The sequence below is a fragment of the Cupriavidus sp. PET2-C1 genome (assembly GCF_054515855.1).
On the sequence record NZ_CM137259.1, the window covers coordinates 169,882 to 396,124 of the forward strand.

Annotated in this window: 210 protein-coding genes, 1 tRNA gene, 1 pseudogene and 2 riboswitches; of the genes and pseudogenes, 147 read left to right on the forward strand and 65 right to left on the reverse strand. The window is 66.9% G+C overall.

Features of this window, described 5'->3' with window-relative positions; translation table 11 throughout:
• Positions 1-9: 9 nt before the first annotated feature.
• The 5 genes from rodA to ACX12D_RS00750 all read right to left on the reverse strand — a co-directional run bounded on the left by rodA (position 10) and on the right by ACX12D_RS00750 (position 6,362).
• Positions 10-1,152: a rod shape-determining protein RodA gene (rodA, locus tag ACX12D_RS00730; protein ID WP_459372544.1), complete on the reverse strand. Its 1,143-nt coding sequence runs from the start codon at positions 1,150-1,152 to the stop codon at positions 10-12.
• Positions 1,153-1,164: 12 nt separating this feature from the next.
• Positions 1,165-3,483, reverse strand: coding sequence for a penicillin-binding protein 2 (gene mrdA, locus ACX12D_RS00735; protein WP_459372545.1), 2,319 nt, complete (start codon positions 3,481-3,483; stop codon positions 1,165-1,167).
• Positions 3,484-3,554: 71 nt separating this feature from the next.
• A complete protein-coding gene (mreD, locus tag ACX12D_RS00740; RefSeq protein ID WP_150992634.1) occupies positions 3,555-4,067 on the reverse strand; it encodes a rod shape-determining protein MreD in 513 nt (170 codons plus the stop codon).
• On the reverse strand, positions 4,064-5,116 hold the full coding sequence (gene mreC, locus ACX12D_RS00745) for a rod shape-determining protein MreC (RefSeq protein WP_459372546.1): 1,053 nt from the start codon (positions 5,114-5,116) through the stop codon (positions 4,064-4,066). The genes mreD and mreC overlap by 4 nt, the downstream gene beginning before the upstream one ends.
• Before the next feature lie 202 nt (positions 5,117-5,318).
• Complete coding sequence (locus ACX12D_RS00750; RefSeq protein ID WP_035859663.1) at positions 5,319-6,362, reverse strand: rod shape-determining protein; 1,044 nt, start codon at positions 6,360-6,362, stop codon at positions 5,319-5,321.
• Positions 6,363-7,018: 656 nt separating this feature from the next.
• Between ACX12D_RS00750 and gatC the strand changes: the two genes are divergently transcribed.
• From gatC to ACX12D_RS00785, 7 genes are all read left to right on the forward strand, one after another.
• Positions 7,019-7,318 (forward strand): Asp-tRNA(Asn)/Glu-tRNA(Gln) amidotransferase subunit GatC, encoded by a 300-nt coding sequence (gatC, locus tag ACX12D_RS00755; RefSeq protein WP_441640157.1) that lies wholly within the window; start codon positions 7,019-7,021, stop codon positions 7,316-7,318.
• A 100-nt stretch (positions 7,319-7,418) separates the two neighbouring features.
• Complete coding sequence (gene gatA / locus ACX12D_RS00760; protein ID WP_459372547.1) at positions 7,419-8,924, forward strand: Asp-tRNA(Asn)/Glu-tRNA(Gln) amidotransferase subunit GatA; 1,506 nt, start codon at positions 7,419-7,421, stop codon at positions 8,922-8,924.
• Entirely contained in the window at positions 8,921-9,388 is a 468-nt protein-coding gene (locus ACX12D_RS00765; RefSeq protein WP_459372548.1) for a hypothetical protein, read from the forward strand. Before gatA ends, ACX12D_RS00765 begins: the two co-directional genes overlap by 4 nt.
• On the forward strand, positions 9,385-10,356 hold the full coding sequence (locus ACX12D_RS00770) for a dienelactone hydrolase family protein (RefSeq protein ID WP_459372549.1): 972 nt from the start codon (positions 9,385-9,387) through the stop codon (positions 10,354-10,356). The genes ACX12D_RS00765 and ACX12D_RS00770 overlap by 4 nt, the downstream gene beginning before the upstream one ends.
• 96 nt (positions 10,357-10,452) lie before the next feature.
• On the forward strand, positions 10,453-11,913 hold the full coding sequence (gene gatB, locus ACX12D_RS00775; RefSeq protein ID WP_459372550.1) for an Asp-tRNA(Asn)/Glu-tRNA(Gln) amidotransferase subunit GatB: 1,461 nt from the start codon (positions 10,453-10,455) through the stop codon (positions 11,911-11,913).
• Between the two features lie 1,065 nt (positions 11,914-12,978).
• The gene (locus tag ACX12D_RS00780) at positions 12,979-13,647 is read left to right on the forward strand and encodes a DUF484 family protein (protein ID WP_441641339.1); all 669 of its coding nucleotides are present in this window, start codon (positions 12,979-12,981) and stop codon (positions 13,645-13,647) included.
• On the forward strand, positions 13,647-14,798 hold the full coding sequence (locus ACX12D_RS00785; RefSeq protein ID WP_459372551.1) for a tyrosine recombinase XerC: 1,152 nt from the start codon (positions 13,647-13,649) through the stop codon (positions 14,796-14,798). The genes ACX12D_RS00780 and ACX12D_RS00785 overlap by 1 nt, the downstream gene beginning before the upstream one ends.
• Here the strand turns inward: ACX12D_RS00785 and ACX12D_RS00790 are convergent.
• Positions 14,795-15,754, reverse strand: coding sequence for a transcriptional regulator GcvA (locus ACX12D_RS00790; protein ID WP_043351136.1), 960 nt, complete (start codon positions 15,752-15,754; stop codon positions 14,795-14,797). The two genes, ACX12D_RS00785 and ACX12D_RS00790, sit on opposite strands and share 4 nt — an antisense overlap.
• Before the next feature lie 230 nt (positions 15,755-15,984).
• Between ACX12D_RS00790 and ACX12D_RS00795 the strand changes: the two genes are divergently transcribed.
• The 9 genes from ACX12D_RS00795 to pcp all read left to right on the forward strand — a co-directional run bounded on the left by ACX12D_RS00795 (position 15,985) and on the right by pcp (position 23,844).
• Positions 15,985-16,344, forward strand: coding sequence for a DUF2917 domain-containing protein (locus tag ACX12D_RS00795; RefSeq protein ID WP_441641337.1), 360 nt, complete (start codon positions 15,985-15,987; stop codon positions 16,342-16,344).
• Positions 16,345-16,520: 176 nt separating this feature from the next.
• Positions 16,521-17,252, forward strand: a complete 732-nt coding sequence (gene lipB / locus ACX12D_RS00800; RefSeq protein ID WP_459372552.1) for a lipoyl(octanoyl) transferase LipB — start codon at positions 16,521-16,523, stop codon at positions 17,250-17,252.
• 43 nt (positions 17,253-17,295) lie between these two features.
• Positions 17,296-18,291, forward strand: coding sequence for a lipoyl synthase (gene lipA, locus ACX12D_RS00805; RefSeq protein WP_150992653.1), 996 nt, complete (start codon positions 17,296-17,298; stop codon positions 18,289-18,291).
• A 472-nt stretch (positions 18,292-18,763) separates the two neighbouring features.
• A complete protein-coding gene (pxpB, locus tag ACX12D_RS00810) occupies positions 18,764-19,414 on the forward strand; it encodes a 5-oxoprolinase subunit PxpB (protein WP_459372553.1) in 651 nt (216 codons plus the stop codon).
• On the forward strand, positions 19,411-20,433 hold the full coding sequence (locus ACX12D_RS00815) for a 5-oxoprolinase subunit C family protein (protein ID WP_459372555.1): 1,023 nt from the start codon (positions 19,411-19,413) through the stop codon (positions 20,431-20,433). The genes pxpB and ACX12D_RS00815 overlap by 4 nt, the downstream gene beginning before the upstream one ends.
• 111 nt (positions 20,434-20,544) lie before the next feature.
• Positions 20,545-21,285, forward strand: a complete 741-nt coding sequence (gene pxpA / locus ACX12D_RS00820) for a 5-oxoprolinase subunit PxpA (protein WP_043342811.1) — start codon at positions 20,545-20,547, stop codon at positions 21,283-21,285.
• Between the two features lie 122 nt (positions 21,286-21,407).
• On the forward strand, positions 21,408-22,145 hold the full coding sequence (locus ACX12D_RS00825) for a DUF969 domain-containing protein (RefSeq protein WP_441641332.1): 738 nt from the start codon (positions 21,408-21,410) through the stop codon (positions 22,143-22,145).
• A 3-nt stretch (positions 22,146-22,148) separates the two neighbouring features.
• Complete coding sequence (locus ACX12D_RS00830; RefSeq protein WP_459372556.1) at positions 22,149-23,099, forward strand: DUF979 domain-containing protein; 951 nt, start codon at positions 22,149-22,151, stop codon at positions 23,097-23,099.
• 70 nt (positions 23,100-23,169) lie between these two features.
• The gene (pcp, locus tag ACX12D_RS00835; protein ID WP_459372557.1) at positions 23,170-23,844 is read left to right on the forward strand and encodes a pyroglutamyl-peptidase I; all 675 of its coding nucleotides are present in this window, start codon (positions 23,170-23,172) and stop codon (positions 23,842-23,844) included.
• 19 nt (positions 23,845-23,863) lie between these two features.
• Here pcp and ACX12D_RS00840 read toward each other — a convergent pair whose 3' ends face one another.
• The 5 genes from ACX12D_RS00840 to ACX12D_RS00860 all read right to left on the reverse strand — a co-directional run bounded on the left by ACX12D_RS00840 (position 23,864) and on the right by ACX12D_RS00860 (position 28,861).
• Positions 23,864-25,150 carry a VanZ family protein gene (locus ACX12D_RS00840; RefSeq protein ID WP_459372558.1) on the reverse strand — a complete coding sequence of 429 codons (1,287 nt, stop codon included), beginning with the start codon at positions 25,148-25,150 and terminating at the stop codon, positions 23,864-23,866.
• A gap of 11 nt (positions 25,151-25,161) precedes the next feature.
• On the reverse strand, positions 25,162-25,800 hold the full coding sequence (locus tag ACX12D_RS00845; RefSeq protein ID WP_459373893.1) for an ABC-type transport auxiliary lipoprotein family protein: 639 nt from the start codon (positions 25,798-25,800) through the stop codon (positions 25,162-25,164).
• A 111-nt stretch (positions 25,801-25,911) separates the two neighbouring features.
• Positions 25,912-26,853: an MlaD family protein gene (locus ACX12D_RS00850; protein ID WP_459372559.1), complete on the reverse strand. Its 942-nt coding sequence runs from the start codon at positions 26,851-26,853 to the stop codon at positions 25,912-25,914.
• On the reverse strand, positions 26,850-27,743 hold the full coding sequence (locus tag ACX12D_RS00855) for an ABC transporter ATP-binding protein (protein ID WP_459372560.1): 894 nt from the start codon (positions 27,741-27,743) through the stop codon (positions 26,850-26,852). Before ACX12D_RS00855 ends, ACX12D_RS00850 begins: the two co-directional genes overlap by 4 nt.
• Entirely contained in the window at positions 27,740-28,861 is a 1,122-nt protein-coding gene (locus ACX12D_RS00860) for an MlaE family ABC transporter permease (RefSeq protein WP_459372561.1), read from the reverse strand. The genes ACX12D_RS00855 and ACX12D_RS00860 overlap by 4 nt, the downstream gene beginning before the upstream one ends.
• 141 nt (positions 28,862-29,002) lie before the next feature.
• On the opposite strand from ACX12D_RS00860, the gene ACX12D_RS00865 reads away from it, so the two are divergent.
• Genes ACX12D_RS00865 through ACX12D_RS00875 form a run of 3 tightly spaced genes read left to right on the forward strand, consistent with a single transcriptional unit; the run spans position 29,003 to position 31,552 of the window.
• Positions 29,003-29,917: a biotin--[acetyl-CoA-carboxylase] ligase gene (locus tag ACX12D_RS00865; RefSeq protein ID WP_459372562.1), complete on the forward strand. Its 915-nt coding sequence runs from the start codon at positions 29,003-29,005 to the stop codon at positions 29,915-29,917.
• Positions 29,914-30,765, forward strand: a complete 852-nt coding sequence (locus ACX12D_RS00870; RefSeq protein ID WP_459372563.1) for a type III pantothenate kinase — start codon at positions 29,914-29,916, stop codon at positions 30,763-30,765. Before ACX12D_RS00865 ends, ACX12D_RS00870 begins: the two co-directional genes overlap by 4 nt.
• A gap of 58 nt (positions 30,766-30,823) precedes the next feature.
• Complete coding sequence (locus tag ACX12D_RS00875; RefSeq protein WP_459372564.1) at positions 30,824-31,552, forward strand: SPOR domain-containing protein; 729 nt, start codon at positions 30,824-30,826, stop codon at positions 31,550-31,552.
• Positions 31,553-31,579: 27 nt separating this feature from the next.
• Here ACX12D_RS00875 and rfaE2 read toward each other — a convergent pair whose 3' ends face one another.
• From rfaE2 to ACX12D_RS00910, 7 genes are all read right to left on the reverse strand, one after another.
• The gene (gene rfaE2, locus ACX12D_RS00880; RefSeq protein ID WP_459372565.1) at positions 31,580-32,074 is read right to left on the reverse strand and encodes a D-glycero-beta-D-manno-heptose 1-phosphate adenylyltransferase; all 495 of its coding nucleotides are present in this window, start codon (positions 32,072-32,074) and stop codon (positions 31,580-31,582) included.
• Positions 32,075-32,946: 872 nt separating this feature from the next.
• On the reverse strand, positions 32,947-33,810 hold the full coding sequence (locus tag ACX12D_RS00885; protein WP_043342844.1) for a ferritin family protein: 864 nt from the start codon (positions 33,808-33,810) through the stop codon (positions 32,947-32,949).
• A 219-nt stretch (positions 33,811-34,029) separates the two neighbouring features.
• The gene (locus ACX12D_RS00890) at positions 34,030-35,250 is read right to left on the reverse strand and encodes a patatin-like phospholipase family protein (protein WP_459373894.1); all 1,221 of its coding nucleotides are present in this window, start codon (positions 35,248-35,250) and stop codon (positions 34,030-34,032) included.
• A gap of 91 nt (positions 35,251-35,341) precedes the next feature.
• Entirely contained in the window at positions 35,342-36,235 is an 894-nt protein-coding gene (locus ACX12D_RS00895; RefSeq protein ID WP_459372566.1) for a PhaM family polyhydroxyalkanoate granule multifunctional regulatory protein, read from the reverse strand.
• A 69-nt stretch (positions 36,236-36,304) separates the two neighbouring features.
• Positions 36,305-37,189 (reverse strand): enoyl-CoA hydratase/isomerase family protein, encoded by an 885-nt coding sequence (locus tag ACX12D_RS00900; protein ID WP_459372567.1) that lies wholly within the window; start codon positions 37,187-37,189, stop codon positions 36,305-36,307.
• Positions 37,190-37,387: 198 nt separating this feature from the next.
• On the reverse strand, positions 37,388-38,371 hold the full coding sequence (locus ACX12D_RS00905; RefSeq protein ID WP_459372568.1) for a fumarylacetoacetate hydrolase family protein: 984 nt from the start codon (positions 38,369-38,371) through the stop codon (positions 37,388-37,390).
• Between the two features lie 70 nt (positions 38,372-38,441).
• Complete coding sequence (locus ACX12D_RS00910) at positions 38,442-39,464, reverse strand: Bug family tripartite tricarboxylate transporter substrate binding protein (protein ID WP_459372569.1); 1,023 nt, start codon at positions 39,462-39,464, stop codon at positions 38,442-38,444.
• 261 nt (positions 39,465-39,725) lie between these two features.
• Between ACX12D_RS00910 and ACX12D_RS00915 the strand changes: the two genes are divergently transcribed.
• From ACX12D_RS00915 to ACX12D_RS00930, 4 genes are all read left to right on the forward strand, one after another.
• The gene (locus ACX12D_RS00915; RefSeq protein ID WP_441641545.1) at positions 39,726-40,562 is read left to right on the forward strand and encodes an IclR family transcriptional regulator; all 837 of its coding nucleotides are present in this window, start codon (positions 39,726-39,728) and stop codon (positions 40,560-40,562) included.
• Positions 40,522-41,607, forward strand: a complete 1,086-nt coding sequence (locus ACX12D_RS00920) for a DUF3108 domain-containing protein (protein WP_459372570.1) — start codon at positions 40,522-40,524, stop codon at positions 41,605-41,607. Before ACX12D_RS00915 ends, ACX12D_RS00920 begins: the two co-directional genes overlap by 41 nt.
• A gap of 140 nt (positions 41,608-41,747) precedes the next feature.
• Entirely contained in the window at positions 41,748-42,590 is an 843-nt protein-coding gene (gene pcaD / locus ACX12D_RS00925; protein WP_459372571.1) for a 3-oxoadipate enol-lactonase, read from the forward strand.
• Positions 42,591-42,851: 261 nt separating this feature from the next.
• A complete protein-coding gene (locus tag ACX12D_RS00930; RefSeq protein WP_006161303.1) occupies positions 42,852-43,109 on the forward strand; it encodes a BTH_I0359 family protein in 258 nt (85 codons plus the stop codon).
• Between the two features lie 159 nt (positions 43,110-43,268).
• On the opposite strand, the gene ACX12D_RS00935 is transcribed toward ACX12D_RS00930, so the two are convergent.
• Positions 43,269-43,661: a rhodanese-like domain-containing protein gene (locus tag ACX12D_RS00935; protein ID WP_006161304.1), complete on the reverse strand. Its 393-nt coding sequence runs from the start codon at positions 43,659-43,661 to the stop codon at positions 43,269-43,271.
• A gap of 188 nt (positions 43,662-43,849) precedes the next feature.
• Between ACX12D_RS00935 and ACX12D_RS00940 the strand changes: the two genes are divergently transcribed.
• The 6 genes from ACX12D_RS00940 to ACX12D_RS00965 all read left to right on the forward strand — a co-directional run bounded on the left by ACX12D_RS00940 (position 43,850) and on the right by ACX12D_RS00965 (position 49,907).
• A complete protein-coding gene (locus ACX12D_RS00940) occupies positions 43,850-44,917 on the forward strand; it encodes a homocysteine S-methyltransferase family protein (protein WP_459372572.1) in 1,068 nt (355 codons plus the stop codon).
• 36 nt (positions 44,918-44,953) lie between these two features.
• Complete coding sequence (gene metH, locus ACX12D_RS00945) at positions 44,954-47,701, forward strand: methionine synthase (protein WP_459372573.1); 2,748 nt, start codon at positions 44,954-44,956, stop codon at positions 47,699-47,701.
• Between the two features lie 238 nt (positions 47,702-47,939).
• Entirely contained in the window at positions 47,940-48,299 is a 360-nt protein-coding gene (locus ACX12D_RS00950) for a hypothetical protein (protein ID WP_459372575.1), read from the forward strand.
• A 191-nt stretch (positions 48,300-48,490) separates the two neighbouring features.
• Positions 48,491-49,123, forward strand: coding sequence for a response regulator (locus ACX12D_RS00955; protein WP_459372576.1), 633 nt, complete (start codon positions 48,491-48,493; stop codon positions 49,121-49,123).
• A 109-nt stretch (positions 49,124-49,232) separates the two neighbouring features.
• Complete coding sequence (locus tag ACX12D_RS00960; protein ID WP_441641348.1) at positions 49,233-49,640, forward strand: response regulator; 408 nt, start codon at positions 49,233-49,235, stop codon at positions 49,638-49,640.
• Positions 49,641-49,763: 123 nt separating this feature from the next.
• Positions 49,764-49,907 carry an entericidin A/B family lipoprotein gene (locus ACX12D_RS00965; RefSeq protein ID WP_035859076.1) on the forward strand — a complete coding sequence of 48 codons (144 nt, stop codon included), beginning with the start codon at positions 49,764-49,766 and terminating at the stop codon, positions 49,905-49,907.
• A 100-nt stretch (positions 49,908-50,007) separates the two neighbouring features.
• On the opposite strand, the gene ACX12D_RS00970 is transcribed toward ACX12D_RS00965, so the two are convergent.
• The gene (locus ACX12D_RS00970; protein WP_459372577.1) at positions 50,008-51,474 is read right to left on the reverse strand and encodes a CHASE3 domain-containing protein; all 1,467 of its coding nucleotides are present in this window, start codon (positions 51,472-51,474) and stop codon (positions 50,008-50,010) included.
• Between the two features lie 278 nt (positions 51,475-51,752).
• Here ACX12D_RS00970 and ACX12D_RS00975 point away from each other — a divergent pair, with 278 nt between their 5' ends.
• The 3 genes from ACX12D_RS00975 to ACX12D_RS00985 all read left to right on the forward strand — a co-directional run bounded on the left by ACX12D_RS00975 (position 51,753) and on the right by ACX12D_RS00985 (position 52,726).
• Complete coding sequence (locus tag ACX12D_RS00975; RefSeq protein ID WP_459372578.1) at positions 51,753-51,926, forward strand: DUF1328 family protein; 174 nt, start codon at positions 51,753-51,755, stop codon at positions 51,924-51,926.
• 104 nt (positions 51,927-52,030) lie between these two features.
• Positions 52,031-52,192 (forward strand): DUF1328 domain-containing protein, encoded by a 162-nt coding sequence (locus ACX12D_RS00980; protein WP_441636170.1) that lies wholly within the window; start codon positions 52,031-52,033, stop codon positions 52,190-52,192.
• A 117-nt stretch (positions 52,193-52,309) separates the two neighbouring features.
• Positions 52,310-52,726 (forward strand): hypothetical protein, encoded by a 417-nt coding sequence (locus tag ACX12D_RS00985; RefSeq protein WP_459372579.1) that lies wholly within the window; start codon positions 52,310-52,312, stop codon positions 52,724-52,726.
• 349 nt (positions 52,727-53,075) lie between these two features.
• Here ACX12D_RS00985 and ACX12D_RS00990 read toward each other — a convergent pair whose 3' ends face one another.
• Complete coding sequence (locus ACX12D_RS00990; protein ID WP_441641352.1) at positions 53,076-53,399, reverse strand: DUF1840 domain-containing protein; 324 nt, start codon at positions 53,397-53,399, stop codon at positions 53,076-53,078.
• Between the two features lie 273 nt (positions 53,400-53,672).
• Here ACX12D_RS00990 and argS point away from each other — a divergent pair, with 273 nt between their 5' ends.
• The 6 genes from argS to ACX12D_RS01020 all read left to right on the forward strand — a co-directional run bounded on the left by argS (position 53,673) and on the right by ACX12D_RS01020 (position 59,744).
• Entirely contained in the window at positions 53,673-55,466 is a 1,794-nt protein-coding gene (gene argS, locus ACX12D_RS00995; RefSeq protein WP_459372580.1) for an arginine--tRNA ligase, read from the forward strand.
• A 130-nt stretch (positions 55,467-55,596) separates the two neighbouring features.
• Entirely contained in the window at positions 55,597-56,385 is a 789-nt protein-coding gene (locus ACX12D_RS01000) for an SPOR domain-containing protein (RefSeq protein WP_459372582.1), read from the forward strand.
• A 91-nt stretch (positions 56,386-56,476) separates the two neighbouring features.
• Positions 56,477-57,115, forward strand: coding sequence for a thiol:disulfide interchange protein DsbA/DsbL (locus tag ACX12D_RS01005; RefSeq protein ID WP_441641355.1), 639 nt, complete (start codon positions 56,477-56,479; stop codon positions 57,113-57,115).
• Positions 57,116-57,283: 168 nt separating this feature from the next.
• On the forward strand, positions 57,284-58,096 hold the full coding sequence (locus ACX12D_RS01010; RefSeq protein ID WP_459372583.1) for an SDR family oxidoreductase: 813 nt from the start codon (positions 57,284-57,286) through the stop codon (positions 58,094-58,096).
• Positions 58,093-58,926, forward strand: a complete 834-nt coding sequence (locus tag ACX12D_RS01015) for a helical backbone metal receptor (protein WP_459372584.1) — start codon at positions 58,093-58,095, stop codon at positions 58,924-58,926. Before ACX12D_RS01010 ends, ACX12D_RS01015 begins: the two co-directional genes overlap by 4 nt.
• Before the next feature lie 527 nt (positions 58,927-59,453).
• On the forward strand, positions 59,454-59,744 hold the full coding sequence (locus ACX12D_RS01020; protein WP_459372586.1) for a hypothetical protein: 291 nt from the start codon (positions 59,454-59,456) through the stop codon (positions 59,742-59,744).
• Here ACX12D_RS01020 and ACX12D_RS01025 read toward each other — a convergent pair.
• Positions 59,734-60,807, reverse strand: a complete 1,074-nt coding sequence (locus ACX12D_RS01025; RefSeq protein ID WP_441641637.1) for an MBL fold metallo-hydrolase — start codon at positions 60,805-60,807, stop codon at positions 59,734-59,736. The genes ACX12D_RS01020 and ACX12D_RS01025 overlap by 11 nt on opposite strands.
• A 198-nt stretch (positions 60,808-61,005) precedes the next feature.
• Between ACX12D_RS01025 and ACX12D_RS01030 the strand changes: the two genes are divergently transcribed.
• The 26 genes from ACX12D_RS01030 to ACX12D_RS01155 all read left to right on the forward strand — a co-directional run bounded on the left by ACX12D_RS01030 (position 61,006) and on the right by ACX12D_RS01155 (position 85,652).
• On the forward strand, positions 61,006-61,440 hold the full coding sequence (locus tag ACX12D_RS01030; protein WP_459372587.1) for a MerR family transcriptional regulator: 435 nt from the start codon (positions 61,006-61,008) through the stop codon (positions 61,438-61,440).
• Between the two features lie 85 nt (positions 61,441-61,525).
• Complete coding sequence (locus tag ACX12D_RS01035) at positions 61,526-61,984, forward strand: PaaI family thioesterase (protein ID WP_441641639.1); 459 nt, start codon at positions 61,526-61,528, stop codon at positions 61,982-61,984.
• 45 nt (positions 61,985-62,029) lie between these two features.
• Complete coding sequence (locus ACX12D_RS01040; RefSeq protein WP_459372589.1) at positions 62,030-63,220, forward strand: isovaleryl-CoA dehydrogenase; 1,191 nt, start codon at positions 62,030-62,032, stop codon at positions 63,218-63,220.
• Between the two features lie 161 nt (positions 63,221-63,381).
• Positions 63,382-65,226 (forward strand): bifunctional isocitrate dehydrogenase kinase/phosphatase, encoded by a 1,845-nt coding sequence (aceK, locus tag ACX12D_RS01045; RefSeq protein ID WP_441641488.1) that lies wholly within the window; start codon positions 63,382-63,384, stop codon positions 65,224-65,226.
• Positions 65,223-65,894, forward strand: coding sequence for a carbonate dehydratase (gene can, locus ACX12D_RS01050; RefSeq protein ID WP_416050198.1), 672 nt, complete (start codon positions 65,223-65,225; stop codon positions 65,892-65,894). Before aceK ends, can begins: the two co-directional genes overlap by 4 nt.
• 93 nt (positions 65,895-65,987) lie before the next feature.
• Positions 65,988-67,184 (forward strand): acetyl-CoA C-acetyltransferase, encoded by a 1,197-nt coding sequence (locus ACX12D_RS01055; protein WP_459372591.1) that lies wholly within the window; start codon positions 65,988-65,990, stop codon positions 67,182-67,184.
• An 84-nt stretch (positions 67,185-67,268) separates the two neighbouring features.
• Positions 67,269-67,949, forward strand: a complete 681-nt coding sequence (locus tag ACX12D_RS01060; RefSeq protein WP_416050200.1) for an SDR family oxidoreductase — start codon at positions 67,269-67,271, stop codon at positions 67,947-67,949.
• A 48-nt stretch (positions 67,950-67,997) separates the two neighbouring features.
• Entirely contained in the window at positions 67,998-69,128 is a 1,131-nt protein-coding gene (locus tag ACX12D_RS01065) for an acyl-CoA dehydrogenase family protein (protein ID WP_183032140.1), read from the forward strand.
• Between the two features lie 109 nt (positions 69,129-69,237).
• On the forward strand, positions 69,238-69,948 hold the full coding sequence (locus ACX12D_RS01070) for a DsbA family protein (RefSeq protein ID WP_459372592.1): 711 nt from the start codon (positions 69,238-69,240) through the stop codon (positions 69,946-69,948).
• Entirely contained in the window at positions 69,945-70,634 is a 690-nt protein-coding gene (locus ACX12D_RS01075) for an HAD family hydrolase (protein WP_441641492.1), read from the forward strand. Before ACX12D_RS01070 ends, ACX12D_RS01075 begins: the two co-directional genes overlap by 4 nt.
• Positions 70,631-71,050: a YchJ family metal-binding protein gene (locus tag ACX12D_RS01080; protein WP_267605188.1), complete on the forward strand. Its 420-nt coding sequence runs from the start codon at positions 70,631-70,633 to the stop codon at positions 71,048-71,050. Before ACX12D_RS01075 ends, ACX12D_RS01080 begins: the two co-directional genes overlap by 4 nt.
• Positions 71,051-71,058: 8 nt before the next feature.
• Positions 71,059-71,766 carry a glutathione S-transferase family protein gene (locus ACX12D_RS01085; RefSeq protein ID WP_459373895.1) on the forward strand — a complete coding sequence of 236 codons (708 nt, stop codon included), beginning with the start codon at positions 71,059-71,061 and terminating at the stop codon, positions 71,764-71,766.
• A 51-nt stretch (positions 71,767-71,817) separates the two neighbouring features.
• The gene (locus ACX12D_RS01090) at positions 71,818-72,726 is read left to right on the forward strand and encodes a dienelactone hydrolase family protein (protein WP_459372594.1); all 909 of its coding nucleotides are present in this window, start codon (positions 71,818-71,820) and stop codon (positions 72,724-72,726) included.
• A gap of 273 nt (positions 72,727-72,999) precedes the next feature.
• Positions 73,000-74,487 carry an adenosylmethionine--8-amino-7-oxononanoate transaminase gene (gene bioA / locus ACX12D_RS01095; RefSeq protein WP_459372595.1) on the forward strand — a complete coding sequence of 496 codons (1,488 nt, stop codon included), beginning with the start codon at positions 73,000-73,002 and terminating at the stop codon, positions 74,485-74,487.
• On the forward strand, positions 74,477-75,694 hold the full coding sequence (gene bioF, locus ACX12D_RS01100) for an 8-amino-7-oxononanoate synthase (protein ID WP_459372596.1): 1,218 nt from the start codon (positions 74,477-74,479) through the stop codon (positions 75,692-75,694). The genes bioA and bioF overlap by 11 nt, the downstream gene beginning before the upstream one ends.
• Entirely contained in the window at positions 75,691-76,413 is a 723-nt protein-coding gene (bioD, locus tag ACX12D_RS01105; protein WP_459372597.1) for a dethiobiotin synthase, read from the forward strand. The genes bioF and bioD overlap by 4 nt, the downstream gene beginning before the upstream one ends.
• 57 nt (positions 76,414-76,470) lie before the next feature.
• The gene (gene bioB, locus ACX12D_RS01110) at positions 76,471-77,517 is read left to right on the forward strand and encodes a biotin synthase BioB (protein WP_459372598.1); all 1,047 of its coding nucleotides are present in this window, start codon (positions 76,471-76,473) and stop codon (positions 77,515-77,517) included.
• A 95-nt stretch (positions 77,518-77,612) separates the two neighbouring features.
• Positions 77,613-79,649, forward strand: coding sequence for an acetyl/propionyl/methylcrotonyl-CoA carboxylase subunit alpha (locus ACX12D_RS01115; protein WP_459372599.1), 2,037 nt, complete (start codon positions 77,613-77,615; stop codon positions 79,647-79,649).
• A 95-nt stretch (positions 79,650-79,744) separates the two neighbouring features.
• Positions 79,745-80,686 carry a 2-hydroxyacid dehydrogenase gene (locus tag ACX12D_RS01120; protein WP_459372600.1) on the forward strand — a complete coding sequence of 314 codons (942 nt, stop codon included), beginning with the start codon at positions 79,745-79,747 and terminating at the stop codon, positions 80,684-80,686.
• A 117-nt stretch (positions 80,687-80,803) separates the two neighbouring features.
• Entirely contained in the window at positions 80,804-81,739 is a 936-nt protein-coding gene (locus ACX12D_RS01125; protein WP_183032151.1) for a hydroxymethylglutaryl-CoA lyase, read from the forward strand.
• Between the two features lie 14 nt (positions 81,740-81,753).
• Positions 81,754-82,275, forward strand: a complete 522-nt coding sequence (locus ACX12D_RS01130) for a YbaK/EbsC family protein (RefSeq protein WP_441640890.1) — start codon at positions 81,754-81,756, stop codon at positions 82,273-82,275.
• A 69-nt stretch (positions 82,276-82,344) separates the two neighbouring features.
• A complete protein-coding gene (locus tag ACX12D_RS01135) occupies positions 82,345-82,593 on the forward strand; it encodes a DUF1289 domain-containing protein (protein WP_459372602.1) in 249 nt (82 codons plus the stop codon).
• A 33-nt stretch (positions 82,594-82,626) separates the two neighbouring features.
• Positions 82,627-83,313, forward strand: a complete 687-nt coding sequence (locus tag ACX12D_RS01140) for a DsbA family protein (protein ID WP_459372604.1) — start codon at positions 82,627-82,629, stop codon at positions 83,311-83,313.
• Between the two features lie 19 nt (positions 83,314-83,332).
• The gene (locus ACX12D_RS01145; RefSeq protein ID WP_459372605.1) at positions 83,333-84,265 is read left to right on the forward strand and encodes an MBL fold metallo-hydrolase; all 933 of its coding nucleotides are present in this window, start codon (positions 83,333-83,335) and stop codon (positions 84,263-84,265) included.
• Positions 84,266-84,337: 72 nt separating this feature from the next.
• On the forward strand, positions 84,338-84,934 hold the full coding sequence (locus ACX12D_RS01150) for a GatB/YqeY domain-containing protein (RefSeq protein WP_459372607.1): 597 nt from the start codon (positions 84,338-84,340) through the stop codon (positions 84,932-84,934).
• Between the two features lie 109 nt (positions 84,935-85,043).
• Positions 85,044-85,652 carry a GNAT family N-acetyltransferase gene (locus ACX12D_RS01155; protein ID WP_459372609.1) on the forward strand — a complete coding sequence of 203 codons (609 nt, stop codon included), beginning with the start codon at positions 85,044-85,046 and terminating at the stop codon, positions 85,650-85,652.
• A gap of 21 nt (positions 85,653-85,673) precedes the next feature.
• Here ACX12D_RS01155 and ACX12D_RS01160 read toward each other — a convergent pair whose 3' ends face one another.
• Positions 85,674-86,411 (reverse strand): GntR family transcriptional regulator, encoded by a 738-nt coding sequence (locus ACX12D_RS01160; RefSeq protein ID WP_459372610.1) that lies wholly within the window; start codon positions 86,409-86,411, stop codon positions 85,674-85,676.
• 158 nt (positions 86,412-86,569) lie between these two features.
• Here ACX12D_RS01160 and ACX12D_RS01165 point away from each other — a divergent pair, with 158 nt between their 5' ends.
• Both ACX12D_RS01165 and ACX12D_RS01170 read left to right on the forward strand, forming a co-directional pair.
• The gene (locus ACX12D_RS01165; RefSeq protein WP_459372612.1) at positions 86,570-88,099 is read left to right on the forward strand and encodes an SLC13 family permease; all 1,530 of its coding nucleotides are present in this window, start codon (positions 86,570-86,572) and stop codon (positions 88,097-88,099) included.
• A gap of 19 nt (positions 88,100-88,118) precedes the next feature.
• Positions 88,119-90,527 (forward strand): hypothetical protein, encoded by a 2,409-nt coding sequence (locus ACX12D_RS01170; RefSeq protein WP_459372614.1) that lies wholly within the window; start codon positions 88,119-88,121, stop codon positions 90,525-90,527.
• Positions 90,528-90,595: 68 nt separating this feature from the next.
• Here ACX12D_RS01170 and ACX12D_RS01175 read toward each other — a convergent pair whose 3' ends face one another.
• Positions 90,596-92,182, reverse strand: coding sequence for an ABC transporter substrate-binding protein (locus ACX12D_RS01175; RefSeq protein ID WP_441640881.1), 1,587 nt, complete (start codon positions 92,180-92,182; stop codon positions 90,596-90,598).
• A gap of 304 nt (positions 92,183-92,486) precedes the next feature.
• On the opposite strand from ACX12D_RS01175, the gene ACX12D_RS01180 reads away from it, so the two are divergent.
• Positions 92,487-93,110 carry a glutathione S-transferase family protein gene (locus ACX12D_RS01180; protein WP_459372616.1) on the forward strand — a complete coding sequence of 208 codons (624 nt, stop codon included), beginning with the start codon at positions 92,487-92,489 and terminating at the stop codon, positions 93,108-93,110.
• A gap of 53 nt (positions 93,111-93,163) precedes the next feature.
• Here ACX12D_RS01180 and ACX12D_RS01185 read toward each other — a convergent pair whose 3' ends face one another.
• From ACX12D_RS01185 to ACX12D_RS01210, 6 genes are all read right to left on the reverse strand, one after another.
• On the reverse strand, positions 93,164-95,317 hold the full coding sequence (locus ACX12D_RS01185) for a TonB-dependent receptor (protein WP_459372617.1): 2,154 nt from the start codon (positions 95,315-95,317) through the stop codon (positions 93,164-93,166).
• Positions 95,318-95,484: 167 nt separating this feature from the next.
• Entirely contained in the window at positions 95,485-95,952 is a 468-nt protein-coding gene (locus tag ACX12D_RS01190) for a hypothetical protein (RefSeq protein ID WP_441640879.1), read from the reverse strand.
• Complete coding sequence (gene zigA, locus ACX12D_RS01195) at positions 95,942-97,249, reverse strand: zinc metallochaperone GTPase ZigA (protein WP_441640878.1); 1,308 nt, start codon at positions 97,247-97,249, stop codon at positions 95,942-95,944. Before zigA ends, ACX12D_RS01190 begins: the two co-directional genes overlap by 11 nt.
• Before the next feature lie 266 nt (positions 97,250-97,515).
• Complete coding sequence (gene dksA / locus ACX12D_RS01200; protein ID WP_441640895.1) at positions 97,516-98,202, reverse strand: RNA polymerase-binding protein DksA; 687 nt, start codon at positions 98,200-98,202, stop codon at positions 97,516-97,518.
• A gap of 316 nt (positions 98,203-98,518) precedes the next feature.
• On the reverse strand, positions 98,519-99,616 hold the full coding sequence (locus ACX12D_RS01205; protein ID WP_441640877.1) for a CobW family GTP-binding protein: 1,098 nt from the start codon (positions 99,614-99,616) through the stop codon (positions 98,519-98,521).
• A 101-nt stretch (positions 99,617-99,717) separates the two neighbouring features.
• Positions 99,718-100,239 (reverse strand): Fur family transcriptional regulator, encoded by a 522-nt coding sequence (locus tag ACX12D_RS01210; protein ID WP_441640876.1) that lies wholly within the window; start codon positions 100,237-100,239, stop codon positions 99,718-99,720.
• A 147-nt stretch (positions 100,240-100,386) separates the two neighbouring features.
• Between ACX12D_RS01210 and ACX12D_RS01215 the strand changes: the two genes are divergently transcribed.
• From ACX12D_RS01215 to hslU, 4 genes are all read left to right on the forward strand, one after another.
• Positions 100,387-101,286, forward strand: a complete 900-nt coding sequence (locus ACX12D_RS01215; protein WP_441640875.1) for an alpha/beta fold hydrolase — start codon at positions 100,387-100,389, stop codon at positions 101,284-101,286.
• 317 nt (positions 101,287-101,603) lie between these two features.
• Positions 101,604-102,590, forward strand: a complete 987-nt coding sequence (locus tag ACX12D_RS01220; RefSeq protein WP_459372619.1) for a tripartite tricarboxylate transporter substrate-binding protein — start codon at positions 101,604-101,606, stop codon at positions 102,588-102,590.
• 242 nt (positions 102,591-102,832) lie between these two features.
• The gene (hslV, locus tag ACX12D_RS01225) at positions 102,833-103,369 is read left to right on the forward strand and encodes an ATP-dependent protease subunit HslV (protein WP_006162714.1); all 537 of its coding nucleotides are present in this window, start codon (positions 102,833-102,835) and stop codon (positions 103,367-103,369) included.
• Positions 103,370-103,461: 92 nt separating this feature from the next.
• Entirely contained in the window at positions 103,462-104,793 is a 1,332-nt protein-coding gene (gene hslU / locus ACX12D_RS01230) for an ATP-dependent protease ATPase subunit HslU (RefSeq protein ID WP_441640873.1), read from the forward strand.
• Between the two features lie 96 nt (positions 104,794-104,889).
• On the opposite strand, the gene ACX12D_RS01235 is transcribed toward hslU, so the two are convergent.
• On the reverse strand, positions 104,890-105,441 hold the full coding sequence (locus tag ACX12D_RS01235; protein ID WP_441640872.1) for a YcnI family copper-binding membrane protein: 552 nt from the start codon (positions 105,439-105,441) through the stop codon (positions 104,890-104,892).
• Positions 105,442-105,665: 224 nt separating this feature from the next.
• Here ACX12D_RS01235 and ACX12D_RS01240 point away from each other — a divergent pair, with 224 nt between their 5' ends.
• From ACX12D_RS01240 to ACX12D_RS01250, 3 genes are all read left to right on the forward strand, one after another.
• On the forward strand, positions 105,666-106,247 hold the full coding sequence (locus ACX12D_RS01240; RefSeq protein ID WP_441640871.1) for a hypothetical protein: 582 nt from the start codon (positions 105,666-105,668) through the stop codon (positions 106,245-106,247).
• 53 nt (positions 106,248-106,300) lie between these two features.
• Positions 106,301-106,504 (forward strand): CsbD family protein, encoded by a 204-nt coding sequence (locus ACX12D_RS01245; protein ID WP_183032171.1) that lies wholly within the window; start codon positions 106,301-106,303, stop codon positions 106,502-106,504.
• Between the two features lie 198 nt (positions 106,505-106,702).
• Positions 106,703-106,999, forward strand: coding sequence for a hypothetical protein (locus ACX12D_RS01250; protein ID WP_441640870.1), 297 nt, complete (start codon positions 106,703-106,705; stop codon positions 106,997-106,999).
• A gap of 1 nt (position 107,000) precedes the next feature.
• Here the strand turns inward: ACX12D_RS01250 and ACX12D_RS01255 are convergent, their stop codons facing one another.
• The gene (locus tag ACX12D_RS01255; RefSeq protein WP_441640869.1) at positions 107,001-107,624 is read right to left on the reverse strand and encodes a response regulator transcription factor; all 624 of its coding nucleotides are present in this window, start codon (positions 107,622-107,624) and stop codon (positions 107,001-107,003) included.
• Positions 107,621-109,024 (reverse strand): ATP-binding protein, encoded by a 1,404-nt coding sequence (locus ACX12D_RS01260; RefSeq protein WP_459372620.1) that lies wholly within the window; start codon positions 109,022-109,024, stop codon positions 107,621-107,623. Before ACX12D_RS01260 ends, ACX12D_RS01255 begins: the two co-directional genes overlap by 4 nt.
• Positions 109,025-109,238: 214 nt before the next feature.
• Here ACX12D_RS01260 and ACX12D_RS01265 point away from each other — a divergent pair, with 214 nt between their 5' ends.
• Positions 109,239-109,718, forward strand: a complete 480-nt coding sequence (locus ACX12D_RS01265) for a copper chaperone PCu(A)C (RefSeq protein WP_441640867.1) — start codon at positions 109,239-109,241, stop codon at positions 109,716-109,718.
• A gap of 35 nt (positions 109,719-109,753) precedes the next feature.
• Here the strand turns inward: ACX12D_RS01265 and ACX12D_RS01270 are convergent, their stop codons facing one another.
• Positions 109,754-110,689 (reverse strand): LysR family transcriptional regulator, encoded by a 936-nt coding sequence (locus ACX12D_RS01270; protein WP_174426049.1) that lies wholly within the window; start codon positions 110,687-110,689, stop codon positions 109,754-109,756.
• 94 nt (positions 110,690-110,783) lie between these two features.
• Between ACX12D_RS01270 and ACX12D_RS01275 the strand changes: the two genes are divergently transcribed.
• Positions 110,784-111,296 carry a DMT family transporter gene (locus ACX12D_RS01275; RefSeq protein ID WP_441640866.1) on the forward strand — a complete coding sequence of 171 codons (513 nt, stop codon included), beginning with the start codon at positions 110,784-110,786 and terminating at the stop codon, positions 111,294-111,296.
• Here the strand turns inward: ACX12D_RS01275 and ACX12D_RS01280 are convergent, their stop codons facing one another.
• The 3 genes from ACX12D_RS01280 to ACX12D_RS01290 all read right to left on the reverse strand — a co-directional run bounded on the left by ACX12D_RS01280 (position 111,297) and on the right by ACX12D_RS01290 (position 112,417).
• Entirely contained in the window at positions 111,297-111,524 is a 228-nt protein-coding gene (locus ACX12D_RS01280; protein ID WP_441640865.1) for a cysteine-rich CWC family protein, read from the reverse strand. It lies immediately after the preceding gene.
• Positions 111,521-111,748, reverse strand: a complete 228-nt coding sequence (locus ACX12D_RS01285; RefSeq protein WP_441640864.1) for a zf-HC2 domain-containing protein — start codon at positions 111,746-111,748, stop codon at positions 111,521-111,523. Before ACX12D_RS01285 ends, ACX12D_RS01280 begins: the two co-directional genes overlap by 4 nt.
• A 90-nt stretch (positions 111,749-111,838) precedes the next feature.
• The gene (locus tag ACX12D_RS01290; RefSeq protein ID WP_441640863.1) at positions 111,839-112,417 is read right to left on the reverse strand and encodes a sigma-70 family RNA polymerase sigma factor; all 579 of its coding nucleotides are present in this window, start codon (positions 112,415-112,417) and stop codon (positions 111,839-111,841) included.
• A 260-nt stretch (positions 112,418-112,677) separates the two neighbouring features.
• Here ACX12D_RS01290 and argB point away from each other — a divergent pair, with 260 nt between their 5' ends.
• Genes argB through slmA form a run of 3 tightly spaced genes read left to right on the forward strand, consistent with a single transcriptional unit; the run spans position 112,678 to position 115,301 of the window.
• On the forward strand, positions 112,678-113,607 hold the full coding sequence (gene argB / locus ACX12D_RS01295) for an acetylglutamate kinase (protein WP_006162725.1): 930 nt from the start codon (positions 112,678-112,680) through the stop codon (positions 113,605-113,607).
• A gap of 57 nt (positions 113,608-113,664) precedes the next feature.
• A complete protein-coding gene (locus ACX12D_RS01300) occupies positions 113,665-114,645 on the forward strand; it encodes an HAD-IA family hydrolase (RefSeq protein WP_441640862.1) in 981 nt (326 codons plus the stop codon).
• Positions 114,642-115,301 (forward strand): nucleoid occlusion factor SlmA, encoded by a 660-nt coding sequence (slmA, locus tag ACX12D_RS01305; protein ID WP_043343042.1) that lies wholly within the window; start codon positions 114,642-114,644, stop codon positions 115,299-115,301. The genes ACX12D_RS01300 and slmA overlap by 4 nt, the downstream gene beginning before the upstream one ends.
• A gap of 53 nt (positions 115,302-115,354) precedes the next feature.
• On the opposite strand, the gene ACX12D_RS01310 is transcribed toward slmA, so the two are convergent.
• From ACX12D_RS01310 to creB, 5 genes are all read right to left on the reverse strand, one after another.
• Positions 115,355-116,176: a DUF817 domain-containing protein gene (locus ACX12D_RS01310; RefSeq protein WP_459373897.1), complete on the reverse strand. Its 822-nt coding sequence runs from the start codon at positions 116,174-116,176 to the stop codon at positions 115,355-115,357.
• Between the two features lie 103 nt (positions 116,177-116,279).
• Complete coding sequence (locus ACX12D_RS01315; protein WP_459372622.1) at positions 116,280-116,837, reverse strand: metal-dependent hydrolase; 558 nt, start codon at positions 116,835-116,837, stop codon at positions 116,280-116,282.
• A 16-nt stretch (positions 116,838-116,853) separates the two neighbouring features.
• A complete protein-coding gene (gene creD / locus ACX12D_RS01320) occupies positions 116,854-118,284 on the reverse strand; it encodes a cell envelope integrity protein CreD (RefSeq protein WP_459372623.1) in 1,431 nt (476 codons plus the stop codon).
• A gap of 110 nt (positions 118,285-118,394) precedes the next feature.
• The gene (creC, locus tag ACX12D_RS01325) at positions 118,395-119,837 is read right to left on the reverse strand and encodes a two-component system sensor histidine kinase CreC (RefSeq protein WP_459372624.1); all 1,443 of its coding nucleotides are present in this window, start codon (positions 119,835-119,837) and stop codon (positions 118,395-118,397) included.
• Between the two features lie 41 nt (positions 119,838-119,878).
• The gene (gene creB, locus ACX12D_RS01330) at positions 119,879-120,577 is read right to left on the reverse strand and encodes a two-component system response regulator CreB (protein WP_459372625.1); all 699 of its coding nucleotides are present in this window, start codon (positions 120,575-120,577) and stop codon (positions 119,879-119,881) included.
• Positions 120,578-120,934: 357 nt separating this feature from the next.
• Here creB and metX point away from each other — a divergent pair, with 357 nt between their 5' ends.
• Positions 120,935-122,107, forward strand: a complete 1,173-nt coding sequence (metX, locus tag ACX12D_RS01335; protein ID WP_459372626.1) for a homoserine O-succinyltransferase MetX — start codon at positions 120,935-120,937, stop codon at positions 122,105-122,107.
• On the forward strand, positions 122,104-122,715 hold the full coding sequence (gene metW / locus ACX12D_RS01340; RefSeq protein ID WP_416050247.1) for a methionine biosynthesis protein MetW: 612 nt from the start codon (positions 122,104-122,106) through the stop codon (positions 122,713-122,715). Before metX ends, metW begins: the two co-directional genes overlap by 4 nt.
• Before the next feature lie 41 nt (positions 122,716-122,756).
• On the opposite strand, the gene ACX12D_RS01345 is transcribed toward metW, so the two are convergent.
• Positions 122,757-123,674, reverse strand: coding sequence for a LysR family transcriptional regulator (locus tag ACX12D_RS01345; RefSeq protein WP_459372628.1), 918 nt, complete (start codon positions 123,672-123,674; stop codon positions 122,757-122,759).
• 121 nt (positions 123,675-123,795) lie between these two features.
• Here ACX12D_RS01345 and ACX12D_RS01350 point away from each other — a divergent pair, with 121 nt between their 5' ends.
• Both ACX12D_RS01350 and ACX12D_RS01355 read left to right on the forward strand, forming a co-directional pair.
• Complete coding sequence (locus tag ACX12D_RS01350; protein WP_459372629.1) at positions 123,796-124,740, forward strand: DMT family transporter; 945 nt, start codon at positions 123,796-123,798, stop codon at positions 124,738-124,740.
• A 97-nt stretch (positions 124,741-124,837) separates the two neighbouring features.
• Entirely contained in the window at positions 124,838-125,668 is an 831-nt protein-coding gene (locus tag ACX12D_RS01355) for an acyl-CoA thioesterase (RefSeq protein WP_459372631.1), read from the forward strand.
• A gap of 163 nt (positions 125,669-125,831) precedes the next feature.
• Here the strand turns inward: ACX12D_RS01355 and ACX12D_RS01360 are convergent, their stop codons facing one another.
• Positions 125,832-127,088 carry a muropeptide transporter gene (locus ACX12D_RS01360; RefSeq protein WP_441640853.1) on the reverse strand — a complete coding sequence of 419 codons (1,257 nt, stop codon included), beginning with the start codon at positions 127,086-127,088 and terminating at the stop codon, positions 125,832-125,834.
• Between the two features lie 203 nt (positions 127,089-127,291).
• Between ACX12D_RS01360 and ACX12D_RS01365 the strand changes: the two genes are divergently transcribed.
• Together ACX12D_RS01365 and ACX12D_RS01370 are read left to right on the forward strand one after the other, a co-directional pair.
• On the forward strand, positions 127,292-128,290 hold the full coding sequence (locus ACX12D_RS01365; protein ID WP_459372632.1) for a M48 family metallopeptidase: 999 nt from the start codon (positions 127,292-127,294) through the stop codon (positions 128,288-128,290).
• A 75-nt stretch (positions 128,291-128,365) separates the two neighbouring features.
• A complete protein-coding gene (locus ACX12D_RS01370; RefSeq protein WP_459372633.1) occupies positions 128,366-128,839 on the forward strand; it encodes an excinuclease ATPase in 474 nt (157 codons plus the stop codon).
• A 104-nt stretch (positions 128,840-128,943) separates the two neighbouring features.
• Here the strand turns inward: ACX12D_RS01370 and argC are convergent, their stop codons facing one another.
• A complete protein-coding gene (gene argC, locus ACX12D_RS01375) occupies positions 128,944-129,891 on the reverse strand; it encodes an N-acetyl-gamma-glutamyl-phosphate reductase (RefSeq protein WP_459372635.1) in 948 nt (315 codons plus the stop codon).
• A gap of 44 nt (positions 129,892-129,935) precedes the next feature.
• On the opposite strand from argC, the gene ACX12D_RS01380 reads away from it, so the two are divergent.
• Positions 129,936-130,097, forward strand: coding sequence for a hypothetical protein (locus tag ACX12D_RS01380; protein ID WP_459372636.1), 162 nt, complete (start codon positions 129,936-129,938; stop codon positions 130,095-130,097).
• A 24-nt stretch (positions 130,098-130,121) separates the two neighbouring features.
• Here the strand turns inward: ACX12D_RS01380 and ACX12D_RS01385 are convergent, their stop codons facing one another.
• Positions 130,122-130,898, reverse strand: coding sequence for an exodeoxyribonuclease III (locus ACX12D_RS01385; RefSeq protein WP_459372637.1), 777 nt, complete (start codon positions 130,896-130,898; stop codon positions 130,122-130,124).
• Between the two features lie 30 nt (positions 130,899-130,928).
• Between ACX12D_RS01385 and pyrE the strand changes: the two genes are divergently transcribed.
• The 4 genes from pyrE to ACX12D_RS01405 all read left to right on the forward strand — a co-directional run bounded on the left by pyrE (position 130,929) and on the right by ACX12D_RS01405 (position 134,924).
• Entirely contained in the window at positions 130,929-131,618 is a 690-nt protein-coding gene (gene pyrE / locus ACX12D_RS01390) for an orotate phosphoribosyltransferase (protein ID WP_006162743.1), read from the forward strand.
• Between the two features lie 184 nt (positions 131,619-131,802).
• A complete protein-coding gene (locus ACX12D_RS01395; RefSeq protein ID WP_441640849.1) occupies positions 131,803-132,543 on the forward strand; it encodes an acetoacetate decarboxylase in 741 nt (246 codons plus the stop codon).
• Positions 132,544-132,649: 106 nt separating this feature from the next.
• The gene (locus ACX12D_RS01400; protein ID WP_459372638.1) at positions 132,650-133,432 is read left to right on the forward strand and encodes a 3-hydroxybutyrate dehydrogenase; all 783 of its coding nucleotides are present in this window, start codon (positions 132,650-132,652) and stop codon (positions 133,430-133,432) included.
• Positions 133,433-133,571: 139 nt separating this feature from the next.
• Positions 133,572-134,924, forward strand: coding sequence for a DUF3734 domain-containing protein (locus tag ACX12D_RS01405; RefSeq protein ID WP_459372640.1), 1,353 nt, complete (start codon positions 133,572-133,574; stop codon positions 134,922-134,924).
• A 55-nt stretch (positions 134,925-134,979) separates the two neighbouring features.
• Here ACX12D_RS01405 and ACX12D_RS01410 read toward each other — a convergent pair whose 3' ends face one another.
• The 4 genes from ACX12D_RS01410 to ACX12D_RS01425 form a co-directional block, all read right to left on the reverse strand.
• Positions 134,980-135,789, reverse strand: coding sequence for a polyphosphate kinase 2 family protein (locus tag ACX12D_RS01410; protein WP_459372641.1), 810 nt, complete (start codon positions 135,787-135,789; stop codon positions 134,980-134,982).
• Positions 135,790-135,837: 48 nt separating this feature from the next.
• The gene (dapF, locus tag ACX12D_RS01415; protein WP_459372642.1) at positions 135,838-136,704 is read right to left on the reverse strand and encodes a diaminopimelate epimerase; all 867 of its coding nucleotides are present in this window, start codon (positions 136,702-136,704) and stop codon (positions 135,838-135,840) included.
• Between the two features lie 100 nt (positions 136,705-136,804).
• Positions 136,805-137,698, reverse strand: coding sequence for a lipid A biosynthesis lauroyl acyltransferase (locus tag ACX12D_RS01420; RefSeq protein WP_459372644.1), 894 nt, complete (start codon positions 137,696-137,698; stop codon positions 136,805-136,807).
• Positions 137,695-138,633 carry a lysophospholipid acyltransferase family protein gene (locus tag ACX12D_RS01425; RefSeq protein ID WP_459372646.1) on the reverse strand — a complete coding sequence of 313 codons (939 nt, stop codon included), beginning with the start codon at positions 138,631-138,633 and terminating at the stop codon, positions 137,695-137,697. The genes ACX12D_RS01420 and ACX12D_RS01425 overlap by 4 nt, the downstream gene beginning before the upstream one ends.
• A gap of 385 nt (positions 138,634-139,018) precedes the next feature.
• Here ACX12D_RS01425 and metK point away from each other — a divergent pair, with 385 nt between their 5' ends.
• Positions 139,019-140,182, forward strand: coding sequence for a methionine adenosyltransferase (gene metK, locus ACX12D_RS01430; protein WP_174426073.1), 1,164 nt, complete (start codon positions 139,019-139,021; stop codon positions 140,180-140,182).
• 261 nt (positions 140,183-140,443) lie between these two features.
• Positions 140,444-141,394 carry a Kdo hydroxylase family protein gene (locus tag ACX12D_RS01435; RefSeq protein WP_459372647.1) on the forward strand — a complete coding sequence of 317 codons (951 nt, stop codon included), beginning with the start codon at positions 140,444-140,446 and terminating at the stop codon, positions 141,392-141,394.
• A gap of 205 nt (positions 141,395-141,599) precedes the next feature.
• Here ACX12D_RS01435 and ACX12D_RS01440 read toward each other — a convergent pair whose 3' ends face one another.
• Positions 141,600-143,021 (reverse strand): coniferyl aldehyde dehydrogenase, encoded by a 1,422-nt coding sequence (locus ACX12D_RS01440; protein WP_459372649.1) that lies wholly within the window; start codon positions 143,019-143,021, stop codon positions 141,600-141,602.
• Positions 143,022-143,313: 292 nt separating this feature from the next.
• Between ACX12D_RS01440 and ACX12D_RS01445 the strand changes: the two genes are divergently transcribed.
• Entirely contained in the window at positions 143,314-144,993 is a 1,680-nt protein-coding gene (locus ACX12D_RS01445) for a GMC family oxidoreductase (protein WP_459372650.1), read from the forward strand.
• 44 nt (positions 144,994-145,037) lie between these two features.
• Here the strand turns inward: ACX12D_RS01445 and ACX12D_RS01450 are convergent, their stop codons facing one another.
• Positions 145,038-146,582, reverse strand: a complete 1,545-nt coding sequence (locus tag ACX12D_RS01450; protein ID WP_459372652.1) for a methyl-accepting chemotaxis protein — start codon at positions 146,580-146,582, stop codon at positions 145,038-145,040.
• 182 nt (positions 146,583-146,764) lie between these two features.
• Positions 146,765-148,426 carry an acyl-CoA dehydrogenase family protein gene (locus tag ACX12D_RS01455; RefSeq protein ID WP_459372653.1) on the reverse strand — a complete coding sequence of 554 codons (1,662 nt, stop codon included), beginning with the start codon at positions 148,424-148,426 and terminating at the stop codon, positions 146,765-146,767.
• A gap of 268 nt (positions 148,427-148,694) precedes the next feature.
• On the opposite strand from ACX12D_RS01455, the gene ACX12D_RS01460 reads away from it, so the two are divergent.
• From ACX12D_RS01460 to ACX12D_RS01500, 9 genes are all read left to right on the forward strand, one after another.
• Positions 148,695-150,086 carry an RtcB family protein gene (locus ACX12D_RS01460; protein WP_459372655.1) on the forward strand — a complete coding sequence of 464 codons (1,392 nt, stop codon included), beginning with the start codon at positions 148,695-148,697 and terminating at the stop codon, positions 150,084-150,086.
• A 204-nt stretch (positions 150,087-150,290) separates the two neighbouring features.
• Positions 150,291-150,392: riboswitch (TPP riboswitch) on the forward strand.
• Positions 150,393-150,493: 101 nt separating this feature from the next.
• Positions 150,494-152,380, forward strand: a complete 1,887-nt coding sequence (gene thiC / locus ACX12D_RS01465; RefSeq protein WP_441641114.1) for a phosphomethylpyrimidine synthase ThiC — start codon at positions 150,494-150,496, stop codon at positions 152,378-152,380.
• Between the two features lie 141 nt (positions 152,381-152,521).
• Entirely contained in the window at positions 152,522-153,700 is a 1,179-nt protein-coding gene (locus ACX12D_RS01470) for an FAD-dependent oxidoreductase (protein WP_441641115.1), read from the forward strand.
• A gap of 12 nt (positions 153,701-153,712) precedes the next feature.
• Positions 153,713-153,910 (forward strand): sulfur carrier protein ThiS, encoded by a 198-nt coding sequence (thiS, locus tag ACX12D_RS01475; protein WP_150989923.1) that lies wholly within the window; start codon positions 153,713-153,715, stop codon positions 153,908-153,910.
• 6 nt (positions 153,911-153,916) lie between these two features.
• Complete coding sequence (locus ACX12D_RS01480) at positions 153,917-154,765, forward strand: thiazole synthase (RefSeq protein ID WP_441641116.1); 849 nt, start codon at positions 153,917-153,919, stop codon at positions 154,763-154,765.
• On the forward strand, positions 154,762-155,895 hold the full coding sequence (locus ACX12D_RS01485) for a thiamine phosphate synthase (RefSeq protein WP_459372657.1): 1,134 nt from the start codon (positions 154,762-154,764) through the stop codon (positions 155,893-155,895). The genes ACX12D_RS01480 and ACX12D_RS01485 overlap by 4 nt, the downstream gene beginning before the upstream one ends.
• 92 nt (positions 155,896-155,987) lie before the next feature.
• Complete coding sequence (locus ACX12D_RS01490) at positions 155,988-156,491, forward strand: GNAT family N-acetyltransferase (RefSeq protein ID WP_459372659.1); 504 nt, start codon at positions 155,988-155,990, stop codon at positions 156,489-156,491.
• 59 nt (positions 156,492-156,550) lie between these two features.
• Complete coding sequence (locus ACX12D_RS01495) at positions 156,551-157,339, forward strand: AAA family ATPase (protein ID WP_459372660.1); 789 nt, start codon at positions 156,551-156,553, stop codon at positions 157,337-157,339.
• On the forward strand, positions 157,340-157,657 hold the full coding sequence (locus ACX12D_RS01500; RefSeq protein ID WP_459372662.1) for a hypothetical protein: 318 nt from the start codon (positions 157,340-157,342) through the stop codon (positions 157,655-157,657).
• Between the two features lie 19 nt (positions 157,658-157,676).
• Here ACX12D_RS01500 and ACX12D_RS01505 read toward each other — a convergent pair whose 3' ends face one another.
• Positions 157,677-159,467, reverse strand: a complete 1,791-nt coding sequence (locus ACX12D_RS01505) for a sigma-54 interaction domain-containing protein (protein WP_459372663.1) — start codon at positions 159,465-159,467, stop codon at positions 157,677-157,679.
• 154 nt (positions 159,468-159,621) lie between these two features.
• Here ACX12D_RS01505 and ACX12D_RS01510 point away from each other — a divergent pair, with 154 nt between their 5' ends.
• Genes ACX12D_RS01510 through ACX12D_RS01535 form a run of 6 tightly spaced genes read left to right on the forward strand, consistent with a single transcriptional unit; the run spans position 159,622 to position 166,477 of the window.
• On the forward strand, positions 159,622-161,169 hold the full coding sequence (locus ACX12D_RS01510) for an acyl-CoA carboxylase subunit beta (RefSeq protein WP_459372665.1): 1,548 nt from the start codon (positions 159,622-159,624) through the stop codon (positions 161,167-161,169).
• Positions 161,170-161,219: 50 nt separating this feature from the next.
• The gene (locus ACX12D_RS01515; RefSeq protein WP_459372666.1) at positions 161,220-162,230 is read left to right on the forward strand and encodes a tripartite tricarboxylate transporter substrate binding protein; all 1,011 of its coding nucleotides are present in this window, start codon (positions 161,220-161,222) and stop codon (positions 162,228-162,230) included.
• A 1-nt stretch (position 162,231) separates the two neighbouring features.
• Entirely contained in the window at positions 162,232-164,343 is a 2,112-nt protein-coding gene (locus ACX12D_RS01520; RefSeq protein WP_459372668.1) for an acetate--CoA ligase family protein, read from the forward strand.
• Positions 164,340-165,779 carry an acetyl-CoA carboxylase biotin carboxylase subunit gene (locus tag ACX12D_RS01525; protein ID WP_459372669.1) on the forward strand — a complete coding sequence of 480 codons (1,440 nt, stop codon included), beginning with the start codon at positions 164,340-164,342 and terminating at the stop codon, positions 165,777-165,779. The genes ACX12D_RS01520 and ACX12D_RS01525 overlap by 4 nt, the downstream gene beginning before the upstream one ends.
• Positions 165,779-165,991 carry an acyl-CoA carboxylase biotin carboxyl carrier protein subunit gene (locus ACX12D_RS01530; RefSeq protein WP_174426091.1) on the forward strand — a complete coding sequence of 71 codons (213 nt, stop codon included), beginning with the start codon at positions 165,779-165,781 and terminating at the stop codon, positions 165,989-165,991. Before ACX12D_RS01525 ends, ACX12D_RS01530 begins: the two co-directional genes overlap by 1 nt.
• 39 nt (positions 165,992-166,030) lie before the next feature.
• On the forward strand, positions 166,031-166,477 hold the full coding sequence (locus tag ACX12D_RS01535) for a PaaI family thioesterase (protein ID WP_006156489.1): 447 nt from the start codon (positions 166,031-166,033) through the stop codon (positions 166,475-166,477).
• A 4-nt stretch (positions 166,478-166,481) separates the two neighbouring features.
• Here ACX12D_RS01535 and ACX12D_RS01540 read toward each other — a convergent pair whose 3' ends face one another.
• Together ACX12D_RS01540 and thiD are read right to left on the reverse strand one after the other, a co-directional pair.
• Entirely contained in the window at positions 166,482-166,922 is a 441-nt protein-coding gene (locus ACX12D_RS01540; RefSeq protein WP_459372671.1) for a PGDYG domain-containing protein, read from the reverse strand.
• 92 nt (positions 166,923-167,014) lie between these two features.
• Positions 167,015-167,845: a bifunctional hydroxymethylpyrimidine kinase/phosphomethylpyrimidine kinase gene (gene thiD / locus ACX12D_RS01545; protein ID WP_459372672.1), complete on the reverse strand. Its 831-nt coding sequence runs from the start codon at positions 167,843-167,845 to the stop codon at positions 167,015-167,017.
• A gap of 74 nt (positions 167,846-167,919) precedes the next feature.
• Positions 167,920-168,000: riboswitch (S-adenosyl-L-homocysteine riboswitch) on the forward strand.
• 131 nt (positions 168,001-168,131) lie between these two features.
• Between thiD and ahcY the strand changes: the two genes are divergently transcribed.
• The 5 genes from ahcY to ACX12D_RS01570 all read left to right on the forward strand — a co-directional run bounded on the left by ahcY (position 168,132) and on the right by ACX12D_RS01570 (position 172,127).
• On the forward strand, positions 168,132-169,565 hold the full coding sequence (gene ahcY / locus ACX12D_RS01550; protein WP_043343154.1) for an adenosylhomocysteinase: 1,434 nt from the start codon (positions 168,132-168,134) through the stop codon (positions 169,563-169,565).
• A 129-nt stretch (positions 169,566-169,694) separates the two neighbouring features.
• Positions 169,695-170,048 (forward strand): phage holin family protein, encoded by a 354-nt coding sequence (locus ACX12D_RS01555; protein ID WP_150989950.1) that lies wholly within the window; start codon positions 169,695-169,697, stop codon positions 170,046-170,048.
• A gap of 62 nt (positions 170,049-170,110) precedes the next feature.
• Positions 170,111-170,941: a methylenetetrahydrofolate reductase [NAD(P)H] gene (gene metF / locus ACX12D_RS01560; protein WP_441641123.1), complete on the forward strand. Its 831-nt coding sequence runs from the start codon at positions 170,111-170,113 to the stop codon at positions 170,939-170,941.
• Between the two features lie 22 nt (positions 170,942-170,963).
• Entirely contained in the window at positions 170,964-171,326 is a 363-nt protein-coding gene (locus tag ACX12D_RS01565) for a TfoX/Sxy family protein (protein ID WP_459372674.1), read from the forward strand.
• Positions 171,327-171,356: 30 nt separating this feature from the next.
• Positions 171,357-172,127 (forward strand): Mut7-C RNAse domain-containing protein, encoded by a 771-nt coding sequence (locus ACX12D_RS01570; protein ID WP_459372676.1) that lies wholly within the window; start codon positions 171,357-171,359, stop codon positions 172,125-172,127.
• Positions 172,128-173,268: 1,141 nt separating this feature from the next.
• On the opposite strand, the gene ACX12D_RS01575 is transcribed toward ACX12D_RS01570, so the two are convergent.
• A complete protein-coding gene (locus ACX12D_RS01575) occupies positions 173,269-173,877 on the reverse strand; it encodes a 5-formyltetrahydrofolate cyclo-ligase (RefSeq protein ID WP_459372677.1) in 609 nt (202 codons plus the stop codon).
• Between the two features lie 96 nt (positions 173,878-173,973).
• Between ACX12D_RS01575 and ACX12D_RS01580 the strand changes: the two genes are divergently transcribed.
• From ACX12D_RS01580 to ACX12D_RS01595, 4 genes are all read left to right on the forward strand, one after another.
• Positions 173,974-175,926, forward strand: a complete 1,953-nt coding sequence (locus ACX12D_RS01580; protein ID WP_459372678.1) for a lytic transglycosylase domain-containing protein — start codon at positions 173,974-173,976, stop codon at positions 175,924-175,926.
• A 105-nt stretch (positions 175,927-176,031) separates the two neighbouring features.
• Positions 176,032-177,057: a complex I NDUFA9 subunit family protein gene (locus tag ACX12D_RS01585; RefSeq protein WP_459372680.1), complete on the forward strand. Its 1,026-nt coding sequence runs from the start codon at positions 176,032-176,034 to the stop codon at positions 177,055-177,057.
• 201 nt (positions 177,058-177,258) lie between these two features.
• Positions 177,259-177,948 (forward strand): glutathione S-transferase family protein, encoded by a 690-nt coding sequence (locus ACX12D_RS01590; RefSeq protein ID WP_459372682.1) that lies wholly within the window; start codon positions 177,259-177,261, stop codon positions 177,946-177,948.
• Between the two features lie 8 nt (positions 177,949-177,956).
• Entirely contained in the window at positions 177,957-179,192 is a 1,236-nt protein-coding gene (locus ACX12D_RS01595) for a multifunctional CCA addition/repair protein (RefSeq protein WP_459372683.1), read from the forward strand.
• Between the two features lie 755 nt (positions 179,193-179,947).
• Here ACX12D_RS01595 and ACX12D_RS01600 read toward each other — a convergent pair.
• The gene (locus tag ACX12D_RS01600) at positions 179,948-180,142 is read right to left on the reverse strand and encodes a DUF2905 domain-containing protein (RefSeq protein ID WP_459372684.1); all 195 of its coding nucleotides are present in this window, start codon (positions 180,140-180,142) and stop codon (positions 179,948-179,950) included.
• A gap of 35 nt (positions 180,143-180,177) precedes the next feature.
• Positions 180,178-181,404 carry a class I SAM-dependent methyltransferase gene (locus ACX12D_RS01605; protein WP_459372685.1) on the reverse strand — a complete coding sequence of 409 codons (1,227 nt, stop codon included), beginning with the start codon at positions 181,402-181,404 and terminating at the stop codon, positions 180,178-180,180.
• Positions 181,405-181,419: 15 nt separating this feature from the next.
• Between ACX12D_RS01605 and ACX12D_RS01610 the strand changes: the two genes are divergently transcribed.
• The 3 genes from ACX12D_RS01610 to ttcA all read left to right on the forward strand — a co-directional run bounded on the left by ACX12D_RS01610 (position 181,420) and on the right by ttcA (position 183,828).
• A complete protein-coding gene (locus ACX12D_RS01610) occupies positions 181,420-182,247 on the forward strand; it encodes an SDR family oxidoreductase (protein WP_459372686.1) in 828 nt (275 codons plus the stop codon).
• A gap of 70 nt (positions 182,248-182,317) precedes the next feature.
• Complete coding sequence (locus ACX12D_RS01615) at positions 182,318-182,731, forward strand: dihydroneopterin aldolase (RefSeq protein WP_459372687.1); 414 nt, start codon at positions 182,318-182,320, stop codon at positions 182,729-182,731.
• A 155-nt stretch (positions 182,732-182,886) separates the two neighbouring features.
• Positions 182,887-183,828 (forward strand): tRNA 2-thiocytidine(32) synthetase TtcA, encoded by a 942-nt coding sequence (gene ttcA, locus ACX12D_RS01620; RefSeq protein WP_150992013.1) that lies wholly within the window; start codon positions 182,887-182,889, stop codon positions 183,826-183,828.
• Positions 183,829-183,856: 28 nt separating this feature from the next.
• On the opposite strand, the gene ACX12D_RS01625 is transcribed toward ttcA, so the two are convergent.
• A complete protein-coding gene (locus tag ACX12D_RS01625) occupies positions 183,857-184,723 on the reverse strand; it encodes a DUF6279 family lipoprotein (RefSeq protein WP_459372689.1) in 867 nt (288 codons plus the stop codon).
• A gap of 257 nt (positions 184,724-184,980) precedes the next feature.
• Here ACX12D_RS01625 and glmU point away from each other — a divergent pair, with 257 nt between their 5' ends.
• The 5 genes from glmU (at position 184,981) to ACX12D_RS01650 (ending at position 192,251) form a co-directional block, all read left to right on the forward strand.
• Positions 184,981-186,342, forward strand: coding sequence for a bifunctional UDP-N-acetylglucosamine diphosphorylase/glucosamine-1-phosphate N-acetyltransferase GlmU (gene glmU / locus ACX12D_RS01630; protein ID WP_459372690.1), 1,362 nt, complete (start codon positions 184,981-184,983; stop codon positions 186,340-186,342).
• 120 nt (positions 186,343-186,462) lie between these two features.
• On the forward strand, positions 186,463-188,301 hold the full coding sequence (gene glmS, locus ACX12D_RS01635; protein WP_459372691.1) for a glutamine--fructose-6-phosphate transaminase (isomerizing): 1,839 nt from the start codon (positions 186,463-186,465) through the stop codon (positions 188,299-188,301).
• A gap of 663 nt (positions 188,302-188,964) precedes the next feature.
• Positions 188,965-190,932, forward strand: a complete 1,968-nt coding sequence (locus tag ACX12D_RS01640; RefSeq protein WP_459372692.1) for a sensor histidine kinase — start codon at positions 188,965-188,967, stop codon at positions 190,930-190,932.
• Positions 190,929-191,717, forward strand: coding sequence for a response regulator transcription factor (locus ACX12D_RS01645; protein ID WP_459372693.1), 789 nt, complete (start codon positions 190,929-190,931; stop codon positions 191,715-191,717). Before ACX12D_RS01640 ends, ACX12D_RS01645 begins: the two co-directional genes overlap by 4 nt.
• A 144-nt stretch (positions 191,718-191,861) precedes the next feature.
• The gene (locus ACX12D_RS01650) at positions 191,862-192,251 is read left to right on the forward strand and encodes a hypothetical protein (RefSeq protein WP_459372694.1); all 390 of its coding nucleotides are present in this window, start codon (positions 191,862-191,864) and stop codon (positions 192,249-192,251) included.
• A gap of 100 nt (positions 192,252-192,351) precedes the next feature.
• Here ACX12D_RS01650 and ACX12D_RS01655 read toward each other — a convergent pair whose 3' ends face one another.
• Complete coding sequence (locus ACX12D_RS01655; RefSeq protein ID WP_459372695.1) at positions 192,352-193,794, reverse strand: HDOD domain-containing protein; 1,443 nt, start codon at positions 193,792-193,794, stop codon at positions 192,352-192,354.
• An 8-nt stretch (positions 193,795-193,802) separates the two neighbouring features.
• Positions 193,803-195,584 carry a putative bifunctional diguanylate cyclase/phosphodiesterase gene (locus ACX12D_RS01660; protein WP_459372697.1) on the reverse strand — a complete coding sequence of 594 codons (1,782 nt, stop codon included), beginning with the start codon at positions 195,582-195,584 and terminating at the stop codon, positions 193,803-193,805.
• Between the two features lie 321 nt (positions 195,585-195,905).
• Here ACX12D_RS01660 and ACX12D_RS01665 point away from each other — a divergent pair, with 321 nt between their 5' ends.
• The 6 genes and pseudogenes from ACX12D_RS01665 to chrA all read left to right on the forward strand — a co-directional run bounded on the left by ACX12D_RS01665 (position 195,906) and on the right by chrA (position 200,429).
• A complete protein-coding gene (locus ACX12D_RS01665; RefSeq protein ID WP_459372698.1) occupies positions 195,906-196,325 on the forward strand; it encodes a hotdog fold thioesterase in 420 nt (139 codons plus the stop codon).
• 119 nt (positions 196,326-196,444) lie between these two features.
• Positions 196,445-196,519: transfer RNA gene (locus tag ACX12D_RS01670), tRNA-Cys, on the forward strand.
• A 257-nt stretch (positions 196,520-196,776) separates the two neighbouring features.
• Positions 196,777-197,220 (forward strand): GNAT family N-acetyltransferase, encoded by a 444-nt coding sequence (locus ACX12D_RS01675; protein WP_459372699.1) that lies wholly within the window; start codon positions 196,777-196,779, stop codon positions 197,218-197,220.
• Between the two features lie 22 nt (positions 197,221-197,242).
• The gene (locus tag ACX12D_RS01680) at positions 197,243-198,361 is read left to right on the forward strand and encodes a bifunctional nicotinamide-nucleotide adenylyltransferase/Nudix hydroxylase (protein ID WP_459372700.1); all 1,119 of its coding nucleotides are present in this window, start codon (positions 197,243-197,245) and stop codon (positions 198,359-198,361) included.
• A 32-nt stretch (positions 198,362-198,393) separates the two neighbouring features.
• Positions 198,394-198,588: pseudogene (locus tag ACX12D_RS01685) on the forward strand (flavin reductase family protein); the annotation flags it as partial.
• A 479-nt stretch (positions 198,589-199,067) separates the two neighbouring features.
• Positions 199,068-200,429: a chromate efflux transporter gene (gene chrA, locus ACX12D_RS01690; protein ID WP_459372701.1), complete on the forward strand. Its 1,362-nt coding sequence runs from the start codon at positions 199,068-199,070 to the stop codon at positions 200,427-200,429.
• Between the two features lie 4 nt (positions 200,430-200,433).
• Here chrA and ACX12D_RS01695 read toward each other — a convergent pair whose 3' ends face one another.
• Positions 200,434-201,354 (reverse strand): LysR family transcriptional regulator, encoded by a 921-nt coding sequence (locus ACX12D_RS01695; protein ID WP_043343209.1) that lies wholly within the window; start codon positions 201,352-201,354, stop codon positions 200,434-200,436.
• A 184-nt stretch (positions 201,355-201,538) separates the two neighbouring features.
• Between ACX12D_RS01695 and ACX12D_RS01700 the strand changes: the two genes are divergently transcribed.
• The 9 genes from ACX12D_RS01700 (at position 201,539) to ACX12D_RS01740 (ending at position 211,628) form a co-directional block, all read left to right on the forward strand.
• Positions 201,539-202,549 (forward strand): tripartite tricarboxylate transporter substrate binding protein, encoded by a 1,011-nt coding sequence (locus tag ACX12D_RS01700; protein ID WP_459372702.1) that lies wholly within the window; start codon positions 201,539-201,541, stop codon positions 202,547-202,549.
• A gap of 56 nt (positions 202,550-202,605) precedes the next feature.
• A complete protein-coding gene (gene leuC / locus ACX12D_RS01705) occupies positions 202,606-204,024 on the forward strand; it encodes a 3-isopropylmalate dehydratase large subunit (RefSeq protein ID WP_459372703.1) in 1,419 nt (472 codons plus the stop codon).
• Entirely contained in the window at positions 204,017-204,676 is a 660-nt protein-coding gene (leuD, locus tag ACX12D_RS01710) for a 3-isopropylmalate dehydratase small subunit (protein WP_459372704.1), read from the forward strand. Before leuC ends, leuD begins: the two co-directional genes overlap by 8 nt.
• A gap of 13 nt (positions 204,677-204,689) precedes the next feature.
• Positions 204,690-205,574 (forward strand): alpha/beta fold hydrolase, encoded by an 885-nt coding sequence (locus ACX12D_RS01715; RefSeq protein WP_459372705.1) that lies wholly within the window; start codon positions 204,690-204,692, stop codon positions 205,572-205,574.
• A gap of 88 nt (positions 205,575-205,662) precedes the next feature.
• Positions 205,663-206,316 carry a TetR family transcriptional regulator gene (locus tag ACX12D_RS01720; RefSeq protein ID WP_459372706.1) on the forward strand — a complete coding sequence of 218 codons (654 nt, stop codon included), beginning with the start codon at positions 205,663-205,665 and terminating at the stop codon, positions 206,314-206,316.
• A gap of 129 nt (positions 206,317-206,445) precedes the next feature.
• Positions 206,446-207,414, forward strand: a complete 969-nt coding sequence (locus ACX12D_RS01725) for a Bug family tripartite tricarboxylate transporter substrate binding protein (RefSeq protein WP_459372707.1) — start codon at positions 206,446-206,448, stop codon at positions 207,412-207,414.
• A gap of 89 nt (positions 207,415-207,503) precedes the next feature.
• A complete protein-coding gene (locus ACX12D_RS01730) occupies positions 207,504-208,694 on the forward strand; it encodes a M24 family metallopeptidase (RefSeq protein WP_459372708.1) in 1,191 nt (396 codons plus the stop codon).
• 193 nt (positions 208,695-208,887) lie between these two features.
• Positions 208,888-210,693, forward strand: coding sequence for a putative bifunctional diguanylate cyclase/phosphodiesterase (locus ACX12D_RS01735; RefSeq protein ID WP_459372709.1), 1,806 nt, complete (start codon positions 208,888-208,890; stop codon positions 210,691-210,693).
• Positions 210,694-211,049: 356 nt separating this feature from the next.
• Positions 211,050-211,628 (forward strand): acyloxyacyl hydrolase, encoded by a 579-nt coding sequence (locus ACX12D_RS01740; protein ID WP_459372710.1) that lies wholly within the window; start codon positions 211,050-211,052, stop codon positions 211,626-211,628.
• 39 nt (positions 211,629-211,667) lie between these two features.
• Here ACX12D_RS01740 and ACX12D_RS01745 read toward each other — a convergent pair whose 3' ends face one another.
• Positions 211,668-213,173 carry an aminotransferase-like domain-containing protein gene (locus tag ACX12D_RS01745; protein ID WP_459373899.1) on the reverse strand — a complete coding sequence of 502 codons (1,506 nt, stop codon included), beginning with the start codon at positions 213,171-213,173 and terminating at the stop codon, positions 211,668-211,670.
• Between the two features lie 361 nt (positions 213,174-213,534).
• Here ACX12D_RS01745 and aptA point away from each other — a divergent pair, with 361 nt between their 5' ends.
• The 3 genes from aptA to ACX12D_RS01760 all read left to right on the forward strand — a co-directional run bounded on the left by aptA (position 213,535) and on the right by ACX12D_RS01760 (position 218,872).
• Positions 213,535-214,866, forward strand: a complete 1,332-nt coding sequence (gene aptA, locus ACX12D_RS01750) for an omega-aminotransferase AptA (protein ID WP_459372711.1) — start codon at positions 213,535-213,537, stop codon at positions 214,864-214,866.
• 37 nt (positions 214,867-214,903) lie between these two features.
• Positions 214,904-216,421, forward strand: a complete 1,518-nt coding sequence (locus tag ACX12D_RS01755; protein WP_459372712.1) for a CoA-acylating methylmalonate-semialdehyde dehydrogenase — start codon at positions 214,904-214,906, stop codon at positions 216,419-216,421.
• Between the two features lie 1,056 nt (positions 216,422-217,477).
• On the forward strand, positions 217,478-218,872 hold the full coding sequence (locus ACX12D_RS01760; RefSeq protein ID WP_459372713.1) for an amino acid permease: 1,395 nt from the start codon (positions 217,478-217,480) through the stop codon (positions 218,870-218,872).
• A gap of 20 nt (positions 218,873-218,892) precedes the next feature.
• On the opposite strand, the gene ACX12D_RS01765 is transcribed toward ACX12D_RS01760, so the two are convergent.
• Complete coding sequence (locus ACX12D_RS01765) at positions 218,893-220,299, reverse strand: aminotransferase-like domain-containing protein (protein ID WP_459372714.1); 1,407 nt, start codon at positions 220,297-220,299, stop codon at positions 218,893-218,895.
• Positions 220,300-220,482: 183 nt separating this feature from the next.
• On the opposite strand from ACX12D_RS01765, the gene ACX12D_RS01770 reads away from it, so the two are divergent.
• From ACX12D_RS01770 to ACX12D_RS01785, 4 genes are all read left to right on the forward strand, one after another.
• A complete protein-coding gene (locus ACX12D_RS01770; protein WP_459372715.1) occupies positions 220,483-220,821 on the forward strand; it encodes a DUF2917 domain-containing protein in 339 nt (112 codons plus the stop codon).
• A gap of 400 nt (positions 220,822-221,221) precedes the next feature.
• A complete protein-coding gene (gene icmF, locus ACX12D_RS01775; RefSeq protein ID WP_459372716.1) occupies positions 221,222-224,530 on the forward strand; it encodes a fused isobutyryl-CoA mutase/GTPase IcmF in 3,309 nt (1,102 codons plus the stop codon).
• Positions 224,531-224,665: 135 nt separating this feature from the next.
• Positions 224,666-225,088, forward strand: coding sequence for an HIT family protein (locus ACX12D_RS01780; RefSeq protein WP_441632202.1), 423 nt, complete (start codon positions 224,666-224,668; stop codon positions 225,086-225,088).
• Between the two features lie 72 nt (positions 225,089-225,160).
• Positions 225,161-226,015, forward strand: coding sequence for a 3-hydroxybutyryl-CoA dehydrogenase (locus tag ACX12D_RS01785; protein ID WP_459372717.1), 855 nt, complete (start codon positions 225,161-225,163; stop codon positions 226,013-226,015).
• The last annotated feature ends 228 nt before the right edge of the window (positions 226,016-226,243 follow it).

The following is a 226,243-nucleotide window of genomic DNA, read 5'->3' on the forward strand; positions in this document are numbered from 1 at the left end:
CACGCCAGGCTATGTTTGTATCAGCCGCTTTTGCCGCGAGATGCTCATCAGGATCCCGATGCCCATGCCCAGCGTCACCAGCGCCGTTCCCCCGTAGCTCAGCAGCGGCAACGGCACGCCCACCACGGGCAGGATGCCGCTCACCATGCCCATGTTCACAAAGGCATAAGTGAAGAAGATCAGCGTGATCGACCCCGCCAGCAGCCGCGAGAACAGCGTCGGCGCGTTGGCCGCGATGTACAGCCCGCGGAAGATCAGCAGCAGGTAGAGCACCAGCAGCACGGCGTTGCCGATCAGTCCGAACTCTTCGGAGAACACCGCGAAGATGAAGTCGGTGTGCTTCTCGGGGATGAACTCGAGGTGCGTCTGCGTGCCCTTGAGCCAGCCTTTGCCGAACACGCCGCCGGAGCCGATGGCGATGATGGACTGGATGGTGTGGAAGCCCTTGCCGAGCGGGTCGGTGGTGGGGTCCAGCAGCGTGCAGATGCGGTGTTGCTGGTAGTCGTGCAGGATCGGCCAGTTCACGCCGGGAGCGCAGATATCGTGCTCGAAGCTGACGAGCGCGGTGATGGCGACCACCACGACGGCAAGCAGCGGCAGGATGATCTTCCACGACAGGCCGGCGAAATAGATCACGTAGAGGCCGGCTGCCATCACCAGCAGGCCGGTGCCGAGGTCGGGCTGCTTGGCGATCAGGCCCACGGGCACGCCGAGCAGCACCAGCGCCAGCACAAAGTCGAACCACCTGATCGAGCCCTCCCGCTTCTGGAAGTACCACGCCAGCATCAGCGGCATGGCGATCTTCATGATCTCGGAAGGCTGGATCACCATGCCGACGTAGAGCCAGCGCCGCGCGCCCTTGCGGATCAGGCCGAACATGGCCACCGCCACCAGCAGGGCCACGCCGACCGTATAGAGCGGCACCGCCACCCGCATCAGCGTCTGGGTTGGCAGGTAAGCGATGACCCACATCACCAGGTAGGACAGCAGGATGTTGCGCAACTGGTCCTCGACCCGGCCGGGCATGTCGATGGCGGCGGAGTAGAGCGCCACGATGCCGGTGGCGAACAGCAGGAAGACGATGAGCGCGAGTGGCTTGTCGAAGCCGGTCAGGGCCGTCTTGATGAACGATAGGACGCGGCGGCGATCCATGGCGCGTCTCCTTCAGCGTGAAGCGTTGCCGCCGGCCGCGGCGGGCGCGGTTGCCGGTTTGGCGCGGGGTTTCGAACTGGCGGGCGCCATGACGGGCGACGTGGCCGGGGCGGGGGGCGGCGCCGGGCGGCTGTGGCCGAGGGCCTGCGCCATGCGTTGGTCCAGCGTCTGCACCGCCGAGGCGGGCGGGATGGCGGCGGGGTCGATCACCGGCGCCACCACGGCAGAGGCGGCCGTGGCGGAAGCGCCGGCGCGGGCTGCCACCCGCGCTGCCGGCACGCTGGCGCCTTCGCTGGTGGCGGCGGCTTCGCTCGCGCCCATGACGGTGGCGCTGGCGATGCTGGCGGTGTGGCCGGTGGTAAACACGCTGGGCGTATCCACGGGCGGCTTGCCGCCGGCGCGTTCGGACGCGGGCGGGGCGATGTTCGCCAGTTCTTCCGGCCACTTGCCCGTCAGATAGTAATCCATCACCTTGCGTGCGATCGGCGCGGCCACGGCGCCGCCGAAGCCGGCGTTTTCCACGATCATCGCCAGCGCGATCTTCGGGTTGTCGGCGGGCGCGAATGCGGTATAGAGCGCGTGGTCGCGCTTGCGCTCGTCCAGCGCGTGGTGGTTGTACTTCTCGTTCTTGCCCATGGTGAAGGTCTGCGCCGTCCCGGTCTTGCCGGCGGACTCATAGGCGGCGCCGGCAAACGCGCGGGCGGCGGTGCCCGAGTGCGTCACGCCGACCATGGCGCGCTTGATCACGTCGATATCCGACTGCTTGAGCGGCAGGCGGTAGCTTTCCTTGGGCACGGTGAGCTCGCGCTCGCGGCTGACCGAATCCTCCACCGCTTTGACCAGGTGGGGCTTCATGGCGATGCCGTTGTTGACCAGGATGGAGGTGGCGTTGGCCAGCTGCAGGATGGTGAAGCTGTTGTAGCCCTGGCCGATCCCCAGCGAGATGGTCTCGCCGTCATACCATTTCTGCTGCTCGGGCTTGCGGTAGGCGCGGCGCTTCCAGTCGGTGGAGGGCAGGATGCCGCGGCTCTCGCCTTCGATGTCGATGCCGGTGATCTGGCCAAAGCCCAGCGGCTTCATGAAGTCGTGGATGCCGTTGACGCCCATGTCGCGCGCCAGCATGTAGTAATAGGTGTCGCACGACTGCACGATGGAGGCGTTCATGTCCACCCAGCCGTGGCCGCCTGGCTTGTCGTCGCGGAAGGTATGGTTGCCCAGCGTGAACGAGCCCGGATCGTGGAAGCCCCAGGCCGCCGTGCGCTTGCCGGTGGTGAGTGCCGCCAGCGCCATGAACGGCTTGTAGGTGGAGCCGGGCGGGTAGGTGCCGCGCAGCGGGCGGTTCAGCAGCGGCTTGTCGGGCGAGCCGTTGAGCTCGTTCCAGGTATTGGTGTCGATGCCTTCGACGAACAGGTTGGGGTCGTAGGTCGGCTTGGAGACAAAGGCCAGGATGTCGCCCGTGGCCGGCTCGATCGCCACCAGCGCGCCGCGCTTGTCGCCAAACAGCGCCTCGGCCAGTTGCTGCAGGCGGATGTCGAGCGACAGGATCAGGTTGTTGCCGGGCGTGGCGGGGGAGGTGGACAGCGTGCGGATGGGGCGTCCGCCCGCGCTTACTTCCACTTCCTCGAAACCGGTCAGGCCGTGCAGCTCGGTCTCGTAGCTTTGCTCGATGCCGATCTTGCCGATGTAGTTGGAGCCCTTGTAGTTGTCGGCGTCCTTGCGCGGATCGTATTTGGCGCCCTCGGCGCTGTTGGCCTCGTCCATGGCCTCGATGCGTTCCTGGTCGCGCTGCGAGATGCGGCCCAGGTAGCCGATCACGTGCGAGGCGGACTCGCCCATCGGGTACTGGCGGAACAGCCGGGCGCGCACGTCGACGCCGGGAAAGCGGAAGCGCTGGGCGGAGAAGCGCGCCACTTCCTCGTCGGTGAGCTGGCTGCGGATCGGCAGGCTTTCGAAGCTGCGTGACTCTTCCATCAGGCGCTTGAAGCGGCGGCGGTCGCGCGGCTGGATGTCGATCAGCTGCGCCAGTTCCTCGATGGTGTTGTCGAGCGTGTCGGACAGCTTGGACGGGGTGATTTCCAGCGTGTAGGCGGAATAGTTGCGCGCCAGCACCACGCCGTTGCGGTCCATGATGATGCCGCGGTTGGGCTCGATCGGCGCCACCGAGATGCGGTTGTCCTCGGCCTTGGCCGAGTACTGGTCATGCTTGTACCACTGCAGCCACAGGAAACGGCTGAACAGCAGGCCGAAGCAGATCACGGCAAACAGGCCCGCCGCCGCTACGCGGATGCGGAAGCGGCCGAGCTCCTGTTCGACATTGCGTATTTCGGTCATGGTACTGCGTCAGCCTTGCGGTTTGCCGCGCCCCCCAGGGGGCGCGGCGGGACTTCGGTTGGGGTAAAGCGTCAGATTGGGCGGGTTTCGTCCACGTCGGCACTGCGGCGCTGCGGCGCCAGCAGCATGCCGGTGGCCAGCGGCCACAGCAGCGCTTCGATGCCGGGCGCCAGCAGCAATTGCCAGCCGGGCAGCGGCGCGCCCATGGCCAGGCGGATCAGCACCGGCACCGCGTGGGCGATAAACAGGAGCGGCAGCACGTGCAGCGCCTGGGTATAGACCGTGAACCACAGCACGCGGCGATGGATGGTGATGGCGAAGTACGCCAGCAGCGAGTAGGCCATGGCGTGCTCGCCCAGCAGGCGCGCGTCATGCACGTCCATCAGCAGGCCGAGCGCGAAGGCCACACCCATGCCGACCTTGCGCGGCTGGTGGATGTTCCAGAACACCAGCACCAGCGCCACCATGTCGGGCACCCACAGCGTGGTGCCCCAGGGCATCAGGTTGAACAGGAAGGCCAGCACGAAACTCAGCGCGATAAACGCGGGGTTGACCGGGCGCAGCAGGTATTGGGGATTGGTCAACGCTTGGGCTCCTTGGCAGGGGCGGGCTTGTCGGCGGGCTTTTCCGCCGGCTTTTCGGCCGGCTTGTCAGCAGGCTTTGCGGCAGGTTTGTCGGCGGGCTTCTCGGCCGGCCGCTCTCCTGAGCGTTCGGCATCCCGGACACCCGGGCGGTTCGCCCTGACGCTTCGCGCTTCCTTGGCGTCGCGCGGGCCGTCGATGGACTCGCGCGGCGGCAACTGCGCTTCGTAGCGGATCACCAGCAACTGGCGGTGCGAACGCACGCCGGCCACCGGTTCGCAGTACACGCGCGAGAAGGCGGTATCGGCCTTGCGCTCGATCTGGACGATCTTGGCCACGGGCAGGCCTGGCGGGTAGGTGCCGTCCAGGCCAGAGGTCACCAGCAGGTCGCCCTGCTGCAGGTCGGCCGAGGCGGCCATGAAGCGCAGGTCGAGCAGGCCGGCGCGGGCGCCGCCAAAGGCCACGCTGCGCAAGCCGTTGCGCACTACCTGCACGGGAATGGCCTGCTCCTTGTCGGTCAGCAGCGTGACTTCCGACTGGAACGGCGAAACCCGCGTGATCTGGCCGATCACGCCGCGTTCGTCGATCACGGGGTAGCCCGCGCGCAGGCCATGCTGGCTGCCGCGGTCGATCACGATGCGCTGGCTGTAGGGGTCGCGGGCGTCGTACAGGATCTCGGCCGCCGTCACCGGCGTGGCCGACTGCTGCACCAGGCCAAGCAGCTTGCGCAGCTGGTTGTTCTCGGCTTCGAGCTGGGATTGGCGCACCGAACCCTCGGCCTCGGTCACCATGCGGCGCTTGAGGTCGCGGTTCTCGCTGGCGAGGGTGGCGGATGACTGGGCGTAGTCGAAGGTGGCGCGCAGCGCGTCGCGCGGCACCAGCACCGTGCGTTCCACTGGCATCAGCACGGTGGCGGCAACCTGGCGGACCACGCGCAGGGCGTCAAAGCGCGCATCAACGATGAGCAGCGCCAGCGCGATCGTCACATAGAAGACGAGGCGCGCAACGGCGGAAGTGCCCTGCTTGAAGAGCGGCGGCGGAGTGTAATCCATTTACCCGTGCGCTGGCAGAAAGGTCCCCCGGTGCCACAGGCACGACCGCGCCGCGGCACGCCAGCCGGAGTGGCTGGGGCGTCGCGGCGCGGTGTGGTGCACGGGGACTGGCGGGGTCGGGAGGGTAGCGCGGCGAGGCGCTGCCCCGACCAGGTAGTCCGGCAGGCCGCGTCGCGCCACGTGCGAATCCTCTGCTTACGCTTTATTCGTAAGAAAAGATGCTGCCGAGCTTGTCCATGCGCTCGAGCGCCATGCCGGAGCCGCGCACCACGCAGGTCAGCGGGTCTTCGGCGACCAGCACCGGCAGGCCGGTTTCCTCGGCCAGCAGGCGATCCAGGTCGCGCAGCAGCGCGCCGCCGCCGGTCAGCATCATGCCGCGCTCGGCGATGTCCGCGCCGAGTTCCGGCGGGGTCTGTTCCAGCGCGATCTTGACGGCCGACACGATCTGGTTGAGCGGATCGGTCAGGGCTTCCAGGATTTCGTTGGACGACACCGTGAAGGCACGCGGGATGCCTTCGGACAGGTTGCGGCCCTTGACTTCCATTTCGCGGACTTCGGAGCCGGGGAAAGCCGAACCGATGGCCTTCTTGATGGCTTCGGCGGTCTGCTCGCCGATCAGCATGCCGTAGTTGCGGCGGATGTAGTTGACGATGGCTTCGTCGAACTTGTCGCCGCCCACGCGCACCGAGCCCTTGTAGACCATGCCGCCCAGCGAGATGATGCCCACCTCGGTGGTGCCGCCGCCAATATCCACCACCATCGAGCCCGACGGTTCCGACACGGGCAGGCCGGCGCCGATCGCGGCCGACATCGGCTCCTCGATCAGGTACACCTGGCTGGCGCCGGCGCCCAGCGCCGATTCGCGGATGGCGCGGCGCTCGACCTGGGTCGAGCCGCAGGGCACGCAGATGATGATGCGCGGCGAGGGGCGCAGCAGCTTGGTGTCGTGCACCATCTTGATGAACTGCTTGAGCATCTGCTCGGTGACCGTGAAGTCGGCGATCACGCCGTCTTTCATCGGGCGGATCGCTTCGATGTTGCCCGGCACCTTGCCCAGCATCTGCTTGGCTTCCTTGCCCACCGCCTGGATCGTCTTCTTGGCGTTGGGTCCGCCTTCCTGGCGGATGGCGACCACGGACGGCTCGTCAAGGACGATGCCCTTGTCACGCATATAGATCAGGGTGTTGGCGGTGCCGAGGTCGATCGCGAGATCGTTGGAGAAGTAGCTGCGGAGAAATCCGAACATCAGGAATCCTGTTTTCTGGTGGTTCGCGAGTATGCGAAGTGGCCGGCGCCGCTGCGGGGCCAGCCACGATATTCATAGCGACGGGTAGTATTAAGGCCCCCGGTCGTCCGGTGGGGCCGGCGCCGTTGCCAGTCCGCGTTGTCATCCGCTGCGAACTGCCAGGGCCAGGGCCGCCAGCCAAGGCCGCTTTGCCAGGTGGCGAAAGCAGCCTCTACGGGAACCTTTGATTAGACCACGCGCGAAAGTTCGGTGGAACGGCGCTGCAATTACAAATTAATTGCTGGCGGGGGCGGCCTAATCGGAGGAACCTGTCTGTCATCCCTTGGGTGCCTTCAAGCCCGCGCCGGCGCGGGCCACGCGGCCAGTGCCGGCTGGCCCGGGTGCCGGAGTACGCCGCCGGGCGTCCCGCCGGTGTGTCCCGCTGGTGTGTCCCGCCGGGGTGTCCCAAAATGCTCCGGAGGAGGCGGTTTTGCACCAATGTGACGAAGGCGCGGCCAAAGGATGGCAACGCGCAATGATACCTTATAATTCCCCCTGTTTCGGGGGCTTCTTCCTCGAAAAAACCTGTAACTTTGACGATTCCCGGGCGCTCCCGGCAGCACTTGCCCGGCCCGCCCCGGCCGCGCCCGCATCGCCTTTCGCACCGACCCCAAGCCATGGCTCTCGACCTATCCGACGTCAAGCGCATCGCCCACCTTGCCCGCATCGAAATCAACGATGCCGAGGCCGGGCAGACGCTTGTGCAGCTCAATCAATTCTTCTCCCTGGTCGAACAGATGCAGGCGGTCGACACCACCGGCATCGTGCCGCTGGCCCACCCGCTGTCCGCGGTGCGCGAGATGTCGCAGCGGCTGCGCGACGACGTGGTCACCGAGCCCAGCCGCCGCGAGGACTACCAGCGTCCCGCCCCGGCCACCGAAGGCGGCCTCTACCTGGTGCCCAAGGTCATCGAATAAAGGTCAGACGCACCCCGGCCCTCGACCCAGCGGCTGCGCCGCGCCGCCTCCAGGCCGCGCCGGCAGCCATCACCTGCCAAGCCAAGCCAAACCGACCGACATGCCCTTTTCCGCAACTTCCGTGACCTCCCTGCGCGAGCTTTCCGACGCGCTGGCGGCACGCTCCGTCTCCGCCGAAGAACTGGCGCGCGATTACCTGGCCCGCATCGAGCAGGCCGGCGCGCTCAACGCCTTTGTCGACGTCAACCCCGAACTCACCCTGGCGCAGGCCCGCGCCGCCGACGCGCGCCGCGCGCGCGGCGAAGCCGGCCCGCTGACCGGCGTGCCGATCGCCCACAAGGACGTATTCGTCACCCGTGGCTGGCGCGCCACGGCGGGCTCGCGCATGCTGGCCAACTACGAAAGCCCGTTCGACGCGGCCGTGGTCGAGCGCCTCGCCGCCGCCGGCATGGTCACGCTGGGCAAGACCAATATGGATGAGTTTGCGATGGGCTCGTCCAACGAGAACTCGCACTTCGGCCCGGTCAGGAACCCCTGGGACGCCAGCCGCGTGCCGGGTGGCTCCTCGGGCGGCTCGGCTGCCGCCGTGGCCGCCGGCCTGGCGCCTGCCGCCACCGGCACCGACACCGGCGGCTCGATCCGCCAGCCGGCCTCGTTCTCCGGCATCACCGGCATCAAGCCTACCTATGGCCGCGTGTCGCGCTACGGCATGATCGCCTTCGCCTCCTCGCTCGACCAGGGCGGCCCGATGGCGCACACCGCCGAGGATTGCGCCATGCTGCTGGGCGGCATGGCCGGCTTCGACGAGCGCGACTCCACCAGCGTCGCGCCCGCCCTGGGCGGCGTCGACGAGGACTACACCCGCCTGCTGGGCCAGGCACGGGTCGGCGCCAGCGCCAGCAAGCCGCTGTCAGGGCTGCGCATCGGCCTGCCCAAGGAGTATTTCGGCAAGGGCCTGGCAGCGGATGTGGAGCAAGCCGTGCGCGCGGCGCTTGCCGAGTACGAAAAGCTGGGCGCCACGCTGGTCGAGGTGTCGCTGCCAAAGACCGAGCTGTCGATCCCCGTGTACTACGTGATCGCGCCGGCCGAGGCATCGTCCAACCTGTCGCGCTTTGACGGCGTGCGCTTTGGCCATCGCGCCGCCGAATACCGCGACCTGATGGACATGTACAAGAAGACCCGCGCCGAAGGCTTCGGCCCCGAGGTCAAGCGCCGCATCATGGTGGGCGCCTATGTGCTGTCGCACGGCTACTACGACGCCTATTACCTGCAGGCACAAAAGATCCGCCGCATCATCGCTGACGATTTCCAGCGCGCCTTCACCCAGTGCGACGTGATCATGGGCCCGGTGGCGCCCACGGTGGCGTGGAAGCTCGGCGAAAAGAGCGCGGACCCGGTGCAGATGTACCTGGCCGACATCTTCACGCTGTCGACCAGCCTGGCCGGCCTGCCCGGCATGAGCGTGCCCTGCGGGCTGGGCGAGGGCGGCATGCCGGTTGGCCTGCAGCTGATCGGCAACTACTTTGGCGAGGCCGAGCTGCTGCAAACGGCGCACGCCTTCCAGCAGGCAACGGACTGGCATCTGCGCCGGCCCGCGCAGGTATGAGCGCAGCGCGCTGGCTGTCCCGCATCGTGCTCGGCATCGGGCTGGCCGCCGCACTGGCGGCCTGCATCCCGCTGCCGCGCTTTGGCGGCAAGCCCCCGCCGATTGCCAGCCGCGACATCGACCTCGCTGGCGATTGCCGCCGCACCGAGGAAGACGGCTTTCGCGAGGATGCACAGGTGCGCGTGGCGGCTAACACCGTGCAGCAACTGTCATGGAAGCTGTGGGTGGGCAAGCGCGGCTCGTGCAGCTTCAACCTGGCCGAATTCCGCCAGACCCAGAAGAAGCCGCATATCGAGCTGCGCGCCAACGACGGCAGCGCCTGCAAGCTGATGATCTGGCAGGATCCGCGCCGGGTCACGCTCGCGCACGCCAATTGCGAAGCGCGTTGCTCGCCGGGCATCTATGAAGAAGCCTGGCCGGTGATGTTCGAGCCTGGCGGTGGCGGCTGCGCGCAGACTCGATGAACCCGCTCGACGCCATGTCCCAAGCCGCCCACGGTCGCATCGCCGCTCGCCTGAAGGCCTTCAGCCTGGGCGCGTGCGCCTTGCTGCTGGCAAGCCACGCCGTGCTGGCGCAGGCTTCCATGCCGGCGGCCGGAGAGCGCGCCATGCCGGCGGCGCAGACGGTGCGTTTCCCGGGCGCCGACGGCGGCCAGCCGCTCAGCGGCTACTGGTTCGTGCCGCAGCGCAGCGCCGCGGCCCCGGTCCCGGCCGTACGCGTGGTGATTGCGCTGCACGGCTGCGGCGGCCTGCACCGCAGTGGCGGCGCGGATGCGGCAGCGCTCCAGAGCCGTTACCGCGAGTACGTGCAGTGGCTGACCGCGCGCGGCTACGCGGTGCTGCTGCCCGACAGTTTCGGCCCGCGCGGCAAACCGGACGGCATCTGCACCGAACGCCTGGACAGCCGCGACATCGACGATGCCACGCGGCGCGGCGATGTGCTGGCGGCGCTGCAGTGGCTCGCGCGGCAGCCCGGCGTGGACACCGCGCATATCGTGCTGCTGGGCTGGTCCAACGGCGCGCAGGCGGTGCTCAGCGCCATCGACGCCAGCCGCGACTGGCCGGCGGGCGCACCGGCGATCGAGCGCGCCGTGGCTTTTTACCCGGGCTGCAAGAGCGCGGTGCAGCGGCATGAGTACCGCCTGCGCACGCCCCTGCTGCTGCTGACCGGCGGCGCCGACGACTGGACCCCCGCCACCCGCTGCGCCATGCTGCGCGAGGCGGTCACGGCGCGCCAGCCGGATGCGCGTTTTCGCCTGGAGATCTACCCCGGCGCGTATCACGGCTTTGACGGCACCGAGCCGCTGCGGGTGCGGCGCGATGTGCCTAACGGCTCGCGTTACGGCCAGGGCGTGACCGTGGGCGGCGACCCGATCTCGCGCGATGCGGCGCTGGCGCAACTGGATTCATGGCTGGCCAGCCCGAATCCATGAAAGAACACGTAGTCATACATAGCCAAACATAGCTATACATAGCCACACGTAGCAAACAAGTAGCAACACATACAGCACACGAACAGGAATACCGCCATGCAATGGGAAGTGGTGATCGGCCTCGAGACGCACACGCAGTTGTCGACGGCCTCCAAGATTTTTTCCGGTACCTCCACCGCCTTCGGCGCGGCGCCGAACACGCAAGCCTCGCCGGTTGATCTGGCGCTGCCCGGCGTGTTGCCGGTGCTTAACCGCGGCGCGGTCGAGTGCGCCATCCAGTTCGGCCTGGCGATCGGCGCCACCATCGCGCCGCGCAGCATCTTCGCGCGCAAGAATTATTTCTACCCCGACCTGCCCAAGGGTTACCAAATCAGCCAGTACGAGCTGCCGGTGGTGCAGGGCGGCAGCATCAGCATTCAGGTCGAAGGCAAGAAGGGCGAAACCTACGAAAAGACCGTGCAGCTCACGCGCGCCCACCTCGAGGAAGACGCCGGCAAGTCGCTGCACGAAGATTTCGCGGGCATGACCGGCATCGACCTGAACCGCGCCGGCACACCGCTGCTGGAGATCGTCACCGAGCCCGACATGCGCAGCTCGGCCGAGGCCGTGGCCTACGCCAAGGCCCTGCACGCGCTGGTGATGTGGCTGGGCATTTGCGATGGCAACATGCAGGAAGGCAGCTTCCGCTGCGACGCCAACGTGTCGGTGCGCCCCTACGGCAGCCCCAAGCTGGGCACGCGCCGCGAGATCAAGAACCTGAACTCGTTCCGCTTCCTGCAGCAGGCCATCGACTACGAAGTGCAATGGCAGATCGCCGAGATCGAGGACGGCCGCGAAATCCAGCAGGCCACCGTGCTGTTCGACCCGGACACCGGCGAGACGCGCGCCATGCGTACCAAGGAAGACGCGCACGATTACCGCTACTTCCCCGATCCCGACCTGCTGCCGCTGGAGATCGACGCCGCCTGGATCGCGCGCGTGAAGTCCCAGCTGCCGGAGCTGCCGGTGGCCATGCAAGCGCGCCTGGTGTCGCAATACGGCTTGTCCGCCTACGACGCCAGCGTGCTGACCGCCTCCAAGTCGCTCGCGAACTATTTCGAGGCGGTGGTCGCTGAAGCTGGCGCGGCCAATGCCAAGCCGGCTGCCAACTGGCTGATGGGCGACGTGTCGTCGCTGCTCAACCGCGAAGGCATTGCGCTGGAAGCCGCCCCGGTCAAGCCGGCCCAGCTGGCCAAGCTGCTGGTGCGCATTGCCGACGGCACGGTGTCCAACAACACCGCCAAGAAGGATGTCTTCCCAGCCATGTGGGCGGGCGAGGAAGGTGCCGACGCCGACGCCATCATCGCGGCCAAGGGCCTCAAGCAGATGTCCGACTCAGGCGAGCTGGAAAAGATCATCGACGACGTGCTGGCCGCCAATGCGAAGTCGGTGGAGGAATTCCGCGCCGGCAAGGAGAAGGCGTTCAATGCGCTGGTGGGGCAGGCGATGAAGGCCACCAAGGGGAAGGGGAATCCTGCTCAGGTGAATGAGTTGTTGAAGAGGAAGTTGGGGGCGTAAGGGGGCGTAGGGGGTAGGGCTTTTGGGGGGCTTTTGCTGTTTATTTCATCGGCGATGGTTTTTGGACCCAAGGGCCTTACGACATCGCTCTGCGGGGTTGGTCGCTGCTTCTTTGATCGGCGATGGCTTTTGCACCCAAGGGCCATACGACATCCCCCTGCGGGGGCTGCCGGTCACTTTTCTTTGACCGGCAAAGAAAACTAACGAAAAGAAAGCCGCCCTGCCGGGGGCAGAGCAATAAGGCTGTTTTTGCCTCGGTGGTTGCGTCGTACGGCCCGGAGTGTTGGCTGGCGGATCCTACCGGCCCAAAGGACATCTCACTTGCATGACCCAATGGTCACGTGGTGGTGCCCATGATCGCTTTGCGCGGTGAGCGTTCGGGCATCTGCCGTTCGCGGTGCGCAGCGCCACGATGCTGCCTGCCTTGGTGGTTTCGTGGTTTTGTCTCTGGCGGTGGCCGCCCGGCCATTTGATGCCCTGCCGTACCGGCGCGAGCGGCACCTTGCTACCAACTCCCCTGGTTTCGTGGTGGGCACCGTGGCCCGTCCGCGAGGGCCGCGCTCGCACCTCACGGCGCTCGTCCTCTGAGACAAAACCACGAAACCAGCCACACCCGAAACGGCGCAGCCCCTCGCGCCGCGAACGGCAGATGTGGGAACGGTCACCGCATACGAGGTCAGGGGCCGCACCACGTAACCCATAGGTCATGCAGTTGCGATGTCCTCTGGGCCGGTAGGATTCGCCAGCCAACACTCCGGGCCGTACGACGCAACCACCGATATTCGAGAGCCTTATTGCTCTGCGCCCGGCAGGGTCGGCTTTCTTCTCGTTAGTCTTCTTTGCCGACGCAAAGAAGAGTGACCGGCAGCCCCCGCAGGGGGATGTCGTATGGCACTTGGGTGCAAAAACCATCGCCGCTCAAAAAAACAGCGACCAACCCCAGCAGGGCAATGTCGTATGGCCCTTGCGCCCAAAATCCAACACCGCCCACTCCCCCAAAGCCTCCCCCCAAGACTCCCCCTAACCTTTTGCTACACTGCCCCCCAAACAATCCGGTTGAAGCCAATGAACGCCCAAGAAGTTGCCTCCTACCTGCAGACCAATCCCCAGTTCTTCGAAGACAACGCTGAACTGCTGGCCACGGTGCAACTCACCAGCCCGCATAGCCACCGCGCGGTGTCGCTGCAGGAGCGCCAGATGGAAATCCTGCGCGAGAAAAACAAAGGTCTGGAGCTGAAGCTGGCGGATCTGGTCCGCCACGGCCATGACAACGACCGCACCCAGCAGCGCATGCACGCCTGGCAGTTGCGCTTGCTGGCCGAGGTGGACTCGCACGCGCTGCCGTATGCGGTGCAGGACGGCTTGCAGCAAGTGTTCGACGTGCCCGGCGTGGCCCTCAAGCTGTGGAATGTGGCGCAGAGCTACGCGCACATGGAAGTGGCGCAGGGCGCGAGCGAAGACGTCCGGCTGTTTGCCGAGGGCCTGCGCGCGCCGTATTGCGGCGCCAACAGTGGCTTCGAGGCTGCGGCCTGGCTGGAGCGCGACGATATCGCCTCGCTGGCCATGGTGACGCTGCGCGTGCCCACGCGCGACGCCGGCACGCTCGGCGCGGCCTTTGGCCTGCTGGTGCTGGGCTCGCCCGAGCCGCGGCGCTTCCACGAGGGCATGGGCACGGCCTACCTGGCGCAGATCGGCGAAGTGGCGGGTGCCGCGCTGAACCGCCTGCGCGACTGATGGAGCCGAGCCGCGCGCGCAAGGCCGCTTCGCCTGCGGCGAAGAAGCCGGCCGCGCGCAAGGAAGCCGCCGAGGCGCCGCTCGACAAGCAGCCGCCCGACCCGGTCGTGCTGCGCTATCTGGAGTGGCTCGCCAGCAGCCGCAAGCTGGCTGTCCACACGCTGACCAGCTACGCCCGCGACCTGTCCGTGCTGCAAGCGCACGCCGCGCGCCATGCGCCGGGCAATGCGCTGTTGTCGCTGCAGACCCACCATATCCGCGCCTTTGCCGCGCGCATGCACGGCAGCGGCCTGGCCGGCACCAGCATTGCCCGCACGCTGTCGGCGTGGCGCGGCTTCTTCCTGTGGGCCGCGCGCCATGGCCTGGGCGTGGAGGCCAACCCGGTGGACGGCGTGCGCGCGCCAAAATCCGGGCACCGGCTGCCCAAGGCTTTGTCGGTGGAGCACGCGGTGGCGCTGGTCTCGCACAACGCGGGCGACGGTGCCGAGGGGCGGCGCGACCAGGCTGTCTACGAGCTGTTCTACTCCAGCGGGCTGCGCGTGTCGGAGCTGGTGCAGCTGGACGCGCGCTATGCCGAGGATGGGGAATATCGCTCCGCAGGCTGGATCGACATGGACGGCGCCGAGGTCACGGTGATCGGCAAGGGCTCGCGACGGCGCACCGTGCCCGTTGGCAGCAAGGCCATGGAAGCGCTGCGCGCGTGGCTGGCGGTGCGTCCGGAGCTGCTGCGCCCCGGTGTGCTGCCGGATGATGCGCATGCGCTGTTCCTGAGCGCGCGCGGGCGGCGCTTGCCGGCGCGCACGGTGCAGTTGCGCATCAAGCAGCAGGCGATCCGGGCCGGCGTGCCGACCGACGTGCATCCGCACATGCTGCGGCACTCCTTCGCCACCCATGTGCTGCAATCCTCGGGCGACCTGCGCGCGGTGCAGGAGATGCTCGGGCACGCCAGCGTGGCCACCACCCAGATCTATACCGCGCTGGATTTCCAGCACCTGGCCAAAGTCTATGACAAGGCGCACCCGCGCGCGGGCAGGGCGCACACAGGGCCGGCGCCGGTGGTTGCTCCGAAGGCCGTGGATGCGGGCAAAGACGGCGAAGTCGCCGAAGTCGAAAAAGACGCAAAAGACGCGGAAGCCGGCAAGGGCGGCTAACCCTCCCACTGCGCCAGGATGCCCCGGAAGGCTTCCATCTCCGGCAGCAGCCACGCGCGGAAGGCCTTTACCTTGGGCGCCTCCAGCATGCCTGCCGAGCAGACGAAGTAGAGCAGCCACGGGCAGGTAATGCTCACGTCGAAGAGCCGCACCACGCGCCCCGACAGCAGGTCGTTATAGGCCAGCGACGAGCGGATCAGCGCAATGCCCTGGCCCGCGGCGGCTGCCTGCAGCAGCAGCGAGGAGTCTTCCAGCAGCAGGCCCTTGCGCGGCTCCGGCCAGTCCAGGCCGGCGGCTTCGAACCACGGCTTCCACGGATCGCCCTCGCCGCGCAGCAGCGACATGCCTTTCATGTCCTGCGGCCGCGCCGGCAGCTTGCCGCCGTTGAAGGCCGGGCTGCAGACCGGGAAGAACACGTCGTCCAGCAGCTTCTCCACATACAGGCCGGGATAGTCGCCGCTGCCCATGCGCAACGCGATGTCGACTTCCTCGCGCCCGAAATCCACCAGCGTGTTGGACGACAGCAGTTCCACGTCCAGCTCGGGATGCTGCTCGATAAAGCTGCCGATGCGCGGCGTGAGCCAGCGCGCGGCAAATGACGGCATGGTGCTGATGGTGAGGCGCTTGTCGCGGTTGCCGGCCTGCAGCGCCCGGGTGGCATCGGCGATCTCCAGCAGGGCTTCGCGCACGCGCCCGGCGTAGGCCCGGCCACCGGGTGTCAGGGTCACACGCTTGCCGTTGCGCTCGAACAGGGCCTGGCCCAGCTCTTCCTCCAGCGCGCGGATCTGGTGGCTGACCGCGCCGTGGGTGACGAACAGCTCGGTGGCCGCGCGCGAAAAGCTCTCGTGGCGGGCGGCTGCCTCGAACGCGCGCAGCGCGGTCAGCCCCGGCAGGCGCGGCAGCTCGCGGTGCCAGCCACGTGGCAAATCTCTCTCCCATGCTCCCTTCAGCGCCATCGTCCACCTCGTCTTATGTGAGCTTACCTAACAAGAACAAGGAAAATATATCGTTTTGGAAGAGGACCGGCAATCACTAGAATGCAATGCATCGGGGCGCTACCCGCACCGGTGCCGATCCAGTACCAGGCAAGACCAAGCATAAGCCCGCCAGGGCTGAGCTGATCGGCGGCCGCCCATTCCGGGCAAGCGGGCGAGGCAGCCGACGATGTCAGCGAAGGATGCCCAACATGAAAACATTGCTCACAACGACCCTGTTCACCCTGAGCCCGGGCGAAGTTACCTCCCTTTCCATCCACGCCGGCCAGCGCCTGCGCGTCGAAGAGGCCACGGGGATCGATGTCTGGGTGACCCGTGAAGGCGACTCGGAAGACTACTGGCTGCGTTGCGGCGGTAGCCTGCTGCTCAACAGCGGCGATGAAATCACGCTCAGCGTGGACCCGCGCGCAGCCGAGCCGGTACGCCTGGCCCTGATCGCCGAAGCCCGCCGGCCGGCGACCAACGTGTCGCACCTGGTGGCGCGCATGGCGCGGCGCCTGGTTCGAGGCACCGAGTGGACGCCTAACCAGGACCAGGTCACGGCTTCCTGAGCCAGCGGATACTGATGCAGATGGCCGCGCGCGCGGCCATCTGCGGCTGATCCATTCCAGGCCGGCAAGCAAGGACGCAACGCCAACGTCATAAAGACACACCGAAAGACACGAAAGACACACCAGAAAAGGGGCGGCCTCCTGTGAGATCCGCCCCTTTTCGCTAAACTGCCGGGATGCAACCGATACAAGTCATCGAACGGGGCCGGCAAGAGTACGAGCCCTGTTTCGACGCGATGCGCGCCTTTACCGCCGCACGCACCCCCGACACCCCCGACCAGATCTGGCTGGTCGAGCACCCCCCGGTCTATACCCTCGGCCAGGCGGGAGATCCCGCGCATGTGCTGGCCCCTGACGATGCGATCCCCGTCGTGCGGATCGATCGTGGCGGACAGGTCACCTATCACGGTCCTGGCCAGGTCGTGGCCTATCTGCTGCTCGACCTGCGCCGCCGTCACCTGATGGTGCGCGAGCTCGTCCATGCGATCGAGCAGGCCGTGCTGGATACGCTCGCGGCGTATAATCTCGCAGCCGAACGCAAGCCCGGCGCGCCTGGTATCTACCTTTCCGAAGGCCGGCACCAGGGCGCCAAGATCGCCGCGCTCGGCCTCAAGATCCGCAATGGCTGCAGCTATCACGGCGTCAGCCTCAACGTGCAGATGGACCTCGCGCCCTTCCTGCGCATCAACCCCTGCGGCTATGCCGGCCTGGAAACGGTCGACATGGCAACGGCGGGCGCCACCTTCGCGGTGGCCGATGCGGCGGGTGCGTCCCGCTTGCCCGTGACCGCGGCACAACAAGCCGATATCGCGCGGCGCCTTGCGGCGGCGCTGTGTGAAGTGCTGGCAGAGGCGCAAGAGCGCGCCCTGGCGGCCCAACGGAATACCGCCGCGGCCCTGGCCACTTAGTCATCCAGCCGAATATGCACGCACCGCGCGTGCGGAGAACACTATGAGCGACGCCCTGATCGCCACTTCCAGCGAAGCCCCGCAACCCCAGGCGGAGCAGTACGACCCGACCCGCAAGCAGAAGTCGGCGGACAAGACCGCGCGCATCCCCATCAAGATCGTGCCGGCCGAGAAGCTCAAGAAGCCCGAGTGGATCCGCGTCAAGGCGGCCACCGGCAGCTCGCGCTTCTATGAGATCAAGGACATCCTGCGCGCCAACAACCTGGTGACGGTATGTGAGGAAGCCAGCTGCCCGAACATCGGCGAGTGCTTCGGCAAGGGCACCGCCACGTTCATGATCATGGGCGACAAGTGCACCCGCCGCTGCCCGTTCTGCGATGTGGGCCACGGCCGTCCCGATCCGCTGGATGTCAACGAGCCGGGCAACCTGGCCCGCACCATCGCCCAGCTCAAGCTGAACTACGTGGTGATCACCAGCGTCGACCGCGACGATCTGCGCGACGGCGGCGCCCAGCATTTTGTCGATTGCATCACGCTGACCCGCGAGCTGTCGCCGGCCACCCGCATCGAAGTGCTGGTGCCGGACTTCCGCGGCCGCCTGGACAAGGCGCTGGACATCCTGCAGGCCGGCCCGCCCGACGTGATGAACCACAACATGGAAACCGTGCCCCGCCTGTACAAGCAGGCCCGCCCGGGCGCCGACTACGCGCACTCGCTCAAGCTGCTGCAAGAGTTCAAGCGCCGCAACCCGGCCGTGGCCACCAAGTCCGGCCTGATGGTGGGCCTGGGCGAGACCGACGAGGAAATCCTCGAAGTCATGCGCGACATGCGCGCCCACGACATCGACATGCTGACCATCGGCCAGTACCTGGCGCCGTCGGGCCACCACCTGCCGGTGATGCGCTACGTGCATCCGGACACCTTCAAGATGTTCGAGGCCGAGGCCTACAAAATGGGCTTTACCCATGCCGCCGTGGGCGCCATGGTGCGCAGCTCCTACCACGCGGACGAGCAGGCGCATAAGGCCGGGTTCGCCTGAGGCCCAACCTTGCGCGCCACGGCGCGCATCAGCCCGTCGAGAAGACCGGCCGGTATTTACCGGCCGGTCTTTTTTTTGTCCTGCCGTTGCATGCGCGCCACGGATGAGCGCATTTCCCGGAAATTCTTTTGCCCTTGTCATGCCCAGCCCGGCAGGGGCGCACGCACCCGCATCGAGCAGGGCCGGTGCGACGCGAGAGCCGCACCGAGCGCTCCTGCACCGGATGCAATCGCCGCGCCCGGTACCCGCACCGAGGCGGTGCGCCAACGCTATCCCGCATGAAGACGTAGCACCGAGTGCCTAGGGTCAACACCTAGCCACAGCATCTTCTTGTTTGGTTATTATGAATTTATCGATAAATCGTCGATGAAATAGCGATCTCACTCTCGGACCCGTCGCAGCCGGCACCGCGCCTGACTAGTACAGCGCGCCCGCCTACACTGCAAGACAGGTCCCCCCGCTGGTGCCGCCCATGACCCGATGTTCCGTTCACCGCCTGGCCGAGCAGGCACTGCTGTGCAGCGTGCCCCCGCCGGCCTCGCTAGAAGTGCAGCGACGTATCTGGGCCATGGCCCAGCGCGCCGCCGAGTGGCGCGGCGTGGTCGATGCGGTGCCGGGCATGAACAATCTCACCGTGGTGTTCGACCGCGAAGCCGATCCCGAAGCGCTGGAGCGCAACCTGAAGCTCGCCTGGGCTTCCGGCGAAGCGCGTGCCGCCACCGGCAAGCTGGTCGAGATCCCGGTGTGCTACGGCGGCGAGCATGGCCCCGACCTGGCCGAAGTCGCGGCGCATACGGGCCTCACGGCGCAGGAAGTGGTACGCCGCCACAGCGCGGGCGAGTACGTCGTCTACTTCCTCGGCTTCCAACCCGGCTTTGCCTACATGGGCGGCATGGACCCGGCGCTGGCCACGCCGCGGCGGCGCGAGCCGCGTCTGTCCGTACCCGCAGGCACGGTCGGCATCGGCGGCGAGCAGACCGGCATCTACCCGGCAACCGCCCCCGGCGGCTGGCAATTGATCGGGCACACCACCAGCCAACTCTTCCTGGCAGACCGCGATCCGCCTTCCCTGTTTGCGCCCGGGGATACCGTGCGCTTTGTCGTCGAGGCGCTGCTGCCATGATCGAAATCACCCGACCCGGCGCGCTGGCCTCGGTCCAGGACCTTGGCCGTCCCGGCTTTCGCCGCTTTGGCGTGGGCACCGCGGGTGCACTCGATACCGTCGCGCTCACCATCGGCAACCGCCTGCTGGGCAATCCGGCGGGCGACGCCGCCATCGAATACACGCTGGGCCGCGCCGCCGTGCGTTTCCATGCCGACATGCGCGTGGCGCTGACCGGCGCCGAATGCCGGGCCAACCTGGACGGCGTGCCGGTCTGGTCGTGGCATGCCTTCGACGTGCGCCGCGGCGAAACGCTGACGCTGTCGGCGGCGCAGGGCGGCACCCGTACCTATCTGTGCGTGGCGGGCGGCATCGCCGTGGCGCCGGTGATGGGCTCGCGCAGCACTGACCTCAAAGCCGGTTTTGGCGGCCTGGGTGGCCGCGCGCTGCATGAAGGCGACCGCCTCGGCGCGGGCCGGCCCGGCGTGGCCGAGGACAGCGACTGGCTGGGCGTGCAGGCGCCATCCTGGGCGCTGCCGGTGAAAAAGCTCGGCGACGCGATGCCGATCCGCATGTTGCCCGGCATCGAGTACGAGGATTTCGACGCCGCCGCGCGCGAAGCGCTGTGGCAGTCCGACTGGGTCGTCACGCCCAACAGCAACCGCATGGGCTTGCGCCTGCAAGGCCCGGCCCTGGCGCGCCAGCCCGAGCGCGCGGCCGACCTGCTCTCGCATGGCGTGCTGCCGGGCGTGGTCCAGGTGCCGCCGGCCGGCCAGCCCATCGTGCTGATGGCCGACGCGCAGACCACCGGCGGCTATCCCAAGATCGGCGTGGTGATCGGCGCCGACCTGTGGCGGCTGGCGCAGGTGCCGCTGGGGGCGCCGGTGCGCTTCGTGCGCGTCACGCTGGATGAGGCCGCCGCTGCGCAAGCCGAGCTGGACCGGTACCTGCAGCAACTGGACCAGGCGCTGCAGTGGCAGGGCGACGGCATGGTGATCGCCTCGCGGCGGCGCACGCGTACCCGCGCTGCCGTGGCCTGAGCCGCCTAACCGGCAACGACAGAACAGCAGCACGACAGAAGCACAGCACGACAGCAACCCCAAAACCTCAACACCTCAACACAAGCCGCAAGACCGGTGAGGAGCAACGCAATGCATATCGACCTGAACGCCGACCTCGGCGAAGGCTGCGGCAACGACCGCGAATTGCTGGGGCTGATCAGCTCGGCCAACGTGGCCTGCGGCTGGCACGCCGGCGACGCCGCCACCATGCTGCAGACCGTGAAGTGGGCACTGGAGCAGGGCGTCGCCATCGGCGCGCATCCTAGCTATCCCGACCGCGAGAACTTTGGCCGCACCGAGATGCAGCTCGATCCCGAGGTGGTGTACGCGAACACGCTCTACCAGATCGGCGCCCTGGCCGCGCTGGTGCGCGCGCAGGGCGGCCAGCTGGCCCACGTGAAGGCGCACGGTGCGCTCTACAACCAGGCCGCCAAGGATCCCAAGCTGGCCGACGCCATCGTGCGTGCGGTGCGCGACTTCGACTCCGACCTGGTCTTCTTCGGCCTGGCCGGCAGCGTCATGGTGAAGGTGGCGCGCGAAGCCGGCCTGAAGGTCAAGGAAGAAGTCTTCGCCGACCGCGGCTACAACCCCGACGGCTCGCTGGTCAAGCGCGGCACGCCCGGCGCGCTGCACGAAGACGAGAACGTGGCACTGGGCCAGACGCTGGACATGGTGCGCGAGCAGCGCGTGCGCGCCATCGACGGCACCTATGTACCGATTCGCGCCGAAACCGTGTGTCTGCACGGCGACGGCGCACACGCGCTTGCCTTTGCGCGCCGCATCCGCGAGCGGCTCGGCGCCGAAGGCATCGCAATCCGCGCTGGAGTCTGAGGGGCACGCCACACCTAACGGACGCGCCCCCAAGCTTCCGGCTTTCACTGTGCCCCGTGGGTGTCGAGCAGCATGACGCGACGCGGGGCACTCGCCTCCATCACACTCTATTGGTGTCTCTCATGGAACAGGCAGTCAACCTCTGGCCCCTAGTTGGGGTCGGCATCATCATCCTTGGCTTCGTGCTGCGCTTCAACCCCATGATGGTGGTGGCGCTTGCCGCCATCGCCACCGGGCTGGCGGCAACCATGCCGGTCATGCAGATCTTCACGGCGATCGGCACCGCCTTCGTCAAGACGCGCAACCTGCCGCTCATCATCCTGCTGCCGCTGGCGGTGATCGGCCTGCTCGAGCGCCACGGGCTGCGCGAGCATGCCCAGGCGTGGATCTCGCGCATCGCGTCGGCGACCGTGGGACGCTTGCTGATCGTCTACCTCGGCGTGCGCGAGCTCACCGCCGCGGTGGGCCTGACCAGCCTCGGCGGCCATCCGCAGATGGTGCGCCCGCTGCTGGCCCCGATGGCCGAAGGCGCGGCCGAGACCCGTTTCGGCAAGCTGCCCGAGCCGATCCGCCAGCGCGTGCTGGCCTTCTGCGCAGCCACCGATAACGTTGGCCTGTTTTTCGGCGAAGACATTTTCGTGGCCTTCGGCGCCATCGCGCTGATGCACACCTTCTTGCTGTCGTCCAACATCGACGTGGAACCGCTGCATATCGCCGTGTGGGGCATCCCCACCGCGATCTGCGCCTTCCTGATCCACGCCGTGCGCCTCAAGCGCCTGGACATGTGGCTGGAGCGCGAAGCGGGCGGCAAGTCCGCCGCAACGGCTGGCGCTGCCGCCGCGGCCAAGAGCGGGGAGTAAGCCATGATCATTTCCATCGACTATCTCTACTGGCTCGCCGGCCTGGTGCTGGCCATCACGGCGTTGATGACCTTCGCCGACCGCGACCATCCGCGCCGGCTCAGCACGGGTTTGTTCTGGGCGCTGTATGCGCTGGTCTTCCTGATCGGCGACAAGCTGCCGCCGGCCATCGTCGGCATCGGCGCCGTGGTGATGGCGCTGATCGCGGGCTTTGGCGGCGTGGGCCACGGCAAGCACGGCACGCTGCCGGAGGCTGAGCGCCGCAACTCGGCCAAGCGCCTGGGCAACAAGCTGTTCATCCCGGCACTGCTGATTCCCGTGGTGACCGTGATCGGCACGCTGCTGTTCAAGGACGTGAAGGTCGCTGGCCTGGCGCTGCTCGATCCCAAGAACGTCACCTTCGTCTCGCTCGGCATCGGTTGCCTGCTGGCGCTGGGCGTGGCGTGCTGGCTCACCCGCGACACGGTGGTGCAGGGCGTGCGCGAATCGCGCCGGCTGACCGAGTCGCTGGGCTGGGCGCTGGTGCTGCCGCAGATGCTGGCCATGCTGGGCCTGGTGTTCGCCGATGCCGGCGTGGGCAAGGCGGTGGCGCACCTGACCACGGCCTATATCAACATGGACTACAAGCTCGTGGCCGTGGTGGTGTACTGCGTGGGCATGGCGCTCTTTACCGTGATCATGGGCAATGGCTTTGCCGCTTTCCCAGTCATGACCGGCGGCATCGGCGTGCCTATCCTGGTGAACATGTTCCACGGCAACCCGGCGGTGATGGCGGCGATCGGCATGTTCTCCGGCTACTGCGGCACGCTGATGACGCCGATGGCGGCCAACTTCAACATCGTGCCGGCCGCGCTGCTGGAGCTCGATGACAAGAACGCCGTGATCCGGGCGCAGGTGCCAACCGCGCTGATGGTCCTGGTGGCCAATATCGTGCTGCTGTATTTCCTGATGTAAGAACGCGGCCCCGCCGCGAATGATTGGCCAGGGGCCCGGGCAACCGGGCTTCTTGCCGGGAGTCCCTGCCATGCGTACCGTGCTGCTGACCGGCTTCGAGCCGTTCGAGAGCGAGCCCATCAATCCTTCCTGGGAAGCGGTGCGCGCGCTTGACGGCGTGCGCATCGGCAACGGGCCCGATGACCTGGATGCCGCGATCATCGTTGCGCGCCAGTTGCCCTGCGTGTTCGGCGCGGCCAACGATGCGCTGGCTGACCTGGTCGACGCGGTCAATCCCATGCTGGTGATCGCGGTGGGGCAGGCGGGCGGGCGCCCTGAGATGTCGGTGGAGCGCGTGGCGATCAATGTCGACGATGCGCGCATCGCCGACAATGCCGGCGCGCAGCCCGTCGACACCCGCATCGCCGAAGAAGGCCCGGCGGCGTATTTCTCCAGCCTGCCGATCAAGGCCATCGTGCGCGACATGCGCGCGGCGGGCGTGCCCGCATCGGTGTCGCAGACCGCAGGCACTTTCGTCTGCAACCACGTGTTCTACGGCTTGATGCACCTGCTTGCCACGCAAGGCGTGCCTGCCGGGATCCGGGGCGGCTTCATCCATATTCCCTACTTGCCTGAACAGGCGACGCGCCATCCGGGGCAGCCCAGCCTGTCGCTGGCGTTGATGATCGAAGGCATCCGCTGCGCGGTGGCCACGGCGCTTGCCACCACCAGCGATATCCGCGAGCAGGGCGGACAGACGCACTAAGGCGCCGCTCGGGCGCCGCTCAGGCGCCCGGCGGCGTGGCATCCTCCCGATTGTTGCCATCGCCTTCGGCATTCCCATCACTGGCGCGCGCCGCCAGCCGCTTTGCCTGGCGGCGCGCACGCCGCAGGCTGCGGCGATCGAGCTGGAATTGCTCGAAGCGCCAGATCAGGTAGCACAGCGCCACGAACGGCCACATCCACCCCAGCCATTGCGACAGGCTGTTGAAGTGGATGAAGCGCCCTAGCCGCCAGCCCTGCTCCGAGATCCAGGAATACGGATTGGCGGGCAGCAGGTTGGACAGCGTCACCAGCAGCATCAGCGTGGCGAGCGCCAGCGCGCCACGCAGCCAGCGCGGCAGCCGCAGCAGCAAAACCAGCACCAGCGAGCCCGTCAACAGGGCAAAGCGGCCGCCTTCGGACAGCCAGTTGAAGGCGTTGTCGTCCGGGAACTGCATCTCGGCCACCACGGCTTTCAGCAGCAGCGCGCTGGCCAGCAAGGCCGCCAGGATGCGCAGCATCGGCGCCTGCCTGCGCATGGCGATCGAGGCAAACAGCCCGGTGCCCACCCAGCCGCATCCGGTAACGAGTGACTCCAGCAACTGCTGGCCTTGCACGTCATCCGGGCGCAGCAGGCTGATGCTCTCGATCAGGTCGGGCAGCCCCGGGAAAACGCCTTGCAACCACTGCACGGGCCAGGAGTCGGGGTCGGTCAGCCACTCGCGCACGATCCCGCCCATGCCGAACAGGTGATCCTGCGGGAAGATCTGCGCGAACGGCCACAGCAGGATCAGGATGATGGCAAAGCTGGCGTGCGGCTCGAACCACGCCATGCGCAACTGGCGCAGCGAGCCGCGATCGATCAGCGCGGCCGAGAAGGGCGCCACCGCGGCGCCGCCCAGCAGAGCCCCCAGCGCGTTGGTCATCAGGTCGATATTGGACGAGACGCGGTTGGGCAGCCAGGTCTGCAGCGCTTCCATGGTGCCCGACAGCAGCGTGCCCGCCACCAGCGCCAGCAGCACGGCGCGCACACCGGAGATGCGCGGGTGCAGCGACAGCACCACCAGCGCGCCAAGCGGGCAGTAGCCCAGCACGTTGGTGATGAGATCGAACCCGGTCAGGTAGCGGGGCTTGGGCGCGGTGATGAAGGCCAGCGCGGAGATGCCGTTGTCGGTCCAGCCCGTGAACGGGTACAGGCTGCCATAGACCACCAGCAGGGTGAAGCACAACAGCCCCACCCGCGCCAGCGGCGAGTGGCGCGGCGGCGGTGGCGGTGGGGGGGGGACGAGCGGCGCGGGAGCCGATGCCATGCGCGGCCCTCTTACTGCAGCGGCAGCGTGGCCACCCAGTCCAGGATCGCCGCAATGGCGGCATCGCTGCCGGTGGCCAGCGCCTTGACGCCGCCGGCGCCATCGGCCGTGGCGGCGGGCTGCGCCACCACGAAGGTTTTCTGCCCGATCAGCCCGCTGCGAAATACCGTGGCGCGCACGCGGATCACGCCGCGGCTGGCGCTGGCGCTGTCGAACACCTGCTCGAACTCCAGCACGTCGATCTTGAGCGCCGGCGCGGTAGTGTCGCCGAGCCAGGTCAGCGCGCCGCGCGAGGCCACGGCCTCGCGCAGGCGGTCGTCGAACAGGCGCACCGGCGACATCACCCAGCGCTGCGTGGCATAGGGCTGCAGGCGCTCCGCCTGGGCGTAATGCAGCCGGTAGTACAGCGAGTTGCCGTCCAGCCAGGTAGGGCCATCGGTCTGCGCCACGCGCATCTTGGGCAGGTGCACGGCGTCAGGTGCGGCGCCTGCCGGCGGGCCCAGATCGTAGGTGATGGTGGGCGTGGAAGGCGTCAGGGCACAACCGCCCAGCAGCAGGCAGGCCAGCGCGACGCCGGCGGCCAGCCGGCGCGGCAGGGCGAAGGTGCCGGGTGTTTCGCATCCGTCCGGCCGGGTTTGGGCATTGCGCATCATGATGTGCCTTGGTTTGCTCGAAGGATTCGCGGCGCCAGCCTGGCGGGCCAGGCGTGGTGCGCGTGCGGCGAGTGCGTGGGTGCGCGGCATGAGGGCTTGCGGTCCGCGTCAGGGGGCCTGGAAGCCGGGCTCGCCCGGGCCCGGCACGGCGGCAGGGCCGCCAAACAGCACGCTGCGCGGGCTGTCGTTGAACTGGCTGGCGGCGCGGTCGATGCTGCGCATGGTCTGGCGCGTATCGCGCGCGAGCCCGTTGATCTGCGGCAGCGTGTCTTGCGAGACGCCGCCAGCGGCCGACTGCACGGAATCGGCGGCGCCCTGCAGGTCGCGCCCGACGCGGTCGACGGTACGCATCACGGTACCGTCGGGGCTGGCCAGCTCCTGGGTGAGGCGCCGCGTGGAGGCCAGCGTGGCATTGAGGTTTTCGGTCACCTGCGGCAGCTGGCGTACGGCCGGCGCGATCGAGCTGGCCAGTTGCGAGTAGTCGTCGGCGGTCTTGTGCACCGAGCGGATCGCCTCCATCAGATCGCGCCGGTTGTCGGCCTGGAACATGTCGTTCAGCGAGCCCATGATCGTCTCCAGTTGCGTGAGCAAACTGTCGCCGCGCTTTTCCAGCTCTTCGAAGAAGCCGGCCCGCATGATGATGCGCGCCACCGACTTGGAGGAGGTGGCCAGGTGCGGCGACGGCGCGCCGCCTTCCTGCGCGGTGGTGTCGTCGAGCTGCACGTAGCCGATCCCGGTCACGCCCTGGAAGCCGAGCGTGGCATAGGTGGTGTGGGTGATCGGGGTGTCCTGGTTGACGCTGATGCGCACGATGATCTGGCCCGGCACGGTTGGATCGAAGCGGATCGACACCACCTTGCCGACGTCCAGCCCGCGGTACTTGACGTCGGCCTGCGGCCCCAGCCCGTTGACGGTGGAGCGGGTGATCAGGTCATACGGCACGCGCACCGCGTGGTCGCTGCTGAACCAGAAGATCGCGAACAGCACCAGGATGGCGAGTCCGATCGTGAACACGCCGGCCAGGAAGGCGTGTGACTTGTTTTCCATCATGCTTCTCCAGATTGCGGGCCTGCGGCTGTTGCCGCATGCGTTGCCGCGCGTGCCGCGTCCGGCAAAGCCGGGAGCGCCTGCATGGCGCGCTGCCCGCGCTCGCCCAGGAAATATTCGTGGATGAACGGGTGGTCAACATGCACCAGTTCCCGGATCGGCAGCGCGGCGAGTACCTTGTGGTCCGCCAGCACCGCGACGCGGTCCGACAGCGCCACCAGGGTGTCGAGGTCGTGGGTCACCATCACCACGGTCAGCCCCAGCTCGCGGCGCAGTTCGCGGATCAGCGCCACGTAATCGTCCGAGGCCATCGGGTCCAGCCCGGCGGTGGGCTCGTCCAGGAACACCAGCTCCGGCTCCAGGGCCAGGGCACGCGCGAGCGCCACGCGCTTGATCATGCCGCCGGACAGGTCGGACGGCATCTTGTCCGCATCCCGGGCCGACAGCCCCACCAGCTGCAGCTTGAGCAGCGACGCCGCGCAGATGAGATCGTCGGGCAGGGTGCGAAGTTCACGCAGCGGCAGCGCGATGTTGTCGATCACCGACAGCGCGGAGAACAGCGCGCCGCGCTGGAACTGCAGGCCCCAGCGGTTGCGCAGGGCTTGCAGCTGGGCCGCGTCGAGCTTGGTGAGGTCCTCGCCGAACACACGGATGGTGCCGGAGGTGGGCCGCTCCAGTCCCACGATCTGGCGCAGCAGCACGGTTTTGCCGCTGCCCGAGCCGCCGACGATGGACAGCACTTCGCCCCGGTACACATCGAGGTTGAGGTGGTCGTGCACAACCGCCTCGCCAAAGCGCTTGACCAGGTCGCGTACCTCGATCACGGTGGTGCGCGGGGCGTGCTGCACGGTGCCCGAAGGCGGCGTTGCGGTGGCGGCCGTGGTGGTAGTCATAAACCGATGTCCTTGAACAGGATGGCGAAGATGGCATCGGCCACGATCACAACGGTGATCGAGGTCACCACCGAGGCGGTGGTGCCTTCGCCCAGGCTGCGTGTGTTGGGCTCGATGCGCAAGCCGAAATGGCAGGCGGTGAGCGCGATCAGGATGCCGAACACCACGCCCTTGCCCAGGCCCATCCACAGGTTGGCCACCGGCACCGCATCGGGCAGCGCGCGCAGGAAGAAGGCCACGCTGATATCCAGCTGGAAGTGCGCGGCCAGCATGCCGCCGGCCAGCGCCAGCACGTCGGTCCACGCCACCAGCAGCGGCATGGCGATGGCCAGCGCGATCACGCGCGGCATGATCAGCCGGAAGCCGTGCGAGATGCCCATCACGCGCATCGCATCGAGCTCCTCGGTGACCCGCATCACGCCGATCTGCGCGGTGATTGCCGAGCCCGAGCGCCCGGCAATCAGGATGGCCGCCAGCACCGGGCCCAGCTCGCGGATCACCGCCATGCCGAGGATGTTGACGATAAAGATGCTCGCGCCAAAAGTGCGCAGCTGGTTGGCCGACAAGTACGACAACACGATGCCGATCAAAAAGCCGACCAGCGCGGTGATGCCGAGGGCCTTGTAGCCGACGTTGTAGATATTGGCGGAGATCTCGCGCCAGGGGCCGCGCTGCGGCGCGCGCGCCAGGCGCAGCAGGTCGAAGGCCAGTTGGCCCAGCATGGTTACGCCATTGCCGAGCTGCGAGAACATCGACAGGATCGAGGCACCGAACAGGGTCACCGGATTGAACCGGTCCACGATATGTTTCTTCCAGTTCTCGCGGCGCAGCCCGGCGATGCGGGTAAAGACGCGGCGCTGGGCCTCGTTGGCGTCCAGCTTCTCGGGCAGCTTGCCGCCCCAGGCCTGCCACATCAGCTGTGCGCCGATGTGATCGAGCCGGGCGAGGCTTGCCAGCGACCAGTGCGCGTCCGCGGCGATCGTGTGCAACTCGTTGCGCAGCGCGCGGGCGCGGTGGCAATCGGAGAGCGCAAGCGCTGTCCAGTCGCCGCGCAGTTGCACGGTTTGCGCTCCGTCCGCGCGCGTCACTTCTATGGCTGGCGTGGTAGGGCTTTCCAAAGGAGGGGGAGAAGTGATGGGCAAGTCCCGATTCTATGCCACCCGCAGCGTCAGCGGGCGCGCGCAGCGCCTCGGCCGTGGATTCGCACGGCTACAATGCGTAGCTGCTTGTGCCCATTGTGTTGTCCATCGTCGAAACGCATGTCCGCTGACCAATCCTTGCCCACGCCAGACCCGACCCCTACGGCCGCCGCTCCCGCGCAAGCCTGGCGCATCGACCCCGACCGCCTGCGCGCCGCGCTCACCGGCCCCGCGCGCGGCTGGGCCCTCGGCGTGGTCGACGAGACCGGCTCCACCAACGCCGACCTGACGCTGGCCTGCCGCAGCGCGCCATGGGCCGAGTCCGCCACGTTGCGCCTGGCCTACCGGCAGACCGCCGGGCGGGGCCGCCAGGGGCGTCCCTGGCAAGGCCAGGCCGGGCTGACGTTCTCGGTGGCGCTGCCCTTGCCGCTAGCGCCCTCGCAGCTGAGCGGGCTGAGCCTGGCGGTAGGGCTGGCGCTGGCCGAGGCGCTGGGCGACTGCGACGCGCGTCTGGGCGCCGCCGTTGGCCTGAAATGGCCTAACGACCTGCAGATCGACGGCCGCAAGCTGGCTGGCATCCTGATCGAGTCGGTGCCGGCGGGGCCACAGCGGGTCTGGGCCGTGGTCGGCATTGGCCTGAACCTGGTGCGCGATGCGCAGATGGAAGCCGCGCTCGGGCGCAGCCTGGCCGGCGTGACCGAATTCCTGCCGGGCTGCGATCCCACCGTGCTGCTGGCTGCGGTGCTGAACCGGCTCGCGGTGATGCGCGAGGATTTCCTGGCGCAGGGCTTTGCGCCGATGGCGCCCCGCTGGTCCGCGCTCGACGCCTATCGCGACCAGCCAGTGCGCTTGCTGCACGACGGCCGCGTGCAGGCCGAAGGCCTGGCGCGCGGTGTTGACGGCGACGGCCACCTGCTGCTGGAAACGCCCTCGGGCCTGGAGCGTATTGCCAGCGGCGAAGTGTCGCTGCGTCCTGCGGACAACGCGGCGGATAAGGCGGCGGATAAGGCGGCGGATAAAGGGGCGCACGCATGAGCGGCGCCAGCGCCGGCATGCCGCGTGTTCCGCAACTGCTGATCGATATCGGCAACACCCGCTTGAAATGGGCCTGGTGCGACGAGGCCTGGTCTGGCGCCGTGCTGCACGAGGCTGCATTGCCCACGCCCTGGCCGCACGGCGGCGCGGTGGCCCATGGCGAACTGGCCACGCTGGTGGCGCAATGGGCATCGCTGCGCGCGGCCGGCGCCGGCGGCGCGCAGCCGCTGGTGTGGGTCAGCAACGTGGCCGGCCCGGCCATCGCGGCGAGCCTGCAAGCCACGCTCGACACCGTGTTCGGCCCTGGCATCGGTGTGAACTGGGTACGCTCGGGCCCGCGCTTCGGCGGCCTCGTCAACGGCTACCGCGAGCCCACGCAGCTCGGCGTCGACCGCTGGATCGGCAGCATCGGCGCGCGCTGCTACCGCCCCGAAGGCGCTTTGCTGATCGTCACCGCCGGCACCGCCACCACGCTCGACGTGGTGAGCGCGCAGCACCGTTTCGAAGGTGGCCTGATCCTGCCTGGCCTGGACCTGATGCTGGGCGCGCTGGCGCGCAACACGGCGCAATTGCCGTCCCTGGACGTGAGCGATGCCGGGCTGGCCACGCCCTGGGCCGACAACACCCGCGACGCCATCGCCGCCGGCTGCCTGGCGGCCCAAGCCGGTGCCGTGGAGCGCACCTGGCGCGCGCTGAGCGAGCGCGGGCCGGTGCGCTGCCTGCTCTCCGGCGGCGCCCGCCATGTGTTGGCCAACGCGCTCTCCATGCCGTTCGAGATGCACGATAATCTCGTGTTGCTCGGCCTGCATGTGATGGCCTCGCAAAGCCCGGTCGGCACAGCGGGCTGAACCCGCATCAGGCCACATCGCCTTATTCACCCGTCGCTCCACCCCAGCATCGCCCCCAATGCTCCAACGAAGCCTCCTAATCCTGCTGGTCCTGGTCAATGCGTTGCTGCTGGCCGCCGTGCTGGGCGCGTTCGGCCCACAGCCGCTGGCCGGCTGGCTGGAAAGCGCGCGCGAGCCCGAACGCGCTGCCCAGCAGGCGCGCGCCGAACGCTTCCGCCAGATGCCGCAGCCGAGCGGCAAGCGGGCGGCATCCGGGCCCGCCACCGCGGCAGCCACAACCGCAACCACAACCACAACCGCAGCCACTTCCCAAGCCGCCGCACCAGCCATGGCTTGCGTAGAGATTGGTGGCTTCAACGGGGAACTGGTGCGCAAGGTGGCCGATGAGCTGGCCAGCGCCCCGCCCGGCGCCTGGCGCGTGGAACAGTTCGAGCGGCAGGAGCAGGCGCGCTGGTGGGTCCACCTGCCGCCGCAGGCCTCGCGCGAGAACCTGCAGCGCAAGCTCGGCGAGTTGCGCCGGCGCAATATCACCGATGTATCGGTGGTCAACGCCGGCTCGCCGGAAACCTATACGGTGTCGCTGGGCTTGTTCCAGGAGCGCGAGCATGCCGAGCATTTCCTCGACAACCTGCGCGAGCACGGCGTGCGCACCGCGGTGCTGACCGATACGCCGCATCCGCTGACGCGCCAGTGGCTGCGCGTGCGCAACGCCGACGCGGCACTGCGCACGCGGCTGGACGAGATGCGCCAGCGCTATGGCGCGCAGGACTTGCTGACCTGCACCTGAGCCGCGCGTCAGCGCTTGCTGCTTCGCTCAGCTGCCCTGGCGTACCTTGGACAGCAGCTTGGTGGTGGAGCGGTCGTGCAGGAACGCGATCGCATGCGCCTGGCCGCCCCAGCTGCGCACCAGGCGGGTTTCTTCCAGCGTATCGATGTCGTAGTCGCCGCCCTTGACATAGATGTCCGGGCGCACCAGCCGGATCAGCTCGACCGGCGTTTTCTCGCGGAACATCACTACCAGATCCACCGACGCCAGCGCCGCGATCAGCGCCATGCGATCCGATTCGTGGTTCAGGGGACGGTCGTCGCCCTTGCCGAGCATGCGCACTGATGCGTCGCTGTTGACGCCGACTACCAGGCTGGCTCCCAGGGCCTTGGCTTGCGCCAGGTAGGTGGCGTGGCCGCGGTGGAGGATGTCGAAGACGCCGTTAGTGAAGACCAGGGGGCGGGGGAGGGTGGCTAGTTTTTCTGCTAGCGCGGCTGGGTTGTCGGGGGGGACTAGTTTGGATTCGAAGGATGGGGGGGGCATGATGGAGGTGTTGGGGTAGCCGGTGGGTTCTGCGATTGTCTTCGGGTGAGGGCGCAACTTCAATGTCAACTGCTTAACTTCAACGGCTTAACGTCAAAGACAAAAGCTGAAAGTCAAAGGCAGTTTCACCACCCCTGCGGGGCGGCGACCTACTTTCTTGTCTCGCCAAGAAAGTAGGCAAAGAAGCGACCCGGATGGGGCGAAAGCCTCCTCGTCGGCAGGCAAAAAGAGCGGCCGGAGGCCAAACTCGCATCGCCTTAAGGCGATGCTCAAACATGGCCTCCTCGTTTCCGCTCCTTTTGCCTTCCGACGAGGCGCCCCATAACGGGAGATGAAAACCCAGACGGCTCGCTGCGCATCGCGGGTGGGTGATTGCCGCCTGGGGGCGGCAATCACGGCTACACCGAATCGAAATTTGATCCCACTGTGGTAAGCCGTGTTTCCCGCCCCCAGGCGGGCAACACCCGTGCGCGATGCGAAGCGAGCCGTGAAGGTGTGCCAAGGCCGTATGGGGCGCCTCGGGATTTCACGAAAAGAGCGGAAAAGAGGGACCCATGTCTGAGTATCGCCTTAAGGCGATGCGAGTTTGGGTCCCGGCCGCTCTTTTCGTCGAATCCCGAGGGGTAGTCGCCCCATCCGGCGCGCCTTTTTTGCCTACTTTTTTGGCAAGACAAAAAAGTAGGTCGCCGCCCCGCAGGGGAGGTGAAACTGCAGTTGCTTTTGACTTTGACGTTAAGCCGTTGCTGTTGCAGTTTGCAGTTGCAACCACAACCAACCACAACCCAACACCCCCAAAAAAACAAAACCCCATCATCCGATGGGGCCCGTCCCGCCGAAGGCGCCAAAACTACACCCCCAGCCAAAAACCAACTTTATGCCTGCGCCGGCTGCGCACCACCCGCCGCCTGCAACCGCACATTCAATTCCTTCCGATACCGGTTCAAATCCTGCACGGTCTCGAAAGTGCGCTCGAACAGCAGCGACATATTGTGCAGGATCCGCTCGATCACCTTCTTCTCCCAACCTTCGTCGAAGCGGATCTGCTCGTCGAGCCAGTGCTCGAGCCAGTCCGGGTCCGGCAGGCGCGACTGGATAGTGTCGTTGGGGAACAACGCCTTGTTGACGTGCAGGTTGGTCGGGTGAAGCGGCTTTTCCGTGCGGCGGGCGGAGGCCATCAGCACGCCGATCTTGGCGAAGGCCGAGCGGGCGCTGTCGCCGAACTGGTTCAGGTATTTCTTCATGTAGCGCAGGTAGGCGCCGCCGTGGCGGGCTTCATCCTGCGACAGGGTGCGGTAGATCTGCTTGATCACCGGCTCGGTGTGCCATTCGGCGGCACGGCGGTACCAGTGGTTGAGGCGGATCTCGCCGCAGAAATGCAGCATCAGGGTTTCCAGCGGCGGGGCCGGGTCGAACTCGAAGCGCACGGCGTGCAGCTCTTCTTCGGTCGGCACCAGGTCCGGGCGGAAGCGGCGCAGGTATTCCATCAACACCAGCGAATGCTTCTGCTCTTCAAAGAACCAGATGCTCATGAAGGCCGAAAAGTCGGAATCGTGGCGGTTGTCGCGCAGGAACATCTCGGTGGCGGGCAGGGCCGACCATTCCGTGATGGCATTCATGCGGATCGTCTTGGCCTGGTCGTCAGTGAGCAAGCTCGGGTCGAAGGAATCCCAGGGGATGTCCTTGTCCATGTGCCAACGTACCGCTTCCAGCGATTTGAACAGTTCGGGGTAGAGCATGGTAAGCCTTTGAAATTACGGGCAGATTCTACCAGATGCGAATTATTCCCAATGCCCTTTTTAAGCGCAAAGGAAGGGGGTGTTTGCGGCTGAACCTGCACGATGCCCAATTTATGGGCGAATATCGCGCCTTTCCTTGCTTTTGCTGGTGCGAAAAAGAGCGGTATGCATTGCTCCGCACGAGGTCAGGCGATGCGGAAAACCTGTTGTCACCATAAGTCAGGCCGCCACACCGGCGGGTGGTTCGACATCAAGTGTAACCGTCCGTGCCGGCGTTGCGTTCGTGTCGTCGCCATAATCGGGCGGGATGACGTCATAGAGGAACGCCGCGAGTTCGTGCTGTTGCGCCAGGGCGTCTTTCTCGCCCAGGTCGATCAGGGCCTGGGTGAACTCGGGCTCGAACAGCAGGTAGCTGGCAAAGGCCGCGCCGCGCGCTTCGGTGCCGCCCAACGGCGCCAGCAGGGCGCGCACGGTGCGGGGCAGTTGTTGCACATGCGTCGCGGCAATGGATTCGATGGGCTCGCTGGGCGAGATCGTCATCACTTGCACCGGGCGCCAGCCTTCGCTGTCGTTGGCGATTTCCGGCATGCGCGAGAGCAGGTTGTTGATGTGCTGCAGCCGTTCCAGGTCAGCGCTGAGGCCATCGAGGAAGATGCTGGCCAGGGCCTGGCCCCCTACCTGCGCCAGCGACGGGTAGCCGCCGGCCGGCACGGTGTCGAACCAGCCGGGACGCTGGCGCGAGGCCGCGCCGATGGCCAGGATGCGAGATGCGCCCAGGTGGATGGCCGGCGACAAGGGCGACATCTGGCGCATGGTGCCGTCGCCGAACCACTCATGGTGGCCTTCAAGCTCCAGCGGCAGCGCGGGGAACAGGAAGGGGATGGAGGACGATGCCAGGAGGTGGTCCACGCCGATCTTGGCTTCCACGGCCAGCCGCTGGCTGCGGCGCCACGGATGGATGCGGCGGTGTGACTGGTAGAAGGTGACGTGGCGCCCGGTGCTATAGGACAGCGCCGTCACGGCAAAGGCCTGGAGGTCGCCGGCGTCCAGGCTGGCCTGCACCCGCTCGGAGTCGAACAGCTCGCTGAGCAGGCTGCCCAGCGGCGCGTTGTCGAACAGCGCCCGCGGCGCGCGCCGGATGGCCCAGCCGAAGGCCAGCGCGGAGAGCCACCGCGCGCCGGATGCACCCACGCCGACGATGCCGGTGCGGTAGACATCCTCGGCATGGATGCCGCCCCACAGCGCGGCCAGGCTATCGGCCGCGGCGCGGAAGTTGGCCGCGTTGATCGCCATGCCGGCGCCGTTGATGGCGCCGGCCGACGTGCCGCAAATGATGTCGAAGGGAATGCGGCCACGATCGCGGCCGTGCTGCGCGGCTATGCGTGCGAGGCCGCGCAACACACCGGCCTGGTAGGCGGCGCGGGCGCCGCCGCCCATCATGATCAGCGAGGTGGTCTTCACTGCAGGCGTCGGCTCCGAAGTTGGATCACGGGGTTCCCCTGGCGTCGCGCGGCTCAGGTACGGTTCAGGCTCAGGACGGCTCGCCGGAAGTACCGGTCGAGCCGTTGGCGCTGCCTTCCTGCTCGGCGGGCTTGGCCGCCGCGGATTTCTTGCCAGCCGGGCGTGTTGCCTTGGGCGCGGGTTTGGCGGCCGGCTTGGCCCCGGCCTTGGTGCCGGCTGCCTTGCTGGCTGGCTTGTGGGCCGGCCTGGCCTTGCTGGCCGGCGCCTTGCCTTCGGGCTTGGCGGCGGGAGCGGGCGCGGGCGCGGCTTCCGGCGCGGCAGCGCCGGGCATGCCGGGCATGCCAAAGGCGCCCAGGTTGCCGAGATTTCCAAACGGCGACATGCTGGCGGTGGCGGCGCTGCTGGCGATCTGGTTGAACTGCTGCTGCAGCACATCCCACCACAGGCTGGCATCCGGCGGGGTGGCCTCACCCGGGCCGGCAGCGTGGCCGGATGCTGCGGCCGGCTCTTGCGCCTGGCCAGCTTCGGGCGCATCGGGGCCGTTGTCTTCCTCGTCCTCGTTTTCCTCGACCGTGGGCTCGGGCCAGACGCGCCTTGCCGCGGGGGGCTCGGCGGGGTGCTGGTAGGGCGCCGCGCTGGGCGAGTTGGCCGTGCGCGCCACGTTTTCCATCGCGCTTTGCATCGCCTCCGGCGAGAGCGCGTTGCCGATGGTCTGCAGCGCCACCAGCGTGGCGCGCTGCACTTCCAGGCCCTGGATGGTGGTGCGCAGCAGGTTGGTGTTGAGCTGCAGCCAGCCTTCCACGGCCTTGAGGTCGTGGATGCGCTTGTCGACGTCTTCCAGGTTCATCGGTGGGGTCATGGCCTGCAGGCCAGGCATCAGCCCGCCCGGCATGCCGGCGGCACTGCCCCACATCTTGCGGAGGAACTCGAAGCCGTTGGTGAAATCTGGAATCTGGCCGAACATGGTCTCGCCTCCGGGGGTCGGCAGCCGGCGGCGCCGGCTGCGGAACTGCATTGATCGGAACTACCTGCGTTACTCGAACTGCGGCGGCCGCTTTTGCCGCAGGCTGGCTACGCCTTCCTGCACATCGGGGCCGGCAAAGCCCATGAATTCCAGCGCCAGCGAGGCATCGAACGAGGGGCCCGCCATGCGCAGCCAGTTATTCAGCGCGTACTTGGTCCAGCGGATCGCCGTCTGCGACCCGGCGGCCAGCCGGCGCGCCACGTCGAAGGCGCGCTCGACCAGTTCCTCTTCGTCCACGGTCAGCGACACCAGCCCGATGCGCTCGGCCTCTTCGCCGCTCACCGACTCGCACAGCATCAGATAGTACTTGGCCTTGGCCATCCCGCACAGCAGGGGCCACACGATTGCGGCATGGTCGCCCGCTGCCACGCCCAGGCGTGTATGGCCATCGACAATGCGCGCGGTCCTGGCCGCGATCGAGATATCGGCCAGCAGGCCAGCCACCAGCCCCGCGCCGACCGCCGGGCCGTGCATGGCCGACACGATCGGCTTGTCGCAATTGATCACGTTGTAGACCAGGTCCCGGGCCTCGTGCCACACGCGGGTGCGGGTGGCGAAATCGTTGGCCATGTCTTCCACCAGCGAGAGGTCGCCGCCGGCCGAGAAGCCTTTGCCTTCGCCGCGGATCAGCGCCACGCGCACGTCCGGATCGGCCGACACATCGCGCCAGATTTCGGCCAGCTCGCGATGCATATTGGCATCGGCTGTGGCCAGCTTGCGGTTGGCGGACTGTTGCGCGCCCATCACGATTTCGAGGATGGGGCCATGCCGGCGCAGGGTCAGTGCCTGGTAGCGGTCGTAGCGTGGCGACAACGGCGCGTTGTCAACGTTGTCGGTGCCGGACGCTAACGGGGTGGACGACGGCGTAGGCGCTTGCGGAGGGATTGCGGTCATGGGGCAACGATGGCGGGGCCATTCCTTGGTGACGCGTGGGGGCCGGGCCGCGAAAAACGGCCCGGGTCGCCGCCGGTGGCTGCCTGGCGCAGTCGACGGCAATTAGCCAACCGTTCGGTCGGTCAATTATAAGCACTCCCATCGCCGCGCGGCCAGCGGCAAGCGGCGTGGCCCGCGGCGCTCCCTTCAGCCTCAGCCTCAGCTCTTCGCCGACACCAGCTGGTCGATCGCGCCGAACACCGAGCGGCCTTGCGCGTCGAACATCTCGATCTTGACCGCGTCGCCGAACTTCATGAAGCCGGTGACCGGCTGGCCGCCGTCGATGATCTCCAGCATGCGCTTCTCGGCGATGCAGCAGTAGCCCTTGCTGCGGTCGACGTTGGAGATCGTGCCGGAGCCGACGATGCTGCCGGCGCGCACATTGCGCGTCTTGCAGATATGGGCGATGAGCTGGCCGAAATCGAACACCATGTCGGTGCCGCAGTCGGGCGCGCCCACCTTCTTGCTGTTCCAGTGGACGGTCATCGGCAGGTGCACGCGGCGCTCGCGCCAGGCTTCACCCAGTTCGTCGGGCGTGACCGCCACCGGCGAGAAGGCGGTAGCCGGCTTGCTCTGGAAGAAGCCGAAGCCCTTGCCCAGCTCGGCGGGAATCAGGTTGCGCAGAGACACATCGTTGGCCAGCATGATCAGCCGGATGGCGTCGGCGGCCTGCTCGGGCTTGGCGCCCATCTTCACGTCGCCGGTGATGACGGCGACCTCGGCCTCGAAGTCGATGCCAAAGGCTTCGCTGGCGCACACGATATCGTCATGCGGGCCGATCATGTCGTCGGAGCCGCCCTGGTACATGAGCGGATCGGTCCAGAACTCCGGCGGCATCTCGGCGCCGCGCGCGCGGCGCACCAGTTCCACGTGGTTGACGTAGGCGGAGCCGTCTGCCCACTGGTAGGCGCGCGGCAGCGGCGCCATGCATGCCCTCGGGTCGAAGGCGAAGGGGTGGCGCGCGCGGCCCGCGTTCAGGGCATCGTAGACGTCCTGCAGCTGCGGCGCGTAGAAGTTCCAGTCATCCAGCACGGTCTGGAGCTTGCCGGCGACATCGTTGACGTAGTGGGCGGTCTTCAGGTCGCGCGAGACAACCACGAGCTGGCCGTCGCGCGAGCCGTCCTTGAGGGTGGCGAGTTTCATGTATGCGGTGCGTTAGGAAAAAAGCAGATCAAGCGGGAAAAAAAGCGGAAAAAGCAAAAAATGCAGCCCGCTAGTCTACCGTGATGCCCTTGGCCTTGATCAGCTTGCCCCAGCGCTCGGCTTCGGCATGCGCGTACTGCGCGAATTCCTCGGGCGTGCTGGAGACCGGTTCCACGCCGATGCCTTCGAAGCGCTTCTGCACATCGGCGCTCTTGAGCGCCTTCACCAGCTCGGCGTTCAGGCGGGTCACCACCGGCTTGGGGGTGCCGGCCGGCACCACCACGCCTTGCCAGGCATAGGCTTCGAAGCCGGGCACGCCGGCTTCGGCCACCGTCGGCACCGTGGGCAGCGCCATCAAGCGCTTGGGCGTGGCCACGCCCAGCGCGCGCACCTTCCCGGCCGCCACGTTCTGCTGGCCGGAGGCGAGGTCAAGGAACATCAGTTCGACCTGGCCGGCGAGCAGGTCCTGCACCGCCGGCGCGGCGCCCTTGTAGGGCACGTGGGTCATCCTGGTCTTGGTCTGGTCCATGAACAGCTCCATGGCCAGGTGGTGCGGGCTGCCCGCGCCCGGCGAGGCGAAATTCACCTTGCCAGGGTTCTTCTGCACGTATTCGATGGCTTCCTTGAGCGTGCGCGCCGGGAAGTTTGGCGTTGCCACCAGGATCAGCGGAAAGCGCGCCACCATCCCGACATGCACGAAGTCCTTGTCGGCGTTGTAGGGCAGCTTCTTGTACAGCGACGGATTGGCCGCCAGGGTGGCGGTATCGGCGGTCAGCAGCGTGTAGCCATCGGGCTTGCTGTGCGCTACCGCGTCGGCGCCGACGATGGTGGCCGCGCCTGGACGGTTGTCGATCACCACCTGCTGGCCTAGCGCCGGCGTGATGGCCTGGCCCAGCGTGCGCGCTACTACGTCGGTGCCGCCTCCCGCCGGATAGGGCACGACCCAGCGGATCGGCTGGGTGGGCCAGTTGTCGGCGGCGCAGGCGGGCTGGAACGCGGCGGCGCCCAGCGTCAGCGCGGCTAGCAGCGGTGCGGCGCAGGCGCGCCATGCTTGCCGCGCGGGGCGTTGGCCGAAGGGGGAAAGGCGGGTCATCTTCGTCTCCTGTAGAAAGCGGCGGCGCCGCGCCATCTGGATTGCATGGCGGCATGCCCGCGCCGGTATTGGCCGGTGCCGAAGATATCGATTCGCCCCGACCTGTAAATGTGCGCTCAAAGTCTACCGACGGTTTAAAAATTGGTAAATCGATTTCGCTATAGTAAATTCATGGGCAGGGCTGCATCATTGCTTTGCATGCGCGTAGCCGGTATGTGTGATTCATGCATATCTTTCTAAATTTCTTGCCCCCGTTGCCGCATGACCGAACTTGAAGAAGACGATTCCAAGCTGCGCTCCGGCATCCAGTCGATCGAGGTTGGCTTCAAGCTGCTGCAGGCGCTGGCAGCATCGCCGCGCGCCATGATGCTGCGCGACCTCGCCGCCGCCGCCGACATGAATCCGGCCAAGGCACATCGCTACCTGGTCAGCTTCCAGCGGCTCGGCGTGGTGATGCAGGACCCGGTTGGCGGGCGCTACGATCTCGGGCCGTTCGCGCTGCAACTGGGCCTCGCCGGCCTCAATCGGCTAGATCCGGTCAAGAAGGCCCGCCCGATCCTGTCGCAATTGCGCGACGAGATGGACCAGACCATCGGCATTGCCGTCTGGGGCAACCACGGCCCGACCATCGTGCACTGGGAGGAATCCAGCCACCCGGTCACGGTCAGCCTGCGCCTGGGCGACGTGATGCCTATGCTCAACTCCGCCACCGGCAGGCTGTACGGCGCCTACCTGCCGAAACAACAGACGCGGCCGCTGGTCGAACGGGAACTGGCGGAGCGCGGCCATGACGATATTCCGGACCTGCCGCGCTCACTGGCCGACTATGACGTGGTCTGCGACGACGTTCGCGCCCATGGCGCGGCGCGCGTCAAAGGTGGCGTGCTGCCGGGCATCAATGCGTTTTCGATGCCGGTGTTCGACGCCAACGGCCACGTGGCGATGGCGCTGATCGTGCTGGGCGCGCAGAGCGTATTCGATGCAGAATGGGGCGGTGCGGTTGACCGTCATGTACGCGATATTGCACGGCAGATTTCTTCGGAGCTTGGTTATCTTGGTGGCAGCCCGACGAGCGGGCCGAACGGCCCTTCCCCGTAAGCCTGCCTCGCGCCGCCTGCGCTGGGCGGTTGCGCTTGCGCTGGTGCTGGCCGCCCACCTGCTGGCAGTGCTGGGCCTGCTGCATATGCCCGGGCTGCCGCGGGACCCGACCGCGCCGCCGCCGCTCGAAGCCATCCTGCTGCCACCGCCGGCGCCACCGGCACCCGTAGCGCCGCCACGCCCGGCACCGGCCATGCCAAAGCGGCCCCCGGCGGCGCGCACCGAGCCCGTGCCCACACCACCGCCCCCGGTTGAAGCACCCGCCGCCCCTGAGGCGCCAGCGCTGCTTGCCACGCCTGGCGCCGGTCCTGCCATGGCGAGCGCCGCTGGCGGCGCCGGGAGCAGTGCGGCGCCCGCGTCCGCGCCGGCGGCCGCGCAGGCCGCGGCGCCCCCTGACAACGTCCGCTACTCGGCGCCCCCCTCCACGCTGCTGCACTACGCCAGCTTCGTCAATGGCGTGCAGAACCCGGATGGCCTGATCCGCTGGCAGCAAGATGGCGCGCACTACCAGCTCGCAGTGGAGACACGGGTGTTGTGGTTCCGCTTCGCCTTTCACAGCACCGGCGCGCTCAACGAGCGCGGCCTCGCGCCCGAGCGCTATGAGGAGAGCCGCCGCAACCGCGTCGAGGCGGCTCGCTTTGATCGCGCTTCCGGCACGCTCGTCTTCGAGGGGCGCGGCAAGCAGGAGCCGTTGCCGGCCGCGGGCCAGGACCGTTTCAGCGTGTTCCTGCAACTGGTGGGGCTGGTGCGGGGCAATCCGCAGCGCTACGCCACGCCGGGCGTGACGGAAACCTTCGAGGTGGCGGATACGCGTGACCTGGAGCCCATGCAGGTGCAGTATGTGGGGGAAGAGGACGTGGATACCGGCCATGGCGCGGTGCGGGCCAAGCATTTCGTGCGGCTGCCGCGCCATGCCAATGATCGCCGGCGCGTGGAAGTGTGGCTGGCGCAGTCGCTGCAGTGGATGCCAGTGAAGCTGCAGCAGACGGAGCCCGACGGCACGCAGATCGAGCTCGTTTATCGCGACAGCGAACCGCTGCGCTGAGCCTGCAAGCCGTCTTCAGGCCGTCTCAAGTCCGGCTTAGGCCCGTCCGCAAGCCAGGCCCGTCCGCAAGCCGTCCGCAAGCCGCGGCATCGGCCGCCGCTGTGGTTCACCGTGTTTTCACCAACAACCGGAGACCCGTCATGAGCGCCACCCTGCCACCATCCGAGACCCGCCGCGTGCGCGTGGGTGATATCAGCCTGCACGTGCGCATCGACGGGGGCGACGGCCCCTGGGTAGTCCTGGCGCATGCGCTGGGCGCCAATCACACCTTGTGGGATGCCACGGCGCGCCACCTGGCGCCACGCTATCGCGTGCTGCGCTACGACCTGCGCGGGCACGGCCAGAGCGATGCGCCGATCGGCGCCTACTCGATGATCCGCCTGGCCGACGATGTGGCCTGCCTGATGGATGTGCTGGAGGTGCCGGCCGCGCATTTCGTCGGGGTCTCGGTGGGCGGCATGATCGCCCAGACCGCGGCCGTGCGCCATCCCGAGCGTTTGCTGTCGCTGACCCTGGTCGCGACCGTCAACCGCACGCCGCTGGGTGGCCACCCGATGTGGCATGAGCGCATCGGCCATGTGGAAGCGCACGGCATGGCGGGCGTTGCCGACAGCACCATGCAGCGCTGGTTCAGCGCGGCATTTGGCGGCGCGCATCCGCAGGAGGTGGCCCGCGTGCGCGAGATGCTGCTGGCCACGCCCGTGCACGGCTACGTCGGCACCAGCCAGGCCATCATGGCATTTGACCTGGCCGGGGCGATTTCGCGGATTCATTGTCCTACTCTGGTAGTGGCCGGCGAGGAGGACCTGGGGGCGCCGCCGGCGATGGCACGCGAGATTGCCGCCGCCATTCCCGGTGCCCGGCTCGAAATCCTGCCTCGCGCCGCGCACCTTGCCCATATCGAGCAGGCGGACCGCTTTCATGGCGTGCTGGATGCTTTTCTTGGCAATGCGGCTTGCGGCGCGCAGTGCGATGTACCCTGAGACGAACCTTGGCGCTCAAGGCAGAGCTAGGCAGAACGGCGGGCGATGGCTTTCCCACCAAACTCAAGAACTTGCTGGGATGGCCGTTGCCCAATGTAGTGAGGGAACGCTCAATACCTGCGGTTTGCCGAAGCAGAACTTGAAAACACGGCAAACACCCTCAGCTTGGAGGTGAAATCGCGGAGGGCAACCGGCCAGTGTGCCGGTTATCGAAATAATCAGTCGCCCCCCGCTTGACCCATGACAGCCAGGAGGTATGCCATGCAAATGATCTACAACAGCGACAATTACTGCATTGTCGAGTTTGGTGCGGATGTCGAGCATGCGCCTCTTGCCTCTGGCGGCTATGAAATCGTGGACAAGAACCTGAAACGCGAGATTTTCCTCGGTGGCCAGATGGCCGAGAGCTTTCGCGCGGACGTGACGCGTCTGATCGAAAGCGAGCCGTCGGTGGAAGAGGTGGATGATTTCCTTGGCAAGTTCGATACAGTGATGATTCACCCGCTAGTGATGCACTAGGCTCCGCGGTTGCCTTTGCCAGCGTTCCGTCGCGTGACGGGCTGGCAAGCCAAGCCATAGAGGAAATAGCAAGAAGCCCGCGCACCGCGCGGGCTTCTTGCTTTCAGGCATCTTGCTTTCAGGATCTGTTCCCGGCCAGCTTCCGGTCATTCAATACTGTTAATACTGTTCCCAGGGCAGCCCGGCATGGCGCCAGCCGTTGAGCGTATTGCGGTGGCGCTCGGCGTCGAGGTCGCCCTCGAAGCCATGCAGCACGTTGTAGACGGTAGAGAACCCGGCACCCTCCAGGGCCCGCGCGGCGGCCGTCGAGCGGTTGCCGCTGCGGCAGATCAGCAGCACCGGGCGCGCCGATGCCTGGCCAGCGAGCTTTTTCACCGACTGCACGAAATGCGGGTTCACCTCCCAGTCGGGGCCATCGTTCCAGGGCACGTTGTGCGCCCCCTTGGGGTGCCCGACGAAGAGGTACTCCATTTCGCTGCGGCAATCGATGAAGAGCGCATCGGGCGACTCGCTGAGGAGCGTTTGCGCGTCACCGGGGCTGAGGTGTTGCATGGGCAAGGCTTTCCGTTAATGGGAATAAGGTGGGAATCAGGGTGAATGTGCCCCAGTGTAGGGCCGGGCGGTGCCGCGCGGCAACCCGCGAGCGCCGTTGGCTGCACCGCCCGGATGCCGCCGTTATTCCGCAAACCATTGATGTAACTGATAAAATCGCAGTCTTTTCTCTTGCTGTCGAGCCCCACATGAGCGCCGCCCCACGTTCCGCCTCGCTTCCTCCCGTGCGTCCCTACACCCGGGCGGCCAACCTGCCGGCCCTGCTGCGCGAGCGCATCCTGATCCTGGATGGCGCCATGGGCACCATGATCCAGCGCTACAAGCTGACCGAGGCAGATTACCGCGGCGAGCGCTTCGCCGGGCACCATGTCGACGTCAAGGGCAATAACGAGCTGCTGCTGCTGAGCCGCCCGCAGGTCATCAGCGAGATCCACGAGCAATACCTGGCCGCCGGCGCCGACCTGATCGAGACCAATACATTTGGTGCGACGGGCGTGGCCCAGGAAGACTACAAGATGGCGGACCTGGCGTACGAGATGAACGTCGTTGCCGCCCGGCTGGCGCGCGAGGCTTGCGACAAATACAGCACGCCCGACAAGCCGCGCTTTGTGGCCGGCGCCTTCGGCCCCACGCCCAAGACCGCGAGCATCTCGCCGGACGTGAACGACCCGGGCGCGCGCAACGTGACCTTCGAAGAGCTGCGCCATTCGTACTACGAGCAGGGCAAGGGCTTGCTGGAAGGTGGTGCCGACGTGTTCCTGGTGGAAACCATCTTCGATACGCTCAATGCCAAGGCTGCGCTGTTCGCCATCGACCAACTGTTCGAAGACACCGGCGAGCGCCTGCCGGTGATGATCTCCGGCACGGTCACCGACGCCTCCGGGCGCATTCTCTCCGGCCAGACGGTGGAAGCCTTCTGGAACAGCCTGCGCCACGCCCGCCCGATCACCTTCGGCCTGAACTGCGCGCTTGGCGCCACGCTGATGCGCCCCTACATTGCCGAGCTGGCCAAGATCTGCGACGCGGCAGTGTCGTGCTATCCGAACGCTGGCCTGCCTAACCCGATGAGCGATACCGGCTTCGACGAGACCCCGGAGGTCACGTCGTCGCTGGTGGAGGAGTTCGCCGCGTCCGGCCTGGTGAACCTGGTGGGCGGCTGCTGCGGCACCACGCCCGAGCACATCGCCGCCATCGCCGAGCGCGTGGCCAGCAAGAAGCCGCGCGCCTGGCCCGGCCAGTACCGCGACGCCGCCTGAATTCGCATCGCGAGCCCACGGAAACAAGATCAAGCCATGACCAACGATACCCTGCCGCCGCGTCCGATGCGCCTGTCCGGCCTCGAGCCTTTCACCATCGATGAAGACACGCTCTTCGTCAACGTCGGCGAGCGCACCAACGTCACCGGCTCCAAGGCCTTCGCCCGCATGATCCTGAACGGCCAGTTCGACGATGCGCTGGTGGTAGCCCGCCAGCAGGTCGAGAACGGCGCGCAGATCATCGACATCAACATGGACGAAGCCATGCTGGACTCCAAGGCGGCCATGGTGAGGTTCCTCAACCTGATCGCCTCCGAGCCCGATATCGCGCGCGTGCCCATCATGCTGGACTCGTCCAAGTGGGAAGTGATCGAGGCCGGCCTGAAGTGCGTGCAGGGCAAGCCCGTGGTCAACTCGATCTCGCTCAAGGAAGGCGAGGAACAGTTCCGCCATCACGCCGAACTGATCCGCCGCTACGGCGCTGCGTCCGTGGTGATGGCCTTCGACGAGCAGGGCCAGGCCGACACCTTTGCCCGCAAGACCGAGATCTGCAAGCGCAGCTACGACATCCTGGTCAATGAAGTCGGCTTCCCGCCCGAAGACATCATCTTCGACCCGAACATCTTCGCGGTGGCGACCGGCATCGAAGAGCACAACAACTACGCGGTGGACTTCATCGAAGCCACCGCCTGGATCAAGCAGAACCTGCCGTACGCCAAGGTCAGCGGCGGCGTGTCCAACGTGTCGTTCTCGTTCCGTGGCAACGACGCGGTGCGCGAGGCCATCCACACCGTGTTCCTGTACCACGCCATCAAGGCGGGCATGGACATGGGCATCGTCAACGCCGGCCAGCTCGGCGTGTACGACCAGCTCGACGCCGAGCTGCGCGAGCGCGTGGAAGACGTGGTGCTCAACCGCCGCGAGGACAGCACCGACCGCCTGCTGGAGATCGCCGACCGCTACAAGGGCGGCGGCGCGAAGAAAGAAGAAAACCTGCTGTGGCGCGGCACCCCGGAGAACCCGGTGCCGGTGGCCGACCGCTTGTCGCACGCGCTGGTGCATGGCCTGACCACCTTCATCGTGGAGGACACCGAGGAAGTGCGCCAGCAGGTGGAGGCGCGCGGCGGCCGCACGATCGAGGTGATCGAAGGCCCGCTGATGGATGGCATGAATATCGTGGGCGACCTGTTCGGCGCCGGCAAGATGTTCCTGCCGCAGGTGGTCAAGAGCGCTCGCGTGATGAAGCAGGCCGTGGCTCACCTGTTGCCCTACATCGAGGAAGAAAAGCGCCTGCTGGCCGAGGCCGGCGGCGACGTCAAGGCACGCGGCAAGATCGTCATCGCCACCGTCAAGGGCGACGTGCACGACATCGGCAAGAACATCGTCTCGGTGGTGCTCCAGTGCAATAACTTCGAGGTGGTCAACATGGGCGTGATGGTCCCGTGCAACGAGATCCTGGCGCGCGCCAAGGTCGAGGGCGCGGACATCGTCGGCCTGTCCGGGCTGATCACGCCGTCGCTCGAGGAAATGGCCTACGTCGCCTCCGAGATGCAGCGCGACGACTACTTCCGCATCAAGAAGATCCCGCTGCTGATCGGCGGCGCCACTACCTCGCGCGTGCACACCGCGGTCAAGATCGCGCCGCACTACGAAGGCCCGGTGGTCTACGTGCCGGACGCCTCGCGCTCGGTCAGCGTGGCGTCCAGCCTGTTGTCCGACGACGGCGCGGCCAGGTACCTGGACGAGCTGAAGACCGACTACGAACGCATCCGCCACCAGCACGCCAACAAGAAGGCCACGCCGATGGTGTCGCTGGCGAAGGCCCGCGCCAACAAGACGCCGGTGGACTGGCGCGCCTACGTGCCACCCAGGCCGAAATTCATCGGCCGGCGCATCTTCCGCAACTACGACCTGACGGAGCTCGCCAACTATATCGACTGGGCCCCGTTCTTCCAGACCTGGGACCTGGCCGGCAAATTCCCCGACATCCTCAACGACGAGATCGTCGGCGAATCCGCCCGCCGCGTGTTCTCGGACGGCAAGGCCATGTTGTCGCGCCTGATCCAGGGCCGCTGGCTGACGGCCAACGGTGTGCTGGCCCTGCTGCCGGCCAACGCCGTCAACCACGACGATATCGAGATCTACACCGACGAGACCCGCAGCAAGGTCGCGCTGACCTGGCACAACCTGCGCCAGCAAAGCGAGCGCCCGGTGATCGATGGCGTGATGCGCCCCAACCGCTGCCTGGCCGACTTCGTCGCGCCCAAGGACAGCGGCATCGCCGACTACATCGGCGTGTTCGCGGTCACCGCCGGCATCGGCGTGGACAAGAAGGAAGCCCAGTTCGAGGCCGACCATGACGACTACAGCGCGATCATGCTGAAGTCGCTGGCCGACCGCCTGGCCGAAGCCTTTGCCGAATGCCTGCACGAGCGCGTGCGCCGCGATCTGTGGGGCTACGACGCCGGCGAAGTGCTGACCAACGAGCAACTGATCGCCGAGACCTATCGCGGCATCCGTCCGGCGCCGGGCTATCCGGCCTGCCCGGAGCATACGGTCAAGGCGCCGATGTTCGAGTTCCTCAACGCCGCCGAGATCGGCATGGGCATCACCGACTCGCTGGCGATGACGCCGGCCGCATCGGTGAGCGGCTTCTACCTGGCGCATCCGGAGTCGACGTATTTCTCGGTCGGCAAGATCGGCGAGGACCAGCTGGACGATATGGTGGCGCGCCGCGGCGAAGAACGCAGCGTGCTGGAGCGCGCGCTCGCGCCAAACCTGTAACTGCTTGCGTGCCGGCGCGGCGGCGTTTTGCGCCGCTGTGCCATCGCAAGCCATTGGGCAAGCAGGAAAAAGCCTCTTCAAGCGCATCCATGTGCCTTTGTAAGTTCTTCACTACTCCTTACAAGGCATTACATCTCCTAACAGACCGCGCGGCACTGCGTCCCTAGACTGAGGGCTCACATCAAGTGAACACCGCAGCGAATGTTTCGCAGCGGCGCAAACTGCTAGGAGCCTCTCCATGAACAAACTGCTGATCTCCCTTTCCGCACTCTCGATCGCTGCCGCTTCCTCGCTGGCCATGGCACAAGGAACTGGCGTTGATGCGAAGGCTGGCGTCAACGGCGCCATGGCGGCGCCCGCGATCAGCGCGCCCGCCGACAAGGGTGCAGCCGCCAGCGCGGGTGCAAACGCTGGCCTGGGCGTTTCGGCCAGCGCCGACAAGGGCATGGACGCCAAGGCTGGCGCCGACACCGACACGCACGGCAAGTCGACCGCCAAGGCCAAGAAGCACACGAGCCACGCCAAGGCCAAGAAGGGCGAGGCGGCAACCGACACTGGCGCGGCCGCTGATGCCGGCGCGGCGACCAAGGTCCAATAAGGCTGGCCAGGCGGCAAGTCTGGCATGCTGGAACACAGGGACGGGTTCACCCCGTCCCTTTCTCATTGGCGCGGCCAGCTGGGAGCCTGTCAATTTTGCGCCGACAGTCGGGCGGTTTTGTAAGCACTACAATGCACTAGACTAGCCCGGCCGCTCCTGAGCGCTGGTGCATCCATGCCCAGGGAGACATCATGATTCGCGTTTTGATCGCCGACGACCACCAGATCGTGCGCGCCGGTCTGCGGCAGTTTCTTTCCGACGAGCCCGATATTCGGGTGGAGGGCGAGGCGGCCAGCGGCGACGAAGTCATGGTACGGCTGCGCGAGCTCGAGTTCGATGTGGTGGTGCTCGATATCTCGATGCCCGACCGCAACGGCATCGACGTGCTCAAGCTGTTGCGCCAGCGCCATCCCGACCTGCCGGTGCTGATCCTCTCCACCTACCCGGAAGACCAGTACGCCATCAACCTGATCCGGGCGGGCGCTTCTGGCTACCTGACCAAGGAAAGCGCGCCCGACGATCTCGTCAAGGCCATCCGCACCGTGGCCCAGGGCCGGCGCTACGTCAGCGCCAACGTGGCGGACCTGCTTATCGGCGGGCTTGACAAGCCCACCAACCAGCCGCTGCACCAGACCTTGTCCAAGCGCGAGTTCCAGATCTTCTGCAAGCTCTCGCGCGGGCAGTCGGTCTCGGTGATCGCCGAGGAGTTGTTCCTGAGCGTCAAGACGGTCAGCACTTATCGCTCGCGCATCCTGGAAAAGATGGGCATGAAGACCAATGCCGACCTGACCTACTACGCGATCAAGAACGGTCTGGTGGAGTAGGCGCCGCAAAGGCAGAGCGTATTCCACGGCACTCTGCCACGTTTGCCAGGCGCTGCTGTAGGACGGACGCCGATGGTCTCTCCCTACACCCCATTGCTACCATGGAACCATGTTGGATCAAGCTGCGGCCCCCTCGTATCGCGCGCTGCGGGTCCTGCTAATCGAGGACTCAGCGGTATTGCGGGGTATGTTGCTTGAATACCTGAACGCGTTTCCGTTTATCGAAGTCGTGGATTGGGCGGATACCGAAAGCGCAGCGCTGCGCCTCTATGAGGCGGGCAAGTACGAGGTCGTCATCGTCGACCTGCAGTTGCGCCAGGGCAACGGGATCAATGTGCTGCGTGCTTTGCAGAGGAAAGAGGTGTCGGGCATCCGCATCGTTTACACCAATCATGCCCAGGTGCCCACATACCGGCGGCAGTGCGCCGAGGCCGGCGCGGATTATTTCTTTGACAAGTCGCTCGAGCTCGAGCAGGTGTTCCGGGTGATCGAGGAGTACGCGCAGGCAGGTGGCTGAATCCATATCAGCCAGATCAGCCATATCGACCTGATCGACCTGATCGACCGTATCGACCGTATCGGCAATACCAGCCGTTCCAAGCGCGGCCATGCCGCGTCAACCTAGAGCAAGGAGAGAATCATGAGAAAGCTGATGGCGCTATGTGCCCTGGCAGGTGTGGTCCTGGTGACCGGTTGCAATACGATGGCCGGTGCCGGCAAGGACATCGAGAAGGGCGGCGAGAAGGTGCAAGGCGCCGCCGAGAGCACCAAGCAGAAGATGTAAGGTGCCAGCCGCCGTGCCGTGTGCATGGCAACCGGGCAAGAGGAATGGAAAAGGGGCTCCGCGGAGCCCCTTTTCCATTTTTCACTGCTTGGCTGGCCGGCTAGCTGGCCGGCGGCGTGCCGCTGGGCGCGTCCTGCGGCCGCTCGCCGGGGTCGCCCATGCCGTCGAGCTCCTCCTCATCGTCGCGCGGCGGCGCCACGATGGCATCGGTGAGCGGCACCACCACCTGGATGGTGACGCCGGCACCAGGTTCCGACCGGAGCTCCAGCGTGCCGCCCAGCGCGACCACGCGCTGCTCCATCCCCAGCAGGCCATGGTGCCCCGCCGAGCGCTGCGATTCGAAATCCGCCGGCAGCCCGCGCCCGTTGTCGCTGATTGCCAGCGAGAGCACGCCGTCGGCGCAATCGAGCTGGATGGACACGCGCTGCGCTTCGGCGTACTTGCTGGCGTTGGTGAGCGACTCCTGCACGATGCGGTATAGGGCGATGGCCGCGTCGTCGCGCAGCGGCGGCACCGCCTCTGCCAGCTGCACATCCGCCTCCCACTGGTTGCGCGCCGCCACTTCCTCCACCAGCTGGCCGATGGCTTCCTTCAGGCCCAGGTTGAGCAGCACGGTGGGCCGCAGGTCCTCGATCAGGCGCCGCTTGATCTGGATCCCCTGGTCCACATGCAGCATCACGCGGGTGAGCTTTTCCGCCACATCCGGGTGGGTGTCCTGGACGCGGCGGCGCACCCAGTGCATATCGAGCTTGGTGGCCGTCAGGATGGCGCCCAGCTCGTCGTGCAGCTCGCGCGCCAGCCGCGTCTTCTCGTCCTCGGTCACGCGCTGCAGGTGGGATGCCAGCGCCGATAGCTGGCGGGTGCGCGAGCGCACCATGTTGTCCAGGCGCGCACTTTCCTCCTCTAGCTCGCTGCGTGCGGCTTCCGATACCGCCATGCGGCGCGAATGCTGCAAGCCCACCACAATCAGCAGCACGATATTGATGGCGGTCAGCAGGCCGATGCCGTAGCGCGACAGAGCAAGGTCGCGGTCGGCGTACTCCAGGCTTTGCGACACCGATTTGGCCTCGCGTTGCAGCAAGGCTTCCAGCCCGCGCCGCGCGTTGTCCATCGTCTGCTTGCCGAAGTCCGTGCGCACCAGGTCGAGCGCCACTTCCACGTCGCGCTTGCCGTAGAGCAGTGTCAGGTCCATCTCGGTGAGCTTGCGGCTGACGGCGGTGGAGGCCTCGGTGAACAGCTTGAGTGCCTCGGGGTCGTCCGCGTAGCGGTTGCGCAGCGCGCTCATCAGCGCATTGATGCGCGGCACGGCCTTGTAGTACGGCTGGAGGTAGCTTTCCTTGCCGGTCAGCAGGAAGCCACGCTGGCCGGCTTCGGCAGTGACCAGCTCGCCGAGCAGGGCGTTGATCTGGCCCTGCACCTGCTGCGACTGGATGACTTGCGTATAGCCCTGGCGCAAGCGGATGTTGCCCGCCTCGGAGGCGATCAGCACCACCACGGTAAGCACAATGCCACCCGCCAGAAGCAAGGTCGAGCGCAAGGTCGAGCGCAGCAGTGACTGCTTGAACATGTTCGTTTCCCGAAGTCGGGCGCCTGGCCGGCGCGGCGTCTCCCGCGCCTGGCCTGCACCTTGTCTGCGACGATGGAAGCACATCGACTGTCTGCGGTCAACCCGCCGTGTCTCCGGTGCTGCCTACGAGGCCGCGCCGGCGCTTGGACTGTAGGAATTGGCTGACAAGCGAATCGGTGCGGCTGCGGTGTCCGGGCGGAGGTCTGCTTTCTACCATGGTTCCATGAGCTTGCGCACCCTGCGTCAAGCCAGCTCGGGAAGAACGAGGGAGAACGCCAATGCTGAAATGGGCGCTGATTTTTGCAGTGGTTTCCGTGGTCGCCGGCTTGCTGGGGTTCACAGGGATTGCTGCCGGTGCGGCCGGCATTGCCAAGCTCCTGTTCTTCATCCTCCTGGTGCTGTTCGTGCTGTTCCTTGTCCTGGGCGTGACCGTGTTCAAGGCGGTGAAATAGCCAATCGCAATCCCCAATCGCCAATCGCTAGTCGCCAGCCGCAGTCACTTGCCAAGCGCGCGCCTGCTGGCGCGGCAGCCCAATCCACTTAGGGAGCCATCACCATGTTGCACTACGCAGTCGTATTTTTTGTCATCGCCCTGATCGCCGCGGTATTCGGCTTTGGTGGCATCGCGGCAGGGGCGGTCGAGATCGCCAAGATCCTGTTCTTCATCTTCCTGGTGGTTGCGCTGGTGACGTTTGTGATCGGCCTGGTCAGGCGCTAGGTGCCAGGCGAGAGCGCGGCGGTCGGCAGGGCCGCCGCGCTCGATCCACGCAGCGCGCCCCGGCAGTTAGCACGAACCCAGTCACAGCGCGTCATCAGACGAAACGGAGGTAAGCCAATGCTGACCAACAATCCGAGGATCCGAAAAGAAGTGAATCACCTGGCTGATCGTGCCGAAAGCACGGTGCGACAGATCCGGCATGCCGCACGCGATACGCGTGGCGCCGCCCGCGAAGCCACGGGGCCCGTGGCCGGCGAGGTCGGCGCACTGATCGCCCAGCTCGAGCAAACCTTGGAAGTGCTGGGGCGCGAAGGTTCGTCCGAGGCAGTGCAAGCCGGGCGCCGGTTGCACGACCGCTCTCGCGCGCTGGCCGACCAACTCAAGAGCCGTGCCCGCGAACGTGTCGGCTACGCCGTGCATGGCGTGCAGCAACGCGTGGTGGAGTCGCCATTGAAGGCGCTTGGCATCGCGGCGGCGGCCGGCGCTTTCGTCGCCTTGCTGCTGGCGGCCAGCGGACGCGCCCGCGGCGACTGACCGAGGCACGCCGACAAACTCGCGGACATGCTGGGCAAGGGCTAGCGCTACGGCGCCAGCCCTTGCCGGCAGTGCTGCATGCGCCGTACAGGTCACGTTGGCCGCACCCTGAAACACAGATATTTCCCCTTCCGGATCCCCTCGCTGATCCGGCACGCCCGGCCAGAAACATCGGCCGGGCATTTTTTTGCCGGAAGTGCGAGCAGGCAGGGGGGAATCCAGGCGAGCCGGAAGCGAGCCAGAAGCGGGACAAGAAGCAGGGAGCGAAAAGCGAGGGAGCGGAAGGGGCCGGCAAGGCAGCCGGCTGGCGCCGGCCACCTTTCTATCTATGGGGGATTCGGCACGCTGCCTACACGCCCCACATCACCTCGGTGTTCTCGCGCTGGGATGCGCGCAGCATGTCGAGGAAGGGGTAGGCGCGCTGGCCCAGGTGCAGGGGCTCTTCCTCGTTGTCATCGTCATTCTTGCCGGGGTGAACCGACGATACGGCAGGGTGCACCTTCTTGGCGTCCGTCACAGCGGCTTCCAGTATATGGATGCAGCGTGGCAGTTCCTCGGTGGTGATCACCCCGCGCTCCCCCAGGTGCTTGCCGATAATCCCCAGGAGCGTCACGGCAAGGTCTCTCATCATGATGAGGTCCTGCGACGCGTGGGATTTGAAGGTGATCAGCATGATATTTCCTTTCCTTGGCGTACAGCGAAATACATGGACGAAATACATGGGCGAAAACCATGGCCGCGCGGCCTGTCCCGGGACCGGGCAGGGGGCTCGCAACGGCCGGTTTTGGGCTTGCTGCATGATGTCAGCATAGCACCTGATAAAATTCTGCGTTCTGCAATTCATTGCCTGCCACGCGGCGCGGCCTCCACATGCCGCCCGTGACGGTGCCGCCGCGGCAGAACCGCCGCGACGGCACCAGACAACCGCCTCAGGGCCACGACATCCATGCTGCCAGTTCAGACCACCAATCTTGCCGCTGCGTTCAATGACGCGGTGCGCGCAATCGCCCCGGCCGACGCCGCCCTGCCCGACGCCGTCTTCGAGCGTCCGAAGGTCGCCGCCCACGGCGACCTGGCCTGCAATCTCGCCATGCAGGTTGCCCGCGCGCTCAAGCGCAACCCGCGGGAGCTGGCCCAGCAGATCGTCGATGCAGTCAAGGCCGACGCGCGTACCGCAGGGCTGGTGGCCGGCCTGGAAATCGCCGGCCCCGGCTTTATCAACCTGCGCCTGACGCCGGCCGCCAAGGCCGATGTGCTGCGCGCGGTGCTGGAGCAGGGCAACCGCTACGGCGCCCAGGCGCAGGGCGTGCACGGCAAGGTGCTGGTCGAGTTCGTCTCCGCCAACCCGACCGGCCCGCTGCACGTCGGCCACGGCCGCCAGGCGGCACTGGGCGACGCGCTGGCCAACCTGCTGGACTGGCAGGGTTTTGCCGTGCATCGCGAGTTCTACTACAACGACGCCGGCGTGCAGATCCAGACCCTGGCCGTATCGGTGCAGGCGCGCGCCCGCGGCGTCAAGCCGGGCGATGCCGCGTGGCCGGAGTCGGCCTACAACGGCGACTACATCGCCGACATCGCTGCCGATTTCCTGGCCGGCAAGACCGTGCGCGCCTCCGACGGCGACGCCGTGACGGCCTCCGGCAACGTCGAAGACATCGAGTCGATCCGCAAGTTTGCCGTGGCCTACCTGCGCAACGAGCAGGACATCGACCTGCGCGCCTTCGGCGTCAAGTTCGACCGCTACTACCTGGAGTCCTCGCTGTACAGCGATGGCCGCGTCGAGGCCACGGTGCAGTCGCTGGTGGCCAAGGGCAAGACCTACGAGAACGAAGGCGCCCTGTGGCTGCGCACCACCGACGAAGGCGACGACAAGGACCGCGTCATGCGCAAGACCGACGGCACCTATACCTACTTCGTGCCGGACGTGGCCTACCACACCAGCAAGTGGGAGCGCGGCTTCGCCAAGGTCATCAACGTGCAGGGCAGCGACCACCACGGCACCATCGCCCGCGTGCGCGCCGGCCTGCAGGGGCTGGACATCGGCATCCCCAAAGGCTACCCCGACTACATCCTGCACAAGATGGTCACCGTCATGAAGAACGGCGAGGAGGTCAAGATCTCCAAGCGCGCCGGTTCCTACGTGACCGTGCGCGACCTGATCGAGTGGAGTAACGGCGCGGAAGGCGGCGAGACCATCCGCGGCTGCCTGGAAGCCGGCGTGGCCGACTGGCCCGAGCACTTCACTCGCGGGCGCGACGCGGTGCGCTTTTTCCTGCTGTCGCGCAAGGCCGATACGGAATTCATCTTCGACGTCGACCTGGCCCTCAAGCAGAACGACGAGAACCCGGTGTATTACGTGCAGTACGCCCATGCCCGCATCTGCTCGATCTTCGAATCCTGGGGCGGCGCGGACTGGGAGGCCAAGCTGCCTGCCCTGGCCGGCACCGACCTGGCCCCCGTGACCGGCGCCGACGCTACCCCGCAGGCGCTCGCGCTGGGCCAGCGCCTGGCCGATTTCCCGGACATGCTGGCGGCAGCGGCGGGTGAACTGGCGCCGCATGCGGTCGCTTTCTACCTGCGCGACCTGGCGGGCGATTTCCACGCCTTCTACAACTCCGACCGCGTGCTGGTGGACGACGAGACGGTCAAGCTGGCTCGCCTGGCGATGCTGGCCGCCACCCGCCAGGTGCTGCGCAACGGGCTGGCCGTCATCGGCGTCTCGGCGCCGCAGCGCATGTAAGCCAGGCCGGCGTCATGAAAGGGGGCAAGCCCCCCTTCATGACGCGCCTTATCCGTATCGCCCTGACCACAGACAGTGATGCCGGGATCGGCGCAGGCTCTATAATCGCGCCATCACGCTAGAGGAATTCATGCAACAGCAACGCAAGCGCACCCCGCGCAATGCCAGCCGCGCCCCGCAGCGCGGAGGTACGTTCCTGGGACTGGTGCTGGGCCTGATCGTCGGCCTGGCGATCGCGGTAGTGGTCGCCCTGTACATCACCAAGTCGCCGGCGCCATTCCAGCAAAAGGGCGCGCAGAAGCCGGCCGAGCCCGGCAATGTGGTCAGCAACCTGCCCGCACCGGCGCAGGAAGCGCCAAGCGATCCCAACAAGCCGCTGTGGAGCAAGACGCCGGCCAAGCCGGTCGGGCCCGCCGCTGAGCCCGAGCAGCCGTCCGGCCCGGCGCCGACCACGGTGAAGCCGCCCGAGCGCCAGCCGCCGGTAGCCGTCACCCGGCCAGCCGACAAGCCCGCCGCCGAGAAACCCGCGGACAAGCCCGCCGAACGGCCCGCCGCCGAGAAGCCGGCCGACAAGACCGTGCAGAAGCCGGTGGAGAAGCCTGCCGAAAAGCCTGCCGAAAAGCCGGCCGAGAAGCCTGTCGCCGACCCGATCGCCGAGATCGCCCAGGCCGATGCCAACAAGGTAGGCTACCTGCTGCAGGTAGGCGCCTTCCGCTCGCAGGACGACGCCGACCGCCAGAAGGCCAACCTGGCCATGCAGGGGTTCGAAGCCAAGGTGACCGAGCGCGATGTCAATGGCGTCAAGCTCTATCGCGTGCGCCTGGGGCCGTTCAACAAGATCGACGACATGAACCGTTCGCGCGACCGGCTGCAGGCGTCGGGCTTCGAAGCTTCGGTCATCCGCTTTACCAAGCAGTAACAAGCAGTAACGGTAACCCGGGGCGATCCGCTGAACCGGATTGCCCCGCCGCTGTCATACGCTCATTGCCCATTCTCGAAAGCCGCGCCACATGAAGAAACTCGCCACCTTGTTTGCCACGCTGGTCGCTGTGACCGGTTTCCTGATGACCGCGCCCGCCCAGGCAGCCGCGCCCACCTCGGGCAAGGAATACCAGGTCCTGAAAGCACCGCAGCCCGTCGCGCCGGGCAAGATCGAAGTCACCGAGTTCTTCTGGTACGGCTGCCCGCACTGCTTTGACTTCGAGCCTGAGCTGGAAGCCTGGGTAGGCAAGCAGGGCAAGGATGTGGTGTTCAAGCGCGTGCCGGTTGCCTTCCGCGACGACCTGCTGCCGCACACCAAGATCTTCTACGCGCTGGAAGCCATCGGCAAGCTGGACGCCATGCACACCAAGGTCTTCAACGCCATCCACGTCGACCGCAAGCGCATGCTGGACCCGAACGAAATCGCCGACTTCATGGCCAAGAACGGCATCGACCGCAAGGCCTTCCTCGATGCTTACAACTCGTTCTCGGTGACCACCAACTCGCAACGCGCCAACAAGATCGCCGACGCCTACAAGGTCGACGGCGTGCCGACCATCGTGGTGCAGGGCAAGTACGTGACCTCGCCGTCCATCGCCGGCACCAAGGGCACGGCCATCCAGACCATGGATTACCTGGTCGGCCAGGTGCGCGACAAGAAGATGTAATTCCCGGGCTGCGGCCAACGGCCTTTGGGCTCGCCACGCGCGAGCCGGCCGATGGCCACCAGCGGTCGACCGGCACCGCCGGCGCCGGCGAGGCGCAGCGGCGTCCGGCGCGCGCCAGGGCGGGTCGGTCGGCATGAACCATGTTGCGCTTACCCCTGGACCCTCCCGATGCGAGCACAGAAAGTCTTCCTTACCGGCGCGTCGAGCGGACTCGGCCAGGCCCTGGCGCGCGAGTACGCCTCGCAGGGCGCCATCCTCGGCCTGGTTGGCCGGCGCGAAGAGGTGCTGCGTGAGTTCGCCCGCACCCTGCCCAATCCCAATGCGGTGCGCGTCTATGGCGCGGATGTGCGCGATGCCGATGCCATGCAGCGCGCCGCCCAGGACTTCCTCGATCATTTTGGTTGCCCCGATGTGGTGATCGCCAACGCGGGCGTATCGGTTGGCACCGTCGCCAGCGAGCGCGAGGACCTCGAAGCCTTCCGCATGGTGATGGATACCAACTGGTTCGGCGTGCTCACCACCTTCCAGCCCTTCATGCAGCCCATGCGCGAGCGCGATCCCGGCGCCGGCGGCTGGCGCGGCACGCTGGTCGGCATTGCCAGCGTGGCCGGCGTGCGCGGCCTGCCGGGCGGGGGTGCCTACAGCGCCTCCAAGTCCGCGGTGATCAAGCTGCTGGAGAGCTTGCGCCTGGAACAGCGCCGCGAGCGCATCCGCGTGGTCACTATCGCGCCTGGCTACATCCGCACGCCGATGACCGAGCACAACCCCTATCGCATGCCCTTCCTGATGGACGCCGACGTGTTCGCCCGCAAGACGGTGCGTGCTATTGCCGCAGGGCGCCGCTTTGCCGTGGTGCCCTGGCAGATGGGCGTGGTCGCATCCATCCTGCACCTCATGCCGCGCTGGCTCTACGACGCGATCTTCTCCCGCGCGCCGCGCAAGCCGCGCGCGCAGGAGGGGAGCCAGGACAAGCAGCCATGAGCTGGCAGGACGCAGCCGGCGTCCTGCACCGCCCCGCCACGGGCGAGGTGCGCATTGCCTCGCTGGTGCCGTCCGTTACCGAACTACTGTTTGCCCTGGGGCTGGGTCCCCTGATGGTGGCGCGCACCGGCTTTTGCATCCATCCCGAGCCCGCCGTGCGTGCCGTTGCCAAGGTGGGCGGCACCAAGGATGTCAATCTTGGACGGCTACGGGCGTTGGCGCCCACCCATGTCGTGGTCAACATCGACGAGAACCGGCGCGAGACGGTGGACGAGATCCGCACGTTTGTGCCGCATGTGATCGTCACCCACCCCTGTGCGCCCGAGGACAACCTGGCGCTCTACCGGCTGCTTGGCGGTATCTTCGGCCGCCTTGCCGAAGCGGAATCGCTCTGCGCCGCCATGGCGTTCGAACTGGCGCAGGTACGTGCCCGGCAGTGGCCCGCGCGCAAGGTCCTGTATGCGATCTGGCAGGATCCGTGGATGACGGTGTCGCGCGGTACCTATATCAGCCAGATGCTGGCGTTGGTGAACTGGCAGACGTGGCCTTCGGCTGACGCCATGCCCGAGGCTTGTGTTGATGGGGAGTGCAGCCGGCCCAATACGCCGCAGACGCGGTATCCGACCTTCCGGTGGAGCGACGCGCTGGTGCGGGAGATTGACCTTGTCCTGCTTTCCAGTGAGCCGTATCGGTTTACCGAGGCGCATGTTGATGCGCTGGAGCGGCAGATCGGCAAGGAGGTTTTGCTGATCGATGGGGAGATGGTTTCCTGGTATGGGAGCAGGGCTGTGGAGGGGGTGAGGTATTTGTCGCGATTTGCAGGGGGGTAGGGGGTAAGTTTGGATTCAGTTGCTACTGCTTAACGTCTACGTCTACGTCAAGGGCAACTGCAACTGCAACTGCTTAACTTCAACTTCAACTGCAGTTTCACCTCCCCTGCGGGGAGGCGACCTACTTTCTTGTCTCGCCAAGAAAGTAGGCAAAGAAGGCGACCCGGATGGGGCGAAAGACTCCTCGTCGGAAGACAAAAAGAGCGGCCGGGGGCCAAACTCACATCGCCTTGAGGCGATGCTCAAACATGGCCCCCTCGTTTCCGCTCCTTTTGCCTTCCGACGAGGCGCCCCATAACGGGAGATGAAAACCCTCACGGCTCGCTGCGCATCGCGCGTGGGTGATTGCCGCCAGGGGGCGGCAATCACGGCTACGCCGAATCAAAATTTGATCCCACTGTGGTAAGCCGTGTTTCCCGCCCCCAGGCGGGCAACACCCGTGCGCGACGCGAAGCGAGCCGTGAAGGTGTGCCAAGGCCGTATGGGGCGCCTCGGGATTTCACGAAAAGAGCGGAAAAGAGGGACCCATGTCTGAGTATCGCCTTAAGGCGATGCGAGTTTGGGTCCCGGCCGCTCTTTTCGTGAAATCCCGAGGGGTTGTCGCCCCATCCGGCGCGCCTTTTTTGCCTACTTTTTTGGCAAGACAAAAAAGTAGGTCGCCGCCCCGCAGGGGAGGTGAAACTGCAGTTGAATTTGAATTTGAAGTTGAAGTTGAATTTGCAGTTAAGCCCTTGAATTTGAATCTGATTTTGCAGTTGCCGCAGCCGCGTGCAGCAACAGCAAAAAGCCACCAGTACCCCCTAAACCTTAAACCCTAAACCTAACAATCCCATCCCCCCCAATCTCCCGCCTAACATCCCCCGCATGCCACAACACATGCAAGTGCGCCAGCGCCTCGCCCATGGCAAACGTCATCTGGTGAATATCAAACTGCCGGTTGAAAATCACGCCGACGATGTCATGCGCGTTGCAGGCTTTCTCCACGCAGGCCGCCCGGGTTTCGGCAAGCCGCTCCACATGGTGCTCGCGTAGCTGCTTGATGCGGATATGCAGGTTCCGGAACGGCCGGCCATGCGACGGCAGGATCAGCACGTCTTCCGGCAGCGGCTCGTACTTGCCCAGGGAGTCCAGGTATAGCTTGAGCGGATTGGCTTCCGGCTCCATGTCGAACACGCTGACATTGGTGGAGATGCGCGGGAGCACCATGTCGCCGGAAATCAGCACATTCAAGGCGGCGTTGTAGAGCGCTACGTGCTCGGGCGCGTGCCCGAAGCCAGTGATCACTCGCCAGCCGGACCTGGCCGGGTCGGTGCCGATATGCACGGTATCGCCGTCCATCATGCGGCGGTACTGGGTGGGCAGGTCGGGTACCAGCGACGGGTAGTAGCTCTTGCGTGCGCGCAGCTTTTCCAGGCTGTCGGGGTCCGTCAGGCCGTGGCGGGCGAAGTGGCTGGCGGCGAAGTCGCCGCCAGCGTTGGAGCCGGCGCCGCTGCCGCCGCCCATCACGCGGGCGTTCATGTAGTCGCCCAGGCTCATCCACAGGCGGGCGTCCCAGCGCTTGCACAGCCAGTGCGCCAGCCCGATGTGGTCGGGGTGGCAGTGGGTGGCCAGCACGCGCAGCACGGGCAGGCCGTCGAGCTCGTTGGCGAATACGGTTTCCCAGTGCGCCTTGATGGTGTCGTTGGTGACGCCGCAATCGATGATGGTCCAGCCGTCGCGGCCTTCAAGGCGGTCGCGCACCAGCCACAGGTTGATGTGGTCCAGCGCGAAGGGCAGCGGCATGCGCAGCCAGTAGACGCCGGGCGCCACCTGCTGCCGCGCGCCGCCTTCGGGCAGGGTTTCGCCAAACGGGTATTGGAGTTCGTGTTCGAGTGCGTTCATGAGGAGTCTCTCGGGTCTGAAGCCCTGTGCGTGCGGTGCCGCGCGCAGGCGGGCTTTCTCGTTGTCACGGTCGCATATCGCGGTTGCCAGCGGCCTTGCTTGACGCTAACGTTAACGTCAATTGGAGCGGGCTTTTTCCATCTTAAGCGAAAACTTCATTCCATACCGAACGACCGTTCACTTTTTTACCGGGCCACCATGCCAGACTCGCCAGCCACGCCAACCTACACCATCACCGATCTCGCCCGCGAGTTCGACGTGACGCCGCGTGCGATCCGTTTCTACGAGGACCAGGGCTTGCTGTCGCCGGAGCGCGAAGGGCCGACCGGGCGCAAGCGCGTCTATAACGGGCGCGAGCGCACGCGCCTGAAGCTCACCGTGCGGGGCAAGCGCCTCGGGTTGACGCTCAACGAAATCCGCGAAATTCTCGACCTGTACGAGTCGCCGCGAGACACCGCGCCGCAGCTGGAGCGCTTCCTGCATTCGCTGGCGCAACACCGCGGCACACTGGAGCGCCAGCTCGAGGACCTGCAGGCGCAGCTTGCCGAGATCGATCAGTACGAGCGGCAGTGCCGGGAGTTGCTGGCCATACATGCGTGCGAAGCGCCACCGGCCGTGGTGAAAAGTGCCTGATGGGCCATTATTTCAGTTTCCGTATTTGATTTGATTGACGTTTACGTAAACGTCAATAGAATAGCTTCTCAAACAAGGAAAGCCCATGCCCCAAGCTGTCGATGCCACGCCGTTGTCCGCCGAGCGCGCGGATGCCATTGCCACCAGCTTCTCCCGCCAGGGCCTGATGACCACCTTCGGCGCGGCGCTGACGCGGGTCATGCGGGGCGAGGTGGAGATCGCTATGCCGTGGTCCGAGGGCGTGACCCAGCAGCACGGCTTTTTCCACGGTGGCGCCGTCGGCGCGCTGGCCGATAGCGCCTGTGGCTACGCCGCACTGTCGATCGTGGGGGACGGCGAGGCCGGGCTGACCGCCGAGTACAAGATCAACCTGCTCTCACCCGCCCAGGGCGAGCGGCTGGTGGCGGTGGGCCGCGTGCTCAAGCCCGGCCGCACCTTGATCGTGGTGCAGGGCGATGTGTATAGCGAGACCGCTGGCGTGCGCAAGGCGGTGGCCACCATGCTGATGACCTTGTGCGTGGTGCGCACGCTGGACCACGTCTGACCACAAACGACAAATCAAGAAGACCGATACCATCAGGAGACCGCCATGATCGCAACGGCTGAGCTGCCAGGCCTGAAATTCGACTTGGGCGAAGACATCGAGATGCTGCGCGACACCGTGCGCAACTGGGCGCAGGCCGAACTGGCGCCGCGCGCGGCGGAGATCGACCGCACCGACCAGTTCCCGATGGACGCCTGGAAGAAGATGGGCGACCTCGGCGTGCTCGGCATCACGGTGGCGGAGGAATACGGCGGCGCCAATATGGGCTACCTGGCCCACATGATCGCCATGGAAGAAATCAGCCGCGCCTCGGCATCGGTCGGCTTGTCGTACGGCGCGCACTCCAACCTGTGCGTCAACCAGATCCACCGCAACGGCACCGCCGCGCAAAAGGCCAGATACCTGCCCAAGCTGGTCTCCGGCGACTGGATCGGCGCGCTGGCCATGAGCGAGCCCAACGCCGGCTCCGACGTGGTGAGCATGAAGCTGCGCGCGGACTTCAAGGGCGACCACTACGTGCTCAACGGCACCAAGATGTGGATCACCAACGGCCCGGATTGCGATGTGCTGGTGGTCTACGCCAAGACCGAGCCGGACCTCGGCGCGCGCGGCATGACCGCCTTTATCGTCGAGAAGGGCATGAAGGGTTTCTCGGTGGCGCAGAAGCTGGACAAGCTCGGCATGCGCGGCTCGCACACCGGCGAGCTGGTGTTCCAGGATGTGGAAGTGCCGGTGGAGAACATCCTTGGCGGCGAGAACCTGGGCGCCAAGGTGCTGATGAGCGGCCTGGACTATGAGCGCGCCGTGCTCTCCGGTGGCCCGGTGGGCATCATGCAAGCGTGCATGGATGTCATCACGCCCTACATCCACGACCGCAAGCAGTTCGGCCAGAGCATCGGCGAGTTCCAGCTGATCCAGGGCAAGGTGGCCGACATGTACACCACCTTGCAGGCAGCGCGCAGCTACCTGTACACGGTGGGCAAGAACCTGGACTCGCTCGGCACCGAGCACGTGCGCCAGGTGCGCAAGGACTGCGCCGCGGTGATTCTCTATACCGCCGAGAAGGCCACCTGGATGGCCGGCGAATCCGTGCAGATCCTGGGCGGCAACGGCTATATCAACGAGTACCCGGTGGGCCGCCTGTGGCGCGACGCCAAGCTGTACGAGATCGGCGCCGGCACGTCGGAAATCCGCCGCATGCTGATCGGGCGCGAGCTGTTCTCGCAAACCATGTGATGCCGGCGCGGCACGCGGCCGGGCGCGGCGCCGCAAGGCGGCAGCGCCAGCCCAAGTGCCCCGCCGCCCACGCCGAATTGACCGAAAGAGCACTCGCCCGGCCGCCGAACCAATTTACAATCTCCGGAAACCACCTCCAGCCTTAGTCACCGGTCTGCGACATGTCCCACTTCCCCAAGCTGCTGTCCTCGCAGATCGCCTACGACGTGGCCCGGACCATGCTGGACGGGTTTGACAAGCATTACCGGCTGTTCCGCGAAGTCAGCCACCTGGCCAAGCTGAAGTTCGAAGCGGCCGACTGGCTCGGCCTGCAGCAACTGCAGCGCGACCGCATCGACTTCTACAACGAACGGGTGCGCGAAACCAGCGTGATCCTGGAGGATGAATACGACGCGGAAAATATCGAGGACGAGATCTGGCAGCAGATCAAGCTGCACTACATCGGGCTGCTGACCAACCATCACCAGCCCGAACTGGCCGAGACGTTCTTCAACTCGGTGTGCACGCGCATCCTGCACCGCTCGTACTTCAACAACGACTTCATCTTCGTGCGCCCGGCCATCTCGACCGAGTACATCGAGAACGAGGAGTCGCCCACCCGGCCGACCTTTCGCGCCTACTATCCGGGCAGCCGCAAGGGCATGGCGGCGTGCTTCGAGCGCATCGTCCATAACTTCCAGCTCGAGCGGCCGTTTGACGATCTCACGCGTGATATCGGCTATGTGGTGCGCGCCGTCACCGAGTATTTCGGCGACTTCCGCATTGCGCCGAATTTCCAGATCCATGTGCTGTCGTCGCTGTTCTTCCGCAACAAGTCGGCGTTCATCATCGGCCGTATCCTGAATGCCGACCGCACCTTCCCGCTGGCGATCCCCATCGTGCACACGCCCGATGGCAAGCTGTCGCTCGATACGGTGCTGCTCAAGAAGGTGCAACTGCTGATCCTGTTCTCCTTCACGCACTCGTACTTCATGGTCGACATGGAGATCCCGTCGGCGTACGTCACCTTCCTGCGCGACATCATGCCGCGCAAGCCGCGCGCGGAGATCTACACCTCGCTGGGCTTGCAGAAGCAGGGCAAGAACCTGTTCTACCGGGACTTCCTGCATCACCTGCAGCATTCGTCGGACAAGTTCATCAGCGCACCCGGCATCAAGGGCCTGGTGATGCTGGTGTTCACGCTGCCGTCGTACCCTTACGTGTTCAAGGTGATCAAGGACTACTACCCGGCGCCCAAGGAGACCACGCGCGAGCAGGTCAAGTCGAAGTACCAGCTGGTCAAGCAGCACGACCGCGTCGGGCGCATGGCCGATACGCTGGAGTACTCCGACGTGGCCTTCCCGCTGTCGCGCTTCGACGATGCGCTGGTGCGCGAGCTGGAGCTGCATGCGCCGTCGATGATCGAATACCAGCGCCGCAAGGATGGCGGCGAGGAAATTGTCGTGCGCCACGTGTATATTGAGCGCCGCATGACGCCGCTGAACATCTGGCTGCAGGAAGGCTCGGATGCGCAGGTCGAGCACGGCATCGTCGAATACGGGAACGCCATCAAGGAGCTGATCGCCGCCAATATCTTCCCCGGCGACATGCTCTACAAGAACTTCGGCGTGACGCGCCACGGGCGCGTGGTGTTCTACGACTACGACGAGATCGAGTACATGACGGACACCAATGTCCGCCACGTGCCGCAGCCGCGCAATGAGGAGGAGGAGCTTTCGGGCGAGGTCTGGTACAGCGTCGGGCGGCACGACATCTTCCCCGAGACCTATCGCACCTTCCTGCTCGGCGACGCGCGCGTGCGTGCTGCCTTCCTGCGGCACCACGAAGACTTTTTCGATCCTGCCATGTGGCAGGCTCACAAGGACCGGCTGCTGGCCGGGCAAATCCATGATTTCTATGCCTATGATGTCTCTGAACGCTTTATCCATCGCTATGCCGCTGGCAGCGCAGGCGCCGAAGCGCGCGCGCACGGCAACGAACCCGCTCCCACAAGGAGAGTCGCATGAGTGACGCCATCGCCCAGCTTTTCCGCAACAACCGCGAGTGGGTGGACCGCGTCAACGCGGAAGACCCGAGCTTCTTCATGCGCCTGGCCAACCAGCAGGCGCCCGAGTACCTGTGGATCGGCTGCTCGGATTCGCGCGTGCCGGCCAACCAGATCCTCGGGCTGGCGCCGGGCGAGGTGTTCGTCCACCGCAATATCGCCAACGTCATCGCCCATAGCGACCTCAACGCGCTGTCCGTGATCCAGTTCGCGGTGGAAGTGCTCAAGGTGCGCCACATCACCGTGGTGGGCCACTATGGCTGCGGCGGCGTCAAGGTGGCGCTCAAGCGCCAGCGCATCGGCCTGGCCGACAACTGGCTGCGCCATGTGCGCGACGTGGCCGACAAGCACGGCGCCTACCTTGGCACCATCACCCGCGAGGAAGACGCGCATACGCGTCTGTGCGAGCTCAACGTGATCGAGCAGGTCAACAACGTGTGCCAGACCACGGTGCTGCAGGACGCGTGGGACCGCGGGCAGCCGGTCACGGTGCATGGCTGGGTCTACGGCGTGTCCGACGGCCTGCTGCGCGACCTGGGCATGGCCGCCAGCAGCAACGACGAACTGCACGCACAGCTTGAGGCCGCCTACCGCCAGTTCGGCGATCCGCCGCAAGCGTCGATCCGCTAAGCATCGGTCGTCAGTCGTCGGCAAGTACAGAGAGATTCCCGGAAGAGCCAACAATCGCCGCCAGTCAGCGCCCCCAATCATTGGAGACACACCATGCATGATCCCGTTGTCATCGTATCCGCCGCCCGCACCCCCATGGCGGCTTTCCAGGGCGAGTTCGCCACGCTGACGGCGCCGCAGCTTGGCGCCACCGCCATCCGCGCGGCGGTCGAGCGCGCGGGCCTCGCGCCGGAGCAGATCGAGGAAGTGGTGTTCGGCTGCGTGCTGCCCGCGGGCCTGGGCCAGGCGCCCGCCCGCCAGGCTGCGCTGGGCGCTGGCCTGCCGCTTGGCGTGGCTTGCACCACCGTCAACAAGATGTGCGGCTCCGGCATGCGCGCCGCCATGAATGTGCATGACGCGCTGATCGCGGGCGCGTTCGAGATCGGCATCGCCGGCGGCATGGAGAGCATGACCAATGCGCCGTACCTGGTGCCCAAGGGCCGCGGCGGCTACCGTATCGGCCACGGCATGATCTTCGACCACATGATGCTCGACGGGCTGGAAGACGCCTACATCAAGGACGAAAAAGGCGGTGGCCGCTCGATGGGCACCTTCGGCGAGGATTGCGCGGCCAAGTACGACTTCACCCGCGCGGCGCAGGACGAGTTCGCCATGGAGAGCGTGCGGCGCGCGCAGCAGGCCACCGAGCGCGGCGACTTCCGCTGGGAGATCGCGCCGGTGACGGTGCCAGGGCGTGGCGGCGACACCATCATCGATACCGATGAAGGCCCGCGCCGCATCAAGGTCGACAAGATCCCATCGCTCAAGCCCGCTTTCGCCAAGGACGGCACCATCACCGCCGCCTCGTCGTCATCGATCAACGACGGCGCGGCCGCGCTGGTGATGATGCGCGAATCCACCGCCAAGCGGCTCGGCCTGGAACCGCTGGCCCGTCTGCTCGGCCACACCACGCATGCGCAGGCGCCCGGCTGGTTCACCACCGCGCCAGTGGAAGCGATGAACAAGCTTTACCGCAAGCTCGGCTGGACCACCGACAGCGTTGACCTGTTCGAGATCAACGAAGCGTTCGCCGTGGTGCCGATGGCCGCCATGCACGACCTCAAGATCCCGCGCGACAAGGTCAACATCCACGGCGGCGCCTGCGCGCTGGGCCACCCGATCGGCGCCTCGGGCGCGCGCATCATGGCCACGCTGATCGGTGCGCTGCGCAAGACCGGCGGCAAGCGCGGCGTGGCCAGCCTGTGCATCGGCGGCGGCGAAGCCACCGCGGTGGGGCTGGAGATCGTCTGAACCCGCGGCACCGACCGCAACAGAGCGGCTGCCGCCACCGTGCGGCAGCCGGGCCGCAAACGATATGGAATAAGGAGTACCGCCTTGCCAACCGCTCTCATCCTTGGTGCCTCGCGTGGCATCGGTCTCGAATTTGTGCGCCAGTACCGTGCCGACGGCTGGCGGGTGCTGGCCGTCGCGCGCAGCGATGATGGCATCAAGGCCATCGAAGCGCTTGGCGCGGAGGCGTTGCGCGCTGACCTGACCGACGCGGGCCAGGTCGCCGGGCTGGGTTGGAAGCTGGACGGTGAGTCCATCGACGTAGCCATCTACAACGCCGGCGTGATCGGCCCGCGCACCGAAGGCGCGCAGCCGGTCACCCGCGAGGACTTCGACAAGGTGATGCACGTCAATGTGCTGGGGCCGATGATGGCGCTGCCGTTGCTGCTGCCGCTGGTCGAGGCCGGGCGTTCGGGCAAGGGCGGTGTGCTGGCGGTGCTGGCTTCACGCATGGGCAGCATCGGCACCATGGACAGCAACCGCAGCTGGCTCTACCGGGTCAGCAAGGCGGCAGCCAACGCGGCGCTCAAGGCCGCCTCGCTCGACGCGCGCCATGCTACCTGCCTGGCCTTCCACCCGGGCTGGGTGCAGACCGAGATGGGCGGCAAGGAAGCCGACCTCACGCCGCAGCAAAGCGTATCCGGGATGCGCGGCGTGATCGCCGGCGCAACGCGCCAGGATAACGGCGGCTTTCGCAATTACGATGGCAGCGTGATCCCGTGGTGAGCACGGCGTTCATGGTTCCCGACTCCGCTACCACCTTGGTGAATTGACATGCTGCTCACGCCAGAACAGGAAATGATCCGCGATGCCGTGCGCCAGTTCGCGCAGCAGGAGATCGCGCCGCACGCCGCCGCGTGGGATCGCGACAAGACCTTCCCGCAGGCGGTGCACCGCGAGCTGGCCGCGCTCGGCGCCTACGGCGTGGCGGTACCCGAGCAATACGGCGGCGCCGGGCTCGACTATCTCTCGCTGGCGCTGATCCTGGAAGAAATCGCCGCCGGCGATGGCGGCACCTCGACCGTCATCAGCGTCAACAACTGCCCGGTGTGCAGCATGTTGATGGCTTTCGCCAACGAGGCGCAGAAGCAGCAGTGGCTGGTGCCTCTCGCGCGCGGCGAGATGCTCGGCGCGTTCTGCCTGACCGAGCCGCACGTGGGCTCGGATGCCGCCGCGCTGCGCACCAGCGCGGTGAGGGATGGCGACGACTACGTGCTCAACGGCGTCAAGCAATTCATCACCAGCGGCAAGAACGCCGACGTGGCCATCGTGCTTGCGGTCACCGACAAGGCGGCGGGCAAGCGCGGCATCAGCGCCTTCCTGGTGCCCACCGCCACGCCCGGCTACATCGTCGCGCGGCTGGAGGAAAAACTCGGCCAGCATTCGTCGGACACCGCGCAGATCCTGTTCGAGGATTGCCGCGTGCCGGCGGCCAATATGCTGGGCGAGGAGGGCGCCGGCTACAAGATGGCGCTGTCCGGCCTGGAAGGCGGACGCATCGGCATCGCCTCGCAAAGCATCGGCATGGCGCGCGCGGCGTTCGACGCGGCGCTGGCGTATGCCAAGGAACGCGAGAGCTTCGGCCAGCCGCTGTTCGCGCACCAAGCCGTGCAGTTCCGCCTGGCCGACATGGCGACCAAGATCGAGGTGGCGCGGCAGATGGTGTGGCATGCCGCGTCGCTCAAGGATGCGGGGCGGCCTTGCCTGAAGGAGGCCGCCATGGCCAAGCTGTATGCCAGCGAGATGGCCGAGGAGGTCTGCTCGGCCGCCATCCAGGTCTTTGGAGGCTACGGCTATGTCAGCGATTTCCCGGTCGAGCGCATCTACCGGGATGTGCGCGTCTGCCAGATCTACGAGGGCACCAGCGACATCCAGAAGATACTGATCGCGCGGGCGCTGGCCTGAGGGCGGCTCGCGCACAGCACGGAACCAAGCTGTTGGCGCATCATCGAATCACCGAAGCACTGAACCCAAACGGCCAGACCTAGAGGCCAGACCCAGAGGCCCCCAGACAATGACTGCTGCCATCGATTTCTACTTCGATTTTTCCTCGCCCTACGGCTACTTCGCCAGCACGCGCATCGACGAGCTGGCGCAGAAGTACGGGCGCATCGTCGCCTGGCATCCGATCCTGCTCGGCGTGGTGTTCAAGACCACTGGCAGCTCGCCGCTGCCGCAGGTGCCGCTCAAGGGCGATTATTCCTGGCGCGATTTCGAGCGTACCGCGCGTTTCCACAATATCGAGTACAAGCGTCCGACGCACTTCCCGCTGCCCACCACACAGGCCGCCCGCGCCGTGCTGTGGCTGCAGAACCATCACGGCGACGATATCGCCACCGCGTTTGCCAAGTCGGTCTATCGCGCCCTGTTCGTGGACGACATCAACATTGCCGAGCCGGCCGAACTGGTGAAGCTGGCCGAGCCGCTCGGCATCGACGCGCATGCCATGGATGCCGGCGCCAGCAGCTTCCAGATCAAGGACCAGCTCAAGGCCGAGATCGACGTGGCCATGGCCAAGGGCGTGTTCGGCTCGCCTTTTGTGATCATCGACGGCGAGCCGTTCTGGGGCTTCGACCGCTTCGACCAGATCGAGGCACACCTCAAGAGCAAGCGCCCGATGGCGCTGCGTGCCGTGCCGGGCAACGACAGCAATACAGGCAACACAAGCAACACAGGCAACACAGATAACAGCACAGACAGCAGCAAGGAAAAGAAACCCGCATGAATGCCAGCATCAAGCCGATCCGCCATCCCCGCTTCGACTGCGTGATTTTCGATTGCGACGGCGTGCTCGTCGACAGCGAGCCCATCGTCAACCGCGTGCTCAACGAGATGCTCAACGAGCTTGGCATCCGCATCTCGATCGAGGAATCCACCAAGTGGTTTCTCGGCCGCGCGGTGCGCGAAGAGCTCGACAACATCGCCAGCCGGCGTGGCGCGCCGCTGCCGGAGAACTGGCTGTCGGAATGGTTCGTGCGTCGCAACGCGGTCCTCGAGGCGGAAGTGCAGTCGGTGCAGCATGTGCGCGAGGCGGTCTGCACGATCGTCGCGACCGGCTTGCCGGTCTGCGTGGCCTCGGGCGCGGACCGCATCAAGGTCAAGCTGCAGCTGACGCGCACCGGCCTGGTGGAGCTGTTCCAGCAGGACGAGCGCGAGCATATCTTCTCGTCGACCGAGGTCGAGCGCAGCAAGCCGGCGCCCGACGTGTACCTGCTGGCGGCGCGCACCATGAATGTGGAGCCGGCGCGCTGCGTGGTGATCGAGGATAGCCCGACGGGCGTGACCGCCGGCGTTGCCGCGGGCATGACGGTGCTCGGCTACGCTGCGCGCAACGCGGCGCAATCTCTGCTGGCAGCCGGCGCGGCCACTACCTTCACCGATATGCGCGAACTGCCGGGGCTGATCGGATGAAAGCGCGCGCGTCCGGCACCGGCGGCTGCCCATGCGGCGGGGGTGACTACGCCACCTGCTGCGGGCGCTTTCATCGCGGCGAGGCGCTGCCGTTCAATGCCGAGCAACTGATGCGCTCGCGCTATAGCGCCTATGTGCTGGGTGACGTGGACTGGCTGCGCCATACCTGGCATCCGTCCACCTGCCCGGCCGACCTTGCCGCGGACACGGACACACGCTGGCTCGGGCTGGCGGTCAAGGCGCATGCGCAGCAGGACGAGACGCATGCCCAGGTGGAGTTCGTGGCGCGCTACAAGGTAGGCGGGCGCGCCTGGCGGCTGCACGAGCGCAGCCGCTTTGTCCGCGAGCCGCGCAGCGCCGGCGAGGCGCCGCGCTGGCTTTATGTCGATGGCGAAATGCTGGGGGAGACACCATGACGGAATCGATGGCTGCTGCTGCTGCTGCTGCTGCTGCTGCTGCTGCTGGTACGGCGCGGGACACGGAGTACCTGCTGTATGGCTTCGCACAATCCGGCAACACCTACAAGGTGGCATTGCTGCTGGAAACCGTCGGCGTGCAGCGGGGCCGCAAGCTGTGGACGCCGCGCTTCGTCGACTACTTCAACGGCGAGACGCATACGCCCGAGTATCGTGCCATCAACGAAATGGGCGAGGCCCCGGTGCTGGAGTTCGATGGACAGCGGTTGTCGCAATCGGGCGCCATCCTGGACCTGCTCGCGCAGCGCCTCGGCATCTACGGGCCCGCCAGCGAGGCCGAACGCTCCGAGGTCTTGCGCTGGCTGCTGTTCGACAACCACAAGTTCACGTCGTACACCGCAACCTACCGCTTCCTGCGCACCTTTGCCAAGGCACCTGACCCGGCCGTGCTGGAGTTCCTGAGGCAGCGCTGCGAGGGGGCGTGGAACGTGCTCAACACGCATTTGTCCGGGCGGGACTACGTGCTGGGCGAGCGCCTGACCATCGCGGATTTTTCGCTGGCCGGCTATGTGTTCTACGACGACGAGATCGGCGTGCACTGGCGCAAGGAGTATCCGCAACTCTTCGCCTGGACCGAGCGCTTGCGTGCGCTGCCGGGCTGGCGCCATCCGTACGACCTGTTGCCGGGGCATCCGTTGCAAAAGCGCACGGCCTGAGGCAGCGGGCAGCAGGGAAGCGGCGAGGGGCAACCAAGGAGCAGGCAAATCATGAGGTGGATGCATCGACTGGCCCTGGCCCTGACCCTGCTGCCGTCCCTGGCATTCGCCGGGGCGATGGCCGGGGCGCCAGCCGCGAATCAGGCCACGCGGGCGCCGGAGGCGATCACCGCCACCATTCCCGGATCGTCGGAGCAGATCGCGATGATTCCCAAGCCCGGCGTCATGTTCTCGCTGGAGCTGGAAACCACCATCTTCAAGCCACCCGGCGACGGCCCGTTTCCGCTGGTCGTGATCAATCACGGCAAGGCGCAGGGCAGGCCGGCTTTCCAGTCGCGCGCACGCTACCTCGTGCAGAGCGCGGAATTCGTCAAGCGCGGCTACGTTGTGGCGCTGCCGATGCGCCAGGGCTTTTCCAAATCCGGCGGCGCCTATATCGGCGGCGGCTGCAATGTCGAGAGCAACGGCCTGGTGCAGGCCGAGGACGTGGTGGCCACGCTCGAATACATGGTCAAGCAGCCCTACGTGGACAAATCGCACATCGTAGTGATCGGCCAGTCGCATGGCGGGCTGACCACCATGGCATTCAGCACCCTCGCGTATCCGGGCGTGCTGGGCGTGATCAATTTTGCCGGCGGCCTGCGCGATGAATCCTGCAGCCGCTGGGAATTCAACCTGGTGGACGCCTTCGGCGGTTACGGCAAACAGGCGCGCTATCCCTCGCTGTGGCTGTACGGCGACAACGACAGCTACTGGCCGCAGCCCCTGCCGGCAAAATTCTTCGAGGCCTATACCGCGCAGGCGCATGGCCCCGCCGCTAACGCCCGCATGGTGGACTACGGCACCTTCGCGAGCGACTCGCACACGCTGTTCGGCGCCCGCGCGGGCGTGCCGATCTGGCTGCCGGAGGTCGAGCGGTTCTTCAAGGAGATCGGGCTTTCGTTCGATCCGAAGCCATGATGGGTGATTTTTTTCGATAGACGGGTGGAATCGCGCGCCGCATCCGGCTGCGCGGGGTGGAGATAGGCGCACGCTAGCGTCGGGATACGAGGCGGTTAGGCCCTTCTTCTTGCTTTGTCGTTCAACGTGATGTCAACGTGTAATTCCGGCGCTGTTTGCCAATTCACCAGGTAGCTCCCTACCATGACTCTCCCCAACCCGCGCGCAAGTGCCGCCACGCCAGGCTTCGCCTGCCTGGGCCGGCCAGCGCGCGGTCAACAAAGGAGGGTTTCCTTGGAAGACCAGTCCAATTCCGCGTCCCTGGCGCCGAGCGCGCATCCTGCCCAGCCCACGCTCGGCGAGCGCAGCTTGCGCGCGGTATGGCATCCGTGCACGCCGCTGCGGCCCGATGCCGGCGAGCCGCCGCTCGCCATCGCCCGCGGCGAGGGCCCCTGGCTGCACGACACCGGCGGCCAGCGCTATTTCGATGCCACCAGCTCCTGGTGGGTCAATCTGTTTGGCCACGCCAACCCGGACATCAACGCCGCGCTGCGCGAGCAGCTCGACACGCTCGAGCACGTGATGCTGGCCGGCTGCACGCACGCGCCGGCGGTGGAGCTTGCCGAGCGCCTGTCGGCGCTCACCGGCGGCGCGCTCGGCCATGCGTTCTATGCCAGCGACGGCGCGTCCGCCGTGGAGATAGCGCTGAAGATGAGCTTCCACTACTGGCGCAATACCGGCCTGGGCGGCAAGCGCGAATTCGTGTGCCTGCGCCACGGCTACCACGGCGAGACCGTGGGCGCGCTGGCGGTGACCGATGTGGCGATCTTCCGCGATGCCTACGATCCGATGCTGATGAGCTCGCACGTGGTGATGTCGCCGGATGCGCGCCAGGCCGCGCCGGGCGAGAGCGCCGCGCAGGTCGCGCAGCGCGCGCTGGATGCGCTGGAGGCGCTGCTGCAGGCGCGCGGCGGCCAGATCGCAGCGCTCATCATCGAGCCGCTGGTGCAGTGCGCCGCTGGCATGGCCATGCACGATCCGCTCTACCTGGAAGGCGTGCGCGCGCTGTGCGACCGCTACCGCGTGCACCTGATCGCCGACGAGATCGCGGTCGGGTGCGGGCGCACCGGCACCTTTTTCGCGTGGGAGCAGGCACGCGGCGCGGCCGAGCCCGGCGCACCGCTGCCGGCGCACCTCTGGCCGGATTTCCTGTGCTTGTCCAAGGGCATCAGCGGCGGCTACCTGCCGCTCTCGCTGGTGCTGTCGCGCGGCGCGATCCAGCAGGCCTTCGTGGCCGAGGCGCGCGACCCCGACCGCGCCCGCAGCTTCCTGCACTCGCACTCCTATACCGGCAACCCGCTGGCCTGCCGCGCTGCGCTGGCCACGCTCGACTTGTTCGCCAAGCAAGACGTGGTGGCGCAGAACCGCAAGCGCGCGCAGTGGCTCACGCAAGCCATGGCAGGGCTGGCGGCGGATGCCCGGCTGCACCACGTGCGTCAGCGCGGCCTGATCTGGGCCGCCGACGTGCGCGAAGAGTACGCGGCCAACGCGGGCGAGTTCGCCGCGCGCTTCCATCATGCCGCGCGCAAGCACGGCGTGCTGATCCGTCCGATCGGCCGCACGCTTTACATCATGCCCCCGTACGTGTTCGACGCGGCGCTTGCGCAATGGCTGGCAGGCCAGCTGCAAGCCACGCTCGACACGGTACTCGCCGGCATGGACCAGAACGACAGCGCCGGCAACGGAACCGGCGCCCCCACGGAGATACGCGATGCTGCTTGAGCACTTGACCCTGGCCGCCGCCGAGCGCGACGAAAAGGCACTGACGCGGCGCCGCCGCACCGCGTACTCCGCCTGCGCGCCGCAGCAAGCCGTGAGCGATGCCTGCGGCGGCGAGATGCACTCGTTGCTGACGTTCTGCAGCAACGACTACCTGGGCCTGGCCAACCATCCCGCGCTGATCGAGGCGATGGCCGAAGGCGCGCGCCAGTTCGGCGCGGGCAGCGGGGCCTCCCACCTGGTGAGCGGCCATTCGCTGGCCCACCACCGGCTCGAAGGGGAGCTGGCGGCGTGGTTCGCGCCGAACATTCCGCACGCGGCCGCACTCTACTTCAGCACCGGCTATATGGCCAACATGGCGGTGCTGACCGCGCTAGGCAGCGCCGATGCCACGCTCTTCTGCGAAGCGCTCAACCATGCCTCGCTGATCGACGGCGCGCGCCTGGCGCGTGCCGAGGTCCGTCGCTATGCGCATCGCAACGTGGCCGAGCTCGAGGGCTTGCTGGCCGCCAGCACCAGCCCGCTCAAGCTGATCGTCACCGACAGCGTGTTCAGCATGGACGGTGACTTTGCGCCGCTGGCCGAGCTTCTGACGCTGGCCGAGCGGCACGACGCCTGGATCATCCTGGATGACGCGCACGGCTTCGGCGTGCTGGGCGAGCAAGGCCACGGCGTGCTGGAGCACCTCGCGCTGACGTCGCCGCGCTTTATCTATATCGGCACGCTAGGCAAGGCCGCCGGCGTGGCGGGCGCGTTCGTGGCCGCGCACGAGACCATCATCGATCATCTCGTCAACACCGCGCGGCAGTACATCTACACCACGGCCTCGCCGCCGGCGGTGGCGCACGCCTTGTCCACCAGCCTGGCGTTGATCGCCGGCGACGAAGGGCGGCAACGCCGCGCGCAGCTGGACAAGCTGATCCGTACGCTGCGCAGTGGCCTGGCCGGCCTGACGCGGGCGGCTGGCTGGCGGCTGGGTGAGAGCTCGACGGCGATCCAGCCCGTGATCGTAGGCGACAACGTGGCGGCGCTGGCACTGTCCGCGGCGCTGGAGGCCGACGGCATCCGCGTTGGCGCGATCCGCCCGCCCACCGTGCCCGTTGGTACCGCGCGCCTGCGCATCACGCTGTCGGCCTCGCATACCGTGGCCGATGTCGAGCGCCTGCTGGCTAGCCTGGCCAGCGTGGTGCCGCACAAGGAGGCGTCATGATCGCCTGTTTTGTCACGGGCACCGACACTGGCATCGGCAAGACGCACGCCAGCGCCACCCTGCTGCACGCGCTGCGCGCCGCCGGTCACCTGGCCGTCGGCATGAAGCCGGTGGCAAGCGGCAGCGAATGGCGCAACGACCATTGGCACAACGATGACGTGGCGCAACTGCGCGCCGCCAGCGCGGTGGCCGTGCCGCAAGCGCAGACGTGCCCGTTCTTGCTGCGCACGCCGGCCTCGCCGCACCTGGCCGCGGCCATCGAGGGCACCCGCATCACGCGCGAGCCGATCCGTGCCGCGTTTGCCGCGCTGCAGGCGCAGGCCGGCGCGGTGGTGGTGGAAGGCGTCGGCGGCTTTTGCGTGCCGCTGGACGGCGCGCCGCGCGACCAAGGCGGCTGGGACACGGCCGACCTCGCCGTGATGCTCGGCCTGCCGGTGGTGCTGGTGGTCGGCATCCGCCTGGGCTGCATCAGCCATGCGCTGCTCACCGCCGAAGCCGTGCGCGCGCGCGGCCTGCACCTGGCGGGCTGGATTGCCAACCGCATCGATCCCGACATGCCGCTCGCCGACGAGAACATCGGCACGCTGCGCGCGGCGCTGGGCGCGCCCTGGCTCGGCACGCTGCCGTGGCAGGTCGCGCCGGCCGAAGCCGCCAGCCAGCTCGCGCTGGCGCCGCTGCTTGCCGCTTGCCATGCCGCAGGCAATGGCATCGCCGCCTGAGCGCGCACCTGATCAAGACTGAAAACACTGAACGAATTACCGGAACAGATAGCAAACATGACCGCAACCACCCACGCCGGCGAAACCGTCGCCACCATTTCCGCCGACACCCTGCGCCAGACCGCCCGCCGCTTTACCGATCCCGCGCCCGCCACCAAGCCGGGCGACTGGACCGTCGCCGAGGTCGCCGCGCTGTACGCGCTGCCGTTCAACGATCTGCTGTTCCGCGCCCAGCAGGTGCACCGCGAGCATTTCGATGCCAACGCCGTGCAGCTCTCGACGTTGCTCTCGATCAAGACCGGCGGCTGCGAAGAGGATTGCGGCTATTGCCCGCAGAGCGCGCACCATGATGCCGGCGTCACCGCGGGCAAGCTGATGGCGCTCGACGAGGTGCTGGAAGCCGCGCGCGCCGCCAAGGCCAGCGGCGCTGGCCGCTTCTGCATGGGCGCCGCCTGGCGCAGCCCGAAGGACCGCCACCTCGAGCCGGTCATCGAGATGGTGAAAGAGGTCAAGGCCATGGGCCTGGAGACCTGCGTCACGCTAGGCATGCTGGAAGCCGAGCAGGCGCAGCGCCTGAAGGACGCGGGGCTGGACTACTACAACCACAACCTCGATACCTCGCCCGAGTTCTACGGCGAGATCATCGGCACGCGCACCTACCAGGACCGCCTGGACACCATCGGCCATGTGCGCGAGGCCGGTATCAACGTGTGCAGCGGCGGCATCGTCGGCATGGGCGAATCGCGCGAGGCGCGCGCCGGGCTGATCGCGCAGCTCGCCAACCTCGACCCGTATCCCGAGTCGGTGCCCATCAACAACCTGGTGGCGGTCAAGGGCACGCCGCTGGCCGACACCGCACCGATCGACCCGTTCGAGTTCGTGCGCACCATCGCGGTGGCGCGCATCACCATGCCCAGCGCCATGGTGCGCCTGTCCGCCGGCCGCGAGACCATGGACGACGCGCTGCAGGCCCTGTGCTTCATGGCCGGTGCCAATTCCATCTTCTACGGCGACCGCCTGCTGACCACCGCCAACCCCCAGGCCGACCGCGATCGCGCGCTGCTGGCACGGCTGGATATCCGCACCGAGGGCTACGCAGGGTAAGCTGGCGGCAATGGCGGCGGCCAAGGGCCCACGGTCCATGGCCGCCGTCCCCGCAACCGCACTGGCTGCGGGCAGAGGTTCATCAGGGGGACGCCATGTTCAACAAGATCCTGATCGCCAATCGCGGCGAAATCGCCTGCCGCGTGGCAGCCACCTGCCGCCGCCTCGGCATCCGCACGGTAGCCGTCTACTCCGACGCCGACGCCAACGCGCGCCACGTGGCACTGTGCGACGAGGCCGTGCATATCGGCGGCGCGGCAGCGCGCGACAGCTACCTGCGCGGCGATCACATCATCGAGATGGCCAAGGCCACCGGCGCGCAGGCCATCCATCCCGGCTACGGCTTCCTCTCCGAGAACGACGGCTTCGCCGAAGCTTGCGCCGAAGCCGGCCTCGTCTTTATCGGCCCGCCGGCTTCCAGCATCCGCGCCATGGGCAGCAAGAGCGCGGCCAAGCGCCTGATGGAGGCGGCCGCGGTGCCGCTGGTGCCCGGCTACCACGGCGAGGATCAGGAGCCCGCCCTGCTGCGCCGCGAGGCCGACCGCATCGGCTACCCGGTGCTGCTCAAGGCCAGCGCCGGCGGCGGCGGCAAGGGCATGCGCGTGGTGGAAGCCAGCGAAGGCTTCGAAGCCGCGCTGGCGTCCGTGCAGCGCGAGGCCAGTGCCAGCTTCGGCGACGACCGCGTGCTGGTCGAGAAGTACCTGACCCGCCCCCGCCATATCGAGATCCAGGTCTTTGCCGACACGCACGGCAACTGCGTCTACCTGTTCGAGCGCGATTGCTCGGTGCAGCGCCGCCACCAGAAGGTGCTGGAAGAAGCGCCGGCCCCCGGCATGAGCGACGAACGCAGGCGCGCCATGGGCGAAGCCGCAGTAGCCGCCGCACAGGCCGTGGGCTACGTGGGCGCTGGCACGGTGGAATTCATCGCCAACCAGGACGGCTCGTTCTACTTCATGGAGATGAACACCCGCCTGCAGGTGGAGCACCCGGTCACCGAGATGATCACCGGGCAGGACCTGGTGGAGTGGCAGCTGCGCGTGGCCTCGGGCGAGCCGTTGCCGCTCAGGCAAGATCAGCTTCACATCCACGGCCATGCACTGGAAGCCCGCGTCTACGCCGAGAACCCCGACAAGGGCTTCCTGCCCTCCACCGGCACGCTGCGCTACCTGCGCACACCGGCGGCGGTCACGTTCGCGCTGGGCCAGGACGGCAACGGCCCGGCCGGCGTGCGCATCGACTCCGGCGTGCGCGAGGGCGACACCATCAGCCCGTACTACGACCCCATGATCGCCAAGCTGATCGTGTGGGGCCGCGACCGCGAGGAAGCGCTGGGGCGCATGGCGCAGGCGCTGGCCGAATACCGCGTGGTGGGCCTGTCGACCAATGTGGCTTTCCTGCGGCGGCTGGTGACCTCGCAGGCGTTCCGCACGGCGGACCTCGACACCGGCCTGATCGAGCGCAATCAGGCGGCGTTGTTCCCGCCGCCTGCGCCGGTCGGCATGGAAGTGATCGCACTGGCGGTGGCGGCGCTGCTGGATGCGCAAGCCCGCGCGCGCCGCGTGGACCCGGCCGACGCGCATTCGCCCTGGCAGCATGCGGGCGCATGGCGGCTGAACGGCGGGGAGCGGCGCACCCTGCGGTTCTCGGTGGGTGGCCTGGCGGGCAGCCATATTGCCGATGTGACGCTCGCCACCGATGCGCGCGGCAGCACGCTGTTCTTCGCCGACCAGGCCGCGCCGTTCCGGGCGCAGTGCGCGGCGGACGATATTCGTGTCGATCTCGGCACGCGGCGCGCCCGTGGGCAGGTCCACGCGGAAGGTGATACCTTCCATGTGTTCAGCGGCCACCGCCATGTGGTCCTGGCCTGGATCGATCCGCTCGCCCATGCCGCCGAGGGCGAAGGCGAGGGCGGCAAGCTCACCGCGCCCATGCCCGGCAAGGTCATCGCGGTCATGGTCCAGGCCGGCAGCCGGGTCGCGCGCGGTGCGCCGCTGCTGGTGATGGAGGCCATGAAGATGGAGCACACCATCAGCGCGCCGGCCGACGGCGTGGTGGGCGAGGTGCTGTATGGCGTGGGCGAGCAGGTCGGCGAAGGCGCGCAATTGCTGTCCTTCGAAGCCGGCAACGGCTGAGCCGCCGCTTCAGGCGGTGTCCGCTGCAAGAAAACCGCAGGCCGTGCCCATCCTCTGCGAAAATAGAAGAGAAAGAAGACCAGAGTGGAGATGAGATGAAGTTGCAGTTGTATGTGCCGGACGGCCGTTACCAGCCCTGGATCGACGGCTTTGCCGAGGCCCTGCCCGAAGCGCAATGCCTGACCTGGGAAGACAGCAAGAACGAGCCGGTCGACTACGCCGTGGTGTGGCGCCCGCCGCTCGAGATGCTGCGCGGGCGTACCGACCTGAAAGCCGTGTTCAACCTGGGCGCCGGCGTGGACGGCATCCTGAGCCTGCGCGACACCGACCCGGATGCGCTGCCGGCCGGCGTGCCCATCGTGCGCCTGGACGATGCCGGCATGGCCGCGCAGATGATCGATTACGTGACGCACGCGGTACTGCGCTATTTCCGCCGCCTGGATGAATACGCGCTGGCCCAGCAGGCTGGCACCTGGCGCTTTCTCAAGCCGCATCGCCGCGCCGATTTCACCGTGGGCGTGATGGGCGTGGGTACGCTCGGCGCGCAGATCGCGCAGGCGCTGGCCGGCTTCGGCTTCCCGGTGCGCGGCTGGAGCCGCACGGCGCGCGATATCGAAGGGGTGCAGGGCTTTGCCGGCGAAGCTGGCCAGGCACCGTTCCTGGATGGCCTGCGCGTGCTGGTCAACGTGCTGCCGCTCACGCCGGAAACCGAGAACATCCTGGACGCCGGCCTGCTGGGCAAGCTCGCCAAGGGCGCCTACCTGATCAACGTGGCGCGCGGCCCGCACCTGGTCGAGCAAGACCTGCTGGCTGCCGTGCAGTCGGGACAGATCGCCGGCGCCACGCTCGACGTGTTCCGCACCGAGCCGCTGCCCGCCGAGCATCCGTTCTGGGCCGAGCCGCGCATCACCATCACGCCGCATATCGCGGCATTGACGCTGCGCGAAGATAGCGTCGCCCAGATCGCGGCCAAGATCCGCGCGCTAGGCGCGGGCCAGCCGATCGCCGGCGTGGTCGACCTGCAACGCGGCTATTGAGCAAGCCGGGCGCCGGGGCGTAGCGTTTGCGCCGGGTGCCCGGGCCCAATGTCCGCAGATTAGTTAAATCGTGCACGCTCCGATGCGTGCGCAGCAACCAGACAGCGAGGAGACATCATGACCCTGCCCCACTATGTAAAAGTCGTAGAAGTCGGCCCGCGCGACGGCCTGCAAAACGAGAAGGCGATGGTGCCGACCGAGGTCAAGGTCGACCTGATCAACCGCCTCAGCGACGCCGGCTTCGTCAACATCGAAGCCGCCTCCTTCGTCTCGCCCAAATGGGTGCCGCAGATGGCCGATGGCGCCGACGTGATGGCGCGCATCCAGCGCCGGCCGGGCACGCTGTACTCCGTGCTCACGCCCAATATGAAGGGCTTCGAAGGCGCGGTGGCCGCGTCGGCGGATGAGGTCGTGATCTTCGGCGCCGCCAGCGAGGCGTTCTCGCAAAAGAACATCAACTGCTCCATCGCCGAATCCATCGAGCGCTTCGCGCCTGTCGCCGCCGCTGCCAAGGAGAAAGGCCTGCGCCTGCGCGCCAGCATCTCCTGCGCGCTGGGCTGCCCCTACCAGGGCGAGGTGCCGGTGCACGCGGTGGTGGACGTGGTGCGCCGCATGCGCGATCTCGGCTGCGACGAGATCGACATCGCCGACACCATCGGCGTGGGTACGCCGGGCCGGGTGCAGGAGGTGATGCACGCGGTCGCCGCCGAATTCCCCATCGACCGGCTCTCCGGCCATTTCCACGATACCTACGGCCAGGCGCTGTCCAACATCCTGGCCAGCCTGCAGGTCGGCATCTCGATCTTCCACGCCTCGGTGGCAGGACTCGGCGGCTGTCCTTACGCCAAGGGCGCCACCGGCAACGTGGCCACCGAAGACGTGCTGTACATGCTGCATGGCATGGGCATCCACACCGGCGTGGACCTGGAGCAGGTGGTGCGCGCGGGCGACTTCATCTCGCAGTCGATCGGCCGCGCCAACAGCTCGCGCGTGGGACGCGCGCTGCTGACCAAGTGGGGCGCCGCCGCGGACGCCGCGCCTGCCTGCGTATAAGGAACCCTATCGACATGAACGCTCACTCTCCCGACAACGCCAACGACACCGCCGCGCTGCCCGAAGCGGCGCAGCGCGTGGCCGGCCTGCTGGCCGGCCTTGGCCACGACAAGCCCGTGGTCATGCTGCCCGCCACCGGCAAGACCTCGGCCGAGGCAGCGGCCGGCCTCGGCTGTTCGGTGGCCGAGATCGCCAAGTCCATCATCTTTCGCCGCGTCGCCGACGACGCGCCGGTGCTGGTGATCGCCAGCGGCAGCAACCGCGTCGACGAAGCCAAGGTCGCCGCCGTGGTGGGCCCGCTCGGCAAGGCCGATGCCAGGTTCGTGCGCGAGAAGACAGGCTACGCCATTGGCGGCGTCTGCCCGATCGGCCACGCGGTGGCGCCCGTCATGCTGCTCGACAGCGACCTGTTCCGCTACGGCAGCCTGTGGGCCGCCGCCGGCCATCCGCACGCCGTGTTCAACCTCACCCCGCAAGAGCTGCAGCGCATGACCGGGGCCGAGGTGGCCGACGTGGCGCAGCGCCAGTCCGCATGAAGCCGCTGCTTGTAAGCGTCACATGCGTCATGCGCGTCATGCGCGGCATCCCGGGCGAGGGCTGAGGCGATGTCGCAAGCCACCCGCCTCGCCGCCGAGCTCACGCGCGGCGCGCAAGCCGCCCAGCGCGCGCAGCCCGTGCCGTCGCCGTGCCGCAACGTGTGCCGCATGGACGCCGCGAGCGGCTATTGCGAAGGCTGCCTGCGCACCATCGAGGAGATCGCCGCATGGTCCGGCTGCGACGAGGCCGGGCGGCGCAGGATCTGGCTGCTGCTGCCGCAGCGCGCCGCGGCGTTGGCCGCAAGGGCGGCGCCATGACGCATCGCAGCCACAACACCGCGTGACCCGGCCATGACAACCGCCATCGACTGGTACTTCGACCCGATCTCGCCGTTCGCCTACCTGGCGTTCGAGCGCTTGCCCCGGGCCTTGCCAGCCGATGTCCCGGTGCGCTACGTGCCGCTGCTGTTTGCCGGGCTGCTGCGCCATTGGGGCAACGTCGGCCCGGCCGAGATCGCGCCCAAGCGCCGCTTTACCTTCGAGCACGTTGCCTGGATCGCGCACCGCGACGGCACGCCGCTCGCCATGCCCGCCGTGCACCCGTTCAATCCGCTGCCCTTGCTGCGCCTGGCGGTCGCGCTGGAGCTCGAAGGCCGGCTCTCGCACGCCACGCTGGCACCGGTTTTCCGCTTCGTCTGGCAGCAAGGCCACGTGCCCCAGCAGCAGGCCGAGTTCAATGCGCTGTGCGGTGCGCTGGGCGTACCCACCGCTGCGCTGGCGCAAGAGGCGGTCAAGGCGCGCCTGCGGGAAAACGGGGACGAAGCGCTGGCGCGCGGCGTGTTCGGCGTACCTACCGCTGCGCTGCAGGGGGATGCCGAGGGGCAGTTGTTCTGGGGCCTGGATGCGCTCGACATGCTCACCGCGCGGCTTGCCCAGGATCCTTTCTTTGCCTCGGACGCATTCCGTGCCGCCGCCGCATTGCCGGTTGGCGCGGGGCGCGCCGATGCACCGCCGCCGCCCACGCCGCGCGCTGACTAGCTGATTTGCCGACACCCCGATGCCAACCACCTTCACGCCTCCAAACCTGCCCGGCACCATGCGCGTTTTCGAGCGCGGCTGGCTATCCGCCAACAACATCCTGTTCGTCGATGGCGACGACACCGCGCTGGTCGATTCCGGCTACGTCACGCATGCGCCACAGACGCTGGCGCTGGTCGAGGCCGGCCTCGGCGGGCGGGCGCTGCGGCGCCTGGTGAACACGCACCTGCACTCCGACCACTGCGGCGGCAACGCCACGCTGCAGCGCCGCTGGCAGCCGCGCACGCTGATCCCCGCCGCGGAGGCCGAGGCGGTGCGCGCATGGGACGTGGACGCCCTGAGCTACCGCGCCACCGGCCAGCAGTGCGACCGCTTCAGCTTTGATGACGTGGTGCAGGACGGCGACACCTTGCGCCTGGGCGGGCTCGACTGGCAGGTGGTAGGCGCGCCCGGCCACGATCCCCATGCCGTGATGCTGTTCGCCCCGCAAGAGGGCATCCTGATCTCTGGCGATGCGCTGTGGGAAAACGGCTTTGGCGTGATCTTCCCGGAACTCGACGGCGAGAGCGGCTTCGCCGAGCAGGCGGCCGTGCTGGCGCGCATCGCCACGCTGGATGTGCGCGTGGTGATTCCCGGCCACGGGCGGCCCTTCACCAACGTGGCGGCCGCGCTTGACGTTGCTGCCGGGCGGCTGGCCTACCTCAGCGCCGATGCCGGGCGCAACGCCACGCATGCCATCAAGGTGCTGGTGAAGTTCAAGCTGCTGGAGCAGCAGCGCATGCGGCGCGACGCGCTGCTGGCGTGGATGGCGCAGGCGCCGCTGATGCAGCGCATCCATGCGCGCTTCATGCCCGCGCAGGACATGGCGGCCATCCTTGACCGGATCCTGGCATCGCTGGCCGCCGCCGGCGCGCTGGCGGAGGAAGGCGGCGAGGTGTACAACCGGGATTGAGCGGTAACGCTGGTAATGCGGGCGCCACCATGCCCAGGCGCCTGTCCCTGACCCTTTGCGAGGAAACCGTCCATGGCTGCCTTTCCCGTCGCACTGCTTCACCCCCTGGTCGCGCATCTCTCCGCCTCGACGATCCACGCGCACGGCGCCGACCTCGAGATAGAACTGGCGCCATTCGTGCTCGGCGGCGCGCCGGTGCGCACGGCGATCCGGCTCGACGGCATGGACCTGCCCACCTACAGCCTTGAACAACTGGCGGGCAAGCGCCTCGTCTTCCCGCTCAACCCGGAGCCCGGCTACATCGACGGCTCGCTCTACCTCGACGGCCGCCATCATGCGGTCGACATCCGCGAGCTGCGCTTTGGCGAGATCGACCCGCAAGGCTTGCCTGTGATGATCGAGGGCTGCATTCATTTCGACGACGGCGCCCGCTTCGACGACACGGCACTGAGCCTGGCCGCCTGCATCGCCCGGCCCCTGTCCGACGCGGAGATCGACGCGCTGATCGACCGCGCCGCCGCCGATGCCGGCGCTGGCTCGATCCAGCAGTCCGGCAAGGTGATGGCCGCGCTGAGCCGCCACCCGAGCCTGCGCCATGCCGACATGGCGCTGCTGCATGCGCGCGTGCAGGCCAGGCTGCTGATTGGCGAAGCCATGAGGCCGAGATGAGGCGGCCTGGCCACGACGCTCGCCGCACTGGCATGCAGGACGGGCGCGTCATGGCCCACGATGCGCGCGCCGGCAAGTTCGGGCGCTGACCGAGTCCCAAGGATGCACCATGCAAGCCCTTCACGGCCAAGGCTTTCTCCTTCGCCCCTTCCGCTATCCCGACGTGCCCCAGTTCGTGGCCGCCGTGCACGAATCGCTCGAGACCGTGGGCAAATGGCTGCCGTGGTGCCACGCGGGCTATAGCGTGCGCGATGCCGAGAACTGGGTCGACCTGTGCACGGAAAGCATGGCCATCGGCGAGGCCTACGACATCGGCGTATTCGCCCCGGACGGCAGGGAGCTGTATGGCGGCGTCTCCATCAACCAGATCAACCGCGACTACAACTTCGGCAACCTCGGCTACTGGATCCGCCAGACCCGGCAGCGGCAGGGACTGGGCGCGCGCGCGGCAGAGCTGATGGCATGCTATGCCTTTCACCGCCTCGGGCTGACGCGCCTGGAAGTGGTCGCCGCCGAGCACAACGTGGTGAGCCGCGCCGTCGCGCAGAAGATCGGCGCGCAGTTCGAATGCATCGCCCGCAACCGGCTGGTGCTGCACGGCGTGCCGTGCTCGGCGGCGATGTACTCGCTGGTGCCGCCGTGGTATGGCAATGCCGGCCCGTCCAGGGACAAGGACAAGGACAAGGGCAAGGATCAAGACAAGGGGGAGGCGAGATGAAAGGAGCCACGCGCGAGCCACTCACGCCGGCACCCGCACGCCCCCCGCGCTATTGAGCGCGAACTCATACCGCTCCGACCGTATGGAAAACAGCGTGTGCTCGCAAACCGCGCCATCCGCGAGGAACGACGTGCGTTCCAGTTCCAGCAGCGGATGCGTGCGCGAGGTCTGCAGCACCGCCGCCAAGTGCTGGCCCGCCGAGCGGGCGCGGATGACGAGGTCGGCCCGGTCGACCTGCATGCCCAGCAACTGGCCGATCAAGGTGTAGGACGGATTGCGCTCGGCATCTTCCCAGCCAGGCGTGGCATCGCACGCGATGTGGGTCTCGGCGAGCGCAATCGGCTCGCCATCGAGACGATGCAGGCGCTGCAAGGCGATGCAGTGGCCGAGCGCGGCGGGAAAGATACCGCGCAGCCGGGCCGGCACGGCGATCCGCTCCAGCGCGACCAGCTGCATCTCTGGCGCGTGTCCCTGCAGCACCAGCGAGTCGTAGAAGCCGCGCAGCGTATCCAGGCCATGGCGCAGGCGCTTGTCGACCACGAAGGTGCCTTTGCCTTGCTTGCGCTCGACCAGGCCAGCGTCAACCAGCCGCGTGATCGCCAGGCGCACCGTGACCCGGCTCACCCCGAAACGCTCGCCCAGCTCGGCCTCGGAAGGCAGTTTTCCGGACGGGTCGAAGCGCCGCGTCTGGATTTCTTCGCGCAACAAATCTGCGATCTGCTCGTACAGTGAAATGGCGTTCTCACGCGCAACACTCATGTAAAACCCTGTTGTATCAAAGGCTTGTGAAAAACAGCATAACAATATGCCAATGCCTTCGTTGGACATCTTGTATTAAAACGTATTATTGCCTTCCAAGGCCGGACTGACCAGTGCGGCGTCTTACGTGCGTATCGGGAACCCGCCAAGGAGCCGCAGTGAACTCTCCCCTCAACCCGCCATCGGCGCATTCGCGAGCCGGTTGGCAAGCATACCTGTACAAGCCGCCGGCCTGGTTCCGGCCGGGGCCATTGCGCAAGGCGCAGCTGGGCTTCGTGGCCGCGTGGATCGCCTTCTTCGTCATCCTGTTCGTACTCCCGCAGCCGCAGGGCTTGCCGCCCGCTGGCCGTGCCACGCTGGCCGTGGTGGCCTGGGCCAGCCTGGTCTGGATGAGCGAGGCCGTGCCGGTCGGCGTGAGCGGCATGCTGATCCCCGCTCTGCTGGTGCTGGCGCATGCGGTGACGCCGTTCTCCAAGGCGGCCAGCGGCTTTGCCACGCCGGTGGTGTTCCTGTGCCTGGCGGCGTTCATCTTCTCGGCCATCATGCAGGCGGCCGGGCTGGACCGGCGGATCGCCCTGTTCCTGCTCGACAAGCTGAAGACGCGTACCGCCAACGGCGTGATCTGGGTGATGTTCGTGGTCAACTTCGTGCTGGGCTTTCTCGTGCCGGCGGCCAATGCCCGCGCGGCCACCTTGCTGCCGGTCGTCAACGGCATCGTGGGCCTGTTCGGCGACTCGCCGCGTGAGCGCAGCGCGAAGAAGGCCATCGTGATTCAGTCGCTGGTGTATGGCTCGATGATCAGCGGCATGTGCATTCTCACCGCGCACCTGCCCAATATGGTGATCGTCGGCCTGCTGCAGAAGAACCTCGGCCTGCACATCTCCTATCTCGACTGGTTCAAGCTGCAATGGCCGTACCTGGGCATGTTCGTGCTGACCCAGCTGTGGGTGCAGTCCTACTTCAAGTCGCGCGCGGTCCGGTTGCCTGGCGGCCAGGCTGCGATTGCCGCCGAGCGTGCCGCGTTGCCGCCGGCAGGTGTGCAATCCAAGACGATCCTGGCGGTGTTTGCCGTGGTGGCCGTGCTGTGGGCGACCGAGTCGTGGCATGGCCTGCCTTCGGAGATCGTGGCCTTGCTCGGGCTGGCGGCGCTGTTCGTGCCCGGGTGGACGGGACTGGGCTGGAAGGATATCCAGGCCCGCACGATCTGGGGCACGTTCTTCCTGCTGGCTGGTGCGCTGAGCCTGTCCTCCGCGATTGGCGAGACCGGCCTGGCGCCGTGGGTGGCCGACTGGCTGTACCGCTTCGCCGCGGGCCATCCGTGGTGGCTGGCGTTGCTGATCGTCATGCTCGGCACGCACGTGGCGCGCCTGGCCATGCTGTCCAACGTGGCCGCGGTGACGATGATCGCGCCGATCATGCTGGCGCTGGCACCCAAGCTCGGGCTGCATCCCGCCGCGTTCACCTTGCTGGTGTGCGACAGCGACAGCTTTGCCTACATCTTGCCCACGCAGATCACCGCGGCCGTGGTGGCCTATAGCAGCGGCACCTTCACCACGTCGGACTATGCCCGCGTGGGCGTGGTGTCGGTGCTGATCGGCATTGCCTACGGCCTGCTGGTCATGGCGCCCTGGTACGCCTACCTGGGCATCCCGGTGTGGGATGCCAGCGCGCCGTGGCCATTTCATTGACATCGGAGTTCCCCCCCCAATGACCGACAAGACAACACTGGCCGCGCGCTACGCCGCGCTGCGCGAGCGCCTGGGCACGCATCACGCGCCCGCCGGCCTGTACGAGAAGAACAAGGCGCTGCCGTTCGCCGGCCGGGTGAGCTGCTCCGTGAGCCGGCTGGAAGCGGGCGAATTGGCCGAGATCATCCTCGACTACGAGGTCGGTGCCTCCGGCGTGGCGGATGGCGCGTGGCTCAAGGCGACCTTCAAGTTCTACTCCGACTGGGCGCTGTTCCAGACCACCGACCCGGGCGGCGCCAACTACATCAGCGCCGAATACCAGGCCGCGCCGCTTGTGCCCGGCCAGAGCCCAGCGAGCGTGCAATCGCTCAACGTGCGCTTCGAGCAGAAGGGGCATGAGCGTCCGTTCCAGAAGGCGATCATCGTCGACGTTGTCGATGGCTACCTCAATGCCGGCGATCACATCCTGATCCGCCTTGGCGACCGGCGCCGCGGTGGGCCCGGCACGCGCGTACAGACCTTTATCGAAGACAGCTTTCGCTTCCGGCTCTATGTGGACCCGCTCGGCACTTCGCGCTTCGTCGCGGTGCCGGGCGATGCGGTGATCGATATCCATGCCGGGCAGCCGGCGCAGGTCCTGCTGCAGGCGCCGCGCTTTGCCCGGCCGGGCACGCCGTTGCCGCTCAGGGCTTCGCTGATGGACAGGTGGGGCAATATCTGCGCCGCGGCGGGCGGCTCGATCCGCCTTGCCGCGTGGCAAGGCAACGAGCTTATCCTCCAGCGCGACTATCCCATGCCCCAGGCGGGCTGGGCATCGGTGGGCATCGACGACCTGCCCGCCAGCACTGGCACGCTGCGCCTGGAAGCCACCTTGACGGATGCGCCCCGCGTCGCCAAGGGCTCGGCTTGGCTATCGGTCTTCGACGCAGCCGGTGCGCCGCGCGCCTTTTACGCCGACTTGCATGTGCATGCGCACGACACGGTCGGCACCAATAGCCCGGCCTACAACGCGGCCTATGCGCGCGACGTGGGCGGCATCGATGTGTTTGGCTACACGGTCAACGATTTCCAGATTACCGATGCCAACTGGCAGCTTGGGCTGGAAGCCGTGGAAACCTTCAACGAGCCCGGCCGCTTTGTCGCATACCCGGTGCAGGAGTGGTGCGGCAGCTCCACGGCCGGGGGGGATCACAACGTCGTGTTCCTTGGCGACGGCGCGCCGGATTTTCCCTACAACGCCCGCGGCGAACACAATCGCACGCTGGTCTGGAACGAGGACATGAAGGGCACCGCGGCCGAGCTGGGGCGCTGGCCGGTCGAGGAACTATGGGACGCCTATGTCGGCGCGCCCGAGCAGCACCTGATCATGCCGCACGTGGGCGGGCGGCGCTACATCCCGGACTGGCATCATCCCGAGCTGGAACGACTGGTGGAAATCGCTTCCAGCTGGGGGCATTTCGACTGGTTGTACCGCGATGTGATGGCGCGCGGCTACCAGCTGGGCGTGGCAGCCAGCGGCGACGAGCACCGCGGCCGCCCCGGCGGCGGCCCGCCCGGCGTGCAGGTGTTCGGCGTGCGCGGCGGCCTGACCGGCGTGCTGGCCGAGCGGCTGGACCGGCAGGCGATTGGCCGTGCCCTGCGCGCGCGCCACACCTGGGCCAGCACCGGCGAGCATACGGCGCTGCTGGTGCGCTGCGGCGATTTCGTGCAGGGCGATGCGTTCTCGCTGCCGGCCTCGCATCGCGGCCCGGCCCGGCTCGACTATCGCTTCCTCGGCCAGACTGGCTGGGAGTACCTGGCGGCCTATGATCACAATGGCTTGATCTGGGAGCGCAACCTGCATCGGGAGGCCGGCTTCTCCGAGCGCCTGATCCGCGTGCGCTGGGGCGGCGCGCGGATCCGCGACCGCTATCGCTGGGCCGCCTGGCAAGGCCGCATCCGCATTCTCAATGGCACGATCCACCGCTTCGGCGGGCACGGCTTCGAGCATCAGGAAGAAGCCTGCTGGCGCGAAGGCGCGACCGACATCGGTTTTCGCAGCGATACCTATGGCGATGCGGACAGCGTGGAAATCGACGTGAGCAACCTCGCTGCCGCGCGCATCGTGATCGAAGGGCACATCGACAGCTTCATCAAGGTGGGAGATCCGCTGCAGCGCAATCCCTTTGCCCATGCGCCGGATTTTCGCTGGGAGGTCAGCGGCGCCGAACTGCTTGCCAATGACGGCCTGCGGCTGGAGCTGGGTGGCACGGAACTGTTTATCGCGCTGGAGCGGCTCACCGACAAGGCATTGCCGGTGGACGTGAGCGGCGTGGTCGACGTCGAGCCGGTGAACGGACCCCATGGCCACCGCCCGGTGTACTTCCATGGCCGGGAACGAGACGACGGCAAGGTGTGGTCGTCGGCTCAGTTCATCACCTTCGCGTGAGGCATGGCGCGCGGCGAGGGCGTGACCGGCGCGCTGGTGCGCCGGTCATCGGGGTCGCGCGCTAGCGGTCAGGAGCCTTTGCTGATGGCGAATGCGTAGGTGCGCTCATCCTGGCGCGGCACCACCTTGTACCCCTTCTTCGCTGCCCATACGTTGATCTGGAAATACAGCGGGATCACGCCGTCATCCTTGATCCCGATCTCGGTCGCGTCCTGCAGCAGCTTCTCGCGCGCGCGATCGTCGATGGTGGTCAGCGCCGTGGCCAGCTTGGCATCCAGCGCAGGGTTGCTGTAGCGGCCGCGATTGGATGCGCCCCAGCCCTTGGCCGGATCGTAGGTGGCCAGCAGCGACTTCAGCGACGAGCCAGCCTCGCCCGTGTCCGCGCCCCAGCCGGCCAGCATGAAGGAGAACTCCAGCTTGTTGGCGCGCGTGAAGAAGGTGGCGGACGGCATGGCTTCGACCCGGGTCTGGATGCCGACGCGCGCCAGCATGGAGGCAATCGCCTGCGCGACCTGTTCGTCGTTGACGTAGCGGTTGTTGGGCGCGTGCAGCGTGAGCGCGAAGCCGTCGGGATAGCCCGCTTCCGCCAGCAGTTTCCTGGCGCCTGCGGCGTCGAAGGTGTCGGGCTTGAGGCCTGGCACATGGCCGAACAAGGTGGAGTTCACGAGCTGCCCGGTGGGCTCGGCGGCGCCTTCCATCACGCGGTCGACGATGGCCTGGCGCGAGATGGCGTGCGAGATGGCGGCGCGCACGCGCGCGTCCTTGAGCGGGTTCCTGGCGAGCGGCTTGCCGGTCTTGTCGGTGACGAAGGGCGTGACGTCGCGGTTGCTGTCCAGGTGCAGGTACATCATGCGGAAGGTCGGCACCTTGAACACGCTCACGCCGGGATCGGCGGAGAGCTTGCGGATATCCGAGGTGGGCACGTTCTCGATGACCTGCACGTCGCCGGCAAGCAGCGCGGCCACGCGCGGCGCGTCGTTGGTGAGGATGCGCAGCGATACAGTGTCCCACTCCGGCTTGTTGCCCCAGTAGCTGTCGTTGCGCGTCAGCTCGATGCGGTCGCCCTTGCGGAAGCTGACGAACTTGTACGGGCCGGTGCCGACCATGGCGCGGCCGCTGTTGAAGTCGTCGCCGCTGGCGTTCTCCGCGACCTTCTTCGACAGCATGTAGATGGTGGAGAGGTCATTGGGCACCAGCGGGTAAGGGCCGTGGGTGGTGATGCGCACGGTCAGCTTGTCGACCGCGGTGATGTCCTTGAAGCCCTTGGTGTAGATGGTGTACGGCGACGGGCTGTTCTTGACCGTGGCGGGGCGGTTCAGCGAGTAGACCACGTCGGCCGAGGTGAACTCGCTGCCGTCGTGGAACTTCACGCCGGGGCGCAGCTTGATTTCCCAGGTGGTGTCATCGACCGGCTTCCACGAGAGCGCCAGCGCGGGCTTGAAGCGCATCGTCTCGTCCTTGGCGATCAGGGCCTCGAACATGTGCTCGGCCACGTTCGCGTTGGGCGTGACGTTGTGATAGTGCGGGTCCAGCGAGGTGATGTCCCCCGACATGCCGATGGTGAGGCTGGCAGCAACCGCGGTTGGGGAGAGCGCGGCGCAGGCGAGGCTCGTGGCAAGTGCTGCGGCGCCAAGGGCGCGGCGGATGATCGTCATCGATGGGTCCCTGGTAGGCAAGATGCGGTGCAGGCATTGTCAGGAGATGCAGACATCCATGTCAAGGCGGGCAGACCCGCAGCGCCGGATGCACCGGGGCGAGGCGGCCGTGCACAGCGGGCGTGCGGTTTTGCGGGGTGTTTGCCCTGCGGCGTGGCACAAACTTCGGACTGTTCAATTGCAATTGTCAACGGTCAAATGCCAACTGTCAGGCCGCAAACCGGCGCAACTGTGCCTGTGCGACCTGACAGCCCGGCTTTATATTGGAAGCCATTCTCTTTGCGCCACGCGCGCCTCCCCGCCCATGCTCAAGATCCTTGGAAAGGCCTCCTCCATCAACGTCCGCAAGGTGCTCTGGTGCTGCGACGAACTCGGCTTGCCGTTCGTGCGCGAGGACTGGGGCTCGGGCTACCGCCCCACCGATACGGCGGAATTCCTCGCGCTGAATCCGAACGCGATGGTGCCGGTGCTCGACGACGAGGGCTTTGTGCTTTGGGAGTCGAACACCATCATCCGCTACCTGGCGTCGCGCTATGGCGATGGCGCCATCTACCCGGCTGCCGCGCAGCAGCGCGCGCGGGTGGACCAATGGATGGACTGGCAGGCGACGGAGCTGAACAACGCGTGGCGCTACGCGTTCATGGCGCTGGTCAGGCAATCGCCTTTGCACCGGGACGAGCGGGAGATCGCGGCTTCCATTGCCAGCTGGTCACGGCATATCGGCATCCTCGAGCGTCAACTCGCGGTGTCGGGCGGCTATGTCGCGGGCGAGCGCTTCACGCTCGCCGATATTCCGATCGGCTTGTCGGTAAACCGGTGGTACGCCACGCCGTTGCCGCATCCGGACTATCCGGCGGTGGCGGAATACTTCGAGCGGCTTGGCGAGCGGGAAGGGTTTGCGCGCCATGGGTGCAACGGCATTGCCTGAGTGAAGAAACGGGGCGCAACACGCACCCCGTTTCTTGCCGGTCGCAGCGAGGCTTAGAACGTCGTGCGCACGCCCAGCTTGACGCTGCGCCCTGCCAGCGGCGCGAGGTCGCGCAGGATCGAGGTGGCGCTGCGGGCGTCCTGGTTGGTCAGGTTGTCGCCGCGCAGGTAGACCAGCGTCTGGGTGCCCGCCATCTTGAACTTGTACGTGATGGACACGCCAAGCAAGGTGTACGCATCGGTGGGCGTGTCATTGGATGGCACGCGCGTCTGGCGGGCGGCGTAGGTCACGTCCGCGCGTGCCCCCCACGGGCCGGCGCCGTACACCACCGCGCCACCCAGGCGCAACGGGGACAGGCGCGGCAGCGGCTGGCCGGTGTTGCGGTTCTCGCCGCGCACGTAGTCCGCGCGGGCCTCCAGGTCCACCGTGTCGCTGCTGGTCAGCAGCTTCTGCCACACACGTGTCTTGCCTTCGGCCTCGAAGCCGTACAGCGTGGCGGGCACGCCCATGTATTGCATCACGGGCAATGCGCCGGCGCTGCCGGGCGTGACGGAATCGCCCTCCGCGTCGCGCGCGGTGCCCGTGTTGGTGAGCGCCAGGTAGTTCGCGAAGCGGCTGTAATAGCCCGACAGGCCGGCGCTGTGCGGGCCCGACTTGAAGCGCACGCCCAGGTCCAGCGAGGTTGCGCGTTCCTTGTTGGCGTTGGGGTCGCCTTGCTCCCACGAGCCGGTAGCCACGTGGGGGCCATTGGCGTACAGCTCGTAGAAGGTCGGGGCGCGCTCCGTGTAGGCCAGGTTGCTGGTCAGCGACCAGGCCGGCGCCAGCTTGTAGAGCAGGCCGGCCGAGGCGCTGCCGGCGTTGAAGCTGCGGCTGGCGTCGGAGAAGCGGTCGTTGCCGTTGGCCTGCGCCTTCACGCTGGTGTGGTCCATGCGCCCGCCCAGGTTGAGCTTGAGGTCGCCGCTAGCGGTCAGCGGCATTTCCTCGAAGATGAACAGGGCCGCGTTGTCGGTGTCGGTGCTCGGCACGAAGGCTTCCTCGCCAAGCGCCGAGAAGCGGGTCGAGCCGAACTGGGTGCCGATCACACCCGTCATGTTGCCGATGCGCGCGTGCTTGGCCTCGAAGCGTGCGTCCCAGCCGTTGTTCTTGAAGATGGTGCCGGTCTGCCCGGAGTCGACCTCCTTGTGTTCGTAGTCGGTGTAGCTGAACTTGCCCTTGACCGATTCGATGAAGCCACCGGTATTGCCGGCCAGGTTGCGCGCCTCGCCTTCGAGCGCGAAGCGTTGCTGGCGCATCTGCAGCCGCACGGTGTCTTCGGCGGGGGTGCCGTATTCGTTGTGGTACTCGCTGTAGTTGGCGCCGACGAAGCCGTCGGCCCAGGTGTAAGCGCCACCCAGCGAGCCGCCCGACTGCTGCGCGTTGCTGTTGGGCAGGCGGCCGTAGGCCTCGTTTTCGCCTTCCGGCAGCGGCTGGCTGTTGCGCAGGCTGGCGCTGCGCGCGTAGCCGGGGATGCGCAGGTCGCTGGTCTTGCGGGCGAAGGCGTCGGCATGGATGGCGATCTGGCCATTGCCGGCCTCGAGCAGGCCGCTGGCGTTGCGCGCGCTGTCGCCGCCGGCGGTGGCGCTGGCGTCCACCGCGCCGCCGATGCCCTGGATCGGCTCCTTCGGGATGCGGTTGTCGATCACGTTGACCACGCCGCCGATGGCGTTGCCGCCGTACATCAGCGCGGCCGGGCCGCGCACCACTTCAATGCGCTCGGCCACCAGCGGATCAACTGGCACGGCGTGGTCGTTGGACAGGGTGGAGGCGTCGACGGTGGTGCCGCCGTTCTGCAGCACCTTGATGCGGTCGCCGTCCAGGCCTCGGATGATCGGGCGGCTGGCGTTCGGGCCGAAGTAGCTTGAGGACACGCCCGGCAGCTTGTCCAGGGTGTCGCCCAGCGTGCTGCCCTGGCGCACGGCAAGGGCATCGCCGCTGAGGGTGGAGACTGGCGCCACCAGGTCGGTGAGCTCGCTGCCCAGCGGGTTAGCTGTGATGACCACCTCGCGCAGCGTGGCCGGGGCGGCGGCGGGCGCAGCCGGCGCCGTCGACGCAGCCGGGGCGCTTTGCGCGAACACGCCCGTGGAAACGGAGGCGGAGGCGATCAGGGCCGCCACGGCGGCGAGCGGCGTGCGCCGCAGGATATGGGTTTGTTGGAGGCGGAAAGACATGGCTCGCATTGTTCTTGGATGCTTTCGAGTGCGTGGCGCCAGCGTCCGGATGCCGGCCGCACGCCGTGCCGCGCAAAATGCGCGGGACGGCGGCGGGCAGCAAGGTTCAGGAGCGCGGCGCGATGCGGCAGGCGGCGGGCGGCGGCTTGGCAGCCGCGGCCCGGGTTTCAGGCGAGAGCGTGAACGGCCGGAGGGGCGCGCGAGCGGAAAGGCTGGGGATGTTGCAGGTCGGGCCGGCGCCAGCCCACGCTGAACGGCACCGGCGACTGCAGGTGCGTGAGCGCCGGCATGACCGGCGTGCCGCAATGGCTGGCGGCCACCGTGGCGCCGTCGAACAAGACGCAGAAGTGCCCCGCCAGCTTGAGCGAGAGCGGCAGGCCGGGATCGGCCCGGGCGCTATCGGTGACATGGATCTCGTTGTCGTCGGCGCCGGTAACAGGCAGGGCAGCCTCGCGGTTGCTGGCGGCGGCCTGCAGCGCCGGGCTGAACAGCCCGCCGTGATGAATGCGGTGCGTCAGCCCGGCATGCTGGGCCAGCAGCAGGCACAGCGCCAGCCAGAGCGCCGGCCATAGGCCGAGGCCGCGCTCGCGCCAGCGCTGCAGGCGCTGCCAGGGCCGAACGGCGTCAGTGGCCATGCCCGCCGTGATTGTGGCCGTGATCGTGGCCGTGGTCATCGCAACCGCAGTCGTCGCCATGCTCGTGGCCGTCATCGTCCAGGCCGTCGTCCCAGCTCGGGAACGGGTCGGCGTACTGCGCCCAGGCATCCGGGCCGGCAGCCATTTCCGCGTCGGTCAGCAGGCAGGCGTCCAGCAGCGCTTCGAGCGCGGGGCGGTCAAGGTCCTGGCCGATCAGCACCAGTTCCTGGCGCCGGTCGCCGAAGGGCGCGGGTTTGCCATCCACGGTCATATCGGCTTCGAGCTCGGCGCGGCCTGCTTCGTCGTCCGGCCATTCGGACGAATCCAGCGCGGCCCACCAGGCGCCAGCACCGCCGTGGCGGCACACGCCGCCTGCCTGGCCCCAGGTGCCGGCTGCGTGCATGCGCGTGGCCAGCCAGAAGAAGCCCTTGGAGCGCAGCACATTGCCATGCTCGCGCAGCCATTCGGTGTGGATCAGGTCGGCGAAGCGCTGCGGATGGAAGGGGCGGCGGCGGCGGTAGACGAAGCTGCCGATGCCGTAGGCTTCGCTCTCCGGTACGTGTTCGCCGCGCAGTTCCGCCAGCCAGCCCGGGGCGGCGGCGGCGGCGTCGAAGTCGAAGCGGCCGGTGTCGAGGATGCTGTCCAGCGGTACCTTGCCGAAGCTGGCCGGCACGATGGCCGCGCGCGGGTTGAGCGAATGCAGGATGCCGGCGAGGCGCTCGCGCTCGGCCTCGCTGACGAGGTCGAGCTTGTTGAGCACGATCACGTCGCAGAATTCGACCTGCTCGATCAGCAGGTCGACCACCGTGCGGTCGTCGTCCTCGTCGCGCGCCTGGCCACGGTCCTGGAGGAAGTCGGCTTCGTTGAAGTCTTGCAGGAAGTGCGCGGCATCGACTACCGTCACCATGGTATCCAGGCGGGCAACGGTGTCCAGTGCCACGCCTTGCTCATCCTCGAAGGTGAAGGTCTCCGCGATGGGCAGCGGCTCGGCGACCCCGGTCGACTCGACTAGCAGGTAATCGAAGCGGCCCTCGCGTGCCAGCTTGCCGATCTCGGTCAGCAGGTCCTCGCGCAGCGTGCAGCAGATGCAGCCATTGGTCAGCTCGATCAGGCGCTCGCCAGCCTGCGCCAGCATGCCGTCGCCAAGCAGGCGGGCGTCGATGTTGACGTCGGCCAGGTCGTTGACGATCACTGCCACCCGCTTGCCTTCGCGGTTGGCCAGAACATGATTGAGCAGGGTTGTCTTGCCGGCACCGAGGAATCCGGACAGCACGGTGACGGGCAGGCGATCGGCCATGGCATCGAGTCGCGCCGGGGTTGGGGCGCGTGTTATTGCAACAAAGTTGCGACTGTATCAGAAAGCAAGGGGGAAAGCAGGCAATTCGGGGAGCGCGATGGCCGCACGAATCCCGCCGTTCCTAATGATAGGCCCGTGCCTGTGACACCACAAAGGCGAATGATGAATGGCAGGCGATGCCTGCAGGTGTCGTGCCGCTCAAACAAAACGGCCCGGAGAACCGGGCCGTCTGGCGCGCGGGGCGACAGCCCCGGGCAGTCGCCGAATCAGTCGCCGAACAGCTTCTGGCGCAGTTCGCGGCGTTGCTGGGCTTCCAGCGACAGCGTGGCGGTGGGCCGGGCCAGCAGGCGCGGCACGCCGATCGGCTCGCCGGTTTCCTCGCACCAGCCGTAGTCGCCGGACTCGATGCGGGCCAGCGATTGCTCGACTTTCTTGAGCAGCTTGCGCTCGCGGTCGCGCGTGCGCAGTTCCAGCGCGTGCTCTTCTTCGATGGTGGCGCGGTCGGCGGGATCCGGCACGATGACCGTTTCGCGCAGGTGCTCGGTGGTCTGGTCGGCGTTTTTCAGGATATCGTCGCGCAGCTGCTCAAGGCGATGTTTGAAGAAGCCGAGCTGCGCTTCGTTCATGTAATCCTTGTCGCCCATCTTCAGGATTTCAGCTTCAGTCAGAAGTTTATTGCTGCTCATGGTTGCTGCTGATTCTCTTGTTGGTGCGACCGGCGGCGTCTTGGTCCGCTCGGGTGCAGTGTCCGGCCGCTTGCGCGGCGCGGAGGTTTCGCTCTGGCTGGCTGCAGACTGGCTGCTGTGCGTGCCTCCCTTGGCCTCGCCCGCACCGGCGTGCGCCGTACTGCCGCGGGGAGCAGGCGCAGCCTCCATGGACTGCGCCTTCAGCGTCTCGGCCGCAGCGCTGCTGCTTTTGCTGCGGCTTTGTTTCGTTTTCGTTGCGGCTACCATGGGACACCTCTCTCTCGCGTCGATCGATGACGGCGCGTGACGGGTGCCCCGAGCGGAGGGCGGTCTCCGCATAAAGCACTGCGACCGCACCTGCCGGCAGCCCGCCTCATGCTGACGACGACCGCCGCCCTGCATTGCGGGCACCATCGCCAAATGACCAAATGGCCAAAAGACTACGTTCCCCGCACTAAATCCAGCCTATTGTACTTGAACAAAAATTTTGGAGATATGGGAGAAAAGCGGGGAGTTTTCCCTGATATCCCAGCCCCCCTCCGACGAGGGGGGGCGGCAGGGCGGGCGGCGCAGCCTGCCGGCTTCAGGCCAGGCAGGTGGCCAGGCCCTTCAGGATGGCGTCCTTGGGCAGGTCCAGGCCAATGAAGACCATCTTGGTGCCGGGGGTTTCTTCGCCCCATTTTGCACCGATATCGCTGCCCATCAGCTGATGCACGCCCTGGAAGACCACTTTCCGGTCCACCGCGTCCATATAGAGTACGCCTTTGTAGCGCAGCAGGTTTTCCCCATAGACCGACAGGATGCCAGACAGGAATTCCTCCAGCTTGGCGTAATTGAAGGGTTTTTCGCTGCGGAAGACGAAGGAGCCGATGCGGTCGGTGTGGTGGTGGTGATGGTGATGGTCGTGCTTGTGATCATGACCGTGATCGTGGTGGTCATGATGGTCATGGCCGCAGTCATCGGCGCAATGGTCGCCATGCGCGTGCTCGTGCGCATGGTCGTGATCGTGCTCTTCGGCCTCGGCACGCAGGAAATCCGGGTCGATTTCCAGCTTTTCGTTCAGATTGAAGCCCCGAAGGTCAAAGATTGTGTCGATCGGCGCCTCGCCGAAATGCGCCGTGCGCACGGGCGCGCGCGGGTTCATGTGCAGCAGGCGGTGGCGCAGGTCGGCGATCTCGCCTTCCGCCACGAGGTCGGCCTTGGTGACGAAGATGGCGTCGGCAAAGCCAACCTGGCGCTGGGCTTCTTCCTGCTTGTCGAGCTGATGGTGGGCGTGCTTGGCATCCACCAGGGTGATCACGGCGTCCAGCAGGTAGCGCTGGGCGATCTCGTCGTCCATGAAGAAGGTCTGGGCCACCGGGCCCGGATTGGCCACGCCCGTGGTTTCGATCACGACGCGGTCGAAATCGATCTCGCCGGCGTCGCGGCGGGTCATCAGTTGCGACAGCGCTGCCACCAGGTCGCCGCGGATGGTGCAGCAGATGCAGCCGTTGCTCATCTGCACGATCTGCTCGCGGCCATCCTGCACCAGGATCTCGTTGTCGATGTTCTCTTCGCCGAACTCGTTTTCGATCACGGCGATCTTCATGCCGTGCTGCTCGCTCAGGATGCGCTTGAGCAGGGTGGTCTTGCCGCTGCCGAGGAAGCCGGTCAGGATCGTGACCGGGATCAGTTTAGACATTGTTTTCTCCGGGAAGGGATGCCGCTTTGGCCTGTCGTGCGCGGGGTAAGTCGGGTTTGGATAACTTGTTCGTTCGTCTAGCGAGCGGGCGGTGACGCCGCTCAGCCATGCTTGCCAGGGGTGCGTGCGCCGCATTCGGCGCAAACGCCGTTCACGGTCAGCTCCACATGCTCCACGGCAAAGCCGCTCGGCACCTTGGGCGCGGCTTGCGCCGGCGCGCTGACGCCGTCCAGGCAGAAAGTGCGGTCACAGCGGTTGCAATGGAAGTGGCTGTGCTGCCGGTGCACCTGTGCGCGCGCGGCCTCATGCTCGACCAGGCTGAAGCGGAAGACCCGGTCGTGGCCGGCCCGCTTCTGGGCCAGCCCTTGCTCGACCAGCCAGTCGAGCACGCGGTACACGGTCACGCGGTCGATCGCTTCGCCATCGGCCGGCATGCGGTCGATCACGGCCTGGTGGGTCAGCGGCTCATGGCTTTCCATCAGGCATGCCAGGATGCCAAGGCGCGGCTGGGTCACACGCGCGCCCAGCTCGCGCAGGCGTTCGTGGGCGGCGTCCAGGATGGCCGGCGCGGGGGGCATGGCGGGTCCAGGCATGGCCTGGGTGGGGGAGGGGCTGCTGCTCATGGGCCGATTTAACCATAGTGCCCCGGGTGATGCAATTCAGTTGCGTCAACTCGGCGCCCTGGCGGCCGTCAGCAGCGTGCGCCCCATCGCGCCCGCGGTTTGCGTCTATCATCGCCAGCAGGCCCCCGAGACCCGAGGAGACACCGCATGCAGAACGACGCCAGCGCCCTGCTGTTCCCCAATTTCGAGCCCTTTCGCCTGCACATCGGCGACGTGGGGATCGCCGGCGTGCGCGGCGGCTCCGGGCCGCCGCTGTTGCTGCTGCATGGCCATCCCCAGAGCCACCTGATCTGGCACAAGGTGGCACCCGCGCTGGCCGACCACTTCACCGTGATCGCCACCGACCTGCGCGGCTATGGGAGCAGCAGCGCGCCGCCGGGCACGGCCGGCTTCGAGACCTACAGCAAGCGCGCGATGGCGCAGGACCAGGTGGCGGTGATGGCGCAGCTGGGTTTCGACCGCTTCGCACTATGCGCCCATGACCGCGGCGCGCGCGTGGCGCACCGGCTGATCGCGGACCATCCCAGCCGGGTCACGCGCGCCATGCTGCTGGACATCGCTCCCACGCTGGCCATGTACGAGCGCACCAGCATGGCATTTGCCGCCGCCTATTGGCACTGGTTCTTCCTGATCCAGCCGGCGCCGTTCCCGGAAACGCTGATCAACGCGGAGCCGGAGTTCTACCTCAACAAGCTGATGGGCCTGCGCCACGCCGGGCTGAGCCCGTTCGCGCCCGAGGCGATGGCCGCCTACACCGCCGCCATGCGCGATCCGGCCCACGTGCACGCCATGTGCGAGGACTACCGCGCGGCAGCCACCATCGACCTGGACCATGACCGGGCGGACCGCACGGATGGCCGCCGGCTGGATTGCCCGCTGCGCGTGCTGTGGGGCGAGCATGGCGTGGTGGCGCGTTGCTTCGAGCCGTTGGCGCTGTGGCAGGAGGTGGCGAGCGACGTCAGCGGCCGCGCGGTGCCCTGCGGGCATTACATCCCGGAGGAGGCGCCCGGGGTGCTGCAGGAGGAAATGCTCGGCTTCTTCTGTTGATCTTTCGTTGGCCTCCCGTGGTTCTCCTGTTGAGCACCGATTCCCGCAGGCTGCGTCGAGTTCGATACATTTAGCGTACCTTTGCGAAGAAATGTCTTAGCGGGTTATTCCGGATATTTGCCACTTTTCGACATTGATAGCATTGCGCTCCGGTCGCGCGGCCCAAGCCGCGGCGGCCATATGCGCTGTGCCCGCGTCATGGTCGGCGCTGCCGCCCGGATCGGGCCGGCAGCGCAGGAATGGCAGCACCCGACAGGGCGCGCCACTCCGGCCGGGGCAGTGTCGGGACGGGAATAGAAGGGTATCCAGGAGATAGCATGAAACGAGTTGCACAGTTTGTGGCTGCCGCGCTGACGGTCGGCGTAATGGGAGTGCATGCGGGCGCGCAGGCAGAGGAATTCCCTGGCAGCAAGCCGGTATCGGTGGTGGTGCCTTTTGCCGCGGGCGGCCCTACCGACAAGGTCTCGCGCGAGCTGGTCATGATCATGTCCAAGCACCTGGGTACCACGATGGTGATCGAGAACCTGGGCGGCGCCGGCGGCACCATCGGCGCCAAGAAGGTCGCGCAGGCCAAGGGAGACGGCTACACCATCCTGATCCACCATATCGGCATGTCCACCGCGCCGGCGCTGTACCGCAACCTCGGCTTCGATCCGCTCAAGGACTTCGAAACCGTGGGCGAGATCGCCGACGTGCCGATGGTGATGATTGGCAACAAGAACCTGCCGCCCGCCAACTTCAAGGAATTGCTGCCCTATATCAAAGCCAATGCCAGCAAGCTGTCGCTGGCCAACGCGGGCATCGGCTCGGCCTCGCACCTGTGCGGCCTGCTCTTCCTGAGCGCGATCCAGACCGACCTGACCACGGTGCCCTACAAGGGCACGGCGCCGGCGCTGACCGATATCCTGGGCGGCCAGGTCAACCTGATGTGCGACCAGACCACCAATATCGCTGGCCAGCTCAAGGCGGGGGCGCTCAAGCCGTACGCCGCCATGCAGAGCCGCCGCGTGGAAGCCTTCAAGGACATCCCGACGGCCGCCGAGCAAGGCCTGCCGGGCGTCGAAGTGAAGATCTGGCACGCCATGTACGCGCCCAAGGGCACGCCCAAGCCGGTGGTGGACAAGCTCTCGGCAGCGCTGCAAAAGGCGGTCACGGACCCCAACTTCCGCGCCAAGATGGCGGAGCTGGGCGCCGAAGCCGTGCCCGCGCAGCGCGCCACGCCGGAATCGCTGAAGGTCTTCCTGGCCGGGGAAATCGGCAAGTGGAGCCCGGTGATCAAGAAGGCCGGCGTCTACGCAGACTGACCGGACGCCATATCCGGCTCCTCCGCTGGCACCCGCCCGCGGACGGTAAAAAGGCCACGCGCAATGCGTGGCCTTTTGTCTTCCAGCGGCGTTGGCCGCGCGCGGCCAACGCCGCCTCGTCTATATTGTTCTGGTTGCCTTCGGTGCGGCAACGGATGCGCACGGAGGGCCGCTTGCGGCGGCCCTTGAATTCACCGCAGCCGTCGCCACCTACCTCCCTGACACATTCTCGCGAAGCCATCATGGAACAGTATCACGGCACTACCATCGTCAGCGTCCGGCGCGGCAACCAGGTTGCAGTTGGCGGTGACGGCCAGGTCACACTTGGCAATATTGTGATGAAGGGCACTGCCCGCAAGGTCCGCCGCATCTACAACGGCAAGGTACTGGTTGGCTTCGCCGGCAGCACCGCCGATGCCTTCTCGCTGCTCGACCGCTTCGAGGCCAAGCTGGAGAAGTACCAGGGCAACCTGACCCGCGCCGCCGTCGACCTCGCCAAGGACTGGCGCTCGGACCGCGCGCTGCGCCGGCTCGAGGCCATGCTGATCACCGCCGACCGCGACACCACGCTGGTGATCACCGGCAACGGCGATGTGCTCGACCCCGAAGGCGGCGTGGCCGCGATTGGCTCGGGCGGCGCCTACGCCCAGTCGGCCGCCAAGGCGCTGGTGGAGAACACCGAGCTTTCGCCCAAGGACATCGTCGAGAAGTCGCTGGGCATTGCCGGCGAGCTCTGCATCTACACCAACACCAATTTCGTCATCGAGACGCTGGAATGAGCGTCGGCCGGCTGCGCAATGACCTGACGCACGGCCGCCTGGGCCCGGATGCCTTACCGCTCCGGTCCGTCGTCTTCCTCTGAACGGATACCATGTCGCATACCATGACCCCGTCGGAAATTGTTTCCGAACTCGACAAGCACATCATCGGCCAGAACAAGGCCAAGAAGGCGGTAGCGGTTGCGCTGCGCAATCGCTGGCGCCGCCAGCAGGTGGAAGAGCCCCTGCGCCAGGAAATCACGCCCAAGAACATTCTGATGATCGGGCCGACCGGCGTCGGCAAGACCGAGATCGCGCGTCGCCTGGCCAAGCTGGCCGATGCGCCGTTCATCAAGATCGAGGCCACCAAGTTCACCGAGGTGGGCTATGTCGGCCGCGACGTGGACACCATCGTGCGCGACCTCGCGGAGATGGCGGTCAAGCAGGCGCGCGAATCCGAAATGAAGAAGGTGCGCGCCAAGGCCGAGGAAGCCGCCGAGGACCGCCTGCTCGACGTGCTGCTGCCGCCGCCGCGCGATATCGGCTTCAATCAGCCCGAGGAAAAGGATTCCAACACGCGCCAGGTGTTTCGCAAGAAGCTGCGCGAAGGCCAGCTCGACGACAAGGAGATCGAGCTTGAGGTTGCCGCCGGCTCGCCGAACATGGACATCATGGGTCCCCCGGGCATGGAAGACATGACCGAGCAGATCCGCACCATGTTTGCCGGCCTGGGCCAGGGCAAGAAGGCGCGCCGCAAGATGAAGGTGCACGAAGCCTTCAAGCTGCTGATCGACGAAGAAGCCGCCAAGCTGCTCAATGACGAAGAGGTCAAGCACAAGGCGGTCGGCAACGTCGAGCAGAACGGCATCGTGTTCCTGGACGAGATCGACAAGATCGCCAGCCGCAGCGACGTGGGCGGCGCCGAAGTGTCGCGCCAGGGCGTGCAGCGCGACCTGCTGCCGCTGGTCGAGGGCACCACGGTGAACACCAAGTACGGCATGATCAAGACCGATCACATCCTGTTCATTGCCTCGGGCGCCTTCCACCTGTCCAAGCCGAGCGACCTGATCCCCGAGCTGCAAGGGCGCTTCCCGATCCGCGTCGAGCTGGAATCACTGTCGGTCTCCGACTTCGAAGCCATCCTGACGCAGACCGACGCCAGCCTGACCAAGCAATACCAGGCGCTGTTGAACACCGAGCAGGTGCAGCTGGTGTTCGCGCCGGATGGCATCCGCCGCCTGGCAGAGATCGCTTTCTCGGTCAACGAGAAGGTCGAGAACATCGGCGCGCGCCGCTTGTACACGGTGATGGAGCGGCTGCTGGAGGACCTGTCCTTCCATGCCACCAAGTCATCGGGCGAGACGGTCACCATCGACGCGGCCTATGTGGATGAGCGCCTGGGCGACCTGGCCGGCAACGAGGACCTGTCGCGCTACGTGCTGTAAGCCTTAGCCCGGTTCAGCGGCATCCAGACGATCCAGACGGCAAAGGGCGCACTTCGGTGCGCCCTTTGCCCTTTTGCCGTCTGGCAATGCGCCCGCTCAGTGCGCGTGCGCATGCCCCGCCGGCATCGGCGCGGTCAGCTCCAGCTCTGCCGCCGGCGTCTTCAGCTCGCGCAGGCTCTGGCCATCCGCGGGGATCTGCGTCCATTCGGTACGGCCGTCCTCGCATTCCTGCACCACCGGGAAATACAGCTTGCCGGCCTGCTCGGGCAGCTTCATCAGCATCACGAACTCATCGAAGTGCGCGTCGGCCAGCGAGCCGGCAAACCAGCGCAGCGTGCGCACATCCTCGCTCACGGTCTTGCCGTGCGAGGCATAAGGCTTGGCCAGCGGCGCGCGTTTCACTTCCAGTTGCCAGCCTGCCTTGGGCTGCGGATGGGCGCCTTGCACGCCTTCCGGGATGGTCACGGTGATGGCGCGGGTGGCGCTGCCGTTGCAGCCATGGCCCACCATCAGCGCGCCTTTGAAGTAGCTGCCTGCCGCCGCGGCCTTTTGCTCGAACACGATGTGCGCGAACGCGGCGGGCGTCCAGCTTGCGCCAAGCGAGGCCAGCGCGATGGTCACTGCGGGCAGCAGGCGGGATGCGGTCATGTGGATTCTCCTGGGAAGCGCGTCAGTCTAGCGCCGCAGGCATCGTGTGTCCCGGAAATCATGTCGGATTTGTCTTACGCGGCTTTCGGAGTGCCACGCCTGATTTTCGGAGGCGCCCATGCGTACTCTGTACATACGGAGTGGGCAAACGCGGATCGCACTTGGCAAAGGCCAAGAGCGAGATCGCCCTCCCACAATATCCGCCACTGAAAAAGGAGCACGACATGATGAAGAAATGGCTGAGCGCAGCAGTGTGTTCGATGATGTTTGCCGGCCCTGCCGCCTTCACGCTGGCGCATGGCGCACCCGCAGGTTCCAAAGCGGACTACGACGCGGCCGTGAAGACCGCCAGCGCCAACTACAAGGCCGCGCGCGCCCAGTGCGACAGCCTCAAGGACAACGCCAAGGACGTGTGCGTGAAGGAAGCCAAGCGCGACGAGGACGTGGCCAAGGCTAACGCCGAAGCGACCCGCGATGGCACGGCCAAGGCGCGCGCCAAGGCGGACAAGGTCAAGGCCGATGCCGACTACAGCGTGGCCAAGGAAAAATGCGAGGACGTAAAGGGCAATGACAAGGCCGTGTGCGTGAAGGAAGCCAAGGTTGCCCACGAGCGGGCCCTGGGTTCGGCCAAGGTCGAGAAGGCTGCCGCCACCGGCACCAGCACCGACGTAGCCGAAGCGCGCGCCGACGCCAAGAAGGACACCGTGGACGCCGCCTACAAGGCAGACAAGCAAAAGTGCGATGCACTGTCCGGCGATGCCAAGGACAAGTGCGTGGCTGACGTGAAGACCAAGTACGCCAAGTAACTGGCCAGCACGCCAAGTCGGCATGTCACCCATCCACGATAGAGGAAGCAACCATGAATTGGGATCAGATCGCAGGCAAATGGGACCAGGCCAAGGGCAAGGTCAAGGAAAAGTGGGGCCAGCTCACCGACGACGACCTTACCCAGATCCAGGGCAAGCGCGACCAGCTTGCCGGCCGGATCCAGGAGCGCTATGGCTACACCAAGGAGCGTGTCGAAGAGGAGTTGAAGGCGTGGGAGCGTGATTCACGCTGGTAAGAGACGCTACCAAGAGACGTTGGTAAGAGACGCGGATAAGACACGCTGGTAAAGAGAAGCGTAAGACAGGTAAGCATTCGTAAGCACGCTGGTGCGTGTTGCGATGCAATGCCAAAGTGGCGGCCGGCACGATCGAAGGATCGTAGCCGGCCGATTTGCACCCGCATTTTCAACCACCAACCTGGCAGGAGAAACGAAATGAAACGCGAGCTACTGTCCTCGTTCGGCGTACTGTGCGGCCTTGCCGCGGCAACTGTCTTTCTCTGCGTGCGCCCGGAGGCCGCGCCCGTACTTCGCCAGGCGAGCGCGCCGGTGGTGGCGAAGCGCGCCGTGTTGGCCAGCACCGCACCGAGGGCCGCGGTGGAACTGGCCGTGCAAGCCGGCGATCTCGGCTCGCGCGCCGACCGCCATGCCAGCGACGCGCTGCGCATTGCCGAGCAAGCCCCTGGGCGGGAAGAAGACCTGGACTGGGACTACGTGCAGCTGCGCCTCTGAGCTAGCGCGATACCGGCCGCTTGCCCAGTTTGCGCTGCAGCGTGCGCCGGTGCATATTGAGCGCGCGCGCGGTGGCCGAGATATTGCCCTCATGCTCGGACAGGACGCGCTGGATGTGTTCCCACTCCAGCCGGGCCACCGATAGCGGCACCGGCTCTTCCATGGCGGCTTCGGCCGCGTCTTCCGATATGCCGGCCATCAGCGCGGTCAGGATCGAATCCACATTGGCCGGCTTGGCCAGATACTCATCGGCACCATGCTTGACCGCGGCCACCGCGGTGGCAATGCTCGCATAGCCCGTCAGCACCAGGATGCGCGCATCGGGCAACGCCGCGCGCAGCGGCGCGACCAGCTGCAGGCCAGATTCGGCTGGCGCGGTGTTGCCGGCTTCCGGCGGCGCGCTCAGGTGCAGGTCCAGCGTGATGTAGGCAAAGGGCGTTTGCGCGGCTAGCGCGAGCGCCTGCTGCCGGTTGTGGGCGATCTGCACGGCATAGCCGCGGCGCGTCAGCGCACGCGCCAGCGCGCCGGCGAACACGGCATCGTCGTCGACGACCAGGAAGGGAGCGGCATCGCTGGCGCCGGGCTGTGCGCCAGCGGCGGCGGGATCGTGGAGGGCGTCAGTCATCGCGGGCTCGTTGTCAGGGGTGAGGCAAACGGTGTGGCGGCCGGTAAGGCTGCCAGGGAGGGCGCGGGCAGGCGCAGCTCGGCCACGGTGCCGCCCTCATGGTGGTCATGCCAGGCCAGCCGGCCGCCCATCTGCAGGGCCGCGCTTTGCGCCAGGTACACGCCGATGCCCTGGCCGCCATGCATGCTGGTCATCGGTGCTTCGCCCAGGCGCGCGCGCTGGGATTTTGGGATGCCCAGGCCGCGGTCGGTGACGCGGAAGATCAGCGTCGGCAGCGCGCGATCGTCCTCCAGCGCGATGGCCAGGCGCAGCGGTATCTGCTCGTGCCCCGCGGCCAGCTGGCTGCGCGCGGCGTTGTCCAGCAGGATTGTCAGGATCTGCCCCACGCGCGCGGCCTCCACCGGCAGGGCCGCGGCGTCGCCAATGGCATTGGCTTCCAGGCGGGCATGGGGGTGGCGCAATTGCCAGCGCTCCACATAGCCGTCCAGCCACGCATCGATGCGCTGCGCCGCCGCGGTCTCGTGGTCGTCGCGCAGGCGGGCCAGGATCGATTTGCACAGCTCGAGCTGTTGTTCCATGGTTTGCAGGTCCGGCAGGTAGGCGGACACTTGCGTGGTGGCCAGGCGCGGGTCCGCCGCATCGGCGCGCAGCTCGCCGGCGATGACCGCCAGCGTGGCCAGCGGCGTGCCGATCTCGTGGGCGACCGCCGCGGCCTGGTCGTTCAGCGCTTCGATGCGCGCGTCGCGCAGCAACTGTTCGCGCGCCAGGTTGAGCTCCGCGTCGCGCTGGCGCAGCACGCCGGACAGGCGCGCCACGAAGACCGCGATCATGGTGGCGCTGGCGACAAAATTGAGCCACATGCCGGCCAGGTGATAGTTGATGGCGTTGTCCGGGTTGTGCAGGTTCAGCGGCACATACTCGATCAGCATCAGGCTGTAGCAGGCCATCGCGTAGGCGGCGAGCGCGATCACGTTGCGCCACGGCAGGATGGCGGCGGCGATCGCCAGGCCCGGCAGGTAGAACGAGACAAAAGGATTGGTCGCGCCGCCGGTGAAGAACAGGTTGGCCGACAGCGCCGTCAGGTCGACCATCAGCTGGCCCATCAGCTCGGCGTCGCTCGGCATGGCGCCGCGGCTGGTGTGCATGCGCAGACGCAGGCCGGTGAGCAGGTTGAACACCGCTTGCAGCGAAAGGATCGCCAGCAGGGGGCTGTACGGCAGGATCACGCCGGCCACGGCCTCGCACGAGACCAGCAGCACCGCTTGCCCGCCCATCAGCGCCCAGCGCAGCCAGAACAGGCGGCGCAGGCTCATCAGGTTGTGGCGGACCGGGATGATGCTCGTGGCAGAGCCGGGGCGGGAGGGGGCCGTGTCTGGCGGCACGGCTGCGATGGTATCCATGCCGCGAGTTTAACAACGACCGGCGCCCGGCCTGCCGCGTGCGACACCGTGCCGCATTGGTTGGTGCCGGGGCCGCTGCCAGACTGAACGGTTCGCTGCCGGACCGCCAACCGGCCGGTTCCTCGATTTGCGCCGCCTGGCTCACGTCGCCAGGGGTGTCATGGTCTAATGTTCTCTTTGTGCAGTCCTTTGAATCTCAGTGGAGATAGTCCAGATGCAAGCCAGATTCCTCGCCGCGGTGCCCACCGCCCTGCTCGCCGCGCTGTGCTCGACCGCGGCTTTCGCCCAGGTCGATGTCAGCAACGCCTGGGCGCGCGGCACCGTGCCGGCGCAGACCGCCACCGGCGTCTTCATGACCCTGCACGCGCACGAGCCCGCCAAGCTGATCGGCGTCAGTACGCCGGCGGCCGCCACGGCCGAAGTGCATGAGATGAAGATGGATGGCAACGTGATGCGCATGCGCGCCATCGGCGCGCTCGACCTGCCCCGCATGCAGGACGTCGAGCTCAAGCCGGGCGGCTATCACGTGATGCTGATGGGCCTCAAGGCGCCGCTGAAGAAGGGTGACACCGTGCCGCTGACGCTCAAGATCGAGCAGGGCGGCAAGGTGACCGAGCAGAAGGTGGACGCCGAAGTGCGCGACCTCACCGCAACGGCGCCGGCCGCCGGCGCGCACGGTGACCACAAGCACTGAAGCACTGAAGCCGTACAGGCAGCCAGCCGGGCTGCCTAGCTGCGCAGGCTGATCGCGTCGTCCGGCTCGTCGCCTGCGGCCACCGCGATCACGCGGTCGCGCAGCCAGCTATGGCCGGGATCGGCGTCGGTACGGTCGTGCCAGATCAGGCTGAAGCCAAAGCCCGGCAGGGGGAAGGGCGGATCGAACACTGCGAAGCGCGGGTCCTCCTCGAACGCGGCCAGGCTGCGGCGCGCCGTGGTCAGGACCAGGTTGGTGCCGGCAATCAGCGCTGGCGCCACGCTCCAGTGGGGCAGCACGCAGGCAATCTTGCGCCGCCCGCCCACCTTGGCCACGGCGGCGTCGATGGCATCCACGCGCTCGCTGTGGGCCGCCACCAGCACATGCGAGCGGGCCAGGTACGCCACCTGGTCGAGCTTGCCCAGGCCGCGCACCGTAGCCGCATCCACCATGCAGGCATAGGTTTCCTCGAACAGCTCCGTGCAGTGCACGCCTTCCGGGGGCTGCCCGAACACGCCTAGCGCCAGGTCGATCTCGCCGTCCGCGACCTTGGCTGTCATGGCTTCGCGGCTGGCCTGGCTGACCACCAGGTCGATGCCCGGGGCGATCTTGCGCACCGCGCGCAGCAGGCCGGGCAGCAGCGCCATGGCGCCGTAGTCGGACATGGCCAGGCGGAAGCTGCGGCGCGCCGTGGCGGGCTGAAAGCCGGACGGCCCCAGCAGGATGCGCACCTGCGCCAGTGCCTCGGCCAACGGGCCCGCCAGTTCATGGGCGCGCGCGCTCGGCACCAGGCCGCCCTGGCCGCGCACCAGCAAAGGGTCGTCCAGCAACTGGCGCAGGCGGCCCAGCGCGTGGCTCACCGCAGGCTGGCTGAGGTGCAGGCGCAGCGCCGCGCGCGAAATATGTCGTTCGGCCAGCAGGGCTTCCAGCACCACCAGCAGGTTCAGGTCGATACCGCGGAGATCATTCATGCGGCGCATATTAACGCTACGAAACGAGAATTGGTAATTCGCGGCGCAATATTTCACACTGAGGCATCCAACTTTTGGCGAAGGAGATGCCTCAATGCCTGGTCTCAATCACTTTTCGCCGGCGCTTGCCGGCCTCGTTCCTGTCCTGGTGACCATCGTTTCGGGGGCACTGATTCCCTTCCAGGGCGGCGCCAACGCCATGCTCGGGCGCAGCCTGGGCCATCCGCTGTGGGCCACCTTGGTGTCGCTGCTGGTCAGCCTGGCGGTGGTGCTGCCGCTGCTGTGGCTGCTGAAGGTCCCGCTGCCCTCGCTGGCGGCGGGCGGGCCGGCCTGGATCTGGGCCGGCGGCGTGGCGGGCGTGTTCTACATTACCGTGGCGCTGGTGCTGTCCCCGCGCCTGGGCGCCGGCGGCTTTATGGCGGCGGTGGTGGCGGGGCAGATGGTGGGCGCGCTGCTGCTGGACCAGTTCGGCCTCGCGGGCTTCGCGGCGCGCGCCGTGACGCCGGGGCGCCTGGCCGGCGCTGCGCTGGTGGTGCTGGGGGTGGTGGTGATGCAGTTCGCCGCGGCGGGCGCGGGCAGCGCAACGCCAGCGCAGGCGGCGAACTGATCAGCCTTTGGCTTGCGCCTGGCCGCCAGCCTCGCGTCGGCGCGCCAGGCAGGCTGGGCAAAGGCAGTGCTGGCCCGGCACGATCTGGCGGGCGGGCAGCAGCGGCTGGGTGGCGCACCAGCAGTGGGGCAGGCCGGCGGCATAGCCGCAGACAAAGCCGGCGCCGCAGGCGCTGCAATGCTCGATGGGGCGCAACTGCCCCGTCAGCACCGTGGCCGGATCGCTCACGGCTTGTCCCTGGGCAGCTCGTCTTCCTGGCCCAGCCGGGACATGGCGGTCCGCATCAGCCGCATCTGGCCCGAAAAATTGGTGCACGCGTCGCAAATGGCCATGTGCCCGCGCATGCGCACACGCTCGAACCAGCTCAGCGGCCGGTCCATGCTTTCCATGGTCAGGTGGTGGATCTCGCGGCAGTTTGGCAGCAGCCGGCGGCGGGATGGCGTATCAGGCATGGCTTCCTTCGGTCGGAGAGGCGGTTTCGGGCCGGGGCAGCTTGCCTGGCTGCCCCGGCCTGCTGACAAGGCCAGGCGAGCGTCGGGCGCTCACGCCTTGTGCCCAAACCAGTTCAGTTCCAGGCACTCGCGCAGGCGCATGCGGGCTCGGTACAGCATGACCCAGGCATTAGTCGTCGTGATCTCGAGTTCCTGACAGATTTCTTCGGTTTCCAGCTCCAGCCATTCCCGCATCATGAAAATCCGGCCGATCTTGGCGGGCAGCTTGTCCACGCACAGCTGGAGGATCTCGAAGAACTCGCGGCGCTCCAGCGTGCGGTCCGGGTTGCCCCAGTCGGTGGGCGGCGTATGGTAGTGGCCGTTCTTGGCGAACAGGGCGTCGAAGGCGTCGATATCCGACTGCGCCTCGCCGTCCTCGTCGCCGCCGCCTAGCGTCAGGCGTACTTCGCGCCGGCCGCTGCGCAGCGCATCGATGATCTTGTGCTTGAGGATGCCGATGAGGTAGGTCTTCAGCGCGGACTGGCCGCTGAAGCGCTCCGGGTGTTCCAGCGCGGCCACCAGGGTGTCGGAGACGGTATCCTCGGCCAGTGCCTGGTCGCGCAGTTGCAGGCGGGCAAAGCGCAGCAAATGGGGGCGCAGGGCGCTAAGATCGTCGGGGTGCAGGCTCATTGTGTTGCCGCTATTCGGTGGCGATGCGACTGTTGGACTACTGTCGGACAACTGTTGCGTGGATAGAACGCCATGGTGCGCCGCAGTACGCATGCACCGGTTTTGACCCCCCGCTGCACCACCGTCTGCACGCGTGCGCCGCGGTTTCTTGTAAAATCGGCGCCTGCCGCGGCCGGAGGTGGCCTATTCGGGGTAAAAAGCCCCATAACCATTGGCTCACCGCCGGTCAGAATTGCCATGATACCTGTTGAATCTCACGGATGTCCCTTGCCATGAACGCCGACACCCCTGGGCCTGCCGCTACCGCGGTGGCCGCAATTGCCCCAGCCCTCAAGGCCGAAATCCTTGCCGAGGCGCTGCCCTATATCCGCAAGTTCCACGGCAAGACCATTGTGGTCAAGTACGGCGGAAACGCGATGACCGAGGAAAAGCTCAAGCACGGCTTCGCGCGCGACGTGATCCTGCTCAAGCTGGTCGGCATGAACCCGGTCGTGGTTCACGGCGGTGGCCCGCAGATCGACGAAGCCCTGAAGAAGGTCGGCAAGGTCGGCACGTTCATCCAGGGCATGCGCGTCACCGATGAAGAGACCATGGAAGTGGTCGAATGGGTGCTTGGCGGCGAAGTGCAGCAGGACATCGTCATGCTGATCAACCAATATGGCGGCCAGGCCGTGGGCCTGACCGGCAAGGACGGCGGCCTGATCCGCGCCAAGCGCCTCAAGATGCCGGACCGCGAAAGCCCCGGCGCCTTCATCGACATCGGCTTCGTGGGCGATATCGAGGCGATCAACCCGGCGGTGGTCAAGGCCCTGCAGGACGACGCCTTCATCCCGGTGATCTCGCCGATCGGCTTTTCCGACGACGGCCAGGCCTACAACATCAACGCCGATGTGGTGGCGGGCAAGATGGCCGAGATCCTCAAGGCCGAGAAGCTGGTCATGATGACCAACATCCCGGGCGTGATGGACAAGGCCGGCAACCTGCTGACCGACCTGTCGGCGCGCGAGATCGAGGAACTGTTCGCGGACGGCACCATCTCCGGCGGCATGCTGCCCAAGATCTCGTCAGCGCTGGACGCGGCCAAGAGCGGCGTGAATTCGGTACACATCATCGACGGCCGCATCGAACACTCGCTGCTGCTTGAAATCCTGACCGAACAAGCGTTCGGTACCATGATCCGTTCGCACTAGAACGCATCTACGGCAGCGCGCGCCGCGCGCTGCCGCTCCACTTCTTTTTCTTCCCCCGTGCCCTCTATTTCCCCGCCCTTGCGCCGCAGCCTGCGCGGTGCGCGCCGACGCCGCCCCGCGGGCGACAATTCCGGCCGCACGGTCTGGCTGTTCGACCTCGACAACACGCTGCACGACGCGTCGCATGCGATCTTTCCCGCCATCAACCAGTTGATGACGGCGTATGTCGCGCGCGTGCTGGGCAGTGACGAGGCCACCGCCAGCGAGGTCCGGGTGAAGTACTGGCAGCGCTATGGCGCGACGCTGCTGGGCATGATCCGCCACCACAACGTGGACCCGGCCGACTTCCTGCGCGCCGCGCATGATTTCCCCGAGCTGGCGGAGATGGTGCGGGTGCAGCGCGGCCTGGTCGGCCACCTGCGCCGCCTGCCCGGGCGCAAGATCCTGGTGACCAACGCGCCGGAGCAATACGCGCGCGCGGTCATGAAGGTGGCTGGCATCCAACCGTGTTTCGAGCGGGTGGTCGCCATCGAGGACATGTGGGTGCACGGCCATCTGCGGCCCAAGCCGGACCGGCGCATGCTGCGCCGGTTGCTGGTACAGCAGCGGGTGGCGCCGCACCGCGCGGTGCTGGTGGAAGACACGTTGTCTCACCTCAAGCGCTACGCGGGCACGGGCATTCGCACGGCCTGGGTGACGGGCTACCTGCGCACGCTGGCGCCATCGCGTCCGCACGACGTGCCAATGCCCGCGGGCGCCGCCGTGGCGGGCGCCAGCGGCGACGCCGTGCTGCGCAGCACGCTGGACGCGGAGGACCGGCAGCACGCCGGCCACGCCGCGCAGGAACACTCGGTGACGCTGGTGGCGGCCGAAACGCAGGATCCACCCGCACTGGCGTCGGGCACGACAGCGCCGCAGGCGCTGCCGGCATCGGCGCCGCGTGTGCGGGCGCGGATCGTAAATCGCCCCGGCTATGTGGACGTAAAAGTACAATCCATGCATCAACTCCAACGACGAATGCGGAGAATCGGGTCATGATGCACAGTAACGGGCACCCATCGGGTGCGGCTCCGGCCGCTGCCGGGCAGGGCGCAGGCGCGGACGGGGCGCCGGCACGCAAACGCCCGCGTCCAGGCGAGCGGCGGGTGCAGATCCTGCAGACGCTGGCCGGGATGCTGGAAGTGCCGCGCGGGGAAAAGGTCACCACCGCGGCGCTGGCTGCCAAGCTCAGCGTATCGGAGGCGGCGCTGTACCGCCATTTCGCCAGCAAGGCGCAGATGTTCGAAGGCCTGATCGGCTTTATCGAGCAGACCGTCTTCGGACTGATCAACCAGATCACCACCCAGGAAGAGCATGGCTTGCGCCAGGCGCACGCCGTGGTGCGCATGCTGCTGTCCTTTGCCGAGAAGAATCCCGGCATGACGCGCGTGCTGACCGGCGAAGCGCTGGTGGGCGAGCATGATCGCCTGCAGGAGCGCATCAACCAGGTAGTGGACCGGATCGAGGCCTCGCTGCGGCAGTGCCTGAAGATCGCCATCAGCCAAGGTGCGTTTCCGCCCGACGCCGATGTGCCGGTGCGCGCCGCGCTGATCGTGGCGACCGTGCAGGGGCAGTGGCATCGCTATGCCAAGAGCGGCTTTCGCAAACTGCCCAGCGAGAACGCGGACGCGCAATTGCGCGTGTTGCTCGGCTAGGCTGCGCCGGCGGTCATGGACAAGGGCAGGCTTGCGCCTGCCCTTTCTCGTTTTCAGGCCGCCGGCACATGGATGCTGGCCTTGATGTGCTTCAGGTTGGCCACGATGGTAAACGTCATCACGATCAGCAGGGACCAGGAACTCCACTTGCCCACATGCACCGCCGACCACGCGCCAAGCTGGTTGGGGTAGTGCCATACCGCGAAGAACGTGCTGATGTTCTCCGCGATCCAGACGAACAGCCCGATCAGCACGAAGGCCAGCAACAGCGGCATCTCGCGCTCGCGGTCCAGCGGGCGGAAGCGCACGGTGGTGCGCGCGTACAGCCCGGCGATGCCACAAGCCAGGTACCAGCGGTAGTCGCCGATAAAGTGATGGGTGAAGAAGTTCGCGTAGACCAGCGCCGCCATCAGGCCAGCCATCCAGTACGGCGGGTGATGGCGCACATTCACGTCCAGCATGCGCCAGGCCTGGACGATGTAGCTGCCCACCGCCGCGTACATGAAACCCGAGAACAGCGGCACGCCCAGCACCTTGGTGTAGGCGAAGTCAGGGTAGCTCCATGACTGGATGCCGCCCGAGACCTTGAACACCTCCAGCGCGAAGCCCACGACGTGGAACAGGCTGATGGCCTTGAGCTCGTCCAGCGTTTCCAGGCGCGCCCATACCATTGCCGCCTGAATGCCGAGCGCGGCCGCCAGCAGGAGATCGTAGCGCGGGATGCCAAGCAAGCCGCCGCGCGGGACAGCGAACACGCAGAGAAAGAACAGCCCCGCGAACAGGCAGGATCGCGCCTCCTTGACGCCGAACGCCAGGAACTCGCACAGCCCGCGCCGCGCGCCGGTCAGCGCAAGGCCAGGGCGTGGCGCGGTCAGGATACGGTCGAGCCGGTTCTGCGCGAGGCCATGGCCGTAGTGCGGCCCAGGGCGCGGGCCGAGCGAATCGCGCATACGTGTAGCCGTGGTTGTCATGCTGGCGTCAGTCCGCACAGGCGCGCACCGGCACGCGGCGACCGACAGGCCTGATGCGATCGCACCAGCGGCGCAGCGCAGCACCGAACGCGGCGAACGCCAGCAGCGGCAGGCCGATCCACGCACACTCCAGCCAGAAGCGCGCAGCGCCAAACAGGCCAGCGCCGGCCAGCGGCAGCGGCCGCCATGGCAAGGTCACGCGCTGCTCCGTCAGCGGGTAGAAGAGCGCCGTGCCGATGCCGCGGTCGGTCAGCAGGTCCAGCAAGGGATGCGACACCGTGCTCAGCGCGACGAACAGGAACGCGATGCCGCGCTGCCAGCCGCAGCGCCGCGCCGCCAGCGCGGCCAGCAGGCCCAGCGCCACCGCAAAGCCGATCGAGTGGGTCAGGCCGCGGTGGCCCAGCAAGGTGTTGTAGCGCACCCCGGCGTACCAGACGTTGAGCATGTCGACATCCGGCACGATGCTCGCCGCGACGCCTGCGAGCAGCAGGCCGGCCGGCACCCGCCGCCGTCCCAGCACGGCCGCCAGCGCGAGTGGCGGGGCGCAATGAAGGTAGGTTGGCATGGCGTTGCGCCTTCGTTCAGGCCGATGCCGACGCCGAGGCGGCGGCGTCTTCTTCGCCGGCCGGGGCGGCAGGCTTGTCGCGCAGCGGCTGCCATGCGGCGCCCGCGGCATACCAGTCGATGCGCCGGGTCATGACCATGATGGCGGCCAGGATGACGAACATCAGCAGCGAGCCCAGCATCAGCGCATTGTCTTCCGACAGCAGCAGGCCATAGAGCGCGCCGTACAGCACCGTCAGCAGCGTGGCAAAGGCCAGCCCGCGCCGCCAGCTCTGCAGCACGAACGACAGGTAGAAGCCCAGCAGCCCGATGCAGGCACCGCTGGCCGCCAGGTAGGCCAGCGCGAACGAGATATGCTCGGACAGGCTCAGCAGCAACAGGAAGAACACCGCGAGCGCCAGGCCGACCAGCAGGTACTGGATCGGGTGGATGCGCAGGCGCTTGACGAGCTCGAACATGAAGAAGCCGGCGAAGGTCAGCAGCACGAACATGGCGCCGTACTTCACCGCGCGCTCCGCCTGCAGGTAGATGTTGACCGGATCGATCAGCGTCACTGACACCGTTTCCAGCGTGCCGTCGCCCGAGCCAGCGAGCTGGCCGCGAGCCTTGGTGTTGTACGAGGTCACGCTCCAGTTGCTGCGAAAGCCTTGCGCGGTCACGCTGCGGGTGCGGGGCAGGAAGTCACCGTCGAAACTCGGATGTGGCCAGGCGGAATCGAGCGAGATATCGTTCTGCTCGCCCACCGGGGTGAAGGCCAGCGACTGCGCGCCCAGCAGCGGCAAGGTCAGCGAGAACGGCACCACGCGCTGTGCCTGTGCGGACCTGCCATCCAGGCCGGGTCTGGCGGCCTTGGCGGGCGGCAGGTCGATCTCGGCGTGCAGGCCTTGGGACAGGCTCTTGAGCAGTGCGCCTTGCTCCAGCTTCAGCGGCTTGCCGTCCAGCTCGAACGCAGGCGCCGCCATCAGGCCGCGTGTGTCGCTGATGCCGATCGTGATGTACGGCTGGCCCACCTCAAAGCCGACGTGGCCAACCGAGCGCGGCAGCTCGGCCGGATCGGGCAGCGCGATGGTGCCCTGCCAGCGGCTTTGCATCTCGTACACCAGCACCTTGTGAATGCCGCGGTAGCGCTCGCTCGGCGTGACCTCGCCCTTGACCCGCAGCGTGGTGGGGAAGACCAGCAGCTGCCCGGCCTCCGCCTGCAGCACGGTGGCATTCGGCCGCTTGGGGTCGCTGCTGTCCGTCACGCGCAGGATCTCCTTGTACGGCAGCACCAGCACCGGGCCGGTCAGGGTTTGCGGGCCGGAGTAGCTCTGCCAGACGCTGCGCACCGCTTCCTCGCGGTAGTGCTTGCGGTCCTGCACGGCGTTGCCCACGAGGTGCAGCGGGATCAGGATCAGCAGGATCAGGAACGCCGTGATGGCGGATTTGAAAAACAGGATTCGGTTCATGGCGGCAGGCGCGCGGGAGTGACGATGCCACTAGCTTAGGATTGCCATGTGAGCCGCCGCGGAAGCCTGCGTGAAGCGATCCGCGCGATTGTGTGTTGAGTGTGAAGCCGCTATGCCGCAGGCAGCGTCAGCGTCGCGCACGCGCCACCCTCGGCGCGATTGGCCAGCGTGATGTCACCGTGATGCAGCGTGGCGATCTCGCGTACGAAGCACAGGCCCAGCCCGGTGCTCTTGTCTTGTCCGCCGGGGCGCGGCAGCGAATAGAAGCGCTCGAACAGGCGCGGCAGCGCATAGTCGGGAACGCCGGGGCCGTGATCGGTGACGCGCACGGTGATCATGTGGGCGGGCTCACTGCCGTGCGCCACGGACACGTCGACCGTGCTGGCCGCTGGCGCAAAGTCGATGGCATTCTCCAGCAGGTTGCCCAGCGCCTGGTGCAGCAGGAACGGATCGCCCCTCACCACCGCCGCGGGCGGGCCCGGCGGCAGCAAGCGCAGCGTCAGGTCGCGCTGGCGGGCGCGCGGCTCCAGCTCATGCAGCAACTGCTCGATCAGCGGCTCCAGTGCAACCGGCGAGTGGGTCTCCAGGCTCTGGCGTTGCTCCAGCGCCGCGAGCGCCAGCAGCTTGCGGATCATTTCCTCAAGCCGCTGCGCCTGCCGCCGGATATTGGCGACGAAGCGGTCGCGGTCGGTGGCCGGCATGTCCTCCTGCAGCAGCTCGGCGGCGCCGCTGATGGCCGCCAGCGGGCTCTTCATCTCGTGCGTCAGCGTGTGGATATAGTGCTCGACGTACTGTTTGTCCTCCAGCCGCAGGCGCATGCTCTCCACCGAGCGCCCCAGCTCGGCCAGCTCGCTGGCGCCGCGCAGCGGCATCTCGGCGCGCTCGCCCGACGCCACCGCACGCGCGTAGCGCTGCAGGCGGCGCAGGCCGTGCACCAGCCACAGCGTGCAGGCCAGGCCGATCACGAACGCACCGCCCATCAGCAACAGGCCGTTGAGCAGGATCTTGCGCTGGCTGCGCTCGATGAACGGCGCCATGGTCACATTGGGCTTGGCCACGGTCAGCACGCCGATGGTCTTGTTGCCGTCGCGGATGGGTGCTGCCACGTGCATCACCGTGCTGGCGTCGTCGTCGGGGTTGGCGCGGGTGCTGCGCGCGCCGTACTCGCCGCGCAGCGTGCGGTAGACGTCGTTCCAGCGCGAGTAATCCGCGCCCACGGCTGCCTCGCCGGAATCGAAGCGCACGATGCCGCGCTCGTCCGTGATGTAGATGCGGTAGCCCACCGCATCCTTGTGCATGCCCCACACGTTGGCGTCGACCTTGTCCTCGCGCAGCCGCGCCAGGCGGCGCGCGAAGGCGCCGTTGGCAATGCGGCCGTTCTTCATGTCGTCGGCGGCCAGCACCGCCAGCACGTGGGCGGTGTCGACCAGCGTGTCTTCCATGGCCTGCCGCACGCCGGGCTTGACCTCCTGCACGAACACCCGCAGCGTGAGGAAAGCCGCCAGCCCGACGATCAGGAAGAAGCCGAGGAAGATGCGAAGCCCGATATGCATGCGTGGCCGTTGGTGGGTTGTGAATCAGGTGGAGGCGGGGCTCAGCTTTCGAGCGAATATCCCATGCCGCGATGGGTGCGGATCGAATCGCACTCGGGATCGAGCGCGCGCAGCTTGGCGCGCACCGTCTTGATATGCGTGTCGACGGTGCGGTCGATGGTGTCGACCGCGTCGTGCCAGACCAGGTCCATTAGCTGCGCGCGCGAATAGATGCGCCCGGGGTGCTGCAGCAGCAAGGCCAGGAGCCGGTACTCGTAGCGGGTCAGGTCGAGCCACTGGCCACGCCAGGCCAGGCGCGCGCCGTCGGCATCGAGCGTGAAGCCTTCGGGCGCCGCCGGGGCCTGCACCGGCTCCTGCGGCGCTGCGCGCTTGCCGGCACGCCGCAGGATCACGCGCACCCGCGCCGCCAGCTCGCGCGGCGAGAAGGGCTTCACCACATAGTCGTCGGCGCCGATCTCCAGGCCGACGATGCGGTCGATTTCCTCGTTGCGCGCGGTGAGGAAGATCACCGGCACATCGGAGAAGGTGCGCAGCGTGCGGCAGACTTCGAAGCCATTGATGTCGGGCAGGCCCACGTCCAGGATCACCAGGTCCGGCGCCTGCGCGCGCAGGCGCGCCAGCGCCGCGCTGCCGAGCGCGCAATGCTCGACCGTCATGCCCTCGGTGGATAGCGCATAGAGGATGGTGTCCGCGATCGCGGATTCGTCTTCGATGACCAGGATGCTGGGTGGTTTCGTCAAGGCTGGATTGGTGTTTGGTTAGCGACTGGCGGCGCGCCGCCGCCGGCGCGTTTGTTTGCTCTATAATAAGCGGGTCGCGCCGATTTGAAGACTGGCTTGCGGGCGCGCGGCGGCATGGTAACCCCTGGAGGATTGGTTTTGGGGGTTCCGGCAGCCAATATAAATGCGGCTAAAGAGGTGGGTCGGTTCCCTGCCACGCAAGGCACCGGCACGCGGGACGCAAGACCCGTGCAAAACCCGATTTGGCTGCGCCGTCGTTGATGCTGTGCTTGATGTCAGGTTTGATGTCATCCGCAGGCAACGTCCACGCAAGGCCGGTCGGGTTTTTTTACGCCTGTTCGCCAACGGGCTTATTCCATGACAGACGTAGCTCCGCCTCCTGCCGCGCTTGCCCTGCCGACCGACTCGGTCGGCATCGTCGCGCCGCAGTGCATGCATTTCACCGAGCCGTTGAAGCTGCGCAACGGCACCGCGCTCGCCGATTACGACCTGATGGTCGAGACCTACGGCACGCTCAACGCCGCCCGCTCCAATGCCGTGCTGGTGTGCCACGCGCTTAACGCCTCGCACCACGTGGCCGGCGTGTACGAGCACGACCCGCGCGATGTCGGCTGGTGGGACAACATGGTCGGCCCGGGCAAGCCGCTCGACACCGACCGCTTCTTTGTCATCGGCGTCAACAACCTCGGCTCCTGCTTCGGTTCGACTGGCCCGATGAGTGCCAACCCCGCCACCGGCCTGCCCTACGGCGCTACCTTCCCGGTGGTCACCGTGGAAGACTGGGTCAATGCCCAGGCGCGCGTGGCGGATCGGTTCGGCATCACCCAGTTCGCGGCGGTGATGGGCGGCAGCCTGGGCGGCATGCAGGCGCTGGCCTGGAGCCTGATGTACCCGGATCGGCTGCGCCACTGCATCGTGGTGGCCTCCACGCCCAAGCTGTCGGCGCAGAACATCGCCTTCAACGAGGTCGCGCGCAGCGCCATCCTGTCGGACCCCGATTTCCATGGCGGCAACTACTACGCGCACGGCGTCAAGCCCAAGCGCGGCCTGCGCGTGGCGCGCATGATCGGGCATATCACCTACCTGTCCGACGAGGACATGGCGGAGAAATTCGGCCGCGAGCTCAAGACCGATGACATCCGTTTCTCCTTCGATGTCGAGTTCCAGGTGGAGAGCTACCTGCGCTACCAAGGCGACAAGTTTGCCGAGTACTTCGATGCCAACACCTACCTGCTGATCACCCGCGCGCTCGACTACTTCGATCCGGCGCTGGCCTTCGGCGGCGATCTCACGCGCGCGGTGTCGCGGACGCAGGCCAGCTTCCTGGTGGCCAGCTTCACCACCGACTGGCGTTTCGCACCCAATCGCAGCCGCGAGCTGGTCAAGGCCCTGCTCGACAACAAGCGCCCGGTCAGCTACGCGGAGATCGATGCGCCGCACGGGCACGATGCCTTCCTGCTGGACGACCCGCGCTATCACAACCTGATGCGCGCCTACTACGAACGCATCGCCGAGGAGATAGGCGCATGAATGCCGCGGCCAACCCCAATATCCTGGCGCTGCGCCCCGACTTCCGCGCCATCGCGCGCTGGATCGAGCCCAACTCCACCGTGCTCGACCTGGGCTGCGGCGACGGCAGCCTGCTGCGCGTGCTGCAGGACGAGCTCGACGTGCAGGCTTACGGCATCGAGATCCAGGATGAAGGCGTGCTGGCATGCGCGCAGAAGGGCGTGCACGTGATCCAGCAGAACCTGGAAGGCGGCCTGGCGCTGTTCGAGGACAAGAGCTTCGATACGGTGATCCTGTCGCAGACGCTGCAGACCATCCACAACACCGCGCAGGTCCTGCGCGAGACGCTGCGGGTGGGGCGCGAATGCATCGTGTCCTTCCCCAACTTCGGCTACTGGCCGCACCGGCTGTCGGTGTTTCGCGGGCGCATGCCGGTGTCGGAGGCGCTGCCGTACCAGTGGTACAACACGCCGAACGTGCGGGTGCTGACCATCAGCGACTTTGAATCGCTGGCGTCCAAGGTCGGCCTGCGCATCCTCGACCGCGTGGTGATGCACGAGGGTGTGACGGTCAACTGGGGCTCGAACTGGCGCGGCAGCCTGGCGGTGTACCGGGTTTGCGCCACCTGAGCCGGCGAGGGCGGGGGGCTGCGCCTTAGCCGCCCGCCGCGCTAGCCGCCGGTCTCCAGCGCGGCCTGCGCCACCAGGTAGTCGATAAAAGCGCGCACCTTGGGGGCCAGGTGGCGGGTTGGCGTGTAGACCGCGAAGGCCGTGCCCACGTAGGGTTCGAGGATTTCCCAGTCGTCCAGCACCGGCACCAGGCTGCCTGACGCCAGCGCCGCGGCGGCCGAGAAGTCCGGCACCAGCCCGATGCCCCCGCCGGCCTGCGCCATGGCGACAATGGCCGCGCTGTTGTTGAGCGTGACCTTCGGCGGGATGCGCAGCGCCACGGTCTGCCCGTCGCGCTTGCGCCGCAGGCTCCAGCGCTCGCCGAAAGCGCCATAGCCCAGGTAGAGGCAGCGATGCCCGGCCAACGCCGCCGGCTCGGCTGGCGTGCCATGCCGCGCCAGCCAGCCGGGTGCCGCCACCAGCCGGTAACGCACCGCGCGGATTGGCCGCGCCGCCAGCCCCGGCGCCAGTTCGCGCGCAATGCGGATGGCCACGTCCACGCCTTCTTCCACCAGGTCCACCAGGCGGTCCGCCAGCGTGAGCTGCAGGTCCAGCGCGGGAAAGCGGTCCAGCAGGGCCGGCAGCCGCGGCGCCAGCCAGGCCTGCCCGAACACCACCGGCGCGCTGACCCGCAGCAGGCCGTGCGGCGCGCCGCCGTGGTCGCTGGCGAGCGTGCTGACTTCCTGCGCCGCGGCCACCATCCGGGCGCAGGCGGCGTGCACTGCCTGTCCGAGCTCAGTCAGGGTGAAGGCGCGCGTGGTCCGTTGCAGCAGGCTCCCGCCGATGGCCGCTTCCAGCCGCGTCACATGGCGGCTGACGGCGGAGGGGGTCATGCCAAGCTCGCGGGCGGCGGCGGAGAAACTGCCGCATTCCACCACCCGGGCGAATACGGCCATGGCGTTGAGTTGCGCGACCGGCATGGGCTGGCTCTCGCATTTGTGATCAGAGATCAAATAGTAATTGCTTATTGGATGGATTGTTGACCTGACTGCACGATGGAACAATGACGTCCAAGCGTACGAAGCTCCGTAGGAGACATCCATGAATATCGATCGATCTGGCGCCGCCGTGGCCTCCCCGGCCGCCACCCCGGCCTCGCAGGCCACGGAACCCGCCCGGCGGGGCGGTGCCTGGCGCATGGTGGCCGCCATGGCCCTGTCGGGCACCATCGGCTGGTTCGTGGTGACCAGCGGGCAGTCACCGCTGGACGTGGTGTTTTTCCGCTGCATCTTCGGCGGCGCCGCGCTGCTGGGCACGCTGGCCCTGCGGCGCGGCTGGCAGCCCATGCGCGCCCGCGACTGGGGCTGGCTGGCGCTGGGTGGCGTTACGCTGATCCTCAACTGGCTGGCCTTGTTCTCCGCCTATTCATACAGTGGCATCTCGGTGTCCACGGTTGTCTATCACACCCAGCCCTTCTTCCTGCTGCTGCTGGCGGCGCTGTTCCAGCGTGAGGCCATCGCGCCCGGGCGGCTTGCCTGGCTGGTGCTGGCCTTCGGCGGCGTGGTGCTGATTACCGGGCTGGAGCACGGCGGCGCCACCGGCGGCATGCTGGCCGGGGTCGGGCTGGCGATGCTGGCGGCGCTGCTGTACGCCATCACCACCATGGCCACGCGCCGCCTCAAGGGGATTCCGGCAGGGCAGATCGCGGGCCTGCAGATGGCGATGGGGGTGGTCATGCTGTTCCCCCTGGCGCATCCGGCGGTCGAGACGTTCGGCGGGCGGACCTGGGGGGCATTGCTGGCGCTAGGCCTCGTGCATACCGGCGTGATGTACACGCTGCTGTATGGCGCCTTCCAGCGCCTCAACGTGCTGTCGATCGCCACGCTCTCGTTTGTCTATCCGCTGGTGGCCATCGTGATTGACGTGCTGGTGTTCGGGGTGGTGCTCACGCCGCTGCAGCTCGCTGGCATGGCGCTGATCCTGCTGGCGGTGATCGGCAACCAGCTCGGCTGGAATCCGCTGCGGCGGGTGCGGGCGGGGGGCTGACCCGGCGGCGGTTTGGAGGGGGGCCGGTTGACGCGGTGCCAGCGCCTGTCCGCCGTTTGCAGTATTATCGAACGATCGTACTTTTTTGGTCCCCAACATGTCCGCCACGCCAGCCAGCCAGACCGTCCATTCCTTCGACCACGCGATCGCGCTGGAGCCGGCGGGAGGCAACCTTTTCCACGGCCGCACCACGCCGGCCTACTGGAACATGATCGGCCCCTTCGGCGGCATCACGGCGGCCACCTTGCTGCAAGCCGTGCTGCAGCATCCCGAGCGGCTGGGCGATCCGTCAGCGCTGACCGTCAACTTTGCCGGCCCGATCGTCGAAGGGCCGTTCGTGATCGAAGCGCGTCCGGTGCGCACCAACCGCAACACCCAGCACTGGACCATCGAGCTGCGCCAGGGCGATGAAGTGGCGACCACGGCCACCGCCTTCTTCGCCGTGCGCCGCGAGACCTGGAATTGCGGCGAGGCCGCGTTCCCGCAGGTGCCGCCGGCCAGCGATGTCGCCCCGATGGCCGGTTTCGCACCGGTGCGCTGGCTGGATGCGTATGAGATGCGGCCGGTGCGCGGCGCCAAGCCGAATGTCGAGGCCGGCACCGAGAACCCGGACAGCGTGACCCAGTTCTGGCTGCGCGACGCGCCCGCGCGCACGCCGGACTTCGCCGCGATGGCGGCATGGTGCGACACCTTCTACCCGCGCATCTTCCTCAAGCGCGCCGGTTTCGTGCCGGCCGGCACGGTGTCGCTGACCACGTATTTCCACGCCGATGCCCCGACCCTGGCCGCGCTGGGCAACAGCCACGTGCTGGGCAGCGCCCAGGCGCAGGTGTTCCGCCAAGGCTTCTTCGACCAGAGCGCGCAGATCTGGAGCCCGCAGGGAGAACTGCTCGCGACCTCGCACCAGATCGTCTACTACAAGCAGTAAGAGGCCATTTCCAGAAGAGGCTGGCGTCGTTGCGCGGCCTCGGCCGATCCGCTTGACTTGTACTGTCTGCGGCCGCGCGCCTGGCCAGAACCGCTTCACTTCATTTTGAAACAGCCTCTGAGCGAGTCAGCGTTCGCGCTGCCGGGTGTCGGGTACCCGGGGGCTAGGCCGCGGCGCGGGCCCGGGCTTCGTAGCGATGCACGGTGTTGCGCATCGCCCATAGCAGCACCACGCCGGGCACCGCCGCCACCACGGTGCTCAGGTAAAACGCCGGCCAGCCAAAAGCCTCCACCAGGTAGCCCGAGCTGGGGCCAACATAGACGCGCCCGACCGAGGCCAGCGCCGAGAGCAGCGCGTACTGGGTGGCCGAGAACGAGCGGTTGCACAGCGTCATCAGCAGCGCCACGAAGGCCGCCGTGCCCATGCCGCCACAGAGGTTCTCCACCGCGATGGTGGCGCCCATGGTCCACAGGTGCGGTGGCGTCACCGCCAGGATCCAGTAGCCGAGGTTGGATACCCCCTGCAAGATGCCGAACAGCATCAGCGAGCGGTACAGGCCCAGGCGCACCATCAGCGTGCCGCCGAACAGCGCACCCACAATGGTGGCGGCCAGCCCTAGCGTCTTGTTGACCAGGCCGACTTCACCGGCCGAAAAGCCCACGCCGCGGATCAGGAAGGTGGTGGACAGGCTGCCGGCAAACGCATCGCCCAGCTTGTAGAGCACGATCAGCAGCAGTAGCCACCAGGCGCCCGGGCGCGAGAAGAAGTCACGCAGCGGGCCCAGGATGGCTTCCTCCATGGAGCGCGGCGTGCGCGCCGGCGATTCCGCCTCGGGCGCCCACAGCAGGCTGACGATGCCGATGCCCATCAACCCCGCCATCAGCAGGTACATCTGCTGCCAGCCCATCACGCGGTCGGCCAGCCACAGTGCCAGCCCGCCCGATACCAGCATCGCCAGCCGGTAGCCCAGCACCTTGACCGCCGCTCCCACGCCACGCTCCGGCGCGCGCAGCACGTCGGTGCTATAGGCGTCGAACACGATGTCCTGCGAGGCGGACAAGAAGGCCACCAGCGTGGCCAGCGCCGCCAGTGTCCACAGCGCCTCGTGCGGCGGGCAGAAGGCCATGCCCGCGATGCCCAGCACCAGGCCGATCTGGGTCACCAGCAGCCAGCCGAGGCGCCGGCCAAGCAGTGGCGGCGTATAGCGGTCCATCAGCGGGGCCCACAGGAACTTGAAGATATAGGCCTGGCCCACCAGCGAGAAGAAGCCGATGGTCTTGATATCCAGCCCTTCCACCGTCATCCAGGCCTGCAACGTGCCGGAGGTGAGTGCCAGCGGCAACCCGGACGCGAAGCCCAGCGTGAGCATGGCGCCGATGCGGCGATTGCGGAAAATGTCGAGATAGGCTTGAAAGGTCATGAATCAGGATGGCAAGCGGGGCGATCGGGGCAATCGGGGCAATCGGGGCAATCGGGGCAATCAGGCTGGGCAGGGCGCCGTGTATTATTGCATTACCGTCAGCGCCGCCCCGATGCGCGGGATGCGCCGGGCCCGGACTGTATCCTGGCCGCATCAACTCTTGCTCACCCTGCTTGCCGAAAACCGCATCCAAGGAATCGTCCATGTCCGATCGCCAGCGTTGTCAGTACCGCCACCAGCGGGCCGGGATTGCGTTGCCACGTCGACTGGCCGCGCTGGCGCTGGCGGCCAGCGCCGCGCTGAGCATGAGCGCGGTCCAGGCCCAGGGCCAGGCCCAGCCGCAGGACGCTGAAGATGGCATCCGCGTGCAACGCGGCGGCGCGTCCATCCGCCAGATCGTGCCGGTCGAGGTCATCGAGCAGCAGGCCTCGCAGGAGTACGAGCAACTCAAGGAGGAGGCGCAGGCCAAGAAGACCCTGGTCGGCGACAACAACCCGCAACTGGTGCGCCTGCGCGCCATCGCCAAGCGCATCCTGCCGCAGACCCCGCGCTGGAACGAGCGCGCGAAGCAATGGAAGTGGGAAGTCAACCTGATCAACTCCAAGCAGGTCAATGCGTTCTGCATGCCCGGCGGCAAGATCGCCTTCTACTCCGGCCTGCTTGACCAGCTCAAGCTGACCGACGACGAAGTCGCCATGGTGATGGGGCACGAAATCGCCCATGCGCTGCAGGAGCATGCGCGCGAGCGGGCGGCCAAGTCCGAGATCACCAACCTGGGCGCCAACGTGATCTCGCAACTGTTCGGCTTCGGCAATCTCGGCAATATGGCCCTGGGCACCGGCGCGCAGCTGCTCACGCTGCGGTTCTCGCGCTCGGACGAAACCGAGGCCGACCTGGTCGGCATGGACATCGCCGCGCGTGCTGGCTACGACCCGCGCGCCGCCGTGTCGCTGTGGCAAAAGATGGGGGCGGTCTCGCAATCGTCGGCGCAGTCGGGCTCGGAGTTCCTCTCCACCCATCCGTCGGGCCGCACCCGCATCGCCGAGCTGGAGAAGCACCTGCCCGAGGTGTTGCCGCTCTACGCGCGCGCGATCGATTCCAACGTCGGCCAGTTGCCGCCCTATCGGGCCAATATGGCCAACCTGAGCGGCGCGCCGGTCGACAGCGGCGACGACGACCGGCAAAAGCCACTAAAAAAGTAAAGACGCCCGAGAGGCGCTCTTTATGGCGGATCCTGTACGATAAAACCATCGAACCGGGGCAATGAGGAGAAGACCATGAAGCGTTGGGTGCGATTCAGCCTGATGGCCGGCGCGTTGCTGGCAGGCGGCAGCGCGCAGGCGGCCGACCAGCTGCTGAGCATGCCGATCGACAAGGCGCTGGCGACACCGGGGGCCAAGGAACGCGTGGACCCGTCGATCAGGCTGCTGTTCGGTTTCAACAAGCTGCCGGGCGCGCAGGACGGCCAGTCTTTCAAGACGGTCAAGCGCATGCGCCGGCCCATCGACAACAGCCGTTCCACCGGTGGCCCGCCGCCGCCGGGCGACGAGGAGCTGTGTGCCACCATCTTCATCCAGGCGGTGCAGGAACTGCAGCAGCGCGCGACCAAGGAAGGCGGCAACGCCGTGGTCGATATCCGCAGCAACTGGAAGGACGACGAGACCGCCAGCGACAGCACCTACGTCTGCGCCAAGGGCAGCGCCTACCTTGGCGTTGCACTCAAGGGCATCGTGGTCAAGGCCGGGATCTGACCGAAGGGATTTCCCGGGGCGAAAAAAAGCCGGCGAAACCATCGCCGGCTTTTTTCATGCGCGCGGCTGGTGCCGCCGCATTAGCGCATTAGCGCTTGAGCGTGTCAGGCGCTCAGGCCAGTCGCCTCGTCCGCGCCGACATGCACGTTCATGCATTGCACCGCAGCGCCGGCAGCACCCTTGCCCAGGTTGTCCAGGCGCGCCATCAGCACGATGCGCTCGGCCGAGCCGAACACGAACAGGTCCACGCGGTTGGTGTCGTTGCTGGCCTGCACGTCGAAGAAGCCGCCGTCCAGGTTGGCCTCGTCGCCCACCGGCACCACGCGCACGAACTGCTCGCCTTCGTAGTGCTTGCGGTACAGATCGGCGATCTGTTCCGGCGTGACCTTGCGCGCCAGGCGATCCGGGTACACCGGCACCGTCACGGCCAGGCCCTTGAGGAAGTTGCCGACGATCGGGTTGAAGATCGGCGCCTGCGCCAGGCCGGCCTGCACGCGCATCTCTGGCAGGTGCTTGTGCGCGAGGCCAAGCGAGTAGGGGCGCGGGCTGTCCAGCTTCGGGTTACCGCCGGCTTCGAACTCGGCAATCATCTGCTTGCCGCCGCCGCTGTAGCCGGTCAGCGAGAACGCGGAGACCGGGTAGTCGGCCTGCATCACGCCGGCTTCCACCAGCGGGCGCACCGCCATCAGGAAGGCGCTGGCGTGGCAGCCCGGCACCGCGATGCGCTTGCTGGTGCGGATCTTCTCGCGCTGGCCGCGCGTGAGTTCCGGCAAGCCGTAGGCCCAGCTGTCCGTGGTGCGGAACGCCGTGCTGGCGTCGATCACGCAGGTATTGGGGTTGGTCACCAGCGCCACGGCCTCGCGGGAGGCAACGTCGGGCAGGCACAGGAAAGCGACGTCGGCAGCATTCAGAAAGCGTGCTCGTTCGGCCGGGTCCTTGCGCTTGTCATCGGCGATACGCAGCAGCTCCACATCGGAACGGCCGGAGAGATAGTCGAGCAACCGGAGACCGGTGGTGCCTTCCTGACCATCTACGAACACTTTGAAAACCATGGCGGACTCACTCGGAAATACGAAAGGTCCCATGCCGGAATCGGATGGGAAGCAGCATTGTAACTACGTTGGGGGGAACTGGTGCGGGACAAGCGCGATGTGCCCTGACGTGCCCCGACGTGTCCGATATGGACAAGGCCGAAACGGGCATCGTTCCCGCGGTCTCGGCGCTGCTGGAAGTGCTGGAAGAGGTGCGCACGGCGTAGCCGGTGCGCCCTCGGCCGTACCGGTTACAGCGGGAAATCGTAGTCGATCGACAGCGGCGCGTGGTCGCTGAACTTCTCGTCCTTGTAGATCGACGTGGCTCGCGCGGTCTCGGCGATCTTCGTCGTGGCCAGATGGTAATCGATGCGCCACCCGACGTTCTTCGCATAGGCCTGGCCGCGGTTGCTCCACCAGGTGTACTGCTCGGGGCGCGGGTCCAGCCTGCGGAACACGTCCACATAGCCGTGCACGTCGAACAGCTCGCCGATCCAGCTGCGCTCCTCCGGCAGGAAGCCCGAGTTCTTCAGGTTGCCCTTCCAGTTCTTGATGTCGATTTCCTTGTGGGCGATGTTGACGTCGCCGCACAGCACGATCTCGCGCCCGCTGGCCTTGAGCTGCAGCAGGTGGGGCAGGAAGGCTTCCATGAAGCGGAACTTCGCCTGCTGGCGTTCTTCCCCGCTGGAGCCGGAGGGCACATAGACGGAGATCACGGCGAGGTGCGGATACTGCACTTCGACATAGCGGCCTTCGTTATCGAACTCGTCGACGCCGAAACCGGTGATCACCCGCTCCGGCTTGTGACGCGTGTAAAGGCCGACACCGCTATAGCCTTTTTTCTCCGCATAATGGAAGTAGCCGTGGTAGCCGTGTGGCGCCAGGAACGCTTCCGTCATGTCGGCAGCCTGCGCCTTGAGCTCCTGGACGCAGACCATGTCGGCGTCCTGCTTGCCCATCCATTCGAAAAAGCCTTTCTTGGCCGCGGAGCGGATGCCGTTGAGGTTGGCGCTGATAATCCGTAACATCTCGGGAAATTTTGAAATCAGAGAGAAAAGATGACGCAGCAGACGACGCCGCAGCCCGGCGCTGGCGACCTGAGCCAGACCTTCATCCGCTTCGCGCTCGACGCTGGCGTACTGTCCTTCGGCGAATTCGTGACCAAAGCGGGCCGCAAGTCGCCGTACTTCTTCAATGCAGGCCTGTTCAACCAGGGTGCGATGCTGGGCCAGGTGGCGCAATTCTATGCGAAAACCCTGCTGGCATCCGGATTGGAGTTCGACGTGCTGTTCGGGCCGGCCTACAAAGGCATCACGCTGGCGTCCGCCACCGCGGTGGCGCTGGCCGGGCTCGGACGTGACGTCGGCTTCGCCTACAACCGCAAGGAAGCCAAGGACCACGGCGAGGGCGGCACGCTGGTGGGCGCCAAGCTGCAGGGCAAGGTCGTGATCATCGACGACGTGATCTCGGCCGGCACCTCGGTGCGCGAGTCGATGGCGATGATCCGCGCGGCTGGCGCGGAGCCGGCCGCAGTGCTGATCGCGCTCGACCGCATGGAAAAAAGTGGCACCGCCGACCAGGTCGGGACGCATTCTGCAGTGCAGGATGTGCAGCGCGAATATGGCGTGCCGGTGATCTCCATCGCCAGCCTGAAGGACCTGCTGGCTTACCTGGACGCATCGCAGGATCCCGCGCTGGGCGGCTCGCGCGAGGCAGTGGCTGCCTATCGGCAGCGCTACGGCGTATAGTCTGGAATCTGTTGCCTGCCGCTTGCAACTCTTTGTCGCAATGCAGCAGATAACAGGGAACCGTGCAGGAAAATCGCCGGTCTGACTGATCTCGCTGGCCGGCCCCCGGATACCCTGGGACGCCAGCGATTCGCCTTGCCGCCCGGCAAGGCGGCGCAGCATCTCTTCAGGAGGTTGGCTGGCGATGGACATCAAGACGATCCGCGAGCAGGCATTCGCCATGCCGCTCACCAATCCGGCCTATCCGATGGGGCCGTACCGCTTCATCCATCGCGAATTCTTCATCATCTCCTACCGTACGGATCCCGAGCTGTTGCGCGCGGTGGTGCCGGAACCCCTCGAGATCGCCGACGCGGTGGTCAACTACGAATTCATCCGCATGCCAGACTCCACCGGGTTTGGCGATTACACCGAATCGGGCCAGGTGATTCCCGTCACCTACCAGGGCAAGCCCGGCAACTACACCCACGCGATGTACCTCGACGACCATCCGCCACTGGCGGGCGGGCGCGAGCTATGGGGCTTTCCGAAGAAGCTGGCCAGCCCCACGCTGGCGGTTCACACCGATACGCTGGTCGGCACCCTCGACTATGGCCCGGTGCGCGTCGCCACCGGCACGATGGGCTACAAGCACCGCGAGCTCGACAAGGACGCGCTGGGCCTGGCGCTGGCGAGCACGCCCAACTACCTGCTCAAGATCATTCCGCACGTGGACGGCTCAGCTCGCATCTGCGAGCTGGTCTGCTACTTCCTGAAAGACGTGCAGATGAAAGGCGCCTGGACCGGGCCGGCGGCGCTGTCGCTGTCGCCCCATGCGCTCGCGCCGGTGGCTGGCCTTCCGGTGCTGGAAGTCCTCGGCGCCAAGCATTACGTTGCCGACCTCACCCTGGGGCTGGGCGAGGTGGTGTTCGACTACCTGGCCTGAGCGGCCACGCATCCAACGATTTCCAACGGTTTCCATCGGTTTCCATCGGTCCCGGCCCATCCGGCCGGCCCGGCTAACCTGAATCATCCAGACAGGAGAAACGTCCATGAAGCTCCAAGGAAAATCCGCCATCGTGACCGGCGCTGCCAGCGGCATCGGCCGCGCCATTGCTGACCTGCTGGCCAAGGAAGGCGCGGCGGTCGCCATCGCCGACCTGAATCTCGAGGCTGCGCAGAAGGCCGCCGCCGATATCGAAGCCGCCGGCGGGCGCGCCATCGCCGTCGCGATGGACGTCACCAACGAGGACGCGGTCAACAGCGCTACCGAGGAGGTGGCCAAGGCGTTTGGCGGCATCGACATCCTGATCTCCAACGCCGGCATCCAGATCGTCAACCCGATCCAGAACTACGCCTTCTCCGACTGGAAGAAGATGCAGGCCATCCACGTCGATGGCGCCTTTCTCACCACCAAGGCCGCGCTCCAGCATATGTACAAGGACAAGCGCGGCGGCACCGTGATCTACATGGGCTCGGTGCATTCGCACGAGGCCTCGCCACTGAAGTCCGCATACGTTGCCGCCAAGCATGCGCTGCTTGGCCTGGCGCGCGTGCTGGCCAAGGAAGGGGCGGAGTACAACGTGCGCTCGCACGTGATCTGTCCGGGTTTCGTGCGCACACCGCTGGTCGACAAGCAGATTCCGGAACAAGCCAAGGAGCTTGGCATCAGCGAAGAAGAGGTGATTCGCCGCGTCATGCTCGGCGGCACCGTGGACGGCGTCTTCACCACCGTGGACGACGTGGCGCAGACCGCGCTGTTCCTGTGCGCCTTCCCGTCGGCGGCGCTGACCGGGCAGTCCTTTGTCGTGAGCCACGGCTGGTTCATGCAGTAAGCGGCAAAAAGCGGCCGGGCGGCGGTACCGCCGCCCGGCCGGCATGGCCGCATGCAAAGTCGGAAAGCAATGTCATCAAGGAGGGGTCGTGGCAGGTGGACGTCGGCAGAAGCTGGATAAAGTGGCACAGGAAAATACAGTGGCACAGAAAAAGGGCACGCCGAAGCAGGCTGTAAAAAGCGCCGCGGCGGCCGTGGTAGCGAACCCGGCGGCGGCTACGCTCAATCGCGAGGCGCCAATGCCCAAAGCGCTACGAGAGCCGGAGCCCAACCTCCTGCCTCCCGGCGGCTGCGCGCCGCCGGACCTTGCGCCCGAGGGCGCCGGCCGCAGGCGGCCGGTTCACCATGAATACACGGTCAGGGCGTTGGTGCTGCAGGGCGGCGGCGCGCTTGGCTCGTATCAGGCGGGCGTGTACCAGGGGCTGGCCGAGGCGGGCATCCAGCCTAACTGGGTGGCCGGGATTTCCATCGGCGCGCTGAACGCAGCGGTGATCGCGGGCAATGCGCCTGAGCGCAGGGTCGAGCAGTTGCGTGCCTTTTGGGACTACATCTGCCAGCAGCCCTGGCTGCCCAGCCTGTTGCCCTACGAGGTGGCAGCCCAGGGCGCCGCGCACTGGCCCGATCCGCTGCGCATCTGGTTCGACGGCATCGAGGCCGCGCGTGCCATCTTCGAGGGGCAGCGGGGCTTCTTCCAGCCGCGTCCGTGGTCCAGCCTGGTGGAGCGCCAGTGCGGCCCCGCCAATGCCAGCTATTACGATACAAGCCCGCTCAAGGCCACGCTGGAGCGCTTTGCCGATTTTGACCGCATCAACTCGCACCATAACGAGATGCGCGTGTCGGTGGGCGCGGTGAATGTGCGGACCGGCAATTTCGCCTATTTCGACAACACCCGGCGCAAGCTGCATGCCGAGCATTTCATGGCCTCCGGCGCATTGCCGCCCGGCTTTCCCGCGGTGGAGATCGATGGCGAGTTCTATTGGGATGGCGGCCTGGTGTCCAACACGCCGCTGTCTGAGGTGCTGACGGCCCAGCCCCGGCGCGACGCGCTGATCTTCCAGGTCGACTTGTGGAGCGCGCGGGGCAAGCTGCCGCACAACCTGCTGGACGTGGCCGAGCGGCAGAAAGACATCCAGTACTCCAGCCGCACGCGCACCATCACGGATTACATGAGCGAGCAGCAGAACTACCGGCGCATGCTGAGCGAAGTGATGGCGCTGGTGCCGCAGGGGCAGCGTGACAACGACTGGTACCGCAAGGCGGCGGAGTACGCATGCGATGCGCGCCGCAACGTGATCCAGCTGATCTACCGCGACAAGACGTTTGAAGGCAACGCCAAGGATTATCAGTTTGGCTTGCTGACGATGAACGAGCACTGGACCAGCGGGCTGGACGACATCCGGGAAACGCTGAAACATCCGGAGTGGCTGGCCATGCCGACGCACGAGAAGCCGTTTGTCACGCACGATATCCATCGCGGCAACGGGCATGCCTGACCCAACGCGAAGGGGGGGGCGGCCTGGCCTGGTCCCTTCGCGTTGCCCTGGTGCCTCAGACCACCTTCAGCTTCGCCAATGCCGGTTTTCCCGGCGGATACGCCGGCTTCAATTTCTCGAACACCGCCATCAGGATCTCCGCCACCATCAGGTTCCGGTGCGTCTTCGAATTCGCGGGCACGATATGCCACGGTGCTTCGGGCGTGCTGGTCGCGGCAATGGCGGCCTCATAGGCCGTCTCGTAGTTTTTCCAGTACTGCCGCTCTTCCAGATCCTTCGGGTCGAACTTCCAGTGCTTCTGCGGATCCGCCAGCCGCGCTTCCAGCCGGGCCTTCTGCTCGTCCTTGGAAATATGCAGGAAGCACTTGACGATGGTGGTGCCGGTTTCCAGCAGCATCGTCTCGAATGCCCGTAGCTGCTTGTAGCGGCGCTCGCATTCGGCTTCGTCGATCCACTCGTGCACGCGCGTGATCAGCACGTCTTCGTAGTGGCTGCGGTTGAAGACCACGATCTCGCCGGCGCGCGGTACCTGGGCATGGATGCGCCACAGGTAGTCGTGCGCGAGTTCTTCGGCGGTGGGGGATTTGAAGCTGACGACGCGGATGCCGAGCGGGTCGAAGCTGCGAAAGACGCCGCGCACGGTGCCATCCTTGCCGCTGGTGTCCATGCCTTGCAGCACGATCAGCAGCTTGCGCTGGTGCTCGGCATAGAAGATGTCCTGCTGCGCGTCGAGCTGGGTGCTCAGTTCGATGAGGCGGGCCTGGTCGGCGGCCTTGTCGCCGCTGGAGAACGGCTTGGCGTCGGGGTTGAAGTCGGCCAGGCTGAAGTTCTTGCCCGAGGTGATGCGGAAATCGGCGAGCGACATTGGCACTCCATAGAGGGCGCGGCCGTGGCTGGCCGCAAGCCCCTATGGTCAGGCAGGCAGCCGGTCCAGGTCAATGCTGCCTTCGAACACCGTGGTCGCAGGGCCGGTCATGCGTACCGGCTCTCCTTCGCCGTCCCAGGCAATCGTCAGGTCGCCGCCATGGGTGTGCACCAGCACCGGCGAGTCCAGCAGGCCGCGGCGAATGCCGGCGACGACCGCCGCGCATGCGCCCGTGCCGCAGGCCAGGGTTTCGCCGGCCCCGCGCTCGAACACGCGCAGGCGGATCGTGTGGCGCTCCACCACCTGCATGAAGCCGGCGTTGACGCGGTTGGGGAAGCTCGCGTGGTGCTCGATGATGGGGCCGTCCTGCAGCACCGGGAACGCCTCGGTGTTGTCCACCACCTGCACCGCGTGGGGGTTGCCCATCGAGACTGCCGAAATCCACCCGGTGCGGCCGTTTACTTCCAGTCCGTACAGCGTATCGCGGCCTTCGGCCTTGGTCGGCAGGCCTTCGGGACGGAACGGCACGCGGGCCGGTTCGAGTTCCGGCGCACCCATGTCGACCGTGACCTGGCCGTCGTCCTGCAGCGTCAAGGTGATCACGCCGTTCATCACCTGCACGCGCACCGAGCGCTTGTCGGTCAGGCCGTGGTCGGTGACGAAGCGCACGAAGCAGCGCGCGCCATTGCCGCAGTGCTCCACCTCGCCGCCGTCGGCGTTGAAGATGCGGTAGCGAAAGTCGACGTCGTCCCGGGTGGGCTTCTCGACCACCAGGATCTGGTCGGCGCCCACGCCGAAATGCCGGCTGGCGAGCGCGCGCCACTGCGCCGGGGTCAGGTTCAGGGTCTGGTGGATGCCGTCAAGCACGACAAAGTCGTTGCCGGCGCCGTGCATCTTGGTGAACTGGAGTTTCATAGTGCGATTGTAGTCGGGCCGTCCGGCGCTTGCTGGCGGCGTGTCGAGGGTGGCGCGGGCTGCATGTTTGCCTGGCGATGCCGCCGCCGCGCCCACGTGGTCAGTAGTTTTCGCGCTCGCCGTCGGGGCGGTGCTTGAAGCGCTTGTGCACCCAGTAATACTCAGTCACGCGGGGGCGGATGCAGTCTTCGAAGAAGGCATTCATGCGCCGGGTGTCTTCGGTCACGCTGTCGCCGGGGTAGTTTTCCCAAGCCGGCAGGATACGCAGCACGTAGCCCTGGTAGTCGGGCAGCATCTCGGTATAGATCGGCACAACCTTGGCCCCCGTCAGCCGCGCCAGGCGGGAAACCGAGGTCAGGGTCAGGGCCTCCACGCCAAAGAACGGGATGTACTCCGAGTCGCGCTCGCCGAAGTCCATGTCGGCGATCAGCTGCAGGGCCTCGCCCTTGCGCAGGCAGCGGATGATGTCGCGCGCGCTGTCGTTGCGGGCAATCATCTTGGCGCCGAAGCGGCCGCGCGCGTGCTTGAGGAACCCGTCGAACAGGTCGTTCTTCTGCTTGGTGTAGAGCGACGCGCCGGAGCGTTTGACGTGCTCGCGCAGGTGGATGGTGAGGCGGATCGCGCCAGCTTCGACGCCGGAGAGATGCAGCGTGACGAGGATGTGGGGCGTGCCGTCCAGCGCCACCAGGTTGGCCTGGTCGTCGATCTGGACCCAGCGGCGCATCTGCGCCTCGCTGCCGGTCCAGAAGATGCCGCGTTCGGCAAAGCTGCGAAAGACGGTGCGGAAGGTCTGCCGCGAGAGCGTTTCGATCTCGGCGTCGGTCCGCTCGGGAAAGCACAGGCGCAGGTTGGTCTGCACCACGCGGCGCCGGCTGCTGGGAATGAGATAGAGCAGGCTGCCCAGGCCTTCGCCGAAGCGTGCCACGAGCGGATAGGGAAGCTTGCCCAGCACGGTCAGCAGGCCGATGCCAAGCCAGGTCAAAAGACGGCTCATCGTTGGTCGTTGGAGAGAGAGTCGGGTGCCGGTGCCGGCACCTCCAGGGGGTTGCGCGAGGCGTTGGCGGCGGGCGCGCGAGGTGGCTCCGCGGGCGGCAACTCAGCGCCACCCGGATGCTTGTAGCGGTTGTAGCCCCACAGGTACTGCGTCGGGCATGCCTTCACCAGCTTCTCGACGGCCGCGTTGATCACCGCGACGGCTTCGGCCTGGTCATCGGGCAGCGGGTCCTGGATGATCTGCATATGGCCGAGGTAGCCGGCGCCGCGCGGCAGGCGCTCGGCAAAAATCACCGCGATAGGCGCGCCCGTGAGCTGCTGCAGGCGCTGCACCAGCGTCATGGTGTAGGCCGGCTTGCCGAAGAACGGCGCCCAGGCGCCTTCGCCGCCGGTCGGGACCTGGTCGGGCAGGATGCCGATGGCCTCGCCCCGCTTGAGTGCCTTGACCAGCATGCGCACGCCGCGCGGCTGCGCTGGTGCCATGGCCAGGTTAGGGCGCGTGCGCATCTTGACGATCCAGTCGCGCAGCCAGGCCTGGTGCGGCGGCTTGTACAAGGCCGTGACCGGATGCCGCAGGGCAAATGCCTGTGGAAGCACTTCGAAGCAGCCCAGGTGCGGCACCAGGATGATCAGCCCGCGGCCCTGTGCCATCAGCTTGTCGAGTTCCGGCCAGAGCCGGTCGGCAAAGCCGTACATGCGCGCCTCGGGATTGCGCCGGCTCCAGAAATAGGGCATTTCCAGGATCATGCGGCCCGTCGAGCGGGCCGCCTGCGCCACCATCGCTTCGCTGGCGTCAGGGTAGGCATGGCGAAGGTTTTCCCTTAGCCGCGTGCCATAACGTCCCGGCAGGCGTGCCGCCAGCAATCCGAGCGCACCGCCAATGGCGTGCAGCCAAGAGAGCGGCAAGCGGGAAATCAGCCAGAACAGGAAGGTCATTGAATTGCGATAGCGGCCCGGCGGGCCGGGTAGGTCATTAATGTTTTGCCGGGCGCTGCCGTTAGTGGGCAATCAAAATGAATCTGGTGTTGTTACGGGCCCACCGTACGGCTTGCATTGCCTGCAGGCTCGCGCCAGGCCGGAGCCGCGTCGCCGATTGGCTGGCGCGGCCTGGCCGCGACAGCAATCCGGTATTTGGCAGGTGTGCCAGATAACCGGGGTGCTGCAGCGTAGCTTGCAGGCGCGTATAATAGCGCGTATCGCCGAGTTAACTGACAACTTGCGGGGCGATACCGTTCTACCGGAACGGCATGAAAATACCGCTAAAGCGTCGCCGCCCGGGCTTAGAGGTTGGCGCGCAATAGCCAAACCTGGAGAAAAGTTCGTGGCAAACGACTTCTTGTTCACTTCGGAATCCGTCTCCGAAGGCCATCCCGATAAGGTCGCCGACCAAATTTCCGATGCTGTCCTCGATGCCATCCTGGCCCAGGACAAGTACGCGCGCGTGGCCGCTGAAACGCTGTGCAACACCGGCCTGGTTGTCCTGGCCGGGGAAATCACCACGACTGCCAACGTCGACTACATCCAAGTTGCGCGCGACACCATCAAGCGCATCGGCTACGACAACACCGAATACGGCATCGACTACAAGGGCTGTGCAGTGCTGGTCGCTTACGACAAGCAATCGCCTGACATCGCCCAGGGCGTGGACCGCGCCTCCGACGACTACCTGAACCAGGGCGCCGGCGACCAAGGCCTGATGTTTGGCTACGCCTGCGATGAAACGCCGGAGCTGATGCCTTTCCCGATCTACTATTCGCACCGCCTGGTCGAGCGCCAGTCGCAACTGCGCCGCGATGGCCGCCTGCCCTGGCTGCGTCCGGACGCTAAGTCGCAGGTGACCGTGCGTTACGTTGACGGCCGCCCGCACAGCGTGGATACCGTGGTGCTGTCGACCCAGCATTCGCCGGATATCACCCAGGCGCAGATCCGCGAAGCCGTGATCGAGGAAATCATCAAGCCGGTGCTGCCGGCCGAGATGCTCAAGGACACCAAGTACCTGGTGAACCCGACCGGCCGCTTCGTCATCGGCGGCCCGCAGGGCGATTGCGGCCTGACCGGCCGCAAGATCATCGTCGATACCTATGGCGGCGCTTCGCCCCACGGCGGCGGTGCTTTCTCTGGCAAGGATCCGTCCAAGGTCGACCGCTCGGCAGCCTATGCTGCCCGCTATGTCGCCAAGAACGTGGTTGCCGCCGGCCTGGCGCGCCAGTGCCAGGTGCAGGTCAGCTACGCCATCGGCGTGGCACGCCCGATCAACGTGACGGTGTACACCGAAGGCACGGGCAAGATCTCCGACGAGGCGATCGCCGCGCTGGTGCAAGACCATTTCGACCTGCGCCCGAAGGGCATCGTGCAGATGCTTGACCTGCTGCGCCCGATCTACGAGAAGACCGCTGCGTATGGCCACTTTGGCCGCGAAGAGCCGGAATTCTCGTGGGAAGCAACCGACAAGGTCGCGCTGCTGCGCGCTGCTGCCGGCCTGTAAGGCTGCCGCGAACCTCGCATCCGAAAAGCACCGCCCAACACCGCCTTCGGGCGGTGTTTTTTTTCGCGCTCGCGGTGGCATTCCTGGCTTGCCACGGCCTTGTCCTGGATCAAGCGGGGCAGGGCAGGGCGTGGCGCGCCATGGCCGCGAGGGTAGAATCGCGGGATGGCAAGGCGGCCCGGCGAGTGGCGCTTTGTTCGCCTGCCGCGGTGCGCGCATGCGCGCCCAAGACCGCCGGAGCCCGCATACCGAGGATGCCCAATGTCACTTGATTCGACCCTTACCCCTACGCCCACCCCCGCCACTGCGCCCGGGGCGGCCGCGCCCGCGTTCAACCTGATCCGGCCCCAGCCCTATACCGAGTGGGCTCCGCAGCTCGATGCCGGCACCAAGGCAGGGTTGCGCCGCGAACTGGAGCAGGGCGCCGTGCTGTTCTTCCCCCAGCTGCGCTTCCAGTTCGAGCCTGGCGAGGCGCGTTTCCTGGACAGCCGCTGGTCGGACGGCAAGTCAAAGAACATCAACCTGCGCGCCAACGACCAGGCCGTGCGCGGTGCGACGGGCGGCGAGCAGGACCTGAAAGACCTGTACGTGCTGATTCGCCGCTATGCCGAGTACAGCGAGAAGCTGGTGCTCAGCCTGTTCCCTGAATATGGCCCGCATATGGTGCGCGCCGGCACCTCGCTGCGCCCGAGCGAGATCGCCGGGCGGCCGGTGAGCTGGCGCAAGGACGACACGCGGCTGCATGTGGATTCCTTCCCGTCCAACCCGATGCTGGGCCAGCGGCTGCTGCGCGTATTCCACAACATTGACCCGCAGGCGCCGCGCGTGTGGCGGGTGGGCGAGCCGTTTGGCGATTTCGCCAAGCGTTTCGTGCCGAAGACCAAGGGCATGTGGCCGGGGCAGGCGCGGGTGATGGAGATGCTGCACATCACCAAGCGCCGGCGCTCGGAGTACGACCATCGGATGCTGCAGCTGCACGATCTTGCGAAGGCCGACCTGGAGTATCAGGCCAATGTGCCGCAGCAGGAATTTCAGTTCCCGCCCGGGTCGACCTGGATCGTATTCAGCGACCAGGTGCTGCATGCGGCTATGCGGGGCCGGGCCATGATGGAGCAGACTTACTACCTGTCGCCAAAAGCGATCTCAGACCATACGCATTCGCCCGAGGCCGTGCTGGCGAGGATGCTGGGGCGGCCAATGGTGGTGGGCTGAGGTTTGGTTTGAGCTGCGGGGCGGGTGGTAGTTACGCCGTTGTGCTGTACCAGACCAAGGGCTCCGCTTCCAGTGGCTCCTAGCTAAGCCACCCCTCTCCCCGGCCCTCTCCCCCTGAGGGGAGTGGGAGAGACAGACCTCGTCATCGCGCGCGGCTTTGGCCTGTTCGGCGGCTTTGTTCAGCGCCGCAGGTTTTCCCTGCCATTCAGCGCATCAGCAGCTTGATCATCGTTTCAAAGCGCTTGCCATAGGGTGGCTTCAGCAGCCCCGCGCCATTGATGCCGGATTGGTGGAAGATCGGCTTGAGCTTGGAGAAAGTCTCAAAGCCCGCCTGGCCGTGATATGCGCCCATGCCGCTGGGGCCCACGCCGCCGAAGGGGAGGTCTTCCTGGGCGATATGCAGCAGCGTTTCGTTGATGCTGACGCCACCCGCCACGGTTTGCGCCATGACGTGGTCGATCGTGCGGCGGTCTTTCTCGAACAGGTAGAGCGCCAGCGGGCGTGGGCGGGCGTTGATGTAGCCGATCGCCTCTTCCAGCGTACGGTAGGTCACCAGCGGAAGCACCGGGCCGAAGATTTCCTCGCGCATCACCGTGGCGTCGGCGGGGACATCCAGCAACAGCACCGGCGCGAGGCGGCGGCGCTCCGGGTCCGATGGCAGCTGTGACAGCGGCACCACGCGCGCCCCGGCGCGGGCGGCGTCGCTCACCATGCTGTCCAGCCGCGCGAAGTGCCTCGGGCTGATGATGGTGGTGTAGTCGGGGTTGCCGGCATGGCCCGGCTGGCCCGGCAGGTCTGGATAGAGGCGGGCGGCGCAGGCGCGGGCGGCTTCGACGAAGGGCTCGCGCAGGGCCTCGGGCAGCAGCACATAGTCTGGCGCGATGCAGGTCTGGCCGGCGTTGAGCAGCTTGCCCACCAGGATGCGTTCGACCGCGCGTTCCAGGTCGGCGCCGGGGCCGACGATGGCCGGCGATTTGCCGCCCAGTTCCAGCGTGACCGGCGTGAGGTTGGCGGCCGCCGCACGCATCACATGGTGGCCGACCTGGGTCGAGCCGGTGAACAGCAGATGGTCGAAGGGCAGGGCGGAAAAAGCGCTCGCTACTTCCGCGTCGCCATTGATCACCGTGATCTCGTCGGGGGCGAAGGCCTGTTGTGCCAGGCGCGCGAACAACGCGGCGAAGCGCGGCGTGTACTCGGAGAGCTTGACCATGGCGCGGTTGCCCGCGACCAGCGCGCCCACCAGCGGGCCCACGGTCAGGTAGAGCGGGTAGTTCCACGGCACCACGATGCCGATCACGCCCAGCGGCTGCGGCATCAGCCGCGACGTGGCGGGCTTGAACCACAGCCCGGTGCGCACGCGCCGCACCCGCATCCAGCGCTTGCCATGACGCAGCGCATCGTCGATCCCGGCCACGCTGGGAAAAGCTTCGAGCAGTGCGGTTTCCTGGCGCGGGCGGTTGCCGAAATCGGCGCTGATGGCTTGCGAGATCTCGTCCATGTGCCCGGTCACCAGTTTGCGCAGGCGCCGCAGCCGGTCGGCGCGCACGGCCCAGGCCGGGGCCTGGTCGCGGCGCGAGGCGGCGCGCATGGCGTCGAATACGGATGAAATCTCGGGCACTTCTCTCATGTTGCGCTCTCCTTGGGGCCGTGCGCTGCCCTTGGCGCGCGCGGCGTTTAGATCCCCGCACCATATGCCACGCGGCGGCGCCTGACAATGGACGCCGGCCACTAGCCGCGCGCTTCAAACAACCGTATTCACCGACCCTCCTTCGCCCTTTCCAGTGCCCTGGCAAAGCCCTACACTGATTTCGCGGCATGCTTTCGGCGTGCCGGCCAGACCGGGTTGACCGGCATGCGCGGCCTGCCAAAGCGTCCGGCGCAACCCCGGCACACTGACCTCGGACCAGGCGGGGAGACGGATGGAAACCACCTTTGACTATCTCGTCGTTGGCGGCGGTTCGGCGGGGTGTGCCCTGGCCGGGCGGCTGGCCGACAGCGGCAGCGACAGCGTGGCGGTGCTCGAGACTGGCGGCCACGATCACCATGTGCTGGTGTCGACGCCGGCGGGCTGCGCGGCCATGCTGCCGCGTGCCGGCAGCCATAATTACGGCTATCGCACCGTTGCGCAGCCCGGGCTGAACGGGCGCCGTGGCTACCAGCCGCGCGGGCGCGGCCTGGGGGGCAGTTCCTCGCTCAATGCCATGATCTACACGCGGGGCACGCCGGCTGACTACGACCGCTGGGCTTCGGCCGGCTGCGACGGCTGGGCCTGGGACGATGTGCTGCCTTATTTCCGCCGGGCCGAATGCAATGAGCGCGTGACCGGGCGCGATGACGATCCCTGGCACGGCGGCAGCGGCCCGCTCCATGTGTCGGACCTGCGCACGCCCAATCCCTTTGGCCAGCGCTTTATCGAGGCAGCCCAGCAGGCCGGCTATCGCCGCAACGACGACTTCAACGGCGTGGAACAGGAGGGCGCTGGCTGGTACCAGGTGACCCAGCATGGCGGCGAGCGCTGGAATGCCGCGCGCGCCTACCTGCACCGCGGCGACGCCGCCGACCGCGCCAACAATGGCGGGCGCGAGAACCTGGCCGTGATGACGGGCGCGCAGGTGCTGCGCATCGCGTTCGAGGGCCGCCACGCGGTGGGGGTGGTGGCGCGCCTGGATGGCCGCGAGACCCTGTTGCGGGCACGCCGCGAGGTGATCGTGTCGGCCGGCGCGTTCGGCTCGCCGCAACTGCTGATGGTGTCGGGCGTCGGCCCTGCCTCGCATCTGCGCGAGCTAGGTATTCCCGTGGTGCACGACCTGCCGGGCGTGGGCGCCAACCTGCAGGACCATCTCGACGTCATCGTGCACAAGCGGGTGGCGGCGTCCGAGCTGTTCGGCATCTCGGTGGGCGGCGTGTTTCGCCTGCTGGCCGAGATACTGCGCTACCGGCGCGAGCGCACCGGCATGCTGACTTCCAACTTTGCCGAGGCAGGCGCCTTCCTGAAGAGCCACGCCGGGCTGGACGAGCCGGACCTGCAGCTGCATTTCGTGGTCGGCCTGGCCGACGACCATATGCGCCGAATCCGCCTGGGCCATGGCTATTCCTGCCACGTCTGCGTGTTGCGCCCGGAAAGCCGGGGCGAGGTACGGCTGGCTTCGCCCGATATCCGCGAGGCGCCGATGATCGACCCGTGCTTCCTGTCGGATCCGCGGGATCTCGACGGCCTGGTGGCCGGCGTGCGGATCGTGCGCCGAATCCTGGCCCAGCCGCAACTGGCGGCGTTCGGCGGCAAGGAGCTGTATTCGGCGCACTTGCCGGCCGATGGCGGCGACGACAGCGCGATCCGCGCGATGATCCGCGCCCACGCCGACACCATCTACCATCCCGTCGGGACGTGCCGCATGGGCATGGACGAGTACGCGGTGGTCGATCCGCAGCTGCGCGTGCGGGGCGTGGAAGGCTTGCGCGTGGTGGATGCGTCGATCATGCCAACGCTGATTGGCGGCAACACCAATGCGCCGGCCATCATGATCGGCGAGCGTGCGCATGACCTGATCCGGCACGGCCCGCGCGTGGTGTTGCGGATGGCGGAGGTATTGGCCGTGTGAGGTGCGAGGGGCGGGGGGCCGCCCCCCGCCCCTCACACCCGCGCTCAGGCCGTAGCCAGGCGGAAGGTCGATACCGTGTCGCGCAGCTTGCCGGCCTGGTCGTCCAGCGACTGCGCGGCGGCCGCCGCTTCTTCCACCAGCGCGGCATTTTGCTGCGTGACTTCGTCCATCTGGCCCACGGCCTGGTTGACCTGCTCGATGCCCGCGCTTTGCTCGTCGGAGGCCGCGGCGATCTCGGCAATGATGTCCGATACGCGCTTCACCGCATTCTGGACTTCGCTCATGGTCTTGCCGGCATCCTCGGCTTGCGCCGAGCCCGTGCGCACGGTGTTGACCGAGCTGTCGATCAGGTCCTTGATTTCCTTGGCGGCACTGGACGAGCGCTGCGCCAGGCTGCGCACCTCGCCGGCCACCACCGCGAAGCCGCGGCCTTGTTCGCCGGCGCGCGCGGCCTCCACCGCCGCATTGAGCGCCAGGATGTTGGTCTGGAAGGCGATGCCCTCGATCAGGCTGGTGATCTCCGCGATGCGGTTGGAACTGGTGCTGATCGCGCCCATGGTCTGCACCAACTGCTGCACGGCGGTGCTGCCGTGCTCGGCCACGCTGGCGGCATTGCCGGCCAGGCCGCTCGCCTGGCGCGCGTTGTCGGCATTCTGGCGCACGGTGGTGGTCAGCTCTTCCATGCTCGATGCGGTTTGCTCCAGCGAGGCAGCCTGTTGTTCGGTCCGTGCCGACAAATCGGTATTGCCCGCGGCGATCTGGCGTGCCGCCACGCCGACGGAGTCGGTCGAATGGCGCACCTCGCGCAGCGCCACGGCTACCCGCTCCAGCAGGCGGTTGAAGGCAGCCGCGGTACGGCCGATCTCGTCCAGGCGGCCCACCGGCGCGCGGCGTTCCAGGTCCAGGGAGCCGCTGACGTATTCCAGGGTCTGCTCGATCTCGGACAGGCTGCCGTGGATGCGGCGATACAGCGTCACGGCCAGCAAGCCGGTGACCAGCACCGCCACGACGATGACCGCCGAGAACACGCGAACCGCCGTGGTGTACTGCTCGCGATTGTGCGTCACGGCGAGCTCGCCCAGGTCGCCGTTATAGTTGATGTGATCGTCGATTGCCTTGCGCAAGGCGATCGATGCATTGTTCAGTTCGCCGCTCACCAGCATGGCGTGGGCCGCGGCGAAATCGTTGGCGCGTGATTTTTCCAGCATGAGGGCACGCTCGGCGCGGTAGCGCTTGATCGCGGCGCGCTCGGCTTCGAGCATCTTGCGGTCGGTATCGTCGCTGATGTCGTCGCGCTCATACTTTGCGGCGGTGGTGTCGAACTTCTCGTCGGCGCGGGCCAGGGCGGCTTCGGCTTCGGCCTTGGCCTTGGGGTCGTCGCTCATGGCGTGCCTGTAGAGCGAGATACGCATGGCGTTGACGTTGTCCTTGAGGGTGCCCAAGGTGCGTACGCTACCTAGCGTGTTGTCGTTGAAGTACTCGAAACGTTGTTCCGACTCGCTGAGTTGCCAGATGCCGCCGAGGCCCACAACGAGCAAGGCGAGCAGGGCCAGGGATAAAGAAAGCAACAGGCGTTGGCTGATGTTCATGTCGGGATGTCGGCACCCGGCGTGTAGCAGGGCGCGCCGCTTGGTCATTTAATGGGGATGAATGCGCACTTATGTATTAAGTGAATGACATTAATACCAAGGGGTTTACGGCAGGACCGGCGCCGCCTGTAGCGCGATGACCCGGAAAAAGCGTGGCGAGGCGTCCGGCCCAGCCGCGCGCCTCAGGCCGGCCAGGCCCGTGCGATCACCCGCGCCAGCGCGGCGTCGTCGCCTTCCAGCGTGCCGAACACGCGGCCGTGCTGGCGCCCGAGCCGGCTGGCCACGAAGCGCTCGGCATCGTCGGGGTCGGCATGGGCGAGCATCAGCGCCGCCTGCGCGGTCAGCACGAGGCCCTGGGCAAAGCGGCGCGCGCCGGCTTCCAGGTGATCCGGCGCATCCCGCAGCATCGCCTGCAGCGAGGCGAGTTCGGCCCGCACCGCCGGATGGCCGCCGGCGCGCCGCCCGAGGTCTTGCAATAGCCGCCCGGCGACCTCGGGGTTGCGCTGGAGCGCGCGCAGTACATCCAGGCACATGATGTTGCCGGAACCCTCCCAGATCGAGTTGACCGGCGCCTCGCGGTACAGCCGCGCCATCGGGCCTTCCTCCACGTAGCCGTTGCCGCCCCACACCTCCATGGCTTCGCCCGTTACCTCGATGGCCCGCTTGCAGACCCAGAACTTGGCCGCCGGCGTGACAATGCGCTTCCAGGCGGCGGCCAGCGGATCGGCATCGGCCCGCTCGAAGGCGTGCGCCAGTTCCATCATGAGCAGGGTGGCGGCCTGGCTTTCCAGCGCCAGGTCGGCCAGTACATTGCGCATCAGCGGCTGCTCCACCAGCAGGCGGCCAAACGCCATGCGATGCCGCGCGTGATGGATGGCCTGCACCAGCGCCGCGCGGATGATGCCGGCGCTGCCGATCACGCAATCCAGCCGGGTATGGGTGGCCATCTCGATGATGGTCGGAATGCCGCGGCCCTCCTCGCCGATCAGGATGCCGGTGGCCTCGCGGAATTCCACTTCGCTGCTGGCGTTGGAGCGGTTGCCGAGCTTGTCTTTCAGGCGCTGGATCTGCACCGGGTTCTTGCTGCCGTCGTCGCGAAAGCGCGGCACGAAGAAGCACGACAGCGGCCCATCCTCCGCGCCCATGCGCGCCACCACCAGGTGGGCATCGCACATCGGGGCGGAGAAAAACCATTTGTGCCCGGTGATCGCGTACTCCGCGCCGCGGCCCTCGCCGCGCACGGCACGCGCGACGGTAGTGTTGCTGCGCACATCGGAGCCGCCCTGCTTTTCCGTCATGCCCATGCCGATCATCACGGCGTGCTTGTCGCGCCAGGGCAGGTCGCGCGGATCGTGCTCCGTGGCAAACAGCTTCGGCTCCAGTTGCGCGAACAGCGCCGCTTCTTTCTGCAGCACCGGGATGCTGGCGAACGTCATGGTGGGCGGGCACAGGGATCCGGATTCGGCCTGGGCTTGCAAGTAATAGCCGGCGGCGCGCGCCACCCACGCGCCCTCCCTGGGCTGCGCGAACGGCAGCGCCTGCAACTGCTGGCTGCGCAGCAGGGCCAGCAAGGCGTGCCATGCAGGCGGAAATTCCACTTCGTCGATGCGTTCGCCGGTGCGGCTGTGCGTATGCAGCTCGGGCGCGTGGCGATTGGCCTCGGCCGCCCACTGCTGCACATCGGGTTTGCCCAGGCGCGCGCCGAAGACATCGAGCGCACTGGCGTGCCAGCCGCCACCAAGCCGCTCCAGCGCGGCGCGCAACGCGGGGTCGCCGGTGAACAGGTTGTAGCCGGTCAGGTCCGGGACCTGGTTGAACACGCGATGGGTGGCGGCTTCGGTCATGAGGTCTCCTGTGCAGTCTTTTTGCGCGCGTTGCGCATGGGCATGTCTGATTGCATGGTAGAGCAAGCGGCGCGCTATGTGCGTGGGCTTGCACTGTGTCCTGTCCCCAACACTTCGCGCCGCCGTGGCAGGGCTCGCGGGCCGGGTGCTTGCCGTTCGCCGTTCCCCGGCGCTACACTGCACGCTCCTTTCTCGACGCTGCTGCGCAGAAGGTACTTTTTGCCCCGGTTCCCCGGAGGCCCCCCCGTACCTTGTATTCCCAGCAGCCATGTCTTCACTTTCCCGTCTTGAAAAAGCCCTGCAGCGCCGGGGCATCCATGTCGAGCGCAGCCAGGGTGTCTATCACCTGCGCAACGAACACGCGCAGGCCTCGGTGTTGTTGCCCGCCACGCTTCCCCTGGAAGCGAAAGCCGTACAGCAGTTGCTCGACTTCGCCGCGGTGCGTTCCGCGGACGGCCACCACGCCGTTTGCAAAGCCTGCGCCACGCCGGACTTTCATCCCGGCGGCATTGCGCCGGTCGGATCGATCGTTGCCACCGACGCGGATTTCGTCATACCCGCCGCGATCGGCACCGACATCAACTGCGGCATGCGCTTGATTACCACAGGCCTGAAGCAAGCCGCCTTGCTGCCGCAGCAGGATGCCCTCGTGAGCAGGCTCACGCGTGCCCTGCTCGACAACGGCCGCGACGTGCCGGTGCATAGCGCCGCGTTCCGCGCCTTGTTCGACGAGGGACCCGCCGCGTTCATCGATCGCGTGGCCCCCCAAGGCTTGTGGGCGCAGGTCGATCGAGGCCGGCTGGAGGCCGAGCTTGCCGCTTGCGTCGGACTGGATGCGCTTGGCGGGAGTGCCCGCTATGCGCCGGATGCGCACGTCGGCAATCGCGAGGTCTTTCGCGATCCCTGTCTCGGCACGCCGGGCGGGGGCAATCATTTCGTCGAACTGCAGGTCGTGGACGAGATCTTCGACAGGCACGCCGCGTATCGCGTTGGCCTGGCGTCCGGCGATGTCGTGGCGATGATCCACAGCGGCTCGCGCGATGTCGGCTTCTACGTGGGCCGGCGCTGGATGGACCGGGCGCGCCAGGCCTGGCCCGCCGGCCTGAAGCATCCGACGAGCGGGCTGTACGGCTTGGCGGGCAGCCTGGCGCACGAGTACCTGGTGGCCATGGGTACGGCGGCACGCTATGCCTGGGCCAACCGGGTGGTGCTGGCCGAACTCGTGCGCAAAGAGCTGGCCGAGTTGTGCGGCGCGACGGCTTCGCGGCTGGTGGTCGACGTGCCGCATAACGTGGTGCTGCGTGAAAACGGCCTCAATATCCACCGCAAGGGCGCGACCCCCGCGCACGACGGCGACCTGGCCCTGATCCCCGGTTCCATGGGGGATGCCTCCTATATAGTGAGAGGTTTGGGTCACACCGATTGGCTCTCGTCATGCAGCCACGGTGCCGGCCGCAGTGTCCGGCGCCAGGCCTTGCGCCGCCTCAAGAGCGATCATGCCAACGCCGAGTGGCGCTGCGTCACGCTGCGCGAGGAGCGCAGGGTGGAAGAAGCGCCCGAGGCCTACAAGCCGATCGGTCCGGTGCTGCAGGCGCAGGAAGAGGCCGGGCTGATCGAAGCCGTGGCGCGGTTGAAGCCTTGGGTGACCTTCAAGGCTTGACTTCAAGGCTTGAGATAACGGCGGAGTTCGAATGGCAGTGCATGCGCACGCTAAGTCATGGTGCGTTGCAGCGTAATGGTGTGCAATGGTGTGCCTGCCATTGCCTTGGGGGTCGCGCGGCCCTCAGCCATACCTTGACGCACGACACTCCAGATTGAAACAGGGGTGGTCAAGCCCCGAGCCTTGTGCTTAAATTCACCCCGTTGGATGAAACAGGGGTGCCGTACGGATGGGCCGTGCGGCTGAGAGAGTCCCTTCGAACCCGATCCGGCTAGTACCGGCGTGGGAAGTTTCATGGTTACCGAACAGCTCCTGCCTTCTCCAAGGCACATGACCCGGCCACACCGCCGCGGCCATGCTCACAGGGCTCCTGGTTTCGTCCATCCCCGCAAGAGAGGACGACACCCATGGCCCGCACAAATACCGCCCCCGCCGCATCTTTCGAGTCGCTTGAAACCGATCTCGACAAAAAGTTTGCCTATCCGGCATCCAGCAAGACCTACCTGACCGGCAGCCGCCCCGATATCCGCGTGCCGCTGCGCACGATCCTGCAGACGTCCACGCGCACGGACAAGGGCGAGATGTCCAATCCGCCGATTCCCGTGTATGACACGTCGGGCCCGTACAGCGATCCGGACATCCATATCGACCTGAAGGCAGGCCTGCCCTCGGTACGCGGCAAGTGGATCGAAGAGCGCGGCGACACCGAAGTGCTGTCCGGCCTGTCGTCGGAATACGGCCTGGCGCGCGCCGCCGATCCGGCCACCGCGCACCTGCGCTTTGCCCAGCTGACCAACCCGCGCCGCGCCAAGGCCGGCGCCAACGTGTCGCAGATGCACTATGCGCGCCGCGGCATCATCACGCCCGAGATGGAATACGTGGCGCTGCGCGAGTCGCTGAACCTGCAGGCGCTGTACGACAAGCCCGAATACAAGGCGCTGCTGCGCCAGCACCCCGGCAATGCGCTGGGTGCCGCGCTGCCGCTGCGCCCGGAAGACATGACGCCGGAATTCGTGCGCCGCGAAATCGCTGCCGGCCGCGCCATCATTCCCGCCAACATCAACCACACCGAGCTGGAGCCGATGGCCATCGGGCGCAATTTCCGCGTCAAGATCAACGGCAACCTGGGCAACTCCGCCGTGACGTCGTCGCTGGCCGAGGAAGTGGAAAAGATGGTGTGGTCGATCCGCTGGGGCGCGGACACCATCATGGACCTGTCCACCGGCAAGCACATCCACGAAACCCGTGAGTGGATCCTGCGCAACTCGCCGGTGCCCATCGGCACGGTGCCCATCTACCAGGCGCTGGACAAGACCGGCGGCGTCGCCGAGGACCTGACCTGGGAAATGTTCCGCGACACGCTGATCGAGCAGGCCGAGCAGGGCGTGGACTACTTCACCATCCACGCCGGCGTGCTGCTGCGCTACGTGCCGATGACCGCGGACCGCGTCACCGGCATCGTCTCGCGCGGCGGCTCGATCATGGCCAAGTGGTGCCTGGCGCATCACAAGGAAAACTTCCTGTACACGCACTTCGACGAGATCTGCGAAATCATGAAGGCGTACGACGTGTCGTTCAGCCTGGGTGATGGCCTGCGTCCGGGTTGTATCGCTGACTCCAACGACGACGCCCAGTTCGGTGAGCTGCGCACGCTCGGCGAGCTGACCGACAAGGCCTGGAAGCACGACGTGCAGGTCATGATCGAAGGCCCGGGCCACGTGCCGCTGCAACGCATCCAGGCCAATATGGATGAAGAGCTCAAGCACTGCTATGAAGCCCCGTTCTACACGCTCGGACCGCTGGTGACGGACATCGCCCCCGGCTATGACCACATCACCAGCGGCATCGGTGCGGCCAACATCGGCTGGATGGGCACCGCCATGCTGTGCTACGTCACGCCGAAGGAACACCTGGGCTTGCCCGACAAGGAAGACGTGCGCGAAGGCATCATCACCTACAAGATCGCCGCACACGCGGCCGACCTTGCCAAGGGCTGGCCGGGCGCGCAGCTGCGCGACAACGCGTTGTCCAAGGCGCGTTTCGAGTTCCGCTGGGAAGACCAGTTCAACCTCGGCCTGGACCCGGAACGCGCGCGTTCGTACCACGACGCCACGCTGCCGGCCGAAGGCGCCAAGATCGCGCATTTCTGCTCGATGTGCGGTCCCAAGTTCTGCTCGATGAAGATCACGCAGGAAGTGCGCGACTACGCCGCCTCGCTCAAGCCCGAAGCCGAGCAAGGCATGCAGGAAAAGTCGATCGAGTTCGTCAAGAGCGGCAGCAAGATCTACTCGTAAGGCGTAGGGCCATGGTGCGGCGCATGCCCTTGCAGCGCCGCACGCGAAGTACCGTGCCCCTTCCCTGAAGGGGCACGCCATGACTTAAAGGAGGCCGGTGCTCGCCGCGCCATCGCGGCGCGCACCGGCACAACCATCCCCATGACAACGCAGTCGTTTGATGTGGCCGTGCTCGGCGCCGGCCTGGCCGGGCGCCTTTCCGCCTGGCAACTGGTACGTGCAGGCCTGCGCGTGGCGCTGGTCGAGCGCGGTGGCCCCGACGGCGTTGGCTCTGCCGCGCACGTCGCCGCGGCAATGCTCGCGCCCCTGGCGGAATCCGCCATTGCCGAGCGCCGCATCGTCGAGCTTGGCACCGCCAGCGTCGACCTCTGGCGCGCCTGGGTAGCCGAAATGCCGGAACCGGTGTTCTTCCAGGAAGACGGCACGCTGGTGGTATGGCATACGCGCGACCGCAGCGAGATGTCGCTGTTTACCAGCCGGGTGCGCGCCGTGGCGCCGCCCGAACTGGTGGCCGAGCGCATGCGCGCGCTGGACGGCAATGGCGTGGCCGCGCTCGAGCCCGCGCTCGCGGGCCGTTTCTCCCAGGGGCTGCTGCTGGCCGGCGAAGGCCAGCTGGACAATCGCGGCACGCTGCGCGCATTGCTGGCTTGCGCGGTGGCAGGCGGGCTGCATTGCGTCTGGGAGGCTGGTGAAATCGAAGCGGGCGACCTGCCCGCGCTGGGTATCTGCGCGCGTACCGTGCTGGATTGCCGTGGCCTGGGCGCCCGCGCCGCTTGGCCGGGGCAGCCCGCCGCGCACGGCAGCATGCCGGGATTGCGCGGCCTGCGCGGTGAAGTCGTGCGTGTGCACGCACCCGAGGTCAAGCTGCATCGCCCGGTGCGCCTGCTGCATCCGCGTTACCCGATCTATATCGCGCCCAAGCCCAACGACCTCTATGTGATCGGCGCCACCGAACTCGAAAGCGAAGATGATTCGCCGATGAGCGTGCGCTCCGCGCTGGAGCTGCTTTCCGCGGCGTACTCGCTGCACCCCGCCTTTGGCGAGGCGCGCGTGCTGGAACTCAATGTGCAGCGCCGCCCGACGCGCCCGGACCACCTGCCGGCCATCCGGGTCGACCAGCATGCCCGCATCGTGCGCCTCAACGGCCTGTACCGGCACGGCTTCCTGATCGCCCCGGCGGTCACGGAGGCTGCCTGCCAGGTGGTGCAGGCTCTGCTCGACGACGATCCTGCCGCGCACGCCGTGCCCGCCTCGGTGCGCTGGCCGGGCATGATCGCAGCCGCGCTCGATACCGTCGCCGGCTCGCCGGTGCTGCACTGAACGACAATGACCATGGATATCCTGCTCAACGGCCGTCCGCTCGCCCTTGCCGATAACGCCACGCTGGCCGATGCGGTGGCGGGCGCGGGCATCGCGCCGCCTTTTGCCGCCGCGCTCAACGGCCAGTTTGTGCCACGCGCCGCGCATGCGGCCACCGTGCTCGCCGCCGGCGATCGTATCGACCTCGTGCAACCCGTGACGGGAGGCTGACCCCAAATGACCTTCAATTCCGCAGAACCCCGGCGCGACCTGTTCGCCGACCCCTTCGTGCTCTATGGCGAGTCGTTTGCCTCGCGCTTGCTGCTGGGTACCGCGCGCTATCCGTCTCCCGCCACGCTGCAGGCCGCGGTGGAGGTGGCCCGGCCCGCCATGCTGACGGTGGCGCTGCGCCGCCAGGGCTCGGTCGGCGATGGCGAGGGCGGCCAGGCTTTCTGGCAGATGCTGCGCTCGCTCAACGTGCCGGTGCTGCCCAATACCGCCGGCTGCATGGCGCCGCAGGAAGCCATCACCACCGCCATGATGGCGCGCGAAGTGTTCGAGACCGACTGGATCAAGCTTGAGCTGGTGGGCGACGATTACACGCTGCAGCCCGACACGCTCAACCTGCCCGCCGTGGCCGAGACGCTGATCAAGGAAGGCTTCAAGGTGCTGCCGTATTGCACGGAGGACCTCGTGCTCTGCCGCCGCCTGCTGGACGTGGGCTGCCAGGCGCTGATGCCCTGGGCCGCGCCCATCGGCACCGGAAAGGGCGCCGTCAACCCGCACGCCATGCGCCTGTTGCGCGAACGCTTGCCGGATACCCCGCTGATCGTCGACGCCGGCCTCGGGCTGCCGTCGCACGCGGCCCAGGTGCTGGAGTGGGGCTACGACGGCGTGCTGCTGAACACCGCCGTGGCGCAGGCTGCTTATCCGGTCAATATGGCACGCGCCTTCGCGCTGGCTGTGGACGCGGGCCGCACCGCCTACCTGGCCGGCCCCATGCCGGAGCGCGATATCGCGCAGGCCAGCACGCCGGTGGTGGGCATGCCCTTCTGGCACGCCGAAGGCGTGGAGGACCGCGCATGACCCGCAATCTTCTCCCTGCCGGCATCGACGCTGCGCTGCGCGACACGCTGCTGGCGCGCTATGGCGCCACCTTCGGCACTAGCGACAAAGCCTGGCGCGCGTGGGTGCAGGGCAACCCCCCCGCCGCGCTTGGTGATGCCGACGTGGTGCTGTTCGACGGCGAGGCCGACGAGGCCTCGCTGGCGCGCATTGCCGCCGCCGGCGCCATCGCCATCGAGAGCGACCGCGAAGGCGGGCAGTGGAGCGACACCGTGCGCTCGCCGATGGGCACCTGGGTCTTCAGTGCCCATGCCGACGACGACACCGCGCATTCGCCGGCCTTCGTCGCCGTGCTGCTGGCTTGCCTGGCGCTGCATTTCCCCGCGCACGATGCGCTCTGCCTGGCACGCGCCTGGCAGCCGGGCTCGCTGGACTGGCCGGTGGATTTCACGCGCTTCCCGCACGTGCGCCACGCCGCGCTGGTCGCGCCGGAGCAGCGCGCCGAGCCCTTCGCGCCGTGCCCGCCGCTGGGCTTGTACGCGGTGGTGCCCAGCGCCGAATGGATCGAGCGGCTGGTGCCGCTGGCGGTGCCCACCGTGCAGCTGCGCTTCAAGTCCGGCGACGCGCAGGCCGTGCGCAGCGAGATCAAGCGTGCCGCCGAGGCCGCGCGCGGCAGCGCTTCGCGCCTGTTCATCAACGATCACTGGCGGGCTGCCATCGACTACCACGCCAGCCAGGGTGGCGACAGCGGCATCTATGGCATCCACCTCGGCCAGGAAGACCTCGACGAAGCCGACCTCAATGCGCTGCGCGCCTCCGGGCTGCGCCTTGGTGTGTCCACGCACGGCTATGCCGAGATGCTGCGCGTGGCCACCATCGGCCCGAGCTACCTTGCGCTGGGTGCGATCTTCCCGACCACCACCAAGATCATGCCGACCGCGCCGCAGGGCCTGGGCCGCTTCCACGCCTACGTCAAGATGATGCAGCCTGTGGTGCCCTCGCTGGTGGGCATCGGCGGCGTCGATGCGGCGCGCTTGCCGCAGGTGCTGGCGGTTGGCGTTGGCAGCGCGGCTGTGGTGCGCGCGATTACCGAGGCGGCTGAAGTGCCGGCGGCGGTGACGAATCTGCTGGGGATGTTTCCGGCGGCTTGATGTGCCGCCTGGCCCGGAGGGAGGGCACGCATGCGTGCGTCTGACCGCTCTCGCTCCGGGCGCCCGGGCTTGCCACATTCCGCCGCATACCGATGCCAGTCATTCGCCTAGCGACACCCGAAGACGTACCCGGCCTGCCTGCCATCGAACGCGCAGCGGCTGAGCTATTCCCCGAATCCGACCTGCCTCGCGCGCTGCGCCAGCAAATCACCCCGCTCGACGACCTGCAACGCGCGCAGCGCGAGCGCCGCCTGTGGGTCGCCATCGCCCCCGACGGCACGCCAGCCGGCTTCGCGCTCGCCAGCGTGCTTGGCCAGCATGCCTATCTTGATGAGATGGACGTCCATCCCGCCCTTGCCCGCCGCGGCTTCGGCCGCGCACTGGTGCGCGCCGTGGCCGATGCTTTCCGCCGGCAAGGCCTGCGGTCGCTCAACCTCACCACCTTCAGCCACCTGCCGTGGAACGCGCCGTTCTACGCAAGCCTCGGCTTTCACCGGCTCGATGAAGCCGATCTCGGCCCGACGCTCCGCGCCGCACTGGCGCGCGAGGCGGCGCTCGGCTTGCGGCAACGCATCGCCATGCGCCTGGCGTTGTGAGCTATGCCGGCGCCGCGCTGCGTTACGATAGTGCCCTGCCATCCACTCCGGCGAACCCCATGATCTCGTCCCAGTTCATCAGCCGCGTCACCCTGCGGCGCGACATCGTCGACAGCTTCGAGCGCTACCCCTTCAGCCTGCCCGCGGTGCGCACGCTGGACGCGATGGATATGCACCCCAAGGTGACCTTCCTGGTTGGCGAGAACGGCTCGGGCAAGTCCACGTTGATGGAGGCCATCGCCGTGGCCTTGGGTTACAACGCCGAGGGCGGCTCGCGCAATTTCAGCTTCGGCACGCGCCGGTCGCATTCGGTACTGCACGAATACCTGCGCGTCGCGCGCGGCTTCAAGCGCCCGCGCGATGGCTTCTTCCTGCGCGCGGAGAGCTTCTTCAACGTGGCTACGGAAATCGAGCGCCTTGACCAGGAGCCGGCCTTCAGCCCACCCATCATCAACGCCTACGGCGGGCGATCGTTGCACGAGCAATCGCATGGCGAATCGTTTCTCGCGCTGATGATGCATCGCTTTGGCGGCAACGGGCTCTACCTGCTCGACGAGCCCGAGGCGGCGCTGTCGCCGCAGCGGCAGCTGGCGGTGCTGTCGCGCATCCACGATCTGGCGGAAAACGGCTCGCAGTTCATCATCGCCACGCACTCGCCGATCCTGATGGCCTATCCCGATGCGTGGATCTACACCTGCTCGCCGGACGGCGTGGCGCGGATCGACTATCAGGACACCGAGCACTTTCGCGTGACGCGCGATTTCCTGGCCAATCCCGAGCGCATGCTGCGCGTGCTGTTTGGCGGCGAGCCGGGCGATGAGCCGGGCGGCGAGAGAGGGCCGGTCTGAATGCTCCGCTATCCCACGCTGATCGTCTCCCTGTTGATGCTGCTTCTCACATTCAGTGGCGGGGATGCGCACTGGATCGCCGGTGTTGGCATGCTTGACCGAGCGCGACAGGGCGGCGCCTTTGTCTGGATTTTCCTGTTTTGTTTCCTGGCCTACATTCCGCTTTTGGTGCTGGTCGCCAGCTACACGCTGCGGGATCTGCTGGCGCTCTACCTGTATAGGAACCGGCGCGCTGTCGTCAGCCTGTTCTTGTTTTCCGTGATGCCAACCATTGCGCTTTACCGCTTCAATGCCTGGTTCGTCCGGGAGATCCTGTAGGCCAGGCAAACGCCTGCGCTCAGCCGCGCGCGCCACGTGCGCCACGTGCCAGGATTTTGTACAGATGCGAGCGTGAAATACGCAGTTGCTCCGCCGCGCGCTTCTTGTTGCCACCGTGCCGCGCGATGGCCTGCAGCACGGCCTCGTACGCGACTTCCCGCAGGTCCGCCGGCGATGTGGCACCCGCATCGATCTCAGCCTCATCCGCCGCCTGATCCACCGCCCCGTCCACCGCCCCGTCCAGCGCCTCGCCATACGGCAGCGGCGGCTCGCTCAGGCTGTATGCCACCGCGCTTTCCTCACCCCGGGCGAAATCCGCCGCGCGCAGCACGCGTGCGTCGCAGAATACCAGCGCTTCTTCGATCTTCTGCCTGAGCTGGCGCACATTGCCCGGCCATCGCCGCTCGGCCAGGTAGCGCGGCACCTCGGACGCGACTTCCGGCACCGGCACCTGGTTGCGCGCGCAGAAGCCGCGCACGAAATGGCTCAGCAGGGCAGGGATGTCCTCGCGCCGCTGGCCCAGCGCGGGAATGCGCAGCACCACGCCGCTCAGGCGGTAATACAGATCCAGGCGGAACCGCCCGCCATCGATCAGCGCCTGGATGTCGCGGTTGGTTGCCGCCACCAGCCGGAAGTCCACGCGCTGCGCCTGCCGGCTGCCCAGCCGTTCCACCATATGGTCCTCCAGCACGCGCAGCAGCTTGACCTGCATCTCCATCGGGATATCGGCAACCTCGTCGAGGAACAGCGTGCCGCCGGCCGCCTGCTCCAGCTTGCCGGCCTGCCCAAGGCGATGGCTGCCCGTGAAGGCGCCCGCCGCATGCCCGAACAGCTCGGACTCGATCAGCGTGGCGGGCAGCGCGGCCAGGTTCAGGCTGACCAGCGGCTTGCCCTGGGCCGCGCGGCTGGCGCCGTGGATGGCGCGTGCCACCAGTTCCTTGCCGGTGCCGCTTTCGCCGAGGATCAGCACCGGCACGTCCAGCCGCGCTACCGTGTCGATCTCTCGGCGCAGCCGCTGCATGGGTGCGCTATCGCCAATCAGCAGGCCGGGGCCGGCGCCGGCTTGCTGCTCGCGCAACGCGTCGAGCTCGCGCTGTGTCTGCGCCAGTTGCGAGCGCAACTGCGTCATCTCGCGATGCATGCGGCCGATGGCCTCAGGCTCCTTGAAGAGGATCTGGCCGATGGCGCCAACCACCTTGCCCGCGGCGCTGATCGGGATGCGGTTCACCACGCGTGTCACACCGTTCATCTCCTGCAGCTGCCCGATCTCGGCTTTGCCGCTGGCTGCCACCTGCGCGAGGCGCGAATTGGGGATGACGTCCACCGCGGGCCGGCCCGTGCCTTCACCCGTACGCAGGCCGAGGAATTTTTCGTGCACCGGGCTGATGAAGCGCACCTTGCCCGCGCGGTCCGCCACGGTGATGGCCTGGTAGGGGTTGGTGATGAAGTGATCGAGGATCGCGCCGGCAAAGGGCACCGCGCCGAGGAAGTCGAAGAGGGCTGCATCACGCGCGGCCGGGCGCAGCAGGATGACCTGCCGCTCGCGGTCGCGCAGACGCATGGCTATGAAGCGGTGCGCGGGCTCGCTGTCGGGGCCAGGCAGGCTGCATTCGAACAGGTGGCCCGCGTCCTGGGCGGAGTCGCCGTCGCCAGCGAGCCGTGCGCTGGCGGCCAGTGCCGCGGTCGCCAGCTTGGTGTTGGCGGCGAGTCCCAGGCTGGCTAGCACGTCTCCCGCGTGGCTGGCGACCAGTACACCAAGGCTGTCTTCAGCGCCGGGGAAAGTGTCTTCGGGTGTCGCTGGTGACGACATATTGTGTCTCCGTCGTGGGCACTTTTGTGTCCTTGTTGCGGACACAATATCAGCGGGCCATAAAAAGAACAATGAAATCAAGGGCTGGTGCGCCTGGCACGTTTGCTGCGTTTAGATAGCCCACGACCATTACAACAGCACTAAGGAGACCGCCGTGTCCTGGCAGCCCGAAATCGATGAACTGGCCTATCGCAAGCAACTCGCCGCGCAGCTCGGCGGGCCCGACAAGGTCAAGCGGCACAAGGACGCCGGCAAGCTGACCGTGCGCGAGCGCATCGACGCGATCGCCGATGCCGGATCGTTCCGCGAGGTGGGCGCGCTCACCGGCAGCGGCCAGTACGACAGCAATGGCCGCCTGGTGGGCCTGACGCCCGCCAACCTGGTGATGGGGCGCGCCAAGGTGGACGGCCGCCCGGTGGTGCTGGTGGGCGACGACTTCACCGTGCGCGGCGGCGCCAACGACGGCGCCGTTGGCGAGAAGCTGATCCACGCCGAGAAGATGGCGCACGACCTGCGCTTGCCCATGGTGCGGCTGGTAGACGGCACCGGCGGTGGCGGCTCCGTGCGCAATATCGAGAACAAGGGCTACACCAACATCCCCACCATGAAGGTGTGGCAGCACGTGGTGGAGAACATGTCGCTGGTGCCGGTGGTGTCGCTGGCGCTGGGCTCGGTGGCCGGCATGGGCGCGGCGCGCGTGGCCGCGAGCCACTACTCGGTGATGGTCAAGGGCACCGCGCAATTGTTCAACGCCGGCCCGCCGGTGGTGGCGCGCATCGGCCAGGTACTGGAAAAGAACGAGCTTGGCGGCAGCCAGATCCATACGCGCAACGGCGTGGTCGATGACGAAGTGGCGAGCGAGGAAGAAGCCTTTGCGCGCGCGCGCCGCTTCCTGTCCTACCTGCCGGGCTCGGTGCATGAGCTGCCGCCGCGCGTTGAGCCAACCGACGATCCCGCCCGCCGCGATGAATGGCTGCTTGGCGCGATCCCGCGCGACAGCCGCTCCGTCTACAAGGTGCGCCCCATTGTCGAGACGCTGGTGGACCAGGGCTCCTTTTTCGAGATGGGGCGGCACTGGGGCCGCGCCATCGTGACCGGGCTGGCCCGCGTGGATGGCTGGCCAGTGGCGGTGGTGGCGAGCGATCCGTATCACTACGGCGGTGGCTGGGACGGTCCCACCGCGGAGAAATTCATCCGTTTCGTGGACCTGGCCGAAGCCTTCCACCTCCCGGTGATCAATATGGTCGATATCGCCGGCTTTCAGATCGGCCTGGAAGCCGAGAAGGCCGGCACCATGCGCTATGGCGTGCGCGCGCTGGCCGCGGTGTACCAGGCCACCACGCCGTGGTGCTCCGTGATCCTGCGCCGCGCCTATGGCGTGGCGGCGGCGGGGCACCAGCACATGGGCCGCTTCAACTTCCGCTATGCATGGCCGTCCGGCAACTGGGGCTCGCTGCCGATCGAGGGCGGGCTGGAAGTCGCCTACAAGGCCGAGATCGAAGGCGCCGACGACCCCGTGCAAAAGCGCGCCGAGATCGAGCAGCGCGTGCGCAGCCTGACCTCGCCGTTCCGCAGCGCCGAAGCCTTCGTGGTGGAAGACATCATCGACCCGCGCGATACGCGCGCGCTGCTGTGCGAGTTCGCCAACCTGGCGGCGCCGCTGCGCGAACCGGGCGTGCGCAAGTTCGGCATCCGGCCCTGAGACGAGAGACCACCAGGCAAATCAGACACAACAAAATAATGGAGACCGCCTTGCCCAATCACCGACCTATCCTTGCGCACCGTCCCACCCTCAATGCCATCGTCACCGCCACGCTGGCCGTTGGCGCCGCACTGCTGAGCGCCACCGGCGCGCAGGCACAGGAGCACTGGCCGCAGAAGCCCGTCACCATCGTCGTGCCGTTTCCCGCCGGCGGCATGACCGACCTGCTGGCGCGCCGCATCGCGCGCGACATGCAGGCCGAGTTCAAGCAGCCTTTCGTGGTGGATAACCGCGCCGGCGCCAGCGGCCAGATCGGCACCGAGATCGTGGCACGCGCCAACCCGGACGGCTACACGCTGCTGGTCAGCGCCACGCACCAGGTGATCAATCCCGCGGTGCGGCCCAAGCTGCCGTACAACGCCAGCAAGGACTTTACGCCGATCGCGCTGCTGGCGACCACGCCCAATGTGCTGGTGGTGAACAACAATGTGCCGGTGTCGAACCTGCAGGAATTCCTTGCGTACGCGAAGAAGCAAAAGGACGGCCTGTCGTTCGGCTCATCCAGCATCGGCGGCGCCACGCATATGTCGGGGGAACTGCTGCGGCTGATGACCAACACGCCGCTGACGCATATTCCCTACAAGGGCGCGGCGCCGGCGCTGTCGGACCTGCTCGGCGGGCAGATTCCCGCGCTGTTCCATGACGTGATGACGATGGCGCCCTATGTGAAGGACGGCAAGGTCAAGGCCATCGGCGTGACCTCGGCCAAGCGCAGCGAGGCCTTGCCCAATGTGCCCACCATTGCCGAGCAGGGCGTGCCCGGCTACGAGGCCACCACGTGGATCGGCTTCTATGGCCCGGCCAACCTGCCCAAGCCGCTGGTAGAACGCCTGAACCGCGATGCGGTGAAGAGCATGAACACGGCGGAGTCCAAGGCCAACCTGGCGCAGAGCGGCACCACGCCCGGCACGCTGAATGCCGAGCAGTTCGGCGCGTTTGTGCAGGCGGAACTGGTCAAGTGGAAGCGCGTGGCCACCGAAGCCAAGGTGAAGGTGGATTGAGATGAGCGACAACATTCTTGAACTGCTGGCCCCGCGTTCGGTTGCCATCCTTGGGGCCTCCGACAATCCGATCAAGGCCGGCGGCCGGCCGATCGACTACATGCGCCGCTACGGCTTTGCCGGTCGTGTGTATCCGGTCAATCCCAATCGCGCGCAGATCCAGGGCCTGCAGGCCTATCCCGAACTTGCCGCGCTGCCCGATGCGCCCGATGTCGTGGTGGTCAGTGTTGCCGGGCAGGAGGTCGAACAGGCCATCGACCAGTGCCTGGCGATCCATGCGCGCGCAGCGGTGATTTATTCCTCTGGCTTTGCGGAGCTTGGCGAAGCCGGCGCGGCGCAGCAGCGCAGGCTGGTCGAGCGCGCGCGCGCGGGCGGTTTGCGCTTGTTCGGCCCCAATACGCAGGGCGTGGCCAACTTCCGCGATGGCGCCATCCTGCATTTCTCCACCATGATCAACGAGGAGGCCGGCCAGGACGGGCCGGTCGCCATCGTCAGCCAGAGCGGCGCGGGCTCGTCCATCGTCTACGGTGGCCTGCGCCGCAAGGGCATCGGCGTGCGCTATATGGTGGCGACCGGCAATGAGGCGGACATCACTGCCGCGGAGGTGCTGCGCGCGGTCGCGGCCGATCCGGACATCCGGGTGCTGTTGCTCTATATCGAATCGCTGAAAGACCCGGCTGTGCTGGCGCAGGCCGCGCGCGTCGCGCATCAGCGCGACATTCCCATCCTCGCGGTCAAGGCTGGCCGCACGCAGGCCGGGCAGCTCACCGCCAGCTCGCACACCGGAGCGCTGGCCGGCGAGGACGCACTGGCCGACGCCTTCCTGCGCCAGCACGGCATCCAGCGCGTGGCGGATTTCCGCGAGCTGGTCGAGTACAGCCAGGTGTTTATCGGCGGGCAGCGTCCGCGCGGACGCAAAGTAGTGGCGATCAGCAATTCCGGCGCTACCTGCGTACTGGCGGCCGATGCCGCCGAGGATCAGGGCCTCGCGCTGTGCCAGTTCGAAGGCGATGGGGAGACCGCGCTCAAGGCAGTGCTGCCGTCGTTCGTGTCGGCGCGCAATCCGATCGACATGACCACCGCGCTGCTGGGCCAGCCGCACATCTACGGGCAGACGCTGGAAGTGGTGGCCGCGCAGCGCCAGGCCGACATGATCTACGTGGGCTTTCCTATCGGCGGCGAGGGCTACGACTTTGCCGGCTTCTCCGCGCAGACCGGCCGCTTTGCCTCGGCCAGCGGCGTGCCGGTGGCGGTCAGCGCCAACCAGGAATGGGTGGCGCAGGCGTTCCGCGCGCAAGGCGTGCCGGTGTTCGACAGCGAGCGTGCCGCCATGCGCGCGCTGGGCATGCTCGCGCGGCACGCGGCGGTGAATGCCGCCGCGTTGGCCGAGCCCGCCGCGCTGCCGCCGGTGTTCGCCAAAGACAATGCGGCCCCCAACGTATCGCTCGACGAAGTGGCAAGCCTGGCGGCGCTGGCGCAGGCCGGTCTGCCGGTCGTGCAGCATCGCCTGTGCCGCAGCGCGGATGACGTGCGCCGCGCGCTGGCCGAGCTGGGCACGCCAGTGGTCGCCAAGGGCGTTTCGCCCGATATCACGCACAAGTCCGAGCTCGGGCTGGTACGCCTAGGCCTTGCCGACGAGGCGCAGGCACTGGCTGCCTTCCATGACCTGGACCGTGTGCTGCGAGGGCTGTCTGCCAGCCAGGGCATCGGGCATGGCGGCGTCTTGCTGGCGCGCCAGCAACGCGGTGCTTTCGAGCTGGCGGTGGGCGCGCACATCGACGATGTCTATGGACCGGTGGTGATGGTGGGGCAGGGCGGCGTGCTGGTCGAAGCGATAGACGACGTGCAGTTTCTCGTCGCTCCCTTCAACGCCACGCAGGCGCGCGAGGCCATCGGCCGGCTGCGCATTGCGCGCGCCTTCGGCGCGCTGCGCGGCATGGCGGCGGTCGATGTGGACGCGCTGGCGCAAATGCTGGTGCGCCTGGGCGACTGGATGGCGCAGGCGCAGGGACAGGTACGCTCGGTGGACGCCAACCCGGTCATGGTGAGCCGCGCCGGCGTGGCGCCGGTGCTGGTCGACGCGGTGGTGATCCGCGCGGGAGAGACGTCATGAATGCCACGACGAAAGCCTGCGGAACAGAACATCCGGTACCTTCAGTACGTCGGGTAAGCCGCGTGCTGGTCGCCAATCGCGGCGCGGTAGCAGCGCGCATCATCCGTGCGCTGCGCGGGCTGGGCCTGGAATCGGTCGCCGTGTACTCGGATGCCGACGCCGGCTTGCCCTACCTGCGCGAAGCCGATGCCGCGCTGCGCCTGGGCGAAGCGCCGCCGCTGGCCAGCTACCTGGACCAGGACAAGCTGCTGGAAGCCGCGCGCGCCAGCGGCGCCGATGCGGTGCATCCCGGCTATGGCTTCCTGTCGGAAAACGCCGCTTTCGCCGAGCGCGTGGAAGCCGCCGGCCTGTGCTTTATCGGCCCGTCCCCGCACTGGATCCGGCGCCTTGGCCACAAGACCGAAGCGCGCGCTTTCATGGCCGCGCAAGGCATGCCGCTGGCGCCCAGCTCAGAGGTGCTGCCCGACGACATGGACACCGTTGCCGCCGCGGCGCAGGGTATCGGCTATCCGGTGCTGATCAAGCCCGCCGGCGGCGGCGGTGGCATCGGCATGGTGCCGGTGCGTGATGCGGCCGGCCTGGCCGCGGCCTGGCAGCAGGCGCGCTCGGTGGCGCAGCGCAGCTTTGGCCAGGCCGAGCTGTACCTGGAGAAACTGGTCGAGCAGCCGCGCCATATCGAGTTCCAGGTGCTGGCGGACCGGCACGGCGGCGTGCGCATCCTGTGGGAGCGCGATTGCTCCGTGCAGCGCCGTCACCAGAAGGTCATCGAAGAAGCGCGCGCGCACGGGCTGGACCGTGCCGAGGTGGAAGCCATGGCGGCCAAGCTCTCGGCGCTGCTGTCCGGCATCGGCTACGACGTGATCGGCACGGTGGAAATGCTGCACACGCCGGCCACCGGATTCGTCTTCCTGGAGATGAACACGCGCTTGCAGGTGGAGCACGCCGTCACCGAGCAGATCACCGGCGTGGATATCGTGGCCGCGCAGATCCGGCTGGCGCGCGGCGAGCGCATCGATGATGTGCTGCCGGGCGGCCGGGTCCCCGCGCAAGGCCATGCCATCGAGGCGCGCGTGTATGCCGAGGATCCGGTGCGCTTCTTCCCGTCGCCTGGCCCGCTGGAGGTATTCCGCCCGCCGCAAGGTGCGGGCATCCGCGTGGAAACCGGCTACGCCGAAGGCGCCCGCGTCACGCCGTACTACGACCCCATGCTGGCCAAGGTGATTGCCACTGGCGCCGATCGCTGCGAGGCCATCGCCACGCTGCGCGCGGCGCTGCGGGATTTCGCCGTTGCCGGCGTCAAGACCAACATCCCTTTCATCCTGCGCGTGCTCGCGCATCCCGATTTCCTGGCCGGGCGCATCGATACCGCGCTCGCCCAGCGCGTGCTGGCCACGCCTGCCGCAGAGAACCCACAACCTACCCAGAGAGCTGCCTGATGAACAAGATCGAAGCCGCGGTAAGCGGCCATGTCTGCGCCATCCACATCGAAGTTGGCGCTACCATTGCGGCCGGCGACGCCGTGATGATGATCGAGTCCATGAAAATGGAGATTCCGCTCGAATCCGAATATGCTGGCGTGGTCAAGGCCATCCTGGTGCAGCCCGGCGACGCCGTCGCCGAGGGCCAGGCGGTAGTGGAACTCGCATAACGCGAATAACGTGAATAACGCGAACAAGGAAGCCTGGTTTTGGAAAGTCCCGCTCAGATTGTCCCGGTAGCGCCGGGCACGCCCGAGAAACCCTACTTCGGCATCGACGTGCCGCTGATGCGCCATCTTGGCCTGCAGCCGGTGCGGATGGAAGAGGGCCTGTGCCGCACGCGCCTGCCGGTCAGCCCGTTCCTGGTCAACAGCCGGGGCGACGTGCACGGCGGCACCTTGATGGCCACGCTGGATTTCACGCTCAGCGGCGCCGCGCGCTCGCATGCGCCGCTGGAAACCGGCGTGATCACCATCGATATGTCCACGCATTTCCTGGCCGCGGCACGCGGTGAACTGCACCTGGAAGCGCGCTGCATGCGGCGCGGCGCGCGCATCGCGTTTTGCGAGGGCGAAGTGAAGAACGCCGCTGGTGAAGTGGTTTGCGTGGCACGCGCGGCGTTCAAGCTGGTGCCGCTGAGCAGCGGCGGCGACTGACGCTTCAGGCGTTGCCGCTGGCCGGACGGTAGACCTGGGCGAAGCGCGCCTGCTGGACGATGCCGTAGTCGTTCGGGGCGTACTGCATCAGCCAGTCGCCAGCCGCGCCATGCAGCACGTCGCCGCCGGCGGAGCGGGCGATGCTGAAGGCTTCGTCCATGCGTTTGGCCAGCACCACGCCAGGGATGTTCTGGTAGGCGCCGTCCTGGCCGTGCGTGCCGGCTTGCAGGGGTTCGTACTTGGGGTCGAAGCGCTCGCGGGATACGACCCAGCGGTCGCCGGTGGAGCCCGTGATGATCGCGTCGCCGGGTTGGTAGCGGTTGGGGCCTTCGAGGCTGATGAGTTCGCCGGGTTCTTTGGCGAAGGCTACTTGTACCACTTCGTGCTTTTGGTAAGGGGCGGCGGCAGGGTCGGTGCGCAGGTCGATCTGGGTGAGGGTGGGCATGGCGTGGCGGATATCAGGCTGGGGCGCAAATCATACCGCTGGTTTGCGCCCCTTCCTTAGCCCGGTACTTAACCCGGTACCTAACCCGGCATTTAGCCCAGTACCCGCGGCGCAAAGCCGTGATTCAGCGGTCCGTTGCCCGCCCCAAGCGCAAAGTCGGCGCCCGCCACAATCGCATCGGCCACGAAATCCAGCGCCACTTCCACCGCGTCTTCCAGCTTGTCGCCCCTTGCCAGTTGGGCAGCAATGGCCGCGGCCAGTGTGCAGCCGGTGCCATGCAGGTTGCGGGTGTCGACCCGCTGGTGCCTGAACACGCGCACGATGCCGCCGGCGCTCAGCAGCAGGTCATCCAGGCCGGCATCGGCCGGATCCAGGTGCCCGCCCTTGAGCAGCACCGCCGGGCAGCCCAGCGCGAGCAGGTCGCGTGCAGCTTGCTCCATCTCTTCGCGGCGGGTGATCTCGCGGCCTAGCAGGTAGGATGCCTCGGGCAGGTTGGGCGTGACCAGCACGGCGCGTGGAAACAGCAGGCGCACCATGGCCTGGGTGGTGGCGTCGTCCGCCAGGGTGGCGCCGGAGGTGGAGATCATGACCGGGTCCACCACCAGCTGGCGAATGCCATGGCGGTCCACCGCGGCGGCCACCGCCTCTACGATGGCGGCGGTGCCCAGCATGCCGGTCTTGGCCGCATCCACGCCGATATCGCTGGCAACCGCATCGATCTGGGCCGCTACCATGTCGGCCGGGATGGCATGCACGCCGGTCACGCCGAGCGTGTTCTGCGCCGTGATGGCGGTGATCGCGCTCATGCCGAAACAGCCCAGCGCGGCAAAGGTCTTGAGATCGGCCTGGATGCCGGCGCCGCCACCCGAGTCGGAGCCGGCGATGGTCAGGGTGCGCGGGGGGCGGTGTGTCGTCAGGGTCATGTGCTGGGCCGGCGGTCAAGAAAAATTCATGGCGGTGGCGGTGCCAAGCGTGCCGGGGCAGGCTACAATACCGCCACTCCGAGGAGCGTTGCAACGAATGGGCCTTATTGTGCCATTCGCCAGGCTCGGACTGTCTTCAACGGCGCTCGCTGATCCGTGGCACACACACGGAGGCGAGTCGACCTATCCGCCCGTTATGCAATGGCCTTGGTTTTCACCATCCTTGCATGGCGCGGCCGTATTCCCCGCACTCGTCCTTCGTCGCCACTCTTCATCGGAGTGATACATGAACGCAGTGACTGACCTGAAGAACGATTACCTCGTGGCCGACCTGGGCCTCGCCGGCTGGGGCCGCAAGGAAATCGCCATCGCCGAAACCGAAATGCCCGGCCTGATGGCCATCCGCGACGAGTACGCTGCCGCCCAGCCCCTGAAGGGCGCGCGCATCGCCGGCTCGCTGCACATGACCATCCAGACCGCCGTGCTGATCGAAACGCTGGTGGCGCTTGGCGCCGACGTGCGCTGGGCATCGTGCAACATCTTCTCGACCCAGGACCACGCTGCCGCAGCCATCGCCGCTTCGGGCACGCCGGTGTTCGCCTTCAAGGGCGAATCGCTGAAGGAATACTGGGACTTCACCCACCGCATCTTCGACTGGAAGGATGGCGGCACCCCCAACATGATCCTGGACGACGGCGGCGATGCCACGCTGCTGCTGCACCTGGGCGCCCGCGCCGAGAAGGACGCATCGCTGATCGCCAACCCGGGCAGCGAGGAAGAGACCTTCCTGTTCGCCGCGATCAAGGAAAAGCTGGCCAAGGACCCGTCCTGGTACAGCCGTAACCTGGACGCCATCAAGGGCGTGACCGAGGAAACCACCACGGGCGTGCACCGCCTGTACCAGATGGCGCAAAAGGGCGAGCTCAAGTTCCCCGCCATCAACGTCAACGACTCGGTGACCAAGAGCAAGTTCGACAACCTGTATGGCTGCCGTGAATCGCTGGTGGACGGCATCAAGCGCGCCACCGACGTGATGATCGCCGGCAAGGTTGCGCTGGTGGCCGGCTACGGCGACGTGGGCAAGGGCAGCGCGCAGGCACTGCGCGCCCTGTCGGCCCAGGTGTGGGTGACCGAAGTCGATCCGATCTGCGCACTGCAGGCCGCGATGGAAGGCTACCGCGTGGTGACCATGGAATACGCTGCCGACAAGGCCGACATCTTCGTCACCTGCACCGGCAACTACCACGTCATCACCCATGACCACATGGCCAAGATGAAGGACCAGGCCATCGTCTGCAACATCGGCCACTTTGACAACGAGATCGACATCGCCTCGCTGGAAAAGTACGAGTGGGACGAGATCAAGCCGCAGGTCGACCACGTGGTGTTCCCCGCCGTTGGCGATCAACCCAGCAAGAAGATCATCATCCTGGCCAAGGGCCGCCTGGTGAACCTGGGCTGCGGCACGGGCCACCCGTCGTACGTGATGAGCAGCTCGTTCGCCAACCAGACCATCGCCCAGATCGAACTGTGGCAGGAACGCGAAAGCGGCAAGTACCCGGTCGGCGTCTATACGCTGCCCAAGCACCTGGACGAAAAGGTCGCGCGCCTGCAGCTGAAGAAGCTCAACGCGCAGCTGTCCGAGCTGACCGAGCAGCAAGCCGCCTATATCGGCGTGAGCAAGCAAGGCCCGTACAAGGCCGATCACTACCGTTATTGATCGGCCGGTGACCGCAGGCCGATCTGCGTTTGATCGGCCTCCGGATCGTCAACCCGTGGCGCCCGCGCGCCGCGGGTGCCGTGCCCCGAACCTGCCCCGAACCCGTTTTACCCGAGCGAAGGAGTCGTCATGAGATTGTTGGCCGTCTGGATCATCAACGCCGCCGCGCTGTTTCTGGTGGGCAGCCTGATCGATGGGATTCATCTTGGCGGCTTTGGCTCGGCCATGATCGCCGCGCTGGTGCTTGGCCTGGTGAATACCTTGATCCGCCCGATCCTGGTGATCCTGACCTTGCCGGTGACGCTGCTGACGCTTGGCCTGTTCATCTTCGTGATCAACGCGCTGCTGTTCCTGTTCGTGGGCAAGCTGCTGGCCGGTTTCGTGGTCACCGGCTTTGGCGCGGCCCTGCTCGGCTCGATCCTCTACAGCGTGATCTCCTGGGCCCTGTCGAGCGTGCTGCTCGGCGAACGCCGCAGCGCCTGACGCCGTCCGGCGTCCCATGCCAATTTTTCAGCGCGCCGCGCCATAGGCGGCGCGCCACCATCATGCAAGACCGCTACTTCAGCTTTGAATTTTTCCCGCCCAAGACGGCGGAGGGCGCCGAGAAGCTGCGCAACACGCGTGCGCAGCTCGCTCCGCTGAAGCCCAAGTTCATCTCGGTGACCTTCGGCGCCGGCGGCACCACCCAGCAGGGCACGCTGGACGCCGTGCTGGAGATCCAGCGCGAAGGCATCGAGGCCGCGCCGCACTTGTCGTGCGTGGGGTCCTCGCGCGAGAGCATCCGCGAGATCCTCAAGACCTACCGCGAAGGCGGCATCCGCCATATCGTCGCGCTGCGCGGCGACATGCCGTCGGGCATGGGCGAGATCGGCGAGTTCCGCTATGCCAACGAGCTGGTGGAGTTCATCCGCGCCGAGACCGGCGACTGGTTCAACATCGAGGTGGCGGCATATCCCGAGTACCACCCGCAGGCCAAGTCGCCCCGCCACGATCTCGAGAATTTCGTGCGCAAGGTCAAGGCCGGCGCTGACTCGGCCATCACCCAGTACTTCTTCAACGCCGATGCGTACTTCCGTTTCGTCGAGGATGTGCGCGCCATGGGCGTGGACGTACCGATCGTGCCGGGCATCATGCCGATCACCAATTCCTCGCAGCTGATGCGCTTCTCCGAGATGTGCGGCGCCGAAGTGCCGCGCTGGGTGGCCAAGCGGCTGGAAGGCTTCGGCGATGACCGCGAGTCGATCCGCGCCTTTGGCCTGGATGTGGTCACCGCGCTGTGCGAGCGCCTGCTCGCGGCCGGCGTGCCGGGGCTGCATTTCTATACGCTCAACACAGCCAGCGCGACCAAAGCCATCTGGCAGCGCCTGAAGCTCTAAGGCATTGGTCCGCATCAGCGCCATGCCAGCCCGTCGTCCCGATCCCTTCATCGACCACTTGCTCGAACTGCTGGGGCCGCTGGCGGCGCGCATCGGCCCGATCACCACGCGCCGCATGTTTGGCGGCCACGCCCTGTACTACGACGGCCTGGTGTTCGCGCTGGTGCTGGGCGGGCGCTGCTACCTGAAAGTGGACGACCAGACGCGCGGGCGCTTCGAGGCCGAGGGCGGCGAGCCTTTCCGCTACAGCCGCAACGGCCGCGAGATCTCCATACGGCATTACCTGAGCGCGCCACCCGCCTGCCTGGAGTCGGCCGAGGCCATGACGGCCTGGGCGCGGCTTTCCGTGGAATCCACGCTGCGGCTGGCCAACCAGGCGGGCTGAGGCGCTGCGGGCAGTGGCATACTTTGGCCCATGGCCACCGACCACGCCACCGTCACCGCCACGTTTCGTTTCTACGAGGAACTGAACGATTTCCTGCCGCGCGCGCAGCGCGGCCGGGATTGCGTGTGCGCCTGCGCGCGCGCCGCCACCGTCAAGCACATGATCGAAGCGCTGGGCGTGCCGCATACCGAGGTGGAGCTGATCCTGGTGAACGGCGAGTCATGCGGCTTCGAGCGCCTGCTGCAGGATGGCGACCGCGTCTCCGTCTATCCCCAGTTCGAAGCCTTCGACGTCACACCGCTGCTGCGCGTGCGCGCCGAGCCGCTGCGCGCGACCCGCTTCGTTGCCGACGCCCACCTGGGCGGGCTGGCGCACCTGCTGCGCCTGACCGGCTTCGACACGCTTTACGACAACCATTACGCCGATAGCGAGATCGAAGCCATCGCCATGCGCGAGGGCCGCATTGTGCTCACGCGGGACCGCGAGCTGCTCAAGCGGCGCGGGGTCACCCACGGCTGCTACGTGCGCGCCATCAAGGCCACGCCGCAACTGCGGGAGATCTTCGCGCGGCTCGACCTGGCTCGTAGCGCGCGGCCGTTCTCGCTGTGCCTGGACTGCAATGTGCCGCTGCGGGCGATCGACAAAACCGCGGTCGACGGCCGCGTGCCGCCGGGCGTGCTCGCGCGCCAGGAGCGGTTCGTGACTTGCGATTGCTGCCAGCGGGTGTTTTGGGAGGGGTCGCATTGGCGGCATATGCGGGATTTGGTGGAGGAGTTGGTGGCTGGGGGGCGTTGTTTGTAGTTTGTGGCTGTTTCTTTGATCGGCGTTGGTTTTTGGACCCAAGGGCCGTACGACATTGCCCTGCGGGGTTGGTCGCTGTTTATTTGCTGCGGCGTTGGTTTTTGCACCCAAGGGCCATACGACATCCCCCTGCGGGGGCTGCCGGTCACTTTTCTTTGACCGGCAAAGAAAACTAACGAAAAGAAAGCCGCCCTGCCGGGAGCAGAGCAATAAGGCTTATGTTGGGCAGTGGTTGCGTCGTACGGCCCGGAGTGTTGGCTGGCGAATCCTACCGGCCCAGAGGACATCACACTTGCATGACCTATGGGTTACGTCGTGAGGCCCCTGACCTCGTGCGCGGTGACCGTTCCCACATCTGCCGTTCGCGGGGCGAAGTGCTGCGCCGTTTCGGGTGTGGCTGGTTTCGTGGTTTTGTCTCGGAGGACGAGCGCCGTGAGGTGCGAGCACGGCCCCGCGAACCGGGCCACGGTGCCCACCACGAAACCAGAGGAGTTGATAGCAAGGTGCCGCTCGCGCCGGTACGGCAGGGCATCAAATGGCCGGGCGGCCACCGCCAGAGACAAAACCACGAAACCACCAAGTCAGGCAGGATCGTGGCGCTCCGCACCGCGAACGGCAGATGCCCGAACACTCACCGAGCAAAGCGATGAGGGGCACCACCACGTGACCATTGGGTCATGCAGTAGCGATGTCCTTCGGGCCGGTTGGACACGCCAGCCAACACTCCGGGCCGTACGACGCAACCACAGACACCCAAATAGCCTTATTGCTCTGCCCCCGGCAGGGCGGCTTTCTTTTCGTTAGTTTTCTTTGCCGGTCAAAGAAAAGTGACCGGCAGCCCCCGCAGGGGGATGTCGTATGGCCCTTGGGTGCAAGATGCCATCGCCGAAGAAATAAACAGCGACCAACCCCGCAGGGGATGTCGTATGGCCCTTGGGTGCAAGATGCCATCGCCGAAGAAATAAACAGCGACCAACCCCGCAGGGGATGTCGTATGGCCCTTGGGTGCAAGATGCCATCGCCGAAGAAATAAACAGCGACCAACCCCGCAGGGCAACGTCGTATGGCCCTTGGGTGCAATATCCAACGCCGTTCAAAGAAACAGCGACCAACCCCCCTCAACCCCCCCCTCACCCCCCCCTCAAAACACCCCCCCCTCACTAACCACCCAATCCATCGGCAAATCATGCCCCTGCGGCGCCAGCACCACGCGGCAGGCCTCATGCCCGATGCCGATCGCCACCGGCGCGTTCCCGCTGGCGGCCAGCGCCGCCAGCGTGCGGTCGTAGAACCCGCCGCCATAGCCCAGGCGGAACTTATCCCCGCTGAAACCGACACATGGAATCAGCAGGACGTCTGGCAGCAAGGGCGGCGTGCCGTCGGGCACGGGAATGCCGTAATGCCCGGCAACCATCGGCGTAGCCGGCTCCCACTGGTGGAAATCCAGCGGCGCGCCCGGCCGGCTTACCACCGGCAGGGCCGCTTGCCGCCCGGTGCCGCTGGCCAGCCAGCGCGAGACCACGCCACGGGCGTCGAACTCCTGCTGGATCGGCCAGTAGAAGCCCAGGCGATGCACGGGCAGGCGCTCCAGCAGGGCGGCCAGCGCGGCTTCGATGCTGGCGTCGGCGGCCGGGCGTTGCGGCAATGCGCCGCGCAGTGCCAGCAACTGGCGCCGCAGCGCTGCTCGCTGCACGCCAGGGTCGGGCTTTCCGGGTGCGCCGGAGGGGCTGCGAACGTCGTCGCTTGGCATGGCTGCGTGGGATAATGTTTGTTGTTGACCCAACATTGCACGGTCGGATGCGCGCCCTCGGAAGGTGTTGTCCGGCCGTCACAACAAGGAAGAAGAATGCCGAAGGGAGTATATCCGCAGCGTGCGGCCAAGGCCGCCCTGGCGGCGATCGCGTGCGCAGTGCTTGCCACGCCGGTATTTGCGCAGAAACGGCCTCAGCCGCAACCCCAATCGCAGTCGCTCGCCATCCCGAGCAACCCCGACGACGCTTTCGTGGCGCTGCGCGAAGCCGCGCGCAAAAACGACGTGGCACGCACCGACGCCATCTCGGCCACGCTGGTGGACTACCCGATCTCGTCTTACGTCGAGTACTTCCGCATCAAGCCGCAGCTGTTCGACGCCAGTGGCCTGGCCCGCATCGATGCCCCTGACGATCAGGTGCGCGCGTTCCTGCAGCGCTACAAGGGCGAGGCCATTGCCGACCGCATGCGCAATGACTGGCTGCTGGTGCTGGGCAAGAAGCGCGACTGGGCCAATTTCGACGCCGAATACCCGCAGTTCGTGCTCAAGGACGATACACAGGTCGAGTGCTACGCGCTGCTGTCGCGCGCGCTCAAGGGCCAGAACGTGGCGGCGGATGCGCGCGCGGCACTGAGCGATCCGCGCTACTACGGCGAAGGTTGTGTCGACCTGATCGGCTACCTGGCCCAAAGCAGGCAGATCGAGCCGAGCGACGTGGCCTTCCAGGCACGCCAGGCGCTGGAGCAGAACTATGTGACGCTGGCCGGGCGTATTGCCGCCACCGCGCCGGACGCGCGCGGCGACAGCAACACGCTCGCCACCGTGGTCAAGATGGCGCGCAACGATCCCTCGCAGGCCGCGGCCTACCTGAGCGCCAACGCCGCCAGCCTGTCGCGCGACGAGCAGGGCGCCGGCTGGGGCGTGGTCGGCCAGTACGCCGCCAAGAAGCTCGCCCCCGAGGCGGCCGGCTACTACCGCCGCCAGATGGACCTGGGCGGCAACCAGTGGCTGTCCGACGAAACGCAGGAGTGGCGCGTGCGCGCCGCGCTGCGCCAGGGTGACTGGAAGCAGGTGCGCCAGGCAGTGGAGCTGATGCGCCCCGAGCTGCGCGCCAAGGACCCGGCCTGGACCTACTGGTACGGGCGCGCGCTCAAGGCGGACAACCGCGGCGCCGAGGCAGAGAAGCAGTTCCAGTCGATTGCCGGCCAGTTCAACTTCTACGGCCAGCTGGCCAGCGAGGAGCTGGGCAACCGCATCGTGCTGCCGGCACGCACGCAGGTGAGCGATGCCGAGGTCAACGCCATGCGCACCCGCCCGGGCTTCCTGCGCGCACAGAAGTTGTATGACCTGAACCTGCGCTTCGAAGGCAATCGCGAATGGAACTGGGAACTGCGCGGCATGACCGACCGCCAACTGCTGGCCGCCGCCGACTACGCCCGCCGCATCGAGCTGCTGGACCGCGCCGTGAACACCGCGGACCGCACCCAATCCGAGCATGACTTCTCGCTGCGCTTCCTGATGCCGTACCGCGACATCATGCAGCGCGCCACCGATGACGTGGGCCTGGATATGGCATGGGCCTATGGCCTGGTGCGCCAGGAGTCACGTTTCATCATGAACGCGCGCTCGTCCGCCGGCGCCCATGGCCTGATGCAGGTGATGCCGGCCACCGCCAAGTGGGTTGCGCGCAAGATCGGCATGACGGACTTCTCGCCCTCGATGATGAGCGATCCCAATATCAACATCCAGCTCGGCACCAACTATATGAGCATGGTGCTGACTGACCTGGATAGCTCCTGGACGCTGGCTTCGGCCGCCTACAACGCCGGCCCGGGCCGTCCCAAGAACTGGCGCTCCAGCTTGCCGCGCCAGGTCGAGGGCGCGATCTTCGCCGAGACCATTCCGTTCTCGGAGACCCGGACCTACGTGAAGAATGTGCTGTCGAACGCCACGTACTATGCTGCATTGATGAGCGGCCGGCCGCAGTCGCTCAAGGATCGCCTGGGCGTGGTGTCGCCGTCGCAGATCACCACCACCAGCCTGCCCTGAGGTTGTAACGCCTTCACGGCAGCGCGGTCTGCAGGCCAATGCGGTAGCCGGCGCGTGCTCCAGCCCTGGAGCGTGCGCCAGTCGTCCCTTGCCGCGGAGAGATCCATGCAGACCAGCAACGTTCTAGTGATCGGAGGGGCCGGCTTTGTCGGCAGCCACCTGGTGGCCCGCCTGGCAGGTGTTGCCACCGCGTCGGCCACGCCGCTGGAGCCGGGCACCGTCGTGGAGCCGTCTCTGGACCCCGAACGCATCGTGGCCGCTACCCGCGACGCCGAGCATGCGCAGCACCTGCTGCTGTTGCCGCGCGTCGAGGTGATCGAGCTGGACGTGAGGAACGATGTTGCGCTGAACGCCGCCATTGGCACGCTGGGCACCGACGGCATCGTGGTGAACCTGGTCGGCATTCTTCATGGCGAACGCGCCGAGCCTTACGGCGCGGCCTTTGCCGCCGCCCACGTGGACCTCGTGCGGCGCGTTGTCGAGTCTTGCCGCAGCACTGGCGTGCGCAGGCTGTTGCACATGAGCGCGCTGGGCGCCGACAGCGCCGGCCCGTCGATGTACCTGCGCAGCAAGGGCGACGGCGAGCGCGTGGTGCGCGAGAGCGCGCTGGACTGGACCATCTTCCGTCCGTCCGTGATATTCGGCCCCGACGATCATTTCCTCAATCTGTTCGCCCAAATGCAGCAACTGGCGCCCGTAGTGCCGCTCGCCTGCGCGCAAGCCAGGTTCCAGCCGGTGTACGTGCAGGACGTGGCGCAGGCCATGGTCAACGCCATGGCGACGCGGGACACCATCGGCCGCGCCTACGACCTGGCGGGGCCGCAGGTCTACACGCTGGAGGAGCTGGTGCGTTTTGCGGGCCGCGCCAGCGGCCACCCGCGCCCGGTCCTGCATCTGCCCGACGCCCTGGCCCGCGTGCAGGCAGCCATCCTCGAACACATGCCGGGCGCGCCGGTGATGTCGCGCGACAACCTGGACTCCATGCGGCTCGACAATGTCATGCGCGGGCCGGTCGCGCCCGAGCTTGGGCTGGGCCAGCCGGTCGGGCTGGAGGTGGTGATGACCGATGTGCTGGCGGGCCGCGGTCACGAGAGCCAGATGCTGGGACTGCGGCGCAGCGGGTATCGTTGAGCGGCAGGCCGCCCGGCCCGGTTTTGCCCTTCGCATGTGACCAGGATTCACATCGCTGCGAGCGTAATTCGCTTGGAGGCGCTTGGCGCGGCTGGCTACAATGGTTCGTTCCCCGGCGTGCGTTTGCCGCCGCACGCTTCGCGCTGCGGGCTTGCCCCGGCCGTGCGCGCTCCCCCCACGTTTTCCTGCAAGGATATTGCGATGAAGCTTGTCATCGGCAACAAGAATTACTCTTCCTGGTCGTTGCGCCCCTGGCTGTTGATGCGCCAGGCTGGCATTGCGTTCGAGGAGGTCAAGGTGCGCTTGTTCGTGGCCGGGTTTGAGCAAGCGGTCGCGAAGCACTCGCCGACCGGCAAGGTACCGGTGCTGGTCGATGGCGATGTCTCGGTGTGGGACTCGCTGTCGATTGCCGAATACCTGGCCGAGTCCTTTCCCGAGAAGCAGCTCTGGCCGGCCGGCCGTGCCGAGCGTGCGCATGCGCGCTCGATCTGCGCGGAGATGCACTCGGGCTTCGGCAACCTGCGCAGCCAGCTGCCGATGAACGTCACCGCGGTGCTGCCCGGCATGGGCTGGAACGTAGCGGTGCAGCGCGATGTGGACCGTGTCGCCGCGATCTGGTCGGACCTGCGCGCGCGCCATGCGGCCACAGGCCCGTTCCTGTTCGGCGCATTCACCATTGCCGATGCATTTTTCGCGCCGGTGGTCAGCCGCTTTGCCACCTATGGCATCCATCTGCCGGAGGGCGCCAAGCAATATGCGGACTTTATCCTGGCGCTGCCGGCCATGCAGGCGTGGATCGCCGATGCCCGTGAAGAGCGCGATTTCCTCGCCTCCGACGAGCCTTACCGCCTCACCCCCGATCGCGCCGATGCGGTCGTGATCAACCATTGAGCTCGTCCATGCAGGTGTATGCCGTAGGCGGCGCCATTCGCGACGCCCTGCTTGGCTTGTCGAGCCAGGACCGCGACTACGTGGTGGTGGGCGCAACCCCGGCCGAGATGGAAGCCCAGGGCTATAAGCCGGTAGGCAAGGATTTCCCCGTATTCCTCCATCCCAGGACCCGGGAGGAGTACGCGCTGGCCCGCACCGAGCGCAAGACCGCGGCGGGCTACAAGGGCTTTTCCTTCTATTGCGCGCCGGACGTGACGCTGGAAGACGACCTGGTGCGGCGCGACCTCACCATCAACGCCATGGCGCAGGCGGTGGGCGACGACGGCGCGCTCACTGGCCCCGTGATCGACCCCTACGGCGGCCAGCGTGATCTCGCCGCACGGCAGTTTCGCCATGTGTCGGACGCCTTCGCCGAAGACCCGGTGCGGATCCTGCGCGTGGCGCGCTTCGCCGCGCGTTTCAATGATTTCACGGTAGCCCCCGAGACGCTGGTGCTGATGCGCCGGATGGTGGAAGCCGGCGAGGTCGACGCGCTGGTGGCCGAACGCGTCTGGCAGGAACTCGCGCGCGGCCTGATGGAGGCACGGCCCTCGCGCATGTTCGAGGTGCTGCGCGAATGCGGGGCGCTGGCGCGGCTGCTGCCCGAGCTGGACCGGCTATGGGGCGTGCCGCAGCGGGCCGACTACCACCCGGAGGTGGATACCGGCGTACACGTGATGATGGTCGTCGATACCACCGCCGCGATGCGCACCTCGCTGCCGGTGCGCTTTGCCGCGCTGATGCACGACCTGGGCAAGGGCACCACGCCCGAGGATGTGCTGCCGCGCCATATCGGGCACGAGCAGCGCAGCGTGGCATTGCTTGAAGCGGTTTGCAAGCGGTTGCGCGTGCCGACTGACTGCCGCGACCTGGCCGTGGTGGTGGCGCGCGAGCATGGCAATATCCATCGCGCCGAGGAGTTTGGCGCGGCTGCGCTGACGCGATTGCTGGAGCGGTGCGATGCGTTGCGCAAGCCGGCGCGGTTTGCCGAAGTGCTGCAGGCATGCGAGGCGGATGCGCGGGGACGGCTTGGGTTTGAGGCGCGGGAGTATCCGCAGACGGCGCGGTTGATGATGGCGCTGGAGGCGGCGGCTTCGGTGGACGCCGGGGCCGTGGCGAGGGAATGTGCTGGGGATCCTGGGGTGATCAAGGATCGGGTGCATGCTGCGCGGGTGGCGGCGGTGGCGGCTAGTTTGGGAGGGTAGGGGTTTGACTGCAACTGCAAATTCAGCTGCAACTGCTTAACTTCAACTTCAACTTCAACTTCAACCTCAACTGCAGTTTCACCTCCCCTGCGGGGCGGCGACCTACTTTCTTGGCTCGCCAAGAAAGTAGGCAAAGAAGCGACCCGGATGGGGCGACCCCCCCTCGTCGCCGGGCGAAAAGAGCGGCCGGAGGCCAAACTCGCATCGCCTTAAGGCGATACTCAAACATGGCCTCCTCGTTTCCGCTCTTTTCGCCCGACGACGAGGCGCCCCATAACGGGAGATGAAAACCCAGACGGCTCGCTTCGCATCGCGCGTGGGTGGTTGCCGCCTGGAGGCGGCAACCACGGCTACACCGAATCGAAATTTGATCCCTCTGTGGTAAGCCGTGTTTCCCGCCCCCAGGCGGGCAACACCCGTGCGCGACGCGAAGCGAGCCGTGAAGGTGTGCCAAGGCCGTATGGGGCGCCTCGGGATTCGACGAAAAGAGCGGAAAAGAGGGACCCATGTCTGAGTATCGCCTTAAGGCGATGCGAGTTTGGGTCCCGGCCGCTCTTTTCGTCGAATCCCGAGGGGTAGTCGCCCCATCCGGCGCGCCTTTTTTGCCTACTTTTTTGGCAAGACAAAAAAGTAGGTCGCCGCCCCGCAGGGGAGGTGAAACTGCAGTTGCCTTTGACCTTGAAGTTAAGCAGTTGAAGTTGATTTTGCAGTTGCAGCTGCAGTTGCAGTGTCCCCCCCCGTCCCCCCCTCTCCCCCTAAAACAACCTCCCAATCACCAACGCCACCATCGACAACAAAACCGTCGAAGCAAACGGCAACACAAACTCCCGCCCAAACAACCGAAACCGCAAATCCCCCGGCAACCGCCCCAGCCCCAGCTTCTGCAGCCAGGGCAGTGCCGCCGAAAGCACGATGACGGCCAGGAAGATGGTGAGGGTCCAGCGCAGCATGTTGGGGTGCCTAGGGGGAGGGTGAAATGCGCGGACTATAGCGCGTGGCTGCGATCGCCGCGTGCGAAGCTTGTCAGCGGCAGCGCCGCATCGAAGTCGCGGGTCAGCGCGATCACCTTGAACAGTTCGCCCATCTCGGCCTCGGACAGCAGCTTTTGCACCGCGTTGGCGGCGGGCAGGAAGTTGCGCGTGTCGTTGGGGTCCAGCGCCATCAGCAGCTCGGTGATGCCGGCATTCATCAGGAAGCGCGCCTGCGAGGCGAAGCCGGCTACAGTCAGCCCGGCATCGGCCGCGGCGTGGGCGATGCCGCTGAAGTTGACGTGGGCGGTGATGTCTTGCAGGCCGGGGTAGAGGAAGGGGTCCGGGTGGGCGTGATGGCGGTAGTGGCACATCAGCGTGCCGCCGACGCGCTGCGGATGGTAGTACTCGGCAGCGGGGAAACCATAATCGATCAGGAACACCGCACCCCGCGTGAGCATCGTGCCTACTGCGCGCATGAAGCCTTCGGCCTCGGCGTGGGTTTCGGTGACGATGTCGTGGTCGCCGGCCACGGCGTGCAGCGAGGCGGGCAGGGCGTCGGCCGCCACGGGACGGTCCGAGAAGCCGAAGGCTGCGTCGGATACGCCGGATGCGTCGGATGCGTCGGATGCGTCAGCATCGCCGTCCCGGCGGGCCACGCCGCGCTCCAGCCAGCGGCCGTGGCTGCGGGCGAACAGCCGCACCGGCATGGCGTCCAGCACTTCATTGCCGACCACGATCCCCTCGAAATGCTCGGGCAGCGTATCCAGCCAGGCGACGCGTGGGGCCAGATGCGGCGCGCGCGTGGCCAGCGTGGCCTGCTGGCGCGCGCGCAGCTCGCCGGAGAGCTCGACGATGGCGTAGCGCTCGGGCAACTGGCCTTCCTGCTCCAGGGCCAGCAGCAGGTCGGCGGCGAGCCGGCCGGTGCCGGCGCCGAATTCCAGGAGCTGCGACAGGCCCTGCGCCAGCAGCGGCGCGAACTGGCGCGCGAGTGTACGGGCGAAATACGGGCTGAGTTCGGGGGCGGTGATGAAGTCGCTGCCATCGCGCGCGTCGCGGCCGAACTTGGCGGCGCCGCCGCTGTAGTAGCCCAGCCCGGGCGCATATAGCGCAAGCGCCATATAGCGGTCGAAACCGAGCCAGCCGCCCGCGTCGTCGATAGCCTGGCCGATGTGCGCGCTCAGCGCGGCGGACGCCGACAGTGCGTCAGCGGGGGGAAGGGGTAAACTAGCGCCTTTGTGCATACCGCGATTGTAGCAATGCCAGCCTCCGAATCCCCTGACTCCACATCGCCTGCCGGCGCTACCGCCGCCGCAGCTTCCGCTACCCCCGCGCGCGGCATCGCGCTCGTCACTGGCGCCGCGCGCCGGCTCGGGCGTGTGATCGCGCTGGAACTGGCCCAGCGTGGCTGGGACGTGGCGGTGCACTGCCATCGCTCCGTGGCTGAGGCCGAGGCGCTGGCCGAACAGATCCGCGCCGGTGGCCAGCGTGCCGCCGTGCTGCAGGCCGACCTGGCCGACGAGGCGTCCACCGCCACGCTGATCAAGGCCTGCACCGATGCGCTGGGCGTGCCGACCTGCCTGGTCAACAATGCCTCGCTGTTCCAGTACGACGTGGCCACCAGCTTTTCCTATGCCTCGCTCGATACGCATATGCGCACCAATGTGGCCGCGCCGCTGCTGCTCGCGCGCGAAATGCACCGTGCCATGTCGGACACGCAGCGCGGCGTGGTCATCAACCTGCTCGACCAGAAGCTGGATAACCTGAATCCGGACTTCCTGTCGTACACGCTGTCCAAGGCGGCACTGCAGACGGCTACCGTGCAGCTGGCCCAGGCGCTGGGACCCAAGCTGCGCGTGGTGGGCGTGGCGCCCGGCATCACCATGGTCTCGGGCGACCAGTCCAGCCCGGGCTTCCGGCGCGCCCACCGCATGACGCCGCTGGGGCAGTCGTCCACGCCGGAAGACATCGCGCAGGCGGTGGCCTACCTGGCCGAGGCGCGCGCCGTGACCGGCACCACGCTTTACGTCGACGGCGGCCAGCACCTGATGCCGTTGGCGCGCGACGTGATGTTCCTGACCGAATGATCGAATAACGTATCCGGCGCGCGCGCCAAGTCCGCGCGCGCCTTCTTTCTCCTTTTTTCCTCTCCCCATCATGACCATGCTCGCCGCCCTCACACATCCCAGCCTGCAAGACTGCCGCCGCATGTTCTTGCGCAACTACGAAGTGCAGATCAATATCGGTGTGCACGAATTCGAGAAAAAGGGCGAACAGCGCGTGCTGATCAATATCGACCTGTTCGTGCCGCTGGCCCAGAGCACGCCCCAGGACGACAAGCTGCAGGAAGTGGTGGACTACGATTTCATGCGCAATACGGTCGCCGAGCGCATGGCGCAGGGCCACGTGCACCTGCAGGAAACCCTGTGCGACGACGTGGCGCGCGCCATGCTCAAGCACCCCAAGGTGCGCGCCGTGCGCGTATCGACCGAAAAGCCGGATGTGTACCCGGACTGCGATTCGGTCGGCGTCGAGGTGTTCCACATCAAGAGCGAGCCGGCTGGCCAGTAAGTGCGCCGCTCTGGCGGGCTGCCGGCGCGGGGTGGCGGCTCACGGTAAAATGCCGGGTTCTCCGGCCCCGGCAGCTTGCATGTGATGCAGCTGCCGCATTGCGCGCCGTTTTGCCCTTGCTTTGCCGTACCCATTCGTCCCTTCGCCCCATCGCCATGACCGCCACCACGCATTCCAAGAACTTCTTCCGCCTGGAGACCTATCTCCAGTCGCAGACGGGCCGCGCCATCGGCGATTTCAAGATGATCGAGGATGGCGACACGGTGCTGGTGTGCCTCTCCGGCGGCAAGGACTCGTACACCATGCTGTCGGTGCTGATGGCACTGCAAAAGCGCGCGCCGGTCAAGTTCAAGCTGATCGCGATGAACCTGGACCAGAAGCAGCCGGGCTTTCCCGCGCACATCCTGCCGGCTTACCTGAAATCGGTGGGGGTGGAGTATGTGATCGTCGACGCGGATACCTATTCCATCGTCAAGGAGAAGGTGCCCGAGGGCAAGACCACCTGCTCGCTGTGCTCGCGCCTGCGCCGCGGCGTGATCTACCGTACCGCGAAAGAACTCGGCGCCAACAAGATCGCGCTCGGCCACCATCGCGACGACATCATCCAGACCTTCTTCCTGAACCTGTTCTTCGGCGGCAAGATGAAGGCGATGCCGCCCAAGCTGGCCACCGACGACGGCCAGCACATCGTGATCCGCCCGCTGGCCTATTGCCCTGAAAAGGATATCGCCAGCTACGCGCGCGCAATGGAATACCCGATCATCCCGTGCAACCTGTGCGGCTCGCAGGAAAACCTGCAGCGCAAGAAGGTCAAGGAGATGGTGCTGGAGTGGGAGCGGACCAATCCGGGGCGCACCGACAATATCTTTGCCGCGCTGCGCAGCGTGGTGCCGTCGCATCTGGCCGATACCGATCTGTTCGATTTCAACGGGCTGGCAACCGGCCTGGCCAAGGTGGACGAGGCTTCGCTGTTCGGCGAGACTACCTTCTCCCAGCAGCCGCTGGTCTTCGCGGGCGGCATGGAAGAGAACAAGCTGGAATTTGTGCGCTTCGAGAAGTCCGCGCCCGCCAGCCCGGCGCAGCCTGCCGCCGAATAGGCCACGGGCCGGTCTCCCGGCCCCTGCCTCAGTTCTCAGCGCGCGTTGGCCGGGGCGCCGCCGCATTGGCGGAGCCATCGCGCATCAGCGCGTTCGCGTCATCGATCCATTTCTGGAAGCGATCCGCCGCGTGGGCCTTCTGCTCCGGTGTGGTCAGGTTGGCAATGGTGACGGTCAGCGCCAGCCCGGCCTCCTTGTTGGCGTCGTAACGGGCACCGCGCTCCCGCGTGGGCGGGTTCTGCCAGTGATCGCCATAGCGCCTTAGCATCTCCACGACCTGGGTCTTGGGTGGATGCTCAGCCTGTACCTGGCGCACCAGCGCGAGCCATTCCTGCTGGCGCTTGACGCGTTCCGCATAGCGCGCCTCGGCGCCTTGCACCACGGGCGCCATGGCGCGTCGGATCGTGGCCTCCTGATCGCTCGAAAAGCGCCCGTAGACCAGCCGCGCGTAGCCCATCACCTTGTCGAACCGGGCCTCCTCGCGGGCCTCCGGGTCGGGGCGCAGGTATTCCTTGCGGTATTTGGCGTTGGCGTCGGCGAATTTCTTCTCCATGCGGGTGATCTGCTCAGGGGTCAGCGTCAGCAGCAGGTCGGCCACGTCGGGTGTGGAGCGGTCGAAGGCAACGCGCGCCAGGCCCTGGGCGTCGTCCTGGATCTTGCCCACCGCGGCGGTGGAGACCGGCTGCTGTACCTCGCTCTTGGCCTGGCGCAGCAGGCCGGCGATCTCGGGCAACTGGTCCTTGCGATGCCAGGCGAAGAAGCGGGCGATGGCGTCGCGGGTTAGGGGTTCCTGGCTGGCGGAGACGTCGACGTAATTGTCGATCCACCAGTAGGCGAGCCGGTCGCCCTGCTGGTAGCCTAGCTTCAGGGCATTGCAGGCCGTCAGGGCGACCACGGCTGTGACCAGAAGGAGACACCGGACACGGTCCCCGCACAGGAAGGGATTGGCGGTCAAACGGCGCAAAACCCCCATGATAGAATCCTTTTCCGCGCGTTTTGGCAGCTGATCGTACCCGCGATTCCCAACCGTTGCTGGCTTTGCCACCGGTTTCGGGGTCCGGGCCAGGACCCTGGCCAGCGCTGCCGGCCCCCGGGCTTGCCGAGGGGGTGATTCATACTGTTTGCTGGACACACTCACTTAGGACCCTCCTTGTGAATATCGTCATTCTCGCTGCAGGAATGGGCAAGCGGATGAACTCCGCGCTGCCCAAGGTCCTGCATCCTCTCGCTGGCCGGCCGCTGCTTGCTCATGTGATTGAAACGGCACGAAAATTGTTGCCGACCCGGCTCGTGGTGGTGGTTGGGCATGGCGCCGACCGCGTGCGCGAGGCGGTTGGCGCGCCAGACGTTGCCTTCGCCCTGCAGGCCGAGCAGCTTGGCACCGGCCATGCCGTGGCGCAGGCGCTCCCGCTGCTCGACGACAGCCAGCCTACGCTGGTGCTGTACGGCGATGTGCCTCTGACCGAAGCCGCCACGCTGCAGCGCCTGGTGGCCGCGGCCGGCAGCGAGCGCTTCGGCATCCTGACGGTCGAGATGGAGGACCCCACCGGCTATGGCCGCATCGTGCGCGAGGCGGGCAAGATCGTGCGCATCGTTGAGCAAAAGGATGCCAGCGAGCCGCAGCGCGCCATCCGTGAAATCAACACCGGCATCATCCTGGCGCCTACCGGCCCCCTGCGCCGCTGGCTGTCCACGCTGCGCAACGACAACGCCCAGGGCGAGTATTACCTGACCGACGCCGTCGAGCGCGCGGTGGCGGACGGCATGGAAGTGGTTTCCGCGCAGCCCGATGCGCTGTGGGAAACGCTGGGCGTGAACAGCAAGGTGCAGCTCGCCGAGCTGGAGCGCATCCATCAGCGCAACCTGGCGCAGCGCCTGCTTGAAGCCGGCGTGACGCTGCTGGATCCGGCGCGCATCGATATCCGCGGCGAGCTTACCTGCGGGCGCGACGTCACCATCGACGTGAACTGCGTGTTCGAAGGCCGCGTGCACCTGGAAGACGGCGCCCATATCGGCGCCAACTGCGTGCTGCGCAACAGCACCGTGGGCGCCGGCGCGCGGGTGCAGCCGTTCTGCCATTTCGAGGATGCCAGCGTTGGCTCGGCCGGCCGCATCGGCCCGTACGCGCGCCTGCGTCCCGGCACGGTGCTGGGCGAGGATGTGCACATCGGCAACTTCGTCGAGGTCAAGAACAGCCAGATCGCCGCGCACAGCAAGGCCAACCACCTTGCCTACGTGGGCGACGCCACGGTCGGCTCGCGCGTCAACATCGGCGCGGGCACCATCACCTGCAACTACGATGGCGCGAACAAGTACCGCACCGTCATCGAGGACGATGTCTTTATCGGTTCCGACACGCAGCTGGTCGCGCCGGTGACCGTGCGCCGCGGTGCCACCATTGGCGCCGGCACCACGTTGACCAAGGATGCGGCGGCCGACAAGCTGACGCTGTCGCGCTCCAAGCAGATGACGCTCGACGCGTGGCAGCGCCCGCTCAAGCAAGCCAAGAAATAAATCCCGCCACCACCCGGCCGGGATACGGCCGGGCGGCAATGGCAACTCGCGGGAGACGGCAGCGCCGTCCTCGCGCCAATCATCCGGTGCGGCCGTGTCCGTGCTCTGTGGGAGAAGAATATGTGTGGCATCGTCGGCGCGGTTTCCTCGCGCAATATTGTTCCGGTCCTGATCGAAGGACTGCGTCGCCTCGAGTACCGTGGCTATGATTCCTGCGGCGTGGCGGTAGTGCGCGACAACGCGCTCGAGCGCGCACGCACGGTCTCGCGCGTGGCCGACCTGGACGAGCAGACCCGCGCGTCCGGCCTGGCCGGCATGACCGGCGTGGCGCATACGCGCTGGGCCACGCACGGCAAGCCCGACACCACCAACGCTCACCCGCATTTCTCGGGCGAGTCCATCGCGCTGGTGCACAACGGCATCATCGAGAACTACGAGCCGCTGCGCGAGGAGCTGCGCGCCGCCGGCTACGGTTTCGAGTCGCAGACCGACACCGAAGTGGTGGCCCACCTGATCCATCAGGTCTACACCTACCCGAGCAGCGCCACGCGCGGCGACCTGTTCGCCTCGGTGCGTGCCGTGACCAAGCGCCTGCACGGCGCCTACGCCATCGCCGTGTTCTCCAAGGACCATCCGGAACGCGTGGTCGGCGCCCGCGCCGGCTCGCCGCTGGTGGTGGCGCTGGGCGACAACGAATCCTTCCTGGCTTCCGACGCGCTGGCCGTGGCGGGTACCGCCAACCGCATCATCTACCTGGAAGAAGGCGACGTGGTGGAACTCACCCGCGAAGGCGCCACCATCCGCGACGTGCACGACCACCTGGTCGAGCGCGAAGTGCGCGTGGTCGAGACGCACGCCGCGGCGGTGGAGCTGGGCCCGTACCGCCACTTCATGCAGAAGGAAATCTTCGAGCAGCCGCGCGCGCTCGGCGATACGCTGGAAGGCATCGACGCCATTACGCCGGAACTGTTCGGCGAGACCGCCCAGAGCGTGTTCAGCGAGATCGACAGCGTGCTGATCCTGGCTTGCGGCACCAGCTATTACTCGGGCTGCACCGCCAAGTACTGGCTCGAATCCGTGGCCAAGATCCCGACCCAGGTCGAGGTGGCCAGCGAGTACCGCTACCGCGAAACCGTGCCCAACCCGCGCGCGCTGGTGGTGGTGATCTCGCAGTCTGGCGAGACCGCCGATACCATGGCTGCACTGCGCCACGCCAAGTCGCTGGGCCACACGCATACCCTGGCTGTGTGCAACGTGTCCACCAGCGCCATGGTGCGCGAGACCACGCTGCGCTTCCTGACGCGTGCCGGCACCGAGATCGGCGTCGCGTCGACCAAGGCCTTCACCACCCAGCTCGCCGCGCTGTACATGCTGACCCTGGCGCTGGCCAAGGTACGCGGCAGGCTCACGGCCGAGGCGGAAGCCGCCGCGCTGACCAACCTGCGCCACCTGCCCGTGGCCCTGCACGGCGTGCTGGCGCTGGAGCCGCAGATCATCTCCTGGTCCGAGGACTTTGCCCGCCGCGAGAATGCGCTGTTCCTGGGCCGTGGCCTGCATTACCCGATCGCCCTGGAAGGCGCGCTCAAGCTCAAGGAAATCTCGTACATCCACGCCGAAGCCTATCCGGCCGGCGAGCTCAAGCACGGCCCGCTGGCGCTGGTGACCGAGGCCATGCCGGTGGTCACGGTGGCGCCCAACGACGCGCTGCTGGAGAAGCTCAAGTCCAACATCCAGGAAGTGCGTGCCCGCGGCGGCCGTCTCTATGTGTTCGCCGACAGCGACACCCATATCCATTCCACCGAAGGCATCCAGGTGATCCGCCTGCCCGAGCACTACGGCGACCTGTCGCCGATCCTGCACGTGGTGCCGCTGCAACTGCTGGCCTACCATACCGCCTGCGCGCGCGGCACCGACGTGGACAAGCCGCGTAACCTGGCCAAGTCGGTCACGGTGGAGTAACGCAAGCGATAGCTGCAAGCCGCGCCGCACGGTATGGCCAGGAACGTCTGGCCGGCCGTGCGGCATGGCCGGCATGGGTAAGCGCGTATGCATGCCAGTTGCCGGTGGTGGGCGCGCGGCCAGGCGGCCGGTTCCGCGCCAATGCTGGTTTCAGCATGGCCTTTTGGCTCGCTGCCCGCTATCGGTGAGTTGCCTACTTCGCTATCGGCTAACGCCGCCGGTTCGCCTCGTCCGTTTGGCTGACTTGAATAATCCCGGCCAATAGCCAAAAATCCCGCACGGCTGTGTTCTTGCCGAAGGCGTGCCCGGCACCGGGCCTCCTGCAGATCCAGATCACCAGATCACCAGATCGGCGGGAAGAAGACAAAACGATAAAAAGATAAAAGACAAATACGATAATGCGGACCAGGTGCTCTAGGAGTCCCGCCGCACACCTTGCCTCGGGAATGACTGAAGATTGGCTTGCCGGGCGGCTCCTCAGCCACCCAGAATGGCTGGCGTGTCCAGTTGGCGGCGTCACGCGCCTGCAGCCTCGCCACTCTCGCCACTCTCGCAATTCTCGCCATTCTTGCTGTTCCAGCATCCCGGCAGCGGGCGGTCACGGTCATGCGCCACGCGGTACCGCAGGATCGGTCCTGTGATCCGGCAACCTGGTTTTGCCGCATGAGCGCCGCCAACCCGCCCTGGCACCATGGCGCTGGCGTCATGCTGGCCCGCCGCCTGCATGTGGCCGCTCTCATCGGCATGCTGGCCTGGCTGCTGATGGCGCGGGCCTGGGCCTCCGATGCCGGCCCGCTGCCCCTGCAAGACCCCGACGTGTCCTGGTTGCGCGATCCGGGCGGGCGGCTCGCGATCGCGCAGGTTGCCGCGCGTGCCGATGGATTCCAGCCATTGCGCGGTGGCCTGAACGAGGGTTTTACCCATGACGTGGTCTGGCTCAAGGTGGTGCTGTCCGCGGCGGCCCAGGGTGGCGAGCGCTGGCTGGAGATCTGGCCGGGGGCGCTTGACGATGTGCGCCTGTACCAGGCAACAGCGAACGGCGCCTGGGTGGAGCGCCGCAGCGGCAACGCGCCGCCCTTCGACGCCCGCGACGGCTCCGGTGGGCGTGATCGCAACCTGGCCTTCCGGCTTGCGCAGCCGCAGTTGGGCGATGTGCTCTACCTGCGCATCCGGACCACCGGCACCATGGCGGTGGCGTTGCGGCTGTGGCATGGGTCGGCGCTGCGCGCGGCAAGCGCGGCCGCCAATATCGGCTATGGCATGCACCTGGGTTTCATGGCCACGGCGGTGCTCTTCTACCTGGCCGGCTGGCTGCTGACCCGGCGCGCGCTCTACGCGGCTTTTTCCTTGCTGGTGGCCGTGGCTACCCTGCGCTGGTTTGCCGCTGACGGACTGGCCAGCCAGTTTCTCTTTCCGCACGATGCTACCGTGCCGCTATTGGCCGCCAAGGCCCTGGTGGGGCTTCAATGGGCGTGCGCCAGCCTGTTCGTGATCTGCCTGCTGCCGTTGCGCGAGCGCGCGCCGCGCCTGCTGCGCTATCACCAGGGCCTCATGCTGACGGGCCTGGTGGTCGCCTTGTCGTCATCGAGCGATCACTACGGTACCGCGGTTTCCGTGCTCTATACCGGGGTGTTGCTGGGGCAATTGCTCTCGATTCCGGTCTATCTTTACCTGTGGCGCACCGGAGGGGCTTCCGGACGGCTGGTCGCGGCTTCACTATCGCTGTACTGCCTCATCGTCCTGCCTGGCTGCCTTGGCGCGTTCGGCCTGTTGCCGCTGAGCCCCATCACCACGCAAAACGTACGCCTGCTCGACCTGGCGCTGATGCTGGCGCTGCACCTGACCATTGTGGTGCGCGTGCGCGAAGCCGAAAACGAGCGCAAACGGGAGCGGCAGCAGGCCCGCGAGGCGATGGCGTCTTCCCTGCGCGAGCGGCGTGCGTTCGAGGAGCAAAGCCGTTTGCTCGCGATGATGACGCATGAGGTCCGCACGCCGGTGGCAGTGATCGATGCCGCGGCCTATAGCCTGCGCCTGCTCGATGACATCGGCGGCGACCGCGCGCAGCGCGAGAGCCGCTACCAGAGCATCCAGCTGGCCGTTCGGCGGCTGAAGCTCCTGATGGAGCTGGCCGAGGCGCGCGAGCGGCTGGTGCCCGGCGAACAGCAGCTCGACTCCGCGCCGTTTGGCTTCGCCGAACTCAGCCGGGACGTGCTCGCGTCGCTCGAGCCGCAAGCGGCGGCCCGGGTATCCCTGGAGGCCGGGGCCGGGTTGCCCCAGCTCGATGGCGATGTCCGCCTGCTGCACTTCGCCTTGCTCAACCTGCTCGACAACGCGCTCAAATACGCGTACCCGGCGAGCCGCATCCTGATCGACATCGCCGCTGGCATGCGCGAGGGTGTGCGCGGCGTGGCCTGGCGCATTCGGGACCAGGGGCCCGGCGTGCCCTTGGGCAAGGAAGACGTGATCTTCGAGAAATTCCACCGGCTCGGCGAGATTGCCGACCAGCCCGGCCTAGGGCTGGGCCTGCCGCTGGCGCGCAAGATCATGGAGCTGCATGGCGGGACCCTGCGCTGCGATCCGGACTGGCGCGAGGGGGCCTGCTTCGTGGCGTGGCTGCCGGAGGCCGCATGACTGTCGCCGCCGTGCTTGCCGCCCTCGCTGCTTCCGATGCCGCCCCGACCGGGATGCCCAAAGGGGTTCCCATCGCGCTGGTCGAGGACAACGAGCGCCTGCGCACGGAGCTGGCCTTTCACTTGACCCACGCCGGCTATGCCGTCGCGAGCCTGGCCAATGCAGCGGCGCTGGACGCGCACCTGGCCAGCCAGCCGTGCCGGCTGCTGATACTGGACCTGGGCCTTCCGGATGAGGACGGGTTGTCGATCTGCGAGCGCCTGCGCCGGACCCGGCCCGACTTGGGCATCGTCATGCTGACCGCGCGCGGCATGGCCCACCACCGGCTCGCCGGGCTGCGCGGCGGCGCCGATGGCTATCTCGTCAAGCCGGCGTGCACGGAAGAGCTGCTGCTGGTGATCGCCAACCTGCTGCGCCGCCTCGGCCCCGCGACGCCTGACCTTCCTTTGCCGCCGCTGGCCGGTGCGCCCGCGCCAGCCTGGTGCCTCGATGCGCGCCGTCTCATGGCCATCACGCCGGATGGCAACCCGCTCCTGCTCACGCGCATGGAAGGCCAGCTGCTGCAGGCCTTGCGGCGCAGCGCGCCCGATCCCGCCGGCCGCCGCCAATTGGTGGAAGCGCTGGGCGGCAACTACCTTGACTTCGACGAGCACCGGCTAGAGGTCGCCATCAGCCGGCTGCGCGGAAAGCTCTCGCAGGCTTGGCCGCATGGCCCGGCGATCCGCACGGTGCGTGGCGTCGGCTACCTGCTGGCGCAGCGCTGGCAGGACCAGGCTGAGGGATAGCGCCGGCCGGCGAGCGTTTTTGAGCTTCTGCGTGCTTGTGCGTCTTTGTGAGTATTTGTGAGCTTTGCCGGCGCGGATTTTTGTATCCTCACCCCCCGTCAGGGGGCTGGCTTAAGGGAATCGTCCGCCGCTCGGGACGCCTTGATGCCCGCCGTACCTGGCAAGAAGAAAAAGCAGAAGAAGCAAAGGAAGCAAAAGAAGCGTGGAGCAAGAATGAGGCAGAGCGAGCTATTGGGAAGAGTGGCCAACGGGGCGGTCCTGCGCATTGCTCGCGATCCCTGGGGCAGGCTCTTGCCAAGCGTCGTGCTGGTGGAACCTGGCGCGCAAGGCAACGACGAGGTCGTTCACCGCTGGCAGATCCGCAAGATGATGGATTCAGGCTTACTGCAGTACGACGGCAGTACGGCCGAGGACTCCAGCATGTATGTCCCGACCTCTGCCGGGCTTGCCATTGGCAATGCGTGGAATCGCGCGAAGGCGAGAGCCGGGGCAGCCGGGCCGCTTGCCGCCGGCCCGGCGCAGGGCTCGGACTAGATCAGTCCTGGCTCGCCACGCAGTTCCTGCCTGCGGCCCTGGCCTGGTAAAGGGCCTTGTCATCGTCCAGGGGGCGTAATGCCGGTGACCAGCACCGCGCCTACCGGAGCTCGGCAGACCTGAGGAAGCTCGCCGAGATCTCCTGCGTCAGCAGGCTGATGGCTTCCATCTCTCCATCGGACAGCCCGCCCGTGCAGGCTGTCGGGCCCCAGTCTCCGCAGATCATGGCGACGCAGCGATTCTTGATCATCACGGGCGCCAGCAGGATGGAGCGGGCATCGGGCATCTGTTCCCGATACCAGCGGGGCACGCGGTGCGCCACCTCTTTGTCAAAGGAGTCCTCGAACAGCAGCGGCTTGTTGCCGATGGCGGCGAAGTGAAAGATATCGGGGACGAAGCCTTCTTCGAAGGACAGGGCTTCCATCTTCTCGCGCATGCCCTCGCCAAATCCAACCCGTGCGCCAAAACGCTTCGCCATGGGGTTGAGCAGCATGAGGAAGCAATGCGAGAAGTTCAGCGCCTGCATGGCCGATTCGAGCACCAGCGGCGCCAGCTCGGAGACCGGCAGCTCGCCGCCCTCGCGCTGTACTTCCTGCAGGCTTTGCCGAAGGCGCTTGAGGGCATCCTTCGGCTTGCCGGCATTCAGGGCGGGGGTCGCCTCGGCCGTCCCGGGTGACTCCGCATTGGTCATGGAGACATTGAGTGCCAGGGCCTGCAGGACCGCGCCTTCCACCGCACCTGCTTGCAGGCCAAGTGCCTCGGCGTGATCCAGCAGCAAGGCCTGGACCTCTTCCCGCGGCGCATCCCTTGCCACCAGCGTGGCGGCCCGGGAGGAGATGTTGGCAATCGCGCCCAGCCAGCCGGCGTGGGATTCCAGCACCGAATCCGCGTCGAAGCGCTGGCAGAGCATCGATGTTGCGATCAGGCTGGGCAGCCTCCATTTGATCGCCGCCGCTGCCGCGATGTCTTCGAGGGTGACGCCCAGCACTTGCTGGCACGCTTCGCTTTCCTTGGCGGAGTCGCCCTTGCATATGGCCTGGACCTGTTCCCACTCCTCGGCAAAGTAGAAGACCAGAAGCAGGCGGCTCATGTGGTGCATCAACGTGCAGACCACGGCTTCTTCCGCCTGCCTGATGCCTTGGGCGTTGCTGAGCGCGCGCGTGAACTCGCCGGCGATCAGGGCCTGCTTCAGTTCAGTGGAAGCCTGCGGCCGGTTGATGGCCACCCCGGAGAAATAGTCCAGCAACTGGACCCCGAGCGTGAGGTGGCTGATCGCTTCGACCCCCAGGACCAGGATGGCGCGCGACACCGTCGTGACTTCGCCCCCGAACGAGCGATACATGGCGGAGTTGGCCAGGCGTATGACCTTCTGCGACAAGCTGAAATCGGAGAGCACGCCGGCGGCCATCTCGCCGACGCTGGTGTCGCTGTTGAGCGTCTTGAAAACGTTGTCGATGCAGAACTGCAGCGTGGGGAAATCCCCTTGCTGCGCCATGCGGCTCCATAGCGTCTCGAAGAACGTATTGCTTGAATGGTTTGACATGGCGGCGTCTACTTCGAGAACACTTGGGCATTGCCAAGCTGCAGCGTGCCGGCTTGCGCCAGGTCCACGAACTGGGCCGGGCTCATTGCCTTTGCATAGCGCCAGCCCTGCACCAGCTCACAGCCTTGCTCGGCCAGCAACTGGCTTTGCTCGTCCGACTCCACGCCTTCGGCGATGGCCACCAGCCCGAGTTCCCGCGCGAGCGACAACACGGCAAACACGATGGTCCGCGCATGCGGGGAGTCCATCATGTCGGCCACGAAGCTCTGGTCGATCTTCAGCGCCGAGAGCGGGAAGCGGCGCAGGTAGGACAAGCTCGAGTACCCCGTGCCGAAGTCGTCGACCGCGAACCGCACGCCCAGTTCGCGCAACTCCGTCAGCAAGTCTTGCGCCGCCTCGGGGTCGGTCATCAGCGCGCCTTCCGTGATCTCCAGGACCAGGCGGTGCGAGCTGACGCCGGCATCCCTGATGGCCCGCCTGACGCTGTCCGCGAAGCCGGGGTGCCTGAACTGGACCGGAGAGACATTGACCGATATGTATCCCACGTCCAGCCCGAGCGCATCCCAGCTTGCCAGTTGCGCGCAGGCGCAACGCAGCGCCCACGCCCCGAGATGGTTGATGAGGCCGTTATGCTCCGCAACCGGGATAAACACGCCCGGCGGCACGGACCCCGTCGGGTGTTGCCACCGCATCAGCGCCTCGACCGCGCAGACCTTGCCGGTGCCGGGCCACACGATCGGCTGGTAGTGGAGCAGGAACTCGCCGTTCTGGACGGCCTCGAACATGTTCTGTTCGATCCGGAACTGCTCGTCCAGCCGATGCTCCAGCTCCGGCGTGTAGACGCAGTATCGATTCTTGCCCTGCGCCTTGGCGTCATACATGGCCAGGTCCGCACGCTTGAGCAACTGCGACTCGGACTGTTGGGCCAGCGTGCCGAAGGTGAGCCCCAGGCTGGTGGTGACGCGGATCTGGCAGCCGGCCAGGTGAAAAGGCTGCCTGCAGACATGGATCACCTTCTCCACGATGCCGATGGCGGCCGCTTCCGACGCGATCCCGTCGAGCAGCAGCACGAACTCATCGCCGCCCAGCCGCGCGACCATGTCCGTCGGGCGAACCGCCCCGCGCAGCCGCACGCTGACTTGCTTGAGCAAGGCGTCGCCAAATTCATGGCCGAGCGAGTCGTTGACCTTCTTGAACCCGTCGAGGTCCATCAGGGCAAGCGCAAATGGCGCCTTTCCCGTGCCATCTTCGGCAAAGTACCCGGCAATGCGTTCGCGCACCATGGCGCGGTTGCCTACGCCGGTGAGCGGATCGCGAAAGGACGCCTCGATGAGCCGCGCTTCGTTGTCGACCCAGTTGGTCACGTCGTAGCCAAACAGCAGCAAGCTCGGGTTGCCGTCTTCGTCGGCGTGGCGGCACACGCGCAGGTCCAGCCAGCGGCTTTCGCCGACGCCGCCGGAGAAGCGGATGCGGCCGGTCTTGCAAGGCGCTTCCTGCTCGCAGGCACGCAGCAGCTCGGCGAGCTGCTCGCGCTGCTCGAACGAGACGACATCCAGGATCGAGGATTTAAGAAGGTATTCCCGGGGATAGGCAAGCAACTGCGCCGAGGCTTCGGTTGCCAGGATGATGTTGCCCGCGACATCGATCTGCAGGGCGAGCGCGCCCGAAGCCTCGAGCAATGCCCAGGCATCCCGCGCCGATACCCCGGCGGATAGCAGTGGGTTCCGGTCGGAGGATGGCCATTCACGGGGCTCGTCCGCTAGAACTGCGTCATACGTAAACGACGTCATGGAACTCTGGTTGAAACTCGGGCCGAATTGAGCGTCTGGTGATCTAGCGCCGCCAGCGCTGCCGTGCCTGGCTGTCTCGCGCATTAAAGTGATTTTAGATGCATGTAACCCATGCTGCGCATGCCAGTTTAACGCTTAACCGCGACATGCGATCACCCGAATGCGTTGCCTGGCAAGAGATTGTGGCGCCGTTGCACAGTGGGGTCTGATGCATCGATGGCCAAAGCGTGGCCGCCCCGAAATTGCCGGGTACGCGCCGCCCCGCGAACGTCCGCGGACTGCTGCCTTTAGAATGCGGTACAACCCATTCGGAGACCGCGCATGCTGTGGAAATCACCTCCCTCCCTGAAAGAACTCCAGGCCCGCCACAAGGACACCGCCGTCGAGCAACTGGGCATCGAGTTCACCGAGATTGGCGAGGCTTCGCTCAGTGCACGCATGCCGGTGGACCGCCGCACCGTGCAGCCGTATGGCATCCTGCACGGTGGGGCCTCGGTGCTGCTGGCAGAGACGCTGGGCAGTTGCGCCGCCAGCCTGTGCCTGGATAGCGAGACCCAATATTGTGTCGGGCTCGACATCAATGCCAACCATGTGCGCGCGGCGCGCACGGGCTTTGTCACCGGCACCGCCACGCCGGTGCATATCGGCCGCAGCACCCATGTGTGGGCCATCGAGATCCGCAACGAAGAAGGCAAGATGGTCTGCGTCTCCCGGATCACCATGTCCATTCTTTCGCGCTGAACACCCCGGCCTTCGGCAAGCGTGCGGGCGCCGCTGTGCGTCCCGTGCAGAGATTTTCATTTCCGGCTAAACTGCGCCCCGCACTGTAAGCGGGCGCCAAAGCGTGGCGTCCCGGCAGCGGCGGGGTGGCAGAGTGGTTATGCGACGGTCTGCAAAGCCGTACACGGCGGTTCAATTCCGTTCCCCCGCCTCCAGTATTGCGGTCATGGCCAGGGCGATCGCGCCATGCAGCCGGACGCCGCGATGCTTCGCGCTCCTTGCCATTTCCCTTTGTTCTTTCCCTTTTCCGCCAGGCTATTTTGCCTCGGCCCCGCCTTATTCATTCGGTGGATAAGGCGCCGCTTATGCCGTTTTCCCCGCTGGAACAAGTCGCGCGAATCATGTAGTGTGAAGTCAGCGCAGTCCATCCATGACAACCTCCGCCATCGTGCGTGGCGGGGAGACAATTGCAATGACAAGAGATCTGCGTATCCGCGCCGCACAACCGGCCGATTGGCCGGCAATCGCGGAAGTCCTTGAAGCATGTGGCCTCGCCAGCGACGATCTCGATCCCTCGCTGGCGTTGTTCCATATTGCGGTGCTCGACGGCGGCATTGTCGGTTGCGCCGGCGCCGAAGGCTATGGTGACACGGTGGTCGTGCGCTCGGTGGCGGTGTTGCCGCCTTATCGCGATCGCGGCATCGCCTCCCATATGGTTTCCGCCCTGCTCATGCGCGCCCGCGCCAACGGCTGCACGCGCGCCGTGTTGCTGAGCGCCAGTTGCCCCAGCTACTTTGCCCGCTACGGCTTCTCGCTGATCTCGGCGGATCGCCTGCCGCCGGAAGTGCGCGCGTCGCGCGAGTTCCGGCAGCAAGAAGGCGCGCTGCCGCTATGCATGTGTTGCGAGCTGAAATGATCTACCCGACGTGCCGATGACCGTGACGAACCCGACGAACCCGACGAAGCAAACTGACCCGATCCAGCCGGCAAGCGCTGTCCCCTTCGATTACCTGGTCTATATCGGCCGTTTCGAGCCCTTCCACAACGGTCACTTCGCCATGCTGCGCCAGGCGCTGGCGCAGGCCAGCACGGTGATCGTGGTGCTGGGTTCCGCCGGCGGCGCCCGCACCGTCAAGAATCCGTTTTCCGCGGACGAGCGCCGCCAGATGATCGAGGGCGCTGTCGCGGCATGGGACGCCGCGCGCGTTGCCGACCTGCGCTTTGTGGTGGTGCGCGACTACTACGAAAGCGCGCGCTGGGCAGCGGCGGTGCGCGCCGTGGCGGGCGCGGCGATCGAGGCTTGCGCGCAAGGCACGCCGCGCGTTGGCCTGTTCGGGCATTTCAAGGATGCCTCTTCGGGCTACCTGAATGACTTCCCCGGCTGGGAACTGGTGCCGCAGCCAAGCTTCGGGCAGCTCAACGCCGCCGACGTGCGCCGGCAATGGTTCGAGCAGCAGGGCGGCCTGGAGGGGCTGCAGAGCGTGCTGCCGCAGCCGGTGGCCGCGTTCCTGCGCGAGTTCGCCGGGCGCGAAGCGTTTGCGACCTTGCTGGCCGAGTACCGCTTCCTGCAGGACCACAGCCGCCGCTGGGCCGCCGCGCCGTATCCGCCGGTCTTCGTGACCGTGGATGCGGTGGTGCGCTGCTGCGGTCAGGTGCTGCTGATCCGCCGCGGTGGACAGCCCGGCCGCGGCGCCTGGGCGCTGCCCGGCGGTTTCCTGGACCAGCACGAGCGCGTGGCCGACGCGGTGCTGCGCGAACTCGACGAGGAGACGCGCTTCGGGCTGCCCAAGGCTGCGTTGCAGCAATCCTTGCGTGACCAGGCGTTGTTCGATCATCCCGAGCGCAGCCAGCGCGGGCGCACGCTGACCCACGCTTTCTTCTTCGACCTGCCGCTCGATGCGCTGCCGCCCGTGGCCGCCGCCGATGACGCGGCCGCGGTGCGCTGGGTGCCGCAACAGGAGCTGCTGGCGCTGGAAGGGCAGATGTTCGAGGATCACCTGCTGATCCTCGATCGCTTCCTGCACCTGTTCGACGGCGAGGCGCAGCCGGCGGGCTGAGCGGATCGCCGCTAGGTTCAGTGCCCGCCCAGATTTTCATAGGCCGCGTGCTGCGGCTGCATGCGCGCGACGAGCTGATCGATACGCAGGCCTGGCGCGTGCGGCTGCAGAACTACTTTCCGGTGGGACGATTCGGGGCCAGCTTCTACGTCACCACGCGGGATCGGTTCTCGATGGAGAAAGAGGCGGGCGTGGTGACGGCGACCACCGCGGTGGACGAGATGTGAGCCGGCTGCTTTAGCAATAAGGATGAATGGCTGTGCATAAGACGTCAGATGAAGACTACTTCGAGTCAAGCGATGGTTCGATAAGGATCTGGATCGAGCAAGATTCGTCCATCCAGATCAAGGCGGTTGCGAGACACGATGACCCCGTGGAGCTCTCGGCGGAGGAGGCTATTGCGTTGGCAACCGTGCTTCAAGCGTTTGCGCGGCGGATCTAGTCCGATCGCCGGCCCATCGCATGCGCCGTCATGATCGCGGGTCATATCATCCATGCGGCCGTATGGGTGATTGGCAGCATGCTGACACAAGCCTCTGCTATCTTTAGAGGCCGTTTCAAAAAGATTCTGGCGTCGTTGCGCGGCCTTGGCCGTACCAGTTGTACTGTCTGCGGCCGCGCGCCTAGCCAGAACCGCTTCGCTTCATTTTGAAACGGCCTCTTAGGCGCCCAGCCCGCGCTGGCCACCATTCCCACATCGGCTCCCATGCAAGCTACGACCACCACGCCAGACACTGCCGCCCCGGCCGCCATCACCTTGCGCCAGGCATTCTGGTACTGGCTCAAGCTGGGCTTCATCAGCTTTGGCGGCCCGGCGGGGCAGATCGCCATCATGCACGAGGACCTGGTCGAGCGGCGCCGCTGGATCTCCGAGAGCCGTTTCCTGCACGCGCTTAACTACTGCATGGTGCTGCCCGGGCCGGAGGCGCAGCAGCTGGCAACGTACATCGGCTGGCTGATGCACCGCACCTGGGGCGGGGTGATCGCGGGCGGGCTGTTCGTGCTGCCGTCGTTGCTGATCCTGATGCTGCTGTCGTGGATCTACATGCGCTTTGGCGAGGTGCCGGCGGTGGCGGGGGTGCTGTACGGCATCAAGCCGGCGGTGACGGCCATCGTGATGTCGGCGGCGTGGCGCATCGGCTCCCGGGCGCTGAAGAACAGCTGGCTGTGGGCGATCGCGGCGGCATCGTTCGTCGCCATCTTCGCGCTGGAACTACCGTTCCCGGTCATCGTGCTGGTCGCGGCCTTGATCGGCTACGCGGGCGGCCGGCTTGCGCCTGCGCGCTTTGCCAGCGGGGGCGGGCACAGCGCTGGCAAGGCCGGCTTTGGCCCCGCGCTGCTGGACGACCACACACCCACGCCGCCGCATGCGATCTTTACCTGGAAGCACTTCGGGCTGGTGCTGGCGGTGTTCCTCGCGATCTGGGGGCTGGCGCTGGGCGCGCTGGCCTGGCGCTACGGCTGGCAGGGCACGCTCACGCAAATGGGCTGGTTCTTCACCAAGGCCGCGCTGATGACCTTTGGCGGTGCCTATGCGGTGCTGCCCTATGTCAACCAGGGCGCGGTGGCGCACTACCACTGGCTCAGCGCGCCGCAGATGATCGACGGCCTGGCGCTGGGCGAAACCACGCCCGGCCCGCTCATCATGGTGGTGGCCTTCGTCGGCTTCGTCGGCGGCTGGACGCAGGCTGTGTTCGGCGCCGATGCGGTGGTGGCGTCGGCCGTGGCGGCGGCGACGGTGGTGACCTTCTTCACCTTCCTGCCGTCGTTCCTGTTCATCCTGCTAGGCGGGCCGTTCGTCGAGAGCACGCACGGCAACCTGAAGTTCACCGCCCCGCTGACCGCCATCACGGCGGCGGTGGTTGGCGTGATCGTCAACCTGGCGGTGTTCTTTGCCTATCACGTGCTGTGGCCCGCCGGGCTGCAAGGGCGCTTCGAGTGGCCCTGCGCGCTGATCGGACTGGCCGCGGCGGTGGCGTTGTTCCGCTTCAAGGCCGGGGTGATCCCGGTCATCCTCGCTTGCGGCGCCGCCGGGCTGGCGCTGGTGTTCCTGCGCGGCACGGCCTGAACGGCTACCAGCCACTATAGGGCGCGCCCGCCATGCGGTGGGCCGCGAAGTGTTCCGCCAAAAAATCCACGAACGCGCGCACCTTGGCCGTGAGGTGGTCGCGCGTAAGGAATACGGCGAACACATCGGCTGGCGGCGTTTCCCAGTCGGGCAGCACCTGGCGCAGCCGCCCGGAGCGGAGCATCGGCGCCACCTCCCATTCCGAGCGCATCAAGATGCCGTGGCCCTGCAAGGCCCAGCCGAGGGCCACTTCGCCATCGTTGGTGCTGGCCGGCCCGCGCACCTTCACGGTTTCCTGGCGGCTGGCCGAGCGCAGGTGCCAGGTGCCGTAGGTGGCGTCGCTCTCCCGGATCACAATGCAGCGGTGCTGCTGCAGCTCGCGCGGCGACGCCGGCTCGCCGTGGCTGGCCAGGTAGCGCGGCGCGGCGCATAGCAGGCGGCGGTTGTGCGCGATGGGCCGGGCGGCGAGGCGCGCATCGGGCAAATCGCCCACGCGGATGCCCACGTCGAAGCCCGCCTCGGCCAGGTTCAGCGGCCGGTCCGTGAGTTCCAGCTGCACCTCAACCTCCGGGCAGGCCAGCAGGAAGGCGCCCACCGCCGGCGCCACGTGGCGCCTGCCGAAGCCCAGCGTGGCATTGACCCGCAGCAGCCCGCGCGGCGCCACCCGGCTGCCGCCAAGCCCTTGCTCCAGTTCCTCCAGCTCGGCCAGGATGCGCGCGCCCTGCGCCAGGTAAGCCTCGCCCTCCTGCGTCACGCTCAGCCGGCGCGTGGTGCGGTTGAGCAGGCGCACGCCCAGGCGCGTCTCCAGCGCCGTCAGCCGCTTGCTGGCGGCCGACGGCGTGATGCCGAACTGCTGGGCCGCGCTGGCCAGGCTGCCGCGCTTGACCAGGGTGACGAAGAAGGCGAGGTCGGAGAAGTTGTCCACGATGCGATCCGAGGCCTGATTGGTGGTTATTAGTGATTATTAGTGAATTAGGCGACTGAATGAAAGTCTATGGATGAAATTATAGCGGTGGGTTCAATGGTTAAACTGGCATCTCAAATCTGAATAAGCGCGGCGGCGCCGGGGGCGTTCCCTTGCAGCCAGCCTGCCACCCAGGAGACCCCACATGAACCGCTTTACCGCCATCGCCCGCCGGATCTGCCGGATCTGCCGGACGCCGCTCGCCTTGAGTGCTGCCGCCTTGTCAGTTGCGCTCGTGCCGGCGGCGGCGCGAGCCGAGACGTTTCCCGCGCGCCCGATTCGCCTGATCGTGCCGTTCGCCCCGGGCGGCAGCGTCGACATCGCCGCGCGGCTGGTCACCGAAGCGTGGGGCCGGCAACTCGGCCAGCCCGTGGTGGCGGACAACCGCGCGGGCGCCTCGGGCAATATCGGCATGGACCAGGCCGCCAAGGCCAAGCCCGATGGCTATACGCTGGCCATCAACAACGTGGCGCTGGCGGTGAATCCGTCGCTGTTCGCCAGGCTGCCGTTCGACACCGAGCGCGACCTGGCGTCGGTTGGCACCATGGGCACTTCGCAGCATGTGCTGGTGGTGACCAACAGCCTGCCGGCCAAGAATGTGAAGGAACTGATCGCGCTGGCCAAGAGCCGCCCCGGGCAGCTGAGCTTTGGCTCGGCGGGCACCGGCAGCACCTTCCACATGGCGGCGGAGCTGTTCAAGTCGGAATCCGGCACGGCCATCCTGCACGTGCCATACAAGGGCGGCGGTCCGGCCATGGTCGATACCATCGCGGGCCAGGTGCAGCTCAGCTTCCCGGTGCTCTCCGCCGCGCTGCCGCAGGTGCAGGCCGGCAAGCTGCGCGCACTGGCGGTGACCGGGCCCAAGCGCTCGCCGCTGCTGCCCGATGTGCCCACCATTGCCGAGGCGGGCCTGCCCAACTACACCTTCGAGACCTGGTTCATCGTCAGCGCGCCGGCCGGCACGCCCAAGGAGGTGATCGCCAAGCTCAACCAGACGCTGAACCAGGCACTGGCCGCGCCGGAGATCAAGGCGCGCCTGCTCAAGGAAGGCTTCGAGCCGCTCGCCATGAGCCCGTCCCAGGCCGACACCATGCTGCACAAGGAAATCAAGCGCTGGGCCGCGCAGATCAAGCAGGCCGGCATCACGCCGGAGTAAGCGCGGTGCCTATCGCTGTGCTTTTTTGAATTACCACTCACTTCAAGCAGAGTCCCATGTCAGGCCTTACCTTCTATCGCAAGCTGGTGGATTCGCACACCGTGGCCGCGCTCGATGCCGACCACGTGCTGCTCTACGCGGATCTGCACCTGATGAACGAATACACCAGCCCGCAGGCCTTCGCCGGGCTGGCTGCGCAGGGCCGGGGCGTGCCCTCGCCGGGCCAGCAGGTGGCGGTGGTGGACCACATCATCCCCACCCACGCCGAAAGCCCGCGCCGCATCCAGGATCCCGCCTCGGCGCTGCAGGCGCGCAACCTCAAGCGCAACTGCGACCAGCACGGCATCCCGCTGTTCGATACCGATGACGCGCTGCAGGGTATCGAGCACGTGATCGCGCCCGAGCACGGCATGATCCGGCCGGGCATGGTGGTGCTGTGCGGCGACAGCCACACCACCACCTACGGCGCGCTGGGCGCGCTTGGCTTTGGCATCGGCACGTCCGAGGTGGAACACGTGCTGGCCACGCAGACGCTGGTGTACCGCGTGGCGATGGACATGCGCATCCGCGTGGACGGCGTGCTGCCGCGTGGCGCCACCGCGAAGGACCTGATCCTGCATATCATCAGCCGCATCAGCGCGCAGGGCGCGCGTGGCTATGTGGTCGAGTTCACCGGCAGCGCCATTGCCGCATTGTCGATCGAAGCGCGCATGACCTTGTGCAACATGACGGTGGAAGCCGGCGCGCGTGGCGCGCTGATCGCGCCGGATGCGGCGGCCTTCGACTACGTGCTGGCCCGCGCCGCCGATATCGATGCCACGCTGCGCGAGCGCGCGCTGGCCTGCTGGCGCGCGCTTCACTCCGATGCGGATGCCAGGTTCGACAGCGAACTGGTGTTCGACGCCGGCAGCGTGGCGCCGTATGTGAGCTGGGGCACCAGCCCCGATCAGGCGATCCCCATCGATGCGCGCGTGCCGCCGGTGGAGGATGCCGTCGACGACACGGCGCGCAGCGCTGCCGCCAAGGCGCTGGACTACATCGGCCTGCAGGCGGGCGCCACGCTCGAAGGGCTGCCGGTGCAGCGCGTGTTCATCGGTTCCTGCACCAATGGCCGCATCGAAGACCTGCGCGCCGTGGCCGCCATTGTGCGCGGGCGCAAGGTGGCCGAAGGCGTGCGCGCGATGGTGGTGCCGGGCTCCGGCGCGGTGCGCCAGCAGGCCGAGGACGAAGGCATTGCGCAGGTGCTGCTGGACGCCGGCTTCGAATGGCGCAAGCCGGGCTGCTCGATGTGCCTGGCCATGAACGACGACGTACTCGCGCCGGGCGAGCGCTGCGCCTCCACCACCAACCGCAATTTCGAGGGACGCCAGGGGCGCGCCGGGCGCACCCACCTGATGAGCCCCGCCATGGCCGCCGCGGCGGCGCTGACCGGCTGCATCACCGATGTGCGCCGCCTGGAGCAAACCAATGCCTGATGCCATGCCTGACTACGATGCCGACCTGATCGCCGCGCTTGGCGCGCCGCTGCCCATCGGCAACCTCGACACCGACCAGATCATGCCCAAGCAGTTCCTGCGCATCATCGACAAGGCGGGGCTGGACCGTGGCTTGTTCTACGATATGCGCTTCGACGCGCAAGGCGTTGCGCGCCCGGAGTTCGCGCTCAACCAGCCCCGGTACCAGGGCGCGGGCGTGCTGGTGGCCGGCCCGAACTTTGGCTGTGGCTCGAGCCGCGAGCACGCCGTCTGGGGGCTGCAGCAATACGGCATTCGCGCGGTGATCGCGCCCAGCTTTGGCGAGATCTTCTACTCGAACGCAATCAACAACCGGCTGCTGCTGGTGATGTTGCCGCAGGCCGAAGTGGATGCGCTGATGGCCGCGGTGTCGGGCGGCGTGCCCGCGCGGATCGAGATCGACCTCGCGGCGATGTCGGTGAGCGCCGGCGCGCTGCGCTTTGCCTTCACGCTGGCCGAGCGCCACCGCACCATGTTCCGCCAGGGGCTGGACATGATCGGCGCAACGCTGGCACAGTCGCCGCAAATCGCCGCGTTCGCGCGGCGCCATCACCAGTCGCAGCCTTGGCTGCAGGACGTCGCCGCCAAGACCATGGCGCGGCTGTCCGCCTGAAGGAGGACGAAACGTGTTCGAAGGGTTCACCCAACATCGCATTCCATGTGGCGACGTCGAGATCCACGCTGTCGTCGGCGGCCAGGGCCCGGCCTTGCTGCTGCTGCACGGTCATCCGCAAACGCATGTGATCTGGCACAAGGTGGCCGCCACGCTGGCGCGGCATTTCACGGTGGTTGCCACCGACCTGCGCGGCTACGGCGATAGCGGCAAGCCCGCCGGCCTGCCGGATCACGCCAACTACAGCAAGCGCAGCATGGCGCAGGACCAGGTCACGGCGATGCGCGCGCTGGGCTTCGAGCGCTTCCTTGTGATGGCGCACGACCGCGGCGGGCGCGTGGCGCACCGCATGGCGGTGGATCATCCGGATGCCGTGCAGCGGCTGGTCACGCTGGATATCGCGCCCACGCTGGCGATGTACGAGCAGACCAACCTGCAGTTCGCGCTGGCCTACTACCACTGGTTCTTCCTGATCCGGCCCGCGCCGTTTCCCGAGACGCTGATCGAGGCCGATCCGGCGCTCTACCTGCGCAGCACCATGGGCAGCCGCAGCGCCGGCCTGGCGCCGTTTACCGAGGCGGCCATGGCGGAGTACCTGCGTTGCCTGCGCCTGCCGGGCGCGGCGCACGGGCTGTGCGAGGACTATCGTGCCAGCGCGTCGATCGATCTCGAGCACGACCGTGCCGACCTGGCCGCCGGGCGCAAGGTCGAGTGCGAGATGCTGGCACTGTGGGGCGAGCAGGGCGCGGTAGGCCGCTGCTTCGCGCCGCTGGAAGAGTGGCGCAAGGTGGCAAGCAACGTGAGCGGCAAGAGCCTGCCGTGCGGGCACTACATGGCCGAGGAAATACCGGCGCTGCTGCTGGACGAGACGCTGCCCTTCCTGCTGGGCGCAGGTTAAGGACGCAACGGGCGAATGCGCTGCGAGCCGGGCTGGCTTACACTCGCTGTCTTCGCCCCCGTGCCCAACCGAACGCTTCTCCCAGCCCATGCCGCCCCGCAAGAATCCCGCCGTTGCCACCGAAACGCTCGATAGCCTCGCGCAAGGCCGCGCTGCCAGCGACCAGGCCATCCAGTTGCTCGACGGCGCCGTCAACCACGTGCTGGAGCACGGCATCGGCGACTTGTCGCTGCGCCATATCGCCGAGGCGCTCGGCACCAGCCACCGCATGCTGATCTACTACTTCGGCTCGGCGGACCAGTTCTGGGAGGCGGTGCTGCGCCGCATCCGCCATGCCGAGCTGGATGCGCGCGCCAGCCTGGCCGCCAGCGAGTCCGATCCCGCACAGGCGCTGGAGGTAGCCTGGGCGCGCTACTCGGCGGACAACTACCTGCCCATCATCCAGTTGCTGTTCGAGATCTACGGCCGCGCCATTCGCGATCGCGAACGCTTCCAGGTGTTCCTCGACGATGTGATAGGCAGCTGGACCGGCGCGCTGACCGAGCGCTTTCACAAGCAGCTTGGATTGAGCACGAGCGAGGCGAAGCTGCGGGCTCGCATCGAGGTGGCCACCGTGCGTGGCCTGTTGCTGGATCTTGTCACCACGGGCGATCGCAAGGGCACCACTGCCGCGCTGAAATACTTCGCGCGCATGCTGAATGCGCCCAGGGCCCTGGGCGCGAAATCCGAACCCGAGGCCTGATCCGTGCGCGGCGCCGGCATCGGCGCCGCAGCCTCGAAAATTTTTTTCCTCTCTGTGTACCACATGGTACAGTAAACCGGATGCACCCCGATGCGGGTGCCGCTCAAGGGGATTCGAGAGGAGATCGAAGTGAACAGACGCACACTGATACTAAGCGCCGCGCTCGCCGTGGCGGGCATGGCATGCGGTGCCGCCGGCTGGGCGCAGGACTGGCCGCAGCGCCCGGTCAGGCTGGTCGTGCCGCAGGCAGGCGGCACGGGCAACGATGTGCTCGCGCGCGCGCTGGCCGAAACGCTGGGCAAGCGCTGGGGACGCAGCGTTGTTGTGGAAAACAAGCCCGGCGCCAACGGCGTGCTGGCCATCAACTATGTGCTGCAGCAGCCGGCCGATGGCTACACGCTGTTTTTTGCGGGCGTGTCCAACCTGGCCTTTAATCCCTTCCTCTACCCCACGTTGCCCTATGTGCCGCAACGCGACCTGACCGGCGTGGCGATGCTGGCCAACTCGCCGTTCGTGCTAGTGGTCGCGCCGGCGATGCACGCCACCAGCTTTGCCGAATTCGTGCGGCTCGCCAAGGCGCGGCCGGGCGGCATCAGCTACGCCTCCGGCGGTATCGGCAACTCCACGCACCTGGCCATGGAGCTGGTGGCCGAGCGCGCAGGCGTCAAGCTGCAGCACGTGCCGTTCAACGGCGCCGGCGGCTCGACCAGCCTGATGTCGGGCGAGACGCCGGCCATGATGAATGTGGTGGCGGGCGTGCAGCCCTATATCGCCGGCAAGAAACTGGTGGCGCTGGCCGTGACCGGCGAGCGGCGCCTGGCCGCGCTGCCCGATGTGCCGACGTTCAAGGAACTCGGCTACGACGTGGCGGTGCCGGGCTGGTACGCCATCGTCGCAAAGACCGGCACGCCGGCAGCGCTGGTGCAGAAGATCAACACCGACATCAACGCAGCCCTGGATGAGCCGGCATTCAAGGACAAGCTGGCCAACCAGTTCCTCGACCCGATCAAGGGGCCGCCGGCCGAGGTGGAGCGCTATATGCAGCGCGACGCGCAGGCCTGGGGCCCCATGATCCGCAAGCTCGGCATCGCCCTCTGATCCCGGCCGGATCTGCAAGCACTCGCCCGCACCCACCTGTACCCGCCTGCACCCACTACCAAGGATTCAAGGAACCAAGGAGACTAGACATGCCCCAGATCACGACCGCCGTGCGCGACTATCGCCTGACGATGATGCACGCGCTGATGGACCGCATCCGCGTTGACGCGCTGGTGTTCAGCACGCCGGACTTCTTCCAGTTCGCCACCAATTTCCAGCTGGATGTCTGGCCGTGGGAGCGCCCCGTTTTCGTGTTCGTGCCGCGCAATGGCGAACCCTTCGCCGTGATGAACGAGCTGTCCACCAACCACATGCGCCTGTGCACGGAGAAGGATAAGGTCTGGCTGCGCGACGTGACGTACTACGCCGAGCATCCGCGCGTGTCGCAGCGGCTGGCGCTGGCGCCGCAGTTGCCCGAGGTGGTGGCGTCGCTGCTGGCGTCGCACGGGCTGGGCGGCTCGCGCATTGCCGTGGACGTGGCCCACCCGATTCTCGCGGCGGCGCAGCGCTACCTGCCGGAGCTCACGCTGCGCCCGGCCATGGCGGAGATGCGCGCCATGCGCTGGGTCAAGCATGCGGAAGAGCTGCAGGTGATGCGCGAGCTTGGGAGCCTGACGGACTGGGTGCAGGACCGCTACCGCGAGAACATTCGGCCGGGGCGGCTGGTGCAGGAACTGGACCATGCCATGTCGGCGCTGATGGTGGAGGAGGCCGCGCGCCGCTTTCCCGGCGAGGATTTCGATATCCTCAAATGCTGGACGCTGACGGGACCGGCCTCGGCCTCGCCGCATGGCGACGGCGCCGCGTGCGGCGCGCGCATCGCGGCTGGAGACACCATCGTCAACCTGATCCTGCCGCGCCTCAACGGCTACTACGTGGAGAACGAGCGCACGTGGTTCTGCGGCAAGCCGGATGCGCGCCAGGCACGCTGCTACCAGGTTGCCGCCGAGGCCACCGATGCGGCGGTGGCGGCCGCGGCGACCGGCCGGCGCGTTTGCGACATGGACGCCGCCGCGCAAGCCGTGATCGAGCGCGCGGGGCTGGGCGAGTACATCTTCCACCGCACCGGCCACGCGGTCGGGCTGATGCTGCACGAGTATCCGGAGGACATGGCCTTCAATACGCGCACGCTGCTGGCCGGCGAGGTCTACTCGGCCGAGCCCGGCATCTATGTCTATGGGCTGGGCGGCTTCCGGCTCGACGATACGGTCGTGGTGGGTGAGCGCCCGGAGGTCATCGTGAAGACGCCAAAGACACTGGATTACGCGACCGTGGCGTGATGCCGGCGGCAAGCGGGGGATAGTGGGGATGGCGGGGGCATCGTGGCCGGCACCGGCGCGCAATCCTTGGGCCGAAGGCGCGCGCCCGCATACCGGCGCGGGGCGTTCGAGGATAAAATGCGGCCGACGCCTGCCACCTGCCGCCTTGTCAACCGTGATGCATGCGGTGCTCGGACGCCCCCCCCCCCTCGACATGGACGACTCTCCCCAGCGCGCGCCATTTTTGCCCTGCCATGCCAATCCCGCGAACACGCCGCCCGCCGGGGCGTTGCCCACGCATCTTGGCGCGATGCTCGATCGCATCACGGATGGCGTCATGTCGCTCGACCGCGCGTGGCGATTCGCCTATGTCAACCAGGCCATGGAGCGCTTGCTCAAACGCAGCCGTACGGATCTCGACGGGCGTGGCATCTGGGATTGCTATCCGGACCTGATTGGCTCGGCGTATGACCGGACGTTTCACGAGGCCGCTGCCAGCGGCGCATCACGCACCTGCACCGCCTACTATGCCCCGCTGGCATGCTGGTTCGAAGCGCGCGCCTTTCCCGATGCGAACGGCCTCACCGTGCTCTTTCGCGACGTCAGCCGCGAGCGGCAGCAGTCGGCACAGCTGGAATACCATGCCGATCACGACTACCTGACCGGTTTGCCGAACCGCCGGCGCTGCACGCAGGTGCTGGCGCGCGCGGTGGCGCAGGCGGGAGAACAAGCGGCAGTACAAGTGGCAGAACAAGCAGCAGAAGCCCAGGCAGCCGTGCTGCCGGCCGGCATGCAGGCGCAAGCGCCGCAAGCGGGCGGGGTGGTGGTGCTGTTCGTCGATCTCGACCGCTTCAAGGAAGTCAACGATGCCTTTGGCCATGCGGTGGGCGACACGTTGCTGTGCAAGGTCGCAGAGCGCTTTCGCGCGCTGCTGGCACCTTCGGCTTTTGTCGCGCGCGTCGGTGGCGACGAGTTCGTGTTCATCCTGCGCGACGCGCGGCCGGGACAGGCCGAGCGCTTTGCCGGCACCATCCTGGCCGGCGTGTCGCAGCCGTTCCAGGTGGAAGGCCACACGCTGCTGCTGGGTGCCAGCGTAGGGATCGCACAGTGGCCCGAGGCTGGCGACACCGCCGACACCCTGTTGAACCACGCCGATGCCGCCATGTATGCGGCCAAGGCCGCGGGGCGTTTCCAGTTCCGCGTCTTCCACCTGGACCTCGCCCAAGGCTTGCGGCAGCGCCTGCAACTGCGCGCCGACCTGCATGCCGCGATGGCGGACGACCAGCTGGTGCTTCACTTCCAGCCGCAGTGGTCGCTGCCCGATGGCAGGCTGGCGGGCGCGGAAGCGTTGCTGCGCTGGCAGCACCCAACGCGCGGCTTGCTGCCGCCTGCCGCCTTTCTCGATGTGCTGCTGGAGTCGCCGCTGGTGCCGGCGGTGGGGCTGTGGGTCATGCGCGCCGTGTGCCGCCAGATAGCGGCCTGGCGGCGGGTTGGCCTGGCGGTGCCCAGGATCTCGCTCAACCTGTCGGCGCGGCAGCTGGTCATGCCGGGGCTGGCTGGCTTGCTGGCGGACCTCGCACGCGAGCACGAGGTGCCATGCGGGCTGCTGGACGTGGAAGTCACCGAGGACACCCTGATGACCGATCTCGACAGCGCCGCGGCGGCGCTCGACGAGCTCCGGCGCTGCGGCATCAGCGCCTCGCTGGACGATTTCGGCTCCGGATACTCGAGCCTGGCCTACCTGACGCGCCTGCCGGTTGCGACACTCAAGATCGACAGATCCTTCGTTGCGGTCCTCGGTACCGCGCCCGAGGCCCTTGCGGTCATTCGCGGGGTCATTGCGCTGGCGCGCTCGCTGGGCATGAGAACCCTGGCGGAAGGTGTGGAGACCCGCGTCCAGCAACGCTTGCTGGCCGAGGAGGGCTGCGACGCGGCGCAGGGATACCTGCTCGGCCGGCCGATGCCGGCAACGGATTTCGCCGCGGTCATGGGCCAAAGCACCGTGGCGCTGGGGGATTGATGCGGCGTGGCAACAGCTCCCGCGGCGCCGCAAGCATGTGCTGTCCCGGAGGTGCATAATCGCTCACCGATACGTTGAGCCCTAGCCCGATTTCTCCGGCCTCAACATACATTCATGAACGGATGTATAATTCCGTAATTATTCGCTTGTCCCCAAGCGATTGTTGCGGAAATTGACCATGACTTACCGATTTATTGCCGGGTGCCTTAGCGCCTGGCTCGCGATCTGCGTGACCGCGGGCTGGGTGGTGGAACGCCTCTGGTCCTGAGTACGGGTGGTCGGCTTTGCCGCTGGGAGGTGGCAAGGTTTTCGCTAGGACTTGTCATTCTTCGCGGTAATTACCACCCACCATGCACATGACCATCGATAAGAAGAACGCCAGCCTTGCCCGCCGGCTTGCAACACGTATCAAGGCGCTTGGCGCCATGGCTGCCCTCGGCGCATGCGCTGCCGCGCACGCCGATCCGGGTGTGCACGTGGCCTTTGGCCGCGATCCCGGCCACAACATCAACAAGTACGAAGTCGGCGTGAACTGGGACTCCGGCTTTGCCTGGGGCAACCCGCAGGGCTGGCTGGCCAAGCTGCAGTGGGAGGCCGAACTGGCCGAATGGAACGCCCGCAGCGGCACCAATCACCAGAATGTGACCGAATTCGGCTTCTCGCCGATCCTGCGCGTGGAAAAGCGCGGCGGCTCGCTGGTGCCTTTCCTGGAGGCCTCCGTTGGCGTGCGCATGATGAGCCATAAGGCCACCTCCGACGACCACCGCTCCGGCAGCCTGTTCCAGTTCTCCGACATGATCGGCGTGGGCATGGCCTTCGGCCCCAAGACCGCGTATGAAGCCGGCTTCCGCTACCAGCACGTCTCCAACGCCGGTATCAAGCAGCCCAATCCGGGCAGCGGCTTTTACACGGGTTACGTGCGTTATCGCTTCTGATCCTGCAAGCGTGGCAGGCTCGGCCTGAGGCCACGACGCTCAGGCCAGCCTGACCATGCCTGCGCGCGGGGCGCGCGCGGCGCGGGAGACGGATTCCGTTTCCGCGCCTTGCGCCTGCCGGCTGCGCAGCGCGTCAAAAAATCGCCACAGTGCGGGTTCATCGCTGGTTGCCACGTTGAACCGTATCCACGGCGAGTCGCCTTCTTCCGGTTCAAAGTAAGACCCCGGCGCTAGCCAGATGCCGTGCTCCAGCGCCAGCGTTGCCAGGCGGTTGCCCGACAGCGCGGCCGGGTCGCCGCCGTCTTCCGGCCGCATCCTTGCCCAGGCGAACATCCCGCCTTCCGGGCGCAGCATCACCTCCAGCCCGTGGGCTTCCATCTTCTCCGTGATCCGGTCCTGCTGGGCGCGCAGCCGTTCGGCCAGCGCCGCCACATGGCGCCCATAGTGGCCGCTGGTCAGCACCGAGTACACCAGCCGCTCGGTCACTTCCGATGACGTCAGCCCCACGGCCATCTTGGTGCGGGCGAACGCCTTGGCCAGCTCCGGGCTGGCCGCCAGGTAGCCGACCCGCAGCGATGGCGTGATGGTCTTGGAAAACCCGTTGACGTAGATCACATGCGAGAGGCCGTCCATGGCTGCCAGCATGGGTGAGCCGGGCGGCGCCAGCTCGCGGTAGATATCGTCCTCCACCACCAGCAGCCGGTACTGCTCGGCCAGTTGCAGCACGCGGTGCGCGTTCATGCTGGTGAGCGTGCCGCCGGTGGGGTTCTGCAGCACCGTGTTGACGAACAGCGCGCGCGGCGCGTGGGTGCGGATGGCGTGGTCGAGCGCGTCGGTGTCGAGCCCGCTGGCGGTGCGGCGCACGCCAACCACCTGCAAGCCCGCAAGGCGCAGGATCTGCAGCAGATTGCAGTAGCAGGGGTCCTCCACCAGCACGGTGTCGCCCGGGCGCAACAGCGTGCGGACCACCAGGTCCAGCGCTTGCGTGGCGCCCTGGGTCAGCACCACTTGCTGGGCCTGCACCGGCATGCCGTACTGGCTGAGCCCGGCGGCGATATGCTCGCGCAGCGCGGCGAAGCCGTAAGGGTGGCCGTAGCCCGAGACCTGCGCGGCGGGCACCCGCGCCGCGGCGCGCATGGCCTGGTGCAGCCCTTCCTCGTTGAGCCAGTCGCCCGGCAACCAGCCCGCACCCGCCTTGATCGGCACCGAATGATCGGCGAACACATCCGACAGCAGCCACGCGGCATTGAGCCCCGGCGCCTCCCAGCGCGCCGCCGGCGCCTGGCCGGCGGGGGCGTGGCGGTGCGCCACCGTGTAGCCCGAGCCCACCCGCGCGCTCAGGTAACCCAGCGCGGTCAGGCGGCCGTAGGCCTCGGCCACGGTGAAGGTGCTGACCCCATGCTGCTGGGCAAAGCGCCGCACCGACGGCAGCGCGACGCCGGCGCGCAGCACGCGCCGGTCCACCAGGCTGGCGATGCCCGCCACGATCTGCTCGGTGAGGGTGTCGCCGCTGCGCCGGCTGCGGACAAGTTCGAGGTTAAGCATGCGTGACATGTAAGGATGGACCTGTACAGTTTAATGGCCGTACCGGTTCGGTGGGAAGCCGCATGGCGGCGCCGGGCTTTGCGGCGCTGCAACGTGAATCCGGCTGCCGGCGGGACTTTAGCCGCCGTGGTGAGCGGGGTGGCTGGATCCGCGGGCGCGGCCGGCTGGTTCTGGCATCTCTTGATCTGTACAGTTGTCTCACTCTTAACTGTACGGTAAGGCGAGGTTCTGTCGACCGTATATTCTTTAAGCCGGGCCGGGCCGCTACAGTGGCCGCATTCACCAGAATCACCTGACAACCCGGGCGGCGCCAGCCGCCGCCCAAGCCAATGCCAATGCCAATTGCTCCTGAGGAGGATGTATGGATGCCGCCAAGACTGTGATCCCCGATCTCGATGCCCTGTGGATGCCGTTTACCGCCAACCGCCAGTACAAGGCGGCGCCGCGCTTGCTCGACTCCGCCAGCGGCATGTACTACACCTCGCATGACGGCCGCCAGATCCTCGACGGTTGCGCCGGCCTGTGGTGCGTCGCTGCCGGCCATTGCCGCCAGGAGATCGCGGACGCGGTCGCCCGCCAGATACAGACCCTGGACTACGCGCCGCCGTTCCAGATGAGCCACCCGCTCACCTTCGAGGCCGCGACCAAGGTGGCCGCCATCATGCCGGCCGGGCTGGACCGCATCTTCTTCACCAACTCGGGCTCGGAATCGGTCGACACCGCGCTGAAGATCGCGCTGGCGTATCACCGCGCCCGTGGCGAAGGCCAGCGCACCCGCGTGATCGGGCGTGAGCGCGGCTATCACGGCGTTGGTTTCGGCGGCATGGCGGTGGGCGGCATCGGCCCCAACCGCAAGGCCTTCTCGGCCAACCTGATGCCCGGCACGGACCACCTGCCGGCCACGCTGAATATTGCCGAGGCGGCTTACTCCAAGGGCCAGCCAACCTGGGGCGCGCACCTGGCCGATGACCTGGAACGCATCCTGGCACTGCACGACCCGTCCAACGTGGCCGCCGTCATCGTCGAGCCGCTGGCCGGCTCGGCCGGCGTGCTGGTGCCGCCGGTGGGCTACCTGGAAAAGCTGCGCGAGATCACCAGCAAGCACGGCATCCTGCTGATCTTCGACGAGGTCATCACCGCCTTCGGCCGCCTGGGCGCGGCCACCGCCGCCGAGCGCTTCAAGGTCACGCCGGACCTGATCACCATGGCCAAGGCCATCAACAACGCCGCCGTGCCGATGGGCGCGGTAGCGGTGCGGCGCGAAGTGCACGACACCGTGGTCAACGCCGCGGCGCCGGGCGCCATCGAGTTCCTGCACGGCTACACCTATTCCGGCCACCCGCTGGCCATGGCCGCAGCCATCGCCACGCTGGATATCTACAAGAACGAGAACCTGTTCGGCCGTGCCGCCGAGCTGGCGCCGAAGTTCGAAGCCGCGGTGCATGGCGTGCGCGGCGCGCCCCACGTGAAGGACATCCGCAACCTCGGCATGGTCGCCGGCATCGAGCTGGAGCCGCGTCCCGGCCAGCCCGGCGCGCGTGGCTACGAGGCCTTCCTGAAATGCCTGGAGCGCGGCGTGCTGGTGCGCTACACCGGCGACATCCTTGCTTTCTCGCCGCCGCTGATCATCACCGAGGCGCAGATCGAAGAGATGTTCGACACCGTGAAGAAGGTGCTGCAAGAACTGCAGTGATTGCCGTGGCCGCGGAGACAAGACAAGGAACACTGACGTGAACATCGCAGAGAACCGGCAGATCGCCGACATTGCGCACTACATTGGCGGGACCGTGCGCGCCGCCTCGTCGGACCGGTTTGCCGACGTCTTCAACCCGGCCACGGGCGCCGTGGCCGGGCGCGTGGCGCTCGGCTCGGCGCAGGACGTGGATGCCGCCGTGGCTGCGGCCCATGCCGCGTTCCCGGCCTGGTCCGAGACCGCGCCGCTCAAGCGCGCGCGCATCCTGTTCAAGTTCAAGGAGCTGCTCGACCGCCACCATGACGACCTTGCCGCGCTGATCACGCGCGAGCACGGCAAGGTGTTCTCCGATGCCAAGGGCGAAGTCACCCGCGGCGTGGAGATCGTCGAGTTCGCCTGCGGCATTCCCAACCTGCTCAAGACCGACTTCACCGACAACATCGGCGGCGGCATCGACAACTGGAACCTGCGCCAGCCGCTGGGCGTGGTGGCCGGCATCACACCGTTCAACTTCCCGGTGATGGTGCCGATGTGGATGTTCCCGGTGGCGCTGGCCTGCGGCAATACCTTCGTGCTCAAGCCGTCCGAGCGCGATCCTTCGCCCTCGCTGCTGATTGCAGACCTGCTCAAGCAGGCCGGCCTGCCGGATGGCGTGTTCAATGTGGTGCAAGGCGGCAAGGAAGCCGTCGATGCGCTGCTGGCGCACAAGGACGTGCAGGCGCTGTCCTTCGTCGGCTCCACGCCGATCGCCGAGTACATCTACACCGAAGGCACCAAGCGCGGCAAGCGCGTGCAGGCCCTGGGCGGCGCCAAGAATCACCTGGTGGTGATGCCCGACGCCGACCTCGACCAGGCCGTGGACGCGCTGATCGGCGCTGCCTATGGCTCGGCCGGCGAGCGCTGCATGGCTATCTCGGTAGCCGTGGCGGTGGGCGATGTCGCCGACAAGCTGGTGCCGCGCCTGGCCGAACGCGCGCGCGCGCTGAAGATCCGCAACGGCATGGAAGAGGATGCCGAGATGGGCCCGCTGGTGACCGCTGCGCACAAGGCCAAGGTAGAGGGCTATATCGCCAAGGGCGTGGAAGAGGGTGCCAAGCTGGTGACCGACGGCCGCGGCCACAAGGTCGAGGGTCACGAAGACGGTTTCTACGTGGGCGGCACGCTGTTCGACAACGTCACGCCGGACATGACCATCTACAAGGAAGAGATCTTCGGCCCGGTGCTGTCGGTGGTGCGCGTGCATGACCTGGCCGAAGCGGTGGACCTGATCAACGGCCACGAGTACGGCAACGGCGTGTCCTGCTACACCAGCGACGGCGGCGTGGCACGTGCGTTCTCGCGCCAGATCCAGGTAGGCATGGTGGGCATCAACGTGCCGATCCCGGTGCCGATGGCATGGCACTCGTTCGGCGGGTGGAAGCGCTCGCTGTTTGGCGATCACCATGCTTATGGGGAGGAAGGTATTCGGTTCTACACGCGGTATAAGAGCATTATGCAGCGCTGGCCGGACAGTATTGGGAAGGGGGCGGAGTTTACGATGCCGGTGGCTAAGTGAGGGTATTGGTGTTGGAGGGATGATGGGGTTTTTGGGCTGTTGCTAGTTTGTTTGAGAGCGGCGTCGGCTTTTGGACCCAAGGGCCGTACGACATCGTCCTGCGGGGTTGATTGCGGTTTTTTTGATCGGCGATGGCTTTTGCACCCAAGAGCCATACGACATCCCCCTGCGGGGGCTGCCGGTCACTTTTCTTTGACCGGCAAAGAAAACTAACGAAAAGAAAGCCGCCCTGCCGGGGGCAGAGCAATAAGGCTGTTTTTGCCTCGGCGGTTGCGTCGTATGGCCCGGAGTGTTGGCTGGCGTGTCCAACCGGCCCGAAGGACATCGCTACTGCATGACCCAATGGTCACGTGGTGGTGCCCCTCGTCGCTTTGCTCGGTGAGCGTTCGGGCATCTGCCGTTCGCGGTGCGCAGCGCCACGATCCTGCCTGACTTGGTGGTTTCGTGGTTTTGTCTCTGACGGTGGCCGCCCGGCCATTTGATGCCCTGCTGTACCGGCGCGAGCGGCACCTTGCTATCGCCCCCTCTGGTTTCGTGGTGGGCACCGTGGCCCGTCCGCGAGGGCCGCGCTCGCACCTCACGGCGCTTGCCCTCCGAGACAAAACCACGAAACCAGCCACACCCGAAACGGCGCAGCCCCTCGCGCCGCGAACGGCAGATGTGGGAATGGTCACCGCACACGAGGTCAGGGGCCGCACGACGTAACCCATGGGTCATGCAGTTGCGATGTCCTTCGGGCCGGTTGGACACGCCAGCCAACACTCCGGGCCGTACGACGCGACCACCGAGGCCTAAACAGCCTTATTGCTCTGCGCCCGGCAGGGTCGGCTTTCTTCTCGTTAGTCTTCTTTGCCGACGCAAAGAAGAGTGACCGGCAGCCCCCGCAGGGGGATGTCGTATGGCTCTTGGGTGCAAAAACCAACGCCGATGAAATAAACAGCGACCACCACCACCCAAAGAAACACCGACTAACCAAAAAGTGACGAATCCGCCCACCCCATCACGCTAAAATACGCCGCTTTTCAAAGCCGCCTACCGCGCCAGGAGTACCCGCCGATGAGTCTGTTCCGCACCAAGAACATCGAGGCCATGCTGGCCGCCGCCCGCGATGATGGCCTGAAAAAGGTGCTCGGTCCCGTCGACCTGATCCTGATGGGCATCGGCGCCATCATCGGCACCGGCATCTTCGTGCTGACGGGCACCGGCGCGCTCACGGCGGGCCCGGCGCTGACTGTCTCCTTCGTGATCGCGGCACTGGCCTGCGGGTTTGCCGCGCTCTGCTACGCCGAGTTCGCGTCCGCGATCCCCGTCTCCGGCTCCATCTACACCTACAGCTACGCCACGCTCGGCGAGATCGTGGCGTGGATGATCGGCTGGGACCTGCTGCTTGAGTACGGCCTTGCGACCTCGGCCGTGTCGGTGGGCTGGTCGGGCTATTTCCAGTCGCTGATAGCGGGCTTCGGCATTCACCTGCCGGTCATGCTCACCGCCGCACCCGGTGCCGTGCCGGGCGTGCAGACGCTGTTCAACCTGCCGGCTGCCGCGATCATGCTGCTGATCACCTGGGTCGTGTCCTACGGCGTGCGCGAGTCGGCGCGCCTGAACAACGTGATGGTGGCCATCAAGATTGCGGTGGTGCTGCTCTTCATCGGGGTGGGCGTGTGGCACGTCAAGCCGGCCAACTGGCATCCGTTCGCGCCGTTTGGGCTGGAAGGCGTCTTCAATGCGGCCGCGCTGGTGTTCTTCGCCTTTATCGGCTTCGACGCGGTGACTTCGGCCGCAGAGGAAGTGCGCAACCCGCGCCGCGACTTGCCGATCGGCATCATTGGCTCGCTGGCGGTCTGCACCGTGCTGTACGTGACGGTGGCGGCCATCATGACCGGCATCGTGCCCTTCGCCAAGTTCGCGGGCATCGATCATCCGGTATCGCTGGCGCTGCAGTACGCGGGCGAGAACTGGGTGGCGGGATTCGTGGATCTCGGCGCCATCCTGGGCATGACCACGGTGATCCTGGTGATGACCTTCGGCCAGACCCGCATCATCTTTGCCATGTCGCGCGACGGGCTGCTGCCGGAGCGGCTGTCGAAGGTGCACCCGGTGCATGCCACGCCGTTCTTCGCCACGTGGACGGTGGGCAGCGTGTTCGCCTTCATTGCGGCTTTCGTGCCGCTCAATGTGCTGGCGGAGCTGATCAATATCGGCACGCTGTCGGCCTTCACGCTGATCTCGGTGGCGGTGCTGGTGCTGCGCAAGACACGGCCGGACCTGCCGCGCGCCTTCCGCTGCCCGGGCGTGCCGGTGGTGCCGCTGCTGTCGGTGGGCTTTTGCCTGTTCCTGATGGCCCACCTGCAGCCGCTGACGTGGGTGGCCTTCCTGGCGTGGCTGGCGATTGGCCTGGCGATCTACTTCCTCTACGCGCGCCGCAACGCGGTGCTGCACGGCGGCGCCTGACGCCGCCTGCGGTTACCGTTCTACCGTTCGCGCGCGCCGGTTTCTTGCAGGAAGGCCAGCGCGCGTGGCTCCTCGACAAAGGCGGAGTTGATGCGGATCCAGGCCGAGCCCTCGCCGCCCGGCCGGAAGTAATTGCCAGGCGCCAGCGTCACCCCATGCCGCTCGGCCAGGGTCACCAGCTCGCGCGAATCCTCGATCCCGCGCGTACGAGCCCAGAGGAAATTGCCGCCCGCCGGCTCGCAATACACTTCCCAGCCGGCGTCGCCCAGGTGCTGCACCGCGCGCGCGGTGGCCTGGCGCACCCGCAGCCGCAGCCGCTCCATGTATTTGCGGTAGGCGCCGCGCTCCAGCAGCGCCGCCGTCACGCTCTCCGCGAAATGCGAGCCCGCTACGCTGGTTAGCACCTTCACATCCACCAGGTCCTTCACCAGCGCCTTGTCGGCCACCAGGTAGCCGACCCGCAGCGAGGCCGACACCGTCTTGGAAAAACCGCCGATGTAGATGACGTGCTCGAGCTGGTCCAGCGTGGCCAGCCGGTCCGTGTAGTTGGTCTGGAAGTCCGAGAAGATATCGTCCTCGACAAAACGGAAGCCGTGCCGGCGCGCCAGCTCCAGCAGGCGGAACGCCACCGGCGGCGAGAGGGTCGAGCCGGTCGGGTTCTGCAGCACGCTGTTGGTGAAAAACAGCTTGGGCTTGTGCTCGCGCAGCAGCGCTTCGGCGGCGTCCGGGTCGGGCCCGTTGCGGGTTTGCGGTACCCCCACCAGCCGCACTCCGTGCAGGCGCAGCAGGCCGAACAGGTTGTAGTAGCCAGGATCCTCCACGAACACCGTATCGCCCGGCTTGAGCAGGCGCCGCACCACCAGGTCCAGCGCCTGGCTGGCGCCCGTGGTGATCAGCACCTGCGGCAGCTCCGCCGCGATGCCGAGCTGCCGCACGCGGGTCAGCACATGCTGGCGCAGCTCCGGGCTGCCCATCGGCGTGGCGTAGTGGATCACGCTGTTGATGTCGTTGCGCGAGACCTGGCGGATGGCCTGGGTCAGCCCCTCCACGTCACGCCAGCTCTCGGGCACGAAGCCGCCCGCCAGCTTGAGCGTGGCGCTGGGATGGTTGAACTGCTCCAGGATATGGTCCGACAAATCCTCCGCCAGGCGCGGGTCCGACCAGCCATTGGCGCCGCGCGCCAGCAGCGGGCTGTCCGCGACGAAGAAGCCCGACCCGTGGCGGGAATCGAGCAGGCCCTGCGACACCAGCCGGTCATAGGCCTCGATCACCGGAAAACGGCTGATGCCATGCTCCGCCGCGAGCTGCCGGATCGACGGCAGGCGCGCGCCGGGGCGCACCTCGCGCGCGCTGATCCAGGTCTTGACCTCGTTGACGATCTGGTCGGTCAGGGGCACGCCGGTGGCGGGAACGAGGGTCAGCTTCATCGGCAGGGTGCAGGGGGAAGTGTCAGGAAAAACTACTGAACAGTTCATGTCAAACTGTTCGCAACTGTTCATGGGATTGTAGTTTGCGCTGTGAATAATGGAAGGCATGCGGCAGAAGTGCCGGCACTGGCTGGGCCGGTGGGCACGAGAGACATGGCCGCAATGCAGAACAGGAGTGATGAAATGCGCGAACTAAGGATCTTCGAATTCGATGAACTGGGCCAGCCGGTGAGCTGGCGCGCCCGCGAAGGCCAGCGCGTGAAGGCGGTCGAAGGCCGCCTTTGGCTCACGGTGGAAGGCCACCACGCGGATATCTGGCTGCTGCCGGGGGCCGTCTTTGCGCTGCCTGCCGGCACCCGGGTATGGTTGTCCGGCGAAAGCGAGGGCGCGCGCTTCACGCTGGCCGAGACGCCGGCGCCGTCGTCGTGGCGCTGGCTGGGCGGGCTGGCGAGTGCGCTGAAGCGCCGCTTTGGCGAGCGCCGTGGCTCCGGTGCCGGCCAGTGCCCGGAACCGGGCCTCTGAGAGGATCCCGGCCGGACCGCGCGCAGCGCGTGTCCGGTCATCCCGCTCCCATCCGTATTGGTAGAAGCCTGGCCAAGTGTCTGGTCATGCGCTCGCCAGAATGCCGTTTGCCGGCATCGAACTTCCCCGATGCCTCCCTCCCTCCCTCCCTCCCTCCCTCCCTCCCTCCCTCCCTCCACATCGTCGCGCCAACTATGCGAGGATGTTCATATGGCTGGCCGCGCCGCGCCGAGCGGCAATCGGCGCCGCCGTGGATGGATTGCCGTTAACGTAAACGTCATATAATCAAGCCGTCGTGCCGGCACCAGCCAGACCGCTCGCGTGTCAGATCCGAGCCGCCTCCAGAGCGGCAGCCATGGACGTCATGCGACCAGCCAGAACACCGAACGTGGTGGAGACAATGACCGATCTTTCCGATGTGCAGAAGGGCGCTCAACCTGGCGCTCAACCCGGCGCTCCCCATCAGGCGCAGGGACCGAAAGGGCCCGTCAACAAGGTGCGCTTCGTCACCGCGGCCTCGCTGTTCGACGGCCACGACGCTTCCATCAACATCATGCGGCGCATCCTGCAGTCCTCGGGCTGCGAGGTGATCCATCTCGGGCATAACCGCTCAGTGGACGAGGTGGTCAGCGCGGCCTTGCAGGAAGACGTGCAGGGCATCGCCATCTCCAGCTACCAGGGCGGCCACGTCGAGTATTTCAAGTACATGGTGGACCTGCTGCGCCAGCGCGGCGGCGAGCACATCCAGTTGTTCGGCGGCGGCGGCGGCGTGATCGTGGCGGACGAGATCCGCGAGTTGCAAGCCTACGGCGTGGCGCGGATCTTCAGCCCGGAAGACGGCCAGCGCCTGGGCCTGGCCGGCATGATCGCCGACATGGTGCAGCGCTGCGATATCGACCTGGCGCGCTATGCCCCCACCACGCTCGATGCGATGCAGGGCGGCGACCGCCGCGCGCTCGCGCAGCTGATCACGGCACTGGAAAACGGCAAGGCGGATCCCGCGCTGGCCGACGCCCTGCGCGCCGAGGCTGCCAAGGTGAAGACGCCCGTGCTCGGCATCACCGGCACTGGCGGCGCGGGCAAATCCTCGCTGACCGATGAGCTGATCCGCCGCATCCGGCTGGACCAGCGCGATGCGCTGTCCATTGCGGTGATCTCGATCGACCCGTCGCGCCGCAAGTCCGGCGGCGCGCTGCTGGGCGACCGCATCCGCATGAACGCGATCAACCACCCGCACATCTTCATGCGCTCGCTGGCCACGCGCGAGGCCGGCTCGGAGATCTCGCGGGCGCTGCCCGATGTGCTGGCGGCCTGCAAGGTGGCCGGCTTCGACCTGATCATCGTCGAGACCTCGGGCATCGGGCAGGGAGACGCCGCCATCGTTGCGCACGTGGACCTGTCGCTCTACGTGATGACGCCCGAGTTCGGCGCTGCCAGCCAGCTCGAGAAGATCGACATGCTGGACTTCGCGGATTTTGTCGCCATCAACAAGTTCGACCGCAAGGGCGCGCAGGACGCGTGGCGCGATGTGGCCAAGCAGGTGCAGCGCAACCGCGAGCAGTGGCATGCCAGGCCCGAGGAGATGCCGGTGTACGGCACCCAGGCGTCGCGCTTCAACGACGACGGCGTGACCATGCTTTACCAGGGCCTGCGCGAAGCGCTGTGCGCGCGCGGCATGCGTGCGCCGGCCGGTGTGCTGCCGCAGTTGAGCGGGCGCGTCTCCACCGGCCAGAACGTGATCGTCCCGCCGGCGCGCAACCGCTACCTGGCCGAGATCGCCGACACGGTGCGCGCGTATCATCGCCGCGTGGATGCGCAAAGCCGGCTGGCGCGCGAGCGCCAGCAACTGCGCGAGGCGCGCCGCATGCTGCTGGCGGCCTCCGGGCAAGAAGACCAGGGCGAAGCGCTGCAGTCGCTCGCCACCGAACGCGACGCCGCGCTCGGCGCGCAGGAGCGCAAGCTGCTGGCGATGTGGCCGGAGATGCGCAAGGCCTACAGCGGCGACGAATACGTGGTGAAGATCCGCGACAAGGAAATCCGCACCACGCTCACCACCACTACCATGTCCGGCACCACGGTGCGCAAGGTGGTGCTGCCACGCTTCGAGGACGATGGCGAAGTGCTCAAGTGGCTGCTGCGCGAGAACGTGCCTGGCAGTTTCCCCTACACCGCCGGCGTGTTCGCCTTCAAGCGCGAGAACGAAGACCCCACCCGCATGTTCGCCGGCGAGGGCGATGCCTTTCGCACCAACCGCCGCTTCAAGCTGGTCTCCGAGGGCATGGACGCCAAGCGCCTGTCCACCGCCTTCGATTCGGTCACGCTGTACGGCGAGGACCCGCACACACGCCCGGACATCTACGGCAAGGTCGGCAACTCGGGCGTGTCGATCGCCACGCTCGACGACATGAAGGTGCTGTACGACGGCTTCGACCTCACCAGCCCGTCGACCTCGGTGTCGATGACCATCAACGGGCCCGCGCCCACCATCCTGGCGATGTTCATGAACACCGCCATCGACCAGCAGCTCGACAAGTTCCGCGCCGATAACAGCCGCGAGCCCACCGCCGACGAGGAAGCCAAGATCCGCGCGTGGGTGCTGCAGAACGTGCGCGGCACGGTGCAGGCCGATATCCTCAAGGAAGACCAGGGCCAGAACACCTGCATCTTCTCGACCGAGTTCTCGCTCAAGGTGATGGGCGATATCCAGGCGTACTTCGTCCATCACCAGGTGCGCAATTTCTACTCGGTGTCGATCTCCGGCTATCACATCGCGGAGGCCGGGGCGAACCCGATCTCGCAGCTGGCGTTCACGCTGTCCAACGGCTTCACGTATGTGGAGGCGTACCTGGCGCGCGGCATGCATATCGATGACTTCGCGCCCAACCTGTCGTTCTTCTTCTCCAACGGCATGGACCCGGAATACAGCGTGCTGGGCCGCGTGGCGCGCCGCATCTGGGCGGTGACGCTGCGCGACAAGTACGGCGCCAACGAGCGCAGCCAGAAGCTCAAGTACCACATCCAGACTTCCGGCCGCTCGCTGCACGCGCAGGAGATCGACTTCAACGATATCCGCACCACGCTGCAGGCGTTGATCGCCATCTACGACAACTGCAATTCGCTGCACACCAACGCGTACGACGAAGCCATCACCACGCCCACCGGCGAGTCGGTGCGCCGCGCGCTGGCGATCCAGCTCATCATCAACCGCGAGTGGGGCGTGGCCAAATGCGAGAACCCCAACCAGGGCAGCTTCCTGATCGATGAGCTGACCGACCTGGTGGAAGAAGCGGTGATGCAGGAGTTCGAGCGCATCGCCGAGCGCGGCGGGGTGCTTGGCGCGATGGAGACGGGCTACCAGCGAGGCAAGATCCAGGACGAATCGCTGTACTACGAGCAGCGCAAGCATGACGGCACGCTGCCCATCATCGGCGTCAATACGTTCCGCAATCCCGATGGCGACGCTACGCCGCAATCGCTCGAACTGGCACGTTCCAGCGAAGAGGAGAAGCAGGGGCAGCTTGCGCGGCTGGCGGACTTTCACGCCCGTCACGCGGATGCGGCGCCGGCCATGCTGCAGCGGCTGCGCCAGGCCGTGATCGACAACGACAACGTGTTTGCGGTGCTGATGGACGCGGTGCGCGTGTGCTCGCTCGGGCAGGTCACGCATGCATTGTTCGAGGTGGGAGGCCAGTACCGCCGCAATATGTGATCCGTGCGCCAGGGGCTGTCTCGTGCGAGGCCCCTGCGTTAAACTTGACGTTTGCGCCAGCCGCATCGCCTTGCGGACAGCGAGCACCAGCGAAGATCAAGACCAAGATCAAGATCCAGACCAATCAGGAGTACCGTGTACGATCCCAACAATATCTTCGCCCGCATCCTGCGTGGCGAATTGCCTTGCAACAAGGTGTATGAAGACGCCGACACCATCGCCTTCATGGACATCATGCCGCAGTCCGACGGCCACGTACTGGTGGTGACCAAGGAACCCGCCGCCGAGCTGTTCGACCTTTCCGACGCTGGTGCCGAAGCCGCCATCCGCACCACCAAGCGCGTCGCCCGCGCGGTGCGCGCCGCCTTCTCGCCGGACGGCATCTCGATCGGCCAGTTCAACGGCGCCGCCGCGGGCCAGACCGTGCCGCACGTGCATTTCCACATCGTGCCGCGCTACGCCGAGCGCACCCTGCGCGGCCACGGCAGCGACATGCAGGATCCGGAAATCCTCAGCCAGCACGCCGAGCGCATCATCGCCGCGCTGGGCGAAGCCTGAGCAGATACCTCGGTGCGCCGTGAGCGCAGCGCGCCACGCCAGAATCAAGCAACCAGCAACAAGGAAGACAAGATGGGAATCAGGACAGTTGGCATCGTAGGCGCCGGTACCATGGGCAACGGCATCGCGCAAGCGTGCGCGGTGGTGGGCCTGGACGTAGTGATGGTGGACATCAGCGACGCTGCGGTGAGCAAGGGCATCGCCACCGTGGGCAGCAGCCTGGATCGCCTGATCAAGAAAGACAAGATCAGCGAAGCCGACAAGGACGCCGCACTCGCGCGCATCAAGGGCTCCACGTCTTATGACGCGCTCAAGGCCGCCGACATCGTGATCGAAGCCGCCACCGAGAACTTCGACCTCAAGGTCAAGATCCTCAAGCAGATCGACAGCATCGTCGGCGACAACGTGATCGTCGCGTCCAACACCTCGTCGATCTCGATCACCAAGCTGGCCGCCGTCACCAGCCGCCCGGGCAACTTCATCGGCATGCACTTCTTCAACCCGGTGCCGATGATGGCCCTGGTGGAGCTGATCCGCGGCCTGCAGACCAGCGATGCCACGCACGCGCTGGTGGAAGAACTGTCGAAGAACCTCGGCAAGTACCCCATCACCGTGAAGAACAATCCGGGCTTCGTGGTCAACCGGATTCTCTGCCCGATGATCAATGAGGCGTTCTGCGTACTGGGCGAAGGCCTGGCGTCGCCGGAAGAAATCGACGAAGGCATGAAGCTGGGTTGCAACCACCCGATCGGCCCGCTGGCGCTGGCTGACATGATCGGCCTGGATACGATGCTGGCGGTGATGGAGGTGCTGTACACCGAATTTGCCGACCCGAAATACCGCCCGGCCATGCTGATGCGCGAAATGGTGGCGGCGGGCTATCTCGGCCGCAAGACGGGCCGCGGTGTGTACGTCTACAGCAAGTAATACTGACGCAGTCAAAGAGGGCAAGTCCTCCTCTCTCACAGGGAGGGGGATGCTGGAAGAGCTGGCAACGGAGCGATCCGCCGCCAGCTTTTTTTTCGCTCGCGGCACGCTCGTTTTGGCTCCCGGGTATTTGCTGTTTTCTCGCCCAATAAATAAGAATCGATATCATTAATTATTTTTTGGAACGATCGTATTAAAAAATATTGTCAAGCCTGTGAGGATAAAAAA

Coding starts and splice junctions, on each gene's coding strand:
- chrA (WP_459372701.1), top strand. CDS start 199,068: ATGCAAGCTACGACCACCACGCCAGACACTGCCGCCCCGGCCGCCATC.
- ACX12D_RS01120 (WP_459372600.1), top strand. CDS start 79,745: ATGAAGTTGCAGTTGTATGTGCCGGACGGCCGTTACCAGCCCTGGATC.
- ACX12D_RS01265 (WP_441640867.1), top strand. CDS start 109,239: ATGCAAGCCAGATTCCTCGCCGCGGTGCCCACCGCCCTGCTCGCCGCG.
- ACX12D_RS01015 (WP_459372584.1), top strand. CDS start 58,093: ATGAGCTGGCAGGACGCAGCCGGCGTCCTGCACCGCCCCGCCACGGGC.
- ACX12D_RS01585 (WP_459372680.1), top strand. CDS start 176,032: ATGCAGACCAGCAACGTTCTAGTGATCGGAGGGGCCGGCTTTGTCGGC.
- ACX12D_RS01580 (WP_459372678.1), top strand. CDS start 173,974: ATGCCGAAGGGAGTATATCCGCAGCGTGCGGCCAAGGCCGCCCTGGCG.
- leuD (WP_459372704.1), top strand. CDS start 204,017: ATGCCTGATGCCATGCCTGACTACGATGCCGACCTGATCGCCGCGCTT.
- bioB (WP_459372598.1), top strand. CDS start 76,471: ATGACCGCAACCACCCACGCCGGCGAAACCGTCGCCACCATTTCCGCC.
- ACX12D_RS01445 (WP_459372650.1), top strand. CDS start 143,314: ATGGAAACCACCTTTGACTATCTCGTCGTTGGCGGCGGTTCGGCGGGG.
- ACX12D_RS01765 (WP_459372714.1), bottom strand. CDS start 220,299: ATGAAGCTGACCCTCGTTCCCGCCACCGGCGTGCCCCTGACCGACCAG.
- ACX12D_RS01130 (WP_441640890.1), top strand. CDS start 81,754: ATGAACGCTCACTCTCCCGACAACGCCAACGACACCGCCGCGCTGCCC.
- thiC (WP_441641114.1), top strand. CDS start 150,494: ATGGCCCGCACAAATACCGCCCCCGCCGCATCTTTCGAGTCGCTTGAA.
- ACX12D_RS01675 (WP_459372699.1), top strand. CDS start 196,777: ATGACAAGAGATCTGCGTATCCGCGCCGCACAACCGGCCGATTGGCCG.
- ACX12D_RS01290 (WP_441640863.1), bottom strand. CDS start 112,417: ATGAGCCTGCACCCCGACGATCTTAGCGCCCTGCGCCCCCATTTGCTG.
- ACX12D_RS01380 (WP_459372636.1), top strand. CDS start 129,936: ATGGGAAGCAGCATTGTAACTACGTTGGGGGGAACTGGTGCGGGACAA.
- ACX12D_RS01135 (WP_459372602.1), top strand. CDS start 82,345: ATGTCGCAAGCCACCCGCCTCGCCGCCGAGCTCACGCGCGGCGCGCAA.
- dapF (WP_459372642.1), bottom strand. CDS start 136,704: ATGAAACTCCAGTTCACCAAGATGCACGGCGCCGGCAACGACTTTGTC.
- ACX12D_RS00840 (WP_459372558.1), bottom strand. CDS start 25,150: ATGGCATCGGCTCCCGCGCCGCTCGTCCCCCCCCCACCGCCACCGCCG.
- ACX12D_RS01035 (WP_441641639.1), top strand. CDS start 61,526: ATGCCCCAAGCTGTCGATGCCACGCCGTTGTCCGCCGAGCGCGCGGAT.
- ACX12D_RS01740 (WP_459372710.1), top strand. CDS start 211,050: ATGACCATCGATAAGAAGAACGCCAGCCTTGCCCGCCGGCTTGCAACA.
- ACX12D_RS01250 (WP_441640870.1), top strand. CDS start 106,703: ATGAAACGCGAGCTACTGTCCTCGTTCGGCGTACTGTGCGGCCTTGCC.
- ACX12D_RS00885 (WP_043342844.1), bottom strand. CDS start 33,810: ATGCTCTACCCCGAACTGTTCAAATCGCTGGAAGCGGTACGTTGGCAC.
- ACX12D_RS00770 (WP_459372549.1), top strand. CDS start 9,385: ATGAACCCGCTCGACGCCATGTCCCAAGCCGCCCACGGTCGCATCGCC.
- ACX12D_RS01600 (WP_459372684.1), bottom strand. CDS start 180,142: ATGCTGCGCTGGACCCTCACCATCTTCCTGGCCGTCATCGTGCTTTCG.
- hslV (WP_006162714.1), top strand. CDS start 102,833: ATGGAACAGTATCACGGCACTACCATCGTCAGCGTCCGGCGCGGCAAC.
- pyrE (WP_006162743.1), top strand. CDS start 130,929: ATGACGCAGCAGACGACGCCGCAGCCCGGCGCTGGCGACCTGAGCCAG.
- ACX12D_RS01155 (WP_459372609.1), top strand. CDS start 85,044: ATGCAAGCCCTTCACGGCCAAGGCTTTCTCCTTCGCCCCTTCCGCTAT.
- ACX12D_RS01395 (WP_441640849.1), top strand. CDS start 131,803: ATGGACATCAAGACGATCCGCGAGCAGGCATTCGCCATGCCGCTCACC.
- ACX12D_RS01700 (WP_459372702.1), top strand. CDS start 201,539: ATGAACCGCTTTACCGCCATCGCCCGCCGGATCTGCCGGATCTGCCGG.
- icmF (WP_459372716.1), top strand. CDS start 221,222: ATGACCGATCTTTCCGATGTGCAGAAGGGCGCTCAACCTGGCGCTCAA.
- ACX12D_RS00960 (WP_441641348.1), top strand. CDS start 49,233: ATGTTGGATCAAGCTGCGGCCCCCTCGTATCGCGCGCTGCGGGTCCTG.
- ACX12D_RS01245 (WP_183032171.1), top strand. CDS start 106,301: ATGAATTGGGATCAGATCGCAGGCAAATGGGACCAGGCCAAGGGCAAG.
- ACX12D_RS01360 (WP_441640853.1), bottom strand. CDS start 127,088: ATGACCTTTCAAGCCTATCTCGACATTTTCCGCAATCGCCGCATCGGC.
- ACX12D_RS00900 (WP_459372567.1), bottom strand. CDS start 37,189: ATGACCGCAATCCCTCCGCAAGCGCCTACGCCGTCGTCCACCCCGTTA.
- ACX12D_RS00910 (WP_459372569.1), bottom strand. CDS start 39,464: ATGACCCGCCTTTCCCCCTTCGGCCAACGCCCCGCGCGGCAAGCATGG.
- ACX12D_RS01420 (WP_459372644.1), bottom strand. CDS start 137,698: ATGAGCCGTCTTTTGACCTGGCTTGGCATCGGCCTGCTGACCGTGCTG.
- thiS (WP_150989923.1), top strand. CDS start 153,713: ATGGATATCCTGCTCAACGGCCGTCCGCTCGCCCTTGCCGATAACGCC.
- ACX12D_RS01435 (WP_459372647.1), top strand. CDS start 140,444: ATGTCACTTGATTCGACCCTTACCCCTACGCCCACCCCCGCCACTGCG.
- ACX12D_RS01160 (WP_459372610.1), bottom strand. CDS start 86,411: ATGAGTGTTGCGCGTGAGAACGCCATTTCACTGTACGAGCAGATCGCA.
- zigA (WP_441640878.1), bottom strand. CDS start 97,249: ATGGCCGATCGCCTGCCCGTCACCGTGCTGTCCGGATTCCTCGGTGCC.
- argB (WP_006162725.1), top strand. CDS start 112,678: ATGTCCCTTGCCATGAACGCCGACACCCCTGGGCCTGCCGCTACCGCG.
- gatB (WP_459372550.1), top strand. CDS start 10,453: ATGCAATGGGAAGTGGTGATCGGCCTCGAGACGCACACGCAGTTGTCG.
- ACX12D_RS01115 (WP_459372599.1), top strand. CDS start 77,613: ATGTTCAACAAGATCCTGATCGCCAATCGCGGCGAAATCGCCTGCCGC.
- rfaE2 (WP_459372565.1), bottom strand. CDS start 32,074: ATGCCCCCCCCATCCTTCGAATCCAAACTAGTCCCCCCCGACAACCCA.
- ACX12D_RS01735 (WP_459372709.1), top strand. CDS start 208,888: ATGGACGACTCTCCCCAGCGCGCGCCATTTTTGCCCTGCCATGCCAAT.
- mrdA (WP_459372545.1), bottom strand. CDS start 3,483: ATGACCGAAATACGCAATGTCGAACAGGAGCTCGGCCGCTTCCGCATC.
- ACX12D_RS01460 (WP_459372655.1), top strand. CDS start 148,695: ATGTCTTCACTTTCCCGTCTTGAAAAAGCCCTGCAGCGCCGGGGCATC.
- ACX12D_RS01570 (WP_459372676.1), top strand. CDS start 171,357: ATGGCCACCGACCACGCCACCGTCACCGCCACGTTTCGTTTCTACGAG.
- ACX12D_RS00940 (WP_459372572.1), top strand. CDS start 43,850: ATGAGCGCCGCCCCACGTTCCGCCTCGCTTCCTCCCGTGCGTCCCTAC.
- ACX12D_RS00905 (WP_459372568.1), bottom strand. CDS start 38,371: ATGAAACTCGCCACCCTCAAGGACGGCTCGCGCGACGGCCAGCTCGTG.
- ACX12D_RS00780 (WP_441641339.1), top strand. CDS start 12,979: ATGAACGCCCAAGAAGTTGCCTCCTACCTGCAGACCAATCCCCAGTTC.
- ACX12D_RS00825 (WP_441641332.1), top strand. CDS start 21,408: ATGGAACAGGCAGTCAACCTCTGGCCCCTAGTTGGGGTCGGCATCATC.
- ACX12D_RS00980 (WP_441636170.1), top strand. CDS start 52,031: ATGTTGCACTACGCAGTCGTATTTTTTGTCATCGCCCTGATCGCCGCG.
- ACX12D_RS00990 (WP_441641352.1), bottom strand. CDS start 53,399: ATGCTGATCACCTTCAAATCCCACGCGTCGCAGGACCTCATCATGATG.
- ACX12D_RS01065 (WP_183032140.1), top strand. CDS start 67,998: ATGCTGCTCACGCCAGAACAGGAAATGATCCGCGATGCCGTGCGCCAG.
- ACX12D_RS01085 (WP_459373895.1), top strand. CDS start 71,059: ATGGCTGCTGCTGCTGCTGCTGCTGCTGCTGCTGCTGCTGGTACGGCG.
- ACX12D_RS00965 (WP_035859076.1), top strand. CDS start 49,764: ATGAGAAAGCTGATGGCGCTATGTGCCCTGGCAGGTGTGGTCCTGGTG.
- ACX12D_RS01425 (WP_459372646.1), bottom strand. CDS start 138,633: ATGACCTTCCTGTTCTGGCTGATTTCCCGCTTGCCGCTCTCTTGGCTG.
- ACX12D_RS00975 (WP_459372578.1), top strand. CDS start 51,753: ATGCTGAAATGGGCGCTGATTTTTGCAGTGGTTTCCGTGGTCGCCGGC.
- ACX12D_RS01090 (WP_459372594.1), top strand. CDS start 71,818: ATGAGGTGGATGCATCGACTGGCCCTGGCCCTGACCCTGCTGCCGTCC.
- ACX12D_RS00850 (WP_459372559.1), bottom strand. CDS start 26,853: ATGATGGAAAACAAGTCACACGCCTTCCTGGCCGGCGTGTTCACGATC.
- ACX12D_RS01255 (WP_441640869.1), bottom strand. CDS start 107,624: ATGACTGACGCCCTCCACGATCCCGCCGCCGCTGGCGCACAGCCCGGC.
- ttcA (WP_150992013.1), top strand. CDS start 182,887: ATGACCGCCACCACGCATTCCAAGAACTTCTTCCGCCTGGAGACCTAT.
- ACX12D_RS01370 (WP_459372633.1), top strand. CDS start 128,366: ATGAAGCGTTGGGTGCGATTCAGCCTGATGGCCGGCGCGTTGCTGGCA.
- gatC (WP_441640157.1), top strand. CDS start 7,019: ATGGCTCTCGACCTATCCGACGTCAAGCGCATCGCCCACCTTGCCCGC.
- ACX12D_RS00785 (WP_459372551.1), top strand. CDS start 13,647: ATGGAGCCGAGCCGCGCGCGCAAGGCCGCTTCGCCTGCGGCGAAGAAG.
- ACX12D_RS01485 (WP_459372657.1), top strand. CDS start 154,762: ATGACCCGCAATCTTCTCCCTGCCGGCATCGACGCTGCGCTGCGCGAC.
- ACX12D_RS00790 (WP_043351136.1), bottom strand. CDS start 15,754: ATGGCGCTGAAGGGAGCATGGGAGAGAGATTTGCCACGTGGCTGGCAC.
- ACX12D_RS01575 (WP_459372677.1), bottom strand. CDS start 173,877: ATGCCAAGCGACGACGTTCGCAGCCCCTCCGGCGCACCCGGAAAGCCC.
- metF (WP_441641123.1), top strand. CDS start 170,111: ATGCAAGACCGCTACTTCAGCTTTGAATTTTTCCCGCCCAAGACGGCG.
- can (WP_416050198.1), top strand. CDS start 65,223: ATGAGTGACGCCATCGCCCAGCTTTTCCGCAACAACCGCGAGTGGGTG.
- mreC (WP_459372546.1), bottom strand. CDS start 5,116: ATGGATTACACTCCGCCGCCGCTCTTCAAGCAGGGCACTTCCGCCGTT.
- ACX12D_RS01730 (WP_459372708.1), top strand. CDS start 207,504: ATGCCCCAGATCACGACCGCCGTGCGCGACTATCGCCTGACGATGATG.
- ACX12D_RS01595 (WP_459372683.1), top strand. CDS start 177,957: ATGCAGGTGTATGCCGTAGGCGGCGCCATTCGCGACGCCCTGCTTGGC.
- ACX12D_RS01075 (WP_441641492.1), top strand. CDS start 69,945: ATGAATGCCAGCATCAAGCCGATCCGCCATCCCCGCTTCGACTGCGTG.
- bioF (WP_459372596.1), top strand. CDS start 74,477: ATGCTGCTTGAGCACTTGACCCTGGCCGCCGCCGAGCGCGACGAAAAG.
- lipB (WP_459372552.1), top strand. CDS start 16,521: ATGCAACCGATACAAGTCATCGAACGGGGCCGGCAAGAGTACGAGCCC.
- ACX12D_RS01365 (WP_459372632.1), top strand. CDS start 127,292: ATGTCCGATCGCCAGCGTTGTCAGTACCGCCACCAGCGGGCCGGGATT.
- ACX12D_RS01650 (WP_459372694.1), top strand. CDS start 191,862: ATGCCCGCCGTACCTGGCAAGAAGAAAAAGCAGAAGAAGCAAAGGAAG.
- metX (WP_459372626.1), top strand. CDS start 120,935: ATGACAGACGTAGCTCCGCCTCCTGCCGCGCTTGCCCTGCCGACCGAC.
- ACX12D_RS01610 (WP_459372686.1), top strand. CDS start 181,420: ATGCCAGCCTCCGAATCCCCTGACTCCACATCGCCTGCCGGCGCTACC.
- ACX12D_RS01005 (WP_441641355.1), top strand. CDS start 56,477: ATGAAGAAACTCGCCACCTTGTTTGCCACGCTGGTCGCTGTGACCGGT.
- ACX12D_RS01500 (WP_459372662.1), top strand. CDS start 157,340: ATGCTCCGCTATCCCACGCTGATCGTCTCCCTGTTGATGCTGCTTCTC.
- ACX12D_RS01495 (WP_459372660.1), top strand. CDS start 156,551: ATGATCTCGTCCCAGTTCATCAGCCGCGTCACCCTGCGGCGCGACATC.
- aptA (WP_459372711.1), top strand. CDS start 213,535: ATGGATGCCGCCAAGACTGTGATCCCCGATCTCGATGCCCTGTGGATG.
- pxpA (WP_043342811.1), top strand. CDS start 20,545: ATGCATATCGACCTGAACGCCGACCTCGGCGAAGGCTGCGGCAACGAC.
- ACX12D_RS01530 (WP_174426091.1), top strand. CDS start 165,779: ATGAACAAGATCGAAGCCGCGGTAAGCGGCCATGTCTGCGCCATCCAC.
- ACX12D_RS01215 (WP_441640875.1), top strand. CDS start 100,387: ATGCAGAACGACGCCAGCGCCCTGCTGTTCCCCAATTTCGAGCCCTTT.
- ACX12D_RS01450 (WP_459372652.1), bottom strand. CDS start 146,582: ATGAACATCAGCCAACGCCTGTTGCTTTCTTTATCCCTGGCCCTGCTC.
- ACX12D_RS01025 (WP_441641637.1), bottom strand. CDS start 60,807: ATGAACGCACTCGAACACGAACTCCAATACCCGTTTGGCGAAACCCTG.
- ACX12D_RS01040 (WP_459372589.1), top strand. CDS start 62,030: ATGATCGCAACGGCTGAGCTGCCAGGCCTGAAATTCGACTTGGGCGAA.
- ACX12D_RS00830 (WP_459372556.1), top strand. CDS start 22,149: ATGATCATTTCCATCGACTATCTCTACTGGCTCGCCGGCCTGGTGCTG.
- ACX12D_RS01440 (WP_459372649.1), bottom strand. CDS start 143,021: ATGAGAGAAGTGCCCGAGATTTCATCCGTATTCGACGCCATGCGCGCC.
- ACX12D_RS01540 (WP_459372671.1), bottom strand. CDS start 166,922: ATGCCCACCCTCACCCAGATCGACCTGCGCACCGACCCTGCCGCCGCC.
- ACX12D_RS01640 (WP_459372692.1), top strand. CDS start 188,965: ATGAGCGCCGCCAACCCGCCCTGGCACCATGGCGCTGGCGTCATGCTG.
- metH (WP_459372573.1), top strand. CDS start 44,954: ATGACCAACGATACCCTGCCGCCGCGTCCGATGCGCCTGTCCGGCCTC.
- ACX12D_RS01185 (WP_459372617.1), bottom strand. CDS start 95,317: ATGTCTTTCCGCCTCCAACAAACCCATATCCTGCGGCGCACGCCGCTC.
- ACX12D_RS00865 (WP_459372562.1), top strand. CDS start 29,003: ATGTCCGCTGACCAATCCTTGCCCACGCCAGACCCGACCCCTACGGCC.
- ACX12D_RS01355 (WP_459372631.1), top strand. CDS start 124,838: ATGTCCGCCACGCCAGCCAGCCAGACCGTCCATTCCTTCGACCACGCG.
- ACX12D_RS01285 (WP_441640864.1), bottom strand. CDS start 111,748: ATGCCTGATACGCCATCCCGCCGCCGGCTGCTGCCAAACTGCCGCGAG.
- ACX12D_RS01345 (WP_459372628.1), bottom strand. CDS start 123,674: ATGCCGGTCGCGCAACTCAACGCCATGGCCGTATTCGCCCGGGTGGTG.
- ACX12D_RS01525 (WP_459372669.1), top strand. CDS start 164,340: ATGAATGCCACGACGAAAGCCTGCGGAACAGAACATCCGGTACCTTCA.
- argC (WP_459372635.1), bottom strand. CDS start 129,891: ATGGTTTTCAAAGTGTTCGTAGATGGTCAGGAAGGCACCACCGGTCTC.
- ACX12D_RS01030 (WP_459372587.1), top strand. CDS start 61,006: ATGCCAGACTCGCCAGCCACGCCAACCTACACCATCACCGATCTCGCC.
- ACX12D_RS01140 (WP_459372604.1), top strand. CDS start 82,627: ATGACAACCGCCATCGACTGGTACTTCGACCCGATCTCGCCGTTCGCC.
- ACX12D_RS01145 (WP_459372605.1), top strand. CDS start 83,333: ATGCCAACCACCTTCACGCCTCCAAACCTGCCCGGCACCATGCGCGTT.
- ACX12D_RS01315 (WP_459372622.1), bottom strand. CDS start 116,837: ATGCCAACCTACCTTCATTGCGCCCCGCCACTCGCGCTGGCGGCCGTG.
- ACX12D_RS01205 (WP_441640877.1), bottom strand. CDS start 99,616: ATGTCTAAACTGATCCCGGTCACGATCCTGACCGGCTTCCTCGGCAGC.
- ACX12D_RS00950 (WP_459372575.1), top strand. CDS start 47,940: ATGAACAAACTGCTGATCTCCCTTTCCGCACTCTCGATCGCTGCCGCT.
- slmA (WP_043343042.1), top strand. CDS start 114,642: ATGATGCACAGTAACGGGCACCCATCGGGTGCGGCTCCGGCCGCTGCC.
- dksA (WP_441640895.1), bottom strand. CDS start 98,202: ATGGTAGCCGCAACGAAAACGAAACAAAGCCGCAGCAAAAGCAGCAGC.
- bioD (WP_459372597.1), top strand. CDS start 75,691: ATGATCGCCTGTTTTGTCACGGGCACCGACACTGGCATCGGCAAGACG.
- ACX12D_RS01210 (WP_441640876.1), bottom strand. CDS start 100,239: ATGAGCAGCAGCCCCTCCCCCACCCAGGCCATGCCTGGACCCGCCATG.
- ACX12D_RS00890 (WP_459373894.1), bottom strand. CDS start 35,250: ATGATGGGCGGCGGCGCCCGCGCCGCCTACCAGGCCGGTGTGTTGCGC.
- ACX12D_RS01175 (WP_441640881.1), bottom strand. CDS start 92,182: ATGACGATCATCCGCCGCGCCCTTGGCGCCGCAGCACTTGCCACGAGC.
- hslU (WP_441640873.1), top strand. CDS start 103,462: ATGTCGCATACCATGACCCCGTCGGAAATTGTTTCCGAACTCGACAAG.
- ACX12D_RS01190 (WP_441640879.1), bottom strand. CDS start 95,952: ATGGCCACTGACGCCGTTCGGCCCTGGCAGCGCCTGCAGCGCTGGCGC.
- ACX12D_RS01260 (WP_459372620.1), bottom strand. CDS start 109,024: ATGGATACCATCGCAGCCGTGCCGCCAGACACGGCCCCCTCCCGCCCC.
- ahcY (WP_043343154.1), top strand. CDS start 168,132: ATGAACGCAGTGACTGACCTGAAGAACGATTACCTCGTGGCCGACCTG.
- ACX12D_RS01660 (WP_459372697.1), bottom strand. CDS start 195,584: ATGACGTCGTTTACGTATGACGCAGTTCTAGCGGACGAGCCCCGTGAA.
- pcp (WP_459372557.1), top strand. CDS start 23,170: ATGCGTACCGTGCTGCTGACCGGCTTCGAGCCGTTCGAGAGCGAGCCC.
- ACX12D_RS01080 (WP_267605188.1), top strand. CDS start 70,631: ATGAAAGCGCGCGCGTCCGGCACCGGCGGCTGCCCATGCGGCGGGGGT.
- ACX12D_RS00970 (WP_459372577.1), bottom strand. CDS start 51,474: ATGTTCAAGCAGTCACTGCTGCGCTCGACCTTGCGCTCGACCTTGCTT.
- ACX12D_RS01615 (WP_459372687.1), top strand. CDS start 182,318: ATGACCATGCTCGCCGCCCTCACACATCCCAGCCTGCAAGACTGCCGC.
- ACX12D_RS01455 (WP_459372653.1), bottom strand. CDS start 148,426: ATGACCGAAGCCGCCACCCATCGCGTGTTCAACCAGGTCCCGGACCTG.
- ACX12D_RS00845 (WP_459373893.1), bottom strand. CDS start 25,800: ATGCGCAATGCCCAAACCCGGCCGGACGGATGCGAAACACCCGGCACC.
- ACX12D_RS01665 (WP_459372698.1), top strand. CDS start 195,906: ATGCTGTGGAAATCACCTCCCTCCCTGAAAGAACTCCAGGCCCGCCAC.
- ACX12D_RS01490 (WP_459372659.1), top strand. CDS start 155,988: ATGCCAGTCATTCGCCTAGCGACACCCGAAGACGTACCCGGCCTGCCT.
- ACX12D_RS01555 (WP_150989950.1), top strand. CDS start 169,695: ATGAGATTGTTGGCCGTCTGGATCATCAACGCCGCCGCGCTGTTTCTG.
- thiD (WP_459372672.1), bottom strand. CDS start 167,845: ATGACCCTGACGACACACCGCCCCCCGCGCACCCTGACCATCGCCGGC.
- ACX12D_RS01760 (WP_459372713.1), top strand. CDS start 217,478: ATGAGTCTGTTCCGCACCAAGAACATCGAGGCCATGCTGGCCGCCGCC.
- ACX12D_RS01655 (WP_459372695.1), bottom strand. CDS start 193,794: ATGTCAAACCATTCAAGCAATACGTTCTTCGAGACGCTATGGAGCCGC.
- ACX12D_RS01480 (WP_441641116.1), top strand. CDS start 153,917: ATGACCTTCAATTCCGCAGAACCCCGGCGCGACCTGTTCGCCGACCCC.
- ACX12D_RS01520 (WP_459372668.1), top strand. CDS start 162,232: ATGAGCGACAACATTCTTGAACTGCTGGCCCCGCGTTCGGTTGCCATC.
- ACX12D_RS01565 (WP_459372674.1), top strand. CDS start 170,964: ATGCCAGCCCGTCGTCCCGATCCCTTCATCGACCACTTGCTCGAACTG.
- ACX12D_RS01010 (WP_459372583.1), top strand. CDS start 57,284: ATGCGAGCACAGAAAGTCTTCCTTACCGGCGCGTCGAGCGGACTCGGC.
- ACX12D_RS00955 (WP_459372576.1), top strand. CDS start 48,491: ATGATTCGCGTTTTGATCGCCGACGACCACCAGATCGTGCGCGCCGGT.
- metW (WP_416050247.1), top strand. CDS start 122,104: ATGAATGCCGCGGCCAACCCCAATATCCTGGCGCTGCGCCCCGACTTC.
- ACX12D_RS00930 (WP_006161303.1), top strand. CDS start 42,852: ATGCAAATGATCTACAACAGCGACAATTACTGCATTGTCGAGTTTGGT.
- rodA (WP_459372544.1), bottom strand. CDS start 1,152: ATGGATCGCCGCCGCGTCCTATCGTTCATCAAGACGGCCCTGACCGGC.
- ACX12D_RS01770 (WP_459372715.1), top strand. CDS start 220,483: ATGCGCGAACTAAGGATCTTCGAATTCGATGAACTGGGCCAGCCGGTG.
- pxpB (WP_459372553.1), top strand. CDS start 18,764: ATGACCCGATGTTCCGTTCACCGCCTGGCCGAGCAGGCACTGCTGTGC.
- argS (WP_459372580.1), top strand. CDS start 53,673: ATGCTGCCAGTTCAGACCACCAATCTTGCCGCTGCGTTCAATGACGCG.
- ACX12D_RS01505 (WP_459372663.1), bottom strand. CDS start 159,467: ATGTCGTCACCAGCGACACCCGAAGACACTTTCCCCGGCGCTGAAGAC.
- ACX12D_RS01470 (WP_441641115.1), top strand. CDS start 152,522: ATGACAACGCAGTCGTTTGATGTGGCCGTGCTCGGCGCCGGCCTGGCC.
- ACX12D_RS01150 (WP_459372607.1), top strand. CDS start 84,338: ATGGCTGCCTTTCCCGTCGCACTGCTTCACCCCCTGGTCGCGCATCTC.
- ACX12D_RS01605 (WP_459372685.1), bottom strand. CDS start 181,404: ATGCACAAAGGCGCTAGTTTACCCCTTCCCCCCGCTGACGCACTGTCG.
- leuC (WP_459372703.1), top strand. CDS start 202,606: ATGTCAGGCCTTACCTTCTATCGCAAGCTGGTGGATTCGCACACCGTG.
- lipA (WP_150992653.1), top strand. CDS start 17,296: ATGAGCGACGCCCTGATCGCCACTTCCAGCGAAGCCCCGCAACCCCAG.
- creD (WP_459372623.1), bottom strand. CDS start 118,284: ATGAACCGAATCCTGTTTTTCAAATCCGCCATCACGGCGTTCCTGATC.
- ACX12D_RS01590 (WP_459372682.1), top strand. CDS start 177,259: ATGAAGCTTGTCATCGGCAACAAGAATTACTCTTCCTGGTCGTTGCGC.
- ACX12D_RS01275 (WP_441640866.1), top strand. CDS start 110,784: ATGCCTGGTCTCAATCACTTTTCGCCGGCGCTTGCCGGCCTCGTTCCT.
- pcaD (WP_459372571.1), top strand. CDS start 41,748: ATGAGCGCCACCCTGCCACCATCCGAGACCCGCCGCGTGCGCGTGGGT.
- ACX12D_RS00795 (WP_441641337.1), top strand. CDS start 15,985: ATGAAAACATTGCTCACAACGACCCTGTTCACCCTGAGCCCGGGCGAA.
- ACX12D_RS00985 (WP_459372579.1), top strand. CDS start 52,310: ATGCTGACCAACAATCCGAGGATCCGAAAAGAAGTGAATCACCTGGCT.
- ACX12D_RS00875 (WP_459372564.1), top strand. CDS start 30,824: ATGCTCCAACGAAGCCTCCTAATCCTGCTGGTCCTGGTCAATGCGTTG.
- ACX12D_RS01385 (WP_459372637.1), bottom strand. CDS start 130,898: ATGTTACGGATTATCAGCGCCAACCTCAACGGCATCCGCTCCGCGGCC.
- ACX12D_RS00765 (WP_459372548.1), top strand. CDS start 8,921: ATGAGCGCAGCGCGCTGGCTGTCCCGCATCGTGCTCGGCATCGGGCTG.
- ACX12D_RS00870 (WP_459372563.1), top strand. CDS start 29,914: ATGAGCGGCGCCAGCGCCGGCATGCCGCGTGTTCCGCAACTGCTGATC.
- ACX12D_RS01645 (WP_459372693.1), top strand. CDS start 190,929: ATGACTGTCGCCGCCGTGCTTGCCGCCCTCGCTGCTTCCGATGCCGCC.
- ACX12D_RS01125 (WP_183032151.1), top strand. CDS start 80,804: ATGACCCTGCCCCACTATGTAAAAGTCGTAGAAGTCGGCCCGCGCGAC.
- ACX12D_RS00815 (WP_459372555.1), top strand. CDS start 19,411: ATGATCGAAATCACCCGACCCGGCGCGCTGGCCTCGGTCCAGGACCTT.
- ACX12D_RS01720 (WP_459372706.1), top strand. CDS start 205,663: ATGCCGCCCCGCAAGAATCCCGCCGTTGCCACCGAAACGCTCGATAGC.
- creC (WP_459372624.1), bottom strand. CDS start 119,837: ATGCATATCGGGCTTCGCATCTTCCTCGGCTTCTTCCTGATCGTCGGG.
- ACX12D_RS00855 (WP_459372560.1), bottom strand. CDS start 27,743: ATGACTACCACCACGGCCGCCACCGCAACGCCGCCTTCGGGCACCGTG.
- ACX12D_RS01400 (WP_459372638.1), top strand. CDS start 132,650: ATGAAGCTCCAAGGAAAATCCGCCATCGTGACCGGCGCTGCCAGCGGC.
- ACX12D_RS01055 (WP_459372591.1), top strand. CDS start 65,988: ATGCATGATCCCGTTGTCATCGTATCCGCCGCCCGCACCCCCATGGCG.
- ACX12D_RS01070 (WP_459372592.1), top strand. CDS start 69,238: ATGACTGCTGCCATCGATTTCTACTTCGATTTTTCCTCGCCCTACGGC.
- ACX12D_RS00750 (WP_035859663.1), bottom strand. CDS start 6,362: ATGTTCGGATTTCTCCGCAGCTACTTCTCCAACGATCTCGCGATCGAC.
- ACX12D_RS01020 (WP_459372586.1), top strand. CDS start 59,454: ATGTCTGAGTATCGCCTTAAGGCGATGCGAGTTTGGGTCCCGGCCGCT.
- ACX12D_RS00915 (WP_441641545.1), top strand. CDS start 39,726: ATGACCGAACTTGAAGAAGACGATTCCAAGCTGCGCTCCGGCATCCAG.
- ACX12D_RS00895 (WP_459372566.1), bottom strand. CDS start 36,235: ATGTTCGGCCAGATTCCAGATTTCACCAACGGCTTCGAGTTCCTCCGC.
- ACX12D_RS00935 (WP_006161304.1), bottom strand. CDS start 43,661: ATGCAACACCTCAGCCCCGGTGACGCGCAAACGCTCCTCAGCGAGTCG.
- ACX12D_RS01235 (WP_441640872.1), bottom strand. CDS start 105,441: ATGACCGCATCCCGCCTGCTGCCCGCAGTGACCATCGCGCTGGCCTCG.
- ACX12D_RS01180 (WP_459372616.1), top strand. CDS start 92,487: ATGCTCAAGATCCTTGGAAAGGCCTCCTCCATCAACGTCCGCAAGGTG.
- ACX12D_RS01240 (WP_441640871.1), top strand. CDS start 105,666: ATGATGAAGAAATGGCTGAGCGCAGCAGTGTGTTCGATGATGTTTGCC.
- gatA (WP_459372547.1), top strand. CDS start 7,419: ATGCCCTTTTCCGCAACTTCCGTGACCTCCCTGCGCGAGCTTTCCGAC.
- ACX12D_RS01220 (WP_459372619.1), top strand. CDS start 101,604: ATGAAACGAGTTGCACAGTTTGTGGCTGCCGCGCTGACGGTCGGCGTA.
- ACX12D_RS01410 (WP_459372641.1), bottom strand. CDS start 135,789: ATGTCGCTCGCCGATTTCCGCATCACCTCGGGCAAGAACTTCAGCCTG.
- ACX12D_RS01350 (WP_459372629.1), top strand. CDS start 123,796: ATGAATATCGATCGATCTGGCGCCGCCGTGGCCTCCCCGGCCGCCACC.
- glmS (WP_459372691.1), top strand. CDS start 186,463: ATGTGTGGCATCGTCGGCGCGGTTTCCTCGCGCAATATTGTTCCGGTC.
- aceK (WP_441641488.1), top strand. CDS start 63,382: ATGTCCCACTTCCCCAAGCTGCTGTCCTCGCAGATCGCCTACGACGTG.
- ACX12D_RS01270 (WP_174426049.1), bottom strand. CDS start 110,689: ATGAATGATCTCCGCGGTATCGACCTGAACCTGCTGGTGGTGCTGGAA.
- ACX12D_RS01000 (WP_459372582.1), top strand. CDS start 55,597: ATGCAACAGCAACGCAAGCGCACCCCGCGCAATGCCAGCCGCGCCCCG.
- ACX12D_RS01745 (WP_459373899.1), bottom strand. CDS start 213,173: ATGCTTAACCTCGAACTTGTCCGCAGCCGGCGCAGCGGCGACACCCTC.
- ACX12D_RS01170 (WP_459372614.1), top strand. CDS start 88,119: ATGACCGACAAGACAACACTGGCCGCGCGCTACGCCGCGCTGCGCGAG.
- ACX12D_RS01785 (WP_459372717.1), top strand. CDS start 225,161: ATGGGAATCAGGACAGTTGGCATCGTAGGCGCCGGTACCATGGGCAAC.